The organism is Tenacibaculum discolor, assembly GCF_003664185.1.
Classification (GTDB): Bacteria; Bacteroidota; Bacteroidia; order Flavobacteriales; family Flavobacteriaceae; genus Polaribacter; species Polaribacter discolor.
Genome location: NZ_RCCS01000009.1, coordinates 57,672 through 288,357, shown reverse-complemented (window position 1 = coordinate 288,357; position 230,686 = coordinate 57,672). Strand labels below are relative to the sequence as shown.

The following is a 230,686-nucleotide window of genomic DNA, read 5'->3' as shown; positions in this document are numbered from 1 at the left end:
TGAAGCGGACTTAAAGTCAATTCTACGGATATTTTCATTGTTGTTCCTAATTAGAAAGATGCAAAGTTACTAAAGTTAAGTCGTTGTTGCATGGTAAAGGTTTTGGGAGTTTTTTCAAAGTTTCAAAGATGCAGAGTTTTGGAGTAGGAGGGTATGGTGCCTTTTTTAACAAGCACATACGCAGGTGAATCCTTCCATTTCTAAGAAGTGGATGTCGTACTCAGAGGTTTGTCCTTCGTATAAAATTTTTCCAGTAGTTACATTTGTTTCAAAAGAGAAATCTTCAATATAAATGTTTTCTAAGAAGCGGAGTTTTTTCTTTCCGTAGATTTTATACAAACTTTCTTTGGCTCCCCAAACAATGGTTAATTTGCTTACCAAAGCATCGTGGTTGGCAATAGATTTGTATTCTTCTATAGGAGTAAACTTGTGTGCAATTTTCAGAATTTTGTCGCGTTGCATTTCAATATCTATCCCCACAGGTTGTGTATCGGAAATAATTATTGCCGAAAAGGTAAATGAATGGGTTATTGAAATGAATTTGCCGTCTTTTAAGTGTGGTTTTCCGTAGCCATCGTACAGTAAATCGTCATCGGTATAGCCAACTTCTTTTAGTAAGTGACGTACGCTCATAAAGCCTCTTTGGTGTAAATCGGACTTCATGCCGTTTACTCTTTGTTGATTTCCTTTTGTTAAAGAAACGCCGTTAGAAAGTTGTTCAAAAGATTCTTCAATCTTCCAAATCAATGCTTTAGCATGGTTGTTTACCGTTAATGTTTTGTAAAGAGGCATATTTTAGAAAGTTATTTCGTAATTTTGCGACTCAAATTTAAGATACATAAATATACAAAAATATGAGCACAAAAACCGCGACATATGTTCCTTACAAAGTTAAAGATATTTCTTTAGCTGATTGGGGAAGAAAAGAGATTGAATTGGCAGAAGCTGAAATGCCAGGGTTAATGAGTTTACGAGAAGAGTATAAAGATGAGCAACCTTTAAAGGGTGCAAGAATTGCAGGATGTTTACACATGACGATTCAAACTGCGGTTTTAATTGAAACATTACAAGCTTTAGGTGCTGAGGTTACTTGGAGTTCTTGTAATATTTTTTCTACTCAAGATCAAGCTGCTGCTGCTATTGCTGCTGCTGGAACTCCAGTATATGCTTGGAAGGGTATGAACGAGGAAGAGTTTGATTGGTGTATTGAACAAACATTATTCTTTGGTGAAGATAAGAAGCCATTAAACATGATTTTAGATGATGGTGGAGATTTAACGAATATGGTATTAGATAAATATCCTGAGTTAGCTTCTGGAATTAAAGGTTTATCTGAAGAAACAACTACAGGGGTACACCGTTTATACGAGCGTATGAAAAACGGAACGTTACCAATGCCTGCGATTAACGTAAATGACTCGGTTACTAAATCGAAGTTTGACAATAAGTACGGATGTAAAGAATCTGCAGTTGATGCGATTCGTCGTGCTACTGATGTAATGTTAGCTGGTAAAAGAGTAGTGGTTTGTGGTTATGGTGATGTTGGTAAAGGTACTGCGGCATCTTTCCGTGGAGCTGGTTCTATCGTTACTGTTACTGAAATTGATCCTATTTGTGCGTTACAAGCGGCAATGGACGGTTTTGAAGTAAAGAAATTAGAAACTGTTGTAGGAAATGCTGATATCGTAATTACTACTACTGGTAACAAAGATATTGTTCGTTCTGAGCACTTCGAAGCGATGAAAGATAAGACTATCGTTTGTAATATTGGTCACTTTGATAATGAAATCCAAATGGCTTGGTTAAACGATACTTACGGAGATACTAAGGTTGAAATTAAGCCTCAAGTTGATAAGTATACTGTTAAAGGAAACGATATTATTGTATTAGCTGAAGGACGTTTAGTAAACTTAGGTTGTGCTACAGGTCACCCAAGTTTTGTAATGTCTAACTCTTTTACAAACCAAACCTTAGCGCAAATCGAGTTATGGAAAAATTCTGATGCGTATAAAAACGAGGTGTATATGTTACCGAAACACTTAGATGAAAAAGTAGCAAAATTACACTTAGCTAAGATTGGTGTTGAGTTAACTGAGTTACGTGAAGATCAAGCGAAATATATTGGTGTAACTGTTGAAGGTCCATACAAGCCAGAACACTATAGATACTAGATTCTTAGAGTCAAGATTTTTAGAATCAAGAGTCAAGACACAAAAAATCCCGCAACTAAGTTGCGGGATTTTTTTATACTGTTTATAAAAGTTTTATTCGGTAGGAATACGCTCATCAATCATTTTTAATGGCATACCTTCCATTAAATCGATTAAGTCTAAAATATCTCTTACTTTCTCTTCTTCTTCGGCTTGTTCCGTTACAAACCATTGTAAAAAGATTTCAGAAGTAAAATCACTTACTTTTCTTGCGGTTTTAAATGCGTTATGAATAGATTTAGTTACTTCTATTTCGGCATCTAAAGAAGCTTCAAAAATAGCTCGTAAGCTTTCAAATTCGTGAGCAACTTCTGTAGCTATAGGTGACATTGCACTACCGCCATTATCGTTAATGAATTTGAAAATCTTCATCATGTGCTCTCTTTCTTCTTCAGCTTGCTTATAAAAGTATGCTGCGCTATTTCTAAGCTCTCTTTGGTCGCACCATGATGCCATGGCTAAATATTTAGAAGAAGCTTGTTGCTCCATCGTTATTTGGTGGTTTAGCAAATCAACTACTTCCACATCTAAAATCATGTCTCTTCTTATTGCTGTTTCCATAATATTTTGTTTAGTTTTAATACTATAAAGATACAGATTATAAGACTCTAAAAAGAATAGAGACACTAATTTAAAGCTAGTCTTAGTAAAGACTTTTCTGCTTAAATACTGATAAAAGAAGCTCTTTTAACTCTATAAGTTGAGGTACATCTAAGAATAATAGGTGCTTGTTGTCTGCTGCAAAAAGGAGTACGAAGTTATCGCCGTCGATAATCGTTTCTAACGCTTCGTAAGAAGCGTGTTGTAGTACTTTTTTTCTGAAGGATAATAGTTGGCAAAAAGTAAAGTCAATTACTTTATAACCTAAATCTAGTTGGTAACAGTTTCTGCCACCACAAGATATTTTAAATGATAATTCTTCTACAAAAAAATTCATTCGGCAAATATAGTTATTTTTAATGAATCTAAAGAAGAATAACTTAAGCAATAAAAAAGCCCACTAATTAGTGGGCTTTTATTATAAACGTCTTTTAAGACTAAATATTCAATGATTCGAATAATTCAACTAATTTAGGATTAGAAGGTCTTGGAGCATTAGAGTCTACAATCTTTCCTTCTGGATCTAATAAAATAAATCTTGGAATTCCTGATACTTTATACGCATCCATAAAAGCTTTATCTTCTTTAGCATATAATTGAATTCCTGATAATTCTTTATCAACAATCATTTTTTTCCAAGTCTCATAGTCTTTTTGTCTGTCAACAGAAATACTTACAAACTCAATATTTTTATTGTGGTATTTTTCTTCAACTTTCTTTAAGAAAGGAATTTCGTTTTTACATGGTTGACACCAAGTAGCCCATAAGTCGATATAAACATACTTACCTTTTAAATCATCTAAAGAAGTAGTACCACCAGCATTGTTCTCATAATCAACAAATTTAGGAGATTCAGCTCCTTTAGCTAAGTTTTTAGCAATGTATTGCTTGTCATTATACATTTTAGTTAAGTACTTTTCTAAACCAGCAATACTTTGTTTTTGGTTTGCTACGAAAGTAGAATCTAATGAAGCTCCTTCAAATCTTTTGTTAAAATCATCAACAAAATTAGAAACTTTAGATCTAAAGTCTAACTCTGGTAAATCCATTAACTCTTTATCTCCAAATAATTTTTCTTGATTTAAAGAAGATTGAGCTAAGAAAGCACTTTCTTCAAAACCAGCACCCGTATAAGTTATAGTTTCATCAAATTCTTTAGCATCAACTGTTACATTAATATCAGCTCCGTTTTTTAAGTATAAAGTAGCATATTCTTTACCATCAAAAAGTCTGTAGAAACCATCTTTTACATTCATGGTATCTTTAAAAGTTCCATCCTCACCAACTTTAATTACTTTGTTGAATTTAAATTGAGGGTTAGAAATAGTAACAGTTTCAGAGTTTTTGTTAGTAATTTTTCCAGAAAAAGTCACATAATCTTTTTGTTCCTCTTTACATGAAATTAAGGCAATTGAAAATGCCAATAAGTAAACTAGTTTTTTCATTAGGGTGTGTTTAATTTTGCTGTCCAGCGTTATAATAAGCGTCTAAATTAGTGATTTTAAATGAAAGCGCAATTTTTTAACATTTCCCTAACTGTTTTAAAGTTGTATACTTGCTTGAATTCTAGCTTTATAATTATCCTAACCAACCTTCACGATCCAAGCTTCTATATTGAATAGCTTCGGTAATATGTTCGGATTGTATGTTTTCGGAAGAAGCTAAATCAGCAATGGTGCGAGATACCTTTAAAATTCTATCATAAGCTCTAGCTGATAGGTTTAACTTTTCCATGGCTATTTTTAATAAGTTTTTACTTTCTTCTGATAGCTTACAAAATTCACGAATTTGCTTTACATTCATTTGGGCATTATAATGAATGTTTTCGAAGTCTTTAAATCTAGTTGTTTGTATTTCACGAGCAAGAGTAACTCGTTTTCTAATGTCTACGCTACTTTCTCCTTTTCGTTCATCTGATAGCTTATCAAACGGCACTGGAGTTACTTCAATGTGAATATCAATTCTATCTAATAAAGGACCAGAAATTTTACTTAAATAACGTTGCATTTCGGCAGGAGAGGAGGTAACTGGTGAGTCGGGATTATTGAAATATCCAGAAGGACTTGGGTTCATACTTGCTACTAACATAAAACTACTGGGGTAGTTTACTGTAAAACGAGCACGAGATATGGTAACTTCTCTGTCTTCTAGTGGTTGGCGCATCACTTCTAAAACTGTACGTTTAAATTCGGGAAGTTCATCTAAAAAAAGGACTCCGTTATGCGCTAAAGAGATTTCTCCAGGTTGAGGATATTGTCCGCCTCTGTCAATTCCAAAAGTAGATGATAAAATAAACTTCACAGAATTAAAAATTTCCACAACAACATAATAATACAAGGAAAAATATACATGTTTTTTCTTGAAAAAAACAAAAGGAGATGAGAATAAGTTTTAAAAAGCACAGAAAAATAGATGTTTCAAATATTAGTTTAACAGGAGCAATAACCAGTGTGAAAAATAATACTATAATTGAATTTGAGTCTTCACTTGAAAGAGATTTTATATTCCTTTTAGAATATAATACTAAAGTGAAGAAATACTTTGAGCAACCAATTATTATTAATTTTTACTTTGAAGATAAGTTAAAATCTTATGTCCCTGATTTTTTTGTAGAGTTTGAAAACGGTGAAAAACAATTAATAGAGATTAAATACAAAAAAGATTTAAACGATGCTTTGAACTTAAAAAAGTTTGAGGAAGCCAAAGCTTTTTGTAAACAGAATAATATAGACTTTAAAGTTTTAACAGAAGAAGACATAAGAACAGATTTACTTTTTAATGCCAAATTTCTTTTGTACTACAGTAACCCTCAGTTAAAGATTAATAGAGTTGATATAGAGATTTTATTCAAAAGGTTGAAAGTAAATGAGAGACTTATTATTTCTGACCTAATTAACGACTGTGCAAGAAGCTATGAAAGGCAAGCTGAGTTAATACATGTTTTATGGTACATGCTTGCTCGGAACTTTATTTATTATGATAAAAATCGTAAATTGACTATGAATTCTTTAGTTTGGATTAAGAAAGAGTAATGGTATGGATAGATTATTTATTATCAAAGGAGAAAAGGTTATGTATAATAATCTTCCTTGTGTTATTGTCAGAATTATAAATGTCTCTACAGTTTCAGTAGAAGAAATAAAAACTAACATTATACATACTATAAATGTTAGCGAGTTAGCGCCTTATGATTCTTCTAGAGAACCAAAATATTCTAATCAAGTTCATAGTTTAACTGAAAAAGAATGGGAAAAGGCTAAATATAGGTACAATGTAATACTTAAAGCTCTAGAAAGTAGAGGTAACCTAGATGTTATAAAAGAAGCATCACTTAAACATAAAGTAAGTATTCCCACTATTTATAGATGGATAAAGCTTTATGATGAAACAGGTTTAATTTCATCTTTAGCAGGAAGGAGGAAAACAGGAGGAGTTGGTAAAAGTAGATTAACTAAAGTTGTAGATGAGATTATTGATGATAAGATTTATTCAGTTTACTTAACTAACTCTAGGAAATCAATAACAAAAACAATTAGAGAGATAAAAATAGCTTGTGATGATTTAAAAATTAAACCTCCTCATTCTAATACGGTTAGAAATAGAATTAAAAATATTTCAGAAGAAGAAAGAATAAGAAAAAGGTTGGGTACCCAAGAAGCTAAATATAGGTTTGAGCCTATAAAAGGAAGTTTCCCAGGGGCGGATTATCCTTTATCTGTTGTACAGATAGATCATACACCAGTTGATATAATTTTAGTTGACGAGCATTATAGGAAAGCTTATAAAAGACCTTGGTTAACGTTAGCGATGGATGTTAATAGTAGAATGGTTTTAGGTTTCTATCTTTCTTTTGAATCCCCAGGAGCGTTAGGAACAGGAGTATGTATAGCGAACTCTATTTTACCTAAAGAAATGTGGTTAGAAAGTATGTCTGTTGATGCTGACTGGCCTTGTTGGGGAATAATGGACACGATTCACGTTGATAATGCTAAAGAGTTTAGAGGGAAGATGTTAAAAAAAACATGTCAAAATTATGGTATAAATATTCAATTTAGACCTGTAGGAGCACCTCATTGGGGAGGGCATATTGAACGTCTTTTAGGAACTTTTTCCAAAGAGATTCATGATTTACCAGGTACAACTTTTTCGTCTAAGGCTGAAAGGAAGAAATATCAGTCAGAGAAAAATTCATCATTTACTCTTAGAGAGTTTGAAAAATGGTTGACTATTTACATTACCAAAATATATCACCAAAGAATTCATTCTTCAATAGGAAAATCTCCTTTAGAAAAATTTAAAGAAGGAGTATTGGGGAATAATAAATTACCTGGAAGAGGAATTCCACCCAGAATTAATAATGAGAAAAAGACTAGAATAGATTTTTTACCAATAGTAGAAAGAACAATACAAGAGTATGGAGTCGTTATAGATCATATATTTTACTATGATGATGTGCTAAGGTCATATATACACAGTGAAACTAGTAAAAAGGAGAAAATAAAATATGTTTTCAAAAGAGACCCAAGAGATATAAGTGTAATATACTTTTATGACCCTAAATTGAATGATTATTATGAAATTCCTTACCGTAATACATCTTTACCACCTATTTCTGTTTGGGAGTATAGAGATGTTATAAAAGTCTTGAAAAGAAATAATAGTCATATTAATGAAGAGGTGATTTTTTCGACTTATAGGGAATTAAGTGAGTTGGAAAATAAAGCAGTAAGACAAACAAAAAAAGTAAGAAGGTTTAAAAAGGCGAACTTAAATTATAAACCAACTGAAGTAGTTGAAACTAATGAGCAATTAGAAAAAGAAGAAAACATTATTTTACCATTTGAAGATCTAGACGATGAAACATTTAAGTGAAAAAACAAAAGTTTTTGTAGAGCAATCAAACATTGAAGAAAGGCTTAAGTCTGCAAGGGCATTCAAGTGGGTTGGCTATACTCACGCACAGAAAATGCTCAATATAATGGAAAGTTTTTTAGACTATCCAAAATCACATAGAATGCCAAATCTTTTGTTAGTTGGTGATTCTAATAATGGAAAAACGGCTATATTAAACCGTTTCAATCAAAGACACGTTGCAACATTAGACGAAAGCACTGACGAATTGATTAACCCTGTTCTATTAATTCAAGCTCCTCCAGAACCAGATGAAAGACGTTTTTATAACGCAATTTTGGAAAAACTCTATGCTCCATATAGAACATCTGAAAAAATTGATAGTAGATATATTAGAGTCAAGAACATATTAAAAGATTTGAAAACAAAAGTCTTGATTATTGATGAAATACACCATGTTTTAGCAGGTTCTCCTTCGAGACAAAGGAAATTTTTAAACGTAATAAAACATTTATCTAATGACTTGCAGATTCCACTAGTTTGCTCTGGAACAAAACTAGCTTTTAATGCTATTCAGTCTGATCATCAGTTGGCAAATAGATTTGAGCCACGAATCTTACCAAGATGGAGTAATAACACAGAACTAAAAAGGTTACTGTTGAGTTTTGAAAGAATGTTACCTCTTAAAAAAGAATCCAATTTAATAGAAAACTCTTTAACCTCTAAGGTTTTAAGTATGAGTGATGGTCTAATTGGAGAGATATCTAAAATTCTAGAATTAGCTACTGTTTTAGCAATTGAACATGAAACAGAAAGAATTACTAAGACAATATTAAATGAGATAGATTATGTTTCTCCGCAAGAGAGGAAAAAAGCTTTCTTTTTATAATGGTATATATAAAGGCTATTGAAAAGGAAGTGTTTCCATATTTTTTGAGACCCAAAAAGAATGAATTATTTACATCATGGTTGTGTAGGTTATCTATAAATCATAATATAAAACCTCAGTCTTTTGTGTTAAATTATTTCGGTAGAAATTATCCTATATGGAATAGAGACATTGATATGACTCCTCAGTCATCATTAATTCATAAAATAGTAAATCATACACCATTAAAAGTAACAGAAATCAAGAACCTATTTTTGTTTAGTTATGAATCTTATGCGTATGAAATAGTAGCCAGAAATGGAGCGAATACTGAAAATATTTTACCGTTAGGAATTAACCACAGAAAGAGAAAAAGGTTTGGATTACAGTTTTGTTATAAATGCTTAAATAATGATGCTTATTATAAGAAAGAGTGGAGGTTGATTACTTCAATAGTCTGTGTTAAATGTAAAGTGTTTTTACAAGATAGGTGTCAAAAGTGTAAAAAGCCTATTTCTTTCCATAGGATTAACATTGGTAACAATCTTTCAATCATGGAGTTTAAGCCTTTAAAATTATGTTCATATTGTGATAGTGATTTATCTATGCAAGAAGCTAAGGAGGTACCAGGTTCTTTAGAGGTAGAGTACCAAAAGTATATTGATAGTACGATTAAAAATGGTTATAATGAATTAACCCATTATTCATTCACTTACATTAGCACTCTTTCACTTTTAGCAAAAAAATTAAGATATAAATCTCCAAAAAATAGATTCAGAAAGGCAATACAAAAAGAGTTCAATGAAAACTTTCCTGCTACAAAAGTAGAGTTTAAATTTTGGAGCACTAAAGAAAGAATTTCATGTCTACCATTTTCTTATTCATTATTGAGGGACATGGGACAATTAAAGCATTTGATTAATAAGCAAAGAGTTAGTAGGAGCTATCTCGATCAAGAGAATACATTACCCTTTTGGTTTTTAGACAAAATATATTATTAAAAATCATTTTCAATTCTTTTTTTTATTCTATTTAACAAACTGTCCGTGGCTTCATCTATAGAGTATTCATGCTTTGGATGTTTAAGAGGTTGTAGTAGGTGAATATGATAATCTTTTAAAGTATCATTTTTGTATGCTTTATCCCAATTATAGCTTTGATTTAAAACCATTTCTGTGATGACATCGTTAATGGTAGGGTCGTCCGTGTCTAAAAAGCTTAAACAAGGATTAGTAAATCTAAATAAAGCAATGTACATTTGATACCCAGAGTCTATTAAGCAATATTTTTTATCATTATAACTTATAGAAACAATAATTATGCTACCTAAAATTTCTAATCCAATAGGAGGATAAGAGAAGTTGCCATTATGATATTTCAAAACAATGTATTTTGCACTATAGTTACGTGCAGCGTTTAATTTTGAAACAACGTTATTTAAAATTTCGTGAAATGGACTTGTTATAATAGGAGAAACATTACCTCTTACACTCGTTGATGAGCTAGAATGATTTCTTATATTATCACTATAATCATTAACTTTTTTAATTATTGAGTTTTCAATTTCATATTTTATTTTTTGTTGAGTTTTTTCAATTAAATTGTTTTCAGGAGAGTCTAAAAATAGTCCGTGAGTTTTAATGAGTGGTAAATCTTTTACTCCAGCATTATGATTGGTGACAGAATCACTAACAGAATGATTACCGTTATTTTCATAAAGATACTTTATTGAGTTATATTTTTCTATTGATTCAGGGTTTTCAACAGGAATTGACCTATGATTTGAAATGTCATAGAGTAAATAGTTTTTTGTAGAAAACAACTTTTCGCCTTTAAATAGGCTTACATTGGTTATACCATGAGCAATAAACTTTCTAGGGCTTGGACCTTCTTTGTCGGTTATATATTGACCTATAAAATTAAATTTTGTATAACTATTGAATGGAATTTCACTTTTTAAATAGAATCTAGCTTGATGATTGAATTTATCACCATTATAAAGGTTTTTTAATAAGTTTTTCGGAATATCTCTTAAATAATTTATCTTTTTATGACCATTAATAAACATGTATTTGGCTAAAATTTTAGCCTCTTCATGCCTAATTATACTACTCGAAAAAGGAACTATGGTTTTACCTTCTTTATTAATTTCTTTAAGTATTCCATGTTTAATAGTATCATATATGATATGGTAAATACATAGAGTTGATAGATAATAGAAGTAAGAAGTAATTACATGTATTGGGATTATGACTTCAGTCTTCTTGTCAAATGACAGAGCTTTATAATAGGGGGCATTATCATAAATTCCATTTATGCTGTCAATGAGAGGGTAAGAAGAGTCTTTTAGAATTTCATATAAACCATCTGTATGGTAATTGTATTTTGGGTGCACACTTATTCCTGATTTAGAATAAATTTTAAAGTTTTTATCAGGGTCAGGTAAAGAAATGAATTTACCGCTTGTATCTATTAGAGAGCCTAACTGAAATAAAAAAGTTTTTTCTTCAGGAATTTCGGATTTAATAATTTTAGAGTAGTTCCAATTTTTTATTACATAAGAATCATCAGGAGCATTAATTAAAATCACTTCTTTATAATATCGTTGTTCTTTTATATTCCAAAAAGTTCTTCCGTAAGAAACTATAATCCAAAATGAATTTTCATCAATACCTTCTTGGTTTCTAATATTAGGCATCACTCTTTTAAAGTGTGTAACTGGAGGAAGGGGGACAGAAATCATAATTATTTTTTCTGTTAAAATAAGGATTAAAAAAACATTATCAAATACTTTTGTAAAATAGTATAAAAGACTCTTTACCTGACACTATTAGTAATAGTGTCAGGTAATCTAGCGCTTTTAGCTTAGACACTGATAAAAAAAACAGATTTGCTTTTTTTGAACCTGACAAAATTCATTAATTTTGTCAGATATGAGTGAAATGAGGCTTTTTGATACAGAAGGAAATCGACTGTACCTTACTTCTTCCGAGGTAGATAAATTTTTAAAGACAGCTAAAGAACAAGATCCTAAATTAAGAACTCTTGCAGAGACAATGGCTTATACTGGATGTAGAATTTCTGAGGCTTTACAGCTGTCTGTAAAAAACATTGAGAGAGAGTCAAATAAGATTGTATTTAAAAGTTTGAAAAAAAGGAGAGGAGATGTCTATAGGTCCGTTCCTGTTCCACATAATTTAATAGACCTTTTGACTATTGGTCATGATTTAATAAGGAAACAGAAAAGTGAAAAAGAGGCTAAAACACTTTTATGGCAATGGTCAAGACAACATGCTTATGAACTGATAAAAAAAGTTATGTTAGAAGCAGAAATTTCTGAGGGAAAACATAGGTCTCCAAAAGGACTAAGACATGCATATGGAGTAAATGCAATTTTAAAAGGAGTACCGATTAATATGTTACAGAAGTGGATGGGACATGCAGACATAAAAACTACTTCTATTTATGCAAATGCAATAGGAAAAGAAGAAGCATATATTGCCAGTAAAATGTGGGAAAATTAACTATTTAAATATGATTCTAGACGTTACAAACGTAGATAAAAAGTTGTTGATAAGATCAATATATGATATGGCTTCTCCTAAAGGGGTGGGGGTTGTAGAATATGAGGTAAAAAAAAGAAGGGGAGAGCTTGTTCATGATATATCAGAGTATGATTGTGAAATTATGTTAGAAGCTTTTCAGAAGATTACTAAAGAACAGCATACAGAAGAAGTGAGTTGGTTGGAGGAAGATGAAAATCCAGAAGAGTGTGGAATATTTGTAACTAACATCGATTATGTGAATGGTATTCCTTTGAAATTAAATCTTTACATACCTTATATAGATTTTTCAAAAGTATATGTTTATAGTGATTCATATGATATAAGAAACGGACTTTATTTATTTCTGGAGACATTAATAAAATACTTTCCTTTAGAAGACTTTAATGTAGTAAACAAAGATTATCCAGATTATTGGGATATAGATGAAATTAATTATAAAGAGAATTTTGATGAAGGAAGATATCAAGCACTTAATACAGTAGCTAGTAATTTGTTGCCCGACGGACAGGTTGATAGCAACATCCTAAAATCACTAGATTATTTTAACAATTTATTAATTGATGTTTAAATCTTCATTTATCCTAAAGTTTAATAAGTCTATTTTACTAATAACTCTTGCACAGACTCCATGGGAATTGGCTTCAATCCATTTTTTTCCTTTTTCATTAGTTAGAGAATCAATCAATATTTTTTGATATTTTTTTTCTACACGGATAACATATAAACAATCACTTATTAAAACAGCTCCACTCTCAATTACCATTACTCTACCTAGACATCTTTTTCCTACTCTAGGGATTATAATGTCACCTTTTTTAGCACAATTGAATTTTTTTAACAAGCGTTTATTAGGTTTGAAAGATTGGTAAGAAATTGACTTACTTAAATTAGAAGTATGTATAAAGTCATGCTTACTTAATGTTAATTCTTTTTTTGAGAATTTTCCTCTAAAAATTTTTGCTTTAATGTCTAATAATGTAGCTCCATGATTTTCATTTGAAACTAGCCATTTATTATAACTGTAATCCATTCGATGAATTAGTCTAGTTTTATTAACCTCTACTTTGTCAATTATTTTACCATCTTTATCTGAAAGATATATAGGTGTTTTTTTTGTATCTACTTTATTTTTTCTGATTACTAAAATATGAGTTTTTGCTTCAGTTTTTTTAAACACCTTGTCAGGTAATTCAATTATACCAGTAATTTCATAATTATTAATAAGTTGTTTTCTGAAATGTTTAAAATGATGAGATGTAATTAAGCCATCAGGTAATATTATCCCTAGTTCACCACCATTTCTTATAAGAAGTAAATTTTGAGCTAAAAAAACCAAATCAGATGTTATTATAGGATAACTATCTAATTTCCCTAAATTACAGTTTTCAATTATAGATTTTACAGCACCGTTTTTTTTAATTTTTAAATACGGTGGATTACAAATTCCGACATCTATGGTACCAAGTTCTATTTTTAAATTTTGACTCAATTTAGAGGAAAGACCATTAATTAAAAAAAGATTTAAGTTTGGGAATTCAGTTTTAAGGCTTTTGACATTTTCAGGGTCTATGTCTCCGCCTATTATTTTAGAGTCCTTCCATTTGTCTTGAGCTACTCTAATCAGAGAACCGTCCCCAATTCCAAGTTCAATTATTTTTTTTGGATTCTTGACTAAGATTTTAGAAATTAATAATCTTGATATATTCTCTTGTGTATAATATTGTCCTAAACTATTATTCATTTATATACTCGGTTAAGTTATACAAAAGACTTTTCCCAATTCCTTCTGTTCTTATTTTTTTTCCATGAGAGGGGAAATCATAGTAAAGTTGGACATCTTCGTTATCAGCAGCAAACATACTAACGCCTAATGAGTGTGGTTTAGTTCCCAAAGGGGCAATGGTTATTTCATTATTTTCATTATTTCGCTTGATTTCTCTTAAAATATTGTAAACTCCAAATGGTTCATTAGCAGTAGTTCTTTCAATTAATTCACGTGCCTGGGATTGCGCTAGTGTTGATTCATTTTTTGAGTATACATAGTATTGCCAATTAGGGTGAAATGAAGGAAAACCAACAACAGTATATGTTTTTCTTTTTGCAGGGCTAACTTCTTCAAAAGCTTTACTAAATCTGGACCCTTCAAAACCAAGTATAGCTACTAAAAGCTTTTCTTTATCGTGTTGTTGCAGGCGTAAAAAGCCAGGGAGTGTATTAGCTTGATGAAATTTTTCTGTTAGGTCAAACTTAACATCAAATTCGTTTTCATATTTTTTTTCATAACCTTCTGGTTCAGTGTAGCAAAAGAATAGCCGTTTTGGTTGAAAAGATTTCTTAAGAATATATATTAAATAAAAAACGATTGGATGCTTTAGAGAGGTGATATCTACTAATATAGTTTTGTTATCTATACCTATTGCTTTTAAATCAGTTAAAAAATTTGAAACTAGGTCTTTGCCTATTTTTTGTAACTCTTCTTCCCTAGTAGGTGATGTAATATTTACTTCTTCAATTGTGTATTTTTCAAACTCTACATCATAGTTTAAAGAAAAAGCTTGTCCATTAAACTTATCTTTTAATAAGGAAGGTATGCGTTGAGCTCTTAATTCTTTACTATTACCAAATAACACAATATCTATAGACTCAACAAAATCTTCTTGAATTATTAAGTTTTGTAGATTATAATACCTTTTATGCTTTTCTCGCATTATAAATCTATTTTTAATTGGTTTGTTTCATCTTTAGTTATGTCTTTTACAAAGCTATTAGCAATTTTTTCTGCCTGCCCAGTTTCTCCGTTTATCAAAATATTTAAATTGGATGCTTTAATTTTTAAGCTTCGTATTTTTCTAGCAGAAATATTAAAATAGGGAGCATAAATGTGATTCAAATGGTATTCAAACTTGTTAGAATCGATAGAGTCATTTTTGTCCTTGGTTTCTTCTTTACGTTGGAGTACAGAATATAAAATAGAGCTTTTCAAAAACTCTTTTGTAACTACAGATAATTTATCATATTCGGTAGTAAAGTGATTTCTTTCAGGTTCACTGAGTTTTAAATCCCAGTGTAATTTCTGAAAAATTTGACCTAGAAGCAATGTAAATCTTCTTAATTTGACACTATAAGGAGTATATGTCTCTATATCATTTACTTTATATTTCGAAATATAAATAGCTGCTTTTGTTTGTTCTTCATATGAGAATGGTCTAGGGTCTTCAAAAGAAAAACCATTTCGATAAGCATTTTGAAAGGCAGCTTCACATAATTCAATGAAGTATCTACTAATACCAGAAGAAAGGGATTTATAGGTGTTAAATCCAGAATATGCTTTTTGCTTTCTACTTTCTTTGCATAAAAGAAATATGACTCCCATTTTATTATTATGAATCCAATCTTCATATTTAGAGTGTTCATTAGAAGTATACTTTTCTAATTCTAAAGCTAAATCATTAGCTTTATTGCCTCTATCAAGTAATACTAGATTTAATCTTAGAATTAAAGTGTTGTCTATTTCATGAAGTATTTTTAAACTAGGATCAGACCCGATCCTATTTTTTATTTTTATTTTTAATTTGTCTATATTTTGTTTTTTAAAGACTTTAGCTATCTCTTCTTTATAATCATATTTACCAAGATAATAACTAATATCTAATAATTTACTGTCTAAATTTTCGTTACTTAATAATTTAACCCTAGAAAGTCTCTTTCTACAAATCTTTAATATCAACTCTTCATATTCTTCATCTGATAATTCTTCCATATCAAAAGGTTTAAAATCATGTGGTGCACTTATAATTTCAGAGTCAGCAAGAGTTTGATAAGTTTTGAGTCCTTCCTTTCTCATTCCGATGTCAAAAACAACGGGATCAGGGTGTTTTATAAGTGTATTTATAATTCTTTGTTGATATAAGAGCATATTTTCATATTCATCAATGAAAATATGTATTGTTTTATTTTTAAGAATAGGTTGATTAAGTATACTTTTAGCTACAGTATTCAATAGAAAACCATTAATAATGCTCCTAGGTTTTTCAGTTTCTACTGTATGATTTATATAGGAAATAAGTTTTATTTCATGAATTTTAATTTTCTTAAGAAAAGATTCAAAATCAGTAATATTTTTTTCATTAAGTAATAACTCTACTTCATCAGCAATTTCAAAAGTAATTTTTTCAGTAGGTGAAAATTTATTAATATCAATTATAACCTCTAGAAGTCTTTTGGTAAGATTAATATTTAAATAATGAGAAAATAAAGCTATCCAATCTTTATCATCTAAACCTTTATGTTGAAAAGCAGGTACAAAATTTGAGTCAGCACGAAAGTGAATACCCAGAATATTCTGGTTTTTTAAAAAATTATTAAAAGCAATTTTATTACTTTCAGATTCCCTTTTCTTATTAAAATAGGAATTATAAAGGTAAAACATTGTTTTTCCTGAACCACGACCACCTTGAAGTATAAGAGATTTTTTTCTTAAAAGACCCTCAAAAGTGATATTAGAAGCATAAAACTCAAACAGCTTGTCTCCTAAATGTTCTGCTCTGTCGGTTGTAAAAGGATTTTCAAATTTAGACATTAGATTCAGTTTTTTTATTCCTAAATAGGTAATTCCAATTATCGTTTTTTCGGTAAAATAAAGGTAAAGAACAGTCAGGGATTCCGTGATGAAAAGCCACAGCATAATCCAAACTTTCATAACCAAGAAATGGAATACCATTCTCATCACATAATTTCTGCAATAAGTTTTTACAATATTCTATTTCGCTCTTATCAAAATAGATAGATTCTTTACCAAATACTTTAAACTTATTGGATAGAATTTCTCCATAAGTAATTCGTAAATTATTTTTGACTCCCATATCGAAGTCATATTTAAAATTATCATATCCTTCTTCTGTGCAAACTAGGCAAAAATATTCAATTGACAAGTTTGAGAATCTTTCTTCTAATTTGTTTAATAGAATTTCTTCATCATCTAATTGAACTTTTCCGTAGTTCCAGAAATTTCTTATTTGGGTACCGCTACCAATAAAATCATCAATTATAACTAGATGGTTACATTTACTCAATGTCTCTGCTTTAAGGTTTTTGATATCAAGAATATTAGATTCAGGAAAACCAATATCTATTTTTAAGTACCTTAACATAGCTTCTGAGCTTTGCGAAGGGTTACCAGTATCTAATTTAATAAAATAAATGTTTTTTAAAAAAAGATCTTTTGCTCTAGCTATCTTCTCATCAGAAACTATGAAATTATACTTTTGTTCCAATTGTAGTAAATGTCGCTTAACTATTTTTTCATAGATACCATATTTAATCAAATGTATTATGTCTTCTTCAGAGTAGTATACAAACCTGTCAAGTAGTTTAAGCGCACAGTATCTTTCTCTGTGGTTTTTAAAATTTCCAACCCAATTTTGTAATTCTTTCATTTTAAGTTTAGACCAGAAACCTGATTCGATGTAGAAATATACTTTATCTAAAGCAAAGGAGGTGAAGTTTTCCATGGTTTCTTTTTTATCCATATGCCTTTTGCAATTTTTTTAATAATAGAAGACTAATATAAAAAAAAACACAAAACTAGTAGTAAAAAGAGTTGTCTAAATAACAATTCTTTTTGTAATATTATTAATTACTTATGTAATTTCTCATTTACTTTTGGAATTGACAGCTGTAAACTTCCATCAAGAGAAAGTTCTCCCATAATAATATATTCGTTAATATGTTCTGATTTTATTTGATTTGAGGCAGCTAAAATTCCTACAGCTAAAGTTAAATCATATGCAGCACCTTCCTTGCGAATGTCAGCAGGTGCCATGTTAATAATGATTTTTTTTCCAGGGAGTTTGTAACTGTTATTGGCTAAGGCGGCAGAAATTCGATATGAACTTTCACTTACAGCTTTATCGGGTAATCCAACTAAATGATACCCTATACCTTTATCAATATTAACTTCAACGGTAATTGTGGTTGCTTCAATACCAAAAACGGCACTTCCATAGACTTTTACTAGCATATTTTTTCTCTTTTCGTTAAAGATAGAGAAAAAAATAAAATTTATTGTAATCGCATCTGTTTTGGACTCCAAAGAGTTGGGTCATTCTTTTTAAGAAAACCTTTTAAAAGGTTGTTGTGTTGATAGTCTGTATAATCATCATAGATTAACGATGTTGGCTTTTTACTTAGTTTATTGAATGGAATAGAAAAAGAATTGTTATCAATGTCTTGTTGACTCACAATAAAGAATGATAATCCTGTTAAATCTAGATTTTTATTTATTGTTGATGAATCATAAAAAGTAGTAGATATATTAGAAAAGGTATAAATACTTTTAGGTGCTTTTTCTTTTTTATCAACTTCTTGAGCTGTACTAGAAAAAATGACAGCTATTAAAAAAAGGGTAGTAATGCTATTTTTCATAAAGTTAGATTTATAAAAAGTAGCAACAAGAATTATACCTTTTTTGATTTAGGAAAAATGTACTTATACATTTTACGTATACCAATAAATATTAAAATAACTAAAATAATAGCTACTATAGGTAAAAAAATAGAAAATGCAGACATAACTACTGAGGTACCTGTTTCTACTGTTGAAATAACTGGATTGGCAACTCCACCAGTTGTTGCTGTAGAAGTAAGTCGAGTAGAAGCGGCAGTACCTTTTATAGCTGATGCTGTTCCTCCACCAGCTATAATTGCTAAAGCCCAAGTAATAACAGGCGATAAATCTGCTACGGTTGAAACCATAACTGCAGTACCTGCAATTGCAGCAAGTGGAACTGCTATGGTATCAAGTAAATTATCAAACCAAGGAATGTAATATGCAAATACCTCTAATATAGTAGCTACTCCTAGGGTTATAATAGCCGGAGTACTTGCCACCCAAATCCAGTTTTCGTTTAGTGGAATGATATTGTAATGTCCAGCTAAACTCAATGCAAAAAGAGGTAAAAAGACTCTAAACCCAACTGAAGCAGCTAAGCCAATTCCTAAAAATATGCTGATAATAGTTTCTGGTGTCATATATTTTTTACTGAAAGATATAAAAAAAGCCTCTTTTTTAAAAAAGAGGCTTTTAAATATTATAATGCTAAAACTAAAATTAGTTAGAATTGAATCTGTCTAAACCAGTTTTTAACCAATTGTAGTAAGTTGCATGATCTGTATATTGTTGAGGTGAGTTTAATACCTCTAATTCAGGACTCATTAATACATAGAATGGTTGAGAAGCTGTTTTAAAGTTAGCAGCTTGTAAAGTAGCCCATTTATCACCATAAGTTCTAATTCTTTTTACTTTTCCGTTAGATTTGATAAAGTCGAATTGCTCTTCTTCTGGTAACGTTCTTTGGTGGTCATCTACATATAATGAAATTAATACATAATCATCATTAATTAAAGAGTAGATGTTTGGTTGACTCCAAATATTCTCTTCCATTTTACGACAGTTTACACATGCCCATCCTGTAAAGTCTAATAATACAGGTTTGTTAACCGATTTTGCGTAAGCTATACCTTCATCAAAATCTTTAAAACAGTTTAGGTTAAGAGGACAGTGGTTATCTTTTTGATAGATACTATGGAATTTAGGTGGAGCAAATCCACTTAATAATTCATTTTGACTCCATGCTGGTTTCTCCATAACTCCAGGAGCTAAGTATACAGCTAAGCCTAAAGAACCTAATCCTAATAACACTCTAAAAAGAGTTATTTTACCGTATCTTTTACCAATAAATCCAAATAAGTAAAGTGCTAATAAAAATGCAATTAATGCCCATATTCCAATAAAGATTTCTCTTTTTAATAATCCCCAGTGACCTACTAAGTCAGCGTTTGATAAGAATTTGAAAGCAAAAGCTAATTCAATAAAACCTAAAACAACTTTAACAGTGTTTAACCATCCACCAGACTTTGGTAATGTGTTTAACCAGTTAGGGAACATTGCAAATAAAGCAAATGGTAATGCTAAAGCTAATCCAAACCCTACCATACCTACTGATAATTGCATAGCACCACCGCTTAACGATCCTGCTAATAATGATCCTAAAATAGGTCCTGTACAAGAGAATGATACGATAGCTAAAGTTAAAGCCATGAAGAAAATTCCGATAACTCCTCCAATGTTAGATGCGCTATCTGCTTTATTACTCCAAGAGCTAGGTAATGTTAATTCGTAAAAACCGAAGAATGAACCTGCAAAGAATATTAGAATAACAAAGAAGAATAAGTTTAACCAAATGTTGGTTGAAATACTATTTAATATTTCAGGATCTAATGTGTCTAGAAAGTGGAAAGGTAAACTTATTAATCCATAGATTAATACGATAAAGAAACCGTATAAAACAGCACTACCAACACCCTTTCCTTTTTTCTCTGTACGTTTTGTGAAAAAAGATACAGTTAAAGGTACCATTGGGAATACACATGGAGTTAAAAAAGCTAATAATCCACCAACAAAACCTAATAAGAAAATGTTTAATAAGCTATTGTCTTCTTCTTCTCCTGTATTTGCATCAGTTGAGCTTTTTAATAAAACAGTGTTTTTTAAGTCTAAGTTTAAAGTTTGAGATAACTCTTTACTTTTATCGTCAACTTCTGCAACAGTTTGTGCTACTTCTTCACCTGTTAATGAGAATGTAAAATCTTCATCAAAAGGTAAACAGTATTCTTTACATACTTGTGCGTCAAGGTTTAATGTAACTTTTGTTAATGTAGAGTCAGAAACAGTAATTCGTTGTACTATTTTACCTTCTTCAACAAAAAAGATTTCGTCTTTTCCCCAGATTTCACTAAACTGAGTTTCTGTTTCGCTTTCTTTGGCTTTACCATTTAAGGTATATCCAGATTGTCCTTCTGCAGGAGCAATTGTCATAGGTAGTGACGCATCCTCTGGATTATACTGAGAGTATAAATGCCAGTCTTCAGCAATTAACACGTCAAAAATTAAGTCGTACTCAGTATCAGAGATCTTCTCTACTTTAGGAGTAACAACTACGGGATTATCATCAGATTGAGAATAAACCGCTAAACCTATGAATAATAAAAATAGAGTAAAGAATTTTTTCATTCTATTGTAGTTTGATGGGGTTAATTAAATACTAATTTTCAATAGTTTGGTTGTTTTTTCTGTTGGTAAAAAGCGTCTATCTTGTCGTTTTCCTACTATCCAAATAATCTCATTTTTACTGGAACAGAGTAACCAAACTTTATTTTTGTTTACAATTGATATCTTTTCGTCTTTAAAATACTTACTTACTTTTTTACGACCTAACATTCCTTTAGGATAAAAAAAGTCACCGGATTTCCACCGTCTAAGTTTTAGAGGGAAACTAAGTAGTTCGTCATCAACGTAAATACTGTTATTATCAGTATTAGTTTTTTCTTGAACCCTTTTTAGTAGCAGCTTGATAGGTGCTGTAATTTCTTTGTTTTCCTCCCTTATAATGAAATATTCCTCTTCAAAAGAAGGCTTTTCATTAGTGCGTAAAAGTAATAAAAAATCTCTGTCTTTCAACAAAGTATAAAATTTTGTTAAAATACGTTTACCTGATTGAGCATAAATTAAGTTGTAAACATCGTCCCATTCCGTGAATTTATAAGGCTTTAGCAGTTGGTATAGGTATGCTTTCGGGTTAGATAACTTTAACAGTTTTCCAATACTTATTTTTAATAAATCTCCCTCTTTTGAGACGATTTCATGGGTGATTTCTTCTATTTTGTCATTAACAATTTGTTGAGATTCTTTTAAATGATCAATTGTTTTATTGAAATTATTTAAAAGATTGGGATTCAGTTCTTTTAGTGTTGGTGTTATTTGATGACGAATTTTATTTCTCAAATATTTTGTTTCAGCATTACTTTTATCTTCACGCCACTCAATATTATTGTTTTTGGCAAATGTTACAATTTCTTCACGGGGAAAAACAAGTAAAGGTCGGACGATATTTTCATTAATTGGAGGAATTCCAGTTAAGCCTTCTAACCCTGTGCCACGAGATAGGTTGATTATAAAAGTTTCCAAATTATCGTCAGCATGATGTGCTGTTAGTATATAATCAAAAATATTTTCTTGGCTAAGGCTGTTAAACCAATTATAACGTAACTCTCTTGCTGCTAGCTGTGTTGATAATTTATTCTTAACAGCATATTTATTCGTGTTAAAGTGTGTTGTAAATGTTTGGATATTTAAGCTTTCTCCTAACTCTTTAACAAATACTTCGTCTAAATCACTTTCTGTACCTCTTAAATTAAAATTACAGTGAGCTAATGAAATATTAAAATGCAGTTGATGTAAAAGATGTGTTAGAACAACACTATCAACTCCTCCAGAAATAGCTACGAGTAATTTTTTCTCTTTTAAAAAGGGAAATTGTTCGTCGATATGTTTTGCTAATTTTTGGAGCATTTAGATGGATAATTATTGTAATTGAGTGTTTAACCAGTTTACAACATCTTGTAACATTTCTTCTTTACATAAGTCATTTTGTAACTCATGATATCCGCCTTCATATAATTTTATACTGGCTTTAGGTGCATTGTTAGCAAAAGCTTCCGTGCCTTTATAATCAATAATTTTATCTCCTGTACCGTGTAATAGTAACATTGGTGTTTTTAGAGTGGAAGCATTTTTTATAGCCCATTCACCAGCATCAATAAAGGATAAAGAGAAATTAGGGCTAACTTTATCATGAACTAAAGGGTCATTGCTATATTTTTCAACTTCAACAGGATCACGAGATATATCATTTGCATCTAATTCATTACCTAAAGTAATTGAAGGAGCTATTTTTTGCATTATTTTCCCTAAAGAAAGTTTCCACGCAGGTGGTTGAAATGCTAAACGTAAAAAAGGACTTGTAGCTATAATTCCTTTTAGATGATGTTCTTTTCTAAGAGTATAATTAATTACAGTATTACCTCCCATAGAATGTCCATATAAAAAGGTAGGTTTGTCGCCAAAAACCTCTTTGGCTTTATCAATTAATTTAGTTACACTTTCTAATACATAGTTGTAACCAGGATTATGTCCTCTTTTTCCTGTTGTTTTACCATGTCCGAAGTGATCAAAAGCAATTACTCCAAAATTATTATCTGTTAGCTTTTTCGCTACATGTTCATATCTACCAGAGTGCTCTCCCATTCCGTGGATAATCACTACCACAGCTTTTACGTTTTCAGGTTTCCAGTATTGACCAAAAAACTCAGTTTTTTGAAAATTGAATGTAAATGTATGATGTGTCATTTAGTCTCTAGTAATGTTTCCGTCTTCTAAAATATTAAAAATAATAGTAGATGGAGAATCAGAAATATACTCTACTAATTCAATGCTATTTTTATTAAGAGTAGAAGTGGTTTTTAACATTCCTTCCGCTATTTCATCATAAGCCAATACTTGACTGTTAATTATATTGAATTGCTTATCGTAAGTTACTAACATAGAGATTAACTCAGTATTATTTGGATAGAAATAATATACTACAGATTGAAAGTTTTCTGATATTTTAGGAAGGTAAGAAACACCAATTTTAGCATTTTTCTCATTTAATTGTTCTTCAAAAATTGAAGGAAGTTTTAAAAGTTCTTGTTGCGATTTGGTTAATAGTTTACCTTCTACATGATTGCTAAAGTTTGTGCTGTCAACCAAAGGAACATTTTTAGTAGGATAATCGTTTAAAAATGAATACTTGTTAGCTTTACAAGATGTCATTGATGCAATAACAGCAACGAAAAATATAATTTTAAATGTGTTTTTCATCTCTTTATTTTTTGTAATAGTTTTTTGATTAGAAATATTTATTCTGAGTATTTGTTATAAATATAGTTAACTTTTGTTAGTATGCGTTAAAACATATTTCATAGCCTTGGCTTTGAGTAAGCATTCTTCATACTCTTTTTCTGGAGTAGATTTAGCTGTAATAGCACCACCAACTGAGTATGAAACGTATTTATTTTCTGCATTGTATAAAATACTTCGGATAACTACGTTAAAATCGAAATCACCATTTGGAGTAAAATAGCCAACGGTTCCAGAGTATAAACCGCGTTTGGTTTCTTCTAATTCTTCAATGATTTTCATGGCTGAAATTTTGGGAGCTCCGGTCATGCTGCCCATGGGGAAGGTGTCTTTGATTACATCAACTGGATGTGTAGTATTTTCAATTTCTGAAACTACAGTAGAAATCATTTGGTGAACTTGTTTAAAAGAGTATACTTTACATAGTTCTTCTACTTGGACACTTCCTTTTTTAGCTGTTCTTGATAAGTCGTTACGAACTAAATCTACAATCATAATATTTTCTGATCGTTCTTTCTCATCACGAGCTAAATCAAAAGCAATTTTCTCGTCTTCAATAGTATTGATAAGTCGTTTTGCAGTTCCTTTTATAGGTTGAGAAATAATTTTAGAAGCTTCTTTTCTGATATATCGTTCTGGAGTAGCAGAAAGCAAGTAATGATTGTCATTTCTAAAAAAAGTAGCAAATGGAGGCTCTGATATTTTGTTTAACTGTGTATATACTTTATACGGATTTATGATTGTGTCTTCTGCATAGAACTCTTGACAGAAGTTAGCTTCATAAATATCTCCTCTATGGATATGCTCCAATACTTTTTCTACCTTTTGATGGTATTCATCTTTATGTATTCGGAGTTTTATTTTTACTTCATCTGTTTCTTCTTGTTCATGATTTTGAATAATAGAATTGGTTTCAATAATGTCTTCAAAATCTTCTTCTAGCTCATCATCAATCATTTGTAAATAGTGAAATTCAACTGTATTTCCTTTGATGAAAATTAATTTTTGAGGTTGAAAAAAATACAAGTCAGGAAAATGAAGCCCGTCAAAATTATTAGAGATTAGTCTTTCAGTATCATTTTTAACATCATAACTAATGTAGCCAAAGATGTAGTCTTTGGTGAAAGATTGATATTCTTTTAGCTTATCAAAAGCGTTATAGTAATCTGTTTTAATAGAAGTAAACTCTTCTACAGCTAAAGCACAATCAAAAGAGCTGTATTGTTGTTCATAGTTATTAGAATCTAACCAAATAGCTGTTTCAAACTGTTTAGCCCAAACAAACAGCTTTTGTTTGAAGAGCTCAGGGGTGTCTATAGAAAAAATACGGACGGTTCTTGACATCGCCACAAAAATAAGAAACCCGATAGAAATACTGCTATCGGGTTTGAGTTTTATACGAATTTGAGGATTATTCTTTTTTTGAATTTTCGTATTCTTTAATTTTCTTTTCAACTTCTTCTAAAGTACCTTCAAAAGTTTTTTCTTCAGTTACTTCTTCACCTTTTTTAATAGTAGTGGTTGTAATGGTTGCTTTAGCAGTACCATCGTCATTCTTTTCAATATTTACTTTAACGATGTTTTCTAATTTGTTTTCTGTAGTAAATTCAGCATCAGTAGAAAGTTTTATTTCATGTTTTTCACCATTCTTGTCAATCCAAACTTTAATGTTTTCTGTCTCTTCATTTGTTTCAGAAGAAGTATGCCCGCCTAATATTGGAGCAATAACTAAACCAACTAAACATGTAAGTTTAATTAAAATATTCATTGAGGGTCCAGAGGTGTCTTTAAAAGGGTCTCCAACAGTATCACCAGTAACTGCTGCTTTATGAGCATCAGAACCTTTGTAGGTCATTTCTCCGTTGATTTCAACACCTGCTTCAAAAGATTTCTTAGCGTTGTCCCATGCACCACCAGCATTATTTTGGAAAATAGCCCACATAACACCTGATACACAAACACCAGCCATATAACCACCTAAAGGTTCAGGGCCAAATAATAATCCGATAATAATTGGGGTGATGATAGTTATTAGCCCTGGTAAAATCATTTCTTTTAAGGCAGCTTTGGTTGAGATATCTACACATTTTGCGTATTCAGGGGTACCTGTTCCTTCCATAATTCCTGGAATTTCTTTAAACTGACGACGTACTTCGTGTACCATTTCCATAGCTGCTTTTCCCACTGATTGCATTGCCAATGCTGAAAATATTACAGGAATCATTCCTCCAACAAATAGCATAGCTAATACATCTGCTTTAAAAATATTTATCCCGTCAATTCCTGTAAAAGTTACATAAGCTGCAAATAAAGCTAAAGCAGTTAAGGCAGCAGAAGCAATGGCAAAACCTTTACCAACCGCAGCAGTTGTGTTTCCAACAGAGTCTAATATATCAGTACGCTCACGAACATGATCTTCTAATTCGCTCATTTCAGCAACTCCACCAGCATTGTCAGCAATAGGTCCGAAAGCATCAATAGCCAATTGCATAGCAGTAGTTGCCATCATTGCTGAAGCTGCTAAAGCAACTCCGTAAAACCCTGCAAAATAATATGAACCGTAAATTGCAGCTGCAAATAATAAAACAGACAAGAAAGTAGACTTCATACCTACAGCTAAACCAGCAATAATATTAGTACCAGCTCCTGTAGCACTATTTTGTACAATAGTTAATACAGGTTTTTTTCCTAGGCTTGTGTAGTAAGAAGTAACCATAGAAATTAAAGCACCTACGGCTAAACCAATACAGGCTGACCAAAATACATTTATAGAAGGCACTTCTTTAAAACCTGCCCCAAAGAATTTCATTTGCATTGTTTCAGGAAGCATCCATTTAATTAAGAAGAAACTTGCTGCTAAGGTTAAAATAATAGCAACCCAGTTTCCTGTATCTAATGCTTTTTGTACTTCTGCTTCTTTTGCTGTATTGTCTTTAATTCCTACCAAGAAAGTTCCAATAATGGAAGCTACAATACCAACTCCAGCAATTACTAACGGAAGTAATATTGGTCCCATTCCGTTAAATGCATCGGAAAAAGTAGAGTCTATTGACATATCTCTAATAACATAGTTTCCAAGAACCATGGCTGCTAATACTGTTGCTACGTATGAACCAAATAAATCAGCACCCATACCAGCAACATCACCAACGTTATCACCAACGTTATCTGCAATGGTAGCAGGATTACGAGGGTCGTCTTCTGGGATTCCTGCTTCTACTTTACCTACTAAATCGGCACCTACATCGGCAGCCTTGGTATAAATACCTCCACCAACACGAGCAAATAAAGCAATAGATTCAGCTCCTAGAGAAAAACCAGCTAAAGCTTCTAGTACGACAGTCATTTCATTATAGAAATTTCCATCATCTGTAATAAATTGACCGACGAATATTAGAAAAAATAAACTTAGACCTAAAACAGCTAAACCAGCGACACCAAGTCCCATTACGGTTCCACCACCAAAAGATACTTTTAAAGCTTGTGGCAGACTAGTTTTTGCAGCTTCAGCTGTTCTTGCGTTAGCATCGGTTGCAATACGCATTCCTATGTTTCCTGCTAGTGCAGAAAAAATTGCTCCTATTATAAATGCAGGAACAATCATAATGCTGGTTGTTTCTACTAATTGAGAGATTCCGAATAAAGCTAATGAAGCGATAATAACAAAGATTAGTAATAATCGATATTCGGCAGCTAAAAAAGCAAGAGCTCCTTCTTTAATACTTTTTGAAATGGATTGCATTTTTTCATTTCCTGCATCTTGTTTTTTAACCCAGATCATTTTTATATACATAAAAATGAGTCCTAAAAGTGCCAAAAGTATTGGCACATATATCATGTTTTGTTTCATGTTATTGTTATTTGATTAGTTATAAGTGTTCGTAAATATAACAAAATCAATAACTAAACAAAAAACCTCTCAGTTGTAACTGAGAGGTTTTTTGTTTTATATAGGATAATTTTTACAGATTAAATCTTGAAATTTCCATTAGCTTTATGTTCGCTATTCTCATAACGCTCTAAACATTTATCTAAAATTTCGTAAGCTTCATCTGCATTACCCCAGTCTCCGATATCAACTTTTTTCTTTTCTAAGTCTTTATATACTTGGAAGAAGTGTGTAATTTCTTTTTGACGGTGAGGGTTTAAATCTGTGATATCATTATACCTGTTCCAAATAGGATCAGATACTGGTACACAAACAATCTTTTCATCTGGACCTTTTTCGTCTGCCATATGGAAAACACCAATTGGTTTTACCTCCATAACACACATCGGGAAAGTTGGTTCAGCACCTAAAACTAAAACATCTAATGGATCATCATCTAATGCTAAAGTTTGAGGAATAAACCCATAGTCTCCAGGGTACATCATTGAAGAGAATAACATTCTGTCAAAACGAATTTTTCCTAAATCAAAATCGTATTCGTACTTGTTTCTACTACCTTTTGGTATTTCAATTAAAACATCAACTGTTTTTCTTTCTTTTGCGGTCATATATTCTAAACTTTTCTTCGTTTTCTAAAATCGGTTTGCAAAAGTAGTGATTTATTAGTTTTTTTAAAGAAAAAATAAAGGTAATTTATGGTTAAATGTATGATTATAAGCCAGGTTTAATACCTATACGGATTGCAAACTTTGGTGTTGGAGTAACAACTGATCCTGTTGGAGGTGTATAATTACTTCTCCAAATAGCATCAATTCTCAGAAAACGTAAGTTACCATAACCAATATTTTCTAGCCCAACACTATATTCATAATATAGTTTATTTGGAGCGTTGTAGTTAATGTTATAAGCTCCACTGCTATTAGATAAGCCATCGTTTATAGCTCTATTCTCTTGAGATATATTTCCATAAGCAGCTCTAAAAGAAACTAAACTTCTTAATTTTAATTTTTTCAATAGCGGAATTCTATTCAGAATATAACCATTAAAATGGTGTTCAAAATGTCCTGCTAAATATTCGTCAGCAACAAAATCGTAGTAATTAAGTAAGGCAAAAGTATCTTTTACTAATGAAAACGTTTGGTTGGCAGGTATTGGGCTTAATAAAGCAACAGGAACAGTGCCAAATGTTTTTCCTGCTTCAATGCTAGCGTCTAAAGTTCCAAACTTACTAAGTAGAATAGGTTGGCTGTATTTGAATTGGATTTTATCGTAACTGTGAGTTCCATTAAAAGGTCCTTTATAACCTTTTCGGTAGTTTAATACGAAAGTAGGAAATACGTTTCGTCCAAAACGTCTTTCTACACCTAACCCATATACAAATCTTCCAGGAGTGAAAGAAACATAAATGTCGGAAGCTACATCAGTAACTCTTGATTGAATATTTCCGTTTTCATCAATGTAATTCATGGAGAAATCTTTCTCAGAAGCTGAAGCTATTTTTGAGTGAGAAAAATTAAACCCTACATGTAAGTTCTGTTGAACTTGGTAATCAAAATTTGTAGCTATTTTTTCAATATTAGATAAAAAGAAATTATCTCCTCTAGAAAATAATGCAGCCGTACCAAAACTTCTCCCTAAAAGTTGTGTTGTGTTTAATAGGGTACTACCCAATTGTTCAATATCTTTTTGATATGCAACACCAACAGCAATTCTTGGTTTATAAGATAGAAGATAGCGAGCTTCTGCACCATACTTTGCTTTTTTGTCTTTAAAACCGTAAGCAACATGACCTCCTAGGCGAAAACGATCATCTTTAGTAATAAAGGTTCTGAATCCCATTTTGGTTCTGAATCCTTCTACCTGATTGTTAGCAAAAGCAGTCCATAAAGGCCCAATTTGTACACCAAATTTGGTGTTTATATATCCACTAGCTACAGTGTTTATTAATCCAGTTAGGTTTTTTATTTGTTTTTTTTCTTTGACACTTTCAATTAATTTGTAGGTGTTTTTACTTTCATTGGATTGAACATCTGCCCAATAAGACTCTTCTTTTTTGTATTGATCAGGCCTTATTTTTTCAATAGTTTGTTCATAGAAGTTTTTAGGAAGTGCCTTGTTTAAAACATAATTCTTAAAAGTAATATTCTTTTTAATAGTTAATCCTTTGTTGCTTTCATTTTTGTCAATAAAAGTAAAGTCACCTTCATAGGCATTTTTAGTGGGGATGTATATACTATCGTTTCGTACTTCAAATTCTTTTTCAAAAGTAAGCCCTCTTACAAAGTTTAAGTTAATGCTTTTGTGGACTTTCATTTTTAGTTTTTTGATAGAGAAGTTTTTGTCAGCTACCCAAAAGTTCCCTTGAAAAGCTAAATCACCATCCCTTCTTGGGAAGAAGTAAATGTTGTAGAGTTTTTTATTATTGTTTACAATACTATCATATAAAACATAATCGTAAGTAGAAAAGCCATCAGTAGATAAAGGACTAACAAAGGGCTTTTGAAGTAAATTGATATTGTTTTTAAAAACATCAACATTTTGAAAAGTATTAGCCATTCTATCAAAAATAAAACCTTGGGCACTTAAACCTTCAGATTTTTCAGCCTCAATATCTTCTCTAATATTGTTGTTTTTATTGTCTCCATAAACATTAGCAACTTGTTCATTTAAGAAAATAGGAATGTAGTAGTTTATTCCATCGCTATCATAATTTATTTCTTGAAGAGCTTGTTTATACTCTTTTTTAAATATCTTTTTCAAGAACAGTGTATCTAAGTTGTTTAGCCCTATTTCTATGGATGTGTTTTTTTTGTATTGATAATGATCAACTAAGTCAAGACCATTTTTTCGTTTACGTTTCCAAATTTCTTTTAAAATTCTATAGGCAGGGTTTTCCTTTTTCTTTAAACGTTTTTTAGGTTTGGTAACAATAACAACTTCTTCTAACTCATTACTTTCCTCTTTTAAAACAATACTTAAAAACTTTGTCTTTTGACTAACTTTTATTGTTTGCGTTTGGAATCCTACAAAAGATATTTCGAGTACACCTCTGTATTTATTTGTTTTTAGATAAAATCTACCGTTATCGTCAGTAGTGGTTCCGTGCGTAGTGTTTTTTAGGATGACATTAACGAAAGGCATTGGAGTGTCAAACTCGTCAACTACTTTACCTTGTATGGTTAATTGTGCACATAAAACATTGGTAGCTAGTAGTAATAGTAAGGTAAGAAGATGTTTCATCATTTTTTTTTACTACAAAATCCTTTTGACCAGAGTCAAAAGGATTTTAATTTATTTTTCAATTTCTTTTTTCTTCAATTATTTGCGGTACATTACCTCTTTTACGGCTGATACAACATCATTTGCATTTGGTAACCATTCCTCCAATAACACAGGAGAATAAGGAGCAGGAGCATCAGCAGTTGTAATCCTTTTAATAGGAGCATCTAAATAATCAAATGCTTCATCTTGTACCCTAAAAGTAATTTCTGATGAAACACTTCCAAATGGCCATGCTTCTTCTAAAATTACCAATCTGTTAGTTTTCTTAACAGATTCTAAAATAGTTTTATGATCCATTGGACGAACGGTGCGTAAATCGATAATTTCAACTGAAATTCCTTCTTTAGCTAATTCGTCAGCAGCTTTGTAAGCTTCTTTTATAATTTTACCAAAAGATACTACAGTTACATCTGAACCTTCTCTTTTAATATCAGCAACTCCAATAGGAATAATGTATTCTCCTTCAGGAATTTCCATTTTATCACCATACATTTGCTCAGATTCCATAAAAATTACTGGATCATCATCACGAATAGCAGCTTTTAATAAACCTTTTGCGTCGTATGGATTAGAAGGAACAATTACTTTTAATCCAGGGCAGTTAGCATACCAGCTTTCAAAAGCTTGTGAGTGTGTTGCTGCTAATTGACCAGCAGAAGCTGTAGGTCCACGAAAAACAATAGGGCAGTTAAACTGTCCACCACTCATTTGACGGATTTTCGCAGCATTGTTAATAATTTGGTCAATTCCCACTAACGAGAAATTGAAAGTCATATACTCAACAATAGGGCGGTTACCGTTCATTGCTGATCCTACAGCAATACCACCAAAGCCTAATTCGGCAATAGGAGCATCAATAACGCGTTTAGCACCAAACTCGTCTAACATTCCTTTGCTGGCTTTATATGCACCATTATACTCAGCAACTTCTTCTCCAATCAAGTAAATGCTTTCGTCTCTACGCATTTCCTCGCTCATTGCTTCGCAAACGGCTTCTCTAAATTGTACTGTTTTCATACGTTTTATAAGTAGTTGTTTATCAAGAGTGCAAAAATAATAAAAATAGGGGTAATATTGTAGCTTTAAAATCAACAAATGATTATGTAATAATAATACCTTAATTTTGAGGTTGATTAATGTTGAGGAAAAAATTTATTATGCACGCATAGTAAATTAAAAAAAATCCTTAACTTCGTCGCACAAAATTAAGTTTCTTTAAAACAACGATATATATGAAAATATTAGTTTGTATCAGTCATGTACCTGATACTACTTCAAAAATCAACTTTACTGATAACGATACAAAGTTTGATACTAACGGGGTTCAATATGTTATAAATCCATACGATGAGTTTAGTTTAACTCGTGCAATGTGGTTTAAAGAAAAGCAAGGAGCAAGTGTAACTGTAGTGAATGTTGGAGGAGCTTCTACTGAGCCTACTTTACGTAAAGCTTTAGCGATTGGTGCAGATGATGCAATTCGTGTAAACGCTGAACCAACTGACGGATTTATGGTTGCTAAAGAGTTAGCTGAAGTTGTTAAAAATGGAGGGTATGATTTAGTATTAGCAGGAAAAGAATCTGCTGATTATAATGGACAAATGGTTCCAGGGATGTTAGCTTCTTTATTAGATTTTAACTTTGTTAATGGTTGTGTTGGTGTAGAGGTAGATGGAACAAATGCTACTTTAGATAGAGAGATTGACGGAGGAGAAGAAAAAGTATCTTCAACATTACCAATGGTAATTGCAGGTCAAAAAGGAATTGTAGAAGAAAAAGATTTACGTATTCCTAATATGAGAGGTATTATGATGGCGCGTAAAAAGCCATTAAGTGTAGTTGAACCAACTGGTGCAGCAGCAGCGACAGCAACTCAAAACTTTGAAAAACCAGCACCAAAAGGAGCGGTTAAGTTAGTTGATAATGTTGATGATTTAATTGATTTATTACATAACGAAGCGAAAGTAATTTAATTAGTTAACCTGTTTTAATAGAGTTCAAAAGAAAAAATAAAAAATATTTGTTAGTGTTTAATGATAAAAAACTAACCACTAACGACTAAAAAAATAAAAAAATATGTCTGTATTAGTTTTTGCCGATTCATCGGAAGGAAAATTCAAAAAAACAGCTTTTGAGGTTGTTTCATACGGAAAAAAAGTAGCAGAACAATTAGGAAGCGACTTAGTAGTGTTAACTATTAATGGAGGAGATGCTTCTGAATTATATACTTACGGAGCAGAGAATGTAGTAGAAGTAAAAAATGACTTATCTTCATTCAATGCTAAAGCATATGCTTCAATTATTAAACAAGTAGCAGAAGCAAAAGGAGCTAACACAGTAATTATCGACTCTAGTGTTGATGGATTAACTGTAGCACCATTAGTAGCTGTAGCTTTAGAGGCAGGATATGCTTCAAATGCTGTAGCTTTACCAAGTAGCACAAGTCCTTTTGTTGTTAAAAGAAAAGCTTTCTCAAACAAAGGGTTTAATAACACTGAAATTTCAACTGAGAAAAAAGTAATAGGTGTTGCTAAAAATTCTTACGGAGCACATGAAAATGCAGTAAGTGGTTCTGCTGAAGGTTTTGATGCTACATTACCTGAATTAGGAGTGAAATCTGAAAATATTAATAGAGCAACAGGAAAAGTTACGATTGCTGATGCTGATATTGTTGTTTCTGCAGGAAGAGGTTTGAAAGGGCCTGAAAACTGGGGAATGGTTGAGGAGTTGGCTGATGTTTTAGGTGCAGCAACTGCATGTTCTAAGCCTGTATCTGATTTAGGATGGCGTCCACACAGTGAACACGTAGGGCAAACAGGTAAGCCAGTAGCTTCGAACTTATATATTGCTATTGGTATTTCTGGAGCAATTCAACATTTAGCAGGAATTAATGCTTCTAAAGTAAAAGTAGTTATCAATACAGATCCTGAAGCACCTTTCTTTAAGGCTGCTGATTATGGTATTGTAGGTGATGCTTTTGAAGTTGTACCTCAGTTAGTAGACAAATTAAAAGCTTTTAAACAAGCATAAAATAGTGGTAATTTTTTCTTTTTCTATAAATTAGAGTTCAACTCATAATTTTTAGTAAATTGTGCCCACTTTAGAAGGCTGTCTAAAATTTTAAGCAAAAGGCCTAAATTTAGACAGTTTTTTTGTATTTTATGATGATTGATTGTACATGAGTTTAATTAAACTAACTATAAAAGGGATTTCATATAGCCAAACACAAAGTGGGGCATATGCTTTAGTGCTGAGTGAAATGGAAGGAACCAGAACACTTCCTATAATCATAGGAGCATTTGAGGCACAATCAATAGCAATAGCATTGGAAAAAGAAATCCGTCCTCCAAGACCACTTACTCACGATTTATTTAAAACATTTTCTGATAGATTTTCTATCACAGTAAAGCAGGTAATTATACACAAATTAGTTGATGGTGTGTTTTATTCAAGCTTAATCTGCGAAAGAGAAGGAGTAGAAGAGGTTATTGATACAAGGACTTCAGATGCAATAGCTTTGGCAGTTCGATTTGAAGCACCAATTTTTACCTACGAAAATATCTTAGATAAAGCAGGTATTTATCTAAAAATGGATGAAGAATTAACAATTGAAGAAGATTTGGAGTCTGATGAAGACGAAATAGAATTTTCAATTGAAGAGGAAGAAGAAGGAGAAGGCAGCTACTCACACTTATCACTTAAAGAATTACACGAACAACTTAACGATGCTGTAGCCAATGAAAACTATGAGTTGGCAGCTAAAATTCGTGATGAAATCAGCAAACGTTCTTAATTTTAAAATATTAAAAATGAAGAAACTATTTACTTTCATAATGCTTTGCGTTACGATGATAACTTTTAGCCAAAGCATTGAAAAAAAGTGGAATTTCTCATCAATTACAACGACAGAAGGAGATTCAATTGTTTCTATAGATCCTACAGATGTTTTTACTTTATCAGAAGGGAACTTTACATACTCTTTAGTGGCAAAAGATAGTTTACAAGCTTCAGGAAACTATATTCATCAAAACAACTTATTAATTTTTAACTACAAACAACCTAACGATACAGTTCGTTATTACAATGTAGTTGAGTTAACAGATGAAGTATTAACACTTTCAGAAAAAAACATACTTTATAATTTTACAACAGAATCAAAAGTAGTTTTAGAAAAAGACTCTGAAGAGGTAGTAGACAATACAAGTAAAATAATTCCAAGCCAAGGTTTCTCAATGCAAAGTTTATGGAGAGGAGCTTTAGGAATGGTAACATTATTAATTATAGCTTTTTTATTTAGTGCAAACCGAAGAGGTATAGATTGGAAAACAGTAGGGTTAGGACTAGCTTTTCAATTATTAATAGCAATTGGAGTTTTAAAAGTCCCTTTTGTACAAAAGACGTTTGAGTTAGTAGGAGGTTTGTTTGTTAGTGTATTAGATTTTACAAGAGCAGGAAGTGAGTTTTTATTCAGCGGTTTAGTTGCTGATATGGATTCTTTTGGATTTATTTTTGCTTTTCAAGTATTGCCTACAATTATATTTTTCTCGGCACTAACGTCAGTATTATTCTATTTAGGACTGATTCAAAAAATAGTAAAAGGATTAGCTTGGTTGTTATCTAAATTTTTAAAGATTTCTGGGGCAGAAAGTTTATCGGTAGCAGGAAATATTTTCTTAGGACAAACAGAAGCACCTTTGTTAATTAAAGCATATTTAGAGAAAATGAACCGTTCTGAAATCTTATTAGTAATGATAGGAGGAATGGCAACAGTAGCAGGAGCTGTTTTAGCTGCTTATATTGGGTTTTTAGGAGGAGATGATGAAGCATTACGTTTATTATATGCAAAACATTTATTAGCAGCATCTGTAATGGCAGCACCAGGAGCAATTATTATTTCTAAAATATTATATCCACAAACTGAAGAAGTAAATACAGATGTACAAGTTTCATCAGAAAAAATTGGTTCAAATATTTTAGATGCTATTGCTAATGGAACAACAGAAGGTTTACAACTAGCAATGAATGTTGCAGCAATGTTATTAGTATTTATTGCATTTATAGCCATGATAAATGGTATTTTAGGTGGAATTGGAGGTTTTGATGGAATTGAATATTTCAGCTGGAAATTTACTTCTTTGAATGAGCTGATTGAAGGAGCTACACCTTATGAAGCATTATCGTTAGAATTTATTTTAGGATATGCCTTTGCACCTTTAATGTGGTTAATTGGAGTAGCTAAAGAAGATATGGCGTTAATGGGACAATTATTGGGTATTAAATTAGCTGCAAGTGAGTTTGTGGGATATATCCAATTAGCAGACTTAAAAAATGCTGCAAGTGCAACACATTTAACGTATAGCAAGTCAGTAATTATGGCAACTTACATGTTATGTGGTTTTGCAAACTTTGCTTCTATTGGAATTCAAATTGGAGGAATTGGTTCATTAGCACCAGGTCAACGTAAAAACTTATCTGAATTTGGGATGAAAGCTTTAATTGGAGGTACAATTGCTTCGTTAATGTCAGCAACCATAGCAGGTATGATTATTGGTTAAAAGATTTTTTAAAATTACAATTTAATTGTAAAGTGTTGTTTTTTAGGTTGATAGTTTTGTTTGTTCACTTTTTTTGATATATTTATACCAATATTAACCCCCAAAATTAAATCTATCATGAAAAAACTGAAAAGTTTAAAAGGAATTAAAACGTTATCAAGAAGTGAACAAAACCAAATTAACGGAGGAGGCTATACCTATTGTAAAGGACCTCGTTTATGTTGTACTAGGTTTGCAAATGGTCAAGAGTTTTGTGACTATGGTTACTGCCAAAGTAATGGAACCTGTGTTTGGGCATAGTTATAGTTGATAACTTATTAATATAATTTTAAAAGCATTTACATTTTTTGTAGATGCTTTTTTATTTTTACGTTGTTAAACAGATCAACAATTTTAACGATTAAACGCAGAAGGATGAAGCAGTATCACGATTTAGTAAAACACGTTTTAGAAAACGGAAACGAAAAGGGAGATAGAACAGGAACAGGAACCAAAAGTGTTTTTGGATATCAAATGCGATTTGATTTGAGTGAAGGGTTTCCAATGGTAACAACTAAGAAGCTACACCTAAAATCGATTATTTATGAATTATTATGGTTTATAAAGGGTGATACCAATATTAAGTATTTACAAGAAAATGGTGTACGTATTTGGAATGAATGGGCTGATGAAAATGGTGATTTAGGTCCAGTGTACGGACATCAATGGCGTAACTGGAATAGTGATGAAATAGATCAATTAAAAGAAGTAATTGAAACCTTAAAAACTAATCCTAATAGCCGTAGAATGTTAGTGTCTGCATGGAACCCTTCTGTTTTACCAGATACTTCAAAGTCGTTTGCAGAAAATGTAGCGAATGGTAAAGCGGCATTACCTCCATGTCATGCATTTTTTCAATTTTATGTAGCAGACGGGAAACTTTCATGTCAATTGTATCAACGTAGTGCAGATATATTTTTAGGAGTTCCTTTTAATATTGCGTCTTATGCTTTATTTACAATGATGGTTGCACAAGTTTGTGGTTATGAAGCTGGAGAGTTTATTCATACATTTGGTGATGCTCATATATATAATAATCATATGGAGCAATTAGAGTTGCAATTATCACGTGAACCAAGATCTCTTCCTAAAATGAAAATTAATTCAGCAATAAAAAATATTGAAGATTTTACTTTTGAAGATTTCGAATTGGTAGGTTATGATCCTCATCCACACATAAAAGGAGTTGTAGCAGTATAATTTAACTTTATTTTATATATATTGTTTAGTAGCTTTGTAAGAAACCACCTAAAAGTTATAAAATGAATACAGATGTTGATGTTTTAAAAGAAGATCTCTATGATAAAATAGCTGAAATTAACGATGAAAATGTGCTAAAGGCAATTCATACGTTGGTTGATAATATGAAAAATGAAACTTTTGAAGAAGCTACAACAGAAAAAAGAGATCTTACAGGATATATTAAAGAATGGGTGAAAAATATGTAAGCCACACAAACTAAATTTATGATTACACTCATAGCTGCAATTGCAAAAAACAATGCTTTAGGAAAAGATAATGACTTAATTTGGCATTTGCCTGCCGATTTAAAACGTTTTAAAAAAGTTACTACAGGCCATCCTATTTTAATGGGGCGTAATACTTTTGAGAGTATTGGTAAACCTTTACCTAACCGTACATCAATAATTATTACCCGAAATAATAACTACTTTATAGATGGATGCTTAATAGCAAATAGTATTGAGCAAGCTATAGAGTTAGTAGAAGGAAATGATGCGTTTATAATAGGTGGGGCGCAAATTTATAAGGAAGCTTTAGAGCAAAATTTAGTTGATAGATTAGATATAACTGTATTGCATCATGAGTTTGAAGCAGATGCTTTTTTCCCTAAAATAGATATGAATATATGGAAAGAAGTAGCACGGGAAGATTTTAAAGCTGACGAAAAAAATAAATATGACTACAGCTTCGTTTCTTATGAAAAGAGAAAAGGTTAAGGGTATAAGGTCAAAGTAAAAAATAAGTCTTGAATCTTTTATCTAAAAATCTATCAATCTAAAAACATGTCAATAGAACTTACCTCAATAGTAAAAACATACGGAACACAAAAGGCTGTTAATAATATTTCCTTTTCAGCAAAGAAAGGAGAAATAGTTGGTTTTTTAGGTCCAAATGGAGCTGGGAAATCTACAACAATGAAAATCTTAACGGGGTTTATTAAACCTTCAAAAGGAACTGTGTTGGTAAGTGGAATTGATGTAATTTCAAATCCTATTGAAGCACAAAAAAAAATAGGTTATTTACCAGAGCATAATCCATTGTACTTGGATATGTATGTGAAAGAATATTTACAGTTTCAAGCATCTTTACATAATATAGAAAAGTCTAGAATTAATGAGATTATTGATAGAGTAGGCTTAAAGATAGAAGCACATAAGAAGATTAATCAATTATCTAAAGGATATCGCCAGCGTGTAGGATTAGCGGCCGCTATTTTACACAATCCAGAAGTATTAATTTTAGATGAACCTACTACAGGGTTAGATCCAAACCAATTAGTTGAAATACGTCAATTAATAAAAGAGTTAGGAAAAGATAAAACAGTATTATTATCTACACACATTATGCAAGAAGTAGAAGCAATGTGTGACCGAGTTATAATTATAAATAAAGGAGAAATAGTAATTAATAAACCTATTTCAGAACTTAAAACAGATAATGAACAAGTAATTAAAGTAACGTTTGACTATAAATTAGAGGAACAATTTATTAAACGATTACCAAATATTACAGGATATAAAAATACGCTAGAAAATAATTGGGTGTTAACATTTAATACTTCTGAAGATATGCGCCCAGTAATTTTTGACTTTGCACAAGAAAATGGATTAAAAATTCTAGGATTAAATACCGAAAACAAAAACTTAGAAAGTTTATTTAGGGAGTTGACCAAATAAAAAATAACAAACAAGAATATATATAAACTCTTTATGCATACTGTGTATAAAGAGTTTTTTATTGGATTCACGTAAAACTTAAAATTTCTTGATTAAAAAAGTAAGGGTGATTTTCCCCTTTTTACTACCTGTAATTCTATTAGAAAATATTTAGGAGAAACTACTTTTTTAAAAGAGTTTTTCATTGCGGTTATTCTTCGTAAGAGAGGTTAATTTTACAATGTCTGATTGCTAACCCTTCAATCTACAAGCAAAACTAACTAAACTTACTATTAAAATGATTTTTGAAATATTACAAATCATTACCGAAGAATTAAATGACTATTTCGATGAAAAGGCTGTAGACTTATCAAATATAGCTATGGCTGAAGGAGATGGAAATTCTCCAGCAAATAACCCAGATATTTCATTAACATTAATTAATACACAAGAAGAATTTACATTAAAAAATACTTCTAACAATCGTGTAGAAGGAACTACAGTTAGTTACAGAAATCCAAAAGTATACTTAAACCTCTACGTTTTGTTCAGTGTAGATAAATCCAGTTACGCTGAATCTTTAAAGAGTTTAACAAAAATATTAGCTTTTTTTCAAGGGAAAAAAGTATTCACGCATCAAAACACCAACTTTGAAGGTATAGATGGATTGGGAGACCTAAAGACTTTTAAATTTATTACTCAACTATATACGCCTTCTTTTGAGGAGTTAAATTATATATGGGGAACCTTAGGAGGTAAACAGTACCCATCTGTACTTTATAAAATAACATTACTAGAAATAGAAAGGGATATTGTAACCAAAGAAGGAACAGTAGTCTCGGGTATTGAACAACAATCAATAATTAAAAATTAAAAGATTATGTACAAAACACTGTTCAATATCAATATATACCACTCTTATTTCCTAGATGAAGGAGAACGAACTTTTTTCGAATTAAATGGAGGAAATAATGGAGTAACACCTCTTACAGATGAAGAAAAAAAACGTTTAGAAGAACAATATGATATTAGCAAGTTTCTATCAATTCAACCTACTCAAGAAACCAAAAAGAGTTTAAAAAATCATAGACTATTACTTAGAAGTCATAAAAAAGGAGTCCGAGTACTATCAGAAACTATAAAAGTAACTACCAAAGAAGGAAATCAAGAAGTAAGTAGATATAGTCCAATAATTACATTACCCGATTCACTAACGCTAACTTTTTATTTAAAAGTACACCATGCTTATTTTGAAAATTTTTCTAACATAATTGAAAAGAAAGAGGAGCAACTATATTACTTATCAAACAAAAGTTCCTCAGTAATCAATTTATTTGAAACAATTTCTGAGGTAAAAAAATGGAGCTCATTTTTGATTTCAGATAGTGAAACAAGAAAACTATTACACCAACTGGAAACTGAAAAAGAGTTTGATACAACTACACCGAATTTAGTAACTGTTGCAAATACCAATGCTTCTGAATTAAATGTTATAGAATCTAAAATAATGAATGCTATCCCTTTAAATGAAGAAGAGCAAAAGGTGATAGATACTATTAATTTTTTTGTAAGAAGAATTAAAAATAGTGGGGTAATAGGAGTTGTTCAAATCCAGATATCAGGAGACAATAACAACAATTTAACAGAAGAAGTATTAACTAAGAATGAAGAAACAGAAGTTTTTGATGTCTCAAAACAATGTTTGTTAGAGGAGTCCCCAGAGTTTGCTGTTTGTATTGAAAATAGAAACACATTTTGGCGTTACACGAAAAGAAGTGAAAACCTTGTAATGACTACGTCAGAAGAAAAACCATTGACACTTAATGGGCGTGTAGAGATAGATAAACAAGACGTTATACCAGAACCACAAGAAGATTATTATTTCCCAAATCCTACTCCAGAAAGTATTAAGAAAGAATCGCAAGATTATTATTCGGAAGTATTTATATAAACAAAAATTAAAATTTAAAACAAGTAATTATGTCAGCGTACAAAACACCAGGAGTCTACGTAGAGGAAATTGTAAAGTTTCCCCCATCGGTAGCTCAAGTAGAAACAGCAATTCCAGCTTTTATTGGTTATACCGAGAGAGCTAAAAAGAAAGAGAATAATGACCTACTGTTAGAACCAACAAGAATAACGTCAATGTTAGATTACGAAACGTATTTTGGCTATGCAAGACAGGAAACAAGTATTGGAGTTAATGTAACAAATGCAAATCAAGCGAATGAGGAAGTAATTGTAACTGCACCAAGTACCCCGTCTCCTTTTAAGATGTATTATCACATGCAAATGTATTTTGCCAATGGAGGAGGTCCTTGTTACATCGTATCTGTGAACACCTATGAAGATGAGAGTAACAATGAAAATAGTATTTCTTTCGATGAATTGAAAGAAGGGTTAGATAAAGTAGCCTATGTAGATGAAGTAACCTTACTTACATTCCCAGACGGAACATCGTTGGCGTCAGATACTGATTTTTATAGTTTATATGCATCAGCACTTACTCAATGTAATAAATTACAAGATCGCTTTACCATTATTGATACTTATTCAGATAATGAATATGATGATGGAGGAGGGGATGTAGATCCAGTAGAAGCACTAAGAGATAAAATTTCTTTAGGAAAAGACTACTTGAAATATGGGGCAGCATATTACCCTTTTTTAAATACGATTCTTGACTACTCTTATGATGAAGATAGTATTGAAATAGAAGGATTGGATGAAAGTTTATCTGTGCAAGCGGAAGAAGTAATAGATGGAATTGATCTAACTGAGCTTGAAAGCCTGTTAACAGTATTGGTTGATACAAAAAATAATATAGATGGGGCAGGTAATGCGGTAGCATTGTCTTTTAAAAATGATGCCATTTCCAATATTAAAAATATTATTGGCTATTTAGAGAATATAACTTCATCAATCAACGATTTGATTTCTGCGGCTGAAGATTCAGAAGAAGCTTCTTTAGCAACACCAAGTGCGGATATGACAACTTGGATGGATGCTAATTTAGAAGCCACTTTGGCTGATTTACATGCTAAGCTATTTAAGCTACAACAAGATGACACAGAAGGAAAGTTAATGGGTAGTTTAACTTCTAATGCTACAAACGTATATGATCTATTAGGTATTATCGATGAAGCTGATATGACTAATAATGGAATCTATACCACTTTGGAAGATCAAAAAAACACCGATGAATTATTTGCCTTAAAAGGAGCTATTGATGCATTAGGAGGTGTAACAACACTCCCTTCGTTAGCAGATTTAAAAGTAGATAATAATGCTCTATACAATAAAATAAAGTTAGAAATAGGGTTGTTACCAGTAAAATTGGCACCTAGTGCAACCATGGCAGGAATTTATGCTAAAGTTGATGCCGATAGAGGAGTATGGAAAGCACCAGCAAATGTAGGGTTAAATTATGTATATGGCCCATCTGTTAATATATCACATGATGAGCAAAAAGATTTAAATGTAGACACCAAAGCAGGAAAATCTGTTAATGCTATCAGATCATTTGTAGGAAAAGGAAATCTTGTATGGGGAGCAAGAACTCTTGCAGGAAACGATAATGAATGGAGATATGTATCTGTAAGACGTTTCTTCAACATGGCAGAAGAGTCAATTAAAAAAGCATCAGAACAATTTGTTTTCGAACCTAATGATAAAAATACGTGGGTGCGTGTAAAAGCAATGATTGATAACTTCTTAACACAACAATGGAGAGCAGGAGCACTAGCAGGCCCTACACCAGAAAAAGCATTTTATGTAAGTGTTGGTTTAGGAGAAACCATGACTGCTCAAGATGTTTTAGAAGGAAATATGATCATAGAAATAGGTATGGCAGTAGTACGTCCAGCTGAATTTATCATACTTAAATTCTCTCACAAAATGCAAGAAGCATAAGTAAACTAACTAACCAAAAAAATATAAATAAAAAATAAAGAATCATGGCAGAATCATATCCAATGCCAAAGTTTTCCTTCGAGGTAACCTTTGGTGATACGAAATTTAATTGTACAGAAGTATCAGGGTTAAGTTTTGATAATAAAGTAATAGAATATCGTGGAGGAGCAGATAAAGAATACCACAAATCAAAACAACCAGGATTATTCGAATATAGTAACATTACTATGAAGAGAGGAACCTTCGTAGATGAAAGTAAACAGTTTTACAAGCAATGGGCTAAAACAGTTTATTTCCAAGAAGGAGGAGAGCAATTTAGAGGAGATTTAACCATCAAATTATTAGATGAGACTGGACAACCAGCTGTAGTATGGGAAGCTCAGAATGCTTATATCACTAAAGTACAGCCTACAGACTTAAAAGCTGATGGTAATGAAATAGCCATTGAAACTGCTGAGTGGGCAATTGAGAAGCTTAAAATGTCATCGTAATGAGCTATCATCCACCAGTAGGATTTAGTTTTAAAGTAGAGTTTGAAGATATTCCAACTTCAAGCGGCGACAATTCATTTCAATCAGTTTCAGGTCTTTCGGTAGACCTTGAAACTGAAGAAATAGCCGAAGGAGGAGAAAATAGATTCAAGCATAAAATACCGGTACGTTCCAAATATCCAAATTTAGTGTTGAAAAGAGGGATGCTTGTTGATTCGGAAGTAATTAAGTGGTGTAAAAAAGCCTTAGTCAATTTCGAGATACAACCTATAAATATCAATGTAATGTTATTGGGTGAAGACGAGCAAGCCATACAAACTTGGAATGTAAAACATGCATACCCTGTAAAATGGAATGTAGGAGACTTTAATGCTGAAGAAAGTAAACTGGTTATTGAGACACTTGAATTAACCTATAATTATTTTAAAATAGTATAAGATGCCTATTACTATCAAAGAATTACATATCAAGATTAACGTGGATGAAAAATCAGAATCACAAGGAAAAACAAGTGGATCAAAAAACGGAAATACAGCAGCTATAGTTTCGGCATGTGTGGAGGAAGTAATGGATATTCTTGAAAGACAAAAACAACGATAATGAGTCAAGGAGAGTTAAAAAAATTAGTAATAAAGGCGTATTCTGACGATAAGTTTAAGAATGAAGTAGCCAATGGGGAGTTTACAACACTTATAAACCCAGAAAAGTATATGGTTGCTTATAAACCAGAATATACTGAAGAACAAGGGCAAGGTACAAGTGGCTCTCAACCTAAGTTTACAAGAATACCTCCTCAAGAATTAGATTTAGACCTATTGTTTGATAGCAGTGGAGCCATTGACGGAAAAAGTGATCTAAAAGATGGAATCATAGATAAAATAGAAGCGTTTAAAAAAATTGTATTCGAATACAAAGGAGAAGAGCACAAACCTAACTATTTAATGATTAAATGGGGTGCTCTCCTTTTTAAGGGCTCTTTAGTAGATCTTTCTATTGAATATAAATTGTTTGCACCAGATGGAACACCATTACGTGCCAGTGCAAAGCTTAAGGTAAAAGGTACTATTGATGATGATTTACGAGTGGCAAGAGAAAACAATCAGTCGCCAGATTTAACTCACTATCGTAAAGTGAGATCAGGAGACACTTTACCACTTATATGTAATCGTATTTATGGAGACTCAAAGTATTATTTAGAAGTAGCTCGTGTTAATAAAATAATGCAGTTCAGAAAACTAAAACCAGGACAAGAAATCTTTTTTCCACCCATACAAAAATTTGCTTAGATGAATAATACAGGAACTATACAAACTTCAAAAAGTGCCGATTTAGTCACTTTTAAAATCTTGATTGAAGGAGAAGAACTCTCAAAACAATATGAGGTAAAAAATATTACTGTTTCCAAAGAAGTAAACAAAATACCAACCGCTCAAATTGTTTTAATTGATGGAGATGCTTCAGAGAGAGATTTTAAATTAAGTAACGAAGAGTTATTAATTCCTGGTAAAGAAATTGAAATTACCGCAGGATATCATTCTGATGAAGAAACTATTTTTAAGGGAATCGTTATCAAACATAATCTAAGAATTAGAGCTAGTTCAGCACAATTAATAGTTGAGTGTAAAGATGAAGCGGTAAAAATGACCGTAGGCAGAAAAAGTAAATATTTCTATGAAAGTACCGATAGCGACATTTTTGAAGAAATTATAGGGAAGTATAGTTTGTCAAAAGATGTAGAAACTACAAATTACAACCACGCTGAATTGGTGCAATATAATGCATCAGATTGGGACTTTGTCGTTTCAAGAGCGCAAGCCAATGGGAAATTATGTTTTGTAGATGATGGAACAATAACCATAGCTAAACCTAATGTAAGTCAGTCAGAAATTGAAACTGTAACTTTTGGAGGATCCTTATTAGACTTTGATGCAGAAATAGATGCACGTCACCAAGTAAAAAAGGTAGCAGCCTATAGCTGGAATCATGCTGATCAAGAAGTAATAGAAATTGAAGGAAAAGATCCAAATGTAAGTTTAAACGGAAACTTATCGGTTTCAGACTTAAACAAAACTATAGGCTTAGAAAGTATGGAATTACGACACGGAGGTGTTGTTACGGATACTGAATTACAAGACTGGGCAGATGCCAAATGGTTATTTCAACAATTGGCAAAAGTAAGAGGGCGTGTAAAATTTCAAGGAATCCCGTCAGTGAAACCAAACACCATTTTAAAACTAGAAGGTGTTGGAGACCGATTTAACGGAAATGTATATGTAACAGGAGTTCAGCATGTAATTTCAGAAGGAAATTGGGTAGCCAATGCACAGTTTGGTTTATCAACAGAATGGTTTTCTGAAACTTTTGAAATCTCAGCAAAACCAGCTTCAGGATTATTGCCTGCCATTCAAGGGTTACAAGTGGGAATTGTTACTCAATTAGAAGAAGACCCTGATGGAGAAGACAGAATTCTAGTACAAATTCCAATCGTAAATAACGAAGAAGAAGGTATTTGGTGTAGAGTAGCTTCACCCGATGCAGGAGAAAACAGAGGTATTTTCTTCCGTCCAGAAATAGGAGATGAGGTGATTGTAGGATTTATCAATGAAGATCCTAATGATGCCATTGTTTTAGGAATGTTGCACAGTAGTGCAAAACCTTCTCCAATTACAGCTACTGATGATAATCACGAAAAAGGAATTGTTACCAGAAGTGAAATGAAAGTGTTGTTTGATGATGATAAAAAAATAATCACTATTGAAACACCCGCAGGAAAAATTATTTCGCTGGATGAAGATGAAGGAGCCATAACGATTGAAGATGATAATTCTAATGTAATTACGATAAACAGCGATGGAATATCAATGGAAAGTGCCGGAGATATTTCATTGAAAGCATCAGGAGATGTCAATATTGAAGGAACAAATGTGAGCATAGCAGCCAATGCAGAATTTAAAGCAGAAGGTAGTGCTGGGGCAGAAGTTTCAACAAGTGCTATAGCTGTTTTAAAAGGTTCATTAGTTCAAATAAATTAAAAAAATGGGAAACCCAGCAGCAAGAATAACAGACATGCATGTGTGTCCAATGGTCACAGGAACAGTACCTCATGTAGGAGGGCCAATTTTACCAGCGGGAGAACCTACCGTATTAATTGGAGGATTACCTGCGGCGAGAGTAGGTGATATGGCAACTTGTACTGGGCCACCAGATAGCATAGTCGCTGGATCAGGAACCGTATTAATTGGAGGGATGCCAGCAGCAAGAATGGGAGATGGTACTTCACATGGAGGAACTATTGTACTAGGAGAAGCAACAGTTTTAATAGGATAACAATGGAAAATAAAAAAGCATTTTTAGGAATAGGTTGGGATTTTCCACCAGAGTTTTCAAAAGATCTAAGCGAAGTTATCATGATTTCAGAAGAAGAAGATATTAAAAGTAGCTTGGAAATATTGTTAACTACCAGATTAGGAGAACGTGTAATGCTACCTAATTACGGTTGCAACTTACAAGAGCTTCTTTTTGAAAAGTTAGATAGAACGCTAATAACCTATGCTAAAGATTTAATTGAAACAGCAATTTTATATCACGAACCAAGAATTGATGTGATTCATATTGATGTTTCAGAAACAGATCCTTTAGAAGGAATGTTAATAATAAAAATTGAATACATAGTTAGAGCTACCAATAGTAGAACGAATGTTGTTTTCCCTTTCTATAAAGGAGAAGGAACCGATATAAATTAAGACACACCATGAGTAAAATCATTTCTAGCATATTACAACGAAACGGAACAGGACAAGAGCTGCGTTATATTGACGCATTAGATCCTGATAATTTCGAACTTCACGATTTTACTATAGAAGATTGGATTTTGTTTGCTTATAATTTTGCTGAAAAATTAAATTACTTTTCTACAGGAAATCATAAAGTAGCATCTGGAGATTGGCAAGATTTTTTTAAAAAATTAACTACAGCAGATATTCCTTTTAGGGGAACTAGAGAATATCAAAAATTAAAAGAAAACATTAGCTCAACTCTTAATGGATATACGGAGGAAGGAAAGTTGAGTCCGCATTTAACCTTGTTTGTTTGCTTCTTAGAGTTATTAGAATTTTCAAAGGAACGATTTAATAATTTAACCAAACGTCATTTAGATTTTTATTACAAAGAAATATTACAAGTTCAAAAGCGAGAACCTGTTTCAGATCAAGCGCATATAATTTTTGAATTAGCAAAAAAGATTACTGACGAACGAATTGAAGAAAGAACCTTACTTGATGCGAAAAAAGACAGCCTAGGAAATCCGTTGGTTTACGAAACAACAGAAGAATTAATAGTAAACAAAGCCTCAGTAGGAGCCATAAAAACCATTTACAATAACAATTCAGAAAGTTTAAAAAAGATAAAAGCAAGTGCAGTAGCTAACACAAAAGATGGTTTTGAAGAACCACTTCCTGAAGATGCTCCGTATTGGTATCCCTTTGGATATCCTGCAAGTGGAAAAAATGCTACTGAATTGCCAGATGCAGTAGTAGGATTTTCAATCGCCTCACCAATGTTATTGTTGCAAGAAGGAGATAGAACAGTAACGATAACCATTAATTTTAAAAATAACTTTGAAGAAAACTCTTTTGATGTAAGCGAGTTACTTCAAACCGTTCAAATTTTTGGAAGCGGAAAAGAAAAGTGGATTGAACCAACACTGGTTGCTATTAACAATGTAAATGATGGAGCGTTAGTTGCTACGAATCAAATAAGTTTCACATTTACATTAGGACTTGATTCAGGTGCATTATTAGGATATAACGAAGAGTTTTTACTAACAAAATATAAAACTTCACATCCGTTAGTGCGTTTTGAATTTGATGTTTCAACAGCCATAGGATATGATTTTTATAGGTTTTTAGTAGGAAACACAGTTGAAAAAGTAGTGATAAAAACAGATGTCAAAGGAGTAAAGTCGGCAACTGTAGAAAATGATAATGGAACGGTAAGAACTAAAAAACCATTTCACCCTTTTACTACACGTCCTATTGAAGGATCTAATTTTAGTGTAAATTATAATGAAGCGTTCTCGAAAAAATGGAAAAATTTCACGGTAAACCTTCGTTGGAAAAATACGCCAGATGATTTTAAAGAGTGGTATGAAGCATATGTAACATCACCAAACTATTCATCAATCAATAAATATATTGAGGTACTTAAAAAAGATATAGATAAAAGAGCCTTATTGGTGAATAATGAAACGCATTTTAAAATAGAAAAACGATTATTACACGCCGCAGGAGAAGCCAATGAAACTGTAGGGGAAATAAAAAATCTCTTTATAAAAGAGATAGATGAAGAGACTGATGAGGTAAGTTATATGTCAGAGTTTGAAGTAGAAAATACTGCAAATGCTTATGAAATAGGAAAAGCAGAAGCCTTACAACTTAGTTTAGAGCAATCTTTTTTACACGAATTATATCCTAAATTGTATGCATTAGCAGTAAGTGCAGATGATAAAGATATTATTTTTCCTAATGAGCCTTACACTCCATTAGTAGAATCAATTTCTGTAGATTATACAGCAGAAGAAACCATGCTTCTGGAAGAAATGGATTTGGAAGGAAATCGCATTCAGTTTTTTCATGAACATCCTTTTGGTCAGCATGAAGAAAATTACGCAGAGAAGAAATACTTACAAGAAGAAAAAGGAATTGTAGATGTTTTTGATAAAGATATTATTCAAATCACACTAGTACCAAAATACTGTATAGGAGGTCATTTATTTTTAGGAATAAAAAACTTAGAACCTCAACAAAACCTTTCACTGTTAATCCAAGTATTAGAAGGAAGTGAAAATCCACTAGTAGAAAGCTTCGGAAAAAATGAAAAGATAAACTGGTCGATATTATGTAATAATAAGTGGAAAACGTTAGAAAACAATATCATTTCTAATAACACAGATAACTTCTTAAAATCAGGAATAGTTAAATTTTCAATACCTAAAGAAGCAACTTCAAATAATACATTATTACCATCAGGATATACTTGGATAAAAGCACAAATGAGTAAATCATTTGAAGCAGTATGTAAGGCCATTGGTATTCACGCCCAAGCAGTAGAAACTACGTTTGTAAACAACAATAATGAGGTAAGTCATTTAAAAAACGGACTACCTAGCGGAACCATTAAAAAAATGGTTACACGGATACCACAAATTAAATCAGTATCACAACCTTACAGTTCTTTTGGAGGAAGCCCAGAAGAATCAGACGATAATTTTTACAGAAGAATAAGCGAGCGTTTGCGTCACAAAAACAGAGCAATAACCTTGTGGGATTACGAGCATTTAATTCTTCAAGAATTCCCAGAAATTTATAAAGTAAAATGCTTAAACCATACTTCACAAACAAGTTTCACAGCAGCAGGTCATGTTACTTTAGTAGTCGTGCCAGATACTGTAAATAAAAATGTATTTGACATTTATCAACCACGAGTAAGTAAAGCCACTTTAAATAGTGTAACACAGTATATCAATGCATTAAATACATTACATGTAAATGCAGAAGTCATCAATCCTAATTACGAAGAAGTAAGCATAGGTTTAGAAGTAAGTTTTTATGATGGATACGATGAAAACTTCTATACCGAACAACTAAAAACAGACATTACAAAGTTTCTATCTCCTTGGGCGTTTGATGAGACCAAAGAAGTAACCTTCGGAATTATGCTACATAAAAGTGTCTTAATTGATTACCTAGAAAAACTACCCTATGTAGATTATTTGCAAAATGTAACGATGAATGAGGATGCTAATGTGTATAAAATAGAACCAAGTGATCCAAAATCAATATTAGTATCAGCAAAGAAGCATAACGTAAGCACAGTGCTAACCACTTGTAAAGGAACTAAAAAAATCATAGAACAAACATGTCAGCTATAAACGAACATATCAATATTCCGAAGAATATATCTACCAAAGACGATTTAGATTTTTCTTTTTTAAGAAAAGAAGGAATCTCTTATTTAGAAACATTTGGAGGTAAGTTATGGACTGACTTCAACTCGCACGATCCTGGAGTAACTATTTTAGAAATGTTGTGTTATGCTATTACCGATTTAGGAATGCGTATCAATACACCACTAGAAGATTTATTAGCATCTAAAGATCCGAACTTATCACTACAAGCACAGTTTTATAAAGCATCAGAAATTTTTCCAACAAAACCAGTCAATGAATTAGATTATAGAAAATTGTTTATTGATTTAGAAGGGGTAAAAAACTGTTGGTTGCGAATTTATGATAAACAAGTATTTGTTGATTGTAAGAATAACAAATTAAGCTACAAAAAGTTTGAAGGTATTTTACCAGAGTTTCAAAAAGACTTTAAGTTAAAGGGACTGTATTCATTATTGGTTGATTTAGAAGAAGGTTATACAAAAGAGCAGGTTTTTCCAAATATCAAAACAGCATATCATAAGAATAGAAATTTATGTGAAGATTTAATAACCATAAATGAAGTAGCTACACAACCTATTGCCATTTGTGCCAATGTTGATGTTGTTCCAGAAGCCGATGAAGAATGGGTGTATGCTAATATTTTATTTCAGATAGAGAATTACTTATCACCGTCATTACAGTTTTATTCAGTGCAACAAATGCTTGATAAAGGATATACTACCGATGAGGTGTTTGATGGTCCGGTATTAACAAACGGGTTTATAGATACGGAAGAACTTAAAAAAGCAGAATTAAGAAAAGAAGTACGTCTTTCTGATGTGATGAAAATCATTATGAATATTGACGGAGTAAAGTTAATTAAAGATATTTCTGTAGGATTTTGTGATGAAAACATTGTTCAAGAAAATAAATGGATAGTTTGTATCGATCCAGATAAAAAACCAGTACTGTGTGAAAAAAGTACGTTTAATTTTAGTAAAGGATTCCTTCCTTTAAACTTAAACTACAATAGAGTTAATGAATACCTTAAACAATTAAAAGAAGATGAAATTGCTTCACAACAAATAACAGCTGATGAAAAGATTTTATCATTACCAAAAGGGAGTTCAATAGGAGCTGGTGAGTATACTACTATTCAAAATGATTTTCCTGATACCTATGGAATTGGTCAAGAAGGCTTAGCAATACACGTAACCAATGAAAGAAAAGCAAAAGCCAAACAACTAAAGGCGTATTTAACATTTTTCGATCAAATCTTAGCAACCTATTTCAAACACTTATCAGAAGTAAAAACATTATTGTCTGTTAGCGGACAAGAAACTCGAACATTTTTTACACAAGCAGTAAAAGATATTAAAGATTTTGATGAGCTCGTAAGTGAATATCCACAGTCAGATGATGATGAATTAACAAAGCTATTATTCAATCAGTTTGATAATAATGTAGAACGCAGAAATTCTATTTTAGATCATTTGTTAGCACGTTTTGCAGAACGATTTGGAGAGTACACATTTATTATGAAAGCGTTGTATGGAACAGCTACTGATGAAATTGTGCTATCAAATAAAGAAGCTTTTTTAAAAGATTATAAAGTAATAAGTAGCGAAAGAGGTGTAGCTTTTAACTATTACAAACAACTTCAAGAAAATTTATGGGACACAAATAATGTATCCGGATTTCAAAAACGTATAGCACGTTTAATGGGGATTGCTAATGAGAAAAGAAGACACTTAACGGAAACCAATGTAGATATTTATGAAGTAACAGAAGGTAGCAATACATATAGATGGAGGTTAAAAGATAATAATGGAAACATACTATTGTCAGCAACTGAAAACTACGCTAAAAAAGTTTTTGCTATTGAAGAATTATACTTTACAGTATTACAAATTGTACAAACCAAAGAAAAAGATATAGAGGAAGCTTTTGAAGAGGGTATTACAAATAATATGCAAATTGGATTTATAAGAATACATGAATCTACACCATCAAAACCTTCTATTCCAGTAAAGTATTCTTTTGATGTTATTAATCCAGAAAAACCAAAGAGTAGTTCTGATTATATTATAGCAAAACAATACAAATACTATACAGATAGTAGTGATTTAAAAGAAGCATTGTTAGAGATAATTTCTTTTTTGAAAAAAGATTTCACAGAAGAAGGAATGTTTTTAGTAGAGCACATGTTATTGCGTCCAGATGTTACCAATAACAATTCAAAAAACTTCTTACCTATTTGCGCAAAAGATTGTGAAGACTGTGGAACGATTGATCCTTATTCTTATAGAGTAAGTATCGTTTTACCAGGATATACTTATCGTTTTTCAAACCCAGATTTTAGACGCTATATGGAAAATGTTATTCGACAAGAACTTCCAGCACATGTTTTACCAAGAATTTGTTGGGTAGGAGAACGAAAAGGAATTGTACCTGATAATGAAAATGATTTATTACAGTTCGAGAACGCATACAAAACATACTTGTTTGCAAAAACAAACTTAGAACAAGAACAACCTACAGAGAATAATGAGTTGCCAAACTTAATACATGCTATGCAGCAATTAAATACGATTTATCCTGTAGGAAGATTAACCGATTGTAATGCAGAAGACGAAGCATTAGATGGAAGAATTATACTAAACCAATCTAGTATAGGAAACATACAATCAGAAAAAGAAAATAATAACGAAGAAAACTCATAAAAATAGTACGTGTTTATTTATTAACACAGCCAAAACATAATACGTATGGAAACGACTAACCTGAAATTAAGAGAAATTACAACTGAGTATAGTAAGTTTAATGCTAATCAAGTGTTAACAGAAACACAACTTAATACATTTATCGACTATTTTGATGATCAAAACCGTTTGTCAAGGCTAGGTTTAAGTGGTGTTGGAATAGCCTGTGGGTTTGAGCTGACTCCAAAATTTACTATAGATAAAACAGCGGTGTCGGGTATTGAAATTACTCAAGGAACAGCAGTAACTACCGATGGAGATTTAGTTCAGTTTTTTGATTTAATAGAAGAAAACTTACAGTCAAAAACATTTTCATTCTATAAAAAATTTGAAGATACTGATGGTAATTACGAACGTTTTAAAAATGCTCAGGATAATCAGTATAATTTATGGGAACTGCACAGTGAAGAAGATGAGTCGTATGCCCCTTTGATTGAGTTTCCAGAGATACAAAAAATGGCTGTTTTGTTGTACCTCGAACAATATCCAAATGAAGATGTATTGTGTAATAAACTAACATGCGATAATCAAGGTATTGAGCAAATCAATAATTTACGCGTGTTACTTGTAAGTGTTGAAGATTTAGAAGCTATTGCAGCTAAAGATACTATCTTTTTAAAACACAATTGGTATAAACTTAACAACGAACTACCTGTCGTAGAAGCAAAAAGGGTGGTGTTAAACGAAAAAAATACCAAAACATTTTCAGAGTTAAAAGCACAGTTTGATAGTGTTGTTAAAGATACAAGTATTAGTGTAGATTTAATTGAAGGCTTTGATACAATATTCTCAAAATTTCAAAAACCATCAATAGCCACTAAAATAAAATCATTATTTAGTTTCAGTTCTTTGGCTGTTCCACTAGATTTTCAATATAGGTACGATGTTATCAAAGATTTGGTAGATACGTATAATGAAATTAAAGAACTACTATTACACATCAATGTAAACTGTTGTCCAAATATTGGAGCCTTTCCAAAGCATATAATGTTAGGAAAGTTGAAAAAAGAAACAGAATACCCAGAATTACGCCACCGATTTTATAAATCAACTATTGTAGGTCATGAAAATGAAAACCTTCAAAAAATACAGTTGTTAATTGATAGAGCAATTGCCATTTCGAGTAATTATATAGGAAAAACAAAATCAAAAGATGTGGTAATAACCCCATCGCAAGCACATACCACATTAAGTGAAAAAGCTGTTCCTTTTTATTATAATGTTTCTTCACAGTTTTTAAAGAGATGGGACTTTAACAAAACAAAAAACTATAGAGCAAATCAAAACTTAAGCTATCATAAAGAAAACCTTAAAAATTCAGCAGCAATTCAAAAACCACTATCATATAATATTGATAAAAATGATTTTTACAGAATTGAAGGACATCAAGGTAAAATGTACAGAGATGCCTTAGCAAAAATCTTAAAACTTAAAAAAGATAACGGATTGAGTTTTGATGTGAAAACACTTTCCATTAACGCTACAGAACAAACTATTAATATAAATAATTACGAGTGTGAGTTTGAAGATTTAAAAATGTTGTTGAATGCATGGAGAGCAGAACAGAATTGCATTTTATCAGAAGTAAGTAAAACATTTTCAGCCTTTAAATTAACCGATCCAAAAACTAACACAGTAGTAGATAACGTGGTCAACTATAAAGACAAAATAAGTGTTTTAGAAAAAGAACCCATAAAAGAAGAAATTCCATTAGTAAAAGAGTATATCAGTAGAATGGATTTACTTTCTAAAGAGGCAAGTGTTAAGGAAGATTTTGCGTATAAGTATGATATCGGAACCAAAGAATATAATAAGTTTTTAGAGGAAGAAAACATTGTAAAAGATAGTTTAACAAAAGAGGAAGACTCAATAGGGTTTTTGATAGACCGAGTAATTGATGAAAACAAATACGGATCAGCCAGCGACATTATCGTTGAATTAAATAAAGAAACTGAAGCTTTAAAAGAAAAAGAAGTTTGGAAAGAAGAACCAACGCTTAGCGATTTTATTTTAACAGATCTTACAGAAACCTTAGTTCATACCTATATTTTAGATACAAAAATCCCATTAAATATAAGAGATATAGATAGTCTTGTGCTAACAAGTTATAAACTAACGATAGCAGAGTTGTGTAAAAGAGTAAAAAAACTACAAGCAAAGTATAATAGTACTTCATTAGAACTATCAACCAAACAAATTTTAGGTCTATTAATTAACCAGTTGTCAATTGTTTGTTGTTCAGGAAAAAAGTTAGAAACACTACTTGAAGAAATAGATAAAAGAAAGAAAAAGATTTTAGAAAGAATACAACTTTCAGAATTTGTAAAACAACATCCAGGACTTGAACACAAAGCAGGAGTTATTCCAGGAGGAACCTTTGTAATGGTATATGTAAATGAAAATGCAGCAGATAAAAATACATTTGATGATGTAGTATTAGATATCATATTTAAAAATCAACCTATTATATCAAATACAGACTTTGTAAAAGACGATTTTTTACTATCGAATGATACTTTCCTTGAAAAAGAAATACTCTATAAAAATGGAGGTGTAATTAACTTATGGGATAAAAGCTCTAGTATTGAGTTTTCATTTGTAGATGGAAGCTATTTCACCCTAAAAAACAGACTGTTTTTTAATCAAGACGTTGTTTTAGTAGGAAAAACATTAGCCGAAACAGTAAGCAATTTTACAGCGTTCTTAAACAGAACTTGGTTCAGAGCAGGTGTATCTAAAATTCTTAGTGCAGAAGAAACTACAATGTATAAAGATGGTTCCGTAGGAATGCGTATTACTATCAAAGATCATTTAGTACCTAAAGACGAGTATTTTTTACAGATATATAATCCTGTTGTTTTAGAAACCAAGAAACGATTGTATTTTGACGAAAATGAAGTGATTCGTGAAAATGAAACATTGAAAAACACGGTAGTAGCAGACTTTTCGTTGCCATATATGTGTTGTTCAGACTGTGCTCCAGTGAACTTTATTATACCAAAAGAACCACCATTTTTAAGTTTACCAGTAAGTACTATATGTTTGAAAAAAGAGACTGTAATTGAACCTTTAATTTTTACAGTAAGACCTATAGACGGAGAGGTAAAAGCAATTGCTCCAGAAGGAGTAATATCAGGAGTGTTTAAAGATCCAGAAGATGAAAAATGGAAAATTGATGTTACTAAAACTGATAAAAGTTTATTAGGTAAACCAATGAAGTTTACAGTAAACGATGAACCTACCGATTGTGAACTTATCGTATATCCAGCATTAAAGTTGTTGGTTGAAGTAGAACAACCTATTGAATACAATGAAGATAAATCTAAAGCTAGGGTAACTTATGTATTACATTGGAAAGATGCTGATTTTATCGGAGCTGATTTCTTTAATAACATCAAGTATTCTTGGGACTTTATGGGAGATGGTAATAGAGTAGAACATACACCAATAAACAACAAAGTTTTCCATAACTATACATTACCAATTGATGATATAAATAATGAAATAAACCCAGCATTAGAAATTTCATTAGGACCATGCTCGAAAGAAATTTCTATAAGTCCAATAAAGTTTGACACCTTAACGCCATCAGAGTTGGCTATCGAATCGTCATACTGTATCGATTTTACTAAAGAAAAAACAGCAAGAATACCATTTACAAATGTTAATGGAACAATAACTATTGAAGGTGGAGCTATAAAAGGTGTTACAATTGAGAATAATGAATTAGTTATTGATGTAGCCACTTTTGAAAATTATGATCAAATTATTGAGTTTTTAGAAGATGGACAAACAACAAATGCAAGAATAACAATTCATGAAGTTAAACAAATAAGTATTTCAGAACGAAGCGAATCAAGATTTATATGGAAAGACGGACAGTTATTTTACGAAGCAGCTTTTGAAGCAATACTTCCAGAAGGTGTAAAGCCGGAAGGATTAAAGTTTAATTGGAGTGTAAATAGCATTGAGTCGGAGACAGAGTTATTTAATCCTCAGTTATTAGTAAAAGAAGGTGTAGGAAACTCTTACACAATAAAATTAATGATTACTGATGGTAACGGATGTTTTTCTAAAGCAGATTTTACAAAGAATATAGCCTTCCCAGAGTTTACAATAAGCTTACCAAACACCACTTTTTGTTTAAGTGATAAAGAGTCTTACCCTGTTGTAGTAAGACCACAATTTGAAGGTGTACAACTTACAGGAGGAAATGTAAAGTTTAATGAAGAAACAAAATTATGGGAGTTTGTGCCAGCCAATTCAGGATTAACAGATTCAGGTACTGTAAGTATAAGTCTTGTAGGAACTTTTGTTACACAGGCTATTAATTTAACAGCGACACCACAAGCAAGCTTTACTTATAGTTTTGATCCAGAAATTAGAATATTATCATTAACAAATACTTCAGAAAAAGGAGACAAGTATGTTTGGGTGATTAATGGAGTTGAAAGAGAACCTCAAGTAAATAGAACAACAATAACAGAAGACCTGAGCAATTTTGATGGAGACTTAGTAAAAGTCTCTTTAACGGTAGTAAGTAAGTGTGGAGAGAATACATCAACAGAAGTTATAGAAATAGGAAAAATACAAGATAAAACCTGTGAGGAAATAACAAAAACAGAAGTTGGAAACTATTATAAGTTAAATAAGTTTAGTATAAATGATGGAGGTAGTGGAACTAATGTTAACATGGTTGTAGTAGTTCCTACAAATGACGCTTATAAAGCAATTATAACTGATGAAAATAACTCTTATTTAACAGGAGAAAACAACAATCAATTAAGAGGAATGTTTTCTAAGTTACTTATTAATACATCAAAATTACTTATTGAAGATGTTGAAAATAGAACATTACTTACAAGGTATTTTAGAGCAGAAGTAAGGTTGCTTTTAAATATTCTTCATTGTCAAGAAAAAACGGTTTTAGAGTTAGATGAAAATCGAGGAATTATCTTAGAACTATTAGAGGTAATAGATAGTGTTTTTATCTCTTTCAAAGAAAATCAAATAAAAGTAGCTAATGAAGCTTTTCTGCAGTTTTTAGAGAAATTTACAACAGAGATTCAAGCTGAATATATTTCTAAGTTTATTAATGAAAACTTAAAGCAAAACGTGTAATGGTTGCTAAAGAACATACCATTCAAAAAGTATTTGTTGAGGTAAATACGAAAAGTAAAAAAGTAGCAGAAGAGTGTAAAAATACTATTGAAGACTTTTTACAGGAAGAAGTATTTCCAGAAATAGAAAAATATTTTAACTCTCAAGAAATCGAGTATGAAGCATACATTCAGCAAATAGAAAACTTAAATATTGAAGTAGATATATCAACTAACAATAAGTCGATAAAAGATAACAGTACAAAGAGAGCAATAAAAGAACAACTTATAACAAAGTTAAAAGCAATTTTCAAAGCTCCAGAACTACATAAGGTAGCTATAAAAAAGGTTACTACATCAGAATCTAAATTAGATGCTTTTTTTTACTTTTTGCAACATGGTACAACAGCTTGGTGGAATCAAAAAGAAGAGAAAAGTTTTACAAAAAAGATGTTGTTTGAAATAACAGAAAGTCAATTTTTTGAAGAACGTTTTTTAAAATCATTAAGAGATCCAGCTCAACAAAATCGATTGATTCAGCAGTTTAAGACTGAAGAGTTGCAAATATTATTCCTAGGAGTTTTCAATAAACCAGTGGGGTATGAGGCTTTTCTATCAACGATCAAAAAAATTGATTTTAAGAGCTACATCATAAGGAATAAAGTGTGGAAGTTTTTCATCAAAGCAACAATTAATAATAATTTTTCAAGAATAGTAAATGAAGTTCAAGAAGAAATAGAGATATGTAAAAGAACAAAGGCTTTTAATTCTTCAAAAAATCTAACTCAATTTTTACAAGAGCTAACTTCTCAAGAAAGAATATTTAGAAGTCAGTTTAATAGTAAAGAACAGAAGGAGTTTAAAAAGAAGAAAGAAGGGAGTAGCATTGAGGTTGTCAATACAGAGTTTATAAGTGAAAAAGAAGAAAAAAAATCAGATGTAAGTATTGATAAACTAGATAAAGTAGGAGTCAAAAAAAATCAAAATAAAGCAGAAGAATTAACTCTTCCAAAGAATGAATCAAGTAAATCTAATTCACAAAAAACTCCAGAAAAAGTAGATATTCAAAACAAAAAAGAAGTCTTAAAGAAGAAGAAAACATCATCAAAAGAAAAAAGTAAAGAAGTAAAAGAAGAATTAAGAATAAAAATGCAAGCGAAAAGTAAGAATCTTTATGAAGATAAGGGAGTAAACTTGAAAACGGAGAAAATTACTGACGACCAAAAGAGAGCTGAATATAAAAGGAGACATCAAGAAGCGTTAAAAAATACTTTTTCAAGTAAAAATGAAGTTGTAAGTGAGCCTAAATCACATCTTATAAGAAACGCTGGATTAATTTTATTACACCCCTTTTTAAAACAGTTTTTCAATTCATGTGGTTTTTTAGATAAAGAGAATAAAATTATCAAACCTAATGAAGCAATTCACTTACTGCACTATGTAGCAACTAAAAAAGAACAACAGTTTGAAAACAATTTAATTTTTGAAAAGTTTTTGTGCAATCTACCAATACAAAGTTCTATTGAAAGAAATATAGTATTGAGTGATGAGCTTAAAGAAAAGTCAGAAGAATTGTTAAGAGCAGTACTTCAAAATTGGTCAATTTTAAAAAACTCTTCAAATGACCTATTACGTAATGAGTATTTACAAAGAGAAGGAAAACTAGATTTAACTAAAGACAACCCTACCCTAACAGTTGAAAGAAAAACACAAGATATCTTATTAGACACCAAATTACCATGGAATTTAAGTTTATGCAAAGTTCCTTGGATGAAGGAATTAATCTTTACGAATTGGTAAAATATAACTAAAACTATAGAAAGTCATGTTTAAAAGAGATAAAAAACCAGAAGCTAATAACGTTCAAGCAAAGGATAAAAAAAAGGATTTATTTATTCAACCAAAGCTAGCGTTTGGAAAAAAAGGAGATCAATATGAAGTTGAAGCAGATAAAATGGCTGATAAAGTTGTAGGAAATAATAAGAAAGTTAATTCAATACAAAAAAAAGAAAGTGAAGAAAAAATACAGCAAAAACCGCTGGCTTCTGAAGTAACACCTTTAGTACAAAAAATGGAAACTACTGAAGATGAGCAATCCGTTCAAAAGATGGAGGAAGAAGAAGCGGTGCAAAGTAAAGAAGAGGAAGAAACAGTACAATCGAAGTGCGATGATTGTGAAAAAGAAGAGAGAGTACAAAGGCAAGAAGAAGAGGAAGCTGTGCAGTCAAAAACAGAAAAATCTGCTTCAAAAAAAAATAAACCTTCTTTTGAAAGTAAGTTAAAAAGAGGAAATGGAGGTCAAAAAATGGATGCACAAACACAAAGTGAAATGGAGTCAGGTTTCGGAGCAGAATTTAGTCATGTAAACATTCACAACGATTCAGAAGCAGCACAATTGAGTCGAGAAATAGGAGCACAAGCATTTACGCATGGAAACGATATCTATTTTAATAAAGGTAAATACAATCCAAACTCCAAAGATGGAAAGCACTTGTTAGCGCATGAGTTAACACATACGATTCAACAAAAAGGAATGGTGCAAAAAAAGATTCAAAAACTTTCTGATTCTGAATGTTCACCAACCTATTCATTACCCCATAGAGGAAATTGTAGAAGAGGTTTTGTTCATACATGTTATTCAGAAACGTTTAAGCCGTCTAGTAGCTCAGCTCTTAATGGGGAGGTTTCAGTTAGCTATAATAGGTCAGGAAGTATAGGACCAGAAGATTTTAGTGTGCAAGTATATAAATGTGGTATAATAAGAGATACTCGTATAGGAAGTAAAAGATTAGGACCTAACATACCTGGGACTTTAAATTTTTCTATAGCTAGTGTTACACCTGGAGATAGTTATTACATAAAAATCTATTCAAGATCTCACTTAAAGCTTGATGCAAACTACCGTATTTGGCAGTAAAGACAATAAGTAATGTTTAGAGCAAAACAAAATATAGCAAAACCTTCTAATCCTTCTTTAAAAAGTAAGGAAGCAACACCTTTTATCAAGCCAGAAATGAAGGTGGTTAAACCTGAAAAAAAACAAGAGGAAATTGCGTTAAAAGAAAATAAAAAAATAAAAAATGAAGATAGTCTTTCAATCAAAAAAGAACAGTCAGTAATTCCAAAAACACCAGTTTTAGAAGCTTCTGAAAAAGAAAAAGGTGAAAAAAATGAAGGAGGAGATAAAGTTGGGGTTCTTAAAAAAGTAGCAGAAAAGCAATCTTTTTATGGTTTGAAAAATAGTGCAAAAGAAGCAAGTGTTTCTGTGACAGAGCCGAAAAGTAATAACACTATTCAAGTAAAAACAGAAGTTAAAGAAGGAAAAAAAGAAAAGGAAGAAACCTCAGAAAAAGAAAAAAAAGAAGAAGGAGCAGTTAAAGAGAAAAAAATACCTAAAGCACCGACAAAGCCAGAAGATGATCCCGCTTTTCAACAACAAATAAAAAAAACGGAAAAGGTAAAAGAAGAAAAATCACAACATCCAAATCCAGAAGCTAAGGTAAACGAACAGCAACAAGCAGGCCACCCATCAGCAGCTGTACAATCAACTAAAAATGATCAGCAAGCCCATGCAGAGTCATTATCAGCTACTTCTGAAGAAGAAAAAAACAGAGAACCATTTACTCCAGAATCGTTTAAAAAACTTCTAGAAAAGAATTTAGATGATTTAGAAAAACAACTTCCTAAAAATTCTGAAGAAGCACAAGAATTTAGAGATGATAAACCTATACAGGGAATAAAAGAAAATATATCAGGTCAAGTTACTGCTGAAAGTGATAAGCTAGCGGGGCCAATGAAATCTGAGGCAGATAAACCAGCTCCTGCTTCAGGAAAACCAACAGTAGAAGCGGTTCCTTTACCTCCCACAAATTCAGGTAATTCTCCTAAACCGTTAAATGCCAAAGCAGCAATCCCTAAACCTAAGACATCTCAGGAGATTTCGATGGAAAAAGAAAGTCAGTCATTAGATGATTATATGGCTGAAAATAAGGTAACGGATGAGCAATTAGCAAAATCAAACGAACCTAAATTTACAGGAGCATTAGAAGAAAAAAACAATGCTCAAACTGAAGCAAAGTTAGCACCAGTAAAGTATAGAAAGAAAGAACAAGTTCAATTAGGGGTAGCTCAAAAAACAGCAGCAGTAAACAGTAAAGAGGGGTTAGATCAAATGCAAGCAGCTAAAGTATTATCAGAGAATAATGTTTTAGCTAATCAAACGGAGAATAAAACGAGTGATAAAACTGAACAAGAAAGAATTTATGCTGAGTTTGAAGCAATTTATGAAGAAACAAAAAAGACGGTTACTGAAAGTTTAGAAAAGCTTTCAGAAGATGTTGATAAAAAGTTCAGTGAAGAAGCAGAAAGTGCACAAAAAACTTTTGAAGAAAATGTTGAAGACGGTTTAGGTGAAATTTATGGATGGACAGTTATAGACGATTGGATTTTTGGAGAGGATACAGAGGCGATAGATAAGTTGTTTAGAGTTGAAAAAGGAAAGTTTATTAGTAAAATGAACTCGGTTTTAGATGATATTTCAATAATTATAGCCGATGGATTGAACGGAGCTTTAGATGCTATTGAAGAAGGAAAACGAAAATCAAAGGAAAAATTCGACAGTTTAGACGAGTCACAAAAGAAATTAGCGGAAGATGCTTATAGTGACTTTAATGATCAATATGCAGATTTAGAAGATACGGTTTATGAAAAACAGGAAGAATTAGCGGCTGATTTAGCACAATCATACAAAGAGAATGTTGATAGTTTACAAGAAAAGTTTAATGAAATAAAAGAAAGCGTAAGTGCTGGTTGGATTGGTGCTGCGTTAAATGCATTAGCTGGTGTTATAAAAACTATTTTAAAAATAAAAGATATGCTGCTTAATCTACTAGCAGCAGCTGTAAGTGCAATAGGAGCTATAATTTCTGACCCGATAGGGTTTTTAAGTAACTTAATACAAGGGGTTAAACAAGGTTTTGTTGATTTTGGGAACAATATCAAAAAACACATGATTAAGGGAGTAATAGAATGGCTTACAGGTTCTTTAGGTAACGTAGGTATTACTTTACCAGATAATTTATTTAGTCTTTCAGGAATATTCAGCTTAGTAACTCAAATGTTAGGATTAACATGGGATTATTTTAGGAGTAAAGCGGTTAAACTACTTGGAGAGCCCGTAGTTGCAGGTATGGAAAAAGCTGTTGAAATTTTTCAGATAGTTAGAAAAGACGGTGTAATGGGGCTTTGGGAATATATAAAAGAACAGTTTGGTAATCTCAAAGAAATGGTTATGGATGCCATTCGAGATATGATTATAACCAAAGTTATAGAAGCTGGAATAAAGTGGGTTATGGGCTTGTTAAGTCCAGCAGGAGCTTTTGTAAAAGCAGCAATGATGATTATAGATATTGTAAAGTTCTTTGTTGAAAGAGCAGCACAGATATTTGAATTAGTTACGGCGTTTATAAATAGTATTAAAGCTCTAGCAGAAGGAAATGTCAAAGCAGTAGCAAAAGGTATTGAAACTGCTTTAGCCAAAGCAATTCCAGTATTAATAGGCTTTTTAGCTGCTTTAGTTGGAGTAACTGGACTCACTGGGAAAATCCAAAAAATAATTAAAAAAGTTAGAAAGAAAATAGACAAAGCCATTAATAAAGTTATTAAAAAAGCTAAAAAAATATTTAATAAGATTTTAGGAAAAAAGAAGCCTAAAAAAGGACAAGCAAAAAAAATAAAAGATGACAATAAAAAGCAAAAACCAGCAAAATTAACAGCAAAAGATAAAGCGAAACATAAAAAGATTGTAGGTAAGATAGAAAAGAAATTAGGAGAAAAAGCAAAAAAAGGAGAACCGTTTGATAAGTTTTATGCAAGAAAAAAGAAAGAAGCTAAAACCCTAGAAAATAAATACCAACCACAATTAAAAAAAGGAATAAATTTAGATATAAAGTTTAATGCATTAGCAAAAGATAAAGAAGATAACGATGTAGATATTAAAATTAAAATAGCACCTAATGATACTACTGGTAAGGTACAGGCAAAAGGAGATGGAAAGGATAATTTACCGTTGCTAGATCAATACTTAAATAAAAAGGTGGTAGATAAAGAAGGTATTCCATTAGAGTCTTTTACAAAAGCATTAAAAACAGATATTAATAAAATAGACAAGAAACAAGTTTATATTCTTGATAAGAGAAATTCTAGCTATAAGTTTAGAACAGGAAAAGGATTTGGTTCATATCCTAATATATACATTGAAAGTGATGGAGCTGAAGAAGGAGTCTTAAAAAAAGGAAAATCCAAGTCTTACAAACCAGCACATGGAAACTTTATTCCAGATGAAATGGAATTAACAGAAAAGAATGGAGTATATACAGCAAAATATAAGACAAAAAGAGCTGGAGACGCAAAGGAAGCAAAAGCAGGAGAAGATAGTCCAACATTTGAGATAAATATCACTTTTGATGAGGCTATAAAAGGTATTTCAGACAAAGTGCAAACTAGAAAAGTAAAAGGATTTAATTTGTCAAGTAAGCCAGATGGAATTGGAAGAGGAAAATGGGATGGAGGATCAGCAGGAAAAGATGGTACTCCAGGATTTGATAATGCTCATATTATTGGAGATCAATTTGGAGGTTCAGGAGTTAATTCGGCAATGAATATTTATCCATCATCACCAATGTATAATCAAAAAGAAATGGCACATGTTGAGAATAAATTGGCCTCTTTCTTCAAGTCTAGAGGAACAAACTTTAATATGGAAGTTACAGCAAAAATAAAGGATGATGCAAATGTTAACAATCAACTAAAAGGAGTTTTAGATACGGAATTTGGTAAAGACAATAAAGGGAAGAAAAAGGTAGACGAGAAAATTAAAACAAAAGCGAAAAGTACTTTGACAAAGGCTTTACAACAAGCTATGACTATGGATATTGATAACTTACCAGGCCAGTTTTTAAATACTACATACAAATCAAAGGGAATTGCTTCTAAAGACGATACAGAGGTAGAAGGAGATAATTTACAAACAACTGGTGTAGAAATGAAAAAAGACAAACGATACGATAAAGATAAATACAAAAAACTAGGAAATGATTTCTCTAAAAATGCAGCAGGTACAGAGCTATCTATTGGGACCGATCAGGGTTATGATGTATCTATAGAAAATTATAAAGCAAAATTTGCTAATGACGGAACGAAAAAAAAGAAATTATAAAATAAGGTAATTATGTACATAGAGGTAGATCAAATAAATAAAATAGGAGTATTTAAAGTACTGCAAGATTTTATTACCAATAGAATTGATAGCGAATTTAATGGGTATAAGCAACCAAATTTTGAATTAAACTACAATGGAGTGCCTTCTCCTGTGATTGCTTTTATGAATGATAAAAATTTAGTAACTGAAGATGTTATTTTATTACTACTGGCTTTTGTACCTCATATGTTTCCAAATTTTTTAAACAATATCATTAGCGAGTTTTTGCCACAAGGAGGTGAATTTCCAGAGTTTGGAGGAGTAAAAGGGAAAAATCATAGAGGAATTATACCTACAGGTGAAACAGCCCTTTATATTTTAGGAGGTAATGATTTTGCTTCAAGAGAAAGAGGTTTACAATTTATTTTAAGTGAAAGTAAATTGTTTAGAGATAAGGTATTGAGAATTGAAAAGCAACTTGAAGATGAGCCTTTAATGAGTGGTAAGCTAATTTTGGCAGAGGAATATGTACACTTGTTTTTAACAGGGAAAGAATTAAAACCACAAATGAGTCAAGATTTTCCTGCAAGTTTAATTACTACAGATTTAGAATGGGAAGATTTAGTATTGCAAGAAAAAACATTGAACGATGTTAAAGAAATAGAAAACTGGTTAGCATATAAAGAGATACTGTTAAATGATTGGGGAATGGGAACAAAAATCAAGCCCGGATATCGAGTTTTATTCTGTGGAATTCCAGGAACAGGAAAAACGTTGACAGCTAGTTTACTTGGAAAATATACAGGTAAAGATGTGTATCGAGTAGATTTGTCAATGGTTGTTTCAAAGTTTATTGGAGAAACAGAAAAAAACTTGTCCAAATTATTCGATAAATCCATTAACCAAGATTGGATTTTGTTTTTTGATGAAGCTGATTCTATTTTTGGAAAGAGAACAAGTGTAAGGGATGCTCATGATAAATACGCAAACCAAGAAGTTTCTTATTTACTTCAGCGAATAGAGTCACATCCTGGATTAATCATTTTGGCTTCAAACTTTAAAAATAATATTGATGCAGCTTTTACAAGACGTTTTAATAATATTATTGAGTTTGAAGCACCCGGTTATACAGAAAGACTAACTCTATGGGAAAATAACTTACCTGAGAATGTTGAATTAGAAGCTACTATAAGTGTAGAAGAGTTAGCTAAAAAGTTTAGTTTAACAGGTTCTAATATAGTGAACATTATTCAATACGCATGTTTACAAACCATAGCTAATAAGAAAGAAACAATACAAAAGCAATACTTGTTAGAAGGGGTAAAAAGAGAATACACAAAAGAAGGAAAAACAATTAGCATTAAACTTTAAAAAGAGCAGTAATGAAAACAATCAATCAAATAAATGGTATCCCCTTACATTATGCTAGATTAACAAATCATCCATACGGAACTAGGGGAGAACAGCGCAATTTTTCAGTTGATGAAGGATTCTTAAGTATTTTAGAAAATGCACTTCAAGAAGTTTTTGAACATTGTCCTTTAGGAGTTCCTGAAGTAATTACAACAGCAGGAATTTTTGTAGACAAACCAGGACAGCATGGTCATGGAAAAGCATTTGATTTGGATGCTGTTTTTTGGAGTGATGAAACTCTAGTTACAACCAATTTTATTCATCAAAAAGAGTTGTATTTAGGTATGGAATCTTTTTTAAGAAAACACTTTGGTATTGTATTAAATTATTATTATCCAAACCATAAAGATCATTGGCATGTTGATACAAGTGTTCCTGTTGATTATAATGAAACATCTAAATCGGAAACATTGTATTTGCAATTAGTGTTAAAACATATTTATAAAGAAGAAATTTTGGTTGATGGTATATGGGGAAGGCAAACTTCAGGAGTAGTAAAAGAAGTTTTTGAAAGATTAGGAATAAATACACCCATAACTACGAAAGCAAATTATATAAAGTTTTTAGATATAACAGGTAAAATAGCATTTAAACTATATGAAGAAAATACTTCTCCAAAACATTTATTAAGTAATTTAACAGAAGTAATTGAAGCTTTACCACAACAAAATAGAACCGCTGTGCGAGAGGCATTAAATAGCTTTTTAGATCATGAAGAAACAGTAAATTGGTTGGGAGACTTTGAAGAGAACCATAACTTAAATACTATTATTGAAGAAGTAATAGCTTAAAGTTTTTTATTAGGAAAACTGATTTTTAAACCATACCTTTTTCCAGATTCTTTTTAGAATTAAGAACGTAATATTTTCGATATACCTATCAATATCTTTAGATTCAGTAATTTGTGAATCCTTTTCAGAAATATCAATACGATATAAAAGGTTGGTGTACGAACTAAAATTATGTAATACAAGTTCTTTAATTGATTTCTGGAGTTCTTCTTTTAATTCTAAAGGAGTATTATTTTCAGAAAAAATCAAATCAATTCCAGTTAGGTTAAAATCTTTGTTAAGTTGAACTACGAGCTGTTTATATAACTTTTGATTGGCTACATTTGTTAATAAATCGATACTGTTTTGATAGCTAGGTAGCATTTTAATTTAACTTGTAATTAATAAACTGTTCGTCTAAAGCCTTTAAAAATTCACTAGATACTTTAATCTTAGTGGTTCTACTCGGTAAGCTTAATTCTATTTTTTCTTCAGCGTCCCAAATGGTAAAATATAAACTTTGTGAGCCTTTGTTAGTGGCAAATAAGTGTTGTAACTCCTTTATGGTATTGTCTTTTACTTCTTTTAACGGAATTTTTATAGTAAGTTTTTTACACATTTTATCCATAATATCGTGCAATAGTAAAAATTCATTAAAACCAACCCTAGGATCACCTTTTACACCTTCTTTATTTGTCCAACCAGGTTTGATAGTAGTTTTGATAAATAAGAATGAATTTGGAACTAAAAAGTGTTTAAACCTTAAGTAATCTTCACCAAAAATTCGAAACTCAAAACTGTCATTATAGTCTTCCATTATAAAAGAAGCCCATCCTTTACCTGCTTTTGATACTCTATGTTGTACATCAGTAACAATTCCTGCAAAAGAAAGTCCTAAACCTTCATATTGAGCTATATTTTTAAAATGTGCAAGTGAAGCGTTGCAGAACTTTAGTTCGTTTTTAAAATCATCAAGTGGATGTGCAGAAATATACATTCCTACGACTTCCTTTTCACGAGCTAACAATTCCATAGTTCCCCAAGTTTCACATTCAGGAATCAAAGGTTCTGGTAAATCAACTTCCGAAGCTTCTCCAAATAAAGAAACCTGAGATGAATTCTGATTTTCTTGAAACTTATTACCAAATCGGATAGCTTTTTCTAAAAAAGTTTGCCCTTTCTCATCCTTTACATAATACTGAGCTCTGTGAGTATCGCTAAAGGAATCAAATCCACCAGCTAATACTAAACCTTCAAAAGCTTTTTTGTTAGCAACACGTAAATCAACACGTTTTGCTACGTCAAAAATAGAAGAGTAATGTCCATTTTCTTTACGCTCATCAATAATTGCTTTTACAGCAGAACCACCTACGCCTTTAATTGCTGCCATACCAAAACGAACAGCGCCGTCTTTGTTTACTGAGAACTTAGCATACGATTCGTTTACATCTGGACCCAAAACTTCTAATCCCATACGTTTACATTCCTCCATAAAAAACGAGACTGTTTTAATATCGTTCATGTTGTTAGAAAGTACTGCTGCCATGTATTCGGCAGGGTAGTGGGCTTTTAAATAAGCAGTTTGATAGGCAATCCAAGCATAACAGGTAGAATGCGATTTGTTAAATGCATAGGATGCGAAAGCTTCCCAGTCTTTCCAAATTTTTTCTAATGCTTTTTCATCATGTCCATTAGCTTTTGCCTGATTTACAAACTTAGGTTTCATTTTTGCAAGTACTGCCGCTTGCTTTTTACCCATTGCTTTACGAAGTACATCGGCCTCACCTTTGGTAAAATCAGCTAACTTTTGCGAAAGTAACATTACTTGCTCCTGATATACTGTAATTCCATAGGTTTCAGCTAAGTATTCCTCCATGGCAGGAAGGTCATATTGAATTTCTTCATCACCATGTTTTCTTCTAATAAAAGAAGGAATATATTCTAAAGGACCTGGACGATATAAGGCGTTCATTGCAATTAAATCAGCAAAAACCGTAGGTTTTAACTCACGCATGTATTTTTGCATTCCGGGAGATTCGTATTGGAATATCCCTACGGTTTCACCACGTTGGAACAGTGCATAAGTTTCTTCATCATCAATGGGGAAATTTTCAGGATCGAGCTCTACACCATGACGTGCTTTAACAATTTTTACCGTATCCTTGATTAGGGTTAATGTTTTTAACCCAAGGAAATCCATTTTTAATAATCCAGCACTTTCTACTACCGAGTTGTCAAACTGGGTGACGTACATGTCAGAATCTTTCGCAACTGATACGGGTACAAATTTGGTAATATCATCAGGAGTAATAATTACTCCACAGGCATGAATCCCAGTGTTACGAACAGAACCTTCTAAAATTCGAGCTTTGTTAATGGTTTCAGCTTCTAACCCATTACCATCAGCAATAGCTTTTAGTTCATTAACCATTTCAATTTCTTCAGAACGAAGTTTTTCTTTTAATCCTTTCTCATCTAAAGAAAAGATTTTTTTCAATTTCATTCCTGGAATTAACTTAGCAATTCTATCAGCTTCAAATAGAGGTAAGTCAAGTACACGAGCGGTATCACGGACAGATGATTTAGCTGCCATAGTACCATAGGTAATAATTTGTGCTACTTGATTAGCGCCATATTTTTCAATTACGTAATCCATTACACGACTTCGACCTTCATCATCAAAATCAATATCAATATCGGGCATCGATACACGTTCAGGGTTTAAGAAACGCTCAAAAAGTAAATCATACTGAATAGGATCAATATTGGTAATCCATAAACAATAAGCAACTACCGAACCAGCTGCAGAACCACGCCCTGGACCTACGGATACATCCATATTACGGGCTTCTCGAATAAAGTCTTCTACAATTAAGAAGTATCCAGGGTATCCTGTTTTAGCAATTACATCGAGCTCAAAATCTAAACGTTCTCGGATTTTGTCGGTAATTTCTCCATAACGTTTTTTTGCACCTTCATAAGTTAAGTGACGTAAGAAGTTGTTTTCACCTCTTTTTCCACCATCTTCTAAATCTTTTTCATCTCTAAACTCTTCTGGAATATCAAAGGCAGGTAATAATACATCACGAGCTAACCCAAAAGGTTCTATTTTATCTACAATTTCTTGAATGTTAATAATGGCTTCTGGTAAATCTGCAAAGAGTTTTTTCATCTCTTCGGTAGATTTAAAATAATATTCGTCGTTAGGTAATCCATAACGATAGCCCCTACCTCTTCCCTTAGGAGTTGCTTGTTTTTCACCATCTTTTACACATAATAAAATATCATGTGCATTGGCATCTTCTTTATTTAAATAAAAAGTATTGTTAGTAGCTACAATTTTAACGTCATGCTTTTTTGAGAATGAAAGAAGGGTTTCATTTACAACTCTTTCATCTTCTTGTCCGTGACGCATTAATTCGATATATAAATCTTCTCCAAATTGCTCTTTCCACCAAAGTAGTGCTTCTTCAGCTTGAGTTTCACCAACATTTAATATTTTACTAGGAACTTCACCATATAAATTTCCTGTTAATACAATTACATCTTCTTTGTATTGCTCGATAATTTTTTTATCAATTCTTGGAACGTAATAAAAACCATCAACAAACGCAATAGAAGACATTTTTGCTAAGTTGTGATATCCTTTTTTGTTTTTAGCAAGTAACACAACTTGATACCCATTGTCTTTTTGACTTTTATTGGTGTGGTCTTCACAAATATTGAATTCACAACCTACGATAGGTTTTAAAATACTTTGTGTAGGTTCTTCTCCTTTTTCTAAAGCTTCTTTATTTGCGGCTTCTACTGCTTTGTTATGTCCTATAACTGCTTGTACGAAATGGAAAGCAGCCATCATGTTACCCGTATCAGTCATTGCAACTGCAGACATATTGTCTTTGGCAGCAGCATTTACAATGTTACCAATTTGAATGGTAGATTGTAAAACGGAATATTGAGTATGGTTGTGTAGGTGAGCAAACTTAACGCCTTCAAGTTCTGCTAATCCTTCTGCGGTAGAAATTGTATTCGCTTCATCGGTTTCAGAAGATTTTCTCTTGCGAATTTTTTCACTTTCCTTTTTTAGGTTTAAGTGTTTAAGTCCAATTACTTGTATCGGATTTGGGTTAGCTTCTGTATAACGTTGAAAATAATCAGAAGAAACATCTAACTGTTCTTCGGTGTATTGGCGTAAACGAATTAATTCTAAGAAACATCGAGTGGTAGCTTCAACATCGGCGGTAGCATTATGTGCTTCTCCAAAACCAGTTCCAAATAAATGGTTATGTAGTTCGGTAAGAGTTGGAAGTTTGAATTTACCTCCACGACCACCAGGAATTTGACATAGTTGTGCTGTATGTTCGGTACAAGTATCTAAAACAGGTAATTCTGTTAAATTATTTTCAACACCTAAACGATGAAATTCACATCCCATAATGTTGACATCAAAACCAACATTTTGACCGACAATAAACTTCGTTTTTTGTAAAGCTTTATTGAAAAGCTCTAAACCTTCACTTAACTGAATACCTTGTTCGATAGCCAAATCAGTAGAAATTCCGTGAATACGTTCTGCATCATACGGAATGTTAAACCCGTCAGGTTGAATTAAGAAGTCATTGTGTTCAATTAAATTCCCCAATTCATCATGTAATTGCCATGCAATTTGTATGGCTCTAGGCCAGTTATCGGTATCGGTTATAGGAGCGTTCCAGCTTTTAGGTAATCCAGTAGTTTCGGTATCGAAAATTAAATACATGGGCAAAAATTACTTATTGAAGTGTCTTGGGTAAAACAAAGTGTAAAAATACGAAGAATTTGTATTGCTATTAATAGAAGTTATTAACGAGTGTTTTTGGTTAAGGTAAAGGCTTGAATAGCTGATTGTAATAAAAAAAGGGTGTTAAGTATAGGTTAATTTTAAAAGAAATATGAAAAAAAGTAGTTGATAATCAATTAATAAGATTACATTTGCACTTTAATATAATATTTTTTACAATGAAAGAAGGAACAGTAAAGTTCTTCAATGAATCTAAAGGTTTTGGATTTATTACAGAGTCAGGATCAAACACAGAACATTTTGTACACGTATCAGGTTTAATCGATGAGATTAGAGAAGGTGATACTGTTGAGTTTGAACTTAAAGAAGGAAAAAAAGGATTAAACGCAGTTAGCGTTAGAGTATTATAATATATCTCACAATTTATTTTTCTTAAGAGCCTGTTAAACAGGCTCTTTTTTATTTTAATAAAGTTACTTTTTTGCTTTTAAATAAAAAAGATTTTATAAATTTGCGCCCACTTATCACGAGATGGTAAGATTTATTAATAACCAAGGTCGCGTACCTTAAAAATTAAAATTATGCCTGTAAAAATTAGATTACAAAGACACGGTAAAAAAGGAAAACCATTTTATTGGGTAGTAGCTGCTGATTCAAGAGCTAAAAGAGACGGTCGTTTCTTAGAGAAAATCGGTACTTACAACCCTAACACTAACCCTGCAACTATCGAGTTAGATGTTGACGGAGCTGTAAAGTGGTTACAAAACGGTGCTCAACCAACTGATACTGCTAAAGCTATCTTATCTTATAAAGGAGCTTTATTAAAGAATCACTTAGCTGGAGGAGTAAAGAAAGGTGCTTTAACTGAAGAGCAAGCTGAAGCTAAATTCAATGCTTGGTTAGAGGAAAAATCAGCTAAAGTTGCTGGTAAAACAGAAGGTTTAGCAAAAGCTGAAGCAGAAGCTAAAGCAAAAGCTTTAGAAGCTGAGAAAGCTGTAAACGAAGCGCGTATAGCTGCTGCAACTCCTGCTGTAGAAGATAGCGAGGATGCTGCTGCTGAATCAGGTGCTGATAGCGAAGAATAAAAACTGTACTACGATGATGCAAAAAGAAGATTGCTTTTATCTTGGCAAAATCGTTAAAAAACATAGTTTTAAGGGTGAGGTAGTTATTAAGTTAGATACTGATGAACCCGATCTTTACGAAAATTTGGAATCAGTTTTTGTCGATTTAGGCAATAATCTGGTTCCTTTTTTTATTGAAAAATCTACCCTAAGTAAAGGAACTATGTTTAGAGTAAAATTTGAGGATGTAGATACAGAAGCAGATGCTGAAGCTATTTTACGTTCTGAAGTTTACTTACCATTAGACTTACTTCCTAAATTATCAGGAGATAAATTCTATTATCATGAAGTGATAGGGTTTAAGGTTGTTGATGCTTCTTTTGGAGAAGTAGGGAACATAGTAAGTATTAATGATTCTTCTGCACAACCTTTATTTGAAATTGATAGAGAGGGAAATGAAGTTTTTATTCCTATGATTGATGACTTTATTAAAAAAGTAGATAGAGATAATAAAACTATAGAAGTTGAAACACCTGAAGGGTTAATTGATTTGTATTTGAGTTAAAATACATACTCAAATACACAATCTTCTCCATTTTCAAAAACTTGTTGCATTCCAATAAACTCAAAACCTAGATTTTTTAATAGTTTTTGAGATTTTTCATTTTTAGGCATAGTCAAAGCCAATACTTTTTTTTGTTTGAATTTAGTACGGACGTATTCAATAATTAGTTTTGTGGCTTCTGTCGCATATCCTTTACCTCTTCCTTCAGGTAAAAAAGCGTAACCAATATCAATAAAATCTAATTTATCTCTTTGTAGTGCAGTTGATGCTCCAATAGATTTATTGGTTTCTTTTAAAATTACAGTAAAAAATCCCAAACCACCTAACTTTGAGTTTTTGAATAAAATATCTTTTAAGTAAACGCGAGTTTCTTCAATAGATTTTAAGTTTTTATCACCTATAAATTGAATCCAGTCTGGATCATTAAATAATTGAAAGTAAAAAGGAGCATCGCTCACTAGAGCTTCCTTAATAATTAATCGTTCGCTTTCTAATAACATGGCTTAAATATAAATTAAAAATGTACTTTTGCGAAGCAAAAAAAGAATAAAATGAGTTTATTACAAGAATTACAAGATAGAAGCGGAAATCAATGTGAATTATGTGCATCAAAAAGCGATTTGTCAATTTATGAAGTACCACCAATTTCAACAGGAGGAGTTGATGGTAGTTTACTGGCTTGTGCTACTTGTATTGAGCAGATTGAAGATGCTGATAAAACAGATGCTAATCACTGGCGTTGTTTAAATGATAGTATGTGGAGTGAGTTTAGAGCAGTGAAAGTTGTGGCTTGGAGAATGTTACACCGTGTTAAAAAAGATGGATGGTCACAAGATTTGTTAGATATGATGTATTTAGAAGATGAAGAATTACGTTTTGCTGAGGCTACAGGTGAGCATTTAGATGAAAGTGAAAAAATAATTCATAGAGATGTAAACGGAGCTATTTTACAGGCAGGTGATAATGTAGTGTTGATTAAAGATTTAAAGGTAAAGGGTTCTAGTATGGTAGCTAAACAAGGAACTGCTGTGCGTAGAATTTCGTTAGATCCTGAAAATGCTAAATATATTGAAGGTAAAGTGGGAGCACAAACTATTGTGATTATTACAGATTATGTAAAGAAAATGGCTGAAAAAGAATAGTTATGAAGTATAAGCTTATATTAATTTTATTATTGTGTGGAATGGGTTCATTCTCTCAGAATAAAAAAATTAGCTTAGAAGTAAGTTATCCTTTAACAATAGATAATAATTTTATTGGGGGTAGGTCTGAAGGAGTTGTTGATTTTGGAGTTAAATATAGGATAAAGGATTTTAAAATAGTTAATTTTGGGATAGGTATAAACGGAGGGTTTCTAGTTGATGATAGAGATAAGGACAATTATCCACAAGATTTTGAGAGAACAATATATACTATACAGCCTAAAATTTTCTCAGAATTAAACTTGAGTCAATTAACAAAATTGCATCTTTTTGTAAATATAGGATACTCGTTTATGAAAATGAAACTAACTAATACTAATAATTCAGGCCCGGTAGATTTTTCTAAACTTTCTGATACCTTGAGAGGAATAAATGCTGGTTTAGGTGTTAGTTATGATGTTTTGCCAAGATTTTTTTTACAAGTTCAGTATGATTTTTCCAAATTAAATTCTGGAAATTCACCAGATATAAATTACAATACAAATGTAAATCTCCTAAAAATGGGAGTAGGAATAAGATTTTAATAAAAAAGCTGAGTTTAACTCAGCTTTTTTATTTCTCTGTATTATAATACACCTTGTAAAACTTCATTTTCTTATTTTCATCATACCCTTGTTCTAGGTATTCAGCAGAAGCATCAGGAGCATCAACATCAATTTTAATTTGAATATTTGTATCTAATTTAATTTCTGTTTTAAACTTACTTTTTTCCTTCTTTAAAACAACATCAGATACTTCAAAATTGTTACGAATTAATACATCGTTCAACTTCTCAAAGTGTTGTTTGTAGTCTTCAAAAAGATCTTTATGCTTATCTTCTTCAAAAACTTCATCTTTGAAACCATGATAGTCTACGCTTTCATGTTCTTTAAAATAATCAACAGTATTAGCTAAGAAGTTACTTTGCTCTTGTTTTCCTAATTCAGGTTTTAAAACCTCTTCAGAAAACTCTTTACACATTTCTAGGTAGTTTTGAGTGTGTAAATTACGATCATCAGCATACTTTACACTTAAAAAGTTTTTTATCCAGTATTGTGCATCATATTGGTTATTGTCTACTGATAAAACCACAGTTCCTTCAGCATCGGTGGAGTTTAAAATTAAACAACCCTTATCCAATCTTTTTGTTGAAATTCCTTTTTGAACTACTACATCAAAACTATCATCATCTAAATAGGTCTGAAAGAAATCTACTTTACTTTCAATTTTAAAAACCCCAACAGCTTCAGTTAAAACATCTTTATACTCGATACCTTCAAAATAAGCAACAATTACATCACCAGTTTTAATGTTGGCAGAGTTTGATTGTTCGTAAAGGTGATTAACAATGTTTTTAGAATGTTCAATAAAAACCTCATTACTATCATCTTCAAAAATATCAGAACAATATTTGTTGATTTCGTTTAGGCGGACATCCGCATGATGACTAAAACGGTAACTTTGCGTAACAGACCCGAAAGGTTTTAATAAAAAAGGAAGCAATAATTCGTAGCTTTCTTCGTCAAAACGAACTAAACTTTCTGAAAAAGCATTTTGTCCGCTATTGTATTTGTTAGCTACTTTGTGAATAATACACTTATTAATTTCGGTACGAGTTCTTTTAATCATCTTCTAAAAAATTGGAAGACAAAAATAGAAAAATTAAAGTTTCAATTTTAATTGTTCAGGTAACAATTTAAATGATTTTCGGTGGTAAGGAGTTGCGCCAAATTGACGAATAGCTTCGCGGTGTTCTTTAGTAGGATATCCTTTGTTTTTTTGCCAGTTATATTGAGGGAATTCTTGATGAATTTTTTCCATATACTCATCACGATAGGTCTTGGCAAGTACAGAAGCAGCTGCTATACTCATAAATTTAGCATCGCCTTTTACAATGGTTTGGTGAGGTATTTTTTCAAAAGGTCTGAATTTGTTTCCATCAACAATAATAAATTCAGGTTGAATAGACAATTGTTCTATTGAACGATGCATTCCAGTAATAGAGGCTTGTAAAACATTAAGTTCATCAACTTCTTCTTGATGGATGAAAGAGACTCCAAATGCAAGTGCATGCTCTTCAATATAAGGTCTAAGCTTTTGTCTTTTTTTTTCTGAAATTTGTTTAGAGTCGTTTAGTAGTTCATGTTGAAAATTGTCGGGTAAAATAACGGCAGCAGCTACAACAGGTCCTGATAAACAGCCTCTACCAGCTTCATCTGTTCCTGCTTCAAACTTATGTCCACTATAATTTAATTGCAACATGCTACAAATTAACAGATTTCAAAGAAATTAATCGTGATTTTTGTCGTTAAATTATTTTACTTTTGTTGCTATGAAGAAAAATTTCTTAGTATTTTTTTGTTTGATAAGTGTTCAGGTAATTTTTGCCCAAATAAGAACAATTGATGGAGGCTTTGGAAGAGGTAGAGGAGGACTTAATCAAAATATGGATTCATTACCTGATAATGAAATTAACGTAAAACTTAGTGGAAAAACTAAGTATACCGATTATAAAATTATATCACACAAGAATGATACTACTATAGTAGATACCACATTAACAATTCAAAAAGAATATAAGTTTAACTTCTTAAGAAAGGATAATTTTGAATTGCTAGCTTTTCATAATCAAGGACAAACGTTTAATAACTTAGGATACGATTTTACTAATATTTCCCGATTTCCAGATATAGGTTTTAGAGCAAAAATGTTCAATTATTTTGATATTGAAGATGTGAATTATTATCATGTACCCACACCTACAACAGAAATTATGTACCGAACTGGTTTGGAGCAGGGACAGGTACTAGATGCGCTTTTTACAACAAATTTTTCCAAACGTTTTAACCTAGCAATAGCATATAAAGGGCTCCGTTCATTAGGGACTTATAGACGCTCCTTGTCAAGTACGGGTAATTTTAGGGTAAGTTTTAGTTATGAAACTCCTAAAGGGCAATATGCAATTAGAGGACATGCTGTAAATCAAGACTTTTTTAATCAAGAAAATGGAGGGTTGACAGAAACTTCCTTAGAAGCATTTTTAGCAGATGATCCTAATTTCAGTGGAAATAGAGGTAGGATGGATGTGAATTTGAATAGTGCCGAAAGTACTTTAGATGCTAAAAGATTGTATTTTGAACATACTTTTAAACTATTATCTTCAAAAGATAGTGTAAGTCAAAAAGATTTTTCTAATTTAAAATTGGGGCATTCATTTACTAGAGATTCTAAGTTTTATCGATTTAATCAAGGTACAGCTTCAGATATGTTTGGTAATGCAAATATTTCAAGTAAGATAAATAATAAGACTATTTATTTGTTATACAACAATCAGTTCTTTTTAGATTTTAACTCAAAATATGTATTAGGTAAGTTTCGTGTAAAAACAGAATTATCAAATTATACATATGGGTATGAAAACTTACAGAATAATACGGTTGGAATTACAAAGAATAAGCTGAAGGGAGATGCAATTTCTTTTGGAGCTGATTGGAATGGAAGAATTGGAAACTTCCATGTAAATGCTTCTGGAAATCTTACACCTGGAAGCGGACGTTTATCTGGAAATAGCCTTTCTGGAGAAGCTTTTTATAAGAAAGATAGTGTACTTACTGTAAAAGGTAGGGTAGGAATAAGTAACAAATCGCCCAACTTTAATTTTTTATTGCATCAAAGTAGTTATGATGATTATAATTGGGAGAATAATTTTTCTCAGATAGGAACACGTTCTTTAGGAGGAGTTATAGATTCTAAATGGGGAAATGCATCTGTAGATATCACCAATATTAGTAATTATACATATTTTGATGAAGATGGACAGCCACAACAATTTTCAGGAGATGTTAATTATTTAAAAGCAAAAGCCTCTAAAGAGTTTACTTTCGGAAAGTTTGCTTTAGATAACACTATAATGTATCAAAAAGTAGCAAGTGGAAATAGTGTGTTTAGAGTTCCCGAATTTGTTACTCGTAACACACTTTATTATACAGATGAATGGTTTAAAGGAAAACCTTTGTTAGTGCAAATAGGAGCTACATTTAAGTATTTTTCAGAATATAAAGCGAATGCGTATAACCCTTTGTTGGCTGAGTTTACTTTACAGAATGATACAGAAATAGGATACCCAACAGTTGATTTGTTTTTTAATGCAAGGGTTCGTAGAACTCGAATTTACTTTAAAGCAGATAACATTAGTTCTTTTGTACTTAAAAAGAATTATTTTTCAGCACCGAACTATCCGTATAGAGATTTTGTAATTCGTTTTGGGGTAGTGTGGAACTGGTTTATATAATATGAAAGAGAAATTACGACAAAACTGGAAGTTGTTTTTAATAGCAAGTTTAACCTTAGGTTTAGCACCTTTTAGGCCACCACATATTGTAGGTAAACTAAAATGGATAGCAGGAGGAAATGCTTTTTCAGGAGAACACGCTATGCAATTTATGGATTGGTTTGATGTGTTTTTGCACGGAACTCCTTGGATACTTTTAATAGTATCAATTTTGTTACATGTTTTCAGGAAAATATAGCTCCATTTCAGGTAAAAAACGTCCTTTTATACTACTTTCTCGTTTGCCAATTATTTCAAAACCATGTTTTAAATAAAAAGCTTCTGAATTTGGATCTGATAAAACATTTAAAACAGCGCAAGAACCACTTACACAAGATTTTTTTGCATGTTCGAGTAGTTTAGAACCTATACCTTGGTTTATAAACTTAGGAGTAACAAATAAAAAATCTAAAAAACTTGTTCTAATATTAGCTCGATATAAAACATAAAAACCAGCTGTAATATCGTTAACTTGAAATTTATAAATATTACAATCGGCAAAAGTTTTAGGGGTGACTGTTAGGTCATCTTTCCAAAGTTCCATTTGTTCTTTGGAGTACCCCCAGTATGCTTTCGAGCTTATAGCGATTTCTGTTAGTAATTTAGCGTCTTTTATTTGAGCTTTTATAATCATAAAAAATAAGTCTCACTTTATTTAAAGACTTGAATATTATTTTTTAGCTAATTGTCTAATTTTAATTCTAAATGCTGCAAAAAGTAAAGTCATAATTGGACTTAAGTAATTAAAAACAGCATAGATAAAATATTCTCCAACACCAACACCTAAAACTCCTGATTGGTAAGCTCCACAAGTATTCCAAGGAATTAAAACCGAAGTAACAGTACCAGAATCTTCTAAGGTTCTACTTAAGTTTTCAGGGGCTAACCCTTTGTCTTCATATGCTTTTTTAAACATTTTACCTGGAATAACAATTGCTAAATATTGATCAGAAGCAATCGTATTTAAACCTAAACAACTAATAACAGTGCTAGCGAATAACCCAAAAACTGAAGTTGCTACCGATAATAAGGCTTTGGTAAGCTTAGCTAAGGCACCTATAGCATCCATAGTACCACCAAAAACCATAGCACAGATAATTAAAAAGATAGTCCATAACATACCATTCATTCCGCCAGAACTGAATAGTTCTGTTAACTTTTCATTGTCAGTTTGTATTTGAGTGTCAGTTAAAATTGCATTTATAATTGATTGAAACTTCGATTCAGCTAAACCTACTAGTACATCAGCTTGAAAGATAAAAGCAAAAACACCTGCTAATATTACACCAGTACCTAAAGCCACCAAAGGCTTAGTTTTTAATAAAATCATAACAATTACTACGGCAGGAACTATAAATAACCAAGGTGAAATATGAAAAGTGTTTTTAATTGAAGCTAATAAATTGCTAACATCTGCATTACCAGTCGTATCAATAGTACTACTTAAAATGGTAAATACTAAAAGAGTAATTATAAAGGTAGGAACAGTGGTATATCCCATATATTTAATATGAGTAAATAAGTCTGTGCCAGCCATTGCAGGAGCTAAATTAGTAGTATCTGATAGTGGTGACATTTTATCACCGAAATAAGCACCAGAGATAACGGCTCCTGCAATCATACCCGATGGAATACCTAACGCACTTCCAATTCCAACCAGCGCAATACCTACTGTCGCAGAAGTTGTCCAAGAACTACCGGTAGCAATTGATATAATTGCAGCAATAATTACTGAGGCAGGTAAAAATATTTCAGGACTTAGTACTTGTAAGCCATAATAAACCATTGCAGGGATAATTCCGCTTACTAACCAGGTTCCAGCTAAGGCTCCAACCAAAAATAAAATCATAATAGGGACAAAAACACTTTTCCAGTTTTCCCATATTTCTGCAGCCATTCTTTGTAAAGAAACTTTATTTAAAAAGCCTACTACTGCTGCAATTACTCCTCCCATCAATAAAATATATTGATTTGAATAATCGCCTAACCATGCGCCATCTGCATAAAAAATATTATAAGCTAATAACCCCATTAAAATAATTACAGGAATTAAAGCTTCCCAAATATTCAACTCTTTGTTATCAATTATTTTTTGTTCTTCTATTTGAATTTCAGATAAATTTTTTTCGTCTCGCATCTATGGTTTTTTTTCGGCTTGTAATGTTACGATTTTGTATAGAATTACACAAATAGAATAAGTTGATGGGTTTCTTTAAGAAAAATTGAAAAGAAATGATAAATAAACAAAAATGTCACTTTAAACAATGTAAAAGAAATCAATAGTTTTTACACTGTTTAAAATGACAAGTTTAGAAATATAAATTAAAGGTGTTTACAACACGCCAATTTCCTTCATACACTCTTTCATCATCCGATAGGTGCGTTCAATGTCATTGTCCAAACCAATTGAAAAACGAATTAACCCATCGGTTAATCCCATTTCTGTTTGTTCATCTAAAGGAATTTCTGAAGATGTTGAAGTGCCAGGAGCAGAGAATAAGGTTTTGTAAAAACCTAAACTTACAGCTAAATACCCTAAGTTTCTTTCTTGCATTAGTTCCATTAAAGCGTTAGCTTTCTCTAAAGAACCAGTATCTATAGTTAACATTCCTCCAAAACCGTATTCTTCATTCATCATCGATTTGAAAACTTCGTGAGAAGGATGTGATTTTAACCCGGGGTACACAGTTTTTAACCCGTCAGCTTCAAATTTTTCAGCTAAATAACTAGCATTTTTACTGTGTTGTTTTATACGAATATGTAAAGTTCTAAGGTTTTTTAAGATAGAAGCAGCTCGCATTGAATCCATAGAAGCTCCTAATAACATACTTGCGCCATCAATTACACTTTTTTGAGAATTGATAAAATCTGTAGTCCCACAAATAACCCCTCCCATAGTATCTGAAGAACCATTGATGAATTTTGTTAGGCTGTGAATAACAATATCAGCTCCCAACTGAGCAGGTGAAATTGATAGTGGAGAAAATGTGTTATCAACAACTAATTGTAAATTGTGTTTTTTAGCTAAGGTTGATAGCGCTTTAATATCAGCAACTTCTAATAATGGGTTACTTACTGTTTCACAGTATATCATTTTGGTTTTTGGTGTAATAGCAGCTTCTACCACACTTATTTTTGTAATATCAACAAAAGAAGTCTCTATGCCCATTCGAGGAGTGAAGTTCTTTAAAAAAGCATAAGTTCCTCCGTAAATAGTTCTGCTTGAAACAATATGGTCTCCAGTTTCGCATATTTGTAAGATGGTAGGAGTAATGGCTCCCATACCTGTTGCAGAAACATTGGCTGTCTCAGTTCCTTCCATAGCTGCTAAAGCTTCGGATAGGTATAGGTTTGAAGGAGATGAGTGACGAGAGTATAAATAACAACCATCTGTATTTCCTTCAAAAGTATCAAACATAGTTTTTGCTGATAAAAAAGTATAGGTTGAAGAGTCTGATATAGATGGGTTAACACCACCAAATTCTCCAAAATATTGTAGGTCTTGTATGTTGTTTGCAGGTTTAAATTTCATAATTGATTAAGGTTAATTATTAGTAGACTACTAAATTCAGTTTTAATTGTTTAAAAATCAATAATAAATGTGTTTTATAGATTATTATGCTAATTTTGTGTCTATAATTGGTTTTTTATTTGGTAATAGTAGGGAAAGGTGTAATAAATGTAGATTTTTTTTCAGATGAAATTAGATAATATAGATAAGAAGTTATTAGGATTACTTCAAACAGATAGTAAACAAACTACAAAACAACTGTCTTTACAGTTAGGGTTGTCTGTAACTGCTGTTTATGAGCGCATAAAGAAGTTAGAAAAAGAAAAGGTTATTAAGCAATATGTTGCTTTGGTTAATAAGAACAAAATTGAAAAGTCGTTTTTAGTCTTTTGTCATGTTCAGCTAGAGAAACATAATAAAGATCATATAACAGTTTTTGAAAAGGAAGTTAATAGATTAGAAGAGGTAACAGAATGCTTCCACGTAAGTGGAGATTATGATTATATTTTAAAAGTTTATGTGAAGGATATGGATGCTTATCGAGATTTTATAGTAAATAAGCTTACTGCGTTAAAACATGTTGGTAACACTCGAAGTGTTTTTACAATTGGTGAAGTTAAAAATTCTATAGCGATAGCTTTATAGTATATCCTGTTGATTTTTATAAAAAGAATCTGCTTGTAGCTTCATAAGGTTACGAGCCATTTTTTGTTTGTAGTTGTATAATTCTTCTTCTGTTTTTAAATCGGAGTATACTTTGTTGTTAAAGTCTTTATCTGTTTGTAAAATAGCTTCTCTTTGATGTACTTGTTGTTGAATCCAGGTTTTTACTAAAGACTCTTGGTTTTCTAATTTGAAATCGTACTCGCTTTTTGAACTGATAAGTTTGGCAAAAATTGGAGCAGTTTCAATAGCTAAAAATAATAGAAAGATAAAGAAAGAAGGTAGCCAAGGCAATTTGTTTAAAGCATTAACACGAGCCATTAATCCATCAAAGTTAGAGATTATAGGCTGTGTTTCACTTTCAGTTTCTTTTTGTAGCTGAGTTAAATTACTAATAGCCTCTTCTTTGGCTTTTATCTTTTCAGAATTATTAGCTTTTAATTGAGTTAATTCCTGTAAAGCTTTATCATGCTTGTCTCTCTTTTCTTTATAAACAGGGCCTTTTCCGATGAGTTTAGTCCCTTTTCTTCCTTCCGCTTCGGCAATGTAGGTCTCGTATAAAGTATTTACTTCATTCTCTTTAGTGGTAATTTCGTTTTTTAAAGCGGTAATTTCTGAATTGATTTTTTCTATTTCAGGAGTATATTGTTGTGCAATTTGTGTTTTATTGTCAAGTGTCATCTGATTTTTCTCAGTTAATAATACTTGGTTGATTTCCTTTTCAAAAATTTTTAATTCTAAAGGTTTAGAAATTACTACAGCAATAATTAATGCTAATAACAAACGTGGAATTACTTGTACAATTTCTTGTCGTTTAGAGTCTCTTTTTTTTATGGTTGAGACAATAAATCGATCTAAATTAAAAATGAGAAGTCCCCAAATGATTCCGAAGAAAATGGATGTATATATATTGTCAAAAACAGTATACAAAGCATAAGCAGAGGCAATAGTTGCCATAAGTGCAGTGAAGAAAACTGTAGCACCAATACCCGCATATTTGTTTTGCTCTCCATTAGCACATTTATCAAGCAAATCTAAATCAGCTCCAGAACAAAGAAGGAAAAATCGTTTTAACATAAAATAAGCTTATAGTTTAATAACGAGTTATTTAGGGTTTTGTTACAAAAAAAGCCTCATTTAAGAGGCTTTTAACAGAATTAGTTTTTTATAGTTATTGGTTTGTTTGAAAGCTTAAAAACAGCTTTATCATTTTTATACCAACTATGTAAATTTATAGAGCTGTCAGATTCTAAAAGTTTTATAGCTTTTTTGTAACTTATTTTCTTACCGTTATAGTAATATTCAGAGTTGTAGTCTTTGTGTTTTTTGATATATTCCAAAGGAGACATTGACTCTGGAGGTGTTCTCATTCCTTTTTTCACTCTAATATGAGGAGGTGGAAGAGGAATACGTGAAATATCACCTTTTTTTACTCTAGTAGGAGGAGATGGTATGTTTGATTCTTCTCTCATCCTAACTCTAGGAGAATTTGGAGTTGGTGGAGTTCTCCTATAAACTCTTTTCTTAGGTGGAGGAGGTGGGGGAAGTTGTTGCTTTTCTTCTAAGGTAAGATCATCGTATTTTTTTTGTATTGTACTTCCATCTTCATAAGTGTAAACCACTAATGTTTCTTCAGAAGACTCTCCTTTTAAATTTTTAGCACCATTTTTTACTTGTATAGATACAGGTGCTTTGTTAATATCTTTTTTTTGCGCTTCAACTCTTTCAGCAAAGAGAAAAGTGAATCCTGCTATTACTGGTATTACTGCCAGCTTTTTAAGCAAGATTTTGGTACGAGAACTTTGTTTTGTCATCATTAATAATCTTTTTTTAGTTAATAAATAATTCAAATTACTGGCCAAGTAATATTCGTTGTTCTAAGTAGTTCTATTTAATAGTAAATATTGATACTCAGTAGTGTTTTTATGTGTAGTAATCACTTTGTTGTCTGCTAAAAACTCATGATTTAACTTTATTGCTTTTTTAAGAAATATAAATGTTGGATTGATCCAAAAAATAATTTGTAAAAGTTCAATCAATAAGATATCAAACGTGTGCTTTTGCAAAGCATGTGTTAATTCGTGGGTATAGAGTTCAGTTTCTATTTTGTTTGAATTATATTCTTCTTTATTAATAAAAATATAATTCCAAAAAGTGTGTGGGCTAATAGCATCATCTACTAAAACAAGCGTAGCTTTTTCTGTTTTTATTTTTTGATGTTGTTTGATTTTTAAAAAGATGTCAAACAAATTTTTTGTAAAACGGATTAATAAAATGATTGCTACGATTGCATACCCAACAAATAAATATTGTGCGTAGTTAATTTCCTCAACTGTATTTACATTCATAGTTGAATCTGTAATTAAGGAAGTTGTTGTTCCTAAAGTATTCGGAACAGTTTCTATATATATATTATACAATGGAGCTAAAAAGGAAAACAACACACTACCTAACAGATAAAATCGGTTGAATTGGTGCATTTTTTCTCGCTCTAATATCAAGTGATAAAAGGCAAGTAATAACGCAAAAAAATAACCTTGAAACTCTTTCAAGGCTATTTTATTAATGTTATTGAGATTGAATTATTTTGATAACTCAGTAAAATATTGATAGAAATACGGAATGGTTTCTATTCCTTTTAAGTAATTCCATACACCAAAATGTTCATTTGGAGAGTGAATTGCATCAGAATTTAATCCGAATCCCATTAAAATAGTTTTACTTTTTAATTCTTGTTCAAATAAAGCAACGATAGGAATACTTCCACCACTTCGTTGTGGAATTGGAGTAACTCCAAACGTTTCTTGGTAGGCTTTACTTGCTGCTTGATATCCAATATTATCAATCGGAGTTACATATCCTTGCCCTCCATGATGTGGTTTTACTTCTACCTTAACTGATTTTGGAGCAATGCTTTCAAAATGTTTTTTGAACAATTCAGTAATTTCTTCCCATTCTTGCCCAGGTACTAAACGCATTGAAATTTTTGCGTATGCTTTAGAAGCAATTACAGTTTTAGCGCCTTCACCAGTGTATCCACCCCAAATTCCGTTAACATCTAAAGTAGGGCGGATAGAGTTACGTTCGTTAGTAGTATAACCAGCTTCTCCGTGAACATCGTTAATATCTAAAGCAGCTTTATAGTCTTCTAATGAGAAAGGTGCTTTTGCCATTTCATCACGCTCTTCACGAGATAACTCTTCTACTTTATCATAAAATCCAGGAATGGTAATATGATTGTTTTCATCATGTAAAGAAGCAATCATTTGTGTTAAAATATTGATAGGATTAGCTACTGCACCTCCATATAAACCAGAGTGTAAATCTCTGTTCGGTCCCGTTACTTCAACTTCTACATAACTTAATCCACGTAAACCAGTAGTGATAGAAGGTATGTCGTTAGCAATCATTCCCGTATCGGAAATTAAAATTACATCGTTGGCAAGTTTTTCTTTGTTTCTAGGAACAAACCACGCTAAGCTTTCAGAACCAACTTCTTCTTCACCTTCAATCATAAACTTCACATTACAAGGTAAGTTTCCTGTATGTGTCATGTACTCTAATGCTTTTACATGCATATACATTTGACCTTTGTCATCACAAGAACCACGAGCAAAAATAGCTCCTTCAGGGTGTATATCTGTTTTTTTAATAATTGGTTCGAAAGGAGGAGATGTCCACAAATCGATAGGGTCTGCAGGTTGTACATCATAATGACCATAAACTAATACGGTAGGTAAGTTTGGGTCTATTATTTTTTCTCCATATACGATAGGGTATCCAGGAGTTTCGCAAATTTCTACTTTATCACACCCAGCTTTTTCTAAACTTTCTTTAACAGTATCAGCAGTATTTAATACATCTTGATTGTATGCTGGATCAGCACTTACTGACGGAATTTTTAATAAATCGATAAGCTCATTAATAAAACGATCTTTATGTTGAGCTATGTAATCTTTTACGTTTTGCATGTGTTGTATATTAATTAGCATCAAAAATAAGAAAAATAGTATACTTCTTCTTTGTAGTTTACAAGTATTGTTTATATTTGCATCCACAATTTCAAAAGTACGCGGGCGTGGTGGAATTGGTAGACACGCTAGACTTAGGATCTAGTGCCGTGAGGTGTGAGAGTTCGAGTCTCTCCGCCCGTACTAATTTAAAGACAAAACCTTAATTCATTACGAATTAAGGTTTTTTATTTTTAATACTGTAAAAAACTAACTATTTCGGTTTTATTGATAATCTTTGGTTGTGTAGTTGTATTAGTTGAGTTTTTTTATGGTTGAGTATTTGGATGTTAAAATTTTAAATATCTTTAGCATAAAAAAGATTCTTTTATTTTGATAACTACACTACTTATAATCTTATATGTAGCTATTATTGCTACAGTTGCTGTTATTATTATCAATACTTCAACACCGCCTAAGGCTATAGCTTATTTGTTTTTACTTATTCTGTTTCCTGTAGGAGGTATCATTATCTATTTAACAGTAGGAATAAATCATAGAACTTATAAACTTTACAATAAAAAGCTTGAAGTAGATAAGAGTATTTTCTTTGAGCTTAAAGAAAAACTCAAAAACTATACTGAAACAACGTTATCAACTTCCAAAAGTCATTTAGGGCATTTTTATAACTTAACTAAGTTTATACACAAAGAAAATGTTTTAACAAATAATAATAAAGTTAGTTTACTTTTAAATGGAGAACGTAAATTTCCAGAAGTTATTGAGGCTTTAAAAGCTGCAAAAAACCATATTCATATTGAGTATTATATTTATCAAAATGATACTATAGGAAATGAAATAGGAGAGGTTTTAAAAGAGAAGGCTAAACAAGGAGTTAAAGTGCGTTTTATTTACGACGATTTTGGAAGTAAGGATATTCGAAAATCGTTTGTGAAATCTTTAATTGATAGTGGGGTAGAGGCATATCCTTTTTACAAAATTAAATGGTTATTGTTAGCTAATAGAATTAATTACCGAAATCATAGAAAAATTATTGTTATAGATGGCAAGGTTGGTTTTGTAGGTGGTGTTAATGTTTCTGAAAGATATATTAATCCTAATAAATTTAATTGTTACTGGAGAGATACACATATTAAACTTGAAGGGCTCGCTGTTTTAAACTTACAACGTGTTTTTTTAGCAGATTGGAATTTTTGTGCTGATCAAAATGTTGTTGTTGAAGAAGAGCTTTTCCCTGTAAGTAACGAAGAAAAGGTAAGTGAGTATAAGCAATTAGTACAGGTAATTTCAAGCGGACCTGATTCTGATCATCCAGATATTATGTATGCACTTATTCAAGCAATACTGTTATCAAAAAAAGAAATATTAATTACTACTCCATACTTTGTGCCTAGAGCTTCTTTTTTAGATGCTCTTAAAATAGCTAGTTTGAGTGGGGTTTCTATAAAGTTATTGGTGCCAAGTGTTTCAGATTCGAAATTAGTAAACGGAGTATCGAATTCTTTTTATAAAGAAGTTTTAGAGATAGGAGTAGAGGTGTATAGATATAAAAAAGGATTTGTACACGCAAAAACTATGGTATTTGATGAGTTAGTTTGTTCCGTAGGAACAGCAAATTTAGATGAACGTAGTTTTGATTTAAATTTTGAAATTAATGCGTTGGTTTATGACAAAGATTTTGCAAGTCAGTTAAAAAAAGCTTTCTTAGAAGATTTAAAGGATAGCGAAAAAATAGAGTTAAACCAATGGAATAGCAGACCTGTTTTGATACGTTTTACAGAAAGAGTAGCTCGATTGTTAGCTCCTATTTTATAGCAGAACTGAATAAGAGTAGCAGTAAAACTTCTCAAGGATAAGAAGTTTTACTGCCGTATATTTAACAAAAAGAGCTTTTTTAAATTGGTTTATTCTTTAATTATAAACATGGATCTACGATTGAGCTGATGTTCGTCTTCACTACAGGTAGTTTGGTTATTACATTTGTTAATAAGTTCCGATTCTCCATATCCTTTTGCAGTTAACCTTGTTATATCGATTCCTTTTTTAAGAAACCAGTCTAATGTGGCCTGTGCTCTATTTTCAGATAATTTTGAATTGTATAAATCATTACCTCTAGAGTCAGTATGCGATTCAATATGAATTTTTAAAGTAGGATATTCTTTTAATGCGGCCAGAATTTTAGCTAGTTCAATTTCAGCATCAGGACGAATATTAGATTTGTCATAATCAAAATAGATAGGTTGTAACGTTAATCTACATCCTAAATCATTTGGAGGACAAGGGTCAGAGAGCTCTAAAGCTAAAGGCATGTTTAGCTTAATTGGCATTTTTATAGTTTTAGGATTGTTAGGAGTTTCTATAACTTTTTCTTTTGGGTGATACTTCTCTTTCTTTGCTCTCAAAGTATACTGTTCTTGACAGTCTAATAGAAAAGTAAAAGTAGCATCATTGCCCACAGTAACTGTTTTGACTTCTTTATTGTTGCTATCTATTAAAGTAACTTCTGCATTTGGAATTAATTCGCCAGTATTTTTATCCATTACTGGCCCTTGAATTGTAATTTCACAACGTTCCCAAATTTGATAAATATCGTCGCTTTTGCTTCCTTCTTTACCATCACGATTAGATGTAAAGTATCCTATTCTATCTTCTTTTATAATGAAGCCGAAATCGTCTTTTGGACTGTTTATAGGTTTTCCAAAAGTAGAAACTTCTCCATGAGAATTTTCTTCAAGTTTTGTTACAAAAATGTCTAAACCTCCCATACCTGAATGCCCATCACTTGAGAAGTATAGATTGTTTTCATCACTTACAAAAGGGAATGTTTCTCTTTCAGTCGTGTTAATTTTGTTACCAAGATTTACAGGACTTGTATAAATATCTTCACCTAAGATTTTTACATACCAAATATCAGACATCCCTAAACTACCGGGCATGTCAGAAGAAAAGTAGAGTCTATCTTCGTCAGGACTAAGAGTTGGGTGTCCAACGGAGTAGTTATCACTATTAAAAGGAAGTTCTTGTATGTTTTCCCAAGAATTTCCATTTCTGGTAGCTTTGAATATTTTGAGTCTAACTACATGATCTCTATCTCTTTTCTTTTTACCATTTAAGTAGTTGTTTCTAGTAAAATACATTGTGTTTCCATCTTTTGTGAAAACAGCAGTAGACTCATGATAAGGAGAGTTAACATTTTTGTTAAAAGCTTTTACTTTTCCAAAATTCATGTCTTTATCTAATGATACCTGATATAAGTTTAAGAAAGGTTGTTCATCCCATCCTGCAAGCTCATCGGTCTGTTCTTTTGATAAAGATGGATTTTTTCTACTTGAAGCAAAGACAATATTGTCACCATAAAAAGCTGGTCCAAAATCTGAATACTCTGTATTAACAGGAATTTTTTCTATTTCAAAAAGTTTGTCATGTACACCTTTTTTAAATAAAGTATCAGCGACATTTTTATAAGAATCTAAAGAAGTAATTTTTCCTCCCTTAAATCTATATATTTCCATGAGTTTTTCAGCTTCTTCAGGTTGGTTGATACTTTTTAAACATTGTGCTGCTCTAAAATAATCAACTGTAAGGGCTTCGTTTGGAAATCGATCAATTAAATTATAATACCATTTCGCAGCTTTTGAATAATTACTGTTAAAATAGTATGTGTTTCCCAGCTTTCTATAAATTTCAGCTGATCCATAGTTCTTTTCAACGACTTTTAAATAAATTTTTCGGGCATCTATAAAGTCGTAGGTATTATACTTTGTGTTTGCCTTTTCAACCAATGCAATTTGAGCAAAAGCAGAGGTACTTAACAAAGCAAATAAAAAGTAGAAAATTAAATAATGCTTTTTCATGATATTAAAGTTTAGAAGAATCTTGGTGTTAGTATGCGTTCAGGATTATTGAAGATGTCAAACCTTAAAAAGAATTCGTAAGAACCATTACTGTGGTCTTCGATATCAGTAGTTTGAAAATCATATCCCATTCCTAAGAATAACTGATTAGTTATTTGAAATCCTGCCATGGCGCTAATTGCAGCGTCCCATCGATAAGAGGCTCCAAGGGTAAATTTATTGTTGAATAAAAAATTTGCAGATAAATCAGCTTGTAAAGGAGACCCATTAACCCATTTAAACATTGTTGCAGGTTTAAATTTTAGGTTTTCACTAATATCGAAAACATAACCTGCTATTAAGAAATAATGCAAACGCTCTATAGCTATAGCATCTTCATTACTGTTATTGGTACTGTCTGAATTATAATGTTTAGAATTGAAAAAATTAGGTACTGATAACCCAAGGTAGAGTCTGTCATTATTATAGTAAATACCTGCACCTATTTGGGGTTGTGCTTTTTTATCAATGTTTTCTGCAAATTGCCAATCGCTATCATCGTATATATTCAGTTTAGAATAATCTACATCTAGTATACTCAGTCCTCCTTTAATACCAAAGGATATTCTTGAACGTCCTGATAAAATTAAGGAGTATGCATAATCTATTGTAATACCTGTTTCGTTAGAAGGACCTATTTCATCATTAATAATAGAAAGTCCTATTGCGTTTCGTTTTAAGGTACCCAAAGGCATATTAAAAGTAAAAGTTCCAGTATTTGGAGCTCCTTCAAATCCTGCCCATTGTGTTCTGTATAGTAAACCTAAACCAAGAGCATTTTTTGAACCGATATAACCTGGGTTTACAACTTGAGTATTATACATGTATTGAGTGTATTGTGGATCTTGTTGAGAAAAACACACATTTACACTAATAATTATTAATAGTAATATAGAATAATGTTTCATTAGGTTTAGCGCTTTTTAGTTTCTTTTTAGATATAAATATCCTTTGTTAGTCATAGCTTCTTGGTTGGAGTTCCATCGTGTGAGTATATAGAAATACGTACCAGTGGGTAGTTTTTGATCTTTGCTAACTGTTGCACGTCCTTCAGATATTCCTCTAAATAAATTTCCATTAATTCCATAAGCATCAGTTTGATAAACTAAAACACCCCATCTGTTGAAAACCTTTAAATTATTATTAGGGTAATTTTCAATACCGTTAATACGGAAGAAGTCATTTGCTCCATCTTGGTCAGGAGAAACAGCATTAAAAATTTCAAAAGCAATTTCTTCAACAGGTAAATCTGTTATTGTAGGGTCATCTGGATCACCATCATTATCAATATCAATATCATCTAGATTTTCTGGGTCGTCTGAAGTATCAGTAATTGAATCTCCAGAAGAATCCTCTGCAGTAACTAAGGCTTGATTAGTGACGGATTCATTTGCTAAGTCTTGCTCAGTTATAACATAAATAGCAGTAAAGGTTGTGCTATCTACTTCACCAGGCAATAGTTGGGGAATGGTGTTACCGTTGATGGTAATACCAGGCAAATTATCTTGTAAAGTAATGTTATATAATGTTGTAGCACCAATGTTGTATACAATAAAACTATATGTTATTGTTTCTCCAGCATTTGCATATCCATCTCCATTAGCATCATTAAAGGTGCTTACTTTTTCAAGAGAAATACTATTGGGTTGACACAATGTAGTTTGAGTTTGGTCGTCTTCAAGAATATTGTCATTGTCTGATAAATCGCTTACATCATTTCCATTAGTACTCGTACCTGTAACGGTTGCCTGATTACTTATAGAGCCATTATTAATATCAGCTTGTGTAATAGCGTAATTGGAAGTGTAGTTCCAGGTTTCATTAGAATCAAGTTGATTATCGCTATCGGTATCACCTGAAGCAAGAGTAATTGTGCCACCAAGCATAGGGTCGGTTAGAACAACATTTGTAATGCTTGTATTTCCTGTGTTGGTTAGTGTAAAGTTATAGGTTATTGTTTCACCAATATCACTACAACTATCAGTATCCTCATCATTGAAAGTAGCTGTTTTAATAAGCGCGATACCATCGGATTGACATAATGTAGTTTGTGTTTGGTCATCTTCAAGAATACTATCATTATCAGATAAGTCACTTACATTATTACCGCTAATACTTGTACCTGTAACAGTCGCTTGGTTGTTTACAAAACCATTATCAATATTAGTTTGGGTAATAGTGTAACTAGCAGAATAACTCCAAGTTTCATTAATATCAAGTTGATTGTCACTGTCAGTGTCACCAGACGCAAGAGTAATTGTACCACCAAGCATAGGGTCGGTTAGAACAACATTTGTAATGCTTGTATTTCCTGTGTTGGTTAGTGTAAAGTTATAAGTTATTGTTTCACCAATATCACTACAACCATCAGTATCCTCATCATTGAAAGTAGCTGTTTTAATAAGCGCAATACCATCGGATTGACACAATGTAGTTTGTGTTTGATCGTCTTCAAGAATACTATCATTATCAGATAAATCACTTACATTATTACCGCTAATACTTGTACCTGTGACAGTTGCTTGGTTGTTTACTGAACCATTATCAATGTTAGCTTGAGTAATGGTGTAATTAGCAGAATAATTCCAAGTTTCATTAATATCAAGTTGATTGTCACTGTCAGTGTCACCAGACGCAAGAGTAATTGTACCACCAAGCATTGGATCAGTAAGAATTACATTTGTAATAGTAGTATTTCCTGTGTTTGTAAGCGTAAAGTTGTAAGTTGTTGTTTCTCCTACGTCGCTACAACCATCAGTATTTTCGTCATTGAAAGTGGCTGTCTTAATAAGTGCAACACCATCGGATTGACACAATGTAGTTTGTGTTTGATCATCTTCAAGTACACTATCATTATCAGATAAATCACTTACATTATTACCGCTAATACTTGTGCCTGTAACAGTTGCCTGGTTGTTTACTGAACCATTATCAATGTTAGCTTGAGTAATAGTATAATTAGCAGAATAACTCCAAGTTTCATTAATATCAAGTTGATTGTCAGTGTCAGTGTCACCAGATGCAAGAGTAATTGTACCACCAAGCATTGGATCAGTAAGTACTACATTTGTAATAGTAGTATTTCCTGTGTTTGTAAGCGTAAAGTTGTAAGTTATTGTTTCTCCTACATCACTACAGCCATCTGTATTTCCGTCATTAAAAGTAGCTGTTTTAATAAGTGCAATACTATCGGATTGGCATAGTGTAGTTTGTGTTTGGTCGTCTTCAAGTACACTATTGTCATCAGATAAATCTGTAACAATTACGCCTAGTGATGATTCTCCACTAGCTGTAGCTTGATTAGTAATTGATCCAGTATCAATATTTATTTGTGTTAAGGCGTAATCAGCAGTGTAAATCCAAATTTCACCTACATCAAGTGTATTGTTGGTGTTTAAATCTCCTGAATCTAGAGTAACAACTCCACCTAGTAGAGGATCATTTACAGTTACATTTACTAAACCAGTATTTCCTTGGTTGGTAACTGTCATTGTATACATTATAGTTTCACCAACATTACTACACCCATCTGAATTTTCATCGTTAAAAGTAGCTGTTTTAACAATGGCGATATCTGGTGCTTGACATAAATCAATAGATGTTATGTCATCCTCTAAAATACTGTTGTCGTCTGATGCATCAGTTACTGTACCTCCGGAAACGGTACTTGCTTGTACAGTTGCTTGATTTTCTACAGATGTATTTGCGATATCAGGCGGAGTAATAATATAAGATCCTGTGTATATCCACACTTCATCAACATCTAATTCATTATCTGAGTCAGTGTCTCCTGAACTGTAAGAGACTGATATTAAGGGGTCGATTACGACTACCGAATTTAGTGTTGTGTTTCCTGTGTTTATTACAGAAAGGAAAAAAGTTATAGTTTCTCCATCATCGCTACAACCATCACCGTTTTCATCATTAATTGTACCTTGTTTAATCAGTGCTATATCTTCAGTTTGGCATAAACTAACTATAGTTGGATCGTCTTCTAATATGCTGTTATCGTCAGATAGATCACTTACGTTAGTTCCTCCTGCGCTCACTCCAGTTACAGTAGCTTGACCAGTAACAGAACCATTGTCAATATCATCTTGAGTAATAATATAGTCTAGTGAGTATATCCATGTTTCGTCAACATCTAATTCGTTATCACCATCAGTATCACCAGAGTCTAATGTTAAAGGAGAAGGAGAAATAGGGTCTGTTAATTCAACGTTTGTAATGCTAACATTGCCTGTATTGGTTACGGTATAAGTATATGTAATTGTTTCACCTAGATTTGCGCATCCGTCATTATCTAGGTCATTAAAAATACCTTCTTTTAATAAAGCAATACCAGCTTGTTGACAAAAAGATGTACTAGTAGCATCAATATATCCACCGTAAACTTCAATTGAGTTTACTGCTGCAACTAATGAGTTTACAGTTAATTGAACTTCATCAAAACTAGTGCTAGTGTCAAAAGCTACAACATAAAAACTATCTGTGCTAGTTGGAGTAATATTTACTAAACCTAGAGCTTCAATAGCGAGTAGGTTGTTTGCTGTTTGTTGCTCTTGTTGAACGCCATCAAGATAAGTTGTGATGGTGAGTGTATTTAACAAGTCTGCTTGAAGTAAATCATTTGTATCTCTAATCACAAATCCAGCTTGTGTACCAGCAGGGTAATCAACAAGTACATCTTGAACTGAAATTGAAGCACTTCCTGCTACACCAGCTACAATGTTTATAAGAGCATAATCAGAATTGTCTTCAGATATAACATTTACGGCATTGTCAACTTCACAAGCAATACAAGCAACACCGTCGGTTCCTGTATTTTCGTTGTTAATAATAACCGAATTACTGGGGTTTGATATTACGTAAGGTTCATCACAATTAATTGTTCCTGGGCAGAAAGATTGAAGTACCATTCCATAAATTCGGGTACTACCTAAATCTAAAGAAAGAGTTTGTGTTATAGAAAGTTGTACTTCGTCAAAGGGTGCTGTGGTTATGAATCCTAATCGTACAGATTCACTTCCTGTTAATAATAATCCAGAATATATAGGAAGTAACTCAGTTGCACCTGTTTTTGATTCAACAAGTACTCCATCTAAATATGTGGTAATGGTAATGGCATCAAATAATTGAGTGTTTAAAAGAGTAGTGTTTTCAATATCAAAACCAGCAAAAGTATTAGCGGTATAATCGGTAATTTCATTTTTGTAGGCTATAGATGCTGTGCCTGCTACACCTGCTAATAAGTTTATAGAAGCATAATTTGAAGTGTCAGAATCGATAGCATTATTAATGTTATTTACACTGCCTAGTGTTAAAAGCCCTCCATTTCCTGTATGCTCCTCTACAGCTCTTACAGGAAAGTTTGGTTTGGTAAGTTGAGTAGCCGTGTTACAAGTTAATTCAGGTCCTTCGCAAAATCTATTTGTTACAGCTGCATAAATGTTTGTTGTTGATGCTACTCCAGCTAAACTTGAAATAGAGATTTCAACAGCATCATAATTCATAGAAGTATAAAAGCCAACATAAAACTGATCATCTCCTAAAATAGGGCTGTCTAAAGCTAGTAATGAAGTGCTTGTATTGGTTTCTTGTTGTACTCCATCAAGGTAAGTTGTTATGGTAATTGCACCTAAAAGGTCAGCTTGAATTACAGAAGTATTTTCTATTAAAAAACCTGCGTAACCACCTGATTCGATAAACTCACTAGCTGTATTATCTGTTACTGTTAAAGTATGTGTTACTCCAAGACCAACAAGCGTTGATACAGAAGCAAAGCTAGAAGGGTCGGTATCTATAATATTATTAGCGTCTGAAATTCCACAGCCTACTACACAGAGTCCAGAAGTATTTTCACCTACTGTTAAATCTGTAAAATTATCATTTGTTATAGCTACAGGATTTTCTGTATTACAAGGAATAGGATATTGTACACCATCAGTAAAAATAATATATTCTGCTGTAGATTGACATCCATTAGAGTCTGTTACAGTCGCAGTGTAGTTCCCTTGAGTTAACCCTGAAATAGAAGAAGATGTTTGACCTCCAGGACTCCATAGATAGGTGTAAGGAGGTGTTCCTCCAGATACAGATAGAGAAATACTTCCATCTGAAGCTCCTATAGATGTTTCTTTTATTGTATTTCCAGATATTTTTATTGAATTGTCTACGTAGCTTCCATAAACCTCAATACTATTAATAGTAGCAGCGAGTGAGCTGACAGTAAGCTGAATTTCATCGTATTCAAGTGAAGTAGAAAAACCTACTAAATAAAAACCATTAGTTGTAGATGGAGTTATATTTATTAGACCTAAAGCTTCAAGAGCTAGTAAATTATTTCCAGATTGTGTTTCTTGTACTGAACCATCTAAATACGTTGTTATAGTTAGAGAGTTTAATAAATCTAATTGTAAAAGGTTATTTGTATCCCTAATAACAAAACCAGCAGAGCTTCCAGAAGGAAAATTACTTAGTACATTTTCAACTGAAATAGAAGCTGTGCTTGCAACACCAGCAGTTATATTTATCATAGCAAAGTCAGATTCACTTTCGCTAATAATATTTGTTGCGTTATCTACTTCACAAGCTACACAAGCTACTCCGTTTACACCAGTGTTTGTGTTATTAATTATTACAGGTTGAGAAGGATTGTTTAATAACGTAGCTGTATCACAGTTTAAATCACCCTCACTAAAAGCTTCTAATATGAGATCATAAACTCTAGTGCTTCCTAAATCTAAAGAAAGAGTCTGTTGAATGGATAATTGAACTTCATCAAAAGGTAATGAAGTAACAAAACCTACTTGAGAACGTTCAGTTCCAGTAAATAACAAGCCGCTGTCTACAGATAGTAGTTCAGAGCTTCCTGTTTTAACTTCTTGTAGAACTCCATCTAAATAAGTTGTTATGGTAATCCCATCAAGTAGTTCTAGATTTAAAACAGATGCATTTTCAATATCAAAACCTACATAAGTTTTTGCAAGATAATTTGTTAATTCATCTTTTATTGAAATACTACCAGTAGCTATAACTCCTAGGGTAAAATCAATACTAGCGTATGTGTTACTGTTTGAATCAATTGCTGAATTGGTGTTTGTAACAGTACCAACATTTAGAAGACCTCCCATTCCAGTACGTTCATCAACAATACGAGCAGGAAAATCAGGTTTGTTTAGTACAGTAGGGGTATTGGACTCTAAAGTAGGACCAACGCAAAAACTGTTAGTAACAGGATAATAAATATTAGTGCTTGATGCAATACCAGCTAAACTAGTAGCGGAAATTTCAATACTATCATAATCTAAAGTTGTATAAAAGCCTACATAGAATTGATCATTATTAAGTAGAGAGCTATCTAATGTTACCAATGAATTTCCAGAACTTGTTTCTTGTTCAGCACCGTTTAGATAAGTTCTTATGGTGATTGAACCGAGTAAATCTATTTGAGCTACAGAAACGTTTTCTATTAAAAAACCAGCATAACTTCCAGCTTCAAAATATTCATCGGTTGTTTCATCGGTTGCTGTAATTGTATGGGTTACTCCTAATCCTAGCAATGTAGATACAGTGGTGTAGTTTGTAAGATCGGAATCTGTTAAATTGTTAAGATTAGAAATTCCGCATCCTAACAAACAGAGACCATCAGTGTTTTCGTTTACTGTTAAATCAGTAAAACTAGATGCAATAATAGCAACAGGAGAATCAGTGTTACAAGGAACTACTATTGGCGGAGAGAGATTAATATTGTCACTTAAACTTCTTTTTTCAGAAAAGGATGTAAGAATTAAAAACAAGAAAAATAAAGAAGTGAATTTGAATTGTATGCAAGTTTTTTGCAACGTTAAGTACGTTTGGGTAATTCTTTTCATAATAGTTGATTGGTTAGACATTGTAAAGAACCCGTCAAGTCCTAGATAGTGGTTTGTGGACACAGACAGTCATTACATTAGTTTAATAATGTTGTAAAAAAGCTTCTAAATATTAAGATGTGATAGCTAATTTTTTAACAAAGCAATAAATCAGAGTTCATTTTACGGGGGTATAATTAGTTACTGAGTATTAGATATAGTTATAAGGCTTCCATTAATGGTAGTCTAAAAAGCAACAGCATGGTTGATGAAGTAGCAGTAGGTCGTGTTAAAAATTTTGGTGAGAAATAATAGTATTAATTATAGCTAACCTTTTTGATGAGGTAAGAGATAAGTAATCATGGTGCGAGAGCTTAAATTAAAAAAACTTAAATGTGTTCCAGTAAAACCAAAAAGGAGTTACTTAGTTTCCAACAGCCAATTATTGACAGTAAATAGTATTTTAACTTTAAGGGTACTTTTTTAATAAAAAGACATTGATTCTTTGCGATAAAATCAATACTTAAATTATTAATTCTTTGTGAATATAATGAAAAAAACATTAAAATAAAATATAATAATCAGTAAAATTTATTTTGCGGTGTTTTTTTTATTGTGTTGAATTTGTGTTTTTTAGGACTGTTTTAGAGTATGAAGTGTTACATATCCTTGTTAAGAGACTAAAACGATTGCTGTTTGTTAAGAATCTATTAACATTTTTTTAACTTCGTTTGGTTCGGATTGTTCCGAACTAAAACTTATTTTTGCAGAGTAAATTTTTAATGATGATGAATCAAGCAGAAAAGAGAAAATGTGAATTAGTTGAGAAGCTCGGGATTTTTTTAGAAAAAAAAGAGCAGTTGGCTCCAGTAGCAGCAAGGATATTCTCGTACATTATTTTAACCGGAAAACAAGGAACAACCTTTGAAGATTTAGTTTCTAGTTTATGTGCTAGTAAAAGTACAATTTCAACACATCTTAATCATTTACAAGGATTAAAGAAGGTAAGTTACTTTACAAAAACAGGAGACAGAAAAAAATACTTTATTCTTAATAATGATACCATGTTACAAGGAATAAGCAGTATGGTAGAAGAATGGGAAGCTGAAAAGGAGTTACATCTAGAGGTGAAAGAATATAAAGAAGATATTAATAAAACACTGGAAGAAGACGATAAGTTTGATCTTGATTTTCATGATAGTTTTATTGAGTTTTTAGATGGAGCTATAGAATCTATTACAAAACTGAAAGAAAAATTATAAACCACAAACACTAATTATTATATACATAAAATGAAATATCAATATATATACGGTATTGCTATTCTTAGCATTGTTGCATTATTTTTTACAAGCTGTGGAAAACAACAACAACAACAAAACCAACAAAAACCAACAGCGTTACCTTTTCCGGTAGTTAAAGTAGCGAAGAAAACAATAACAAATTACCAAAGCTATCCTGTAACTATAGAAGGGGAAGTAAATAGTGAAATAAGACCAAAAGTTTCAGGATACGTAAAAAACGTTTTGGTAAAAGAAGGGCAAAAAGTTAAACAAGGACAACTATTGTTTAAGTTAGAAACCCAATCATTAAGTCAAGATGCAGAAGCAGCAAAAGCAGCTGTTAATACAGCACAGGTAGAAGTTAATAAACTAAAACCATTAGTAGAAAAGAATATTATTAGTCCAGTTCAATTAGAAACAGCAAAAGCAAGCTTAGCACAAGCAAAGAGTGCTTACAATAGTATTGTAGCTAATATTAACTATGCTAATATAAAAAGTCCTGTAAACGGATTTGTAGGTTCAATTAATTATAGAAAAGGAGCTTTAGTAAGCGCACAAAGTGCAATGCCACTAACAAAAGTAGCTTCTATAAAAAATGTATATGCATACTTTTCTATGAATGAAAAAGAGTTTTTAAATTTTATTGCTTCAGCAGAAGGGGAGACAATGGATGAAAAAATTAAAAAATTGCCACCAGTAAAGTTACTATTGGCTAACGGAAAAGAATATGAGCAAACAGGAGTTATTGAAACTATTGCAGGAGATATTAACCAGCAAACAGGAACTATTAGCTTTAGAGCAAAGTTTGATAATAAAGCAGGTTTGTTACGTAACGGAAGTAGTGGCACAATCTTAATACCTAAAGTGCATAACGATGCATTAATTATACCTTCAGAATCTACATTTGAACGTCAAGGTAAAGTATATGTTTATATAGTAAATAATGATTCTTTGGCTGAAAAAACTATTGAAGTTGAAGCACAAGTAGGAAAAGTTTATGTAGTAAAATCAGGATTGTCAATAGAACAAACCATTTTGGCTAAAGGTTTAAATAAAGTACGTTCTGGAGCAAAAATTAAACCTGTTCCAACACCTTTAGACAGTATAGTTAACTCATTCGATACAGTATTTAAATAATTAAGAAAATCATGTTACAAAAATTTATAGAGCGTCCGGTACTCTCTACAGTAATCTCTATTATCATAGTAATATTAGGAGTACTGTCATTAACACAATTACCGGTAACGCAATATCCTGATATAGCACCACCAACGGTGCAGGTTACAGCTTCATATCCAGGAGCTAGTGCCGAAACAATTTTAGAAAGTGTTATTGTTCCTATAGAAGAACAAATAAACGGGGTAGAAGGAATGACTTACATGACTTCTACAGCAAGTAATACAGGTACAGCAAGTATTCAAGTTTTCTTTGAACAAGGTTACGACCCTGATATTGCTGCGGTAAACGTACAGAACAGAGTTGCTAGAGCTAATGCTTTATTACCTTCAGAAGTTACAAGGGCTGGAGTTATTACAGCAAAGCAACAAAACTCAGCACTTTTGTATGCCGCTATATTTTCAACTAATCCTGAATATGATGATGTTTTTATTCAGAATTACCTGAATATAAATGTAAAACCAGAATTACAACGTGTTTCTGGAGTAGGGGCTGTAAATGTATTTGGAGCAAAAGATTATTCGATGCGTGTATGGTTAGACCCAGCAAAAATGGCATCATATAAGTTAGAACCTAGAGAAGTAATAGCAGCTATTAATGAACAAAGTTTAGAAGCAGCAGCTGGATCTTTAGGGCAAAACACAGGAGAATCTTTTGAATATGTAATCAAATATAAAGGACGATATAAAACAGCAAAAGAATACAAAAATGTTGTTGTAAAAGCTTTAGGGAATGGACAGTTTTTACGTGTAAAAGACGTAGCAAAAGTAGAGTTAGATGCATTTTCTTACTCGTCATTATCACGTACAAACGGAAATCCAGCACTTAACTTTGGAGTTTTTCAAACACCAGGATCTAATGCACAGGAAATTATTGAGAATATTTATGTAAAACTAGAAGATTTAAAGAAAGATTTCCCAGAAGGATTAGATTATATCATTAATTATGACACAAACAAGTTCTTAACAGCATCTGTAGACAAAGTAAAAAGTACCTTGATTGAAGCCTTTTTATTAGTGTTTATTGTAGTGTTCATTTTCTTACAAGATTTTAAATCTACCTTAATACCAGCCATAGCAGTTCCAGTATCAATTATTGGTACGTTCTTTTTCTTAAACCTGTTTGGATATTCTATCAACCTGCTAACATTATTCGCTTTAATCTTAGCAATTGGAATTGTGGTAGATGATGCCATTGTGGTAGTAGAAGCAGTACATGCTAAACTGGAAGAAGGAGCAGAGAGTGCGAAAAAAGCATCAATTTCTGCCATGAGTGAAATTAGTGGAGCTATTGTATCTATTACTTTAGTAATGATGGCAGTATTTGTGCCAATTACTTTTATACAAGGACCATCAGGAGTATTTTATGAGCAATTTGGAGTGACATTAATGGTTGCCATCTTAATTTCAGCAGTAAATGCATTAACATTAACACCAGCATTAAGTGCGCTATTGTTAAAGCCACATAATGATAATCATAAGAAAAAAGGATTATTACAACGTTTTTACGATGCTTTTAATGCCGGGTTTAACGCCGTAACTAATAAATATACCCAATCGTTAGGCTTTTTAGTAAAACATAAATGGGTAACTGCGGGTATTTTAGGATTAAGTGTTTTAGCAATTGTATGGGCAAGTAATACTATACCTACAGGTTTTGTACCATCAGAAGATAGAGGTGTAATATTTATGAATGCTGAATTACCAGCAGGTTCTTCATTAGATAGATCATATAAAGTAACAGAAAAATTATATGAAAGTATCAAAGGTATTGAAGGAATAAAAGGAGCATCATTTATTAGTGGAAGAAACTTTTTCTCTGGTTCAGGTAGTTCATATGCAATGGGCTTTATTATTTTGGAAGATTGGAATAAGAGAGAAAGTGACGCAGGATCTGTAAAGAGTATTGTAGGTCAATTATTCGGAAAAGCAGCAATGATACCAGATGCGAATATTATTTTCTTTACCCCACCTAGTGTGCCAGGTTTTGGTAGTGCAGATGGTTTTGAAATGAGATTATTAGATCGTGCTGCAAAACCATTAACAGAAATGGATGCAGCAGCAAAAGAGTTTGTAGGTCTTTTAAATCAACAACCAGAAATAGCATATGCTTCTAACTCTTTTGATACTGGTTTTCCTCAGTTAGAATTAGATATTAATGTAGAAAGAGCTAAAGAAGCGGGAGTGTCAACAAGTTCTATACTTTCTGCTCTACAAGGATATGTTGGGGGTAATTATGCAGCAGACTTTAGTAGGTTTGGAAAACAATTTAGAGTTTTTGTACAATCATTACCTGAAGATAGAGTAAATGAAGAAAGCCTAAATAGTATGTTTATAAAAACTCCAAGTGGAGAAATGACACCAATATCTCAATTTGTAAGCTTAAAACGTGTATATGGTCCTCAAACGGTAAATCGTTTCAACCTGTTTAACTCTGTAACAGTAAACGGAGGAGTAACACCAGGGTTTAGTACAGGAGATGCAATTACTAAAATAAACACCTTAGCAGAAAACAATTTACCAGAAGGTTATAGTGTTGCTTACTCAGGAATTACTAGAGAAGAGATAGCATCATCAGGGCAGTCTAACATTATTTTTATGATTAGTATTTTGTTTGTGTATTTCTTATTAGCAGCACAATACGAGAGTTACCTATTACCACTATCAGTAATTTTCTCATTACCAATTGGGGTGGCTGGAGCTTATTACACAACATATTTAGCAGGATTAGAAAACAACATCTATTTCCAAATTGCTCTAATTATGCTATTAGGTCTGTTAGCTAAAAATGCAATTCTTATTGTAGAATTCGCAATACAACGCCGTAAACAAGGAAAAAGCTTATACGAAGCAGCTATTGAGGGAGCAAAAGTGCGTTTAAGACCTATTTTAATGACCTCATTTGCATTTATCCTTGGATTAATGCCGTTAGTATTAGCAAAAGGCGTAGGAGCTGCAGGAAATAACTCTATCGGAACTGGTGCAGCAGGAGGATTATTAATAGGTACTTTAATAGGAGTATTTGTTATCCCTGTACTATTTGTAGTATTCCAATGGTTACAAGAAAAAGTATCAAGCAAGCCAGTTGTTATTGAAACTAAAGAAGATTAATTATGAAACGTATACTAAATAAAACCTTGGTTGTAGTCGTAATGGCTACAACCTTACAAAGTTGTTTTGTTGCTAAGGATTATGCACGTCCAGAGTTAAAAGAAACAGAACACTTGTATAGAACAGATAATTTACCAAAAGATAGTATCTCAATGGCAGATGTGTCATGGAAAGATATGTTTACTGATGCTCACTTGAAACAATATATTGATGAAGGGCTTCAAAATAACTTAGACATCCGTGTAGCAATACAGCAAATGGCAGCTGCAGAGGCTTATATGAAACAAGGAAAAGCAGGATATTTCCCTACTTTAAGTGTAGGAGCAAAAGCTACTCACCAAGAATTAGCAAAAAATAGCCAGTTTGGATCTTTTTTTAACGGAAGTATAGACCAGTATGATGTAACTGGAAATCTTTCATGGGAAGCCGATATTTGGGGTAAAATACGCAGTAATAAACGAGCAGGAAAAGCAGGTTATTTACAAAGTGTAGCAGCGCATCAAGCAGTGAAAACTCAATTAGTTTCAGCAATAGCAACTACCTATTATCAATTAGTAGCTTTAGACGCTCAATTAGAAATTACTGAACAAACTATTGAAACGAGAGAGAGTAGTGTAAACACGATCAAAGCTCTTAAAGATGCGGGACAAGTAAATCAGGTAGCAGTAGATCAGAATATTGCACAGTATAACAATGCAAAAGCATTAAAAGTAGATTTAGAAGCCTCTATTTTTAAAATAGAAAATACATTAAACCTATTACTAGGAAGAACATCTGTAGTTATTGAAAGAAGTAAACTTTCAGAACAACAATTAGATGCAGCTATTAAAGTAGGTGTTCCGGCAACTTTACTAAGAAACAGACCAGATGTTATGGCTGCTGAATATGGTTTAATCAATGCTTTTGAAATGACAAATGTTGCAAAAAGTAATTTTTATCCATCGTTAACAGTAACAGCAAGTGGAGGATTTCAGAGTTTAGAGTTAGATAAATTATTAAGCACCAATTCTTTGTTTGCAAATATTATAGGAGGTTTAACACAGCCTATTTTCAATCAAAGAAAAATAAAAACACAACACGAGGTAGCTAAAGCACAACAAGAACAAGCATTATTAACTTTTAAAAAGACTTTGTTAACTGCCGGAAATGAAGTTTCAAATGCACTTTTCGATTATAATGCGGAAACAGAAAAATTTGAATACAGACAAAATGAGGTTGAGGCTTTACGAAGAGCAGAGGTAAATTCAGAAGAACTGTTAAAAAACGGATATGCAAATTATTTAGATTTATTAACAGCAAGAGAAAGAGCTTTAAATGCTGAGTTAAATGTTATCAATAACAAGTTAAATCAGTTATTAAGTGTTGTAAATTTATATGAAGCATTAGGAGGCGGTTGGAAATAAATAAATTACAATGAGTAATAGGTCTAAACTTATTAAGGTAGCCAAAGAAAAGTTTATAGCATTTGGCAGTAAGCATACCACAATGGATGAAATAGCTGAGTTACTCGGAATTTCAAAAAAAACTATTTATGCTTGCTTCTCATCAAAAGAGGAATTGATAATTGAAAGTATCAAAGAATTAATAAATGAATTCAAAATTGATACAGCACCTATTTTAAAGTCTGATAAATCAGCATTAAATAAAGTAATAGAAGTATACGGAGTGGTTTTTAAGTATGTAGTAAAATTTAAACCATCATTTATTTTTGGATTAAAAAAATACTACCCAAATGCTTACGAAGCTTATAAAGAAATTACTGCAGATGTTGTTTCTACAGATGTAATGAATCTTTTAGAAGAAGCTAAAAAGCAAGGAGAAATAAGACCTGATGTAGACCTTGAGTTATTTAGTAAGTTATATTTAAGCGGGCTGGAGAGTCGTTTGTTTGATGCAGATAATTTGTTTAACGATTACTCAAAAGAAGTACTATTAGAGTACATGATTATTAATAATTTAAACTCTCTAAAGCCCGTTAAATAAATACACAAATTTTTGTGGTTTTTGATAAGAAGTGTCATGTAGTATGTTATCACATCTGCAAGACACTTTTTTATGTTTGAAAATCAAATGGTTATTAAAAAGGAATAGAGAAAAGTTTTTGATGTATTTTTGTAGGAAACAAATAAAACTTGCTAAAAAAAATAATCACATATCTATTACTTAGTCTTGTAACCCAGTTGTATAGTCAGAATAAAGTAGATTCACAGTTTGCTGAAGTTCAGAAAAAAGCAGAGAGTTATTTAGAAAAACTACAAGAAAACTATAAGGAAGGAAACTACAAACTTCATAAGGTTTATAGTGATTCTCTTTATAATATTTCTAAAGAGAATAACCTAAAAGATCTACAAGTAAAAGCAATGGTTAATCAAGCAATAAGCTTGAACATGCAAACAAAGTATGTAGAAGGTATAGCATTGTATAAAGAAGCATTAGTTGTAGCAAAAACAATACAAGAAAGTAAACAAGCTGAAACTGTAGTGCTGGTTAATTTAGGAAACACATATAATAATGTTGAGCTTTATGAAAAAAGTATAGAAACCATGAAGAAGGTTTTAAAGCAAACTACCTATATGAAGAAACCTAACTTAATAAAAATGGCTGCGTTGAATGGTTTATCAACAAGCTACTCAGCTTTAAATAATGAGGGAAAATCACTGTTTTATGCGCAGCAAGTAAAAAAAATAGGAGAAGAAACAGGAAATGAAAGTATTGTTTTAACATCATTAAACCATATCAGTAGTTCGTATTATAAATTAGGAGAATATGAAAAATCAATTGAAATAGCTAATAGAGCTAGAAAATATAAGACTTTTGAAAAAAATACTAGAGTAAAAGCATGGATTTTTGTCAATTTAGGAGTCGCAAATTTAAAGTTAGAACATTACAATAAAGCGGAAGAATATTTAAAACAAGCATTAAGTATAGCTTCTGAAAAGAATATAGAAGAAATAGAAATGATATGTTATAAAAATCTAACTATAATATATCAAAAGCTAAACAAAACAACAGCTTATTTAAATGCAGAAAAGAAATATAACAAAAACCGAATAAGTTTTCTAAAGAATCAAAAGAAAGCTATTACAGAAGAGTTAAAAGCAGAAATTGGAGCAAGAGAAGAAACAGTTTTAGCACAAGAAAACACAAAAGCGCTACTTTCAGAACAACAAAAAAGTTTGTTGTGGTTTAGTGTGTTTTGTGTAATTGGTTTAGGAGGGGTGTTTTGGATTTACATAAAAAAGAATGAAGATAAAAGTGTTATAAAAGAAACAAATGAAATAACAGGAAAGATAAAAGAAGCTTCTGAAAAATATAAAAATTCCTCATTGTCAAAAGAAGATAGAGTTTCTTACCAGCAAAAAATATTAAAAGCAATAGAAGAAGAAAAGATATACTTAAATCACGATTTAACTCAAGCAAATTTTGCAAAAAAACTATCGTTAAGTAGCCACCATTTATCCGAAGTGTTTTCGTTTGAATTTGATAAAAATTTTTATCAACTTATCAATTCGTATCGAATAAAAGAAGCTAAAAAAATATTAGAAATACCTGCCAATAAAGATTATAAAATAATTGCTGTAGCCTACGATTCTGGTTTTAAAAGTAAAACAACATTTAACCGTGTGTTTAAAGAACAAACAGGTTATACTCCTACTGAGTACCGAAAAAAACTAATAAATAGGTTCCACTCTATAGAATGATACTTCTATAACAACAAACGGTTATATCTTGCGCCCTGTTATTTAATGGTATAGTCAAACAAAAAACACCTGTAATTTTTCAGGTGATTTTACTTCACTTGTTATGTTGTAAAATTAAAATAATTAATTAAGAAGAAGTTTAAAAATTAGATTAAAAAGAATGAGGAAATTTATCAGTAAGTTATTAAAGAGTAGTTTTACAGTACTTTTTTTAATTATAAGCAGTCAGTCGTTTTCGCAGTCGTTTACTTCTTTATGGAACACTGCAAATGTTAGCACTGATTCTTCTGCAGATAATGAAATAACCATACCAACAAATTCAGCTTATACATATTCTTATACTGTTGATTGGGGAGATGGAAATGTAGATTCAAATGTAACAGGAGATATTACTCACACCTACGCTACACAAGGGAATTATACTATTAAGATAGATGGTACGTTTCCTGCAATCTATTTTAACAATACTGGAGACGTTGACAAAATTATTGAAATATTGTCTTGGGGTACCATTCAATGGCAAAGTATGGAAAATGCATTCTATGGATGTTCAAACCTAAATTTTGATGCCATTACTCCACCAGATTTAAGCCAAGCTACTAGCTTACAAAATGCTTTTAGAGATTGTTCATTATTTAATGGTATTATGAATAATTGGAATATGAGCACCATAACTAATATTTCAGGGTTATTTATGAATTGCGAAATTTTTAATAGACCTTTAGATCAGTGGGACACATCTAGTATAATAGATATGTCTTACACTTTTTATAATGCAAGAGAATTCAACGAACCATTAGATAACTGGAATACATCAGCAGTAACTACTTTAGAAAACTTTTTATATAGAGCCCGTAAATTCAATCAAAATATTAACAACTGGAATGTAGCTAATGTTGTTAATATGGAAGGAGCCTTTTACGATACGAGTATTTATAATCAACCAATGAATAATTGGAATGTTAGTAATGTTATCAATATGGATAACACATTTAAAGGTTCTAGCTTTAATAGTCCAATAGATAACTGGGATGTAAGTAGCGTTACAACAATGGCGGGAATGTTTAGTCAATCTAAATTCAATCAATCCTTAAATAGTTGGAATGTTAGTAATGTTATTAATATGTCCAAGCTATTTTTTAGAAACAGAACTTTTAATCAACCTTTAAATAATTGGGATGTAAGTAATGTTACAAACATGTCGGGTATGTTTGATGGATGGGCTTGGGGAGCAGTTTTTAATCAACCTATAGGTAACTGGGATGTAAGTAATGTTACTGATATGAGTTATATGTTTCGAGATAACTCAGGTTTTAATCAACCTTTAAATAACTGGGATGTAAGTAATGTTGTTACTATGAGAGGAATGTTTGAAGGTGCTATTGATTTTAATAAGGATATTAGTTCGTGGAACATTAGTAAGGTTACCAATATAGAAAGTATGTTTGAAAGAACAGAAGCTTTCAATCAACCCTTGAATATTTGGGATGTGAGCAATATTACTAATATGCGTAATATATTCCAACGAGCAGAAGCTTTTAACCAACCTTTAAATACTTGGGATGTAAGTAATGTCACTGATTTTCAGTATATGTTTGATAGGGCTACATCCTTTAATCAAGATATAAGTGGTTGGGAAACGGGAAATGTTAGAAACATGTCTTATATGTTTAATCAAGCTACCTCATTTAATCAAAACCTAGGAAGTTGGGATATATCTAAGGTAACAAGTATGACAAATATGTTATCGAATAGTGGTGTCTCTCAAGAGAATTATGATAATATTCTTATAGCTTGGGATGCTCAAGCAGTTCAAAACAACGTTGATTTAGGAGCGACGAATCTTAATTATTGTGATGCATTAAACCAGAGACAGAGTTTAATTGATAATAACGGTTGGACTATATCTGGAGATATTGTAAACTGTTCTTATGTATTATGTACGCAAATAACAATGCCACAAAACGGAGATGCCAATGTCCCTGCTAATAGTGATATTCGTTGGAACCCAGCACCTAATGCAAAAGGATATAGAATTAGTGTAAGAAGAGAAAACGGAGCGACTTCACAGGTTATATATAATAATGAAGATGTAGGAAATGTTGTAGGAGTCGATTTTACCAATGAATTTATAGCAGGAGATACTGTATATGTAACAGTTGTTCCTTATAACGATGAAGGACCAGCTACAGGTTGTCAAGAAATTAGTTTTACTGTAATCGAAAGTTGGGCAAATAGTCCAGATGCATTTAAACTTACCTATGATACAAGTATACAATCTTCATTCACTACACCAACAAATCAGTTAAGAATAGAAACAAATTCAGGTTATCCAAAATATCTTACGTACAATTATTCTATAGATTGGGGAGATGGACAATATAACCATAATGTTGCAGGTGATATTACACACACATATCTTACACCAGGGATTTATACAGTAAGTATTATTGGTGTTTTTCCTTCTCCGAAGCATGAAACTATTGGAGACTCTGACAAGTTATTGTCTATAGATCAATGGGGAACACAAGTTTGGGAAAGCATGCACGAAGCTTTTGAAAGTTGTGCAAATATGGAGTACAATGCCACAGATATTCCTAATCTAAGCAATGTAACGGATATGGAAAGAATGTTTAGTTCATGCAGAAAATTTAATGGAAACATAAATAATTGGAATGTTAGCAATGTAACCAACATGCGTGGTATGTTTAGCGGAACCTCAATTTATAACCAACCACTTAATAACTGGGATGTGAGTAATGTTACTAATATGAATTATATGTTTGGTAGTGCTGTAGAGTTTAATCAAGATATAGGGAATTGGAATACCGGAAATGTTATAAATATGGGAGGTATGTTTCAGAATGCAGAAGTATTTGATCAGAATCTTAATAATTGGAATGTAAGTAATGTTACAGATATGAGTAGTATGTTTGAAAGAGCAGAAGCATTTAACCAGCCACTTGATAACTGGGATGTAAGCAATGTTACCAATATGTCTGAAATGTTTAATGGTTTTATTTCAAATATGGCTTTTAACCAAAATATAGATAATTGGGATGTAAGTAATGTTACAGATATGTCTGAAATGTTTCAGAGATGTGTTGATTTTAATCAGCCTTTAAATTCTTGGAATGTAGGTTCTGTTACAAATATGACTTCGATGTTTGAAAGCGCATCTGTATTCGATCAACCACTAGATAGTTGGAATGTATCTAAGGTTACTAGCATGGAGAGTATGTTTCAAAGCGCTGGCAATTTTAATCAAAATATAAATAGTTGGAATGTAACCAATGTAACGAACATGAGTTTAATGTTTTACAATGCTCAAATGTTTGACCAACCGTTAAATTCTTGGGATGTAGACTCAGTAGTTAATATGTCAGGGATGTTCCGAAGAGCAGAGGTGTTTAATCAACCATTAAATAATTGGGATGTAAGTGCTGTTGCTAATATGAGCCAAATGTTTCAACAAGCCACAGTTTTTAATCAACCATTAAATTCTTGGAATGTAAGCTCAGTAACGTTAATGCCTTCAATGTTTGAAGAAGCTATTGCTTTTGATAACCCGTTGGAAAACTGGAATGTTTCAGTAGTTACAAACTTTGAAGCAATGTTTAAAGATGCAGAAATATTTAACCAACCTTTAGGAAATTGGAATACAGGCGAAGCACAAACGATGGCTGAAATGTTTTATGGAGCGTCTAAATTTAATCAAGATATTAATAACTGGAATGTATCTTTTGTAACCACCATGCAAGAAATGTTTCGGGGAGCAACATCTTTTAATAGATCTTTAGATTCATGGAATGTAGCATCTGTAACTAACATGCAAGGAATGTTTTACGGAGCAAAAGCTTTTGATGATGCTATTGGAAGTTGGAATATCAGGAGAGTAACCACCATGCAAGATATGTTTAATGGTGCAATAAACTTTAATCAACCTATTAATAATTGGAGACCAACAGCAGTGACAAACATGGATAGAATGTTTCAAGGTGCAAGTTTGTTTAATCAATCTTTAAACCAATGGTTATTAAATACGGTATCTATGAACGCTATGTTTAATAACGCTACAGCTTTTAATCAAGATTTAGGTGATTGGAATATTAGTGGTGTAACCACCATGCAAAATATGTTAGATAATACAGCTCTTACCAGAGTAAATTATGACAATACGCTTATTGCATGGTCTGAACAAACACTAACACCTGGAATAAATCTAGGAGCTAACACTCTTCCATATTGTGATGCTGTAGAAGAAAGACAATCAATGATTGATGATTTTGGATGGTCTTTTACAGGTGATGTCTTAGATTGTCCTATTCCAGAATGTACACAGTTAATAGCTCCTTTAAATGGAGCAACAGATGTTCCTGTAAATACCAATTTAACTTGGGAATCTGTTTTGTATGCACGTGAATATGCTTTAACAATTAGAATTGAACCATCTGGAACCATAATAAATGAAACTGTTGTAAATGCTACCACTTATGAATTTGCTACAGATTTTTCAGGAGGAGAAACAGTTCATGTTACTATTGTACCTTCAAACGAAAATGGAGATGCGGTAGGATCTTGTTCAGAAGAAAGTTTTACCCTGTCTACAACTCCATCAACAGTACCAAATTGTACCAATTTAACCTTACCACTTGCTGGCGGTACAGATATACCTGTAAGTACAAATTTAGAATGGAATGTTATAAGCAATGCAGATGGGTATAGGCTTACAGTAGGAACCACTTCTGGAGGATCAGATATTCTTAATAGTATTGATGTAGGTAATAGTACAACATACGATTTACCTGTAGATTTACCAGAAGATACCGATATTTTTGTAACTATAACTCCTTATAATGATAAAGGAGATGCAATAAGTTGTGGAGAAGAATCTTTTAAAACAGAGTTTATTCCAGTAGTACCTAGTTGTACAAGTTTAATAAATCCTATAAATGGTTCAACGAATGTTCCGTTGAATACTGATATTTCTTGGAATGAAATTGCAGAAGCAACAGGATATTTAGTAAGTGTAGGAATTACTCAAGGAGGAATAGAAGTTGTGAATAGTATTGATGTAGGAAACACTACTTCGTATAGTTTTATCCAAGATCTACAAGAAAATAGAATACATTATGTTCGTATAATTCCATACAATGATGTAGGTGACGCTGCAGGTTGTGTAGAAGAAAGTTTTACTACAGGAGATGCAGTTGTAAATGTGCCAAATTGTACCACAATTAGAGTTCCAAGTAACGGAGCAACGAATGTTAGTGTTAACACTGGAATCAGTTGGGATGCAGTAGCTGATGCAGATGGATATTATCTGTCAATTGGAACAACTTCAGGTGGAACTGATATTGTAAATACTGAATCAGTAACAGGGACGAGTTACACACTAGCTAGTGATTTACCAGAAACAACAACAATTTATGTTTCGGTAATTCCGTACAATTCGGTAGGAAGTGCCACAGGATGCTCAGAGATTAGTTTTACAACCGAAGAATTACCAACAGCACCGAATTGTACAACAATCACAGTTCCAAGTAACGGAGCAACGAATGTTAGTGTTAGTACAGGAATTAGTTGGGACGCGGTAGCTGATGCAGATGGATATTACCTGTCAATCGGAACAACTTCAGGTGGAACTGATATTGTAAATAATGAATCAGTAACAGGAACGAGTTACACACTAGCTAGTGATTTACCAGAAACAACAACAATTTACGTGTCGGTAATTCCATATAATTCGGTAGGAAGTGCCACAGGATGTTCAGAGATTAGTTTTACAACCGAAGCATTACCAACTGTACCAAACTGTACAACAATCACAGTTCCAGGTAACGGAGCAACGGATGTTAGTGTTAGTACAGGAATTAGTTGGGACGCAGTAGCTGATGCTGACGGATATTACCTGTCAATTGGAACAACTTCAGGAGGAACAGATATTATAAATAATGAAGTAGTAACAGGAACGAGTTACACACTAGCTAGTGATTTACCAGAAACGACCACAATTTATGTCTCGGTAATTCCATATAATTCTGTAGGAAGTGCTACAGGATGTTCAGAGATTAGTTTCACTACAGAAACATTACCAACAGCACCGAATTGTACAACAATCACATTTCCAAGTAACGGAGGAATGAATGTTAGTGTTAGTACCGGAATTAGTTGGGACGCAGTAGCTGATGCTGACGGATATTACCTGTCAATTGGAACAACTTCAGGAGGAACAGATATTATAAATAATGAAGTAGTAACAGGAACGAGTTACACACTAGCTAGTGATTTACCAGAAACGACCACAATTTATGTCTCGGTAATTCCATATAATTCTGTAGGAAGTGCTACAGGATGTTCAGAGATTAGTTTCACTACAGAAACATTACCAACAGCACCGAATTGTACAACAATCACATTTCCAAGTAACGGAGGAATGAATGTTAGTGTTAGTACCGGAATTAGTTGGGACGCAGTAGCTGATGCAGATGGATATTACCTGTCAATTGGAACAACTTCAGGCGGAACTGATATTGTAAATAATGAATCAGTAACAGGAACGAGTTACACACTAGCAAGTGATTTACCAGAAACGGCCACAATTTATGTCTCGGTGACTCCTTATAATTCTGTAGGAAGTGCTACAGGTTGTTCAGAAATTAGTTTTAGAACAGAAGAAGGTTTAGTAGGAGAAACTAAATATGGTTTTTCTCCGAATGGTGATGGAGTAAATGACTTTTGGGAAATAAAAGGAATTGAAGAATATCCTAACAATTCAGTAACTGTTTTTAATAGGTGGGGAGATATGGTGTTCCAGATAAAAGGATATGATAACCAGTTTAATGTTTTTAGAGGTGTTGCCAATAAGCTAACAAGTATGGGAGGTGATAAGTTACCAACAGGAACATACTTTTTCAATATAAAAATTTCAACAGAAGGGAAATCAAAAGAAACAAAAGGGTTTTTAGTTTTAAAAAGATAAGATGAAAGAGATAAGGAACTATATTTTACTATTTATTTTTATGATGGTATTTCAGAATAATTGGGGACAACAGACGGCTTTGTATCCAGAGTATAATTATAATCCGTTTATTATAAATTCGGCTTATACAGGAATGTCAGATGGAGCAGAAATTACACTTAGCAATTACGGTTATATAAATAGTATTGAAGGAAGTCCCAGAACATTATCATTAAGTTTTCATTCTCCTATAGCTAGGAAGAAAATGGGAATAGGTGGGGCTATTGTAAGAGACAAAATAGGTGTGAGCACTTATACAAATGCATATGCTGCATATTCGTATAAAATATTTTTTGATACTGAGATTGATAGACCTTATTGGCAGCATTATAATGAACATGTAATATCGTTTGGACTAACAGCAGGAGTACAGCAGTTTCATGAAAATCTATTAGAGCTAGGAATTACTGATGATATAGAGTTTTCAGAAAATATGAATGTAACTGTGCCAACTGTTGGGGTTGGGTTTTTGTACAATCATGCAGATTTTTATGCAGGAATTTCACTACCAAACCTTTTAGGAGATAAACTAGCATCAAGAGATGATTTAGATATATCAAATCCTGTTTATGGTTATTTTGGGTATCGTTTTTTTACCAATAGATTTGAGGAAGTAATGATTAAGCCTAGTGTTTTCTTAAAGTATGAAGGTGGAGCGCCTATGCAGATTGATGCAAATGTTGCAGTTAACTATAAAAACAAAATCGAAATAGGTACTGGTTATCGAAGTAGCTCTTCAATTAATTTTATGGCAGGTATTTATGCTCTAAAAAACTTAAAGTTTGTGTATTTCTACAATGCTGCGTTTAGCGATTCAGTGTTAGGAAATAGTCATGGAGTTGTTCTATCGTATGTTTTTGAGAAAAAACGTAGGTACTAAAAGGAGTATTATAGAATTGTTACCTAAAACTCCAATTTTTATAATTAGCAGAAGCCTCTAGTTGATTTTCAATATTATCAGGTAATTCAGGGAAGAAATCAATACCTGTTTTTTGTTCTAATTCATCAATAGAAACCACAAAATCAGATAGAGGTTTGTTGCTTTCCTTATGTGGAAGTAAAAAAGCGATGGCTTTAATTTCAGGCTGAGTATAATCTAGTAAAACCTTATAAAAATAATTAGGAACACTTACTTTTTCCTTTCCTATAGTTTTCAAATTAGGTTCTAAAATACCACCAGTAACAACATACAAGTGATTATACTTTTTTGCCCAATAACGAGTTTTTTGTTCTAGTTTATTCCAAATACCAGCGTTAAATTCATGGTTTTGCGGAGAAATGTTAGAGGTGTAAAAAGTTTCATCATGAGCACTTTTAGAGGCACGTCTATCACCAGCAGGACATAAGTGTCCTTTGTCATAACCAGACCTTTTATAATTTCTCCAATCCGCAGATTTTGTTTTAACCTTAGGATCTATAATAAAAAACGGACGTTTACGATTGGTATAAACAATATCACTTTTATCTAAAGGGTAAGCAACCCATTCGGCTTGTTCGTGTTTTTCGCTATATGATAACTGGTAGCCATTATGTTTTATAATGACTCCAGTTGTTGAGGTAGGAAAGTAATTGAAGTTATTAGTTTTATTGCTAGTTGTTTCTGTTGTAGATTGAGAAGAACTATTAGCTTCTTCTTTCTGTTGTAACCAATAACCAACAAGCAAAGCAACAATGGTAATAACAACTTTTATTTTCCTTGAAGTACTCATTTAATTACTTAATACAATTTCTTTAAAATCTTCAGTTTTTTCAACTTCATTAAAAATTTCTTGAAACTTAATAGGAGGTACTGTTAATTTACGCTTAACTAAATCTAACCAAGCACCATAAACAGTTATAATTGCAGAGAGTTTACCTGCTTGATTAAAAACTTCATGTTGAATTTTCCAACGTTCACCTTTTCCAGATAAACCAGTAACCTTTAAGTTAACAGTTATGTCTTCTCCCATGTGTATTTCACGTAAAAACTTAGTATTCTCTTCAAATAAAATAGGACCAACGTTTTCTTTTGTGAAATCTTGAACAGTTACATTATGCTCTTTAAAAAAACGCAAACGTAATTCAGCAGCATAGTCATTATATGCGGTATGGCGCATGTGTATATTGGCATCAAAATCTGCCCATCGTGTTTTAAACTCAACACTAAAACTCATATCAAAAAAATTTAAGAAAGCGAATTTACAAATTTTATGCTTTCACATCCAAAGCATCACGAAGTGTATTTCCAATTAACATAAAAGCCATTACTAAACTCATAATTGCTAATCCAGGAATCAATGCTAAAAATGGTTTGCCTAAAATGATATAATTATAATGATTTTTAATCATAGCACCCCAAGAAGGAGTAGGAGGTTGGGCTCCAATACCTAAAAAACTCAGTCCACTTTCAATTAAAATAGCAGCTGCAAAATTTGCGGCGGAAATTACAATGATAGGAGCTAAAATATTAGGTAAAATATGTTTGAAAATAATTCTAAAATCAGAAAAACCTAAAGCTTTGGCAGCTTCTACATATTGCTGCTGCTTAGTAGTAATTACTTGACCACGCACTACACGGGCAACTTCTACCCACATAGTTAGACCTACAGCAATAAAAACCTGCCAAAAACCTTTTCCTAAAGCCAATGTAATAGCTATTACTAGTAAAAGTGTTGGAATAGACCAAGTGATATTGATAATCCACATAATAAAATCATCAATTTTTCCACCAAAATAGCCTGCAATAGCGCCAATAGGAATTCCTATTAAAAGTGAAATAAATACAGCTATAAACCCAATAAAAAATGAAATTCTAGCCCCAATTAATAACCTGCTTAATAAGTCACGACCATATTTATCAGTTCCTAAATAAAACGTTTTTTGCTGAATGTACTTTTCGTAGGAAGAGGGAAACTCTTTTGGTAAACCATCGGAGTATTTAATAACTTCTAACTGATTATTTTTAACAGAAAATGATTTTATAGGTATTTCTGTTGATGAATTTTGTTTTCCCTTCATAAAAACAGAAAACCAAGATTGTTGATTTTTTACTTCTGAAGGAATACTTAATAGTTGAACAGAAAATCCAGGAGGTTTCGAGTGAATTTCTAAATGCATTTGATTGGCAGAGTTACTGTTATCAGGAGCTAAAACATAGCAAAAAACAGCAATAAATCCGCATAAAACAATATACCAAAAACTAAATATACCTGTTTTACTACGTTTAAATTTTTGGATGGCTATTTGCCATAAAGATGTACCTGTATTATTATTCACTCTTTTGTATTTCTTTCAAGTTATTGACATCAATACTTGATGGATTTTGAAAAACTTCCAAATCAAAATATTTTACAGAAGCCAAAATATGATCAAAAATGTTCGCCATAACACGTTCATAATCTACCCAATTTTTTTCTCTACTAAACGCATAAATCTCTAGCGGAATTCCATTAGGAGTTGGCTCTAACTGACGAGACATTAATAACATGTCTTGATTAATTTTGGGGTGATTCTCAATGTATTTATCTAAATAAATTCTGAAAGATCCAAAATTGGTAAGGTTTCTACCATTTAGAATAACCGATTTATCTACGTTATTTTCTTCATTATATTTTTTAACCTCTTTACTACTTTCTTCTATGTAATCAGAAATTAATTCAATCTTTTTAAAACGTTCAATATCTTCATCGGTAAGAAAGTGGATGCTATTTATTTTAATTAAAATTGATCGCTTTATACGTCTACCACCTGAGGTGTTCATTGTTCTCCAGTTCTTAAAAGAATCAGAGGTTAAATAGTAAGTAGGAATACTGGATATTGTATTGTCAAAATTTCTAATAATTACTGAAGTAAGATTAATTTCAACTACATCACCATCGGCACCATATTTTTCCATGGTAATCCAATCTCCAATTCTAACAGTATCATTTACCGCCACCTGAATACTTGATACAAAACCAAGAATGGTGTCCTTAAAAATTAATAATAATACAGCTGAAAAAGCTCCTAAAGCAGTTAAAAATCTAATTAAAGGTTTGCCCGTTAGTACAGAAAAAGATAAAATAGCAGCAATTAACCACAACATTACCATAAAGATTTGCACATAGCTTTCTAAGGGTTTGTCTTTGAAAGCATTTGTGGTGCGAAGAAAATCTTTAATGCTCAGTAAAATACTACGTATAAACCAAACAATAGCAAAAATAATGGCAATAGTAACAATACGTTCAGCGTAATTAAACAAGTGAGGAAAATCAACTAAAAGGTCTTTTAAAAAATTAAAAACAATTGTAAGAATAACAATTCTAGAAAGGTTTAAAAATGTTTTGTTTTTAATAAGCATATCATCAAAACTAGTTGATGTTTTTGCAGCCATTTTATTCATCGTTCTTTTACCAAAATACCTAAAAATTTTGAATAGGATGTAGCCTAAAATTCCAAACACAATTAAGTTTGCGAATAAATTCAGATAACTAGAAAGTGTCTCTGAAAGTGAAAAATGTTCTTTAAAAATTCTATAAAAAAACTTGTTTAACATAAGTAGTGTCAGGTTAAAATTCTGTGATTTCTTCTCCCATTTTTAAGCCGAACTTTTTTCTAAACCAATATACAACAGCATACAAAATAGGAGTGTCCAGAGCTGCTATTATGACTTTGAATAAAAAACCGCTAAGTAAAAGGCTACCAAAAATACTCCAAGGAAGTATTTTAAAAGAACTCAATAAAAATAATACGGTAAAAGTATCTATAAATTGTGACAAAAAGGTAGAAAAGTTATTTCGAAGCCATAAATGCTTTCCTTTAGTTAGCCTTTTCCAAAAATGAAAAATACGAATATCTATAAACTGAGCAGCTAAGTAAGCTAACATAGAAGCTAATACTGCTAAAGGAGAAAGCCCAAAAACCTTTGTAAAAGTTTCATTTCCTATAGGGGAGTTATCAATTGCAGGAGCGTAATCAGCTACTAAAATAATTAACATTGAAAAAAAGGAAGCAAAAATACCTGCTACAACAACTTGATTGGCTTTTTTTTTACCATAAATTTCAGAAAGAATATCAGTAATTAAAAAAGTAATAGGATAAGGAAGTATTCCAACAGATACTTCAAAACGAAATAAATTAAGAGGTTCCCAATAAAAAAACTTCTGAAAAATTAGGTTTGAAGTTACAAGAGAGGCTATAAATAACGAAGCTAAAACTAGGTAAATAAGTTGTGCTTTAGATTTTTGTTGTACAGTCATAAAACGAAGATAGTAATTTTAAAAGTTGTATGTTTGCAAGGTTAAATAAACAACAAAACAAACAAATGAAAGCGTATATTTTTCCAGGTCAAGGAGCACAATTTACAGGAATGGGGTTAGATTTATATGAAAACTCTCCATTAGCTCAAGAACTTTTTGAAAAAGCAAATAATATATTAGGTTTTAGTATTACCGACGTAATGTTTGAAGGTACTGCTGAAGAATTAAAACAAACTAAAGTAACGCAACCTGCTATCTTTTTACATTCAGTAATTTTAGCAAAAGTTTTAGGAGATGATTTTAAACCAGAAATGGTTGCAGGTCACTCTTTAGGAGAATTATCAGCATTAGTAGCTAATGGTGTATTGTCTTTTGAAGACGGATTAAAATTAGTTTCTAAACGTGCTTTAGCAATGCAAAAAGCATGTGAAATTCAACCATCTACTATGGCAGCTGTGTTAGGATTAGAAGATGCTGTAGTTGAAGAAGTTTGTGCTTCGATTGATGGAGTAGTGGTAGCAGCAAATTATAACTGCCCAGGGCAATTAGTAATTTCTGGTGAAGTTGAAGCAGTTGAAAAAGCTTGTGAAGTATTAAAAGAAAAAGGTGCGAAGAGAGCGTTACTTTTACCAGTAGGAGGAGCATTTCATTCACCAATGATGGAGCCAGCTCGTGAAGAATTAGCAGCAGCTATTGAAGAAACTACTTTTAACGAACCTATTTGCCCAGTATACCAAAATGTGGTAGCAAAAGCAGTAACAAATCCTGCTGAAATTAAAGAAAATTTGATAGCACAATTAACAGCTCCAGTAAGATGGACGCAATGTGTGCAAGCAATGATTGCTGATGGTGGTGCTGAGTTTGTTGAAGTTGGTCCTGGTAAAGTATTACAAGGATTAATGCGTAAAATTGATAGAAGTGTAGCTGCTAGTGGTGCTTCTTTAGCATAAATAGTAAAAACAAAATATAGTATAGAAAAATCCCGTTCCTTTGGAACGGGATTTTTGTTTTTGTGAAAAAGAAAGTTATTATTTAGCTAAAACACAGTCTTCACAATCTTTAACTTCACCATAATAGGTTTCTCTGTATTTGTGTACCGTTTCAAGCGGTATAATATTTAAAAACATTTTTTTAATGTAGGTAACATTAGTATGAAGTTTACCCATTTTTCTTGAAAATCGTTTTTCTAAACGTGTTTCTCTTTTAATTTTAATCAATTTCATTATTCTAGTATCATTTAATTAGGGTACAAAACTAAAAAGCTTAAAGCGTGATGTCAATTAATAAACGTTAAAACATTAAAAATCAGCTAATAAATATGTGTTCTTAAATTTGAAGTGTACTATTTTAAGAATATGATAATAGGAAGTGTAAACAATTCACAAATTAGAAATGTAAAAAAGCTGATTTTAACAGAAATGAATAAAAAATCACTCAAAATTGATTAAAAATAATCAAAAATGAGTGATTTTAATGTTTTTTTTTGTAAGAAACGACTAGTTTCTAATATCTAGTATTTTGAATATTTGTGCTTTTTTTGGAGCTAAGAGAATTAAATAAATTAATAAGATTACTCCTAGCAGCAAAAAGTCTGGTTTTAAAATTAAAATCAAAAAACAAGCACCTTCAATAATAGCCCATCTTACTATAGAAGCAGTTTGGTAAATAGCAAATTTCTCCTCATTACTAGCATCTTTTTGGATTTTGCTTAACATGTTTTTAAACATAAAGTTACTAGCAACATAAGCTATTGCAGGAATAAAAGCATAGAATAAAGAAGAATTATCAATCACCATGTCGAACATAATCTTAAAATTACCTAAAATGGTAAAAGCAAGAGTAATACCGGCAACTAAGGCAAGGTGGATAATTTTTAAAGTTTTAATTTTTTGATCCATAAGGTTTCAGTCCAAATTATTGAATAAAATCATTTATAGTTTTAGTAATAAATGCTAATTGTTCTTCATCTAATTCGGTATGCATTGGTAATGAAATGACTTCATCAATCAATTGGTTAGTTACTGTAAAGTCATCTTCATTATATCTATCATCTTTATATGCTTTTTGAGCATGTAACGGAACTGGGTAATAAATAGCATTAGGAATTCCGTTATCTAATAAATGTTGATGTAGTTCATTACGTTTTCCGTTAGTAATTCTTAATGTATATTGATGGAAAACATGCGTAGTAAAATCACTAATAGTTGGTGTGATAATATTTGGGTTGTTAGCAAATGCGTTTGAATAATATTCAGCAGCTTTTCTACGAGCATCACAATAACTGTCTAATAAAGGTAACTTAGCTTTTAATACAGCTGCTTGAATAGAATCTAAACGAGAATTTACTCCAACTACATCATGGTAGTAGCGTTTGTACATTCCGTGATTAACCATTCCGCGAAGCGTATGTGCTAATTCATCATTATTGGTAAAGATAGCACCACCATCACCATAGCAACCTAAGTTTTTAGAAGGGAAGAAAGAGGTAGTACCAACATCACCCATAGTTCCTGCTTTCTTCTTTGTTCCGTTAGAAAAAGTATAATCTGCTCCAATGGCTTGGGCATTATCTTCTATTACAAATAAGTTGTGTTCTTTAGCAATTTCTAAAACAGCTTCCATATTTGCACACTGGCCAAATAAATGCACAGGAACAATAGCTTTTGTTTTAGGAGTAATTGCCTTTTTTAAAGCTTCAATGTCAATATTAAAAGTATCTGGTTCAACATCAACTAAAACAGGTGTTAATTTTAATAAACCAATTACTTCAACTGTTGCAGCAAATGTAAAGTCAGCAGTAATTACTTCATCACCTTGCTCTAAACCTAAGCCCATCATGGCTATCTGTAAAGCATCAGTACCATTAGCACATGGAATTACATGCTTAATGCCTAGATAATTTTCTAAATCAGCTTGAAATTCATGAACGTACGGTCCGTTAATATATGCTGAAGAATTTAGAATTTCTTGAATTGAGGTATCAACTGTATCTTTTATTTTTTGATATTGACTTTGTAAGTCAACCATTTGAATTTTTCTCATTTTGACATGATTTTATAGACATCAAAAATACAAACTATCTTTCATTGTTAAAGGGTCTTTATAGAAAATAATAAGAGTAATAAGCCTATGTTTTGTATTAGTATTATACAGTGTGTTTAATATATGAATTATAAAGCAACAAAGACTAAGTATTGTCGTTTTGTACAAAAGAGAAATTAAGGTTACGTGTTACTTAATGAAGACATCTAAACATAAAATAGCATTTAAGGTTTTAATAGGTTACGCCACTTTGGCGGTTTTAGCAGTTGTTTCAGGAATTTTGTTGTTCTCTGAAATTAAAACATATATAGAAATACAAAAACAAGGTGTTTCCGATAGAAATAATATTATACAAACAGGAGGTTTAATTGCTGATATATATGAAAATGAAAACCTAGGAAGAGCTGCTATTCAGTTGAATTCTTATAAACGATATAATGAGTATGTAACGGAAAATAAATTGTTACTAAAAAAGATTGATTCAATTAACTTCTTAGCGAAAGATGTATCAAAAAAAACAATTTTAGATAGTGTTAAGTTAGTTTTAAATAAAAAACGAAAAAACATAACAAGTCTAAGGAGATTAAACCAAAGAAATGCTTCCGAAAAATCTATCAATGAAGCCATAGACAAACTAGGTTCTATAGACTCACTACTTGGAAAAGGTTCGGTAAAAGATCTTGTTGATAACCCTGAAGTTTTTAGTAAAAAAACAGGGTTAAGTTTAGAAAGGTACTTAAAATTATTTGATAGAGAAGATGAAGAAAAACCCGTTAATGCTGAAGAGCAAAAACAAATAGATTCTTTAGTTTCAGCTTCTAAAGAAATACTTCAAAAAGCTCAAAGAGAAACAACTATTAAGCGGAGGTTTTTGCGAATAAAAGAAAGGGAGTTAATAGAAAACGATATCACAATATCAAGAAAATTACGGGAGGTTTTAAGTGTGCTTGAAAGAGACGTTATTTTCAATGCAAATCAAGCTCATAAAAAACATGAAGAAACGCTTGGGCGTAGCAAGAATATAATTCTTTTAGCTACGGGAGTTGGTTTTGTTATCATCGTACTTTTCTCAATAATAATTTTAAATGATTTCTGGAGAAGTCAGCATTATAGGCAAGAATTAGAAAGTGCGAATGAAATTACCTCGTCGCTTTTAAAAAGTAGAGAGCAGTTAATATCTATGGTTAGTCACGATTTGAGGACTCCGCTAAGTACAATTACTGGCTTTAGTGAGTTGTTGCAAAAATCTATAGCTAATACTAAGGAGAAAAACTATGTAGTGCACATACAAAATGCATCGGTTTACATGGGACAGCTTGTAGGTGACCTTTTAGAGTTTTCCAAATTAGAAAACGGTAAAATAACTATTGAGGCTATTCCTTTTGATTTAAAGAGAAATATAGAAGAAGTGGTAAATAGTGCTAAAAATCTTGTTCAAAACAAGCCCGTTTTAGTAAATGTGAAACATGATGAAAAAATAAACTCATTAATTGTTAGTGATCCTTTTAGAATAAAACAAATACTATATAATTTAGTAACCAATGCCTGTAAGTTTACAAAAGAAGGTTCAATAACAATGCAAAGTAAATTAAGAACAGTAAAAGAAAAGAGTTATGTAGAAATTGCTGTAATTGATACTGGAGTAGGAATAGGTAAAGACAAACAAGAAAAAGTGTTTAAAGAATTTACACAAGTGCACGAAAAAGAGAATGGTCAAAATGGATTTGGTTTAGGTTTAACTATTTCTAGAAGATTAGCTGAGCTTTTGGGAGGATCCTTGACTTTGCAAAGTAGCATAGGGAAAGGAAGTAGATTTTCATTGTTTGTACCTGTTACTTTTGCTGAAGAAAAACCAAAAGAATATGAAGCAAATTATCAAAAAGAGATGCTCAACATTCATGCAGTAGTGGTTGAAGATGATACTTCTTTGAGATCATTGTTAAAGAATGTTTTAAAAGGATTTGGAGTTACAGTATCTTCTTTTAGTAATGCGCAAGAAGCACTGAATGAAATAGATAATGTTGCTTATGATTTGGTTTTGACTGATATTCAGCTTCCTAAAATGAATGGTATCCATTTTATGGAGACTTTAAAGAAGCATAATTCCTATAAAGGTCAGCCCATCGTAGCAATGACTGGAAGGGCGAATTTATCAGAAAGTGAATATATTAAAAACGGCTTTTCAGATGCGTTAATTAAACCTTTTCATTCTAAAAGATTAAAAGAAATTTTACAACAATTTTTTGATTTTAAAATCCAAGATAATGATGTAATCAATAGTTACATTGATAACAAGAAAACAAATAGTTTTGATATTACTACCTTGAAAACATTTTTTAATAATGATGAGGTAGAGATAAATAAAACTTTAGAATCCTTTTTAAAAGATACAGAAGAGAATTTATTGTTATTAAAGAAATATGTTAAAGAGAATGATTTGCAGGGATTCAATAATGTTAGTCACAAAATGTTGGGAATGTCAAAGCAACTAAAAGCGACTAAATTAATCGCTTTTTTAGAAGAATTTGAGGTTAGTGATGGGATAAACAAAACTTCATGGAGGGATTTTGAAAAAGAGTTAAAAATCTTTTTAAAAGAAGTAAAAAATTATCTTAACTAATATTGTACTCTTTCAATTTATTATACAGGGTTTTTCTGGTAATGTTTAAAAGTTTTGCAGCTTTAGTTTTGTTATTTCCAGCCTCATGTAAAGCCCTAATAATAAGTTTTTTTTCATTTTCTTTAGTAGAAAAATCATTAGGTAAACTGTATTGATCTTCAGTGTTTTTTAACTCTTCAGGTAAAACTTCTTTTTCTATAATTTCAGTTTGAGATAAAAGTGTAGCTCTTTTTATAACATTAGATAATTCTCGTAAGTTTCCAGGCCAATTATATTGTTGAAATAAAGCTAGGACTTCCTGAGAAAATCCAGCAATTGATTTGTTGAGTTGTTTGTTAGCCTTTTCTAAGAAGAAATCAGCGTATAAAATTAAATCATCTTTTCTATCTTTTAAACTAGGAACCTTTATAGAAAATTCATTTAAGCGATGGTATAAATCTTCTCTAAAATTACCTTTTTCAACAGCTAATAATAAATCTTCATTGGTCGCTGTAATCAAACGAATATCTACCATAATTTCTTTACTACTTCCAACAGGCTTAATCTTCCTTTCTTGCAAAGCACGTAATAATTGTACCTGACTTTCATAGTTCAAATTTCCAACTTCGTCTAAAAAAAGAGTTCCTCCGTTTGCTGCTTCAAAATGGCCTATTTTATCATTTATAGCTCCTGTAAAAGATCCTTTTTGATGTCCAAAGAACTCACTTGAAGCAATTTCTTTAGGTATAGCTCCACAATCTACAGCAATAAATGGTTTGTCTTTACGTAAACTTTGGGTGTGAATTGTGCTAGCAACAACTTCCTTACCTGTACCACTTTCACCTGTAATGAGAACAGACATGTCAGTTGGAGCAACTAAATGAATGTGTTCATATAGGCTTTTAGAAGCTGCACTTATACCAGAAACAATATTAGAATTTGAATTCGAAACTTTTTTGTCTTCTTTTTTGGTCTCAGTAATTTTTTCAGCTTTAACTTCAAGAGCATTACTAATTACTTCTAAAACTTCATCAGGGTTAAAAGGCTTAGAAATATAATCAAAAGCACCTTGTTTCATAGCCTGTACTGCTGTTGAAACTTCTGCATAACTCGTCATTAAAACAACAGGAATCTTACTATCGGTATTTTTACTTTGTTTCAATAAATCAATACCATTTCCATCAGGAAGACGTAAATCAGTAAAAATTAAATTATAGGAATGTTTTTTTAAGAGAGTGAAAGCATTTTTAATAGTATAACTAACCTCTACAGTGTATTGATGTCGCTCTAAGAAATGTTTTAACATATTAGAAAAAGTAACATCATCCTCTATTAGTAAAATCTTTTTCATAAAAAATGTTTATTCTAAATTGTTTGTATAGTATAAGCTCTTTGTAAAAAACAAAAAGAGCGTTTTACATGAAAACGCTCTTTCGTCAATAAAATTGAGGAGGGAAATAAAAAAATTACTTTTTTGAATTGTTAACTTCTTTTTCGTCTAATAAGTTACCTTCTTTGTCAGTATAAATAGTTTTGGTTGTGTTATTTACACTAATCTCTAATTTGTACTGCTCTTTTTCGTTAACAAAAGCTTTACTTAAGTTAGCTTTAGGGAAGCTTTCCTTAATAGAGTTTACTAATGTTGCTGGTAACTTGTCTAAAGAGATTTCTTGGAATCCATCTACAACTGTATGAACTGGAGTAATAGGGGAAATAGTATTGTTTACTGTTGCATAAGTTGAAACACCTGCTAAGATTGCTACTGCTAAGATTAATTTTTTCATGACATTAAGTTTTAAGTTATAATTATTTAATATTGTAATACAACAAGGGGAATATGTGTGTTATTTTACGTCTTTAGCGTCTAATAAGTTACCTTCTTTGTCAGCAAAAAGAGTTTTGTTTTCGTTTTCTAAGCTAATCTCTAATTTATATTGCTCGTTTTCGTTAACAAAAGCTTTGCTTAATTTACCTTTAGGAAAACTTTCTTTTACAGATTTTACTACTGCTGCTGGTAATTTATCTAAAGAAACTTCTTTAAAACCTTTTTCTACAACTGTGTGAACAGGAGTAATAGGAGAAGTAGTAGTGTTTGTTGTTGCGTAAGTTGAAGCTCCTGCTAAAATAGCTGCTGCTAAGATTAAATTTTTCATGATATTAAGTTTTTAAGTTATTTACTGTTTGCTTGTTATATTGAAATAAATATGCCATCAACTTTAATAAAACAACAAAAGGTAGTAACGTATTGTTTTTTAGATATTTATTGTTTTTTTAAGTTTTAAGAGGGGTGTTTTTTATGTGTAAAAAGTGTGTAAACAAATAATTAAAGTGTGTAAAAACTATACGATTTACTCAGAAGATAAACAATAAATAATTCTGTTATCTTTGAAGAAAATCATCCCTAATGAAGTTATTTAAAAAGTCTTTAAAAATTGTTCTATTACTTTTAGTGTTACTAAGTGTTGGAGTTTGGTTATTTACAAAAACCTTACATCCTACGTATAAAGGAGAGTTAGCATTAGCTAATATTTCAGATAAAGTTACGGTGTATTATGATGAGGTTGGAGTGCCTCATATCAATGCGCAAAATCAACTAGATGCTTATACTGCTTTAGGGTATGTGCATGCTCAAGACCGATTGTGGCAAATGGAACTAATCAGAAGAATTGCAGCAGGAAGATTAGCAGAAGTTTTTGGAAAAGATTTGGTAAGAGTAGATAAATTTTTCTCTGGATTAGGAATTGAAGAAGCTGCCGAAAAAACGATTCAAGAATTAGATAAAAATTCAGAAACTTATAAATTAACGGAAGCTTATTTAAACGGAATTAATCAGTTTATTAAAGAAGGAGCAACACCATTAGAATTTTATTTAGTAGGATTGGATAAAGAAAACTATACAGTTAAAGATGTATATAATGTTTTTGGTTACATGGCATTTAGTTTTGCAATTGCACATAAAACCGATCCGCTGTTAACTGAAGTAAAAGAAAAGTTAGGTGAGCCCTATGTAAATGAATTGTTGAACTCTTTCAATAAGAATTTAACATTAAACAAAACAACGAATAAAAAAGCGATTAAAGCAGAAATGTCTATAGCGGTAAGCAAGATTATAGATCAGTTGCCAATAGCACCTTTTATAGGAAGTAATTCTTGGGTAATTGCACCCCCTAAAACCAAAAACGGTAAGGTGATTTTTGCTAATGATCCGCATATTAATTTTTCGCAGCCTTCAGTTTGGTATCAAAACCATATAAAAACTCCTGATTTTGAAATTTACGGATTTAATTTAGCGTTGATGCCATTTCCGTTATTAGGACATAATAAAGAGTATGCTTACGGATTAACAATGTTGGCAAATGATGATTTGAATTTTTATATGGAAGAAAACAATCCTGAAAATCCGTTGGAATATAAAACTCCAGAAGGATTTAAAAAGTATAAGTTGTTAAACAAACACATAAAAGTTAAAGGAGGAAAAGACACCACGTATCAAGTAAAAGAAAGTAAGCACGGACCAATTATGAATGGACTGATAGAGCATATTACTAATGATAGACCCGTGGCAATGAACTGGATTTATACGCAGTTGCCAAATAAATTATTGGAAGCTTCATATAAAATGTCGCATGCAAATTCGTTAGAAGATTTTAAAACAGGAACTGCTCAAATACACGCACCAGGACTAAATGTAATGTATGGTGATGCCAAAGGAAATGTAGGTTGGTTTTCCTCAGCAAAACTATATGAGTTAAGAGATAGTTTATCTTCTAAAATGTATTTAAACGGAGCTTCTGGTAAAGATGAAATTGTAGAGTATTTGGAATTTAAAGAAAATCCGCAAGCAGAAAATCCGAGTTGGAATTATGTGTATTCAGCAAATAATCAACCTGATTCAGTAAGAGGAAAATTGTATCCTGGATACTATCAGCCTGAAGATAGAGCGAAGAGAATTGTTCAGTTATTAGAACCTAAAAACGATTTTACTAAACAAGATGTTGCTGAAATGATTTACGATGTAACCTCGCCTGTAGTTCCAGAAATTGGAAGAGAATTGTTAAAAAGTGTGGATAAATCATCACTTTCACCTTCAGCCAAAAAAGCATATTCGGTGTTAGAAAACTGGAATGGAGAATATTTAAAAACCAATGTAGCTCCGACTATTTATAATCGATTTTTATATGAATTTTTAACTGCTACTTACAAAGATGAATTGGGTAAAAGTTTTCAGTTATTTATCGATACCCAGTTACAAGATCAGGTGCTAGCGCAACAAGCTAAAAGAAAACAATCAGTTTGGTGGGACGATATTTCAACGACAGATAAAGTTGAAACTAGAAATGAAATAATAACAACAGCTTTTCAAAAAGCAATCACATTTTTACAAAATCAATTAGGAGAGAATGTAGAAAATTGGACGTGGAATCGCGTAATTTCAGTGGAATACGAACACGCTATTGGTAAAGCAGGTGGTTTGTTGCGTAAGTTTTTCAATGTAGGTCCATTTGAAACCATTGGAGGAAATGAGGTGATTAACAACCAGATTTTTAAGTTAGATAGTACAGGAGTATATAAAATTCACGGAGGGCCTTCAACACGTAGAGTCATTGACTTTTCTGATGTAGAAAATAGCATTGCTATTTTACCAACTGGGCAATCAGGAAATGTATTCAGTCCGTATTACAAAGACCAAGCACAAAAATATGTAGATGGTGAGTTTGTAAAAATGATTCTCAATGAAGCAGCTATAAAGAAGAGCACAAATAAATTGATGTTTTTACCGAAGTAGTACAATTGTTTATGCGCTAGCGCGAGCACATTGCTCGTGACGGTATGAGTAAGTAAAGAGTGTAAATAAAAATAAGATATTATGATAGCGATTAGAATTATAGAATTTTAGAAAGCACAAGCGAGATGCTTGCGCTAGCAGGGGGCAAGGTGCTATAAAAGGAATGGAATATATTTTTACTACAGCAGGTATGAGTGGGACTAAATTATTTGGAGATGGATTTAATAAATAAATTAAAAAAAGAAGAAATAGAAGGAAAGTTAATAGCTATTATAATTTTAATTATAGCTGTTGGATATATGCTGTTTCAATCTTACAAAGATAATGAGATTGAAAGATATAAAGAAAAGACTACAGGTAAAGTTGTGGATTTTATATATGAGGCAAGATTAGATTATGGTCTGATATATGAGTATTATGTAAATAATAAACGTTATACAAATCAGATAGGAGTAACTTTTTTTAAATGTGATGATGGAAGAAAAGGATGTATCGGAAGTGAATTTACTGTTTTTTATTCTTCAAGAAACCCTAAGTTTAGTAAAATTGATTTAGGAAAGTATAATGAATATCAAAAGGATTAAATAGTGATTTTCCCTCGCTAGCGCGAGCATCCTGCTCGTGACGGTATGAGTAAGAATAGATAGGGAAAGAGAAAGATGAATATAAACTATAAATTTCATAACGAATCATTGGTGGTATACTTTACAAGTTTTGGACTATCTACAAAATTTGATGTAATTTTTTAATGTTGTCTAGACTTTTCTTAATCAATCTAAAATAGTTGGTTTTACACTTCCCTATAAACCTCCTCAAAAGGAATTCTAAAACGTTCTCCATACACTCCTTCGGGTTTACGGATTCCGCAAGAAACAATCATATTAACTTCTGCGCCAAAAGGTAACCCCAGCAAACGTTTTACACGCCAAGTGTCAGAACCTTCCATAGGGCAGGTGTCGTAACCTTCAGCAGCCATTGAGAGCATGAATGTTTGTGCTGCTAATCCACAAGTTTTGTGAGCTACAATGCGCATATCACTATTGCGAACTTCTCTATAAATAGGTCGAAATACCCCAACAATAGAAAATAGTATATATTTCAACCAGCCAAAAATTCCTAAGAAATCAAAATACGTGAAAGGAATTAGTTTTCCGTAGTAGTTGCGCGCTACTTTTTCTCTACTTCGTTGTTCTGATTTTGGATTGTTTTTACCAAAAACTGTATCCATAAAAGCTAAATTAGCTTTGGCTCTTTTACGCCACAAATCTTTACGAGTAACAAAAACCACTAGCTGCTGAGCAGTTTTAGCTGCATTTTGATTAAAGCATAATGGAGCTATTTTTTTTATAATTTCCTTATCAGTGATATGATAAAACTCCCATAGTTGCATATTGCTACTTGTAGGAGCTAAACTCGCCTGTTCTAAACATTTTTTTACAATGGAAGTGTCTATCGGTTTTTCAGGGTCGTACACTCTTACCGAACGACGATAGTTAACAGCTTCTGATACGGTTTTTTCACTCATTTATTTGGGGTGTCTTGATTCTTATGTCTACTAATCTTTTGTCTAATAAAACTATCCTAATTTCATTAAGGTTTTTAATTGTTGTAGTTTCCCTTTGTAGGGTGCATATCTAGTAGGTACATCTAGCCAAGTTCCGCGAGAAACCACTCCTTTATGATGAGAAAAAGTATCAAAAGTTTTTTTTCCGTGATAACTACCTATGCCACTTTCTCCCACGCCACCAAAAGGCAACCTATGATTAGCAAAATGTACTGTAGTATCGTTTATGGTACCTCCACCAAACGAAAAACGCTCAATCATTTTCTTAGCAAATGAATTTCTATTGGTGAAAACATATAAAGCCAGAGGCTTATCATATTTTGCTGTTATTTTTTCAATATCAGCTTCATTTTCATAGGAAATTAGAGGTAAGATAGGCCCAAAAATTTCGCCTTTCATTACTTCACTATCCAGACTAGGTTCATCAATTAAGGTAGGGGCAATGTAGCAATCATCTCTATCAGTTTGTCCACCAATTACACACTTTTCATTTTCTAGCATAATGGCTAAACGATCAAAGTTTTTAGTGTTTACGATACGTGGAAAATCAAAGGAATTTTGAGGGTTTTCGCCGTAAGCTCTAAAAATTTCCTCCTTAAACTCTTGTATAAAATGTTCTTTTACCGATTTATAAATCAATAGATAATCAGGAGCAATACAAGTTTGTCCACCATTAATAAATTTACCCCAAACCAAACGCTTTGCAGCTAGTTTGATGTTTGCAGTTTCATCAACAATAGATGGGCTTTTTCCTCCTAGTTCTAAAGTAACTGGAGTTAGGTGATTTGCCGCAGCCTTAGCAACAATTTTTCCTACAGGAACACTTCCAGTAAAGAAAATATAATCCCAACGCTGTGCTAATAATTCTGTAGAAATAGCTACACCTCCTTCTACCACAGCAACATGATTTTTGTCAAAAACAGCTTCGATAATTTCCTTGGTAATTTTGCTTGTACTCGGTGTCAATTCCGATGGTTTTAAAACGACCGTGTTTCCTGCTGCGATAGCACCTAATAATGGAGCAAACGCTAATTGGTAAGGATAGTTCCAAGGAGCAATAATAAGCACAGTTCCGTAGGGTTCTTTGTAGATTTTTGCTGATGATGGAAAGTTTAATAAAGAAGGTAATACACGTTTGGGTTTACTCCAAGAATAAATGTTTTTTATGGCCATTTTTAACTCAGCCAATACAATAGAAGTCTCAGTCATTACCGCTTCATATTCCGATTTTTTAAAATCATCATGTAAAGCTTTAATAATATCTTGTTCCCTTGCAATAAGTTCTTTTTGTAGTCTTTTTAAAGCATTTTTTCTAAAGGAAATATCTTTGGTTTGTTGAGTGGCAAAATAGTTTTTTTGTGATTGAACTAAAGTAGGGATATTCATAGGTTATATATCTTGTAATTTTTTATTCATGATTGAAAACCATAATGGAGGTACCAAAGCTACGAGCATCATACCTGGATAACCTGTTGGCATTTGAGGGCTCTCTGGTAATGATTTTAAGAGTTGATAATGTTTACTTCCGTTATAGTGATGATCGGAATGGCGAGATAAATTAAACAGCATTAACATACCAATTCTGTGATCAGAATTCCATGAATGAGTTCTTTTTACACGTTCATAACGACCTTTTTCGTTTTGTTTACGTAGTAGTCCGTAATGTTCTATATAGTTTACAGTTTCTAATAATAAAATTCCAAAAACAGCTGCTGCAGTAAAAGCAAGTAGCGCATTTAATCCAAAGAGAAATAAAATACCTACTAATAACAGTATGTTGCAAATCGTATAGATAAGCATTCTGTTTTGCAGATGAAACCAATTTCTGCCAGAATTTTTTAGACGTCTGTTTTCTGTTTCCCAAGCTTGATAGTAGCTTTGAAAATGAGAACGGATCCAGAATAGATATACTATTTCATTTTTTCTTGCGGTTGCAGCATCTTTAGGTGTAGCTACATTAAAATGATGTCCGGAATTATGATAGGGTAAAAAGTGAGTATCTAAAGATGTTAATAATAAAATCTCACCTAAAAACTCATCAAAACGGTTGTTCCGATGACCTAATTCATGTCCTACATTAATACCAATTACACCACACATTAATCCCATAGCAGAGATTCTTCCTATATATTCTATGGTGGTTAATTGTGCATCTTTCATCATCCATAAAAACCATCCTAAAAAAAGTAATTGAACAGGTACTGTTGTGTATAAGATATAAGTATACAGCTTGTTTTCTTTTTCTTGCTCTTCTTGTTCTTTGTTAAGGTTTTGTTTGTCTGGGTTAAAAAGCAGTTCAAGTAGAGGAACAAACCCAAAAAATACGACTAAAGGTAATAATGTTAACCAACCCATACTCGTAAACGAAATGTATACAGTTATAGGGAGTATTAAGATAGTTAAAAATTTAAGAGCTTTCATCTTACGTGAAATTTGTCTAAATATACAAATTACAGGCAAGCATCCCAAACTGGGTCAGAAGGAGTTGGAGCAGTGATTTTAATAAGTTCTTTACTAACTGGATGCGTAAATTCTATTTTTCGAGCATGTAAATGAATACTTCCATCTTTATTACTCCTTTTAGCGCCATATTTTAAATCACCTTTAATAATAGCACCAATATTAGAAAGTTGTACACGAATTTGATGATGACGACCTGTTTCTAAGTCAACTTCAAGTAACGAATAGTTATCTAATTTTTTAAGTGTTGTGTAATGTAAAATAGCTTTTTTACTTCCGTAAACTTCTTTGTTGTAGGCTGTAGACTTATTGTTCTTTGGATTCTTTTTTAAATAATTTGTTAAAGTGTCAGTAGCTTTTTTAGGTTGTTGTTGAACAATTGCCCAGTAAGTTTTTTTGATGGTTTTGTCACGTAACATTTTATTCAAACGTTCTAAAGCTTTAGATGTACGTGCATAAATAACAATGCCGGAAGTAGGTCTGTCTAAACGATGAACAGTTCCTAAATAAACATTACCAGGTTTGTTATATTTTTCCTTAATATATTCTTTAACTACATCAGAAAGAGGTTTATCGCCTGTTTTATCGCCTTGTACGATATCGCCAGCACGTTTATTAACCACAATAATATGGTTGTCTTCATGTAAAACCTGTAAGTTTTCTTTAGTAGAGTGCATATTAGGAGTTACCTTAAGGTTACTAGAAGAACTATTTGAAGTTCTCAGCTACGTCCTCATTTACCTGATCAATAAAACTTAAAAACTCATCGCGTCCCATTCCAGTAGAAGAAGAAGTTACAAAAGACATTGGTAATTCTTCCCAATACTTCAATAATTTCTTTTTATAAGCAGTAATTTGTTTATTAAGTTTAGAGCTACCTAATTTGTCTGCTTTGGTAAAAACGATACAGAAAGGAATACGGTTTTCACCTAAAAACTGCATAAACTCTAAATCTATTTTCTGCGGATCATGGCGAGAATCAATTAAAACAAAGGTACAAACCAGCTGTTCACGCTCTTTAAAATAATTTTCAATAAAGAATTGAAAAATTTGTCGCTTCTTTTTAGATACTTGAGCATAACCATACCCTGGAAGATCCACTAAAAACCATTCATCATTAATTTTGAAATGGTTAATAAGTTGAGTTTTTCCTGGTTTACCAGAGGTTTTTGCTAAATCTTTTCGCTCCATCAACATGTTGATTAACGAAGACTTACCAACGTTTGAGCGGCCAATAAAAGCATACTCAGGTATTCTGTCTTTAGGAGCTTTGGTAACATTACTGTTACTCATTACAAATTCAGCAGATTTTATTTTCATACTATAATTAAGCTAGTTTAGCTGTTGTTATATTTCGCGTTTAGAAAGCCAGCTTTCTAAAATTTCATTAAACTCTTCTGGAGTTTCCATCATAGCTGCATGCCCACATTTATCTATCCAAAATAAATCAGCATCAGGTAAGAGTTTTTTGAAGTCTTCAGCAACTTCTGGTGGAGTAACGCTGTCTTGTTTTCCCCAAATTAAACAAGTAGGTTGTTTCATGTTGGGTAAATCTTTAGCCATATTATGACGAATTGCACTTTTTGCAATAGCTAATGTTCTAATCAATGTATTTCTATCGTTAATAACATCATACACTTGATCTACAAGTTCGTCTGTGGCAATTGCTTTATCATAAAAAACATCTTGTGCTTTTTTTCTAACAAACTCTTTGTCACCTCTTTTAGGGTAGCTATCTCCCATAGAGTTTTCGTATAATCCTGAACTACCTGTTAAAACCAATGCTTTGACATCTTCAGGATAGTGTTTTGTATAATATAAAGCGATATGTCCGCCTAAAGAATTTCCTAATAGAGTAACATTTTTAAGTCCTTTGTGCTCTATGAAATCATGTAAAAATTTAGCTAAATTCTTTACGTTGGTTTTAAGGAGAGGTAAAGTGTATAAGGGTAATTCTGGAATAAAAACTTGATATCCTTTTTTTGAAAGATGATTAAAAGTGGAGTTAAAATTACTTAAAGCACCCATTAGTCCATGAAGAATGATAATTGGGCTTCCTTCTCCTGCTTCAGCGTATATAAATTTGTCTTCTTTCTTTAAAAATTCAGTCATTATGTTTCTGATTTGACTTAACCACAAATGTAGTTCTTTTTTATCACTTTTTCATTTTTATTATTTCGTGTACAACGGCGATATAGAAGTCTTTTAGTATCAGTTTTTTAGCTCAAAAACCAAAACTTATCAACAATGTGGTAAAAAGTGGTAAAAAGTGGTAAATATTTTTTATTTTTGATGCAAACTATAGTTTCTTTACGTGATAAATTTAATTGGAACATATGAGTGCAAGGTAGATGCTAAAGGAAGGTTGATGATGTCATCAGCGTTCAAGAAGCAGCTGTCTTCTGTGTTACAAGAAGGTTTTGTGATTAAACGCTCTGTGTTTCAGTCTTGTTTGGAGTTGTATTCGATGCAAGAGTGGAATTTAATGATGGCAAAAATCAATAAACTAAATCGATTTGTAAAGAAAAATAATGATTTTATCAGAAGGTTTACTGCTGGTGTAAAAATGGTAGATGTAGATGCTTCTGGAAGGATATTGATTCCGAAAGATTTATGTCAATTTGCAGGGATAGAAAAGCAAGTAGTGCTTTCTTCTGCAGTGAATATTATTGAGATTTGGGATAAGGATAAGTACGAAAAAGTAATTGATGATGCTGTTGTTGATTTTGCTGAATTAGCAGAGGAAGTAATGGGTAATACGGAAGCAGATGAGTTATCATAGTCCAGTTTTGTTGAAAGAAAGTGTAGATGCACTTAATATAAAGGAAGACGGAGTGTATGTGGATGTCACCTTTGGAGGAGGAGGGCATTCTAGAGAAATATTGAGTCGATTAGGAGAAAAAGGAAAATTGTTTGCTTTTGATCAAGACCCAGATGCGCAGCAAAATAAAATTGACGATCCGCGTTTTGTGTTGATTGGTGAGAATTTTCGATTCATATCTAGGTTTTTACGCTTTTACGGTGTTAGGAAAGTAGACGGGGTATTGGCTGATTTAGGTGTGTCGTCGCATCAATTTGATGAAGCTGAAAGAGGGTTTTCTACTCGTTTTGATGCAGATTTAGATATGCGAATGGATCAAAAGTCTGAATTGTCAGGAAAAAAAATCATCAATACATATACTGAAGAAGATTTAGCAGATGTGTTGTTTTTGTATGGAGAGTTGCGAAATGCAAGAACTTTAGCTAAAACAATTGTTGAAGCAAGAGAGGATAGAGAGATTAATACAAGTTTTGAGTTAAAAGAGGTGCTGCAAAGATTTTTACCAAAAGCCAAAGAGCATAAAATTCTAGCACAAATTTTTCAAGCAATACGAATAGAAGTAAATCAAGAGTTGGAAGTGTTGAAGGAATTTTTACAGCAGGTTCCAGGTTTGTTGAATGAGGATGGGCGATTGAGTGTGATTTCATATCACTCGTTAGAAGATAGGTTGGTGAAGCGATTTATAAGAACAGGTTTGTTTAGTGGTGAGCCAGAAAAAGATTTTTATGGTAACACCAATGTGCCACTTAAAAAGGTTGGTAAAATGATTATACCAACAAAAGAAGAAATTAAAGAAAATAACAGAGCACGAAGTGCGAAACTAAGAATAGCAACATTAAAGTAATGTCTAAGGTAAGGAAGAGTATATACGATCTTTTAAGAGGGAGTTTTCTTACGGACGAAAGCTCATTTAAAAACTGGCGGATCTTAATTTTTGTTGTAGTGCTGTTGTTAATAATGATTTATAGTTCGCACAGTGCAGATGCAAAAGTAGTGCAAATAGCAGAGCTTAATAAGAAGAAAAGAGAGTTGCGGGCTGAAGATGTGGATACGAGTACTGAGCTAATGAGGATGAAGTTAGAAAGTAGTATTCGAGATAAAGTAAAAAGTAAAGGGTTGTTCCCTGCAAAAAAACCGCCCCAAAAAATAAAAGTAACATATAATAAAGAGTAATAATAAAATGGTAGTAAAAAAAGGCATATTAAACAAACTCTATGTGATTGTTGTTTTAATGACGCTTTTCTTTGTAGTTATCATTTTTAGACTTTTTAAACTTCAATATGTAGAAGGGGATAAGTATAGAAAGCTTTCTGAGGAAAAAACAGTTAAAAACGACACTATTTTTGCGAATAGAGGTAATGTGTATGCAGCAGATGGAAATTTGCTAGCAACATCAATGTCAAAATTTACCATTCGTATGGATGTGGTAGCGGTGGATTCAGAAGTTTTTGAGAAAAATATTCGTGCACTTTCAGAATCACTTTCAGGTTTACTAGGTAAGCCAGCTAGTTACTACCAAAAGAAGTTGCGTAATGCAAAAAAACGTAGAAATCGTTATTTGTTAATAGCTCGTAATGTAGGGTATAATGACTATGTGAAAATGAAAAGCTTCCCTATTTTTAATAGAGGGGTGTATCGAGGAGGTTTTATAGCGGAGCAAAAAACAGTTCGTGTGCACCCTATAGGCAAAATAGCTGAGCGTACTATTGGGTATGATGATTACAGAGGAGGAGCAGGAATTGAAGGAGCTTTTGCAGATTATATGCAAGGAGAAAATGGTTGGCGTTTAAAGCAAAAAATTGCGAAGGGACAATGGAAGCCAATTAATGATGTAAATGAGAAAGAACCAATAGATGGTAGTGATGTAATAACAACAATAGATGTGAATATTCAAGATATTACACATCATGCTTTGTTAAGAGAGATGGAGTATTTTGAAGCAGATCATGGGTGTGCTGTGGTGATGGAAGTAGAAACAGGAGAGATTAAGGCAATATCTAATTTGGGAAGAACTTCTAAAGGAAAATATTACGAAAAAAGAAATTACGCTGTTTGGGAGAGTCACGAACCAGGGTCAACTTTTAAGTTGGCTAGTTTAATGGTTGCGCTGGAAGATAAAGTTGCTGATACATCAACTGTGGTAGATTGTGAAAAAGGAAGGATCTATATTAATAATCGTAAAGTAGAAGATAGTAAGAGAGGAGGGTACGGAAAAATATCCTTAGGAAGAGTGTTTGAGGTTTCTTCAAACGTAGGAATTGTAAAAACGATACAGAAGCATTACGATAAGAATCCGAAAAAGTTTACCGATAAAATTAAGTCGTTTGGTTTAGATCAATTAACAGGTGTAAAAATAAAAGGAGAAGGAAAGCCTTATATACCAGAACCAACAGAAAAAAGTTGGAGTCCAATTTCATTAGAGTGGATGGCTTGGGGGTATGGAGTTTCTCTTACACCATTGCAAACATTAGCGTTTTATAATGCAGTGGCAAATAATGGAAAGTTAGTGAAACCATATTTTGTTAAAGAGTTAAGAGTAGGAGGTAAAGTAGAAGAAAGCTTTGGAACAGAAGTAGTAAAAGAAAAAATAGCATCACAAGAAACCTTAGATAAAGTCCGAAAAGTGATGGAAAATACTATAAAATATGGAACAGGTAAAGGAATCTATTCACCAAACTTTTCTATGGCAGGAAAAACAGGGACTGCAAAAAAATATATTCCAAGAACTAAAAATGCCAAGGGAGAGTACGAAGGAGGTTATTATTCAAATCAAAAATATGTAGCTTCTTTTGCAGGGTTTTTCCCAGCTGATGAACCAAAATACTCTTGTATAGTGGTAGTTCACAGTCCTAAAAAAGAAAAAGGATATTATGGGGCTACGGTTGCTGCTCCTATATTTAAAGAAATAGCTCAAAAAATTTATACTTCAACAGCAATCAATAATCAGTTTGTTTCTGATGATATTTCAGAAGAAGTTCTCGATAAAGAATATCAAGAATACTATCAAAAACTAAGGAAGTATAAAACTATTATGCCTAAAGTGATAGGTATGAGCGGAATGGATGCGGTTGCATTATTAGAGAACATGGGATTGAAAGTTAAGTTTTCAGGAGTAGGAAAAGTAACAGAGCAATCTGTAGAAAGAGGAGTTAAAGTCTCAAAAGGTGCAACGATATATTTAAAATTATCATAGTTGAAGAAATTAAAAGACATATTATATAAGGTAGCTGTAAAAGAAGTTTACGGGAATACAGATATTGATATAAACAATATTCAGTTTGATAGTAGGCAAGTGCAGGAAGATGATGTCTTTGTTGCTCAAAAAGGAGTGACAGTGGATGGGCATCAGTTTATAGCAAAAGCAGTATCGCTGGGAGCTAAGACTGTTATCTGTGAGTCTTTACCAGAAGATAAAAATGAAGAGGTTACCTATATTAAAGTAGAAGATTCTAATGCTGCATTAGCAATAATAGCAGCAAATTATTATAACAACCCGTCAAAAAGCTTGCAATTAGTAGGAGTAACAGGAACAAATGGTAAAACTACAATTGCAAGCTTATTGTATCAATTGTTTAAAAAAGCAGGATATAAAGTAGGGTTGCTGTCAACTGTGCGAGTGATGGTTGATGATGAAGAGTATAATGCAACACACACAACACCAAACTCAGTAGCGATAAATAAATATTTATCAAAAATGGTTGAGGCAGGGGTTGATTATTGTTTTATGGAAGTAAGCTCTCATGGAATTCATCAAAAACGTACGGAAGGATTAGAGTTTACTGGAGGTGTGTTTACGAACCTATCTCACGATCATTTAGATTATCACGAAACATTTGCGGAATATCGTGATGTAAAAAAATCGTTTTTTGATTCGTTATCAAAATCAGCATTTGCTTTGGTGAATATAGATGATAAAAATGGGCAAATAATGCTGCAAAACACGAAGGCGAATAAACAAACTTATGCACTTAAAACAATTGGAGATTTTAAAGCAAAAGTATTAGAGAAACGTCTTTCAGGAACTTTGTTAACAATTAACGGAGTAGAACTTTGGACAAAGTTAATAGGAGAATTCAATGCATATAACTTGTTAGCTATATATGGAGTAGCAGAGTTGTTAGGGCTTGAAAAGATAGAGATTTTACGAATCGTAAGTGAACTAGAAAGTGTAAGTGGAAGATTTCAGTACACAGTTTCAGATGAGGGAGTTACGGCAATAATAGACTATGCGCATACACCTGATGCATTAAAAAATGTATTACAAACTATTAATGACATTCGAACAGGTAATGAAACCGTAATTACAGTTGTAGGTTGTGGCGGAGATAGAGATACAACGAAGCGCCCAAAAATGGCATTAATAGCATCTCAGTTAAGTGATCAAGTTGTTTTTACCTCCGATAATCCTAGAACAGAAGATCCTCAATCAATAATTGATGAGATGGAAATAGGAGTTGCGGTAGAAAATTATAAAAAAACACTATCAATAGTAGATAGAAGACAAGCTATTAAAACAGCTTGTAAACTAGCAACTTCAGGAGATATTGTACTTATTGCAGGAAAAGGTCATGAAACCTACCAAGAAATTAATGGTGTTAGGCATCATTTTGATGATTTAGAAGAAGTAACCAACTATTTTAATCAACTAAAAAAACACTAACGAATGCTGTATTATTTATTTCAATATTTAGAAAGTGAATTTAGCTTAACAGGGGCAAGTGTGTTTCAGTTTATCACATTTCGATCTGCAATGGCGTTCATATTATCTCTGTTGATATCAACTATTTTTGGTAAAAAAATCATCAATTACTTAAGAAGGCAACAAGTAGGTGAAACAGTAAGGGATTTAGGTTTAGATGGACAAGTACAAAAAGCAGGAACACCAACTATGGGGGGTGTAATTATAATCCTTGCAACATTAATTCCTGTATTGTTCTTAGCAAAACTAGAAAATATATACATCATTATTCTATTAATAACCACTGTTTGGATGGGGCTTATTGGTTTTGCTGATGATTATATCAAAGTATTTAAAAAAGATAAGGCTGGATTAAAAGGAAAGTTTAAGGTTTTAGGACAAATAGGGTTAGGTGTAATCGTTGGATCTATGCTGTATTTTCACCAAGATGTAACCATAAAAGAACAATTACCTACTTCAGAACAAGTTGTGCAAATAGATGGTAAAAAGAAAGTGTTTGGTGAGGCGCACAAGTCAACAAAAACAACAGTTCCTTTTTTGAAAAACAATGAATTAGACTATGCTAAAGCATTGAGTTTCTTAGGAGATGGATATGAAAAATATGGATGGATAATTTTCATTTTTGTTACCGTTTTTATTGTCACGGGAGTTTCAAACGGCGCAAACTTAACTGATGGTATTGATGGTTTAGCAGCAGGATCATCAGCAATTATGGTGATAACACTGGCAATTTTTGCTTGGGTATCAGGGAATATCATTTTTGCAGATTATCTGGATGTAATGTATATCCCAAAATCTGGAGAAATGACCGTTTTTATTTTAGCTTTCGCAGGAGCATTAATCGGGTTTTTATGGTATAATACCTATCCAGCACAAGTGTTTATGGGTGATACTGGAAGTTTAACTATTGGAGGTATCATAGCGGTTATAGCAATTGCCATAAGAAAAGAATTATTACTGCCAGTTTTAGCTGGAATATTTGTGGTTGAGAATTTGTCGGTAATACTACAAGTTTCGTGGTTTAAGTACACAAAGAAGAAGTTTGGAGAAGGAAGACGAATATTTAAAATGTCTCCTCTACATCATCACTATCAAAAACTAAATTATCACGAAAGTAAAATTGTAGTACGCTTTTGGATTGTAGGAATTTTGTTAGCGGTATTTGCCATAGTAACATTGAAGTTAAGATAAATGAAAAGATTAGTTGTGCTTGGAGGAGGAGAAAGTGGTGTAGGAACAGCGCTTTTAGGAAAACAAAAAGGGTATGAAGTTTTTGTTTCAGATAAAGGAAGTATAGCAGAACGGTATAAAAAAGTTCTTTTACATAATTCAATCGATTTTGAAGAAAATCAGCATACAGAAGATAAAATTCTAAATGCTGACGTGGTGATGAAAAGTCCTGGAATTCCAGAAAAAGTTGCACTTGTGCAAAAGTTAGTTTCAAAAGGAATTAAAGTGATTTCAGAAATAGAATTCGCTTCGGAATTTACCAATGCAACCATTGTGGGAGTTACAGGCTCAAATGGTAAAACAACCACAACGATGCTAATACATCATGCGTTAAAAAAAGCAGGCTTAAATGTAGGAGTTGGAGGAAATATAGGAGATAGCTTCGCTGAACAAGTGGTTGATGATAAGTATGACGGATATGTGTTGGAATTAAGCAGTTTTCAGTTAGATGGAATTGAAAAGTTTAAGCCACATATTGCAATAATTACAAATATAACACCAGATCATTTAGATCGATATGAATATGAATTTGAAAACTATATAAACTCAAAATTCAGAATTACAAAAAATCAAACAAAAGATGATTTTTTAATATACGACGCTGATGATGAAGCAATTCAAACTTGGTTAAAAAATAATAAAACAGAAGCAACGCTAGTGCCATTTTCAATGGAAAAAGAATTAGAGTACGGGGCTTTTTTAAGACAAGACACAATAATAATGAAATTTAATACAGAAGAAAAATTAATGAAGGTTTCTGAACTAACATTACAAGGAAAGCACAACACTAAAAATGCAATGGCTACATCTATGGCTGCAAGGTTGTTAAAAGTAAGAAAAGAAACAATCGCAGAAAGCCTGTCTGATTTTGAAGGTGTAGAACATCGTTTAGAAAAAGTGCAAAAAGTAAATGGAATTGAATTCATTAACGATAGTAAAGCTACCAATGTAAATGCAGCTTTTTACGCATTAGAATGTATGGATAATCCAACAGTTTGGATTGTAGGAGGAGTTGATAAAGGAAATGATTATACAGATTTATTACCTCTAGTTAGAGAAAAAGTAAAAGCGATAGTTTGTTTAGGGTTAGATAATCAAAAAATCATAGATACTTTTGCTAATGTAGTAGATGTAATGGTGGAAACAGCCGGAGCAGAAGAAGCAGTAAAAGTAGCTTATAAAGTAGCGCAAAAAGGAGATACAGTATTGTTGTCACCAGCATGTGCTAGTTTCGATTTATTTGAAAGCTATGAAGATAGAGGAAGAAAGTTTAAAGAAGCTGTAAGAAACATATAATGCACATTAAAGATTGATGAAAAACATCTTTCGACATATAAAAGGAGACCGAGCCATTTGGGCTATAGTTGCAGTGTTGGCAATATTTTCATTTATGCCAATATATAGTGCAAGTACCAATTTGGTGTATGTAGTTGGTAACGGTTCTACCTTAGGACATTTGGTAAAGCATATTGTATTGTTGATTACCGGGTTTGCGGTAATTTATGGAGTGCATAAAATTCCATACAGATATTTTAGTGGAGGCTCTGTTTTAATGCTACCTGTTGTTGTTTTATTGTTGGTTTTTACCTTGGCACAAGGAACTACTATTGGAGGAGCCAATGCAAGTAGATGGATTCGTATTCCGTTTGTAGGTATTGGATTTCAGACCTCTACATTGGCGGGCTTAGTGTTAATGGTATATGTTGCACGTTACTTGGCAAAAAATAAAGAAAAAGTAATTTCTTTTAAAGAAAGTCTATTACAGTTGTGGCTACCTGTAGGTTTAGTGCTAGTGTTAATATTACCAGCAAACTTCTCAACCACAGCTATGGTGTTCTTTATGATTTTAATGGTATCGTTCATTGGGGGATATCCATTAAAATATATAGGATATATATTAGGAATAGGTCTTTTTGCTTTTCTATTTTTCATCTTAGTAGCTAAGGCATTTCCCGAAGCAATGCCTAACCGTGTGAATACATGGAAAAGCAGGATTGAAAGCTTCTCTCAACCAGATGGTGAAGAAGATTATCAAGTAGAAAAAGCTAAAATAGCAATTGCAACAGGAGGAGTGATAGGGAAAGGGCCAGGAAAAAGTGTGCAAAAAAACTTTTTACCCCAATCTTCTTCTGATTTTATTTATGCAATTATTGTTGAAGAATATGGTTTTGCAGGAGCAATAGTGGTAATATTTATTTATTTTTTATTGCTTTTCAGAATTTTAATAACCGCCAAAAAGGCTACTACCATATTTGCAACCTTGTTGGTTGTTGGTGTGGGAATTCCTATTGTTTTTCAAGCAATGATTAACATGGCAGTAGCAGTGAATATTTTACCAGTAACAGGACAAACACTCCCGCTAATTAGTAGTGGAGGTACCTCTATTTGGATGACATGTTTCGCATTAGGAATGATTTTAAGTGTAAGCGCTTCTAAAAACGAAACTGAAGAAACAATTTTAGATGATAACCCTTTAGATATTTTACATGAAACAATCGATTAATATCATAATAAGCGGTGGAGGTACAGGAGGTCATATTTATCCTGCAATAGCAATTGCTAACGAAATAAAAGTTCGTTACCCAGAAGCTAATATTTTGTTCGTAGGAGCAAAAGATAAAATGGAAATGGAAAAAGTTCCGCAAGCAGGATATGAAATCAAAGGATTGTGGATTTCAGGAATCCAAAGAAAACTAACTTTAAAGAATTTAATGTTTCCTTTTAAACTATTAAGTAGTTTATGGAAAGCATATAGAATTATACGAAAATTTAAACCAGATGTAGCTGTAGGTACAGGAGGTTTTGCAAGTGGACCAACGTTGATGGTTGCTAATAGAAAAGGAATTCCAACCTTAATTCAAGAACAAAATTCGTATCCAGGAATAACAAATAGATTGTTAGGTAAAAAAGCGCAAAAAATATGTGTTGCATACGATAATTTAGAGCGTTTTTTTTCTGAAGAAAAAATTATAAAAACTGGAAATCCAGTTCGTCAAGATTTACTATTTATTCATACTAAAATAGAAGAAGGGAAAGAGTTTTTTGAATTAGACACTTCAAAAAAAACCATTTTAATATTAGGCGGAAGTCTTGGTGCTCGTAAGATAAATCAGTTAGTTGAAGCAAATTTAGACTTCTTTAAAAAACAAGGAGTCCAATTAATATGGCAATGTGGTAAGTTATATTTTGAAGAGTATAAGAAATATGATGAACTAGAAAATGTTCAAGTACATCAGTTTTTGAATAGGATGGATTTAGCCTATGCTGCTGCCGATTTTATTGTGTCAAGAGCAGGAGCAAGTTCAGTATCAGAATTATGTATAGTGGGTAAGCCAACTATTTTTATACCGTCACCAAATGTGGCAGAAGATCATCAAACAAAAAACGCTAAGTCTATTGCAGATAAACATGGAGCCTTAGTAGTAAAAGAAAACGAGCTTGATACCTTCCCAGTGGTATTAGAAACCTTGTTAAAAGATAAAGGGAAACAAGAAAGTTTAAGTGAAAACATTAATGAGTTAGCGTTACCAAATGCAACAAGTAATATCGTTAACGAAATAGAAAAATTAATCAGTTAGTGAATTTAAAAACGATACATAACGTTTATTTTATTGGTATTGGTGGAATAGGAATGAGTGCCATAGCTCGTTATTTTTCTGTCAATGGAAAAGTAGTAGTAGGCTACGATAAAACACCAACACCTATCACTAAAAGTTTAGAAGAAATAGGAATAGAAGTTCATTTTGAAGATGCTGTAAAAAATATTCCAATTTCATTTTTAAATAAAGAAAAAACATTGGTGGTGTATACACCAGCAGTTCCTAAAAATCATTTACAATTAAATTATTTTAAAGATAACGGATACACAGTTTTGAAAAGAGCAGAAGTATTAGGAGAAATTACTAAGAATACTTTTTGTTTGGCTGTAGCGGGAACACATGGAAAAACAACAACCTCTTCAATTTTAGGGCACATTATGCAACCTGAAAAAGCTACTTCGTTTTTAGGAGGAATTGCAGAAAATTACAACTCTAACTTAATTTTAGGAGGTGATGAAGTTTCAGTTGTTGAGGCTGATGAGTTTGATCGTTCGTTTTTAAAATTATCACCAAATATAGCTTGTGTAACCTCTATGGATGCAGATCATTTAGATATCTATGGAGAAAATGAATTGTTACAGCAATCATTTAGAGATTTTGCAGGTAAAGTTTCTGATACTTTGATTGTAGCAAAAGGATTACCATTAGAAGGGTTAACTTATGCTGTAGAAGCAGCAGCGGATTATAAAGCCTATAATGTAAAAATAGAAGCAGGTAAATATGTTTTTGATGTAAAAACACCAACATCAGAAATTAAAAATATAGCATTTCATTTACCAGGAAATCATAACATGATGAATGCTTTAGCAGCACTATCTATTGCAGATGTATATGGAGTGTCATTAGAAAAAATTAAAAAACAGTTAGGAACTTTTAAAGGGGTACAGCGTAGATTTTCTTATAAAATAAAAACTGAAGATGTTGTGTTGATTGATGATTATGCACATCATCCTACTGAAATAAAAGCAGTAGCGCAATCTGTTAGAGAAATGTATCCAAAAGAAAAAGTTTTGGCTGTATTTCAACCACATTTGTTTAGCAGGACTAGAGATTTTGTAGATGATTTTGCAGAAGCATTATCATTGTTCGACGAAGTGTTATTATTAGATATTTATCCAGCTAGAGAATTGCCAATAAAAGGAGTTACTTCTAATTGGTTATTGGAAAAAATAACCATTGATACTAAAAAGTTAGTGTCGAAGGAAAAATTAAGCAACGAAATCATAAAGTCAGAGTCAAAAATAGTGGCAATGTTAGGTGCAGGAGATATTGGTTTATTAGTTGATGAAGTAAAAAATAAATTAGAGGAAAAACACAAAAAATAGAATGAAAAAATTAGCAACATATCTGTCTTTTTTCTTGCTGTTGATGTTTTTGGTGTTTTTATATGGTTTTACAACCAATAGAAATGGAGCAAAAAAGGTAAAAAACACGGTGGTAGAGTTTGCTGCTGGAGACAATAACTTTTTGACACACAGTATGGTTGATAAATTGTTAATACAAAATAATGAATTTGTTAAAAACCAACCAAAAAGATTGGTAGATTTACACTTTCTAGAGGCTAATGTTTCGGCGAACCCGTATGTTGAAAAAACAGCTGTGTTTTTAACCGTAGATGGGGTGTTAAAAACTACTATAAAACAACGAACACCGATAGCTCGAATTGTTGATAAAGATAAATCTTTTTATGTTGATAAGTATGGTGTAGAAATTCCGTTATCAACAAATTTTTCAGCAAGAGTACCATTAGTTTTAGGAGTAAGGGAGCCAGAAGAAATCAAAGAATTAACAACGTTAATAAAGACCATAAATAGTAATAGTTTTTTCGCTAAAGAAATTATTGCTATTCAAAGAGACGCCCAAAACGAATACATATTTACAGTTCGTAGTGGTGGTTATAAGATAATTTTTGGAGAGTTAACAGATGCTTCAATGAAGTTTAAAAAGCTAACAACATTTTATAACAAAGCATTTAAAGACAAAACCATTAATAACTATAAAGCGATAAATGTAAAATACCACAACCAAGTTGTGTGCACAAAACAAAATCAAGATGGAAAACAATAAAATTGCAGTTGGTTTAGATATTGGTACAACCAAGATTGTTGCCATGATTGGTCGTAAAAACGAATACGGTAAGCTTGAAGTTTTAGGTATTGGTAAAGCGAAAAGTTTAGGTGTAAAGCGTGGGGTAGTTAATAACATTACGCAAACTATTCAGTCTATTCAGCAAGCAGCTGAAGAGGCAGAAAGTATTTCAGGATATAAGATAGAGAATGTTGTAGTAGGTATTGCTGGTCAACACATACGCAGCCTTCACCATAGTGACTATATAACAAGAGAAAAGTCAGAGGAGGTAATAGATGCAACAGATATAGAAAATTTAGTAAGTCAGGTGCATAAATTGGTTATGCTACCTGGTGAAGAAATTATTCATGTATTACCACAAGAATTTAAAGTAGATAGCCAGCCAGATATAAAAGAACCTATTGGGATGTATGGTGGAAGATTAGAAGCTAACTTTCACGTAGTAGTTGGTCAAGTATCTTCTATCCGAAATGTAGGCAGATGTATCAAAAGTGCAGGGTTAAACCTTTCTGATATTACCCTAGAACCTTTAGCTTCTGCATCAGCAGTGTTAAGTCAAGAGGAAAAAGAAGCGGGTGTAGCATTGATTGATATAGGTGGTGGAACAACAGATTTAGCAATATTTAAAGATGGAATTATTCGTCATACAGCAGTTATTCCTTTTGGAGGTAATGTAATTACTGAAGATATTAAAGAAGGCTGTTCAATAATAGAAAAACAAGCAGAGTTATTAAAAATTAAGTTCGGTTCAGCATGGCCTGGAGAAAATAAAGAAACGGAAATAGTTTCAATTCCAGGGTTAAGAGGAAGAGAGCCTAAAGAAATTACACTTAAAAATTTATCAAAAATAATTCATGCGAGAGTTCAAGAAATTATTGAACATGTGTACCTTGAAATTAAGAACTATGGGCATGAAACTCAAAAAGGAAAATTAATTGCAGGTATTGTACTAACAGGGGGTGGAGCTCAATTAAAACATTTACGCCAGTTAGTAGAATATATTACTGGAATGGACGTTCGTATTGGGTATCCAAATGAACACCTAGCAGGAGACTCTGATGAAGCATTGTCAAGTCCTGCATTTGCAACTGCTGTAGGGTTGTTAATGGAAGGTTTACAAAAAGAAGTAGAAGAAAAAGTAGTTGTTGAAGAAGCGCCAGAGGCGTTAGTAGAAGAAGCTATTGAAGAGGAAAAAGAAATAGCAGAAGAAATCCAAGAAGAGAAGGAACACAAAGCGAAAAAATCTAAATCGTTTTTTGATAAGTTTACTGAACGATTCAAAGAATTTTTAGATAACGCAGAGTAATTAGTATATATAAGAATACTCCTGATTAATCCCCTAAAAAGGAGTGTAAAATTGAATAAGAATTAATAAAAAAGAAAAGTTATTATGAGCGCAGAATTTGATAACATTTCATTCGACATGCCAAAAACACAATCGAATGCCATTAAAGTAATTGGTGTTGGTGGGGGAGGAAGCAACGCAGTAAACCACATGTATAGTAAACAAATTCACGGAGTAGATTTCGTAATTTGTAATACAGACGCACAAGCATTAGAAAACAGTCCTATACCTAATAAAGTTCAATTAGGAGCACACTTAACTTCTGGGTTAGGTGCAGGTGCTAATCCAGAAATTGGAGCACAAGCAGCGGCTGAAAGTATGCAGGAAATTCAACAAATGTTGAGTACACATACCAAAATGGTGTTTATTACCGCAGGTATGGGAGGAGGAACCGGTACAGGAGCAGCTCCAATCATTGCTAAAATTGCTAAAGATATGGATATTTTAACGGTAGGTATCGTTACTATGCCATTTCAATTTGAAGGAAGAATGCGCTCAAAACAAGCTCAAAAAGGAATTGATGAGCTACGTAATAATGTAGACTCATTAATTGTTATCAATAATAATAAACTGCGCGAAGTTTATGGTAACTTAGGGTTTAAAGCAGGATTCTCTAAAGCTGATGAAGTATTAGCAACAGCGGCAAAAGGTATAGCAGAGGTAATTACACATCACTACAAACAAAATATCGATTTACATGATGCAAAAACGGTATTATCAAATAGTGGTACAGCAATTATGGGTTCTGCAAAAGAAACAGGAGCAAACAGAGCTAAAAATGCTATTGTAAAGGCATTAGATTCACCATTATTGAACGATAATAAAATTACAGGAGCTAAAAATGTATTGTTATTAATCGTTTCTGGAGGTAATGAAGTTACTCTAGATGAAATAGGTGAAATTAATGACTACATCCAAGATGAAGCAGGTTATGATGCCAATATTATTATGGGTATCGGTGAGGATGAAACATTAGAAGATGGAATAGCAGTAACAGTTGTAGCTACGGGTTTCGCTGCCGATCAGCAAGGTAATATTACCAATACAGAGGTGAAAAAAATAGTTCATACTTTAGAAGATGAGCAAAAGGCAACTTATAATTTTGGAGACCAGAATATACAAACATCTCCAGCAATTGATGAGCCTATAAAAAGTACACCATCAAATAAAGTTGTTCATGTTTTAGAGGAAGAAAAGCCTGAACCTAAATCAGAGATTATTCCTACAACGGAAGCAATAAAAAATATTGATGTAGTATATGATGAGATTGAAATAGAAACAGTTTCTGAAGACGATTTTATTATTACAAATATAGCTGAACCAAAAGTAGAAGAAAGAGAAGTAAAAGAGCAACCAACTCAGCAAGATTTGTTGTTTGATTTACCATTAAACTCTTACGAAGAAATAAAACCAGCTTCTCATTTAGTTGAAACAACTAGCGAGATTAAAAATATTGAAGTAAAAGCTGAAGAAGTAAAGTATCATAAAGTTGAAAAACGTTATGTACTAGATGATTTTAGTGCACAACCAACAATTGGTAAAAGTTCTACTCCAACAATTAAGGAAGAGATAGAAGAAGAGTTACAATTTGAGGTAAAATCTAAAACGCAAGAAGAAATTAATAACATAGACACTTCAAGCGAAGAAGTTTCTCCGTTGGACTTAACAATTTCTGAATTGCAAAAAAGAGCACAGGAAAGACGTGAAAAAATGAAAGGTTTTAACTACAAGTTTAACGACCAGGTTAGTAAAAACATAGACGAAATTGAGCGTCAACCAGCATATAAAAGATTAGGAGTTGATATTGATGCAGGTTCTGATTTTAGTAAGTCAGATACAGTATTAAATACAGATAATAACGATTTATTACGCTCTAATAATTCGTTTTTACACGATAATGTAGATTAATAAAAGAATAACACTTATTTTTAAAATCCCGATTTATCGGGATTTTTTAATACTTTAAAAACATAAAATTATGAGTTTGCAAAAACAGGTAATGGATAAAATGAAAGAAGCTATGAAGTCTAAAGACACGGTAGCTTTAACAGCTTTAAGAGCATTGAAATCAGCATTTATGTTGGCAAATACTGAAGCAGGAGCAGGAGAATTATCCGAAGCAGAAGAATTAAAGATTATTCAAAAACAAGTAAAGCAACGTAAAGATAGTGCTGCTGTTTTTGCAGAGCAAGGTCGTAATGATTTAGCAGAACCAGAATTGGCAGAAGCAGCTATTTTAGAACAATTTTTACCTGAAGCTTTAAGTGAGGAAGAAATTGGGAATATTGTAGAGAAAACTATTGCAGATGTTGGAGCAGATGGTATGAAGGATATGGGTAAAGTAATGGGAATTGTATCTAAACAATTAGCTGGACAAGCAGACGGAAAAACTATTTCAGCAATTGTAAAAGCTAAACTAGCTTAATAAGGTTTATAGACTCAGTAGTTCAACTGGATAGAACATCAGATTTCGGCTCTGAGGGTTGGGGGTTCGAGTCCTCTCTGAGTCGCTACAAGTTAAAGATAATCTAGAGTGTTTTTTAGAGAATACTCTAGATTGCCAAACTTAATTAACTTAAGAAAATTTCTCGGTTTATTTTTGCCCAATCTTTAACGGATGTCATTTTTACAGGTAGTTTTTCCAAAACCTCTTTTATGTTTAGGTTAAAGATATTGCCTATTGCTCAACCGTCAGGTGACTCTGGTTTAGAGAACTTATATAAAAATACATAACAGCTCATATTTGACCGTTACTAGTAAGCAAATATGAAAAAATACAAACCATCATAAAAAACAAACTATTCTCCTCTTAGCCATTTTTTAAATTCTGAAGATTTATTTTTACTTATAATTATATCTAAAGGAGATCGAGGTTTTGTTTCTATTTTAAGTTGATTACTTCCGTATTTATATATTTTGTCTATTGCTTTTACAGATATAATAAATTGTCTATTAGCTCTAAAAAACTCAGTATTATCTAAATCAGAGAAAATATCTTCTAGACTATTATTGCTGTGAAATATTGAACCATCTAGACAACAGATATAGGTAATAGTATTTTGAGTATAAATAAACCCTATGTTATCGGGTTCAATCGATACTATTTCGTCTTTTACATAAGTCAGAATTCTTTTTTTAACAGCTGAGTTTGTGATTGTTTTTTCAGCAGGTGTATCTACAGTGTTTATTTTTTCTCTATACAACATTAAATCGCTGTTTAACTGAGATAATGTAAGAACTTTTTTAGATAAGCCTTCGTTTTGTTCTTCAAGGTTTTTCTCATATTTCCCACTAATAAATCGAACCATAAATAAAGACATAATAATTATTAAAGTACCCGAAGCCCCATAAACAAGGATAAAATTAGTTTTAAGTTTTAGCATCCTGTTTTTAATATGTTTTATGTTGGCGTGTGCAGCAACAATCCAATCAGTATTTTTTACAGGGTATAAATAGATAATTTCAGAGCTTCTTTTCTTATCTGAAAACTCTCTAACCCCTCCCATTTCAGTTTTACTGTTTAATAGGTTGTAAAAATCGTGAGAATCTAATTCTTTATTAATAACAGGTTGAACAAATGATTCATCAGGTAAAATTAACTGTCCAATTTTTTCTGGGTCAGGATGGCAAATTTCAACCCCAGACCAGTCAAACATGCAAATAAAGCCAGACTCAATACTAGTGTTTTCTATACTTCTTTGTAAATTATTGATTACGACATTTTCAGGAAGCCCATTTTCTATTTGTCTTTGTACAAGAGAAGATATTTCATTTGCTTCTCGCTTGCTAGCTTCAATTTGAGTTTGTAAAAAATGATTAGTAGAAACTTCTAATAAATAGTTCATACTAAAATAGCTTACAACAAATGTAACAATAGCCAATCCTAAGAAAGTTAAGAAATATACGCGGTCTTTTTTCATAAATAGTAATTGGTTTTAATCCTTCTATAGAATTGACTTATAAAATTCACAGAATTGAAATTAATAGGTGTAATCTTAAAGAGAAAGATTAAGAAATGAACAAATTTTCAAGTGCTTTTTTTCCTTTTTAGTAGCTTTTTTTTCCTTTTCACCTACTTTTCACTACTACCTAAAGCATAAGATATATTTATTTGCGGGGAACAAATCTAATACAAATTTTTAATTATGAAAAAAACATTTTTATTGCTGGCAGTTACAATAAGCCTAATTTATAGTTGTAGTAGTGACGACTCTAACCCAGAAGTTGATATTCCAGATGATAACCCTACAACAGAAAAGAATGTATTATTATCTGAAGATACTACCCATGGAAAATATTTGACCGATGCTAGTGGAATGACATTGTATTTTTTCTCTAACGATTCTAAAATGACTTCTGAATGTATTGAGGGTTGTTTAGATGCTTGGCCTGTTTTTTATGAGGCAAACTTAGAATTAGACAATGGTCTAGAATCAAAAGATTTTGGAACTATAACACGTAATGATGGAGCTAAACAAACTACATATAAAGGGTGGCCATTATATTATTATGTTGGTGATAATAGTAAGGGAGATATTAATGGTGATGGAGTAAACCAGGTATGGTATGTCGCTAAACCAGACTATTCAGTTATGTATGTAAATGCTCAATTAGTAGGTAATAATGGAGTTAATTATATTATCGATAGCCAAGGGGATGTTGTAGAAGGTGAAGGAATGACTTTATATCTTACCGATTCTGAAGGAAATACACTGTATGCGTATGCACCAGATAAAAATGATACAAATACGTACACTTCTGAAGATTTTTCTAATGATGGAGCATGGCCAATATTTTATAATGATTTAAAAGCAGTACCAAGTGTTTTAAAAAGTAGTGATTTTAACGTGATAACGGTACATGGTAAGAAAGATCAAATAACTTTTAAAGGATGGCCTTTATATTATTTTGGTTCTGATAACTCTAAGGGAGATAATAAAGGAGTTAGTGTTCCTAACCCAGGTGTTTGGCCAGTTTTAAACAATGCTACTGAAGTGGCACCAGAATAATCAAGTAAATTTCTTAAGCATAATTCTAAAATAGAAGAAGAAACTATTCTTCTTCTATTTTAATCACTTCAAAAAACAATGAAAGTTAAAAACAACAATATTATTAATTGGATAATTGCATGCTTATTATTTAGTTTTATTTCTTGCGAATACAATGTAGAGGAAGAAGTTACTAGTTTTATATGTAGCCCAGACCTTTCTTTTTCAGCAACTATTAAACCTATTATAGATAATAATTGTATTCAATGTCATGATGGCTCTTACCATCCATATGATTTTAGAGTGTTTTCAGTAGTAGAAAACAATGCATCTATGATAAAACAGCTTACTCAGAGCCGTGTAATGCCTAAAGAAGGATCGTTAACACAAGAAGAAATTGAACAAATTGCCTGCTGGGTAGATAATGGAGCACCTAATAACTAAAAAACAAGAATACAAATGAATAGAACTATAAAAATAGCGGGTATTATTATACTTATAGGTTTTTTCATAGGATTATTCTTATTAATAAAACTTTACAATAAACCACACTCCGATGTGAATACAATAAAACCTACTTACAAGCTAACGTCGGAGTATATTATAAATGAGTTTAAAAATAATGAGGAAAAGGCCAATTCTATATATCTCGATAAAATAATACAAATTGAAGGAACCATAAAAGATATTAAGACAGCAAACGGTAACAGTGTAATTATCTTAGGACAAGGTAACGCTATAGAGACTGTTAGTTGTAATATGGACCCTGCCGAAAATAGAATGGTTTTAGGGTTAAAAAAAGGGCAAGAAATTACTATTAAAGGAATCTGTACGGGGTTTTTGATGGATGTGATTCTCGTTAGATCTGTTATTATTAAAAAATAAAAATGAAAACACGTTTAATATTTACTTTAACATTAGTATTTACACTATATAACTCGCTTTTAGCACAAGAAAGATATTTGACCAAACAAGGAAGTATATCATTTTTCTCACATACACAAGTGGAGGATATAAAGGCAGAAAATAATCAAGTTTTGAGTATTGTTGATATTTCAAGTGGAGATATAGCGATTACAATACTAATGAAATCTTTTGCTTTTAAAAAAGCTCTTATGCAAGAACACTTTAATGAAAACTATGTAGAGTCAGATCAATTTCCAAAAGCCTATTTTACAGGTAAAGTAAAGAATTTAGAAGAAATTTTAAGAGGAGACAACTCTATTGCTCAAATAGAAGGAAAATTAACTATTCATGGTGTTACAAAAGAAGTAACAATACGAAGTAAACTGTACATAAATAAAACTAAAATAGAGTTACAAGGAAAATTTATAATTCTTGTTGCTGATTATAATATTAAGATTCCTGCCATTGTACGTAATAATATAGCACGTGAGGTAGAAGTAAGTTTTCGCCTTGAACACTCACCATATAATTAAAAAGACTATTAAGCTAATCTAATTAGTCTTGATATAATAAAATTTAATTCAAATGAAAAATATAATAAAGTTATTGTTTTTTTTGATTTTCTGTGAGCAAGTTTGCGCTCAGGAATTAATGGATATTTTAAATAAAGAAACTCCACAAACAAAAGAATTTGTATCAGCTACATTTAAAGGAACTCGAATTATAAATGGTCAATCGATAGAAAATAGGAAAAAAGGAGTTTTAGAGTTTTTAATTTCCCACAGATTTGGTAGAATTAATGAAGGAATTGATAATTTTTTTGGTTTAGATGATTCAAATATTCGATTTGGTTTAGAGTATGCTTTTACTGATAACTTAACATTAGGGCTAGGGCGTAGTTCTTATGAAAAAACATACGATGGTTTTGTTAAATATAAGTTCTTAAAACAATCAACAGGAGTACAGAAGTTTCCTTTTAGTATGTCGTTATTTGGTAGTATTGCTAAAAAAACTATAAAGAATTACGAACCAGAAAATGAACCAGATTTTAATGATCGTTTGTTTTATACTACTCAGGTACTTATTGCTAGAAAGTTCAATAAAGAATTTTCTTTACAACTTAGTCCTACATATATACATAGAAATACTGTTGCAATAAATTCTGACCCTCATGATATTTTTGTTATAGGAGCTGGTGGTCGCTACAAAGTAAGTAAAAGAGTATCTATAAATACGGAGTATTTTTATACTATCAACCCCCTAAAATCAATAGACACCCATAATTCATTAGCCTTTAGTGTTGATATAGAAACTGGAGGACACGTATTTCAATTAATATTATCCAATGCTATAACTATGATTGAAAATAGCTTTATTACCGAAACTACTGGAAACTTTTTTAAAGGAGATATTCATTTTGGATTTAATATTTCTAGAGATTTTCAGATAGGTAAAAGACATAAAAAACCTAAGGAAGAAAAAAAATAAAAAATAAAACAGCAGGAGATAAACTCTTTGCTGTTTTTTATGTTTAAGGAAAATATTGGGGAAAAGGTTGCTTAACTGATGCAAAATAATAAAAAGGAAATCTTAATAATGTAACTTAAGTTACATAGACTTATATTAGAGCTTTTTTAAAATTAGTATGAAACCTGTTTTTCTTATAAAATATACCGCTTTTTTTCTAGGCTTTATAGGGGTTGGAGTTAATGTTATAGAGTCTATTTATGTGTACATATTTAACAAACCTCTTTTTGTGCATTTTTACCCAATAAAGAAGAAGCTACCTAAAAAGAAGAAAGAGTTTTTAGTTGAAAATATAAGGTTCTATAAGAAACTAGATGAAAAACAAAAAGTATATTTTGAACATCGACTGACCAAGTTTATCAGAACCTATAATTTTGTTGAAAGAGACGACTTTGAGTTAACTCCAGAAGCAAAAGTTTTAATAGCAGCATCGTATGTTAAATTAACTTTCGGAATGCGTAAATACCTTACAACAACTTTCGATAAAATTATAATATATCCTACTAGTTTTTATTCAACAATAACTAAACAATATCATAAAGGAGAGTTTAACCCAAGACTAAAATCTATTGTGTTTTCTTGGGAAGATTTTTTGTTAGGAGATATTGTATTGAATGATAATTTAAACTTAGGAATTCATGAGTTTTCACATGCGTTAACCTTTCATGGAAGAAAATCGAAAGATGTAAGTGCCCGAATTTATTACCGTTTATTTGAAGAAATAACCAGTTTTATGGATGATAAAGCGAATGCTGAAAGAATTAAATCATCAGGTTATTTTAGAGCATATGCATTAACAAATAAATTGGAATTTGTTGCTGTAATTATGGAGCACTTTTTTGAAACTCCAAAAGATTTACAGCAACAATTTCCACAATTGTATAAAAAGATTCAACTCATGTTAAACTATTCTGTAGTATAAATAGTTACTCTTTTACTTTAAAAACCTTGGTTAAAATATCATCCATTAAACACCATTTGGTTAATGATGATTGTAATAAATTGGCACCTACAAAAGCAGTAAACCATAACCAATTAATATTTACTTTAATAGCTAAGATTAAACTAATAAGTATAAAACTACCAGCAATACCACGTACAATTCTATTCTTCATAATTAAATATATTTATCAATAGGAACCACAACAGCTCGTATTGGATTATTTGTTTCTAAATTTTTATTAAAAGTTTCAATTAAGTTAAACAGTGTATCTATTTTATCAGTTTCAGTAAATGAGAAATACATATATGAACCAGTTGCTTTTTCATTTCCAGAAAACCAATCATTTACAGAAATTACAGGAAAAGAATTTCGAAAACCTTCAATATCAGAAGCACTAAAATTATCTATAGCTGCTTCTTTTAATAGTTTCATTACTTCATTTTGAAGCCCATCAACTACGGTTATTATTAATAACTTCATCTTATTTATAGTTTTTACGTTCAATTAAATAGTATACTAATGGTACTACCAATAAGGTTAGTACAGTTGCAGTAATAGTTCCTCCCATTAAAGAAATGGCTAATCCTTGGAAAATAGGGTCAAATAAGATTACAAATGCCCCAATAACTACAGTACCTGCAGTTAGTAGAATAGGAGTGGTACGTACTGCACCAGCTTCTATAACAGCTTGTTTTAACGGAATTCCTTCTGCTAAACGTAAATTAACGAAGTCAATAAGTAAGACGGAGTTTCGTACCATAATTCCTGCTAGTGCAATCATTCCAATAAATGAAGTAGCTGTAAAATAAGCCCCCATCATCCAGTGTCCTAAAATAATTCCTACCATAGATAATGGAATTGCAACCATCATTACAATTGGAGCTTTAAAGTTTTGAAACCACCCTACAATCAACATATAAATAATAATGATTACTCCTAAAAAGGCGATACCTAAATCTCTAAACACTTCTAAGGTAATTTGCCATTCACCATCCCATTTTACGGTGTAATTATCTTCAAAATCGGGTTGTTTAATGTATAGCTCATTTAATTCATATCCCTTTGGAAGTGGAATCTCTTTTAATTTTTCTTCCATTCCTAAAATAGCATAAGCAGGACTTTCTAACTCCCCAGCCATATCAGCCATCACATATACCACACGTTTTTGATTCTTTCTGTAAATACTTTTTGCACTGTTCTTTTCTTCAATAGAAACCAAATCACTTATAGAAACCATAGTACCGTGTTGCGATTTAATCTGTAACTGAGCAATATCTTGAACAGAAGACTTCTCTTTCTCATCCAAAGCAAACACAATTCCTACTTGATTAGAAGCGTCTTCATCATATAAGGTTGAAACCGCTCTGTTAGACAATGCCATATTCAATGTGTAAGCAATTTGCTGAGGTGCCACACCATACAACATTGCTTTTTCCTTGTCGATTACAAACTCATATTCAGTTTGATTGTCTTCTACCATCCAATCGATATCTACAACGTCATTTGTATTATGTAAGATGTTTTGAACTTCATTAGCAATTTCAATTTGCTTTTCATAATCTGGCCCGTACACTTCAGCAACAATGGTTGATAATACAGGTGGTCCTGGTGGAACTTCTACTAATTTTACATTTGCTTTGAACTTTTTAGCAATGTTTTGAATGTCAGAACGCATCAATTTAGCTATATCGTGACTTTGTATACTTCTATCTTTTTTGTCAACCAAGTTTACCTGAATATCCGCCATATTACTACCACCACGTAAATCGTAGTGACGTACCAATCCGTTAAAGGTAATTGGGGCAGAAGTACCTACATAACTTTGGTAGTTTACTACTTCTGGTCGTGTAGCTAAATACTGTGCAATTTCTTTGGTTACCGCATCGGTACGCTCTAATGTGGTACCTTCAGGCATATCAATTACTACCTGGAATTCGTTTTTATTATCAAAAGGTAACATCTTTACAGCTACCGATTTGGTAAAAAACAACGACATAGAACCTAGTAATAAAACAATAGTGATTCCTAAGAAAGCCCAACGCTTGGTTTTATTTTCAATAAGCGGACGCTCGAATCGTTCATACAATTTATAGATTAGCGTGCTTTGCATTGCTTTGGTTTCATCTTCTTCAACCTTTTCCTCGGCACCATGCTTGTCTTTTTCGCGTAAGAAAATATATCCTAAATACGGAGTAATTGTTAACGCAACAAATAATGACAAAATCATGGCGATAGAAGCTCCAATAGGCATTGGACTCATATAAGGTCCCATTAATCCAGAAACGAATGCCATTGGTAATACCGAAGCAATTACGGTAAAAGTGGCTAATATAGTTGGGTTACCTACTTCGTTAATAGCATATAAGGCAGCTTGCTTAAACGGTAATCGTTTCATTTTAAAATGCCTATGCATATTTTCGGCAATAATAATGGAATCATCTACCACAATACCTGTTACAAATACCAAAGCAAATAAGGTAATTCTGTTTAAGGTATAATCTAACATGTAGTAACTTAACAAGGTAAGCGCAAAAGTGATGGGAACTGATAAGAATACCACTAAACCACCTCGCCATCCCATGGCTAACATTACGACTAAAGTTACGGCAATAATTGCACCGATTAAGTGTAATAATAATTCTGACACTTTTTGAGATGCTGTTTCACCATAGTTACGTGTAACTTCAACATGTACATCATCAGGAATTAAGTTGGTGCGTAAATGATCAACCTTAGCTAAAATAACATCGGCAATTTGCATTGCATCTGCACCTTTTCGTTTAGCTACCGATATGGTTACCGCTGGATATTCTGATTGATATGTCGAAGCATTACTACTCGCTTGTCCGTACCCAAAACTTACATAGTTTTTAGGAATTTCTGGACCGTCTAGTACGTTCGCAACTTGTTTTAAATAAATTGGTTGATTTTGTTGTACACCAACGACTAAGTTTTTAACATCTTCAGCAGATTGTAAAAACTTTCCTGTAGTTACTAAAAACTCGGTATCATTTTTATCATAACTTCCAGCACTCAGTTGCTGATTGCTGGCTTTTAGCATTTTAGTAACCGATAAAAAGTCTAGTCCACTTGCAGCTAATTTATCTTTATCTATTACAACACGTACTTCACGATTTCTACCTCCAATTTTTTGAGTAATCGCTACATCGTTTACCTTTTCGATTTCGTTGGTAAGTTCTTGTGCCATTTGTTTTAATTGATAGTCATCATAGTTTTCACTCCATAATGTCAACCCTAACATAGGTACATCATCAATTGCACGTGTTTTTACCAAAGGCATCGTAACACCTTTCGGCATTTGATCCATATGTTTGTTAATCTCATTATATAGTTTTACGAACGAGCGCTCGATGTCTTCTCCAACATAAAACTGAACAATGACCATTCCTTGTTCTTTCATCGAAGTAGAGTATACGTACTCTATTCCTTTGATGTTCGAAATTATTTTTTCTAAGGGTTTGATAACTCTCGATTCTACCTCTGTAGGGCTCGCTCCTGGATACCCTACAAAAATGTCAGCCATAGGCACATCAATCTGTGGTTCTTCTTCTCTCGGAATTAAAAAAGAACTGTACACACCAATTACCATAAACACTACCATTAATAATATGGTAAGTTTAGAGCCTATAAACCCTTTGGCTATTTTTCCTGCTAAACCTTCTTTCATGTTTTATTATTTTGGGCGTTACCACTAGGTGGTCGGGCTATTCGCGCTACATGGTAGCTTGCTTCTATCCCTAACGCAATTTTTTACTTATTTAATTGTAATGTTCGCTCCGTTGTATAGCTTACCTTCAGAAGAAACGATATAACTTTCATTGGCAGATAAACCTGATAAAACTTCTACTTGATCTCCAAAAGTTCTTCCTAAGCGTAACCAACGCAATACAGCAGTATTACTTTGACTTACCGTATAAATTCCTGATAGTTGTCCTTTGTGTACTAAAGCTTCTGACGGAATTAAAACCATGTCAGTACTTTTTTGTGTTTTTTCAACAGGAAACTGAACAGTAGCAAACATTCCTGATAACAATTTCACATCGGTTTTATCTAGGTTAATTTTAACTAAGTATTGTCCTCCTGTGTTTTTTGCTGAGGTACTTACTTCTGATACGTTACCTGTAACTGTTTTGTTGATTGATTTGATAGTTACATCAACCTTAGTATCTTTTTTAATTTGAGAAATATCACTTTCTGGTACTAACGCAGTAACTTCAAACCCGCCTTTTCCTTCTACAGAAATTAAAGGCATTCCAGGATTCGCCATTGCACCTTTATCGATAAATTTGTTAGTTACCACTCCTGAAAATGGGGCTCTGATATTCGTGTAAGCAAACTGAGAATTGATTTCATTTCTCATCTGTTTTGCAGCTTCTAAATTAGCTTTGGCAACATTGTAATGAACAGTGATATCGTCAAACTCCTTTTGAGAAGCGCTATTTTGTTCAAATAAGTTTTTAAAGCGATTGTAATCTTTTTCAGCACTTGAAAATCCTGCTTTCGCTTTAATAATGTTAGCCTCTACTTGAGCTTTCTTAGCTTGTAAATCGCTGTTATTGATAGATAATAATAATTGACCTTTGTTTACTTTATCACCAACTTTTACGTGTATGTTAGTTACATAACCCATCATACGAGTACTTAATTCAGCACTGTTGGTAGCTTCCACTTTTCCGCTTGCTGTTATAAACGGATTGTTATCATTAGCGGTTACTTTAGTAACTTTTACAGCTACTGTTGGTTTGTTGTTATTGTTTGTTGTTTCTTTTTTACCACAGCTTAATGCTAAAAGTGATGCGGCAAGGGCGATTGTATATATAGTTTTCATTTGTTCGTTTTTACTGTTGATTATTCTTTAGTTAAAAAATCTAAATAAGCTTTGGTATAGTTGTATTGATATATGGTTTGGTAATATTCTAATTGTTTTTGAGCGTATTGTGTTTCAGTAGTCAATAAATCGGCCGTTTTCTCTAGTCCTTCTTTAAATCTGTTTTTTCTGATTCGTAAGGCTTCTTCTGATTGTTGTAAGGCCAATTCGGTTAACTTTAATTGTTCCTCAGCATCGTTTAACAATCGTTTGGTATTATTTAACTCTAATTGACTTTTAGATTTGTACTGTTCGTATTCTAATCTAGACTTTTCATACTGTGCTTTACTTTTTTGTGCTTTTCCGTAGCGTTTAGAGCCTTTGAAAATATCCCAAGTTAATTGCGCTCCTATTACGTAACCACTTGCATCTGCATTGAAAATTTTATCATCGTACAACTCGTAACTACCAAAAGCATTTAAACGTGGAAGAAAATCCATCTTATCGGCTTTGTGCATTTTTTGATAAGCCTCAGAAGCTAATTCCATTGCTTTAATATCTGAACGGTTTTCAGAAATAGTAACGTCAGCTAGTTGATTCGTTAAGTGTACTTGCAAACTATCTGAAGGTTCATAAATGTTGTTTTGTGTTTCATTCATTAAAAAAGACAGATAGTTAGAAGCATTTAGCACATTGCTTTTTGCTGTTTGTAACTGATTTTTTACTTCAGTAACTCTAACTTCAACTGCTAGTACATCTGCACGTTGTAAATATCCCTGCTTAAAACTGTTTTCTGCCATTTGTTGGTTTGCTTCTGCAGCTTTTAATGCTTTTTCTAATACTGAAACTCCCTTGTGAGCTAATTGCAATTGCATGTATGCTTTTTCTACTTCAAGTAATAAATATTCTTGAGTACGTTGTGTTTGCAAGTTGGTTGCTTCCATTTTAGTTTTAGCAGCTTTACGTTGGTAAATACCGTCTAAATTGACTAAAGGTTGTTGTACTTCAATTTTAGTAGCGAAGTTTTGTGTTCGTTTTGGGTTATTCAATAAATCAGGATTGAAATCTGCCTGTGTTAAAATTTCCTGATTCAATTTACTACCAAATGCCATTAATGGGTTGGTTGTTACAATTCCTGTATGAGAGGCAGTAATATTTGGTAAGAATACAGCATTGGTTTGCTTATAATCGGCACGTGCTTGCTGATAGTTTTGTTCAGATATTTTTAAAGAGGTGTTATTTTCCTGAACTCTTTTTAAAACTTCACCTTTTGAAATGGAAATTTTAGTTTGAGATAGGGTAGTAGCAGATATAAAAAGTGCTACCGTAAATAAACTTATATATGATGTTTTCATTTTTTCTGTTTTGTTACAGCAAATTTAGTGGCATAAAACACAGTAGTCAGTAACTAATGTTACAATGAAAAAACGCCTAAACAAAAGTCTAGACGTTATTTACTAACAATTAAAAATCAACTAATACTTGGAAATGTTTCTGTTAAATGCGTTTAAGTGATTGTATGAAGCGTTTAATAAATTAGTATATACATTTATACTGTATTTATCATTGGTGTTCTTAATAGCTAACTGTAGATCTTCAATATCTTTTTCTTCAATTAACTTACCTACTTCAAGTGCATTTAGTTTAGATTTTTGTCCTTTACTTATTAACTCATCATATAACTTTTGAAGTTCAGAATTTTTAAAAACACCTCTTTCTTTATTTAAGGTAAAGGCAATATTATTGTATTGTAATAAACCTTTCATGGCGTTCATATGTCGTTCTTCACTTTGACTGATGTTTCCAAAAACACGTAGGTTCCATTTTTCATTAAGGAAGTTATAAACATCAAAAGCTAATTTTTCTTCCTCTAACATAAAAAGCATTTCGTTTTTTTCTTGTTGAGAAAGAGTAAGGTCGGTATTGTTTGTATTCTGGCAAGAGCTACTAATACTTGAAAAAAGTAATAAGAATAGCAAGCCTATTGTGTTTAAAGTTTTCATAATAACAGCTTTTAAATTATATACTAATTTAAATATTGTATAGGCTGTAGTCTGCAACTTTAGTTACATAATAGTAAATTTAGAGACATAAAACAGAGCAATCAATAACTAATATTATAATAAAAGTGTATTCACATGACCCATTGTAACAATACTTTAGCTATTTGTTAGATGGTTTTATAATGAAGGATACTTTTTTGAACGAAATCTTAAGATCTCGTTCCGCCGTGTCCTCCAGCAACAACAATCATTATTTTTAAGCTCAAGTAAATAAATATAAAAAACTGAATTATAGGATTTTGCATTCTTCTTTTCGCTTTTTGGGGTATTCTCTCCATTGGTAATATGTTTTAAATAAGTTTTTAAGGTTGTTTATTCTGGAATTAACCACCAAAAAGGTTTCATTTTTGCTTTATAAATAAAGGCATAGTGTAAGGCTAATTTTAACCAATGTCCTGCTAAACCAATTTCACCAAAGGTGTTGTTCATTTTTCTTCCGTGAGTGTTTGGATATTTCTTAAAATCAGGAACAATAGGAAATGTTGTTATACTTACTCCACTACCACTAAAAGCTCCATACTCAGCAGAAGCAATGCAAGCAGCTCCCATATTTCCCATAGAACCTTTATCTTTAGTTAATGGTGTTCCTTTTAGAAGATGATTAATTATATTATTGGCTACTAACTTCGCCGTTATCCCAGAAGGCATTCCTGTACGAGGGGGTGCTGGAAATATATGGGTACCGTTTTTACTTGTTCTGGGTTTGGAAATTGTATGTGGTGGAGCAAACGCAATTCCAGGAGCAAAAATATTGGTATAATTGGGGTTTTGATAAGTTTCTGGCCAATCTTGAACGCTCCATTCTTCATAAGGTTTACTCGTATAATTGGCATCAACAATCATAAAACCTTTGAATAGTTTATGTGTTATATTCTCGTTTTTTTTGTCGAAAGCGTTAAATCCGTGACCAGAAAAGGCTGGGATAAGCATGGCAAAATCAAATGTTTCTTTCTTATGATCTCCTTCTAATGTTTCGTAATGGGCTATACCATCTTCTATTTTATAAACTCCGGCTTTAGTTATATGTTTTATACTGCGGTCTTCAAAAATCATTTCGACCATTTCACTAGATTTCATATTAATATTTTTATACCTCAATAATATTCCATCCATTCCAAAATCTCCTAGCTCATATTCATTTGAAATCCACGTAATTTCAGCGTTGTCTCGTACGCCATGGTCTCTTAGTTCTTTTTCTACATTTAAAATATATTCAAATGCAGCTCCTTGGCAAGTTGATTTGGCATGACCTGTACCTATAAGAATTTTTGTTTTTGTACCCTGTTTCATTTTTTTAATAAGTGCTTCCAGACCTTTCCATGCATGTTCTGCATGACCATAAGTGCATACTGAATATGTTTTGTTTTTCCCTGGAATTAACCCTTCTGTTGCTTCAAAATTAAGCTTCGGACCTGTCGCATTGATTAAAAAATCATAGGTTATTTTCTCTTTTGTTCCTTTCTTTTCACCTGAAACATATTCAATTAACACATAAGGTTTTTTTTCTACTGAATCTCCTTCTGGATGAAAAGAAACAGCTTTAGCTTGTTTAAAGCCGATGTTTTTTTTCTTATATAATGGAGCCAACGGAAAAAGAATATCTTTAGGTTTCATTTTGCCAATTCCTACCCAAATATTTGATGGAATCCATTGGTAATTACTGTTAGGTGATACTACTAAAACTTCGTGTTTTTTGGGAAGCTTTCTACGTAAGTGAGCGGCAGCAACATGACCTGAGATACCTGCTCCGAGAATAACTATTTTTGACATTTTCAGTTATTGTTAATATAATGATAATGAGAACAAGTTATTCATTATAATGTTTACGTACAGTTACTTTTGTTACATAACTAAAAATTGATTGTATGCATTGTTAATGCTCGCCATAGTCTACATCATCCATTTTTCCTTTAAAAACTTTATACTGAATAACAAAATAAGCAACTACTAGTATGGCAGCTATAAAAAACCAATTTACACCAACAGATAAACCGTATTCGTCAGCAGCTACATTGTAAATTGTTAAATCTGGATTTATGTTATTGGTAGATGGTAAAACTTTTGGGAAGATTGATGCAATTGTAGTTGCCAAACCTCCTAATAAAAACAACGAAGAATATACAAACCCTGTGATGTGTTTTGTGTGTTTTTTTATGTTGAATAAACCAAATAACCCTACAAAAGTTAGTACAGGGAAAATCCAAAGGAAAGGATGTTCTATAAAATTATGAAATGGTTTAGGTTCTATAACATGCCAAGCGAATAGAGAAATAATTACTAAGCCCAATAAAACAAAAGAAAGAGTAAAAACAACTTTTTTTAATTGGTTATTAATACTAGCATTGGTTTTGAAAATAACCCAATTGGCACCATGAATTGTTAGTGATACTACCGCAATAATTCCTAGAAGTAAAGTAAACCAGTCAATAACACCAAGTGTTTCAGAATGAGGAGAAAATTCTGAATTCCATAAAGGGAGGAAAAAATAATGTGCCTCATGAGTAGAAACACCATCTACTACATTTCCTAGATTAACACCACGCACAACATTTCCTAATGCAACTCCAAAAAATAAAGCAAGAAGTAAGCTGGCAATTCCAAAAGCTTTATCCCAAATACTTTCCCATATTCTATTGTGTATTTGTCCTCTAAGTTCTAAACCAATGGCTCTAAAAATTAGTAACCATAAAACCATCATTAAAGGGAGGTAAAAGCCACTAAATGATGAAGCGTATAAAGTAGGGAAAGCAAAAAATAAAACACCACCAGCAGCAATCAACCATACTTCGTTTGCATCCCAAAATGGGCCTATTGCTTTTACAACCTTTTTTTTGTCCTCTTCTTTTTTAGCAAAGAATAAATGAATAATTCCTGCGCCAAAATCATAACCATCTAAAATAACATAAATGGCTAACATTGTAACTAATACTACATACCAAAATAGTTCCATAACTTAACGTGTTGTTTGAGGTCCTTTGTTAATGATTTTTCCAACTAAAATTAAAAATAACATTCCTAATAGTAGATATAATCCGATAAATCCTAAAAGAGTAAATAAAGTGTTTCCTGATGATACTGTAGGAGATGCTCCAGCAGATGTTCGTAGTAAATTATAAACTAACCAAGGTTGACGACCTAGTTCAGCAGTATACCAACCTGTGGTATTAGCAATATAAGGAAATGGAATAATGAAGAGTAATGACCATAAAATCCACTTTGTATCATATAACTTTTTTCTAAATAATTGAACAATGCTAGCTAACATCAAAGCAATAAAAATAGTTCCTAACCCAACCATTATATGATAAGCATAATATAAACCAGGTATGTTTGTTGGGTAGTTTTTTTCATCAAATTCATTTAGTCCTTTAATTTCTGCATTCCATTCTTGATAGGTTAAAAAGCTTAAGATGTTAGGAACAGCAATTTTATTGTCTAATTTTTTCTCCAGCATATTTGGTTGTCCAATTAGAACTATTTCAGAACCTCCTTTTTCTGTTTCAAATATTCCTTCCATAGCGGCAAAGGTTATAGGTTGATATTTTACTACATTTTTAGCGGCTAAATCGCCTGTAGGAAAAGCAACTAAAATAGATGCTACAACTCCGAAAACAACTCCAGTTTTTAAAAATAATTTACCAAATTCTAAATGCTTCTTGTTTAAAAGGTAAAGAGCTCCAATACCAGCAACTACAAAAGAACTGGTAACCAAGGAGGCTGCTTGATTGTGCAAATAAGAAGGCCATAACCATGGGTTTGAGAATAGAGCTGAAAAGTTATTTAGTACAAACTTACCGTTGGCTAGTATTTCATAGCCTACAGGATTTTGCATCCAAGAATGTGTAGCAATGATTAAAAAGCCACTTGCCCAAGAACCTAAAAAGACAAGGAACCCAGTTAAAAAATGAAGTTTATGTCCTAGCTTTTTTTCACCAAATAAAAATAATCCTAAAAAGGAAGATTCTAGGAAGAAAGAAAACATTCCTTCCATAGCTAATGTTTGACCTATAATACCCCCAGTAAGCTCGGAGAACTTAGCCCAGTTAGTTCCGAATTGAAATTCCATAGGAATCCCGGTAACTACTCCCATGGCAAAGTTTAAAGCAAAGATTTTCATCCAAAACTTAGCAGCGTCGTTGTATTTTTCAAGTTTAGTTCTTAAAAATTTCCACTTAAAGAAAACTATCATTAGCGATAGTCCCATTGTTAATTGTGGAAATAAGTAGTGAAAAGTAATAGTGAAAGCAAACTGCATTCTATCATAAAAGAGCATGTCTTCCATACCGAAGATTGTTTACGAGGTTATTAAATAAGAACGTTTTTTAGTAGCAATAAGGAGGAATAAAAATAATGATATTATTTCACATGGTTATTAATAATACTAATCAAATCGTTTTTATATAACATTCCTGATTGTCTCCATAATAGTTTGCCTTCTTTAAAAAGCATAAAGGTAGGAACACCCCTAATTTGGTAGGTATTGGCTATTTGTTGATTTTTATCAATGTCTATTTTTAAAATAATAACATTTTCTCCTAAATCCTCTTTTACTTCTTTTAATATAGGAGCCATCATTTTACATGGACCACACCATTCAGCAAAGAAATCAACCAAAACAGGTTTGTCTCCTTTAATTATTTCAGAAAATTTTCCCATAATTTTAATTTTTAAATGTTATGCTCCAAATTCCTCGTACCTGATTTACATCATAACCTTGAGCTTTATCGGTAGGGTATAGGAGAGTTAATTCTTTTAAAGTTTCAGGTTTTATTTGTGTGTTAGGAGTTCCATGACATTGTAGGCACATACTATTTGTTATAATTGGATAATAGAATTTAGTTTTGTTACCTACTTGTTTTGTAACAGGTTTAATTTCTTCTTTATTGCTTACAACTCTTTTATATCCTTCAATAATGTTTAATTCTTCAGTGTTTGCAGTATTATTGAGGTTTCTTGGTTTGTCTGAAACTCTTTTAATGGAAGCATTAAATTTTGTAGCCATACTATCGGTTAGCTTGTAGGCTTTTTCGTTACAAAACTTTAAAGCATGTAAAGTTCCTTTCTTTTGAATAGCTCCCATTAAGTTTTTACCTAATGTTTTTTTTGTTTCCATAGCATATGTTAATCCAATTTCTTCAGGAGTTTTTTTAGTGTTTTTTTGACTTATCTTTTTTCCTGAATTGATATAACTTTTTCCTTGTTTAGATTCCCAATGCTCTTTAAACCAACTAGGTTCTTCAATTTTATAGTTATATAGATAATTTGCTATCTTCTTGAGATCTTCTTCTTCAAATTTTTGATAAGGCATCACTCCAAATCGTTTTACAGCTCCTCTCATCACTGCTTTTTCTTTCGTAGGGTTTAATACAAAATTGAGAAAGTTATTAGTGAACTCTTCTTCTGAAGTATTTTCACCAATATAATGAGCTTTAATAGCAATCATTGGAGGTGCAACTCTCTCGTCGTTTGGAGTAGAGGAGTTATGGCATACAAAACATTTTGTTTCTAATAATTTTTTGCCAGAAGGGGTTGTAGCTTTTTCAACTGTAACTTCTTTAGTGTTCTTTTTTGAATAATCACTTTTTTTAGATTGATTACAACTAAAAAAGAATAATACAGTAATTAAGATAATAAACTTGTACATCGTTCTAATTTTTACCATAAAGGTAGAACGATTCTCTTGTAAAAAATGTAACTTAAGTTACAAGGTTAAAGTTCTAACACTTTAATCTGATTTCTATTCAGTTCTATTTTATCTTTTTTTTCTAAAGCTTTTAAAAGTCTTGAAATAACTACTCTAGAAGTATGTAAGTCATTAGCTATTTGTTGGTGTGTTACGCTAATTGTTTCGTTTTGGTTTACTAAAGCTTTGTCTTTTAGATATTTTAATAAACGTTGATCCATGTTTAAAAAAGCAATAGTGTCAATAGCATCAATGAACTCTTGTAATCTACTATGGTAGCTATGCAAAATAAATTCTTGCCAGCTTTTATACTTGCTAAGCCATTCACTCATTTTTTGTTTAGGAATCATCAATAGCTTTACATCGGTTTCAGCCACAGCTTTGATTTTACTTTTAGTTTGTCCCATACAGCACGAAAGGGTCATGGCGCAAGTATCTCCCTTTTCTATATAGTATAAAACTAAGTCGTCTCCTTCTTTATCCTCACGTAAAATTTTTATGGCACCACTTAATAACAGAGGGATAGAAGTAATGTAACTGCCAATATCAATAATAACTTCATTAGCTTTTACTTCTTTAGCTATAGCAACATCAGCTATTTCTTTTAATAATGCTTCCTCAAATAAATAACCGTAGTATTTCTGTAAATCCTCTATCAAGATAAAATGTTTTTGTAAAAATAGTTAAATAATTACATTTTAGATAGAAATAAAATAGATGATAATCTATGATTTTAATCAGGTTTATACTTGTTTTTATTACTGAAATTTGAAGTAAATAATAACACAAAACCTTACAAAGATGAAAAAAAGAACACCAGTTTCAGTTATAATGACTAAAGATGTAATTACATTAAGTAGTACTGATGATTTAATGACGGCAGAGAAAATATTTAAAAAAGAACATATACGACACATTCCAGTAGTTAGTGGAAATGAAATAAAAGGAATGTTAAGTTATACAGATTTATTACGAATAAGTTTTGCTGATGCAGTTGATGAAAATGAAACCGACGTAGATACAATAGTGTATAATATGTTTACAATAGACCAAGTAATGGCGAAAAATCTGGTAACTGTAAACTCAGATACAACGATTAAAGAGGTAGCTGAGATTTTAGCAAAAAAAGAGTTTCATGCTTTGCCAGTTGTTGATAATAATGAATTAGTAGGGATTGTAACTACCACTGATTTAATTTATTACCTATTAGAGCAGTTTTAGTCCTTTCTTTAATATAAGTGGATATGAAAAGTTAAAATTTATGGTAAAACCATACTTTTATTATGGTTTTTTTTGAGTTAAATTGTTTTGTAGAATTTATTTTTGAGAAACTCAAAATACTTTATCATGTTAAAAAACATTTCAAATTTAGGTTCAGTTTTAAATAAATCGGAACAAAAAACTATTCAGGGAGGATGGACATATGTAATGTGTACTAAGTGTGAACCTCTTCCTCCAGGTTATATTTGTATGAATGAAGTATATTGTGGAGGAGTATAAATCCATTCTAAACAAGATTACATTAATATTTACTATTCATATTTAGTAACCCTTTTAAGGGATTATAGGGCTGTTAAACTAGAAGCGTATTTAGAAATATTTCTAAATACGCTTCGATTTTTAATTTATAATAGTTTTTAAATTTTCAATTGTTTCGGTAGGGTTGTCACTTTTGAAAACAAAACTACCAGCAACCAGCACATTAGCGCCAACTTCTACAAGTCTATTAGCGTTTTGGTCAGTTACACCACCGTCAATTTCAATTAGGGTAGAAGCTTCACTAAATTCAATCAAATTTTTTAACTGTTGAATTTTTTTGTATGTATTTTCAATGAAAGATTGCCCTCCAAACCCAGGGTTTACACTCATAATACAAACTAAATCTAAATCTTTAATAATATCTTCTAAAACGGCTATAGGTGTATGCGGATTTAAAGCAACACCAGCTTTCATACCAGCAGCTTTTATTGCCTGCACAGTTCTATGTAAATGTGTACAAGCTTCATAATGTACGGTTAAAATATCGGCGCCTAAATCAGCAAAAGTTTGAATATAACGATCAGGGTCAACAATCATTAAGTGTACATCAATAGTTTTATTAGCGTGTTTTGCAATTGATTTTAAAACAGGCATTCCAAAAGAAATATTTGGAACAAAAACACCGTCCATAATGTCAATATGAAACCAATCTGCTTTACTATCATTAACCATTTCAACATCACGTTGCAGGTTACCAAAATCAGCCGCTAAAATTGATGGGGCTACAAGTTTTTCCATTAATATATAAGTTGTTGTGTTGTTATTAATTGCAAATATAGTTAAAACTAAGAGCATTAAAACCAAAAAGAAAGCTCTCAAATTTGAGAGCTTTCATTCATTAATCAAAAAACGAATAGTTACGATAACTATTTGTTGTTGTTTATATTATTAACCTAAGTAAGTCATTAAAATCTTACTACGAGATGTATGTTTTAATCTTCTGATGGCTTTTTCTTTAATTTGACGTACACGTTCACGAGTTAAATCAAATGTTTCACCAATTTCTTCTAATGTCATTGGTTGGTGTTCTCCTAAACCAAAGTATAGTTTTACAACATCAGCCTCACGTGGAGTTAATGTTTCTAGCGCACGATTAATTTCGATACGTAATGATTCGTGTAATAAAGTTTTATCAGGGTTTGGTGATTCACCTGAGTTTAATACATCATATAAATTAGAATCTTCACCCTCAATTAGAGGAGCATCCATTGATACGTGACGTCCAGAGTTTTTCATTGACTCTTTAACATCATTAACAGTCATATCTAATTTCTTGGCAATTTCTTCAGCACTTGGAGGGCGCTCATTTTCTTGCTCTAAGAAAGCATACATCTTATTAATTTTATTAATAGAACCAATTTTGTTTAAAGGTAAGCGTACAATACGAGATTGTTCAGCCAATGCTTGTAAAATAGACTGACGAATCCACCATACAGCATATGAAATGAATTTAAAACCACGCGTTTCATCAAAACGTTTAGCAGCTTTAATTAATCCTAAATTACCTTCGTTAATTAAATCAGGTAATGTTAATCCTTGGTTTTGGTATTGCTTAGCAACCGATACCACAAAACGTAAGTTAGCCTTAGTTAGTTTTTCAAGGGCTCTTTGGTCACCAGCTTTAATTCTTTGTGCTAATTCAACTTCTTCATCAGCAGTAATTAAATCTACCTTTCCTATTTCTTGCAAATATTTATCTAAAGACGCGGTTTCTCTGTTGGTAACCTGTTTTGTAATTTTTAGTTGTCTCATCTACTTCAAGTATATTTTAATTTATCAATCAGTCTACATTACCTTATACGTACGCTATTAGAATAATGTTACAAAGTTTTTGTGTTTTTTGAAAATTTTCGTCTATTTGTTAAATAAATGTTAAAATTTGTTATTAAATCCTTAATTAGGTGACCACGTAATGGACTAGGTGTCTAATTAATGTATAACTAAGAAGGAAACTAACTATACTGCCCATTGGAGAGTATTGATGTAAAGAAAATAAGCGACGAAGATTTAGTTCGTAAAATAGTAGAAAAAAATGATACTCATTTATTTGCTGTTTTATACGACCGTTACGCTGGCGTGGTGTATAATAAGTGCTATGGATTTTCCAAAAGTAAAGAAGAGGCTCAAGATTTAACACATGATGTATTTATTCGTTTATTTGTTAAATTGAGAACTTTTAAAGGAAAATCTAAGTTTTCTACTTGGTTATATTCTTTTACTTATAATTTTTGTGTTAATTATGTACAAAGAAATAAGGAAAAGAAAAAAGAAAAAGTAACAGTAGTAACTGATGAAATAAGAGAGGAAAGTAGTATTGATGATATTGATGACGCTACACTATTTGAGCTAAAGTCAGATAAATTGGCTAAAGCACTCGAAATGATTTCTCCTTCAGAGAAAATGATTCTATTAATGAAGTATCAAGATGAGATGAGTATTAAAGATATTTCAATAGGATTAGATTTAGGGGAAAGCGCAGTAAAGATGCGATTAAAAAGGGCTAAAGAGAAAGTAGTGAAAGCGTATAACGAATTGTAATAAATTATGGATAATCCATTTAAGAAAATATTACATAACGAAGAGTTGCCAGAAGTACTAAAAGACAAAGTGCTTAATGATGTGGCAATGATAAAGCTATCAATAGACATGGCTGATTTATTCGTGGTTAAGTATCCTAATGCTATTATTGATTTAATAGGAGGAGGTACTGAACCAAATGGAAAAAAAAAGTGATACTAGTTAAGACTAACCAAATACACTATACATAAAAGTTATGAGTTTTTTAAATATAGATTTTTTAACCCCTTTTAAAGATATCTTTCAAGATATAGTAGATTCTTTACCAACAGTAGCAGGATTTTTAGCTTTTGTAATTATTTCATGGCTTGTTATAAAAATATTTTTATATCTCGTCAGAAAGGCATTAGCAAAAACTAAGATAGATGAATGGTCTAAAAAACTAAGACAAACAGAAATTTTTGGAAGTAGTACCATAAATATTGTACTTACCAATGTTATTTTGGCAGTATTAAAATGGTTTTTAATTTTTGTTTTTGTTATGGTTGGAGCTGAAATGTTTGGTTTAACTGTAGTTTCTGAAGGAATTAGAAGCTTTTTTGCATATTTACCTAAGCTATTAACAGCTGTAGGTATTTTTGTAGGAGGTGCTTATTTAGGAACCATGGTGAAAAAGGCAATTCAATCTATGTTCAAATCTCTTGAAGTTACAGGAGGTAATTTAGTCGGTAATATTGCTTTTTACTTAATAGTTGTGTTTTTGTCTATAACTGCATTAGATCAGGCAGGAGTTGATACTTCGGTGATTAAGAGTAATTTAACTCTTTTGATTGGTTCTGTATTATTAGCTTTTACTTTAGCTTTTGGTTTTGGAGCCAGAGATGCAGTTTCAAGGTTACTTTTTGGTTATTATTCGAGAAAGAATATTTCTATAGGAGAAAGCGTTATTATAAATGATGTAGAAGGAGTTGTAGTAGCAATAGATAATATATGCGTAACAATTAATACAGTTGAAGGTAAAGTTATTCTTCCAATTAAAGATGTGGTTGACAATAAAATAGTTATAAAAAAATAATAAGAATTAACATTTTTTTATATCTTTGAAAACGCTAAAAACAATGTTTTTAACAGTACGATAGATTTCGGGGGACTTCTATCCAACCTAATAAAGAGAAATCTTTATGAAATAAGACCGCTTTTGCGGTCTTTTTTTGTTAAATTAATGTGACCTAAAAAAATAAAGTGTGTCTAACAAGTATAGAGTAATAAGAAATCGGGGGACTTCATATTATTTTTAGAATTAAAAAGGCTTTCTACATAGAAAGCCTTTTTTTATTGTAAGTATGTATAAATAAAAAGTTTTATTCAAAAGCTAGGTGTAAAAACACTCCTCTAGTACCTAAGAAATTAATAGGGTCAGTCCATTGAGAAGACTTATTATCGTATTTAACTTCGTTATTAATAGCAAAAACACCCCTTATTGAAGGAGAAAATTTAAAATAACTTAGATAAAAATCTACACCTATACCAACCTCGTACATAAAGTTATTGGTTGTTGTTCTAAACTCTCCCGCAAAGTTATCATCATTGTTTTTTTCGTTACTCGAAAAATTATGGTCGTATGAAAGCCCACCAATAACATAAGGTCTCATATTATTTAGCCTATTTGTGCTAAATTTTAATAATAAAGGTAGGTGTAAGTATGTAGCACCAACCTCACGTGTATTAACGTTTTCTGGACCAGAGATATGATTGAAACGTAATGTTTTGGTGTTAGACATTAAACCCGGTTCAAAACGTAGGTTAATATTATTATGTAATCTTAAGTCAGCTATTAACCCTACATTAAAACCAATAGATGATTCTACTTCAATTTCGGGATCGCTAATATTACTTGGTTTATAAGAAATTTTATAACCATTATTATTAGCACCAAGGTAAAACCCATAGTGAAAAAGAGGTTTGTCAAAACTAGGAAGTTTTAATATTTTTTCTCTTTGTGCTTGCGTTGATAAGGACGCTACTAAAATTACGAAAAGTAAAAGCTTTTTTAACATACTATTTTAAAGCGGTATAAATTGATGCAACACCAAATGTTACAGGTATATTCTTTGCATTCTTAAACCCATTTTTTTGTAAAATATTGTTGAAAGCCTTTCCAAAAGGAAAAGTATTTGCAGTTTCTGATAAATATGAGTAAGCAACTTTGTCTTTTGAAAAGAGTTTACCAATAATAGGTAAAATATAATTAGTATACAATTTATACCCTTGTTTAAAAGGAAACTTGGTTGGGTTAGAGGTTTCTAATACAACAAACTTACCACCAGGTTTTAATACGCGTAATATTTCAGTTAAACCTTTGTCTAAGTTTTCAAAGTTTCTAACTCCAAAAGAAACAGTAATTGCATCGAAAGTATTATCAGGAAATGGAATGTTTTCACTATCACCAACAATCATCTTAATCTTATTGGACAAATTTGCTTTAGCTATTTTTTGTCTTCCCACCTGTAGCATTCCTTCAGAAATATCTAAACCTACAATTTTTTCAGGATTTAATTCAGACATCATTAAAGCTAAATCACCTGTACCAGTAGCAATATCTAAAATTTGTTGTGGATTATTTTCTCCTACTAGTTTTACTACTTTTTTACGCCAGCTAACATCTATTCCTAAAGAAATAACACGGTTTAACCCGTCGTAATCTTCAGAAATATTGTCAAACATTTGAGCAACTTGTTCTTTCTTTCCTAATTCAGAATCTTTATATGGTTTAATCTTTTCAGACATATGTTTTTGTTAGGTTTACGGTGAATTAGCCGTTAATGGCAACTACTTCATTAATTTGGTTAGGTAACATTTCTTTAAGCATTGTTTCAATACCGTTTTTTAATGTTACAGTTGATGATGGGCAGCCACTACAAGCTCCTTGTAAAATAACACTCACTCTTTTGCTATCAGCATCGTACGATTGAAAAGCGATATTACCACCATCAGAAGCTACAGCAGGTTTTATATATTCATCTAAAATATCAACAATTTTAGCTTCAGTATCAGTTAAATTCTCTTTAGGAACTTCAACGTTTTGTTTGGTTTGCTGTTTAGGTAATTCAGAAATAATTTTTTTGCCTTCCTGAATATAACTACGAATAAAAGTACGCACTTCTTGATATACTTCATTCCAATCAATCATATCGTATTTAGTGATTGATATATAGTTTTCAGAAATAAAAATTTCTTTGACGAAAGGAAAGCTAAATAAAGCTTGTGCTAAAGGAGAAGATTTGCTTGCTTCTTCAATATTTGTATACTCAACATCAGTTTGTGTTAAAGCTTTGTTGGTTCCAAATTTCATTACTGCAGGGTTTGGAGTAACTTCAGCATATACTTCAACAGCATCTTTTTTGGTAGTTTCTTCTTTTACTACAGAATTACCATCTCGGATGTAAGCTTCTATTTGCTCGCGAACTTCTTCTTCAACATCGCTCCACTCAACAATATCATATCGTTGAATAGCAATAAAGTTAGCCGTAACTAATACTTTTTTTACGAAAGGAAGGTAAAAAAGTTGTTGAGCTAATGGAGAGTTTTTAGCCTCGTCTATGTTATTATATTCATAACTACCACCATTAACTAAAATTTTGTTACTAACAAACTTTAGAATGGTTTCGTTATTAGTTTCTTGTATGTTTATTTTTATTGAACTCATAAGTTGTAAATAAGAAGCAAAATTACGGTAAAAAACTGAGATATGTATATATAAAAAGCCCTGCATATAGCAGGACTTTTTATATATGTTTTTTATAAATTATAAACTGAAAGTAATTGTTCCAGAGATTCTAGAAGTATCAGTTGTTAATTCGATAGGATCCACATCTACAGCAGGTGAATTATAAATATGGTACGGACTGTTGTTTTCTGAATTAGTATATGATAAATCAAATTTAACGTTTCCGAAATTATAACCAAGTCCTAATGAAAATCCAGAAATATTATCATCGTCTAAAGCATTTTTATAAGGACTTTGCTCATAATGATAACCACCACGAACACTCATTTTATCAAAACGCCACTCAGTACCAATATTTAATGAATGAGTACCTTTAAAATCATTATCAAAGTTTTGATTGGTTTCTATAAAATAAGGGTCGTTTTCTCTATATTTTGTACCACTGTAGTCTTTGTAAGTATAATCTGCACTTATTAAACCTTGTTTACCAAAAACAAATGCCGCACTAGCTGTAAGTTTACTTGGTGTTCGTAGTCTGAAAACATTTGAATAAAATTCTTCCCCGCTATTAACATCTGTATCTTGGTTTGTAGCAGATATTTCAGTGTAACCAACCCAATCATCATATCTAGAGTCATTTGGATCGAAAACATCTAAGTTGCTATCTTCAAAAACTTCATTGTACCATGTTGGAGTTTCATAGGCTAATCCGAAACGGAAGCTTTGATTTACTTTGTATATAAAGCCAGCACTAAAAGAAACCCCGCTACCTTCAAAGTAACTATCTTGAACGTTAAGAGCTGTTAAGGTGTTTCCATTATCATCTTCATTAACTTCTCTTAGTTCGGTAACTTGGCCAAAGCTAAAGTTATGAAACTTTATACTAGCTCCTGCATATAGCTTGTTTAGATGTACAGCAGAAAACCCCATTTCAAAAATACTACTCTCTCCGTAGGTAGAGTTAAAAAAACGTTGTTCTTGTCCATTGTCGTACTGATTGGTGATATCATCAGGGTGTTCATTGAATAATGCTTGACCGCTATTACCTTGTGAAGAAAATAAACCTTCAAAATCACTTTTTAACCTATAGTTAAAGGTTAACGCAAAACGATTCCAGTCAGAGTTATGGGCAGAGTCAAAAGATAAAATACCACCAGCTTGGGTAATATTAAAAAAATCATCTTCCGTTTCTATTGTATTTCCGTAATAATTAGCTATATAAGTAGTGTTTCTATTGCCTAAAGTTACTCCGAAAGTACTTTTAATAGCAACGGCACTACCAGCTGGGTTAATTCCAAAAGAAGATATGTCTCCACCTAATGCTCCAAAGGCTCCACTCATTGCTTCAAAACGAGCAGTTCCATAATTATCGTCTTTTGAAAATAAAATTCCTAAATCATTGTAGCCTAAAGATTGCGAGTAGGCAGTATACGTACTAGCGATAATTATCGCGAAGGTTAAAATTCTTTTCATTTTTTCATTAATTCGTTAAAAACTTATCTTGAAATCTGGTTGTAAGATTATCTTCTAGAACTTCTTGATGAACTCCTGCTACTCCCTCTTGAGCTACTTCCGGCTGAAGAGTTGCTTCTAGAGCTTCTTGACGGTGCTGAGTAACTTCTAGATTTTCTTGAATTACTACTATTACGTGAAGCATAGTTCTTTCTGTTATTTCTAGTTGATTTTGAATAGCTTTTAGAGTTTCTTGGAGAATATGATTTTCTAACAGATTTATTAGAGTTTTGGTCTCTCTTAGTATAACTTCTAGTGTTTCTAACTGATGAAGATTTACGAACACCATTATTATTAGAAGCTCTGTAGTTTCTTGTAGTACGAGGTGTACCTCTATAGCTACGAGTAGACCTGCTGCCATTTGAGTTATAATTTCTTGTTCTAGTTGATCGTTTTATACTTCTGTTATTAGAATTGCTACCTCTTCTTGTGTTGTATCCTCTTGTATTTCTTGTTGAACGAGTATTTTTGTTGCTTCGATAGGTTCTACTATTGCTTCTTCTGTAAACATCAGAAGAACGTCTTGAAGTTGTAGTCCCTCTACGACCAGTAGTATAACCTCTTCTAGAAGTTGTTGCAGTTCTGTGACCTCTATAATAGTTGGCACCTCTGTATGGACTTCTGTAATAGTGGTTGTTATAGTATCTATATGGTCTGTAATAGTTGTATCCGTAATATGGAGAATTCCAGTAAGAGTTGTAATAAAGTCCTCCTAAACCAACATAAAATCCAGAATTCCAGTGGTAAGGGTGCCAATTGTTGTACCCCCAGTAGTTATAATAACGAGATCTCCACCAAGGTCTATAATAATTATACCCATAGCCATAATCCCAATACCAGTCATTATAGTAGCCCCATCTTGGGTAGGTGTTAATATTAATAACTACATCACTATTGTCAGCATACCCCCATGGTTCATTACCATTATATGTAATTCTTGTTTCAGGCTCCTCTTCATATATAATGTCTTCATCATCATATGAGTCATCATTTTCAGACTTATAATTTTCTATATCGGTAAAAATATCAGTACCATTTATAGCGTCTAGGCGTTCTACTTCTTTAGTGAAATAATTCTCTTGATATTCATCATATGTGCGATCATCATTAACAATGACTCTACGTTGAGGTTGTTCTACTTCATCAGCATAAATACCATCATCACTACCAGTAACCGTTTGTGCAGAACCACAAGATATAAATGTAGCTGCCATCAAAAATGATAGGATATAAAAAGGGAGTTTGGTTTTGGTGTAATGTAGCTTCATGACTTTTTATTTTAGGTTAAAGCAAATTGTTTTTATACTAGCTGCAAAAAATTAGTTCTTTGTTGGGCTTGTTACCTTTTTAATGTAGTTTTGCAGACACAATTTACGCATAAAAAATAACAATATTTATGCCAAACTTTTGATTATGAGCAAACATTTAACAAAAAGAGCCGAAGATTACTCGAAATGGTATAACGAATTGATTGTAAAAGCCGATTTAGCTGAAAATTCAGCAGTAAGAGGCTGTATGGTAATCAAACCATACGGATTTGCAATTTGGGAGAACATGCAAAAAGAATTAGATAGAATGTTTAAAGAAACAGGACATCAAAATGCTTACTTCCCCCTTTTTGTGCCTAAAAGTTTGTTTGAAGCGGAAGAAAAAAATGCCGAAGGTTTTGCAAAAGAATGTGCTGTAGTTACACATTACCGATTACAAAATGACCCGGATAATGAAGGTAAGTTACGTGTAGACCCAGAAGCTAAGTTAGAGGAAGAGTTAGTTGTTCGTCCTACTTCTGAAGCAATTATTTGGAATACTTATAAAGGATGGATTCAATCACACAGAGATTTACCATTGTTAGTAAACCAATGGGCAAATGTTGTAAGATGGGAAATGCGTACACGTTTGTTTTTACGTACTGCAGAGTTTTTATGGCAAGAAGGTCACACTGCACATGCAACAAAGGCAGAAGCAATAGCTGAAGCAAAGCAAATGCAAGAAGTATATGCAACTTTTGCTGAAGAGTTTATGGCAATGCCTGTTGTTAAAGGAGCTAAAAGTGAAAGTGAACGTTTTGCTGGAGCAGATGATACTTTAACAATAGAAGCATTAATGCAAGATGGTAAAGCTTTACAGGCTGGAACTTCACACTTCTTAGGACAGAATTTTGCGAAAGCTTTTGATGTTAAGTATACCTCTAAAGAAGGAAAGCAAGAATATGTATGGGCAACTTCTTGGGGAGTATCAACACGTTTAATAGGAGGGTTGATAATGACACACTCAGATGATGCTGGTTTAGTATTACCTCCAAAATTGGCGCCAATTCAAGTTGTAATTGTACCTATATATAAAGGAGAAGAACAATTAAATGCTATTTCTGAAAAAGTAGATGTAATTGTAAAAGAATTACGAGCTAAAGGAATTTCTGTAAAGTTTGATGATAGAGATACTTTTAGGCCAGGAGCTAAGTTTGCTGAGTATGAGTTAAAAGGTGTGCCAGTAAGAATTGCAATGGGAAAACGTGATTTGGAAAATGGTACAGTAGAAGTTGCGCGTCGTGATACTTTTGAAAAACAAACCGTATCTAGAGATGAGGTAGTAGGTATTGTGGCTGACTTGTTAGAAGAAATTCAAGAGAATTTATATAATAGAGCATTAACTTACAGAAACGATCATATTACAGAAGTAAATTCTTTTGAAGAGTTTAAAGAAGTAATAGAAAATAAAGGAGGATTTGTGTCAGCACATTGGGATGGTACAATTGAAACCGAAGATAAGATAAAAGAGCTAACAAAAGCTACAATAAGATGTATTCCTAATGATGCAAAAGAAGAGGATGGAGTATGTGTTTTAACAGGAAAACCATCAACAAAAAGAGTACTTTTTGCAAAAGCTTATTAAAAAAATAAAAAAAAGCTTTGTGCAATAAAAAACAGTTTTTATATTTGCACCCGCAATCGCAAAAAAGATTGTTTTGGTCCGTTCGTCTAGGGGTTAGGACGCCAGGTTTTCATCCTGGTAACACGGGTTCGATTCCCGTACGGACTACAAGTTCTTTTTCATTGTTTTGAAGAAAAAAATAAACAAAGAAAAAAATAAATTTAATTGCAAATAACAAAAAGAATTGTATATTTGCACCCGCAATCAGAACGATTGTTTTGGTCCGTTCGTCTAGGGGTTAGGACGCCAGGTTTTCATCCTGGTAACACGGGTTCGATTCCCGTACGGACTACAAGTTTTTTATAAACAATTAACGCATAAGTACAATGGCAAATCATAAGTCAGCATTAAAGAGAATTAGAAGTAACGAAGCAAAGCGCTTAAGAAATAAATATCAGCATAAAACAACACGTAATGCTGTAAGAAAATTAAGAGCTACAGAAGATAAGAAGGAAGCAGAAGGAATGTTTTCGACTGTTGTATCTATGTTAGATAAATTAGCAAAGAACAACATTATTCATAAGAATAAAGCAGCAAATTTAAAGTCTAAATTGGCTAAACATGTTGCAGCTTTATAAGAGTTTTAAGGTTAGTTAATAGTTAAACGCTTCGGTATTTTATCGAAGCGTTTTTTTTGGTTTTAAAAATACTTCGTTTAAAAATTAGAGCTTATTTAATATCTCCTTATTTACAGGTCTCTCTAATAAGTGTGGTTATTTTAACTTTTAACTTGTGTATATATAAGTAAGTGTTACTACAGTTAGTTGTGTTCTTTTTCTGGAAATTATAAAGTATAGTAGTTGCTTTACCAATCGTACTTTTTATGGGCATCTAAACGAATGAAAATGAATAGAAGCAAGGTGAACCCCCATAAAGAAGAACCTCCATAACTGAAAAAGGGTAGTGGTATTCCTACTGTAGGTAGTAGGCCTATTACCATACCAATATTAACAATAATGTGAAAAAAGAAAATAGAGGCTACGCTGTAACCATATATTCTTGCAAATTTATTTGTTTGTGTTTCTGATAAATAAATAATTCTATAGAGCAAGATCATAAATAAAATTATAACAAAAGAACTACCTAAAAATCCCCATTCTTCACCTACAGTACTATATATATAATCTGTGTGTTGCTCAGGAACAAAGTTTCCTTGTGTTCTATCTCCTTGTAAAAAACCTTTTCCAGAAAAACCACCTGAACTAATGGTCTTTTCAGATTGATAAGAATTGTAGCCAATACCTTTATTGTCTTGTATCTTTCCTAATAAAATATCAAACCTGTCTTTTTGATGTTGACCTAATATATTATTATAGGTGTAACTAATTCCTAAAATAAAGAAAATAGAAAAAAGATAGGAGCCAATTATTTTTATAACGTTAAAGCGAAAAAATCGTTTGTCTCTGTATACACCATAAAAAACAATAAGGGTTATTATAAGTAAACATGAAATAAGAACCCATTTAGCTCCAAAATAAACGGTTAATAAGAATAGAATGATAGAGATTGTTCCGAATAAAATATATGCTAACGTAAGTCCTTCTCTGTTTAAAACAAAAAAGAAAGCGAAATATATTAGTACAGATCCCATATCTGGCTGTAAGGCAATAAAAAATGCAGGTAAAAAGATGACTATAAAAGCTTTTGCTTGGTTTTTTATTAGTTTAAGGTTGTATTGCCGGTCACTCATTAATTTTGCTAAAGCTAGAGCAGTAAAAGCTTTTGCAAATTCAGAAGGTTGTAGTCCTATTCCGCCAAAGTTATACCATGAGGTTGCTCCATTAATTTTTTTACCAAATACTAGTACTCCAGCTAATAAAACCAGAGAAAAAATGTACATAACACTGGAAAATTGTTCGTAAAACTTCGAATTAAAGAAAAGGATGAAAATGATAACCGGTATACTAAGTCCTATAAAAATTAATTGTTTGCCATATTTTGTTGAGAAGTCAAAAATTTCTCTTGACTCTTCCGTAGAAGAAGCTGCATAGATATTTATCCATCCAAAACCAACTAATATTACGTAGAGTAAAACAAGTAGCCAATCAATTCCTGCAAAAATATTATTTCGTTCCTGTCGCAATAGTATCGCCTTTTTGAATTAATAATTGATTATCATATCTTTCTTGAAGGCTTAGGTTAATCATGCGATCTTCAAGATATTTTCTAGAGATTGACTTGTTTAAATACTTTTCAATCAATAAACTAGTAATAGGGGCAGCAATGGTTGAACCAAAACCTCCGTTTTCTACAAAAATAGCTATGGCTATTTTAGGGTCATCTTTCGGAGCAAAAGCTATAAAAATAGAGTGGTCTGTTAACTGGACTTTCTTCTTATTTACTCTAATAAAGTTTTCAACTGTTCCTGTTTTTCCACAAATGTCTATTCCTTTAACTTGACTATACCTAGCTGTACCTCTAGTGAATGTTTCATACATCGCCTCAATTGCAATAGGAAAATGTTCAGGAGAAACTGTTGTATTTCTTCGGGTTACATATATTGAGTCAAGCTTAGGTTTGTCTTCAATTTTCTTAACAATATGAGGAGTGTAAAAATAACCTTTATTAGCAATAGCAACTGTCATATTTGCCAACTGAATAGGTGTTGTCTCTACTTCACCTTGACCAATAGCGTTTGAAATAGTTGTAGTAGCACCCCATCTAAAGTTATAACTTCTGTCATAAAAACTTCCATTTGGAATTCTTCCCTTTTGACCAGAAGGAAGATCATACCCTAAATAATTACCTAAACCAAAGCTTTTTGCATGTTCACTCCAAGCATCAGTTCCTATAGTTGGGTTTTCGTAATTGTCTATAATTCTTCTATAAGTGTTAGCGAAATATGTATTACAAGATTTAGCAATGGCTGTTTTTAAACGGACAGGTCGTCCAACAATTCCACAGTGACATCCCATGAAAGCGTTGGGGCGTTTACCATAACGATATCCGTGTTGACAGTAAAAACCAGTGTTTTGATCAATAACTCCTTCTTGTAAACCAATTAAACCAGTGAGGATTTTGAAAGGTGAACCAGGAGCATACATTGCTTGTAAGCCTCTGTCAAAAGTTGGCATATTAATACTGTCATTAAAAAGTCTTACAGAGTTAGGAGAGCGTTTTCTTCCAACCAATAAATTTGGATCGTATGAAGGAGCGGTAACCAATGCTAAAATCTCACCTGTTTGAGGTTCTATGGCAACAATTCCTCCTCTTTTACCAGACATTAATAATTCTCCATATTGTTGCAATTCACTATCAATAGTTAATGTTAGATCTTTACCTGATACAGCAAGGGTGTCATACTTTCCATTTTTATAGGGACCAGTAACCTTATTTAAGTTATTTCTTTTAAAGTATTTCTTTCCTTTAACTCCTCTTAGTTCTCTTTCATACTGTTTTTCTACACCAAGTTTACCTATTAATTCACCTTGTTCGTAGTAATCACTATTTTTAGCTACATATTCGTTAACCTCGCTAATAAAGCCTAATACGTTAGCTGCAGATTTTACAGGGTAGTTTCTAATAATACGTTTTTGTATATAAAAACCTTTGTACTTAGGTAACTTCTCTTGTAAAAAGGCATAGTCTTCCTTAGCTAATTGCTTTAAAAATACAGAAGGAAGCCAACGTGCATAATTTTCTGCTTTTTTAAAACGTTTTTTAAAATCTTCCTTATCAATTTTTAAAAGAGAGCAAAATTCTAAAGTATCTAGAGGTTCTACTTCTTTTGGAATAATCATTACATCGTAGGATAATTGGTTTGCAACCAATAATTTTCCATTACGGTCATATATATAACCACGCTCAGGGTAGTCGTATTCAATTTTTATTGTAGCACTATGTCTAAGACTTTGTTCACCACCATGTATTATTTGTAATTGAAATAATCGTGAGATGTAAACAATTCCAATAAGAGTAATTAAAAATATAAGTAAGAAACTTCGTTTCATGTTAGTTTTTTCCTAAATATAAAACTTCCTAAAAAATATAACAGTAACGTAAAAACACTAGAAAATAGTGTATTGATAAGCACATTTGAAATATTATAAAAACTAAAGTTAGTTAAACTAAATAAAATGAAGTGATGAGTTAATGTTAAAATTGCTGTATAATTAAATACTTTATCAAAAGATTCATGTCTTAGGTTAAAAAGTAGGTAATCTGAAGATGTTTTTTTAAAAACAGCTTTAAAAACGAATAAACGTATGTAAGCCATAAAAACAGTAGAAAAAGCATGAATTCCACCAGAGTTGGAAAAAGCATCTACACATAGACCCAATAAAAAAGCAACTAGCAAAAGAGAAAATCTATTCTCTTTAATAGGGTATAAGAAAATAAAAACGATGTAAACATAAGGATTTACATAACCTAAAAATAAAATATTATTTAGAACCAATACTTGTAGCAACAAGAGGAAAACGAATAAAAATATTAAGTATAGTGTTTTATTCATTATTATTTTCTACAGTTTTTATTTCTTCTTTATTAAGATTTGTTATGATATAAACGTGACCTAAGTTAGACATATCGTTAAAGAGTTTAATATTTATGCTATTAACTGCAGATAGCTCTTCAGGTACTTTTACGACAGTTCCAATAGGTATTCCGCTAGGAAAAATAGTCGACCTACCTCCAGTAACTACAGTATCACCTACTTTAAAAGTAGCTTGACGTGGAATATCGGTTAATTGTACAATATTATAGTCCTTTCCATCCCAAGTTAACGTACCATAATGATTGTTATTTTTAAATTTAGCGTTGATATTGCTTTTTGAATTTAAAATAGATTGTACTCTAGCGTATTTATTTGATACATTATCAGTAATACCAATAAGTCCCTTACTGTTAATTATTCCCATCTCTTTAGAAACATTATAACTTTTACCTCTGTTGATTGTTAAAAAGTTATCAGCTTTATGAAAAGAGTTTTTAATTATTTTTCCAGAAATGTAATTAAAATTTTGACTGAGTTGTGTAGTGTCTTTTATCTGATTTGCTGAAATACTATCAAGATAAGTAGTGATTTTTTCTAGTTTATTTTTTAAGGCTAAGTTTTCTTCAATAAGTATAGAGTTTCTTTCTTTTAAGCCAAGATACTCCGTTATGTTTGATGATTTTTGATATAGTCCGCCTGTAATAAAATTGGTAGAACTAATAAACTTACTTTTATGAAAAGAATGGTTGTTAATGATTAATGCAACAGCTATAACTTCTAAGAATAGAAAAAATAAGAAATACTTATACTTCTGTAAGAAATAAATAAGCTGTTGCATAAATAATCATTCAAATTTATTTGATTAATACAGTTTTGTATTTTTCTAAATTTTTAAGCGCAATACCTGTTCCACGAACTACAGCACGTAACGGATCTTCAGCAACATATACTGGTAAATCTGTTTTTCTAGATAAACGTTTATCTAAACCTCTTAGCATTGAGCCACCCCCAGCTAAATAAATACCTGTGTTGTAAATATCGGCAGCTAATTCAGGAGGCGTTTTAGATAGAGTCTCCATTACGGCATCTTCAATACGTAAAATTGATTTATCTAGTGCTTTTGCAATTTCACGATAAGAAACTTGTATTTGTTTAGGTTTCCCACTTAGTAAATCACGTCCTTGCACCATCATATCTTCAGGTGGATTGTCTAAATCTTCTGTAGCAGAACCTATTTGCAACTTTATTCTTTCAGCGGTGGTTTCTCCAACATGTAAATTGTGTTGAGTACGCATGTAATACATAATGTCGCTGGTAAATAAATCTCCTGCAACTTTTACCGATTGATCACAAACAATGCCTGCTAGTGCTATAACAGCAATTTCGGTAGTACCACCACCTATATCAATAATCATATTTCCTTTAGGCTCCATAATATCAACACCCACACCAATAGCTGCAGCCATTGGTTCATAAATCAAGTAGATTTCTTTAGCATTCATATGACGGCCAGAGTCGATAACCGCTCGTTTTTCAACCTCAGTAATTCCTGAAGGAATACAAATCACCATTCGTAATGATGGTGGAAATAATCTTTTCTTTATTGCAGGAATTTGTTTTACAAATTCCTTAATCATTTCTTCAGAAGCTTGAAAATCAGCAATTACACCGTCTTTTAAAGGACGTATGGTCTTGATGTTTTCATGGGTTTTTCCTTGCATCCTACTAGCTTCATGCCCTGTGGCAATAATTTTACCAGTAAGCCTGTTTCTAGCAACAATAGAGGGGTTATCAATAACCACCTTACCATTGTGGATAATAAGTGTATTTGCAGTACCTAAATCAACTGCAATATCTTCTGTCATGAAATCGAAAAAACCCATAAAGATTTCGTTATTTATATTTAATTTTAATGTATTCTCACAAATCTAATAAAAATCTGTGGGTATTTTACACTCAATATAATTAATGTTTAAAATGTCTAGTTCCAGTAAAAACCATAGCTACATTATTATCGTTACAATAATCAATACTTAACTGGTCTTTAATAGACCCCCCTGGTTGAATTACACTTTTTATACCTGCTTTATCTGCTATTTCTACACAGTCAGGAAAAGGGAAAAAAGCATCACTAGCCATAACAGCTCCATTTAAGTCAAAGTTAAAGCTATTAGCCTTTTCAATGGCTTGTCTTAAAGCATCAACTCTACTTGTTTGACCTGTTCCCCCAGCCAATAATTGTTTGTCTTTTACTAAAATAATAGTGTTAGACTTAGTGTTTTTACACAATTTAGATGCAAATAACAAGTCCTCTAACTCACTTTCTGAAGGTTTATTGTTAGTAGGGTATGATAAATCATCTAATTTGTCTGTAATATAATCTTTATCTTGAACTAATACTCCGTTTAAGGCTGTTCTTACTGTTTGTTTAGGTAATTCAACTTCTTTTTGAATTAAAATTACTCTATTTTTCTTACCTTTTAAAACTTCTAATGCGTCTGCATCATAAGCAGGAGCAATAACCACTTCACAGAATAATTTATGAATTTCTTCAGCAGTAGCTTTATCAATAGTAGTGTTAGAAATTAATATACCACCAAAAGCAGAAACAGGGTCGCCAGCTAATGCATCTACATAGGCTTGGTGAATAGTTTTTCTTTGAGCAAAACCACAAGCGTTGTTATGCTTTAAAATAGCAAAAGTTGGATCTTCACCTTTAAATTCTTCTATTAAATTAACAGCAGCATCAACATCTAATAAGTTATTGTAGCTTAATTCTTTTCCATGTAGTTTATCAAACATAGCATCTAAATCGCCAAAGAAAAAACCTTTTTGATGAGGATTCTCTCCATAACGTAATACTTTAGAGGTAGTTTCGCTAGCTTTATATACAACTTCATCTTCATTGAAATAATTGAAAATAGCAGTGTCGTAATGTGAAGAGATGTTAAAAGCTTTAGCAGCAAACTTTTTTCTATCGTTCAACGAAGTTTCTCCGTTGTTATCTGAAATAATAGTTAAGAAATCTTCGTATTGTTCCATTGAAGAGACAATTACAGTGTCTTTAAAGTTTTTGGCTGCGGCACGAATTAGTGAAATACCACCAATATCAATTTTTTCAATAATATCTTGTTCAGAAGCTCCTGAAGCTACTGTTTTTTCAAAAGGATATAAATCTACAATTACTAAATCTAATTGAGGTATATTGTATTCTTCCATCTCGGCAATATCACCTTCGTGATCTTGTCTGTTTAAAATTCCTCCAAAAACTTTAGGGTGTAAAGTTTTTACTCTTCCTCCTAAAATAGAAGGATACGAAGTAACATCTTCTACTGGTACTACATCAATCCCTAAGTCTTTGATAAACTTTTCTGTACCTCCTGTAGAGTAAATAGTAACGCCTAGTTCGTTAAGTTTTTTAACAATAGGCTCTAATCCGTCCTTATGGAAAACGGAAATTAATGCTGATTTAATAGTTTTTGTATTGTTCATTATTGTTGTGTTGTTAAGCTTGCAAAGCTAGTAAAACAGTAGGCGTTACACAATAATTTTTTAAGTTTTTAAGATTGAAAACACCACCAAAAATAAAATGATTTTGGTGGTGTTTTTTCAACAACAAAATTGTAAAAGAAAAACTACTCTGCAGTTTCTAAAAAATTGCGAAACCAGATAGTGAATTTTTCTACTAAAGATTGTTGAGATTCTGAACGAGCATTAGCACTGCCTAATGCTGCATAAGAAGGATGTTCTCTACTGCTCATATTTAAGGGGATTAATGGGGTTGTTAAAAAAATCAGAGATCAAATAAAATAAAAAAAAACTTAATAATCAAGTGATTATGTAAAAATTATATAAAATCAGCTACTTTTTTACAAATGTACTCTAATAAAACCTCATCATTTTGGGTAAATGGGTTAACTGTATGAGAATCAATATCAATTTGCCCTACGTTTTCATCGTTGACAAAAATAGGAATAACAATCTCAGATTTCACCTTCCATCCACAAGAGATATAATTGTCTTGTTCGCTAACGTCTTGTACTACAAAGTTTTCATTGCTAATAGCTACTTGACCACAAATACCCTTTCCAAAAGGAATAATTGTATGATCTGTAGGTTCACCATTGAATTGTGCTAATTTTAATTCTTCCTTGTCTCCATTTTTAAAATAGAAACCAACCCAATCGTAATAAGAGATTTCTGAAGCTAAATAATCACAAATTTGTTGTAACTTTTCTTCTTTTGAATCTTTGTTGCTAATTATGGTATCTATATTATTTTTTAGTTCTTGTAAATTCATAAAAATGTTTTTTTATCTTATTCGTAAAGAGTGTTTAAAGCTTACAAAAATAGTTGTATGTATTGTGATAAAAAACTGAATTTTACTTTTTGTAGCTTATTATAGAGTGTTTTAAGAAATTTTTATGAAAAAGACAGCTTTTGTTGAGCAGTGTTTTGTTAAAGAGAGTAGAGAGGGTAGCAATATTGTTTTATGCTCTTTAAATAAAAAAAGCAAAAGTTTTAAACTTTTGCTTTTTCTGTTCTTTTCTATAAAAGAAAATGAATGTATTTTAAAGTTGAATTATTGTTGAACGTATTCACTGTGCCATACAGCATCTTCAGGTCCATCTCCTTTGTGTCCGTCTAATTGGATAACAAAACTTTTAGCAGGGAAATAAGGAGTGATATGAATGTCTAATAAAACACGGTCTTTTTGGTTTTGATCCTGTTCTATTTTTATAACCTTAAAACGTTCGATTAATTTAGTTGGTCCTTGGATATCATCTAAAAACTTAACTATTTGACGACGTAAATCAGCTTCAGTTCTTGAACTCCAATTCTCAAATGCACGTCTGTTTAAGAAATCAAATAATACTTTTGTTATATGGTCAAATACTCTTACAACAGAGTAGGTTTGTAGCCCTAAGTTGTCTCCGTTAAATAAAGTTTTAGCTGAGAAAGCCATTACTTTACTATATTCGTTTACCATAGGAACTAATCCCATTTTTTCAATTTCAGAAATTTCACTTTTCTTAAGGTCGAATCTTACACTTTCTACTTCGTTAATACCACCAAACTTTTTACCTGCTACTACTTGTGACATTAAAGTGTGGTATATTTTACCAGCTAAAGCAGAAGATGGTGGAACGTATAAATTGTCCTCTTCACCAACAGCGTCTTCTTTTTTTCTTCCTAAAAGCCAGTTACAGGTCATTAAAGTGTTTGACTTATGAACTTCTCCTCCTGAGTGATTAGCGTTAGAGAACATGTCGATAATGTCATCTGGGGTTTCTAAGTCTTGGAAATCGGTTAATAAAACAGCTTTGTTTTCGTATGCTATTTTAGACCATTTATCTAACACTACGTTAGAACCAAGATAACCAGGTACTACTAATATAGAGTAGTTGTCTTTTAAATCTAATCTATCAAAATTTTGTTTAAGTTCATTTGATACATAGTCTATAAAAAGAGGGTTTTCTAAATCTTTTAATTGACTTAAATCGGCATTTAAGATTGTAATGTTTTTAACCTTATCTTTCTCTGTGTTTTTGTAGAATAAAGCTACAGATCTGTATGAGGTTTCTAATTCCTTAGTCTTTTCTAAGGTTTTCTTTAAGTTGTAGTTTAAAACTCCTTCGATGTTAGTAGCTTTTTCTTTTGCAGAATCACACATCGATTCTATGTTTTCGCTACTTTTTAGAATTTCTAACCAAACAGAAAGTCTGTTTTTTAAGTTTTTTCTTTCTCCTTTCCATTGCTCGTCGTTTAAAAATAGACTTTTTCTAGCTTTTCTTTTTGGGTTTAAGTTTGAGTATCCATCAACAATATTCTCAATAAAAGAGAAACCTCCATATTCTTTAATACCGTCAATAGCGTTAGCTACTTCTTGACTAGGGGACTGTTGTTTTACTTCTTCCGACTGTTGCGTTTTTACTTTTGTAGACATAGCTAATTATGTTTTTTGTTTTTATTGTTCAGCTTGATCGATTTCTTTAATAGATTCTTCTAAAATCTTGATAAATGTATCTTTAGTTTCGGGGTTGCTAAGAGCTTTCATTAGTGCTCTGTTAGAAGATAATTGTCTTGAAATTCTTAAGTACTGATCCTTTTCTATATCAAGTTTATTTAGAAAAGAACTGTTAGCTTTAATGTTCTCAACGTTAAAATCACTTAAATTATTGAAGTTTAAAGATTCTTTAACGTCAGCACCATTTTCATCAGTGTGTTCAAGTTTTACTGAAGGTGAAAACTTTTCAAATACAGCTTCGATAGTGTCTAAACCATAAGTAGCTTCGGGGGTTGCTGGAGCTTCGTCGGTAAGTTTTTGGATTAATAGGGTTTTGTTGGAAGAAATGTTTGCGATTGATTCATTAGCATCAACTTTAACTTCATTACCTCCAATTCCGTAATTGTACATTGCCATAATAATTTTTTTTATTCTGCTACGAATCTATTAAATAATTGATAAAAAAAATTATTTTTACAGAAAAAAATTAAGGAAAAATGAATTATTTGAAGATCCCCCTAGACTTTTCCAGTATAACAAAAAGAAATAAAGAAAATAATAGATTGGGGTGTACACTTGAAGAATCCATAGCCCAGCACCTCATGATAATTGCTACTTCAAAACAGGGCGAAGTTTTTGGAAGACCCAATTATGGTTCCGATATTTGGGACTTAGAGTTTAATCAGTTGGTTAAAATCAATAAATGGGAAGAAAAAGTTAAAGATTCTTTATATTACGCCTTTATTGAATATGAACCTAGGCTTAAGGATATTAGAGTTAGTGTAAGGTTATCTGAAATAGATGATGATGCTGAGACTACTGATGTTCATGTAAGAAGAAAAGCAGAGATAAAAGTTTTTGGGACAATTATTGAAACCGAAGCTCCATTTAATTTCGCTACACTTTTTTACATCAGCCCTTTATCTCAATAAAAAGAAAAAAACGCAATGAGAGACGAATACTTTATGAAAATTAAAAATCGAATGCTTTTGCGTTCGATGGAGTTATGGGGAATTAAAGACAAAAGAAGTGTCGACCCTATTTTAGATTTATTACTACATACTTTTGCTTATGAAATATCAAAATTACATCAACAGGTAGATGTTTCAGATAAAGAACTGCTAGATAGATTATCTAGGATATTAGTAAGTAATAAATGGTCTTTACCCTCACCTTCGCATGCTTTGCTAAAAGCACAACCAGAAGATGATACTACGCAGCTTTATGTTTCAGATCATTTTTATTGCTCAAAAAGAAGATTTGGAGAAGAAAAATTAGATGTCTTCTTTACACCCATTATCGCAAAACAACTCATAAATGCCTCTGTTAAATATTTAGGATATGATGATAAATTGCAAATAAGTGAAAATCAATTTGGAAATATAGAAGATGCTCTTTATTTATCTCAGGAGAATAAAATTAAAGATTATGAACTTTGGTTTGGAGTAGAGATTTCAAATGAATTGTTAGAGGAAACAAACAACTTATCCCTTTGTTTTATTTTAAAAGATAGTTTACTCTTACCTTTTTTAAAAACGATGAAGGTTTATGATGTGGATGGTAATGAAATGTTTCTAGATAAGGAAGAGTTAATAAACAAGAATAGTGAAGTTCATTATTTTGATGATGTTGTTTCGTTTTATGAAGATTGTTTTTATACGTTAAGTTTAAATGAATCTTGTAAGTCAAAAAAAACAATTACAGAGTTGTTTGGTGAACAGGACGATTTTTTCGTTGAACCAGAAGATTTAAATGAGAAATTGTTGTGGTTTAAAGTAAAGCTTCCAGAGGTTTTTTCTAAAGATAAACTGCAAGGAATAGATGTGAGTTTAAATACTTTTCCGGTAGTTAATAGAAAACTAGAGTACAAACAGCATAATTTTAGAAAAAACGGTAGGATTTTATCTGTGCTTAGTGAAGGTGTGGACTATTTTTTAAATATTGAAAGTTTAAATGATGATAAAGGAAATAGTTATGCTAATGTTATAGGAAACTCTACAGAAAGCCTTGAAGGTGGTTACTCGTTATATTTTGGTGATATAGGAAGGTTTGATACTAGAAGTGCTAAAATGATGTTGAGTAAAACCTCACAAACAGTAAGAGAAGAAGGGAGTGCTTTTTCTTCAATAGGTTATGATATTATACAAGCCTATTTAGATGACTTGCATGAAAAACTAGATGAAATTGATAAGAAAATTCATTTAGAATTTGGAGAGGTTAATGCAACTAATGATAAAACTTTTTTATTGACCTATCCGCATAAAGAAGCTTTTAATTACGAGTTTCAATATTGGTTAACAAATGCTAGTCAGGCTAATGGAATTAACACAAGTTACACCTTTAATCAATATAGAACAGGTAAGTTTATCGACAGTAAGATAAAGTTAAAAACAGATACAATAGGAGGTTATATTAGAAAGGAAGAACATGACAAAATAAACGGTTTACGTTATGGGCTGCTTACAAGAGAAAGAATTGTAACAAGAGAAGATGTAAAAAGCTTTGTAAATAGTAAAATAGGGCGTTTTGTTGAAGAAATTTCGATAAAAGACGGTGTAGCGATTTCAAAAGAAAAGAAAAAAGGTTTGATAAGAACCACTGATATATATATTAAAACAAAAAAAGAGTTAATCTCTAAAGAAAAACAAACCCTTTTCAGTTATTATCTTGAGAAGGAACTGGAAAAGAGATCTATATCAAATATAACTTATAAAGTATTTTTTATTTAAAAATGATAGAAAAAGATTACAGTTCAAGTGCTTTATCAAGCATAAAAAGAGCTAAAAGTATTGCTTACAGAGAAAATCAAAGTACCTATGGCGTTAGCCATTTAATAATATCATTAATTAACGAGCCTACTGGTTTAGAGGAGATTATTGATGGTATGGGTAAAGATGCTAGCTATGTCCTTGAGTGGTTTGAGGTAATGAAAGAAATGTATAAGTCTACGCCTCTACAAGCTTCAGGTGATGTAAATCCAGATAGCGAAGTAGCTAAAGTTTTTGAAGAGTCTGAACGTTCAAAAATAAAATTAGGAACAGAAAATATTGATGCTTTATGCATTTTTACAGCAGTAGTAAGAGAAGGTGTTGTATATTCTGGCCAACAAATAGAAACTTTAGGAATAACCGAACAAGATATTTTAAAACACTACAATGCAAATACTCCTACTTTTTTAGAATCAAATGCAAAAGAAAATATTTCGGCAATAAGTTCATATATTGAAGATCTTCAAACACAAGAGGTAATTCAAAAAGGAAACTTAATCTTAGGTAGAGAAAAAGAAGTACGATTAATCTTAGAAAATTTTGAAAGGTCAGAAAGTAAAGGTGTTATTCTAGTTGGAGATTCTGGAATAGGAAAAACAGCAACTATAAATTACTTTGTAAGAGAGTTGAGTAATAGTACAGATGAGTATTTAAAAAGTCATTTGGTATTTAAACTCAATGTTCCAAAACTATTAGCAGGAGCAAGTTCTGAAAATGATGTAAACAAGAAAATATCAGAATTATTTGAGAAGTTAGAGTCTATTGATGCTCCTTCCATATTAGTGGTGGATGATCTTCATGTATTACTTGAAAACTCTTCAGGAAAAACTAATGCCATTGTAAATATTTTAAACGCTCAATTAAGTGAAGGACGAATTAATATGATTTTTACTATTAATTCAGATTCATACAGAAAAAATCTTGAAAGACACCCTATTGATGGCAAATTAGAAATATTGAAGCTAGAAGAGTTGGGTGGTTTAGAGATGTTAAAATGTTTACATAGACACAAAAAAAGGCTAGAACTACATTTTGATATTAAAATTTCAGATAGAGCAATTGAGGAATCAATACATCTTTCAAAAAGATATTTTAAAGAAAAAAAATTACCCTATGGAGCAATAGATTTGATAGATAAAACCGTAGCAGCAGTAAAAATGAGTAATGCGACGGTATTAGGAGAAGTTAGAAAAATAGAAAAAGAATTTCAAGAGGTTAAAGAATCAGAGAAGTTTGATTTTTCTGATTTACAATTGATTTACAATACCATTTACAGAAAAGTTAGTGTTATTCAAACTTCAAAAGTAACCAAGTCATTTAATTTAGTATCAGATAATCTAGATTTACAGGAAGAAATATCTAAGGTTGATGAATTCTTGTCTATGTTAAAAGAACTAGCTAAGACATCTATAGATGTTGTAAGTGAAATAGATATTGAAGCTGTTGTGTCAGAAATAACAGGTATACCTTTAGGTAAAATTCAGACAGAAGAAAAAGAACGTCTTCTCAATATTGATAAAAGACTAAAAGAGAGAGTTAAAGGTCAGTCGAATGCTATTCAAACATTATCAGATGCTATTATAGAGTCGAGAAGTGGACTTAGTAACCCTAAGCAACCAATTGGTTCTTTCTTCTTTTTAGGGCCTACAGGAACAGGGAAAACTGAATTGACCAAATCATTAGCTGAGTTATTATTTGACGATGAAACGGCGATGATTCGTTTTGATATGTCTGAATTTAAAGAAGAACATTCTGCAGCATTGCTTTATGGAGCGCCTCCAGGATATGTTGGTTATGAAGAAGGAGGGATGTTAGTAACTAAAATAAGACAGCGTCCATATTCAGTAGTTTTATTTGATGAAATTGAAAAGGCTCACAGTTCTGTATATGATGTTTTTCTTCAATTAATGGATGAGGGTGTGATTCATGATAAACTAGGTAGAGAAGGAGACTTCTCTAATGCTATTGTCATTTTTACATCTAACATCGGTAGTCAATGGATTGCTGAACAAATAACAGAAGGGAAAATTCCTACTTCAAATGAGTTAATAGAGGTAATGGCACAACACTTTAGACCCGAATTTTTAGGAAGGTTAACAGAGGTAGTTCCATTCGCTCCAATTAATCAAAAAGTAGCACAAGATATTTTAGGAATACATTTTAATAAGCTTAGAAAGCAGCTAGAACAACAAAAACAAATAGTATTAGACATCTCTGATGAAGCTTTAGAATTTTTATCAAAAAAAGGTTTTTCTCAAAAGTATGGTGCTAGACCTATTGCTGGAGTTGTAAGAACGTATGTTAAAAAGGTAATATCTAAAATGATAGTTTCTGAACAGGTAAATAAAGGAGACCATGTATTGTTAGATTATAAAAACAATAATCTTGTATGGGAGCTAGTGTAAAAGAAAATGATGTTGTTGTTGACGATCTTGTTCGTAATATGGCATCTAACTTTATTGGAGAAGTTTTTGTAGAAGAATTAGAGTTTTTACTAGATAAAGATGTTTCTGAGACACTAATTGTGAGAAATCATGGTATGAATAGTAGAGCTCAGTCTAAAGATGTTTTATCTGTCGATTCAAACTTTATAGCTAAAGATACTGGTTTTGAAGAAAACTTAGTTGTCAACTTAAGTAGAAACAGTATATATCATCAACTGCCAGAAATTTTGTTCTATCCTCTCTCTTTAGGGGTTAATTCGGATAACAAAAAAGAAGTGGTTGATACCATTCGTAGAAATAGAGAAAAAGAAAAAGGAGACATTAACTTCTTTACTCTTTTTGATACTGAAATTTTTAAAGAAAGAGTTAGGATTAATAATAGAAGCTTGAACTTTTTCTCAGATAAAAAATCAAAACAAAACCTATTAAATATTTTCAAGGAAATTATAGGTTCTGATTTACAGATTTCTGATCAATCTTTGTATAAACTATTTCTTAATTTATGTAAGTCAGAGTTTTTTAAGGAAAACTTAGTAGAGTTAGAAAAATTAATACAAGTAGTTTTAGGCTTAAAAGTAAAACTTAGCTATGTACCTTGCGTTATCAATGAATCTCCTTTTTTAAGTTTAGGAGATGCTATTTTAGGAGTTGATTTAGGTTTAAGTGGAAAGCTTTACAGTGAGATAGATGATGTAAAGGTAGTAGTAGTGTTAGAAAAAGAAGTTGAAAACTTTAAGGTTTTAGAAAAAAGTGTATTACAAATAAAAGAAGTTCTGAGCTTCTTTCTAATTTCCTCAAGAAAAATTCATATCACTTATCAAACGAATTCTGATCAATCTTTTGTTTTGTCAGAAAGGTTTTTGGGGTATGACTCATATTTAACTAAATAAGAAAAGAAAAAGTTATGAACATAATAATAGTATATTTTTTAAAATTTCTTTTAGCACCTTTAATAGCCATTATATCTTTAATGGTGTTAAATAATATAGTAAAAGCTAAAAAATCCTTTAACATAAAAAAGGCAATTGTTTTAGTTTTGTTACTTACTCTTATTTTAATAGCACCAGTTTTTATAAGCCTGTTAAAATATGAGTTTGTATGGTTGGGACTAATTCTTACGGTTTTATGTTATCTTTTTGTGGGTGTGTTTTTTATGCTTTTTCAAAACACGAAGTTTTATAAGTCTATAGGTTTAGATAATAAATTTCATACACTATTTTTTGCTTTTATAGTAATGGTACTTTCTGCGTGGTTGTATTATTTAATCTTCGAAAAAATAAGTAACCTCCCTTATGCACTTTGGGCTATGTTGTCAATAATTTGGTTTGTATTACCCTTGTTATACACGATGTCTTTAGGCTACTTCTTAAACATATCAAAGCCATTTTATAAAGCTTGGAATGTTTCAGACAATGGAGCTACAGACATGTATTGGGATAATGTAGATGTTTTTAAACTAATACAAGTTACAGTAAAAATTAAAAGAAATCCTGATGATAAAAACTATAGTTCTTTTTCGGTAAAGTTACCAATGGAAGTATCAGTAGGTATGTGGTTTAACCGTTTTATTGAAGATCAAAATTTTAGATTCCCTGATAGAATGATTGATACCTATTTAGACGGAGAACCTATTGGTTGGATATTTTATACCAATAAGTGGTTCAACTTCCCTTTGTTTACAAAAGTTTTAGATGCTGAAAAAGATGGAAAATTTAATAGAATTAGAAATAAACAAACTATATACATAAGAAGAACTGCATTAAATACTATTGATGATGAATAAGAAAAATAATAAAATGAATTATTTACCAATAAATTGGACTGACGGAGTAAAAATATCTGCTGAGCATTTTTTTAAAAATTATAACAATACAATTGAAACTATAAAAGATTATAACTCTGTTTCTCTTAAAAATTATGAGTATGGTTTAATAGAAGGTGGAGCTGATTTTGATAACCTACAATTAGATGTTTTAAGTGATGGAGATAATTCTTTAGTAATAAAACTTAAGTCATGTAATGCAATTACAGAAAAAGGATATAGAATCATGTATCATCGTGATTTGTATGGAGGAAACTCACCTTATGTAACTTTAAAAACATCTGATTTTGATAAAACAGAAAGCGAAGAGTTTTATATAATTCTATCTTTATCACCTTTCGAGTATTTGCCAGTAGGTGTTCCAGATCCTGAGGTTGTACCACTACACCACCCTAATGTTTTACCAAAATTAGAGCTACATACACTTCCTGTTTCAAAAATTAATACAAGTTTTTTAAAAGAACACTTTTTAGTTGTAGGAAAAGTTCTGTGGATTAATGGATTGTTTTCAATAGACGAAGGATATGTACCCCCAGTAGTTAATTTATCTTCAAATGAAAGATTAGAAGGTTTTAGTAAAGGGTTGTTACAGGTTCTTATTAAGTCTAAAAACTATTCTATCAAAATATTTAAAAAGAATAATGGGCAAAAAAACAGTAACAAATTAGTAGCTAATACTTTTTCTATCTGTGCAAAACTACAAGAGTATTATAGTGACAACATCTTTAACTTAGAGAACATTTCGGTAAGTAGATCTCCTATGTATTTAGTAGATAGGTTAGTTGTATTAGCAAACAAACTTTCTATTTGTCTAAGTATAATGGATGATAAAGAAAAAGAGCAATTATTACAATATTACTATCAATGGACAGATATTAAACCTTCAGACTTTCTAGATGCTATAGTAGATGCTGTAAATGTTAAGTATAATCATATAGAAATAGCAGAAACCTTTGATGTGTTAAATAGGTTTGTGGCTATGTTAGAGCGTGTGTTTAAAAAGATGAGTGAACTAGAGTATATAGGACAAAGAAAAGATAATATCGTAATTAACGAAGAGTCAGGTTCACAGTTCAATAGAAATAGAGGTAAAAATAGTACTTGGAGTATAATTGATTAATACAAATTCCTTATGAAGGCTTTAAATCACAAAGAAAGAAAAAAACAAATTCTTAAATTTTTTGCGTCATTCTCTTTAACAGCAGTAGTTGTATTTTTCTGTTTATATGTCACTTTAATTATTGCAGAAAAAGGAGTTGTTTTAATTGAAAGTAAACAATCTCACTATAATGAAGTTTTTAAAAAGCAAGCAATGTTAAATTTTAAAATGGAAGAACTTTTTAAAAATTTATACAGCTTAAAAAATAAACGAAGAAATATAGGGGAGTATAGGCAAATGCAAAAGATTATTACCAATACTAGGGTTGAGATAAGACAAAGTATTGATAGTACAAAAAAAGAAAATAACTACTATAAAATTTACGGTGAGTTTTTATCGGAGATAAGAAATATTCAATCACTTCTTGAAAGCTATAATAAGGAGGTTAATACGAGGGAAGCTAACAAGGAACAGTTAGAAAAATGTAGAGAAAAGTATAAAGACTTAAATAAAGATTTAAACAAAGATTAAGCTATGGATAAACACGAAATTTTTTGGGAAAAAATAAGATTTTCTCTTCTGTTTATAATAATCTCTACAGTGGTATTTATAATACTAACTAAATTTATTTTTAAAGTACCTGTAGTAGAAAGTAAAGAGTTATTAAATAGTATTGATGCTTCAGAAGAAATTTTTGATGTTCAAGAGGACTATACGAAAAGAATAAAGAAAACACATAAAAAAATTCAGGAAATACCTTTTGATGTTATTCAAATCCAGGTACTAGATGAATTAGATAAAGAAATCCAACTATACAAAAAAATCTATAGAGATAACGATATGAATAACCGATACATTTTTGGAGTTCAATCATCAAAAACGCTTAAAATGTTTTTCGATTTGAGTGAAGAATACAATGCTTTAAAAAGAAATAATAAAGTTTTGAAAGAGAATTTAGAAGAATGTAAAGCTAACATTTAAATATAAGAGTATGTCTAATAAATTTAAATTATCAGCTTTAATTTTTATAGCTCTATTAGTACTTATACTAGCAATATTTGCACCCTACAAATCAAGACTTAGTAACTTAGATTTTTATGTATCTGAGTCTAATAGTAATTATCAATTTGAAGTTGGAGAAAAATTGTTTTTCCTTCTAAACGATACCAGTTTAGTTGAGGGGAGAAAAGTAGTATGGCACATGGGGAATGGAGATTCTATCATGAAACGAGGTAATATTGACTATAAATATCGTAAGGAAGGAAAATACCTTGTTTCGATTAAAATAAACGATAAGTTCACAGTATCAAAACAAATAGGAGTAGTTTCCTTGCCGAAATTGTCGCCAAGAGATTCTTTGGTAACCTTACATGGTGTAGATGAGGGGTATGTAGGTGAAGAATTAGTGTTTTTTACCGAAGGAAAGGGAATAAATACTTGGTATTGGGAGTTTGGAGAAACAGGAACTGTTGATGCTTATGAAGAACAAGTTATTTATAGGTACAGCAAACCAGGAGATTACAGAGTAAAACTTCAAACAAACACATTAAAATACCCCATATATCATAACATAAGAATTTTACCAAGATTTGAAAAAGTTGAAGAATTAGAAAAAGTAGATTCTTTAGGGGTTGTCCAAAATGACATTAGAAAAAGACTTCAAGCAATAGCCGATAGTAAAGTTACCGATCGGGGAACTTTTTATAAGAACTTAAATTATATAAAGAATAATTACACATGTAATCAAGCTGAAGACATACTTGTAATTGTTAATGGAGGAAGGTATAATGACTTCTTTAGTTATTGTCAAGGTTTACACTATCTAGAAAATAAAAAAAGAAGCAAAATAATAATTAATAAAGTTGAAATAGATACAATTAAATGTTTCAAAAGATTAAATGTAACACAAAGTTTACTAAGATAATAATGCAAAAAAAAATAACACTTTTTATTTTTTTTCTGTCGCTATATTCCTTTCCTATCATATCACAAACCATAGGAAAATATGAAAAAGTAAAAGAAGTAAAAGCAAATAGGTTTAACTATCTTAAAAAAGTAAAAACAAAGCACGATGCCTCGTTAAAAATGGTTTTTTCAGATAGAGAAAACAATTCTTTTTATAAAGGCCCATACATTCAAGAAAAGTTTAAGAAAAAAGGATTGCTAACTCCGTTGTATGTGATTGATGAAAAAGAAAATTCGTATGAAGTTGTAGTAGCTAATCCAGATCAAATAGGTAAACCTAAAGGTTTATTCTCGATGTTTTATGGAGATAAGTTTAACTTTAAAGATGCAGAGCAAGTAGAATATTTAGGCTGGATACCTGCAAATAATGTTATAGAGTACAATCACTCTTTTATAGAAACCTGTAACAATAAGCCAATAAAATACAAAGTAGGTACTGATAAAACGTTAAGGCTTTTTGACTTAAAACCTTATATGGAAGTAGATTCTGTAAACGTGTTTAAAGATCCTTTTTTTAGAACAAAGTCTAATAAGAAGTTAGTATCCAATCAAATAGTATATCCTTATAAGTATGATGAAAAAGGAAAAGCAGTATTTGTTTCTGATAAGCCTACTTTAAAAGATTCCGTTTCTCAAACAGTAGGTTGGATACCATCAAATTTAATTACTCGTATAGGGCAAAATCAAGTGTACGTTGTAAACAACACTGATAGTTTATTAGCTGTTAGTAATAAAGATACAATTCAACTTACAGGTGAAGATGTATTGTCAAAATATGTATATACAGGATATAAAAATTTGAAAATAGATGTTACTAAAGATTTAATAGCTCCAGTACATGTTTGGAACCATGATAAAAATAAACTTATCAATGTAAAAGGAAACAGTTTTTATACAAAAGAAATAAAGTTTATGAAAGAGGAATCTAAAGTAGTAAACTTCCACTTTATTTCTAAAAACGAAGAAAGCGAGCATCTAAAAAAAATACTAAACTCTTTACAAAGTTTATACATAACCTTATTTCAAGAACCTACTGAAACTAAATACAGTTTTTCAGCAATATTAGTGGACAAAAAGGGAACAGCGATATTAGAAAAAACAAGTTCCTTTTCAGAATGGATTAGTTTTGTAGAGTCTTTTATAGAAAGCAATCAAAATAATTTAGCTGTAGAATACACAGAAAAAACAATGTCTATTCCAAAGGCAGTTAATTATGCAATAGATAATTTTTCAGGTGAAAAAAAGCGTTTCGAAAACAACTTCTTTATCATAGCTTCAAGTAAAGAGAGTACAAATGATATTAAAAGGCAAAAAGATGCTTTTTTTGAAAAAATAGCTAAAAAATCACCTAAAATTATTTTTGCTCAATTAGACAATAACAAAAGTGTAAGGTCTCAAAATTATATATTAGGAAGTAAAGAGTTTTTGTATAAAACAGGGAAATTTTATAATGAATTTATCAAGAATTTTATTGTAGATAATGAAATCATTGTAGAAAATAATATACTTAAAAAAGTACCTGCAGACGAAGATAATATCTATGTGTATGATGCACCAGATAATAGTTTGTTTAACGGAGGGGTTGTTTTTCCAAGGATAGAAAGTTCCTTAACTCCTTTATCTTTAGAAAAAGCGATAGATACTGTTTTAAAAAGGTCTGTTTTAACCAATGATAAACTTATATCCTCGTTAAATTACTTCAACAAAAAACTAGGAGTTTTAAGAAGTGAACCAAGTGCTACGATAAAAACAAGGTATAAAGAGTTAAATACGGATAGTTTACGACTCTTTCAGTTAAGTAGAAACAACTTACACGAAGTGTTATACCAAAAAGTATCATTACTTAACGATAGTATTATTAAAAAAGGATATGTTTTTGATAAGGATGAAATTATAGAGTTGATAGAAAATTACCGTAGTACATTTCCTCAAATGGCGAAACCAATTACGAGAAAAAAACGAAGAGTAATAAAACGCCTTTACCAAAAACAAATAAAAATATTAAACAAAGCAGCGTATAGATATGTTTTAAGTAGAAAAGCAACAATTGCCGACCTATTTTACTTTAAATCAGGAATCCCTCTAAATCACGAAGGTTATTATTGTTTACGAATACATAAACTGCCAAGAAAAAGAGTAGGAAAAAACGGTTTTGAGAAATTTTATTTTCAACAATATGAAAAAATAGATAAATTAGAGGAATTATTTTTAAAAAATAAGTTGCAAAAAGTAGAAGAAGGTTATAAGAGTGAAGTGTACTTTATACCTTTAGAACTATTGCCCTAGTTAATAGTTAGGAAGAACCCCGAAAATTGCCTAAAAATGAATGTTAAAGCAAAGCTATTTGTATGTGGAGAAGAGCGAGAACTTTTCAATACAAATTTAAATTACGATCGACTTATTGATTGGAACGGAAAACCTACCTCTGCCTTAATGGGAGGAACCATCTCGGTTACATTTGAATCACAAATGTATGACGATAGTTTTTTAGAGTGGATTATTGCCGATAGAACCGAAAACAAAAAAGTATCATATCCCTTTAACTTATATCAGTTAAGAGAAGGAAAAGTTGTTTTTTATCAAGATGATTTTGACGGATTAGAAATCTTTGAATACAGTTTTAAAGATGCTACTCTAATAAATTATCACGAAAAATTTTGTAATCAATCAGGTATGCAGGTTACTTTAACCATATCACCTGCTATGCAAGACTACCGATTTTTTAACAACTCTAGCTGGAGTAAAAAAAGTACCACACGCTATATAAAACACTGGCAAGAAAGTTTTATACCAATAAAAGAAACTGCACCATACAAAGCTAAAGAAGATACAACACCACGTTTTACCTGTTATTATACCGACCTTGAAGGTAACAAACAAGCAGAAGTAAATACCGGAGAAGAAGTGTACTTAGTATTAAAAACAGAAAATGCTATAGGACAAACAATAGATATCGATTTAAGTAACCACACCAAAGATTTTGTATACAAAGACAAGGTTATAGAAAACGATATTATAAAAGATTTTAAGGTAACTAGTAGCGAACATAAACTCAAGTTACGTGTAGTAGTTCAACAAGAAGGAGAAAGAGAAACAATACAAAATTAATTAGCTATGGCAACACTAACCGTAAAACCAAGCAATACTTTAGGTATTAAAATACAACGAGTAAAAAAAGCTTATTTAGCAAAAAAAGAAATTAAAGGTACAGAGAAAACAGGAGAAACTGAAAGTTATACTTTTAAAGGGAGCAATAATACAAGCACCAAAACTCGTAAGGAAAAAATAGCAACAATTATTTATAAAAACATTAAGGGAGGTTTACAAAAAAAGCAACAGCAGACAACAGTTGCTCACATAGTAGAGGTACTTAAAAAAGACTCATATACTAAAGGAGATTGTATTGATATTCCTTTAACTCTGCCAAAAATAGAGTTTACAAAACTAGCTAATGCTAATTTAGGAGATGAGGTGTATATGGTGGTTGAAACTGAAAATATGGCTAATAAACGTATAAAGTTAAGTTTAAAACAAGCCGAAAAAGATTGTTTGGTAGCAAAAGATAGTTCTATAGTTTTACAACAGGATGGTAAAAAAACTAGTGTTGTAGAAACGTATGTAAGCAGATTTACAGAGCAAAATAAAAAGAACATATCAAATGCTGAAGATTTTAGAAACTTTGCAATAGATGCAGTTACACTATCACCTAAAGAAGAGAAAGATCAGAAAAAATACAGAGAAGCTTTAAATAAAACAACTGACAAAAAAACAAAGTTGTTTATGGTCGTTGATGCAGAGCCTGAAAATCAAAATTGGCTTGAAGTAAAATATGAGGAAATTTTTGATAACCGTCCAAACTTTTGGTATTATGGAGATGATAATTGGTTTGAGCTAAAGGATAATTCTACGCTTGAATATAATATTTACAGTGATGGTAAAATTGAAAAGACAAAAATTTCAAAACCACAAAAAGTAATTTATTATTATTATGACTCAAATAACAAGAAGCATACTTTAGGTGAAGCAGCAATTCATAAAACAAAAAGGCATGTAAAAAAAGATGTGATATCAACTAAAGAAGACTATATTTTATTAGCATATTCAAAGGATATAAAAGAGTATAGTTCAGGCGCTGTTAAGTTTGCTTTTTCTAGTTGGAATAGTGCTTCACAAAGATGGTATATTAACCCAGATTGTTTTGCAGGATTAATAGGAGCTATGATAGAGGAAAGTATTGAAGATTTAGGGTTTAATGGATTTAGTATAAAAAATGGTAATACAGCTGGAGGAAGTTCTTCGCATATTAATGGAGAAAAAGGAGATTTAAGGTATTTAAGTACTAATAAAAATGGTGAACGAACAGTATTACAAGACAGTCATTTTGATTATGAAAGGCAGGTAAAGTTTAACAATGCTCTATATAAGTTTGGTTGGGGGCGAAAATCAAAAATGTATTCAGAAAATTTTGATAGAGAAGTAGAAAAAGAAGTTTTGGATGAAAAAACCAAAAAGAAGGTTTTGAAAAAAGTAAAAGAAGAAACACTTCTTCCTCATACAAAGCATATGAAGAAGACTACAGGGAACGTTAAATATAGACATCATCACCATTTACATTTAACAGGATTTGATTTTTCAAAAATTAAAGAGATATGAGATATTTATTGATATTATTTTTAGCCACGTTGTCTTTAGGTTGTAAGAAAAGTATAAAAAGTGAAAATAATAAAGACAAAGAAGAGATAATAGTTCTAAATAAAAAGAAGAATGATTTTCAAAAATGTATTGAGAGTATACCTAACTATAGTAAAATTAAACTAGAAAAAAGTATAAGAAATTATACAAAAGAGGATGATTCAGGGTACTTTATAAAAAAAGATAGCTTAAATATTTATGATAAATGTGTTCATTCTTTTTTTAATAGTAATAAAACAGAGCATGATAACGGTAACTTTTTTTATAATATAACAGGGAAAAAGTACTATCCTTTCTTTAAACAAGTAAAAGATGATTACATTACTATAGGAAGTTTTGTTCAATATTATGGAGAGAATGATATTCCAGGAGTTAGTTTTCAGTTAAACATATTTAACCATGATGGAGAACAAATAGATTATTTAATTGTTTATAATCGTTTTAGTTTTGAATTGGTTTTAAAGTATGATTTTATATTTAATGATAAATTATCTGAGATAATAATAAATAAAATAGAAGAAAATTGGCTGTTATTAGATGAAGAAGGAGAAATAATAGGTGAAAGAGATACTCCAAAAGTAAAAAAAGAAAAAGAGACTTATAAAATTAGTAGTTCAGGATTCATTAAGTAAAATAGCAAAAGTAAAAGAATACAATGGCTTAACAAGCGATACCATTTATGTAGGAAAAACTCTAAACATTGGTTCACAACCTAAAAAAGAAAAAATAGGAGATAAAGTGACTTTTAAGAGTTTAAAGTCAGCAAATTTAGGCGATGAAGTTTATATAGTTGTAAAAACATCAAACTTGTCAAATAAAAAAATATGGTTGAATGTTAAACAAGGAAAGGATGAGGAAATGAAGTTAGAAACTGAAGAAAAAGGTTTAATGTTACGGCATGAGAAAGGTACAAATACAATAGCTGAAGCACTTGTAGGAGCATATGCAAAAGATAGTAAAATTACAAATAAAGATGATTTTAAAGATTGGGCAATATTTAAAGTTACGTTAGGAGGTAAAGATACCAAAAGAGAAAAAGAAGAGTTAGATAAGCTTAAGGATAAAAAGGCGTTTATGTGTCTATTAATTGATGCCCATACTCCTAATGGTATAAAAGTAGTATATAATGGAACGAATCCAGATAAAGATGGAGAACCAGACCAACGCACAACACCTAACCGTTGGTTAGATATAGACGGCAAGTGGTTTGAGTTAAAGGGAAATGATTGTTGTAAGTCGGATTTAACTAAGGAGCAAATAAAAAATATAGCGACTAGTGCTACAGATGCAAATATAGAAGAGCATATAAAAGGAATTAATGAGTCTTTTAAAGATAATGGAATCAATACGTGTCTTCGTAAAATTCATTATTTAGCACAGTTGATTCATGAATCAGGCAGCTTTAGGTATACTGAAGAAATAGGAGCAAGTGAAACAGATTATGGAGGATTTAAAGGTAGAGGTTTGATTCAGTTGATTTTCAAGTCAAACTATGAAGCTTATGGAGAATTTGTTGATGAAGACTTTACGTCATCCCAAAAAAATAAGGAAAAGTTAGAAGAAGACCCTCATGCAGCTAAATCAGCAGGTTGGTTTTGGGGACAAAAAGCAAAGTTAAATGATGAAGCTGATAATAATGATTTTATATTTATTACAAGGCTTATTAATGGGGGTTTAATGGATATAATGATAGGTTAAAATATGTAAAAAAAGGTTTTAAGGAGTTATATAATTCTTGTTCAAATAAAAAAAGCGATACTACAGATTATAAATTTAATGAGAGTGAAGCTTATAATGATAAAAGAGCTTCATTTGCTTGGGGGTTATGGCATGACCCAGATTTATCTAAATCAGGATGTACTAAAGATAAAACGAAATCATTAGAGGGGTATGAAAGGTTTATTGAGTTGACTGACTCCAGTTATTCTAAAAAAAATTGGTATGGGATAAAATCAATCTCTAATTTTTCTTCAATTAAAAAAAGTACTGGAGGAGGGGAGAATAAAAAATATTATGTAAAAGTAAGAGAAGCAGCAGAGTTACGTATAAAAGCTTTAAAAAATGAAAAATAAACAAATATTAATTGTATTATTCGTTTTTTCGATCATTTTAATTCAATGTAAAAAAGAAAGGAATAAAGAAAGTAAAACATTGAAAAATGAGTTTGCTTCTAAAAATAAAAAAGAGGTAATCAAGGACTACTTGTTAGAGGGGATATACTTCCCAGATGAGTTTAGTGGAGATTGTGACTTTTGGTTAAAGATAGATAAAGAGGAAGAAAAATATTTATATACCTTTTTTAAAGGTTCGAAAGTAGAAAAAAAAGGAGAATTATTTTTAAAAGCTAAAGAGAAGGAAGTGAGTTTTTCAAATGAATTTAATGGCTCTTGTCATAGAGACACTATTTTAATTCAAAACTATGGAAACAGTATGAACTACTATGAGCGAATCCCTTACTGTAGTTTTAAATACATTAACCTTATAAAACAACTCAAAGTAAATGAAGATAATTTAGTTTTTTTTAATGACAAAGCTTATTTTCTTGAGCAATCGGGTTTATATGAAGAAGCCGTTTATATTCTTGAAGTAATCATAAAAGAGTTTCCAAACAGGACAGTTGCATATCTTAATTTAGGAGATGCATATTGGGGCTTAGGTAAAAAAGAGGAAGCTAAACAAGCATATAAAATTTATATTGAACAAATGAAAGCTAAAAACAAAGAAAGTAAAATACCAAGTCAAGTTTTAGAAAGAATAAGTTAGTTATATCTTTCCAGAATATAAAAAAGTTAAATTCTCTTAGCTAAGTTTAAGGCTTTCAAATTAAATGAAACATATCTATTAATGTAATTATTTGGGCAGCGGAAATTTTGATTATAAGAATTATTAGGTTTAATAGTGCTAATTGAGATGAAGATATATGGTAATAGAGGCCAAAAAAATGACAAAAAACGAAGCCTACAATTTAATAATATTTTTTACATCTATTTTGTTTTTAATAAGTTGTAAAATGTCTAAGGATAACGAAAAAAAGCTTGTTGAAGTTCCTGTAGTAGAAAGTATACAAGCATTTAGCTGGGATACTGTTTCTATTAAAAAGTTACCTTATACGTATTCGTATGACTATAATAATGATTTTTTATTTGCTCTTACTGATAGCTTAAAGCAGAAAAATGAAATAAGTGAGAAATCGGAGTTGAATTTTTTGTTTTCTGATAAAACTGAGTTTAAATTAAAAGAGGATTTATACGCTAAAGAGGAAGATAGTTATCCTTATAAAGGAAAAGGATATTTTTATAAGAGGTTTCCAGATAAAAATAAGTATAAAGTGCTTTTATTTATTTATTCAAATAAAGAACAAGATTATTATCTGCCGTATTTTGAGTTACAAACTATAAACAGTAATAACAAAACTGTTGATAAACTGATTGTTGTAGGAGGAAAGAATTATGAATGTGGATGGGATAGGAGCTTTGAAATTGATAAAGATTATACAATTACAACCATTGATGAACAATCTTGTTACGATATAGAAGAAAAAAAAGAAATTGAAAGAGTAATATATACAAATAAGTATAAAATAGATACCCAAGGTTATTTTAAGAAAATAAAAAAATAAGATTATTTATAACTAAAACATAAGAAGTTCCGATTTATAATTTTGAGTTAGATATAAATTTTCAACCTCTAGGTATTAAAAAAATCTGAGGTAACAATACTGCAAGATTAGTTTTTGCTGAGATGAACCATTGTAATTAGCAACTAAACTTTAACGTCTTTAATTTTATATATATTATTAGTAATTACTGTCAGTCAATATAAAAAACTTACTACTTTTGCTTAACTGCTAAAAAGAAGAATAAATCTAACATTCTTAATGTTTTGAAGAAGAAAAAGGACTACTATAAAATTATAGTAGTAGCCAATTTAAAAAAATAATACAATTCTTTCTTCTTACAACTATAAACGAGTTAGTAGTAGTTTTTCAATTAAATTTATATATATGATTTTTAAACTGATATTTAGAAAAAAATTAAAAGAGTTAAGAAAGAGAGAACAAGGGATAGAGCTAGAAAGAACCCGTTTAAAAAAAGTTAAGTATTTATTAGATGAGCGTGTAGGAGATGGAGCAAAATGTGTAATAGAAACAACTAATAAAGGGGTTGCAGTATTAGTAGCAATAAATTCCAAAGAAAATGAAATAGAAGTTTTTGATATTGACACTATGAACATGCCTTCAGTTAAAGAATCTGGGTTATGGGTGAAGATGTGGGATAAAATTAGAAGTAAAGAGGTTTTTTTGCAAGATAGGAATGGAAAAGAAAAAGGACTTGAAGAAGTTGCAATGATGCATTTATTTAACCTTGTTGATGAAGCCACAAAAGAAAAAGTTAGTTGGAAAGTAAAAGACATTAAAGATTATAATGATAAAGACGAGCTTATTACTTTGTATGAAAATATGGGATTTAAAATAAAACACTTTTCAAAGACACAATAAATTTTTTAAGATCATAAAAGTTAACTTGACTAGTAGTAGTCTTTGTTCAGCTAAGATTATTAAGTTTTCTTGAAAAAATAATTTTAAAAAAGTAACAATTTTTTTACATAAAAATTTGGAAGTAAAAAAACTATAATATACATTTACATCACATAAGGCAATATTTGTTATCTTCTTTCTTCTTATAGAATGGCGCCAAAAAATAAAAAAAGAGAAGGTTTTATATTGTTTAAAGCTTTCTCTTTTTTTTATGGAGAAAGCTCTAAAAAGTATTTTAATTTAATTATTTAACCCAAAAAAAAGAAACTATGGGATCATTTAGAGCAAGTTTCGAATTCGCAGGAAAAGAATTCGACGTATTACAAGCTGAGTACAGCTTAAACAGAAACACAGATACAAAAGGTAAACCATCTTCAAGTGTAAATGGAGGAAGAGTTACTTTAACTATCGAGTCTACATCAGATACATCAGTAATTGAGGCAATGGTAAATAGCCAATTTAAGTCTGTTGATGGAAAAATTGTTTTCAAGAAAACTGATGAAGATTCAAAAATGAAAGAAGTGGAATTCAAAAACGCTTACATCGTTTATTTTAAAGAAGATTTAGATGTAAACAACGAAATTCCAATGAAATTAACAGTTACTTTCTCTGCTGAAGAATTACTTATTGGTAATGCTAACTTAGATAACCGTTGGCCAGTAGCTTAATGAGAAGGACTAAATAACTTTTAGTTTTATATAATTTATTTATTAAAGACCTTCTCTTTTTATAAAGGAAGGTCTTTTTTTTTGTCAAAAAAAGCGTTGATAGTTAACTATAACAAAGAAAAAATACCCCCATGCATAAGATAAAAGAAGAAGCATTAGATAAGCAAATTACCATTGATGGTAACTTTGTAAAGAGCTATAAAACAATTACAATTAACCAATTTTTATATAAGCATCATACTTTTGAAGTTGTAGTAGATATAGAAACGGTAGAAGAAGCAGGAAGCTACACACTAGATAAATCAAAAGAATGGTTAGGTAAACAACTTACCACCAATGTTTCTGGAAAAGCTTTTGTAGGAGTTGTGTTAGATGTATCAATGCGTCATAATGAGATAGGATTACACGGCGAATTAATACTTAAAGGATTGTCTCAAACAGTTTTGTTAGAAAATGGAAAACAACAAAAGTCTTGGTTAGAAAAAGACTTAGGAAGTATCGTCACAGAAATAGTAGATGCTACTGCTATCAAAAATAAGATTAGTCCATCATACACTGCAGTAATCCCTTACCAATGTCAATACGCAGAGAGCGACTATAAATACCTTCAACGATTAGCATATCAATATAATGAATGGTTTTACTTTGATGGGGTAGACGTTATTTTTGGAAAGCCTGAATCTGAAGGTCAAAAACCAATAGAGCTAGAATACAGTAAAGATTTAAAAGAACTACAAATAAAAACCAAAACGTATAATCCTACTTTAGCGACTTATAGTTACGATTCGTTAAATGATCAGTTTTTTGAAGGTGACTTAAAAGCTAATAATGAAGGGTTAAACGACTTAGCAAATACTGCACTTAAAGCATCAGAGCAAGTTTATAAAGAAGTAAAAGACTTTGGAGTAAGTGATGTGTTTTTACAAGATAAATCATCATTAGATGAGTACTTACAAAAGCGTTTACAAGGGTTAAGTGCAGGAGGTAATGTGCTTAAGGCTAGTGGGGTAACAAAAGGACTTTGTTTAGGAACTATAATAAAAGTTAGTGCAGCAAAGTATGATGAAGGTGAGTATACTGTAAAACAGTATGGAGAATATATTATAACTCAAATAAGTCATTATGCTGATGTTGGAGGAGCATATCATAATACCTTTGAAGCTGTCCCTGCAAACACAAAAAGTTTACCATTAAACGAAAGTATAGCGCCAGCTGTAGCTAATAATCAAGTAGCTAAGGTAGTAAGTAATAAAGATCCGGAAAGTAAAGGACGTGTACAAGTTCAGTTTTACTGGCAAGAAGCTATTGGAGCAAAAACAGATTTTATTCGTGTAATGACTCCAGATGCAGGAAGCAGTGATCTTACTAAAACCAATAGAGGATTTGTATTTATTCCAGAAATAGGCGATCAAGTAATGGTAGGTTTTGAACATAACGACCCTAATCGTCCTTTTGTAATGGGAAGCATGTTTACAGGTAAAAATGGAGCAGGAGGAGATGAAGAAAATGTAAGAAAGAGCATTATTACGCGTGGTGGACATACGATTGAGTTAGACGATACAAAAGATAAGGAGAAAATAACCATAAAAGACAAAGACGGAAGTATTATAACTTTTGATACTAAAGAAAAATCATTGTTTGTTCAGTCTGCTGAAACTATGGAGTTTTCTGCTAAGAATGTGAAAATAATTGCAGAAGAAAATATTGAACTACAAGCAAAAGGAGAAATAAAAACAGCGTCAGAAAAAGACACTTCAATTTTATCTCAAGGAGCAATTAAAGCTCAGGCAGATAAAGATGCTAGCATTACAAGTAGTGCAAATGTGGCTATTGAGGCAAGTAGTAAAGCTACTATTAAAGGGCAAAATACAACTATTGAAGGTCAAGCGGCAGCCGAATTAAAAGGACAGCAAACAAAAGTACAAGGGCAAATGACTGTAGTACAAGGAGCAAGCGGTAAGTTTGATATAATGTAATCTTTTTAAAAAACTAAAACATATGCCAGGACCAGTAGCAACAGTAGGTAGTATGCATGTATGTCCTATGTGTAGTGGAACTACTCCCCATGTTGGAGGACCAATAGCACAAGGAGAAGCAAATGTATTAGCTAATGGGAAACCCGTAGCCACCATAGGTAGTATGTGTACCTGTGTAGGACCACCGGATACCATAGCACAAGGATTTCCTAATATTTTAATTAACGGAAAACCCGTAGCATGTTTGGGAGACCTAACAGCTCACGGAGGAACAATAACAGCAGGAGAAGCTAATATTATAGTAGGTAGTGCTGCGCCAGTTCCTTCAGTTAATATGCCTGTAAACAAGATACCATTTCCAAAAATTAGTATTGTAGATAGATTAGCTCACAATAGCAAAATAAAAGAAGCTGAAGAAAACCAAGAAAAGCTAAAAGAAGAAGAGCAAGGAGAACCGCGAATTTATAATTTACAATGGCTAAAAGAAAAAAATATAATTAGGAAGTCAAAAGTGTTAAAAGAAGTGACACTACGAGCCTATGTGTATAATATACCTGATGGTGAAAGTATTACATTTAAGGTGAAAAAACCTGTTGAAACTACCGATGAAAATGGAAGTACAGCCACAAATGAAGAAGAAGTGGTAGAATTAACAGGAACAGTACAAGATAAAAAGGTTGAAGTTACTTGGGAGGTTGAAGATGTTTCAGAAGAAGGAGAGAGTACAAGTAATACACAAAAAAAAAACAATACAATAGTAAGTACGCAAGCAGAAAGTAATACAACACCATCCAATAATGTAGTAGCTACTCCTGCTTCAGGAGAAGAGAAGGAAGATCGTTTTGTCGAGGTAGAAACAGGAGAAGTAAAAAAAGGAAATTGGATTACAGAAGAAGGAAATACGGTTATTGTTAATAGAAATGGGCAAAGAGCTTATGATTGGGAATATGCAGACAATCCTGATGAAGCTAAAATGAAGCAAAATGGAATGTCAGATTATGATATTTTCAATGTAAAGCTAACAAAATCTTATCCTGAAGCGTATCTAAAAGCAGAAATGAAAGTCACACTTTGGTTGTTTTCTGATATAGAAGATGGCTTTGGAGAAAATGGAATACGATTAGCAAACCACTTTTTTTCAGGAGGAGGAAAAGACTTTGAATTTAACCAAAGTTCAAACCCTTCTATAGAAATGCGTGACTCAGAAAGGTTTAAGTCGTTCGTGTCTTCTTTAAAAGAAGAACTCAAAAAAAAGTATGAAAAAGACGGAACAATAAATGGATCAACTGGAGTTAACTTATATAGTATAAGAACCTCACTTCCTTATTATGGTGTATCATCTTCATTAAACCCCAATGTAAATGAGTCAGCAACATTTATAGGAGGTATTCAAGGTTGTGTAGCAAAGTTCAAAGTCTTAAAAAATGAAAAAACACAAGAAGTCAAAGTTGAAATTGAACGAGTACTATTCTTAGATACTTTTGGAGCAGGATGGGAAGATGGTGGAGCTAATGGAAAGGCAAAACAATGGGTGCCAGGTTTGGTAGCAATGTTTTGTTTACAACATTTTAAGAATTTAAAAAGCCCTAATAAATTTAGGCCTTTTACAGTGTTTGTAGATATTAAACCTTCATAATTATGAATCTAATTTTTATTCTTTTGGTTGTAATAACTATTATGTTCATTCTTTTTTTTAAAACAAAAAAGAAATTCATAAAAATTATTACAATTATTGTAGCACTTCTAGCTGTTTTTTGGGCATTTCTTTTAGCAGAAAAAGAAGTAGAAAATAAAAACGAAGCTTTTGAAATAAAACAGCTTACCATAAACGATTATGAAGCAGACTATGTGTTTAACTTTAAAGGTAACGCTCAACAAATAAAAAGTATATTTCAGTATGTTTATAACGATCTAAAAGAGAGAAAAACAAAACAACAGAAGAAATCTCAAACGGACAGCATACAGGGTGAAGTAGCAACAAATAAATCGGCAAAAGAGCTAATTGAAAAAACGTCATTAACAGAAGAAGAAATAAAGGCAAGCTTTTTTGATTATGAGTTTTTAAGACCTGTTGAAAATGCAAACCCCAATGATAGAGAGAACTTAATATTTAAATTTATAATAGACGAAGAAAAAGGAGATATAGAAAGTATTATATCAAGATTTACGAATACGGAGATAAAAAAAGATGAGTATAAAATTGAATCAGTAAATGATACTTTATCTAACATATATTTAAAAGATACATTATTAAATTATAATTCATTTTCTAAGAGCTTAGAGCTGGCAAAAAAGAATAAACCTCACTTTACTTCGAATATTTACAATTACGATGTTTTATACAAAAACAAATTTATTTTCAGAATAAAATATTTTGAAAGAGGAAAGTATCTTAAAGTATTTTTTAAAAACTAAAAACTAAAAACTAAAAACTAAAAATGGCTAATGATATTTTAGAAAAAAACCAACTAACAGAATATAATGAAGTAGTTGCTAGGTATTTTTTTGAGTGTACTGGAGGCGGTGTTACGGAACCTGTAAAGAGTCCAGAAAAAGAAGCTTTAAAACCGGGTATTCGTTTACATTTTTTACGTTATGGTTTATTTGATAGGAATTCGGAAAGCCAAACAGAAGAAGATGTAAATGCACCTAAATATAATGATCCGAGAATAACCAAAGGTGTTTTAGTACAAGAAGGTAAAGCAGTATGTAAAAATGTAGCTACTTGTAATTCTAATACCCAGAATACAAATGGAGCAGAAAACAGTACGCTTGAGTTAGAAGAAGTAGAGGTGTTATCACTAAAAGAGTTACCTCAAATCAATAACTTTTATGTAGCCCGAACTGCTTTAAATAAAGGATATATTTATCTAATTAATGATGAAGATCAAGACGATTACCACGAACTGTATGTTGATGAAAGTGGACAGCTACAACATATTATATGGGCATACAATAAAGATGAAAAAGGAAACTACAAAGATATTCGAAAACCATCTGGAGATAAGAGTGAATATAAATTAATAATAGAAACAGAAAAAAAATATTGGGTAGCATACTCTCCTGTACAATGGAGTAGAGATTATCATAATGAACTGAATACGGATGCTAATAAGCGTAAAGAACGTATGAAGTTGATAGATTGTAGTGGTATAAAAAAAGGAGAAGAAGAAAAACATGAAAATGTTATACCATTTACAAACGTAAGAGCAACGTTTCCTAGTAACCATCCAAGGGCAGGTGCACTTGAAAAGATGCTAGACTCAATATTATCAGATGAAAAGAAGCAAGATGAAAAAGGAGATAATGAGGTTTTTGAAGATATGTTTATCACATTACATGACCCAGCAGGTTGCGCAGCAGATATAAGTGAGGTTGTAAGTGATAAAACATTAAAGCTTCAAGCATTAACTCAAGCAATACAATCAGGTGAATCGGTAAAAGAGGCGTTAGGTAGATTAGAAAGAAAAGAAATACAAGCACCTGAGCCTAAAGATAAAGAGTATGGGCATTTATTTACATTGGCACTCACTTGTTATCAGATGGTGTATAACGATGATAAAGCGATCTTAAAATTTGATGGAGGTTCACCTGGGTGGTTTAATTTTGACGATAGGCATTCGTTAGATCCAAGATCCATGTATTCTGAGTATTACAGTATGGCTGAAAAAGGAACAGTCTATAGAAAAAATAGTGGACATATAGGTTATGGTTTAGACCATGAAAAACTAAAAGGTATTTTAGGAGTTGAGGAACGTAAGCAAGCAAGAAAAATCTTATTAAATTATAGAGAAGATTTAGGTGTTTTATTAAGTTCTACATATGTAAGAACCTATTTAGACGATTTTTTAGGAAATCACCCAGAACGTATTGTAGAAGGGAGAGATTTTATGTTAAATATTATTGATCCTTTAAGTTATCACCCTTATAAGTTTGATAGACATTTATTACTAAAAAAAGATTATGTAGAAAATGATAAATGGGTAAATTGGTTGTATGATGTTATAGACGATAAATATCCTGAGCGAGTAAAAAATAAAGAAACTAAAAGTAAAGCAAAAGGATTTGAAGGTTTAGACCCTCTATTGGCATTATTAGCGGCACCTTTAAATATTAAAGAAGTACTTAGTAAAGGAGAGAGCTTTAGCCAAAAAATAGTTGGGATATATACAAAGAATTTAAAATATCGTGCTGGTCAAGCATCAAGTTTTAAGGAAGTAGATGGAATATTACTCAAGTCTATAGAAGAACGTCAAAAATTTATTGTTGAAAAGCTTAACAAAAATCTAAAAGTTTTTGGTGAAGAAATGTTTGAAATAATTGATGGTGACATTCGCTTACGATTACAAGAGTTAGGAGTAGAGTTAGATCCAGAATATGTCAAAAAAGGAAAATACACAGGTAAACGTACGGATGTATTACGTATTTTAAAAGAAAGCCATGGTAAAGATGGTTTTACCTATCGCACTCGTAAAAAAGGAAGAAGTACAACCTACGAAATAAAAGTAAAAGTAGTAGAAAATGTAAGTGACGATGCCCAAGCTGTTAAAAATTATAAACTTAGTAAAATAGTTAATGGTAAGGTTTTTAACGGAGTGTTTGCCTTGTTGGAATTGTATAATTTTAGCATAGCAGTAGTCAAAGTAACCAGTGAAGGAAGTACTAAAAAAGATAAAGTGAATGCCTTTGGTTCTGTTGTGAAATTAAGTGAAGCAAGTATGAGTCTAGCTAAAGTAACTATAATAAGTGAAAAACTAGCAAAAGGTTCTTTGGTTCGCTCAATTTCAAACTCTCTTACTGCATTAGGAGGAGTGATAACTGTGGGGGTGTGTTTTTATGATAGTTATAAAGCAATGGATAAAGGGGATATGGATGCTGGTCTTGCTATGATTGGTGCAGGGGTTGCTTTTGGGGTATCTTCTATGGCGTCTTTAGGAATTGTTTTTGCTTCTACAGGTCCTGTAGGGTGGATAGCAGCGGCTATAGGGGTAGGGCTATTACTTATAGCATCATTACTTACCGATAGTGAGTTGGAAACCTTTTTTAAAAACTTCTTATTAAGTGATTCATATGGGGAAGGCTTTCCTAAGCGCTCAAAAGAATTACCTATGGACTACGCCCGTAGAATTTTAGAAAATAGAAAATTATTAACAGATGATGATTATCATGATTCACTTATGAATCCTATAGATGCCCAAGCTAAGTTGTTTGATTGTATCGTGTGTAAACAAATAGGGTTTAAACCTGTAAATTCTAAAACAGAAATTTATACTAGTTATAGCCCATATGGAGGGGGGGCATCTTCCATAGAAACAGCTTCGTATTTTAGTGCTAAAATGGTGTTTAGTCGTTTTTTTAATCATCCTGATCAAGTTGAATCTCATGTCTTTTTTTACCCAAAAGGAGTAAAAAATGGAAGCCACATAACTATGAATGTTGGTACTGTGGATAAAATTTACGATGGAGAGAACAGGGAGGCTTTAGAGGTGAAGTTTTGGGTACCGAAATCACATGAGGATAAAATAACTTCACAGTCTGAAGCAGTATTTGCTCTACGTTTAAAGGTAGATGAGAGTCAGCAGTTATATTTTCCATATTCATTACAAAAAAAAGAACGTTATTTAGGAGCTAAAATAAGATTAAGAGCCTTAAGTGCAGGATTGTACATTACCGACTTGGATCAAAACAAAGATGTTACTATTGCTTCTTTACAAGAATTAAAAACAGACAAACCATGGTAAAAGATTTTACCCGAAAAATAACCCATGAAGATTATAAAAACCCAGAAAAACTCAAAAAATATTACCATCGAGTTGTAAAAAAAATTCATGTTAAACCAAGTAAGCTTGACAAAGGCTATATTGAAAGGAAACGATCTGATTATATTATTTATAACGATAAATTTTTAGTAACTAAAACTGCTTATTTTATAGTACCAGTAATTTTTGGAGGAGCGTCATTAATTTTATCTTTATTACTTATTTTTCCTTTAAATGAACCAAGAGATACTGCCGACTGGTCTCTTTTAATTATTTCGGTTTGTTCTACTATGTTTTTTATCATTTTTGGATTGACGATGCCTAAAAAAGAAAATATTTTAAATCGTAGAGACGGATTAGTTACTTTTACTGGTTTTTTATGGCAACCTAATATAACGATGGAGTTTAAAAAAACAGAATTTGCTTATAGTACAGGAGGAGAGGATTTAGTTGGAGGTTTTCAATTACAAATCATACGTCCTAATAAATGGCAAACATTTGCTATTACTGGTTATGTAGGAAGCGAGTGTTATGAAGATATGTCTTTTATAACATGGTATATGGATAAAAACCGTCCGCTACCTCCTGGAGAAGCTTTTGATCCATATCGTCAGCAAGACTTTGAAAGAAGAAAAGCTGAGGGGTTTCCTAAGCCTTTGTACCCAAGTAAAATATCAACGCCAGAGGCTACTAAAGAGCAACAAGCAGAACGTAAACGTATTGGTGGATGGTAGACTTTACCCGAAAAATAACCCATGAAGATTATAAAAACTCAGAGAAACTCAAAAAGTATTACCATCGAGTAGTTAAAAAAATTCACACAAAACCAAGAAAATTTAAAAAAAGAGATTACAAAAAATCACAATATAGATTAGTAGATGATAATTTTGTAGCTAGTAAATCTGGAAGCATAGCTACCTTTCAAATAGGTGGAGGGGTGTCTTTATTATTATTATTATTATTAGGAACATTAAGGTATCTTATCAGAGATGGATTGAATAATGAAATTTTGTTTTTAATGATATTATCAGCTTTTTTAACTATCTTTTTTGTAATCTATGGTTTTACAATGCCTAAAAAGGAACATATTTTAAATCGTAAAGATGGTTTAATTACTATGACAGGCTTTTTTTGGCAAAAAAATATCACAATGTTATTTAAAAAAGCAGAGTTTGCCTATAGTACTGGTGGAGAAGATGGTGTAGGTGGGTTTATGTTACAAACTATTCGTCCAAATAAGTGGAAAACATTTGATATTTATACAATATTTGGAGGAGATTGTTATGAGGATATGTCTTTTATCACATGGTATATGGATAAAAACCGTCCGCTACCTCCTGGAGAAGCTTTTGATCCCTATCGTCAACAAGATTTTGAGCGTAGAAAAGCTGAGGGATTTCCTAAGCCTTTGTACTCAAGTAAAATATCAACGCCAGAGGCTACTAAAGAACAACAAGCAGAACGTAAACGTATTGGTGGATGGTAAAATATGTTGATGGAAGTAGAGTGTCATAATTATGCAAGAAGAATTTATATACCAACGAAAAATTACTCATACTCAATATAAACATGGTGATAGAAAAGTAAAAAAAGGAGGTTTAAAAGGAAGGTTGCATACTGTAATTACAGATAATGCAATAAAATTAACGAATAAAAGGTTGGAAAGCAAAAAGACTTTTTTATATGCTTCTGATAAGTTTGTAGAGGTTGTTGAGCCTCAAAAGGTTACTCCTATTGTAATGGGAGGTTTTTTTTTATTGATTATTATTATCATTATTATTGGAGGTTTTAAGTTTCCAAATGAAATAACTACAGTTTCTTTTATAATTCCATCTATAATTGCCCTTTTTGGGTTTTTATTTTATGTAGCCTATTATTTCACCATGCCTTTAAAAGAGAATATATTTAATAGAGAAGATGGTATAATAACTTTTTCTGGTTTTATGTGGTATGAAAATATTACGATGCCCATAGAGAAAATTATTTTTACAATGTCAGGTCCAGGTAGCTTACAAGGAGGAGGAGCATTTCGATTATTAATTGAAAGGCCTGATAAATTATATACTAAGTATGATTGTTCTATAGGAGGAGAAAATTGTTATCAAGATTTGTCTTTTATATTGTGGTATATGGATAAGAACCGTCCACTACCACCAGGTGAAGCCTTTGATCCATATCGTCAACAAGATTTTGAACGTAGAAAAGCAGAAGGTTTCCCAAAACCTTTATATCCAAGTAAAATTTCTACACCCGAAGCTACAAAAGAACAACAAGCAGAACGTAAACGTATAGGTGGTTGGTAATACTATACTTAGATTAATAACAGTTTTAATGCAATATTTATCAAAGATAATTAAAGAGAATCCGCAAGATATTACGCAAAAAATTGTAGAAAGTAATAAGTATTTTATCGAAGAAGCCAACGATTCGTTCTACAAAGAAAAAAGAACGGCAAGAGGTTGGATGTCTTGGGGTATTGGTATAGTGTTAATAATTGTACCAACAATAATTTCTTTCTTTTTTAAGAGTGATGATTTTTGGCCAAAAATTATACTACTGACGATTTTTGGAATTCCAGGAGTCATAACGATTATCTATGGTTTTGTAGCACCTATTAAATACTTAGTTTTTGATAGGATGAATGGAGTTATAGTTATGCCTAGAAACTTTAGAAGTACAGTAACTATTCCTTTTAATACTGGATTTGCAAGGGTTAAACATATAAATTCTAGTCCAGGAGTAATTAGTGGGATGTTAGCTTTTGTGTCAAGTAAGGGAAAAGATAGAGTTGGAGGTTTATTAACAAAATACAATATAAATAACTATTGGGCATTTACTGTTTGGTATATGGATAAAAACCGTCCATTACCTCCAGGAGATGCCTTTGATCCATATCGACAACAGGATTTTAAACGTAGAAAAGCAGCTGGTTTTCCTAAGCCTTTGTATCCAAGTAAAATTTCCACACCCGAAGCTACTAAAGAACAACAAGCAGAACGTAAACGTATTGGTGGATGGTAAAAAAATCAAATTAAGTAAAGATGTTGTTTTACAAAAGAACTTTAAAAGAGTAAAAGCTTAAGGTTGTTGAAATACAGAGTTTTAAAATTTTGTACATTTGCAAAATATGAAGAAATTCGTTTCTAAAATAACAGCTACACTCTTAGCACTAGTTGTGTTACTATCTACATTTTCTTTTAATGTAGAAAAACACTTTTGTGGAGATTCCTTAGTGGCTGTTTCTTATGTAGGAAGCGTAGATAGCTGTAATGATGTAGAGAAAGATAGTTGTGAGAGCAACACAATAGAGCCTTCATGTTGTAAAGACGATGTGGAGTTTTTAAAAGGACAAACTCAAATTCAAAAATCACCTGTTGAAAAAGTAATCTTTGCAAAGATTGCCACAGCAGTAACTTCATATATTCATAACAAACAATTATTTCTAAATTTAGAAAAACAGTTTGTTCCACACAGGTTGTATATACCACCCAAACTGTTTTCCGACATACAGGTACTTCACGAAGTTTTTATCATATGATTTTATAACTCTATTTACAAGTAAATAAGAATTATAAAATACAGTGTGATAGATAAAAAATGAAAAATAAATTTTTAATCAGTATATGTTTACTGATACCATCCATGTTATTTGCTCAAGAAGTGTTAACAGGAACTATTAAAGATAAAAATTATCCAAAAAAGGATTTAGGAATTTTCGGGGCCAATGTATATTGGTTACATACGAGTGTTGGAGCTACAACAGACCAAAAAGGAGAGTTTAAAATTCCGTATAAGAAGGAGTATAAAAAATTAATAATAAGTTTTGTCGGTTATAAGACAGATACAATAAATGTTAACAGTACAAAACCAATCAATCATTATTTAACAGATAGTAATACGTTAAATGAGGTGGCTGTTTCAGCCAAAAAAGGCTCAACACAAAGGTCGTATTTACAAACACAGAACTTGGTGACTATTAATAGTGATGAATTGTTAAAAGCAGCTTGCTGTAACCTGTCCGAAAGCTTTGAAACCAACCCATCTATTGATGTTAATTTTTCTGATGCATTAACGGGTACAAAACAAATTCAAATGTTAGGCTTAACAAGTCCGTATTTGTTGATTACTCAAGAAAACATCCCGTCGATTAGAGGAGCAGCACAAGCATTCGGATTAACATTCACACCTGGAACTTGGGTAGAAAGTATTCAAATAACAAAAGGAGCAGGTAGTGTTGTTAACGGTTTTGAAAGTATTTCAGGTCAAATAAATACAGAGTTAGTAAAACCATCAACTAATCATAAGTTTTACCTTAATGCTTATGGAGCAGTAGGAGGTAGGTTAGAATTAAATACTCATTTTAATCAGAAAGTGAGTGAAAAATGGCAAACAGGTTTTTATGTTCATGGAAATTATAGAGGAGAAAAGTTTGATAAAAACAACGACAATTTTTTAGATAATCCTTTAGCAGAACAAATTAACGTGATGAATCGTTGGCAATATACAGATGCTGAAAAAGGTTGGGTAAGTTTTATCAATTTTAGGTATTTAGACGATTCAAAACAAGTAGGAGAGATTAACTTCAACCCAGAAGAGGATAAAGGGTCTAATACTGTCTGGGGAAGTGAAATTAAAACCAAGCGTTTTGATACATCGTTAAAAATAGGATATGTTTTTCCAGATATGCCTTTTCAAAATATGGGGGTTCAAGCAGCTTACAGCAGTCATAAACAAGATTCATATTTTGGATTGAGAGACTATAATATTCAGCATGAAAGCTTTTATAGCAACTTCATGTTTAGTTCTATTATTGGAGATACTCGTAATAAATTTAAAACAGGGGCTAGCTTTACCTATGATAAATACGATGAATTTGTTAGTGCAGCAATGAATCCGAATTTTGATAGAAAAGAAAACTCTGTAGGTGCATTTTTTGAATACGCTTATGATAATGCCGATAATTTAAGTGTTACTGCAGGACTTCGATTAGATCATCATAACTTATTAGGAACCTTTGTAACACCTAGGTTGCACATGCGTTATGTTCCTTGGGGAAGAGGGGTGTTAAGAGCTTCTGTTGGAAGAGGAAAACGAAGTGCTAATATTTTTGCAGAGAATCAACAACTTTTCGCTTCATCAAGAGCAATTACTATTGAAAATGCTGGCGGAAATATTTATGGTTTAGATCCAGAAGTTGCTTGGAATTACGGAGTGTCTTTTTTACAGGGATATAAATTCTTTGGAAGAAAAGGAGATGTAACATTTGATTTTTATCAAACAAACTTCTCAAATCAGGTGGTAGTCGATTGGGAAAACCCACAAGAAATTTTTTTCTATAACTTAGAAGGGAAAAGTATAGCGAATAGCTTTCAGGTAGAGATGAATCAAAACATTATTCCATACTTTAATACTCGATTTTCGTATAAGTTTTATGATGTTTCTACAGATTATAAGTCAGGAAATTTAGCAAAGGCTTTACAAGCAAAACATCGCTTTTTTGCTAATGTATCTTACGAAACTAAAACCGAAGAAAGTGATGCTAGTTGGAAGTTTGATGTAACTTATAATTGGATTGGAGAACAACGTTTACCTAATACAAATAACCAGTTACCGACGCATTCGGATAGCTATAACTTGTTAAATACTCAAATAACAAAAGTGTTTTCAAAAAAGTTTGAAGTGTATGCAGGGGCTGAAAACATTACAAATTATAAACAAAAAAATCCTATATTGGGAAGTGACAATCCATTTGGAGCAAATTTTGATACTACAATTATATACGCACCAGTTTTTGGGAGTAACTTCTATGCAGGATTACGATTTAAAATAGATTAATAAATAAAAAATAAAGAATAGATGAAAAATATATTTTTATTAGCAGTAGTTTTACTATTAAGTACATCAGCATTTGCTCAGAAAAAAAATGCTAAAGTCTCTTTTGAAGTAGATGGTGTTTGTATGATGTGTAAACAGCGTATTGAAAAAGCAGCATTAAAAACTAAAGGTGTAAAGTATGCAAAATGGGATGTTAATACACATGAATTAAGTTTAATTATTGATGAACGTAAGACAACTACAGAAACAGTTAAAAAAACTATTGCAGGTGTAGGACACGACACGAAAGATTTTAAAGCACCTAAAGAAGCGTATGATAATTTACATGAATGTTGTAAATATCGTGATGAAAAAGTGCAAGAAGATCACAAAAAAACAAAGAAATAATAAAAAATCCCGAGCCTTAGCTCGGGATTTTTATTTTATAACATTTGTAATGTGTTAATTTCTTGTTGTGTCAATTCACGCCATCTACCACGAGGTAAATTCTTTTTAGTTAAACCAGCAAAAATCACTCTGTCAAGCTTAATAACTGTGTATCCGAAATGTTCAAAAATCTTACGAACAATACGGTTCCTTCCTGAGTGAATTTCAATACCTACTTCTGTTTTGCGTTCTCCTTCTACATAAGAAACAGCATCAATAAATACCTTTCTTCCTTCAATAATTACATCACCACGTAATTTCTCTAAATCAGCAATGCTTAATTTCTTATCTAAAGACGCATGGTATAATTTACGAACGTTATGCTTAGGGTGAGTTAATTTTTTTGCCAATTCACCATCATTGGTAAAAAGTAATAAGCCGGTAGTATTTCTATCCAACCTTCCAACAGGATAAATACGTTCTTTAGTGGCGTTTCCTACTAATTCCATCACAGTTTTACGACCGCGATCGTCTTCCATGGTAGTAATGTAGTTTTTAGGTTTGTTTAATAAAACATAACGCTTCTGCTCCATAGAAATTAAAGTTCCATCAAAACGAACTTCATCAGTCGGTTGAACTTTATAACCCATTTCTGTAACTAATTTTCCGTTAACAGAAACACTTCCATGTTCAATGTAAGTGTCAGCCTCTCTACGAGAACAAATACCTGAATTAGAGATGAACTTGTTTAAACGAATTCCTGTGTTTTCAGTTTTTTTCTCAGCAGGTTTGTTGCTTTTAGGTTTTCTGAAATCTTTTTTGAATTGATTTTTTCCTTGAGGATTGCTGTTGCGTCCAGCTTGTCGTCCTCTCGACGAGTTTTTTGAATTCATAATTAAATTTTAAAAGTCTGCAAATTTACGGTAATTATTTGGTTTTTAATCTAAAACCTCTACTACTTTATCTACAATTAAAGATTTATCAATAAATAATAAACTAAAGACACCTATTAATAATAAAACCTTTAAGATGTTGTGAGCCAAACGATATTGATTGTTTTTTGTCGATTTCCAAGTGTATAAGCCGACAAAAATTAAGGTAATAGCTGCTAAATAAAAATAGTACTTCATGTACTCAATAGCAGGATAGTTAAATAATACTCCAATAGGTACTAAGGTTAATACCATTAATAAAATGATTAACTTTTTAGCGTTACGCTCCCCATATTTTACAGGAAAAGTATTATAATTATTAGCAATAGCCCCTTTAATATTTTCCAAATCTTTCATGAGTTCACGAATCATGATAACTAAAAAAAGAAAGATTGCATGTATAAAAATTACCTTTGAAAAGTTTTTATAGTGCACAAATATTACAAAAAAGGGAAGTATGGTTAATACAGTAGCTGTAATTAATCCTATTAACGGATACTTTTTTAATTTATGTGAATAGAACCAAATTCCAAATATATATAC

The 230,686-nt window shown here is 31.7% G+C and carries 197 protein-coding genes, 4 tRNA genes and 1 pseudogene (2 of these 202 only partly in view); 115 read left to right on the top strand and 87 right to left on the bottom strand.

The window, feature by feature from the left end; translation table 11 throughout:
* Window positions 1–38, bottom strand: partial view of a YkoF family thiamine-binding protein gene (locus tag C8N27_RS13345; protein WP_121147975.1) — the start only. 223 nt of this gene lie to the left of the window's left edge; the window shows 38 of its 261 coding nt (coding positions 1–38); its start codon is at window positions 36–38; its stop codon lies off the left edge, out of view.
* A gap of 127 nt (window positions 39–165) precedes the next feature.
* Entirely contained in the window at window positions 166–792 is a 627-nt protein-coding gene (locus tag C8N27_RS13340; protein WP_028891326.1) for a 4'-phosphopantetheinyl transferase family protein, read from the bottom strand.
* A gap of 62 nt (window positions 793–854) precedes the next feature.
* Between C8N27_RS13340 and ahcY the strand changes: the two genes are divergently transcribed.
* Complete coding sequence (gene ahcY / locus C8N27_RS13335) at window positions 855–2,171, top strand: adenosylhomocysteinase (RefSeq protein ID WP_099215661.1); 1,317 nt, start codon at window positions 855–857, stop codon at window positions 2,169–2,171.
* Window positions 2,172–2,264: 93 nt separating this feature from the next.
* Here the strand turns inward: ahcY and C8N27_RS13330 are convergent, their stop codons facing one another.
* From C8N27_RS13330 to C8N27_RS13315, 4 genes are all read right to left on the bottom strand, one after another.
* Window positions 2,265–2,771 (bottom strand): ferritin, encoded by a 507-nt coding sequence (locus C8N27_RS13330; RefSeq protein ID WP_121147972.1) that lies wholly within the window; start codon window positions 2,769–2,771, stop codon window positions 2,265–2,267.
* An 82-nt stretch (window positions 2,772–2,853) separates the two neighbouring features.
* Window positions 2,854–3,147, bottom strand: a complete 294-nt coding sequence (locus C8N27_RS13325; RefSeq protein WP_244174757.1) for a hypothetical protein — start codon at window positions 3,145–3,147, stop codon at window positions 2,854–2,856.
* A gap of 100 nt (window positions 3,148–3,247) precedes the next feature.
* Entirely contained in the window at window positions 3,248–4,255 is a 1,008-nt protein-coding gene (locus tag C8N27_RS13320) for a TlpA family protein disulfide reductase (RefSeq protein ID WP_121147970.1), read from the bottom strand.
* Between the two features lie 133 nt (window positions 4,256–4,388).
* On the bottom strand, window positions 4,389–5,147 hold the full coding sequence (locus C8N27_RS13315; RefSeq protein WP_262607257.1) for a YifB family Mg chelatase-like AAA ATPase: 759 nt from the start codon (window positions 5,145–5,147) through the stop codon (window positions 4,389–4,391).
* Between the two features lie 41 nt (window positions 5,148–5,188).
* Here C8N27_RS13315 and C8N27_RS13310 point away from each other — a divergent pair, with 41 nt between their 5' ends.
* Genes C8N27_RS13310 through C8N27_RS13295 form a run of 4 tightly spaced genes read left to right on the top strand, consistent with a single transcriptional unit; the run spans window position 5,189 to window position 9,530 of the window.
* On the top strand, window positions 5,189–5,842 hold the full coding sequence (locus C8N27_RS13310; protein WP_121147967.1) for a TnsA endonuclease N-terminal domain-containing protein: 654 nt from the start codon (window positions 5,189–5,191) through the stop codon (window positions 5,840–5,842).
* 4 nt (window positions 5,843–5,846) lie between these two features.
* Window positions 5,847–7,682, top strand: a complete 1,836-nt coding sequence (locus C8N27_RS13305) for a TnsB C-terminal domain-containing protein (RefSeq protein ID WP_121147965.1) — start codon at window positions 5,847–5,849, stop codon at window positions 7,680–7,682.
* The gene (locus tag C8N27_RS13300; RefSeq protein ID WP_121147963.1) at window positions 7,666–8,550 is read left to right on the top strand and encodes a TniB family NTP-binding protein; all 885 of its coding nucleotides are present in this window, start codon (window positions 7,666–7,668) and stop codon (window positions 8,548–8,550) included. The genes C8N27_RS13305 and C8N27_RS13300 overlap by 17 nt, the downstream gene beginning before the upstream one ends.
* The gene (locus C8N27_RS13295; protein WP_121147960.1) at window positions 8,550–9,530 is read left to right on the top strand and encodes a TniQ family protein; all 981 of its coding nucleotides are present in this window, start codon (window positions 8,550–8,552) and stop codon (window positions 9,528–9,530) included. The genes C8N27_RS13300 and C8N27_RS13295 overlap by 1 nt, the downstream gene beginning before the upstream one ends.
* Here the strand turns inward: C8N27_RS13295 and C8N27_RS13290 are convergent.
* Complete coding sequence (locus C8N27_RS13290) at window positions 9,527–11,272, bottom strand: hypothetical protein (RefSeq protein ID WP_121147958.1); 1,746 nt, start codon at window positions 11,270–11,272, stop codon at window positions 9,527–9,529. The two genes, C8N27_RS13295 and C8N27_RS13290, sit on opposite strands and share 4 nt — an antisense overlap.
* Before the next feature lie 190 nt (window positions 11,273–11,462).
* Here C8N27_RS13290 and C8N27_RS13285 point away from each other — a divergent pair, with 190 nt between their 5' ends.
* Together C8N27_RS13285 and C8N27_RS13280 are read left to right on the top strand one after the other, a co-directional pair.
* Window positions 11,463–12,053: a tyrosine-type recombinase/integrase gene (locus C8N27_RS13285; RefSeq protein ID WP_208639322.1), complete on the top strand. Its 591-nt coding sequence runs from the start codon at window positions 11,463–11,465 to the stop codon at window positions 12,051–12,053.
* 10 nt (window positions 12,054–12,063) lie between these two features.
* Entirely contained in the window at window positions 12,064–12,663 is a 600-nt protein-coding gene (locus tag C8N27_RS13280) for a hypothetical protein (protein WP_147431744.1), read from the top strand.
* Here C8N27_RS13280 and C8N27_RS13275 read toward each other — a convergent pair.
* From C8N27_RS13275 to C8N27_RS13200, 16 genes and pseudogenes are all read right to left on the bottom strand, one after another.
* Window positions 12,649–13,836, bottom strand: coding sequence for an N-6 DNA methylase (locus C8N27_RS13275; RefSeq protein WP_121147953.1), 1,188 nt, complete (start codon window positions 13,834–13,836; stop codon window positions 12,649–12,651). The two genes, C8N27_RS13280 and C8N27_RS13275, sit on opposite strands and share 15 nt — an antisense overlap.
* The gene (locus tag C8N27_RS13270; protein ID WP_121147951.1) at window positions 13,829–14,803 is read right to left on the bottom strand and encodes a hypothetical protein; all 975 of its coding nucleotides are present in this window, start codon (window positions 14,801–14,803) and stop codon (window positions 13,829–13,831) included. The genes C8N27_RS13275 and C8N27_RS13270 overlap by 8 nt, the downstream gene beginning before the upstream one ends.
* Window positions 14,803–16,674, bottom strand: coding sequence for an ORC-CDC6 family AAA ATPase (locus C8N27_RS13265; RefSeq protein ID WP_121147948.1), 1,872 nt, complete (start codon window positions 16,672–16,674; stop codon window positions 14,803–14,805). Before C8N27_RS13265 ends, C8N27_RS13270 begins: the two co-directional genes overlap by 1 nt.
* Window positions 16,667–17,623: a phosphoribosyltransferase-like protein gene (locus C8N27_RS13260; protein ID WP_121147946.1), complete on the bottom strand. Its 957-nt coding sequence runs from the start codon at window positions 17,621–17,623 to the stop codon at window positions 16,667–16,669. The genes C8N27_RS13265 and C8N27_RS13260 overlap by 8 nt, the downstream gene beginning before the upstream one ends.
* Before the next feature lie 146 nt (window positions 17,624–17,769).
* Window positions 17,770–18,114 (bottom strand): annotated as a pseudogene (locus C8N27_RS13255) (magnesium chelatase domain-containing protein); the annotation flags it as partial.
* Between the two features lie 41 nt (window positions 18,115–18,155).
* Window positions 18,156–18,518: a hypothetical protein gene (locus tag C8N27_RS13250; RefSeq protein ID WP_121147943.1), complete on the bottom strand. Its 363-nt coding sequence runs from the start codon at window positions 18,516–18,518 to the stop codon at window positions 18,156–18,158.
* Window positions 18,519–18,550: 32 nt separating this feature from the next.
* The gene (locus C8N27_RS13245) at window positions 18,551–19,123 is read right to left on the bottom strand and encodes a DUF4126 domain-containing protein (protein ID WP_121147941.1); all 573 of its coding nucleotides are present in this window, start codon (window positions 19,121–19,123) and stop codon (window positions 18,551–18,553) included.
* A gap of 79 nt (window positions 19,124–19,202) precedes the next feature.
* Window positions 19,203–21,164 carry a protein-disulfide reductase DsbD family protein gene (locus C8N27_RS13240; protein ID WP_121147939.1) on the bottom strand — a complete coding sequence of 654 codons (1,962 nt, stop codon included), beginning with the start codon at window positions 21,162–21,164 and terminating at the stop codon, window positions 19,203–19,205.
* Between the two features lie 24 nt (window positions 21,165–21,188).
* Window positions 21,189–22,502 carry a tRNA lysidine(34) synthetase TilS gene (tilS, locus tag C8N27_RS13235; protein ID WP_121147937.1) on the bottom strand — a complete coding sequence of 438 codons (1,314 nt, stop codon included), beginning with the start codon at window positions 22,500–22,502 and terminating at the stop codon, window positions 21,189–21,191.
* A 12-nt stretch (window positions 22,503–22,514) separates the two neighbouring features.
* Complete coding sequence (locus tag C8N27_RS13230) at window positions 22,515–23,339, bottom strand: alpha/beta hydrolase (RefSeq protein WP_121147935.1); 825 nt, start codon at window positions 23,337–23,339, stop codon at window positions 22,515–22,517.
* Window positions 23,340–23,852, bottom strand: coding sequence for a hypothetical protein (locus C8N27_RS13225; RefSeq protein WP_147431743.1), 513 nt, complete (start codon window positions 23,850–23,852; stop codon window positions 23,340–23,342). It lies immediately after the preceding gene.
* A 66-nt stretch (window positions 23,853–23,918) separates the two neighbouring features.
* Window positions 23,919–25,235 carry an aminodeoxychorismate synthase component I gene (gene pabB / locus C8N27_RS13220; RefSeq protein ID WP_121148031.1) on the bottom strand — a complete coding sequence of 439 codons (1,317 nt, stop codon included), beginning with the start codon at window positions 25,233–25,235 and terminating at the stop codon, window positions 23,919–23,921.
* A 67-nt stretch (window positions 25,236–25,302) separates the two neighbouring features.
* A complete protein-coding gene (locus C8N27_RS13215) occupies window positions 25,303–27,741 on the bottom strand; it encodes a sodium-translocating pyrophosphatase (RefSeq protein ID WP_121147933.1) in 2,439 nt (812 codons plus the stop codon).
* 119 nt (window positions 27,742–27,860) lie between these two features.
* Window positions 27,861–28,388: an inorganic diphosphatase gene (locus C8N27_RS13210; protein WP_121147931.1), complete on the bottom strand. Its 528-nt coding sequence runs from the start codon at window positions 28,386–28,388 to the stop codon at window positions 27,861–27,863.
* A 103-nt stretch (window positions 28,389–28,491) separates the two neighbouring features.
* The gene (locus C8N27_RS13205) at window positions 28,492–31,023 is read right to left on the bottom strand and encodes a DUF5686 and carboxypeptidase-like regulatory domain-containing protein (RefSeq protein ID WP_121147929.1); all 2,532 of its coding nucleotides are present in this window, start codon (window positions 31,021–31,023) and stop codon (window positions 28,492–28,494) included.
* A gap of 75 nt (window positions 31,024–31,098) precedes the next feature.
* Window positions 31,099–32,079 carry a pyruvate dehydrogenase complex E1 component subunit beta gene (locus C8N27_RS13200; protein ID WP_099215632.1) on the bottom strand — a complete coding sequence of 327 codons (981 nt, stop codon included), beginning with the start codon at window positions 32,077–32,079 and terminating at the stop codon, window positions 31,099–31,101.
* Between the two features lie 215 nt (window positions 32,080–32,294).
* Here C8N27_RS13200 and C8N27_RS13195 point away from each other — a divergent pair, with 215 nt between their 5' ends.
* From C8N27_RS13195 to C8N27_RS13070, 27 genes are all read left to right on the top strand, one after another.
* Window positions 32,295–33,035, top strand: coding sequence for an electron transfer flavoprotein subunit beta/FixA family protein (locus tag C8N27_RS13195; protein WP_099215631.1), 741 nt, complete (start codon window positions 32,295–32,297; stop codon window positions 33,033–33,035).
* 103 nt (window positions 33,036–33,138) lie between these two features.
* Window positions 33,139–34,092, top strand: coding sequence for an electron transfer flavoprotein subunit alpha/FixB family protein (locus C8N27_RS13190; RefSeq protein WP_099215630.1), 954 nt, complete (start codon window positions 33,139–33,141; stop codon window positions 34,090–34,092).
* Window positions 34,093–34,240: 148 nt separating this feature from the next.
* Window positions 34,241–34,855 (top strand): bifunctional nuclease family protein, encoded by a 615-nt coding sequence (locus C8N27_RS13185; protein WP_099215629.1) that lies wholly within the window; start codon window positions 34,241–34,243, stop codon window positions 34,853–34,855.
* Between the two features lie 16 nt (window positions 34,856–34,871).
* Window positions 34,872–36,617 carry a NupC/NupG family nucleoside CNT transporter gene (locus C8N27_RS13180; protein ID WP_099215692.1) on the top strand — a complete coding sequence of 582 codons (1,746 nt, stop codon included), beginning with the start codon at window positions 34,872–34,874 and terminating at the stop codon, window positions 36,615–36,617.
* A gap of 117 nt (window positions 36,618–36,734) precedes the next feature.
* Entirely contained in the window at window positions 36,735–36,917 is a 183-nt protein-coding gene (locus C8N27_RS13175; RefSeq protein WP_099215628.1) for a hypothetical protein, read from the top strand.
* A 114-nt stretch (window positions 36,918–37,031) separates the two neighbouring features.
* On the top strand, window positions 37,032–37,856 hold the full coding sequence (locus C8N27_RS13170; RefSeq protein WP_121147926.1) for a thymidylate synthase: 825 nt from the start codon (window positions 37,032–37,034) through the stop codon (window positions 37,854–37,856).
* Window positions 37,857–37,918: 62 nt separating this feature from the next.
* Complete coding sequence (locus C8N27_RS13165) at window positions 37,919–38,104, top strand: hypothetical protein (protein WP_099215626.1); 186 nt, start codon at window positions 37,919–37,921, stop codon at window positions 38,102–38,104.
* A gap of 18 nt (window positions 38,105–38,122) precedes the next feature.
* Window positions 38,123–38,614, top strand: coding sequence for a dihydrofolate reductase (locus C8N27_RS13160; RefSeq protein ID WP_121147923.1), 492 nt, complete (start codon window positions 38,123–38,125; stop codon window positions 38,612–38,614).
* A 66-nt stretch (window positions 38,615–38,680) separates the two neighbouring features.
* The gene (gldA, locus tag C8N27_RS13155; RefSeq protein ID WP_121147920.1) at window positions 38,681–39,574 is read left to right on the top strand and encodes a gliding motility-associated ABC transporter ATP-binding subunit GldA; all 894 of its coding nucleotides are present in this window, start codon (window positions 38,681–38,683) and stop codon (window positions 39,572–39,574) included.
* A 277-nt stretch (window positions 39,575–39,851) separates the two neighbouring features.
* The gene (locus tag C8N27_RS13150; RefSeq protein WP_121147917.1) at window positions 39,852–40,427 is read left to right on the top strand and encodes a Pvc16 family protein; all 576 of its coding nucleotides are present in this window, start codon (window positions 39,852–39,854) and stop codon (window positions 40,425–40,427) included.
* A 6-nt stretch (window positions 40,428–40,433) separates the two neighbouring features.
* Window positions 40,434–41,504 (top strand): hypothetical protein, encoded by a 1,071-nt coding sequence (locus C8N27_RS13145; RefSeq protein ID WP_121147915.1) that lies wholly within the window; start codon window positions 40,434–40,436, stop codon window positions 41,502–41,504.
* Window positions 41,505–41,533: 29 nt separating this feature from the next.
* The gene (locus C8N27_RS13140; protein WP_244174756.1) at window positions 41,534–43,465 is read left to right on the top strand and encodes a phage tail sheath family protein; all 1,932 of its coding nucleotides are present in this window, start codon (window positions 41,534–41,536) and stop codon (window positions 43,463–43,465) included.
* A 44-nt stretch (window positions 43,466–43,509) separates the two neighbouring features.
* Window positions 43,510–43,956, top strand: coding sequence for a phage tail protein (locus C8N27_RS13135; RefSeq protein WP_047790305.1), 447 nt, complete (start codon window positions 43,510–43,512; stop codon window positions 43,954–43,956).
* Window positions 43,956–44,393, top strand: a complete 438-nt coding sequence (locus C8N27_RS13130; RefSeq protein ID WP_099215620.1) for a phage tail protein — start codon at window positions 43,956–43,958, stop codon at window positions 44,391–44,393. The genes C8N27_RS13135 and C8N27_RS13130 overlap by 1 nt, the downstream gene beginning before the upstream one ends.
* 1 nt (window position 44,394) lies before the next feature.
* Window positions 44,395–44,556 (top strand): DUF5908 family protein, encoded by a 162-nt coding sequence (locus C8N27_RS15960; RefSeq protein ID WP_164505160.1) that lies wholly within the window; start codon window positions 44,395–44,397, stop codon window positions 44,554–44,556.
* On the top strand, window positions 44,556–45,242 hold the full coding sequence (locus C8N27_RS13125) for a CIS tube protein (RefSeq protein ID WP_121147910.1): 687 nt from the start codon (window positions 44,556–44,558) through the stop codon (window positions 45,240–45,242). The genes C8N27_RS15960 and C8N27_RS13125 overlap by 1 nt, the downstream gene beginning before the upstream one ends.
* Entirely contained in the window at window positions 45,243–46,988 is a 1,746-nt protein-coding gene (vgrG, locus tag C8N27_RS13120; RefSeq protein ID WP_121147907.1) for a type VI secretion system tip protein VgrG, read from the top strand. It abuts the gene before it with no gap.
* Between the two features lie 4 nt (window positions 46,989–46,992).
* On the top strand, window positions 46,993–47,283 hold the full coding sequence (locus C8N27_RS13115) for a PAAR domain-containing protein (protein WP_121147904.1): 291 nt from the start codon (window positions 46,993–46,995) through the stop codon (window positions 47,281–47,283).
* Window positions 47,284–47,285: 2 nt separating this feature from the next.
* The gene (locus C8N27_RS13110; protein ID WP_099215616.1) at window positions 47,286–47,699 is read left to right on the top strand and encodes a GPW/gp25 family protein; all 414 of its coding nucleotides are present in this window, start codon (window positions 47,286–47,288) and stop codon (window positions 47,697–47,699) included.
* A gap of 8 nt (window positions 47,700–47,707) precedes the next feature.
* The gene (locus C8N27_RS13105) at window positions 47,708–50,884 is read left to right on the top strand and encodes a baseplate J/gp47 family protein (protein ID WP_121147902.1); all 3,177 of its coding nucleotides are present in this window, start codon (window positions 47,708–47,710) and stop codon (window positions 50,882–50,884) included.
* On the top strand, window positions 50,872–53,604 hold the full coding sequence (locus C8N27_RS13100; protein ID WP_121147899.1) for a baseplate wedge protein: 2,733 nt from the start codon (window positions 50,872–50,874) through the stop codon (window positions 53,602–53,604). Before C8N27_RS13105 ends, C8N27_RS13100 begins: the two co-directional genes overlap by 13 nt.
* A gap of 45 nt (window positions 53,605–53,649) precedes the next feature.
* Complete coding sequence (locus C8N27_RS13095; protein ID WP_121147897.1) at window positions 53,650–58,764, top strand: hypothetical protein; 5,115 nt, start codon at window positions 53,650–53,652, stop codon at window positions 58,762–58,764.
* Window positions 58,764–60,542 (top strand): contractile injection system tape measure protein, encoded by a 1,779-nt coding sequence (locus C8N27_RS13090; protein WP_121147894.1) that lies wholly within the window; start codon window positions 58,764–58,766, stop codon window positions 60,540–60,542. The genes C8N27_RS13095 and C8N27_RS13090 overlap by 1 nt, the downstream gene beginning before the upstream one ends.
* A gap of 25 nt (window positions 60,543–60,567) precedes the next feature.
* Entirely contained in the window at window positions 60,568–61,659 is a 1,092-nt protein-coding gene (locus C8N27_RS13085; protein ID WP_121147892.1) for an eCIS core domain-containing protein, read from the top strand.
* A 12-nt stretch (window positions 61,660–61,671) separates the two neighbouring features.
* The gene (locus C8N27_RS13080; protein WP_121147889.1) at window positions 61,672–65,958 is read left to right on the top strand and encodes a DNA/RNA non-specific endonuclease; all 4,287 of its coding nucleotides are present in this window, start codon (window positions 61,672–61,674) and stop codon (window positions 65,956–65,958) included.
* A gap of 12 nt (window positions 65,959–65,970) precedes the next feature.
* Window positions 65,971–67,311 carry an ATP-binding protein gene (locus C8N27_RS13075; protein ID WP_121147887.1) on the top strand — a complete coding sequence of 447 codons (1,341 nt, stop codon included), beginning with the start codon at window positions 65,971–65,973 and terminating at the stop codon, window positions 67,309–67,311.
* Between the two features lie 11 nt (window positions 67,312–67,322).
* On the top strand, window positions 67,323–68,144 hold the full coding sequence (locus C8N27_RS13070; RefSeq protein ID WP_121147884.1) for a hypothetical protein: 822 nt from the start codon (window positions 67,323–67,325) through the stop codon (window positions 68,142–68,144).
* A gap of 9 nt (window positions 68,145–68,153) precedes the next feature.
* Here the strand turns inward: C8N27_RS13070 and C8N27_RS13065 are convergent, their stop codons facing one another.
* Window positions 68,154–68,507, bottom strand: coding sequence for a hypothetical protein (locus C8N27_RS13065; RefSeq protein WP_121147881.1), 354 nt, complete (start codon window positions 68,505–68,507; stop codon window positions 68,154–68,156).
* A gap of 1 nt (window position 68,508) precedes the next feature.
* Complete coding sequence (dnaE, locus tag C8N27_RS13060; RefSeq protein WP_121147879.1) at window positions 68,509–72,882, bottom strand: DNA polymerase III subunit alpha; 4,374 nt, start codon at window positions 72,880–72,882, stop codon at window positions 68,509–68,511.
* 239 nt (window positions 72,883–73,121) lie between these two features.
* Here dnaE and C8N27_RS13055 point away from each other — a divergent pair, with 239 nt between their 5' ends.
* The 3 genes from C8N27_RS13055 to rimM all read left to right on the top strand — a co-directional run bounded on the left by C8N27_RS13055 (window position 73,122) and on the right by rimM (window position 74,532).
* Window positions 73,122–73,313: a cold-shock protein gene (locus C8N27_RS13055; RefSeq protein ID WP_028891302.1), complete on the top strand. Its 192-nt coding sequence runs from the start codon at window positions 73,122–73,124 to the stop codon at window positions 73,311–73,313.
* A gap of 171 nt (window positions 73,314–73,484) precedes the next feature.
* Window positions 73,485–73,988, top strand: coding sequence for a 30S ribosomal protein S16 (locus C8N27_RS13050; RefSeq protein ID WP_121147876.1), 504 nt, complete (start codon window positions 73,485–73,487; stop codon window positions 73,986–73,988).
* Between the two features lie 16 nt (window positions 73,989–74,004).
* Window positions 74,005–74,532 carry a ribosome maturation factor RimM gene (gene rimM / locus C8N27_RS13045; protein ID WP_099215691.1) on the top strand — a complete coding sequence of 176 codons (528 nt, stop codon included), beginning with the start codon at window positions 74,005–74,007 and terminating at the stop codon, window positions 74,530–74,532.
* On the opposite strand, the gene C8N27_RS13040 is transcribed toward rimM, so the two are convergent.
* Window positions 74,529–75,032, bottom strand: a complete 504-nt coding sequence (locus tag C8N27_RS13040) for a GNAT family N-acetyltransferase (RefSeq protein ID WP_121147874.1) — start codon at window positions 75,030–75,032, stop codon at window positions 74,529–74,531. The two genes, rimM and C8N27_RS13040, sit on opposite strands and share 4 nt — an antisense overlap.
* A gap of 51 nt (window positions 75,033–75,083) precedes the next feature.
* On the opposite strand from C8N27_RS13040, the gene C8N27_RS13035 reads away from it, so the two are divergent.
* Window positions 75,084–75,674, top strand: a complete 591-nt coding sequence (locus C8N27_RS13035) for a PhnA domain-containing protein (protein WP_099215603.1) — start codon at window positions 75,084–75,086, stop codon at window positions 75,672–75,674.
* Window positions 75,675–75,676: 2 nt separating this feature from the next.
* A complete protein-coding gene (locus C8N27_RS13030; protein ID WP_099215602.1) occupies window positions 75,677–76,258 on the top strand; it encodes an outer membrane protein in 582 nt (193 codons plus the stop codon).
* 28 nt (window positions 76,259–76,286) lie between these two features.
* Here the strand turns inward: C8N27_RS13030 and C8N27_RS13025 are convergent, their stop codons facing one another.
* Together C8N27_RS13025 and C8N27_RS13020 are read right to left on the bottom strand one after the other, a co-directional pair.
* The gene (locus C8N27_RS13025; protein ID WP_099215601.1) at window positions 76,287–77,342 is read right to left on the bottom strand and encodes a nucleoid-associated protein; all 1,056 of its coding nucleotides are present in this window, start codon (window positions 77,340–77,342) and stop codon (window positions 76,287–76,289) included.
* A gap of 33 nt (window positions 77,343–77,375) precedes the next feature.
* Window positions 77,376–77,975, bottom strand: coding sequence for a ribonuclease HII (locus C8N27_RS13020; RefSeq protein ID WP_121147871.1), 600 nt, complete (start codon window positions 77,973–77,975; stop codon window positions 77,376–77,378).
* 70 nt (window positions 77,976–78,045) lie between these two features.
* Here C8N27_RS13020 and C8N27_RS13015 point away from each other — a divergent pair, with 70 nt between their 5' ends.
* Window positions 78,046–80,004 carry a putative porin gene (locus tag C8N27_RS13015; protein WP_121147868.1) on the top strand — a complete coding sequence of 653 codons (1,959 nt, stop codon included), beginning with the start codon at window positions 78,046–78,048 and terminating at the stop codon, window positions 80,002–80,004.
* Between the two features lies 1 nt (window position 80,005).
* Window positions 80,006–80,242 (top strand): hypothetical protein, encoded by a 237-nt coding sequence (locus C8N27_RS13010; RefSeq protein ID WP_121147866.1) that lies wholly within the window; start codon window positions 80,006–80,008, stop codon window positions 80,240–80,242.
* Here the strand turns inward: C8N27_RS13010 and C8N27_RS13005 are convergent.
* From C8N27_RS13005 to C8N27_RS12995, 3 genes are all read right to left on the bottom strand, one after another.
* Window positions 80,219–80,677, bottom strand: coding sequence for a GNAT family N-acetyltransferase (locus C8N27_RS13005; RefSeq protein ID WP_121147863.1), 459 nt, complete (start codon window positions 80,675–80,677; stop codon window positions 80,219–80,221). The genes C8N27_RS13010 and C8N27_RS13005 overlap by 24 nt on opposite strands.
* A gap of 36 nt (window positions 80,678–80,713) precedes the next feature.
* On the bottom strand, window positions 80,714–82,180 hold the full coding sequence (gene nhaC, locus C8N27_RS13000; protein ID WP_121147861.1) for a Na+/H+ antiporter NhaC: 1,467 nt from the start codon (window positions 82,178–82,180) through the stop codon (window positions 80,714–80,716).
* A 195-nt stretch (window positions 82,181–82,375) separates the two neighbouring features.
* Window positions 82,376–83,575: an aminotransferase class I/II-fold pyridoxal phosphate-dependent enzyme gene (locus C8N27_RS12995; protein ID WP_121147858.1), complete on the bottom strand. Its 1,200-nt coding sequence runs from the start codon at window positions 83,573–83,575 to the stop codon at window positions 82,376–82,378.
* Window positions 83,576–83,740: 165 nt separating this feature from the next.
* Between C8N27_RS12995 and C8N27_RS12990 the strand changes: the two genes are divergently transcribed.
* Window positions 83,741–84,199: an Lrp/AsnC family transcriptional regulator gene (locus tag C8N27_RS12990; RefSeq protein WP_121147857.1), complete on the top strand. Its 459-nt coding sequence runs from the start codon at window positions 83,741–83,743 to the stop codon at window positions 84,197–84,199.
* On the opposite strand, the gene C8N27_RS12985 is transcribed toward C8N27_RS12990, so the two are convergent.
* From C8N27_RS12985 to C8N27_RS12970, 4 genes are all read right to left on the bottom strand, one after another.
* Window positions 84,194–85,294 carry a DUF4407 domain-containing protein gene (locus C8N27_RS12985; protein ID WP_121147854.1) on the bottom strand — a complete coding sequence of 367 codons (1,101 nt, stop codon included), beginning with the start codon at window positions 85,292–85,294 and terminating at the stop codon, window positions 84,194–84,196. The two genes, C8N27_RS12990 and C8N27_RS12985, sit on opposite strands and share 6 nt — an antisense overlap.
* Before the next feature lie 80 nt (window positions 85,295–85,374).
* Window positions 85,375–86,034, bottom strand: a complete 660-nt coding sequence (locus C8N27_RS12980; protein WP_147431742.1) for a hypothetical protein — start codon at window positions 86,032–86,034, stop codon at window positions 85,375–85,377.
* Window positions 86,035–86,094: 60 nt separating this feature from the next.
* A complete protein-coding gene (locus C8N27_RS12975; protein WP_147431741.1) occupies window positions 86,095–86,697 on the bottom strand; it encodes a M56 family metallopeptidase in 603 nt (200 codons plus the stop codon).
* A 102-nt stretch (window positions 86,698–86,799) separates the two neighbouring features.
* A complete protein-coding gene (locus C8N27_RS12970) occupies window positions 86,800–88,188 on the bottom strand; it encodes a dipeptidase (RefSeq protein ID WP_121147846.1) in 1,389 nt (462 codons plus the stop codon).
* A gap of 101 nt (window positions 88,189–88,289) precedes the next feature.
* Between C8N27_RS12970 and C8N27_RS12965 the strand changes: the two genes are divergently transcribed.
* Window positions 88,290–88,371, top strand: a tRNA-Leu gene (locus C8N27_RS12965).
* Window positions 88,372–88,560: 189 nt separating this feature from the next.
* Window positions 88,561–90,003, top strand: a complete 1,443-nt coding sequence (gene cls / locus C8N27_RS12960; protein WP_244174755.1) for a cardiolipin synthase — start codon at window positions 88,561–88,563, stop codon at window positions 90,001–90,003.
* An 89-nt stretch (window positions 90,004–90,092) separates the two neighbouring features.
* Here the strand turns inward: cls and C8N27_RS12955 are convergent, their stop codons facing one another.
* Genes C8N27_RS12955 through C8N27_RS12945 form a run of 3 tightly spaced genes read right to left on the bottom strand, consistent with a single transcriptional unit; the run spans window position 90,093 to window position 99,955 of the window.
* Window positions 90,093–92,042 (bottom strand): OmpA family protein, encoded by a 1,950-nt coding sequence (locus C8N27_RS12955; RefSeq protein ID WP_121147844.1) that lies wholly within the window; start codon window positions 92,040–92,042, stop codon window positions 90,093–90,095.
* A gap of 11 nt (window positions 92,043–92,053) precedes the next feature.
* Window positions 92,054–92,989, bottom strand: a complete 936-nt coding sequence (locus tag C8N27_RS12950; RefSeq protein ID WP_121147841.1) for a PorP/SprF family type IX secretion system membrane protein — start codon at window positions 92,987–92,989, stop codon at window positions 92,054–92,056.
* A 15-nt stretch (window positions 92,990–93,004) separates the two neighbouring features.
* Window positions 93,005–99,955: a CLIPPER-2 domain-containing protein gene (locus C8N27_RS12945; RefSeq protein ID WP_167444755.1), complete on the bottom strand. Its 6,951-nt coding sequence runs from the start codon at window positions 99,953–99,955 to the stop codon at window positions 93,005–93,007.
* A gap of 764 nt (window positions 99,956–100,719) precedes the next feature.
* On the opposite strand from C8N27_RS12945, the gene C8N27_RS12940 reads away from it, so the two are divergent.
* From C8N27_RS12940 to C8N27_RS12905, 8 genes are all read left to right on the top strand, one after another.
* A complete protein-coding gene (locus C8N27_RS12940; protein ID WP_121147836.1) occupies window positions 100,720–101,196 on the top strand; it encodes a GbsR/MarR family transcriptional regulator in 477 nt (158 codons plus the stop codon).
* A gap of 30 nt (window positions 101,197–101,226) precedes the next feature.
* Entirely contained in the window at window positions 101,227–102,354 is a 1,128-nt protein-coding gene (locus tag C8N27_RS12935) for an efflux RND transporter periplasmic adaptor subunit (RefSeq protein WP_121147834.1), read from the top strand.
* Window positions 102,355–102,365: 11 nt separating this feature from the next.
* Window positions 102,366–105,503 (top strand): efflux RND transporter permease subunit, encoded by a 3,138-nt coding sequence (locus C8N27_RS12930; RefSeq protein ID WP_121147832.1) that lies wholly within the window; start codon window positions 102,366–102,368, stop codon window positions 105,501–105,503.
* 2 nt (window positions 105,504–105,505) lie between these two features.
* Complete coding sequence (locus tag C8N27_RS12925; protein ID WP_121147830.1) at window positions 105,506–106,906, top strand: efflux transporter outer membrane subunit; 1,401 nt, start codon at window positions 105,506–105,508, stop codon at window positions 106,904–106,906.
* A gap of 10 nt (window positions 106,907–106,916) precedes the next feature.
* On the top strand, window positions 106,917–107,486 hold the full coding sequence (locus C8N27_RS12920; RefSeq protein ID WP_099215578.1) for a TetR/AcrR family transcriptional regulator: 570 nt from the start codon (window positions 106,917–106,919) through the stop codon (window positions 107,484–107,486).
* A gap of 149 nt (window positions 107,487–107,635) precedes the next feature.
* Entirely contained in the window at window positions 107,636–109,204 is a 1,569-nt protein-coding gene (locus C8N27_RS12915) for an AraC family transcriptional regulator (RefSeq protein ID WP_147431740.1), read from the top strand.
* A gap of 160 nt (window positions 109,205–109,364) precedes the next feature.
* The gene (locus tag C8N27_RS12910; RefSeq protein WP_121147825.1) at window positions 109,365–116,186 is read left to right on the top strand and encodes a BspA family leucine-rich repeat surface protein; all 6,822 of its coding nucleotides are present in this window, start codon (window positions 109,365–109,367) and stop codon (window positions 116,184–116,186) included.
* Window position 116,187: 1 nt separating this feature from the next.
* Complete coding sequence (locus C8N27_RS12905; protein WP_121147823.1) at window positions 116,188–117,105, top strand: PorP/SprF family type IX secretion system membrane protein; 918 nt, start codon at window positions 116,188–116,190, stop codon at window positions 117,103–117,105.
* 19 nt (window positions 117,106–117,124) lie between these two features.
* On the opposite strand, the gene C8N27_RS12900 is transcribed toward C8N27_RS12905, so the two are convergent.
* The 5 genes from C8N27_RS12900 to C8N27_RS12880 are packed head-to-tail and all read right to left on the bottom strand — an operon-like array spanning window position 117,125 to window position 121,441.
* The gene (locus C8N27_RS12900; RefSeq protein WP_099215577.1) at window positions 117,125–117,934 is read right to left on the bottom strand and encodes a DNA/RNA non-specific endonuclease; all 810 of its coding nucleotides are present in this window, start codon (window positions 117,932–117,934) and stop codon (window positions 117,125–117,127) included.
* A complete protein-coding gene (locus tag C8N27_RS12895) occupies window positions 117,935–118,378 on the bottom strand; it encodes an acyl-CoA thioesterase (RefSeq protein WP_099215576.1) in 444 nt (147 codons plus the stop codon).
* Between the two features lie 34 nt (window positions 118,379–118,412).
* On the bottom strand, window positions 118,413–119,480 hold the full coding sequence (locus C8N27_RS12890; RefSeq protein WP_121147820.1) for an ABC transporter permease: 1,068 nt from the start codon (window positions 119,478–119,480) through the stop codon (window positions 118,413–118,415).
* On the bottom strand, window positions 119,473–120,738 hold the full coding sequence (locus tag C8N27_RS12885; protein ID WP_099215574.1) for a mechanosensitive ion channel family protein: 1,266 nt from the start codon (window positions 120,736–120,738) through the stop codon (window positions 119,473–119,475). Before C8N27_RS12885 ends, C8N27_RS12890 begins: the two co-directional genes overlap by 8 nt.
* A gap of 13 nt (window positions 120,739–120,751) precedes the next feature.
* A complete protein-coding gene (locus C8N27_RS12880; protein WP_121147818.1) occupies window positions 120,752–121,441 on the bottom strand; it encodes a queuosine precursor transporter in 690 nt (229 codons plus the stop codon).
* Between the two features lie 65 nt (window positions 121,442–121,506).
* Between C8N27_RS12880 and fabD the strand changes: the two genes are divergently transcribed.
* A complete protein-coding gene (fabD, locus tag C8N27_RS12875; protein WP_047790801.1) occupies window positions 121,507–122,391 on the top strand; it encodes an ACP S-malonyltransferase in 885 nt (294 codons plus the stop codon).
* 78 nt (window positions 122,392–122,469) lie between these two features.
* On the opposite strand, the gene C8N27_RS12870 is transcribed toward fabD, so the two are convergent.
* The 3 genes from C8N27_RS12870 to C8N27_RS12860 form a co-directional block, all read right to left on the bottom strand.
* The gene (locus C8N27_RS12870) at window positions 122,470–122,664 is read right to left on the bottom strand and encodes a hypothetical protein (protein ID WP_028891267.1); all 195 of its coding nucleotides are present in this window, start codon (window positions 122,662–122,664) and stop codon (window positions 122,470–122,472) included.
* A gap of 273 nt (window positions 122,665–122,937) precedes the next feature.
* The gene (locus C8N27_RS12865; protein ID WP_028891266.1) at window positions 122,938–123,339 is read right to left on the bottom strand and encodes a hypothetical protein; all 402 of its coding nucleotides are present in this window, start codon (window positions 123,337–123,339) and stop codon (window positions 122,938–122,940) included.
* A gap of 16 nt (window positions 123,340–123,355) precedes the next feature.
* Window positions 123,356–124,483: a DegT/DnrJ/EryC1/StrS family aminotransferase gene (locus C8N27_RS12860; RefSeq protein ID WP_121147816.1), complete on the bottom strand. Its 1,128-nt coding sequence runs from the start codon at window positions 124,481–124,483 to the stop codon at window positions 123,356–123,358.
* A gap of 196 nt (window positions 124,484–124,679) precedes the next feature.
* On the opposite strand from C8N27_RS12860, the gene C8N27_RS12855 reads away from it, so the two are divergent.
* The gene (locus C8N27_RS12855; protein ID WP_121147814.1) at window positions 124,680–127,103 is read left to right on the top strand and encodes an ATP-binding response regulator; all 2,424 of its coding nucleotides are present in this window, start codon (window positions 124,680–124,682) and stop codon (window positions 127,101–127,103) included.
* On the opposite strand, the gene C8N27_RS12850 is transcribed toward C8N27_RS12855, so the two are convergent.
* From C8N27_RS12850 to C8N27_RS12840, 3 genes are all read right to left on the bottom strand, one after another.
* Entirely contained in the window at window positions 127,096–128,433 is a 1,338-nt protein-coding gene (locus tag C8N27_RS12850) for a sigma-54-dependent transcriptional regulator (protein WP_121147810.1), read from the bottom strand. The genes C8N27_RS12855 and C8N27_RS12850 overlap by 8 nt on opposite strands.
* A gap of 115 nt (window positions 128,434–128,548) precedes the next feature.
* On the bottom strand, window positions 128,549–128,866 hold the full coding sequence (locus C8N27_RS12845; protein ID WP_099215567.1) for a hypothetical protein: 318 nt from the start codon (window positions 128,864–128,866) through the stop codon (window positions 128,549–128,551).
* A 60-nt stretch (window positions 128,867–128,926) separates the two neighbouring features.
* Window positions 128,927–129,235 carry a PepSY-like domain-containing protein gene (locus C8N27_RS12840; protein WP_121147808.1) on the bottom strand — a complete coding sequence of 103 codons (309 nt, stop codon included), beginning with the start codon at window positions 129,233–129,235 and terminating at the stop codon, window positions 128,927–128,929.
* Between the two features lie 251 nt (window positions 129,236–129,486).
* Between C8N27_RS12840 and C8N27_RS12835 the strand changes: the two genes are divergently transcribed.
* Both C8N27_RS12835 and C8N27_RS12830 read left to right on the top strand, forming a co-directional pair.
* On the top strand, window positions 129,487–131,868 hold the full coding sequence (locus C8N27_RS12835) for a penicillin acylase family protein (RefSeq protein ID WP_121147805.1): 2,382 nt from the start codon (window positions 129,487–129,489) through the stop codon (window positions 131,866–131,868).
* 215 nt (window positions 131,869–132,083) lie between these two features.
* The gene (locus tag C8N27_RS12830) at window positions 132,084–132,452 is read left to right on the top strand and encodes a hypothetical protein (RefSeq protein WP_121147802.1); all 369 of its coding nucleotides are present in this window, start codon (window positions 132,084–132,086) and stop codon (window positions 132,450–132,452) included.
* Between the two features lie 206 nt (window positions 132,453–132,658).
* Here the strand turns inward: C8N27_RS12830 and C8N27_RS12825 are convergent, their stop codons facing one another.
* The 6 genes from C8N27_RS12825 to C8N27_RS12800 are packed head-to-tail and all read right to left on the bottom strand — an operon-like array spanning window position 132,659 to window position 138,004.
* Window positions 132,659–133,393, bottom strand: coding sequence for a nitroreductase family protein (locus C8N27_RS12825; protein WP_121147800.1), 735 nt, complete (start codon window positions 133,391–133,393; stop codon window positions 132,659–132,661).
* 51 nt (window positions 133,394–133,444) lie between these two features.
* On the bottom strand, window positions 133,445–134,818 hold the full coding sequence (locus C8N27_RS12820; protein WP_121147797.1) for an aldehyde dehydrogenase: 1,374 nt from the start codon (window positions 134,816–134,818) through the stop codon (window positions 133,445–133,447).
* Between the two features lie 3 nt (window positions 134,819–134,821).
* Window positions 134,822–135,853, bottom strand: coding sequence for an alkane 1-monooxygenase (locus tag C8N27_RS12815; RefSeq protein ID WP_121147795.1), 1,032 nt, complete (start codon window positions 135,851–135,853; stop codon window positions 134,822–134,824).
* A 29-nt stretch (window positions 135,854–135,882) separates the two neighbouring features.
* Window positions 135,883–136,569: an RluA family pseudouridine synthase gene (locus tag C8N27_RS12810; protein ID WP_121147793.1), complete on the bottom strand. Its 687-nt coding sequence runs from the start codon at window positions 136,567–136,569 to the stop codon at window positions 135,883–135,885.
* Window positions 136,570–136,600: 31 nt separating this feature from the next.
* A complete protein-coding gene (gene yihA / locus C8N27_RS12805) occupies window positions 136,601–137,212 on the bottom strand; it encodes a ribosome biogenesis GTP-binding protein YihA/YsxC (protein WP_099215559.1) in 612 nt (203 codons plus the stop codon).
* Window positions 137,213–137,239: 27 nt separating this feature from the next.
* A complete protein-coding gene (locus tag C8N27_RS12800) occupies window positions 137,240–138,004 on the bottom strand; it encodes an alpha/beta fold hydrolase (RefSeq protein ID WP_099215558.1) in 765 nt (254 codons plus the stop codon).
* 202 nt (window positions 138,005–138,206) lie between these two features.
* On the opposite strand from C8N27_RS12800, the gene mraZ reads away from it, so the two are divergent.
* The 15 genes from mraZ (at window position 138,207) to C8N27_RS12725 (ending at window position 154,184) form a co-directional block, all read left to right on the top strand.
* Window positions 138,207–138,674: a division/cell wall cluster transcriptional repressor MraZ gene (gene mraZ, locus C8N27_RS12795; protein WP_121147791.1), complete on the top strand. Its 468-nt coding sequence runs from the start codon at window positions 138,207–138,209 to the stop codon at window positions 138,672–138,674.
* Window positions 138,661–139,557, top strand: a complete 897-nt coding sequence (rsmH, locus tag C8N27_RS12790) for a 16S rRNA (cytosine(1402)-N(4))-methyltransferase RsmH (RefSeq protein ID WP_121147789.1) — start codon at window positions 138,661–138,663, stop codon at window positions 139,555–139,557. The genes mraZ and rsmH overlap by 14 nt, the downstream gene beginning before the upstream one ends.
* Window positions 139,557–139,886, top strand: coding sequence for an FtsL-like putative cell division protein (locus C8N27_RS12785; RefSeq protein WP_099215555.1), 330 nt, complete (start codon window positions 139,557–139,559; stop codon window positions 139,884–139,886). Before rsmH ends, C8N27_RS12785 begins: the two co-directional genes overlap by 1 nt.
* Window positions 139,887–139,893: 7 nt before the next feature.
* Window positions 139,894–141,906, top strand: a complete 2,013-nt coding sequence (locus C8N27_RS12780; RefSeq protein ID WP_237270848.1) for a PASTA domain-containing penicillin-binding protein — start codon at window positions 139,894–139,896, stop codon at window positions 141,904–141,906.
* Window positions 141,907–143,373: a UDP-N-acetylmuramoyl-L-alanyl-D-glutamate--2,6-diaminopimelate ligase gene (locus C8N27_RS12775; protein ID WP_121147786.1), complete on the top strand. Its 1,467-nt coding sequence runs from the start codon at window positions 141,907–141,909 to the stop codon at window positions 143,371–143,373.
* 3 nt (window positions 143,374–143,376) lie between these two features.
* Entirely contained in the window at window positions 143,377–144,603 is a 1,227-nt protein-coding gene (mraY, locus tag C8N27_RS12770) for a phospho-N-acetylmuramoyl-pentapeptide-transferase (protein ID WP_121147784.1), read from the top strand.
* Window positions 144,604–145,938, top strand: coding sequence for a UDP-N-acetylmuramoyl-L-alanine--D-glutamate ligase (murD, locus tag C8N27_RS12765; RefSeq protein ID WP_099215551.1), 1,335 nt, complete (start codon window positions 144,604–144,606; stop codon window positions 145,936–145,938). It begins immediately after the preceding gene.
* A gap of 16 nt (window positions 145,939–145,954) precedes the next feature.
* A complete protein-coding gene (locus C8N27_RS12760) occupies window positions 145,955–147,145 on the top strand; it encodes an FtsW/RodA/SpoVE family cell cycle protein (RefSeq protein ID WP_121147781.1) in 1,191 nt (396 codons plus the stop codon).
* Window positions 147,129–148,220: an undecaprenyldiphospho-muramoylpentapeptide beta-N-acetylglucosaminyltransferase gene (gene murG, locus C8N27_RS12755; protein ID WP_121147779.1), complete on the top strand. Its 1,092-nt coding sequence runs from the start codon at window positions 147,129–147,131 to the stop codon at window positions 148,218–148,220. The genes C8N27_RS12760 and murG overlap by 17 nt, the downstream gene beginning before the upstream one ends.
* Window positions 148,220–149,566, top strand: coding sequence for a UDP-N-acetylmuramate--L-alanine ligase (gene murC, locus C8N27_RS12750; RefSeq protein WP_121147776.1), 1,347 nt, complete (start codon window positions 148,220–148,222; stop codon window positions 149,564–149,566). The genes murG and murC overlap by 1 nt, the downstream gene beginning before the upstream one ends.
* Window position 149,567: 1 nt before the next feature.
* Entirely contained in the window at window positions 149,568–150,308 is a 741-nt protein-coding gene (locus C8N27_RS12745; protein WP_121147774.1) for a cell division protein FtsQ/DivIB, read from the top strand.
* Window positions 150,295–151,635 (top strand): cell division protein FtsA, encoded by a 1,341-nt coding sequence (ftsA, locus tag C8N27_RS12740; RefSeq protein ID WP_121147772.1) that lies wholly within the window; start codon window positions 150,295–150,297, stop codon window positions 151,633–151,635. The genes C8N27_RS12745 and ftsA overlap by 14 nt, the downstream gene beginning before the upstream one ends.
* 84 nt (window positions 151,636–151,719) lie before the next feature.
* Window positions 151,720–153,582: a cell division protein FtsZ gene (gene ftsZ / locus C8N27_RS12735; protein WP_121147770.1), complete on the top strand. Its 1,863-nt coding sequence runs from the start codon at window positions 151,720–151,722 to the stop codon at window positions 153,580–153,582.
* Between the two features lie 70 nt (window positions 153,583–153,652).
* Entirely contained in the window at window positions 153,653–154,099 is a 447-nt protein-coding gene (locus C8N27_RS12730; RefSeq protein WP_121147767.1) for a GatB/YqeY domain-containing protein, read from the top strand.
* Window positions 154,100–154,110: 11 nt separating this feature from the next.
* Window positions 154,111–154,184 (top strand) — tRNA-Arg (locus C8N27_RS12725).
* 288 nt (window positions 154,185–154,472) lie between these two features.
* On the opposite strand, the gene C8N27_RS12720 is transcribed toward C8N27_RS12725, so the two are convergent.
* Window positions 154,473–155,594 (bottom strand): LytTR family transcriptional regulator, encoded by a 1,122-nt coding sequence (locus C8N27_RS12720; RefSeq protein WP_121147764.1) that lies wholly within the window; start codon window positions 155,592–155,594, stop codon window positions 154,473–154,475.
* Window positions 155,595–155,819: 225 nt separating this feature from the next.
* Here C8N27_RS12720 and C8N27_RS12715 point away from each other — a divergent pair, with 225 nt between their 5' ends.
* The 6 genes from C8N27_RS12715 to C8N27_RS12690 all read left to right on the top strand — a co-directional run bounded on the left by C8N27_RS12715 (window position 155,820) and on the right by C8N27_RS12690 (window position 160,017).
* Window positions 155,820–156,683 (top strand): hypothetical protein, encoded by an 864-nt coding sequence (locus tag C8N27_RS12715; RefSeq protein WP_121147762.1) that lies wholly within the window; start codon window positions 155,820–155,822, stop codon window positions 156,681–156,683.
* 78 nt (window positions 156,684–156,761) lie between these two features.
* Complete coding sequence (locus C8N27_RS12710; protein WP_099215541.1) at window positions 156,762–157,106, top strand: hypothetical protein; 345 nt, start codon at window positions 156,762–156,764, stop codon at window positions 157,104–157,106.
* A gap of 15 nt (window positions 157,107–157,121) precedes the next feature.
* Window positions 157,122–157,547, top strand: a complete 426-nt coding sequence (locus C8N27_RS12705; protein ID WP_099215540.1) for an OB-fold protein — start codon at window positions 157,122–157,124, stop codon at window positions 157,545–157,547.
* A 2-nt stretch (window positions 157,548–157,549) separates the two neighbouring features.
* Window positions 157,550–158,101 (top strand): YceI family protein, encoded by a 552-nt coding sequence (locus C8N27_RS12700; RefSeq protein ID WP_121147760.1) that lies wholly within the window; start codon window positions 157,550–157,552, stop codon window positions 158,099–158,101.
* Between the two features lie 52 nt (window positions 158,102–158,153).
* Window positions 158,154–159,056 (top strand): DUF5777 family beta-barrel protein, encoded by a 903-nt coding sequence (locus C8N27_RS12695; protein ID WP_121147758.1) that lies wholly within the window; start codon window positions 158,154–158,156, stop codon window positions 159,054–159,056.
* Between the two features lie 157 nt (window positions 159,057–159,213).
* Window positions 159,214–160,017, top strand: a complete 804-nt coding sequence (locus tag C8N27_RS12690) for a zinc-dependent peptidase (RefSeq protein ID WP_121147755.1) — start codon at window positions 159,214–159,216, stop codon at window positions 160,015–160,017.
* 4 nt (window positions 160,018–160,021) lie between these two features.
* On the opposite strand, the gene C8N27_RS12685 is transcribed toward C8N27_RS12690, so the two are convergent.
* The 12 genes from C8N27_RS12685 to C8N27_RS12630 all read right to left on the bottom strand — a co-directional run bounded on the left by C8N27_RS12685 (window position 160,022) and on the right by C8N27_RS12630 (window position 173,271).
* Window positions 160,022–160,210: a YgaP family membrane protein gene (locus tag C8N27_RS12685; RefSeq protein WP_028891241.1), complete on the bottom strand. Its 189-nt coding sequence runs from the start codon at window positions 160,208–160,210 to the stop codon at window positions 160,022–160,024.
* A gap of 2 nt (window positions 160,211–160,212) precedes the next feature.
* On the bottom strand, window positions 160,213–160,518 hold the full coding sequence (locus C8N27_RS12680) for a hypothetical protein (protein ID WP_099215687.1): 306 nt from the start codon (window positions 160,516–160,518) through the stop codon (window positions 160,213–160,215).
* Between the two features lies 1 nt (window position 160,519).
* A complete protein-coding gene (locus tag C8N27_RS12675; protein WP_121147752.1) occupies window positions 160,520–163,726 on the bottom strand; it encodes an efflux RND transporter permease subunit in 3,207 nt (1,068 codons plus the stop codon).
* 87 nt (window positions 163,727–163,813) lie between these two features.
* On the bottom strand, window positions 163,814–164,887 hold the full coding sequence (locus tag C8N27_RS12670; RefSeq protein ID WP_121147750.1) for an efflux RND transporter periplasmic adaptor subunit: 1,074 nt from the start codon (window positions 164,885–164,887) through the stop codon (window positions 163,814–163,816).
* Between the two features lie 20 nt (window positions 164,888–164,907).
* Window positions 164,908–166,221 carry a TolC family protein gene (locus C8N27_RS12665; protein WP_121147748.1) on the bottom strand — a complete coding sequence of 438 codons (1,314 nt, stop codon included), beginning with the start codon at window positions 166,219–166,221 and terminating at the stop codon, window positions 164,908–164,910.
* Between the two features lie 120 nt (window positions 166,222–166,341).
* Entirely contained in the window at window positions 166,342–166,869 is a 528-nt protein-coding gene (locus tag C8N27_RS12660) for a ferritin-like domain-containing protein (RefSeq protein WP_147431739.1), read from the bottom strand.
* 372 nt (window positions 166,870–167,241) lie between these two features.
* Window positions 167,242–168,699: an NAD(P)/FAD-dependent oxidoreductase gene (locus C8N27_RS12655; protein ID WP_121147743.1), complete on the bottom strand. Its 1,458-nt coding sequence runs from the start codon at window positions 168,697–168,699 to the stop codon at window positions 167,242–167,244.
* A gap of 103 nt (window positions 168,700–168,802) precedes the next feature.
* Complete coding sequence (gene cydB / locus C8N27_RS12650) at window positions 168,803–169,879, bottom strand: cytochrome d ubiquinol oxidase subunit II (RefSeq protein WP_121147740.1); 1,077 nt, start codon at window positions 169,877–169,879, stop codon at window positions 168,803–168,805.
* A 3-nt stretch (window positions 169,880–169,882) separates the two neighbouring features.
* Window positions 169,883–171,211 carry a cytochrome ubiquinol oxidase subunit I gene (locus C8N27_RS12645; protein WP_028891233.1) on the bottom strand — a complete coding sequence of 443 codons (1,329 nt, stop codon included), beginning with the start codon at window positions 171,209–171,211 and terminating at the stop codon, window positions 169,883–169,885.
* Between the two features lie 74 nt (window positions 171,212–171,285).
* Window positions 171,286–171,585 (bottom strand): thioredoxin, encoded by a 300-nt coding sequence (gene trxA / locus C8N27_RS12640; RefSeq protein ID WP_028891232.1) that lies wholly within the window; start codon window positions 171,583–171,585, stop codon window positions 171,286–171,288.
* A 4-nt stretch (window positions 171,586–171,589) separates the two neighbouring features.
* The gene (locus C8N27_RS12635; protein ID WP_244174754.1) at window positions 171,590–172,573 is read right to left on the bottom strand and encodes a c-type heme family protein; all 984 of its coding nucleotides are present in this window, start codon (window positions 172,571–172,573) and stop codon (window positions 171,590–171,592) included.
* Window positions 172,574–172,638: 65 nt separating this feature from the next.
* Window positions 172,639–173,271: a Crp/Fnr family transcriptional regulator gene (locus tag C8N27_RS12630; RefSeq protein WP_099215524.1), complete on the bottom strand. Its 633-nt coding sequence runs from the start codon at window positions 173,269–173,271 to the stop codon at window positions 172,639–172,641.
* A gap of 142 nt (window positions 173,272–173,413) precedes the next feature.
* Here C8N27_RS12630 and C8N27_RS12625 point away from each other — a divergent pair, with 142 nt between their 5' ends.
* Entirely contained in the window at window positions 173,414–173,833 is a 420-nt protein-coding gene (locus C8N27_RS12625) for a CBS domain-containing protein (protein ID WP_121147733.1), read from the top strand.
* Window positions 173,834–174,232: 399 nt separating this feature from the next.
* On the opposite strand, the gene rpe is transcribed toward C8N27_RS12625, so the two are convergent.
* Window positions 174,233–174,889 (bottom strand): ribulose-phosphate 3-epimerase, encoded by a 657-nt coding sequence (gene rpe, locus C8N27_RS12620; RefSeq protein ID WP_099215522.1) that lies wholly within the window; start codon window positions 174,887–174,889, stop codon window positions 174,233–174,235.
* A 150-nt stretch (window positions 174,890–175,039) separates the two neighbouring features.
* Entirely contained in the window at window positions 175,040–175,903 is an 864-nt protein-coding gene (locus C8N27_RS12615) for a sigma-70 family RNA polymerase sigma factor (protein ID WP_028891227.1), read from the bottom strand.
* A 216-nt stretch (window positions 175,904–176,119) separates the two neighbouring features.
* Here C8N27_RS12615 and C8N27_RS12610 point away from each other — a divergent pair, with 216 nt between their 5' ends.
* From C8N27_RS12610 to C8N27_RS12600, 3 genes are read left to right on the top strand one after another with little or no spacing between them, the layout of a single operon-like run.
* On the top strand, window positions 176,120–176,689 hold the full coding sequence (locus tag C8N27_RS12610; RefSeq protein ID WP_099215521.1) for an RNA polymerase sigma factor: 570 nt from the start codon (window positions 176,120–176,122) through the stop codon (window positions 176,687–176,689).
* A 6-nt stretch (window positions 176,690–176,695) separates the two neighbouring features.
* On the top strand, window positions 176,696–176,884 hold the full coding sequence (locus C8N27_RS12605; RefSeq protein WP_099215520.1) for a hypothetical protein: 189 nt from the start codon (window positions 176,696–176,698) through the stop codon (window positions 176,882–176,884).
* Between the two features lie 40 nt (window positions 176,885–176,924).
* Window positions 176,925–177,743 (top strand): mechanosensitive ion channel family protein, encoded by an 819-nt coding sequence (locus C8N27_RS12600; RefSeq protein WP_121147730.1) that lies wholly within the window; start codon window positions 176,925–176,927, stop codon window positions 177,741–177,743.
* Window positions 177,744–178,029: 286 nt separating this feature from the next.
* Here the strand turns inward: C8N27_RS12600 and porT are convergent, their stop codons facing one another.
* The 5 genes from porT to C8N27_RS12575 form a co-directional block, all read right to left on the bottom strand.
* Entirely contained in the window at window positions 178,030–178,725 is a 696-nt protein-coding gene (gene porT, locus C8N27_RS12595) for a type IX secretion/gliding motility protein PorT/SprT (RefSeq protein WP_099215518.1), read from the bottom strand.
* Window position 178,726: 1 nt separating this feature from the next.
* The gene (gene ubiE, locus C8N27_RS12590; protein ID WP_099215517.1) at window positions 178,727–179,455 is read right to left on the bottom strand and encodes a bifunctional demethylmenaquinone methyltransferase/2-methoxy-6-polyprenyl-1,4-benzoquinol methylase UbiE; all 729 of its coding nucleotides are present in this window, start codon (window positions 179,453–179,455) and stop codon (window positions 178,727–178,729) included.
* Window positions 179,456–179,480: 25 nt separating this feature from the next.
* Window positions 179,481–180,374, bottom strand: coding sequence for a NifU family protein (locus tag C8N27_RS12585; RefSeq protein ID WP_121148026.1), 894 nt, complete (start codon window positions 180,372–180,374; stop codon window positions 179,481–179,483).
* 99 nt (window positions 180,375–180,473) lie between these two features.
* Entirely contained in the window at window positions 180,474–181,868 is a 1,395-nt protein-coding gene (locus C8N27_RS12580) for an OmpP1/FadL family transporter (protein ID WP_121147727.1), read from the bottom strand.
* A gap of 47 nt (window positions 181,869–181,915) precedes the next feature.
* Window positions 181,916–183,175, bottom strand: coding sequence for a hypothetical protein (locus C8N27_RS12575; RefSeq protein WP_147431738.1), 1,260 nt, complete (start codon window positions 183,173–183,175; stop codon window positions 181,916–181,918).
* Window positions 183,176–183,320: 145 nt separating this feature from the next.
* On the opposite strand from C8N27_RS12575, the gene proS reads away from it, so the two are divergent.
* The 4 genes from proS (at window position 183,321) to rpsT (ending at window position 185,416) form a co-directional block, all read left to right on the top strand.
* Complete coding sequence (gene proS, locus C8N27_RS12570; protein WP_099215513.1) at window positions 183,321–184,799, top strand: proline--tRNA ligase; 1,479 nt, start codon at window positions 183,321–183,323, stop codon at window positions 184,797–184,799.
* Window positions 184,800–184,874: 75 nt separating this feature from the next.
* Window positions 184,875–184,946 (top strand) — tRNA-Glu (locus C8N27_RS12565).
* 112 nt (window positions 184,947–185,058) lie between these two features.
* A tRNA-Glu gene (locus C8N27_RS12560) sits at window positions 185,059–185,130 on the top strand.
* Window positions 185,131–185,164: 34 nt separating this feature from the next.
* Window positions 185,165–185,416 (top strand): 30S ribosomal protein S20, encoded by a 252-nt coding sequence (rpsT, locus tag C8N27_RS12555; protein WP_028891217.1) that lies wholly within the window; start codon window positions 185,165–185,167, stop codon window positions 185,414–185,416.
* 227 nt (window positions 185,417–185,643) lie between these two features.
* Here the strand turns inward: rpsT and rodA are convergent, their stop codons facing one another.
* The 10 genes from rodA to C8N27_RS12510 all read right to left on the bottom strand — a co-directional run bounded on the left by rodA (window position 185,644) and on the right by C8N27_RS12510 (window position 195,697).
* Entirely contained in the window at window positions 185,644–186,921 is a 1,278-nt protein-coding gene (gene rodA, locus C8N27_RS12550) for a rod shape-determining protein RodA (protein ID WP_121147722.1), read from the bottom strand.
* The gene (mrdA, locus tag C8N27_RS12545) at window positions 186,902–188,788 is read right to left on the bottom strand and encodes a penicillin-binding protein 2 (protein ID WP_121147720.1); all 1,887 of its coding nucleotides are present in this window, start codon (window positions 188,786–188,788) and stop codon (window positions 186,902–186,904) included. The genes rodA and mrdA overlap by 20 nt, the downstream gene beginning before the upstream one ends.
* On the bottom strand, window positions 188,785–189,291 hold the full coding sequence (gene mreD, locus C8N27_RS12540; protein ID WP_121147717.1) for a rod shape-determining protein MreD: 507 nt from the start codon (window positions 189,289–189,291) through the stop codon (window positions 188,785–188,787). Before mreD ends, mrdA begins: the two co-directional genes overlap by 4 nt.
* Window positions 189,284–190,111, bottom strand: coding sequence for a rod shape-determining protein MreC (gene mreC / locus C8N27_RS12535; RefSeq protein ID WP_121147715.1), 828 nt, complete (start codon window positions 190,109–190,111; stop codon window positions 189,284–189,286). The genes mreD and mreC overlap by 8 nt, the downstream gene beginning before the upstream one ends.
* A 16-nt stretch (window positions 190,112–190,127) precedes the next feature.
* Entirely contained in the window at window positions 190,128–191,156 is a 1,029-nt protein-coding gene (locus C8N27_RS12530) for a rod shape-determining protein (RefSeq protein ID WP_099215508.1), read from the bottom strand.
* Window positions 191,157–191,238: 82 nt separating this feature from the next.
* Window positions 191,239–192,765, bottom strand: coding sequence for a bifunctional phosphoribosylaminoimidazolecarboxamide formyltransferase/IMP cyclohydrolase (purH, locus tag C8N27_RS12525; protein ID WP_099215507.1), 1,527 nt, complete (start codon window positions 192,763–192,765; stop codon window positions 191,239–191,241).
* A gap of 143 nt (window positions 192,766–192,908) precedes the next feature.
* Window positions 192,909–193,034 (bottom strand): hypothetical protein, encoded by a 126-nt coding sequence (locus tag C8N27_RS16165; protein WP_255406694.1) that lies wholly within the window; start codon window positions 193,032–193,034, stop codon window positions 192,909–192,911.
* An 86-nt stretch (window positions 193,035–193,120) separates the two neighbouring features.
* Window positions 193,121–193,573, bottom strand: coding sequence for an XrtF-associated fRMsr-like GAF protein (locus C8N27_RS12520; protein ID WP_121147712.1), 453 nt, complete (start codon window positions 193,571–193,573; stop codon window positions 193,121–193,123).
* Between the two features lie 282 nt (window positions 193,574–193,855).
* On the bottom strand, window positions 193,856–195,220 hold the full coding sequence (locus tag C8N27_RS12515) for a DUF5458 family protein (protein WP_099215505.1): 1,365 nt from the start codon (window positions 195,218–195,220) through the stop codon (window positions 193,856–193,858).
* Between the two features lie 21 nt (window positions 195,221–195,241).
* Window positions 195,242–195,697 (bottom strand): hypothetical protein, encoded by a 456-nt coding sequence (locus tag C8N27_RS12510; protein ID WP_099215504.1) that lies wholly within the window; start codon window positions 195,695–195,697, stop codon window positions 195,242–195,244.
* A gap of 80 nt (window positions 195,698–195,777) precedes the next feature.
* Between C8N27_RS12510 and C8N27_RS12505 the strand changes: the two genes are divergently transcribed.
* From C8N27_RS12505 to C8N27_RS12365, 30 genes are all read left to right on the top strand, one after another.
* Window positions 195,778–196,212, top strand: a complete 435-nt coding sequence (locus tag C8N27_RS12505; RefSeq protein ID WP_099215503.1) for a GPW/gp25 family protein — start codon at window positions 195,778–195,780, stop codon at window positions 196,210–196,212.
* A 15-nt stretch (window positions 196,213–196,227) separates the two neighbouring features.
* A complete protein-coding gene (locus C8N27_RS12500; RefSeq protein WP_147431737.1) occupies window positions 196,228–198,009 on the top strand; it encodes a type VI secretion system baseplate subunit TssF in 1,782 nt (593 codons plus the stop codon).
* Window positions 198,010–198,011: 2 nt separating this feature from the next.
* The gene (locus C8N27_RS12495; RefSeq protein ID WP_121147707.1) at window positions 198,012–200,453 is read left to right on the top strand and encodes an AAA family ATPase; all 2,442 of its coding nucleotides are present in this window, start codon (window positions 198,012–198,014) and stop codon (window positions 200,451–200,453) included.
* Window positions 200,438–201,382, top strand: coding sequence for a hypothetical protein (locus tag C8N27_RS12490; protein WP_121147704.1), 945 nt, complete (start codon window positions 200,438–200,440; stop codon window positions 201,380–201,382). Before C8N27_RS12495 ends, C8N27_RS12490 begins: the two co-directional genes overlap by 16 nt.
* A 14-nt stretch (window positions 201,383–201,396) precedes the next feature.
* Entirely contained in the window at window positions 201,397–202,275 is an 879-nt protein-coding gene (locus C8N27_RS12485) for a TssN family type VI secretion system protein (RefSeq protein WP_099276749.1), read from the top strand.
* Window positions 202,265–203,434 (top strand): hypothetical protein, encoded by a 1,170-nt coding sequence (locus C8N27_RS12480; protein ID WP_147431736.1) that lies wholly within the window; start codon window positions 202,265–202,267, stop codon window positions 203,432–203,434. The genes C8N27_RS12485 and C8N27_RS12480 overlap by 11 nt, the downstream gene beginning before the upstream one ends.
* 12 nt (window positions 203,435–203,446) lie before the next feature.
* A complete protein-coding gene (tssO, locus tag C8N27_RS12475; RefSeq protein ID WP_099215497.1) occupies window positions 203,447–203,944 on the top strand; it encodes a type VI secretion system TssO in 498 nt (165 codons plus the stop codon).
* Window positions 203,945–203,947: 3 nt separating this feature from the next.
* Entirely contained in the window at window positions 203,948–204,394 is a 447-nt protein-coding gene (gene tssO / locus C8N27_RS12470; protein WP_099215496.1) for a type VI secretion system TssO, read from the top strand.
* A gap of 10 nt (window positions 204,395–204,404) precedes the next feature.
* A complete protein-coding gene (locus C8N27_RS12465) occupies window positions 204,405–205,337 on the top strand; it encodes a PKD domain-containing protein (protein WP_099215495.1) in 933 nt (310 codons plus the stop codon).
* 2 nt (window positions 205,338–205,339) lie between these two features.
* The gene (gene tssR, locus C8N27_RS12460; RefSeq protein WP_147431735.1) at window positions 205,340–207,664 is read left to right on the top strand and encodes a type VI secretion system protein TssR domain-containing protein; all 2,325 of its coding nucleotides are present in this window, start codon (window positions 205,340–205,342) and stop codon (window positions 207,662–207,664) included.
* Between the two features lie 36 nt (window positions 207,665–207,700).
* Window positions 207,701–208,486, top strand: a complete 786-nt coding sequence (tssD, locus tag C8N27_RS12455; protein ID WP_099215493.1) for a type VI secretion system tube protein TssD — start codon at window positions 207,701–207,703, stop codon at window positions 208,484–208,486.
* A 6-nt stretch (window positions 208,487–208,492) separates the two neighbouring features.
* Window positions 208,493–210,031 (top strand): hypothetical protein, encoded by a 1,539-nt coding sequence (locus tag C8N27_RS12450; RefSeq protein ID WP_121147697.1) that lies wholly within the window; start codon window positions 208,493–208,495, stop codon window positions 210,029–210,031.
* The gene (locus C8N27_RS12445) at window positions 210,028–210,702 is read left to right on the top strand and encodes a hypothetical protein (RefSeq protein WP_121147694.1); all 675 of its coding nucleotides are present in this window, start codon (window positions 210,028–210,030) and stop codon (window positions 210,700–210,702) included. The genes C8N27_RS12450 and C8N27_RS12445 overlap by 4 nt, the downstream gene beginning before the upstream one ends.
* 106 nt (window positions 210,703–210,808) lie before the next feature.
* On the top strand, window positions 210,809–211,768 hold the full coding sequence (locus C8N27_RS12440) for a glycoside hydrolase family 19 protein (protein WP_121147684.1): 960 nt from the start codon (window positions 210,809–210,811) through the stop codon (window positions 211,766–211,768).
* Window positions 211,769–211,977: 209 nt separating this feature from the next.
* Window positions 211,978–212,142 carry a hypothetical protein gene (locus C8N27_RS15955; protein ID WP_167444754.1) on the top strand — a complete coding sequence of 55 codons (165 nt, stop codon included), beginning with the start codon at window positions 211,978–211,980 and terminating at the stop codon, window positions 212,140–212,142.
* Window positions 212,132–212,833, top strand: coding sequence for a tetratricopeptide repeat protein (locus tag C8N27_RS12435; protein WP_121147681.1), 702 nt, complete (start codon window positions 212,132–212,134; stop codon window positions 212,831–212,833). Before C8N27_RS15955 ends, C8N27_RS12435 begins: the two co-directional genes overlap by 11 nt.
* Window positions 212,834–213,080: 247 nt before the next feature.
* A complete protein-coding gene (locus C8N27_RS12430; protein WP_147431734.1) occupies window positions 213,081–213,689 on the top strand; it encodes a hypothetical protein in 609 nt (202 codons plus the stop codon).
* A gap of 384 nt (window positions 213,690–214,073) precedes the next feature.
* Window positions 214,074–214,568, top strand: a complete 495-nt coding sequence (locus tag C8N27_RS12425; protein ID WP_121147676.1) for a hypothetical protein — start codon at window positions 214,074–214,076, stop codon at window positions 214,566–214,568.
* A 308-nt stretch (window positions 214,569–214,876) separates the two neighbouring features.
* Complete coding sequence (gene tssD, locus C8N27_RS12420; RefSeq protein WP_099215485.1) at window positions 214,877–215,275, top strand: type VI secretion system tube protein TssD; 399 nt, start codon at window positions 214,877–214,879, stop codon at window positions 215,273–215,275.
* Between the two features lie 131 nt (window positions 215,276–215,406).
* Complete coding sequence (locus tag C8N27_RS12415; protein WP_121147673.1) at window positions 215,407–217,251, top strand: type VI secretion system Vgr family protein; 1,845 nt, start codon at window positions 215,407–215,409, stop codon at window positions 217,249–217,251.
* Window positions 217,252–217,273: 22 nt separating this feature from the next.
* Complete coding sequence (locus C8N27_RS16180) at window positions 217,274–218,887, top strand: PAAR domain-containing protein (protein ID WP_121147671.1); 1,614 nt, start codon at window positions 217,274–217,276, stop codon at window positions 218,885–218,887.
* A gap of 2 nt (window positions 218,888–218,889) precedes the next feature.
* A complete protein-coding gene (locus C8N27_RS12405; RefSeq protein ID WP_121147668.1) occupies window positions 218,890–219,666 on the top strand; it encodes a hypothetical protein in 777 nt (258 codons plus the stop codon).
* Between the two features lie 23 nt (window positions 219,667–219,689).
* Window positions 219,690–222,992, top strand: coding sequence for a toxin VasX (locus C8N27_RS12400; protein ID WP_121147666.1), 3,303 nt, complete (start codon window positions 219,690–219,692; stop codon window positions 222,990–222,992).
* Window positions 222,986–223,744, top strand: coding sequence for a hypothetical protein (locus C8N27_RS12395; RefSeq protein ID WP_099215480.1), 759 nt, complete (start codon window positions 222,986–222,988; stop codon window positions 223,742–223,744). Before C8N27_RS12400 ends, C8N27_RS12395 begins: the two co-directional genes overlap by 7 nt.
* Window positions 223,738–224,496 carry a hypothetical protein gene (locus tag C8N27_RS12390; RefSeq protein WP_121147663.1) on the top strand — a complete coding sequence of 253 codons (759 nt, stop codon included), beginning with the start codon at window positions 223,738–223,740 and terminating at the stop codon, window positions 224,494–224,496. The genes C8N27_RS12395 and C8N27_RS12390 overlap by 7 nt, the downstream gene beginning before the upstream one ends.
* Window positions 224,497–224,527: 31 nt before the next feature.
* The gene (locus C8N27_RS12385; protein WP_121147661.1) at window positions 224,528–225,313 is read left to right on the top strand and encodes a hypothetical protein; all 786 of its coding nucleotides are present in this window, start codon (window positions 224,528–224,530) and stop codon (window positions 225,311–225,313) included.
* 28 nt (window positions 225,314–225,341) lie between these two features.
* The gene (locus C8N27_RS12380) at window positions 225,342–226,031 is read left to right on the top strand and encodes a hypothetical protein (RefSeq protein ID WP_121147658.1); all 690 of its coding nucleotides are present in this window, start codon (window positions 225,342–225,344) and stop codon (window positions 226,029–226,031) included.
* 106 nt (window positions 226,032–226,137) lie between these two features.
* Entirely contained in the window at window positions 226,138–226,548 is a 411-nt protein-coding gene (locus C8N27_RS12375) for an HYC_CC_PP family protein (protein ID WP_121147656.1), read from the top strand.
* 59 nt (window positions 226,549–226,607) lie between these two features.
* Window positions 226,608–228,845, top strand: coding sequence for a TonB-dependent receptor (locus C8N27_RS12370; RefSeq protein ID WP_121147653.1), 2,238 nt, complete (start codon window positions 226,608–226,610; stop codon window positions 228,843–228,845).
* 21 nt (window positions 228,846–228,866) lie between these two features.
* Window positions 228,867–229,232: a heavy-metal-associated domain-containing protein gene (locus C8N27_RS12365; protein WP_121147651.1), complete on the top strand. Its 366-nt coding sequence runs from the start codon at window positions 228,867–228,869 to the stop codon at window positions 229,230–229,232.
* Between the two features lie 35 nt (window positions 229,233–229,267).
* Here the strand turns inward: C8N27_RS12365 and C8N27_RS12360 are convergent, their stop codons facing one another.
* Window positions 229,268–230,104: a pseudouridine synthase gene (locus C8N27_RS12360; RefSeq protein ID WP_176550574.1), complete on the bottom strand. Its 837-nt coding sequence runs from the start codon at window positions 230,102–230,104 to the stop codon at window positions 229,268–229,270.
* 45 nt (window positions 230,105–230,149) lie between these two features.
* Window positions 230,150–230,686, bottom strand: the 3' portion of a protein-coding gene (locus C8N27_RS12355; RefSeq protein ID WP_099215474.1) for a geranylgeranylglycerol-phosphate geranylgeranyltransferase. It continues 381 nt past the right edge of the window; 537 of the gene's 918 nt are visible here — the last part of the coding sequence; its start codon lies beyond the right edge, outside the window; its stop codon occupies window positions 230,150–230,152.

Excerpts from the sequence above, each read along its gene's own strand:
- C8N27_RS13340 (WP_028891326.1), bottom strand. The coding sequence starts at position 792 with ATGCCTCTTTACAAAACATTAACGGTAAACAACCATGCTAAAGCATTG.
- ahcY (WP_099215661.1), top strand. The coding sequence starts at position 855 with ATGAGCACAAAAACCGCGACATATGTTCCTTACAAAGTTAAAGATATT.
- C8N27_RS13330 (WP_121147972.1), bottom strand. The coding sequence starts at position 2,771 with ATGGAAACAGCAATAAGAAGAGACATGATTTTAGATGTGGAAGTAGTT.
- C8N27_RS13325 (WP_244174757.1), bottom strand. The coding sequence starts at position 3,147 with ATGAATTTTTTTGTAGAAGAATTATCATTTAAAATATCTTGTGGTGGC.
- C8N27_RS13320 (WP_121147970.1), bottom strand. The coding sequence starts at position 4,255 with ATGAAAAAACTAGTTTACTTATTGGCATTTTCAATTGCCTTAATTTCA.
- C8N27_RS13310 (WP_121147967.1), top strand. The coding sequence starts at position 5,189 with ATGAGAATAAGTTTTAAAAAGCACAGAAAAATAGATGTTTCAAATATT.
- C8N27_RS13305 (WP_121147965.1), top strand. The coding sequence starts at position 5,847 with ATGGATAGATTATTTATTATCAAAGGAGAAAAGGTTATGTATAATAAT.
- C8N27_RS13300 (WP_121147963.1), top strand. The coding sequence starts at position 7,666 with ATGAAACATTTAAGTGAAAAAACAAAAGTTTTTGTAGAGCAATCAAAC.
- C8N27_RS13295 (WP_121147960.1), top strand. The coding sequence starts at position 8,550 with ATGGTATATATAAAGGCTATTGAAAAGGAAGTGTTTCCATATTTTTTG.
- C8N27_RS13290 (WP_121147958.1), bottom strand. The coding sequence starts at position 11,272 with ATGATTTCTGTCCCCCTTCCTCCAGTTACACACTTTAAAAGAGTGATG.
- C8N27_RS13285 (WP_208639322.1), top strand. The coding sequence starts at position 11,463 with ATGAGTGAAATGAGGCTTTTTGATACAGAAGGAAATCGACTGTACCTT.
- C8N27_RS13280 (WP_147431744.1), top strand. The coding sequence starts at position 12,064 with ATGATTCTAGACGTTACAAACGTAGATAAAAAGTTGTTGATAAGATCA.
- C8N27_RS13275 (WP_121147953.1), bottom strand. The coding sequence starts at position 13,836 with ATGAATAATAGTTTAGGACAATATTATACACAAGAGAATATATCAAGA.
- C8N27_RS13270 (WP_121147951.1), bottom strand. The coding sequence starts at position 14,803 with ATGCGAGAAAAGCATAAAAGGTATTATAATCTACAAAACTTAATAATT.
- C8N27_RS13265 (WP_121147948.1), bottom strand. The coding sequence starts at position 16,674 with ATGTCTAAATTTGAAAATCCTTTTACAACCGACAGAGCAGAACATTTA.
- C8N27_RS13260 (WP_121147946.1), bottom strand. The coding sequence starts at position 17,623 with ATGGATAAAAAAGAAACCATGGAAAACTTCACCTCCTTTGCTTTAGAT.
- C8N27_RS13250 (WP_121147943.1), bottom strand. The coding sequence starts at position 18,518 with ATGAAAAATAGCATTACTACCCTTTTTTTAATAGCTGTCATTTTTTCT.
- C8N27_RS13245 (WP_121147941.1), bottom strand. The coding sequence starts at position 19,123 with ATGACACCAGAAACTATTATCAGCATATTTTTAGGAATTGGCTTAGCT.
- C8N27_RS13240 (WP_121147939.1), bottom strand. The coding sequence starts at position 21,164 with ATGAAAAAATTCTTTACTCTATTTTTATTATTCATAGGTTTAGCGGTT.
- tilS (WP_121147937.1), bottom strand. The coding sequence starts at position 22,502 with ATGCTCCAAAAATTAGCAAAACATATCGACGAACAATTTCCCTTTTTA.
- C8N27_RS13230 (WP_121147935.1), bottom strand. The coding sequence starts at position 23,339 with ATGACACATCATACATTTACATTCAATTTTCAAAAAACTGAGTTTTTT.
- C8N27_RS13225 (WP_147431743.1), bottom strand. The coding sequence starts at position 23,852 with ATGAAAAACACATTTAAAATTATATTTTTCGTTGCTGTTATTGCATCA.
- pabB (WP_121148031.1), bottom strand. The coding sequence starts at position 25,235 with ATGTCAAGAACCGTCCGTATTTTTTCTATAGACACCCCTGAGCTCTTC.
- C8N27_RS13215 (WP_121147933.1), bottom strand. The coding sequence starts at position 27,741 with ATGAAACAAAACATGATATATGTGCCAATACTTTTGGCACTTTTAGGA.
- C8N27_RS13210 (WP_121147931.1), bottom strand. The coding sequence starts at position 28,388 with ATGACCGCAAAAGAAAGAAAAACAGTTGATGTTTTAATTGAAATACCA.
- C8N27_RS13205 (WP_121147929.1), bottom strand. The coding sequence starts at position 31,023 with ATGATGAAACATCTTCTTACCTTACTATTACTACTAGCTACCAATGTT.
- C8N27_RS13200 (WP_099215632.1), bottom strand. The coding sequence starts at position 32,079 with ATGAAAACAGTACAATTTAGAGAAGCCGTTTGCGAAGCAATGAGCGAG.
- C8N27_RS13195 (WP_099215631.1), top strand. The coding sequence starts at position 32,295 with ATGAAAATATTAGTTTGTATCAGTCATGTACCTGATACTACTTCAAAA.
- C8N27_RS13190 (WP_099215630.1), top strand. The coding sequence starts at position 33,139 with ATGTCTGTATTAGTTTTTGCCGATTCATCGGAAGGAAAATTCAAAAAA.
- C8N27_RS13185 (WP_099215629.1), top strand. The coding sequence starts at position 34,241 with ATGAGTTTAATTAAACTAACTATAAAAGGGATTTCATATAGCCAAACA.
- C8N27_RS13180 (WP_099215692.1), top strand. The coding sequence starts at position 34,872 with ATGAAGAAACTATTTACTTTCATAATGCTTTGCGTTACGATGATAACT.
- C8N27_RS13175 (WP_099215628.1), top strand. The coding sequence starts at position 36,735 with ATGAAAAAACTGAAAAGTTTAAAAGGAATTAAAACGTTATCAAGAAGT.
- C8N27_RS13170 (WP_121147926.1), top strand. The coding sequence starts at position 37,032 with ATGAAGCAGTATCACGATTTAGTAAAACACGTTTTAGAAAACGGAAAC.
- C8N27_RS13165 (WP_099215626.1), top strand. The coding sequence starts at position 37,919 with ATGAATACAGATGTTGATGTTTTAAAAGAAGATCTCTATGATAAAATA.
- C8N27_RS13160 (WP_121147923.1), top strand. The coding sequence starts at position 38,123 with ATGATTACACTCATAGCTGCAATTGCAAAAAACAATGCTTTAGGAAAA.
- gldA (WP_121147920.1), top strand. The coding sequence starts at position 38,681 with ATGTCAATAGAACTTACCTCAATAGTAAAAACATACGGAACACAAAAG.
- C8N27_RS13150 (WP_121147917.1), top strand. The coding sequence starts at position 39,852 with ATGATTTTTGAAATATTACAAATCATTACCGAAGAATTAAATGACTAT.
- C8N27_RS13145 (WP_121147915.1), top strand. The coding sequence starts at position 40,434 with ATGTACAAAACACTGTTCAATATCAATATATACCACTCTTATTTCCTA.
- C8N27_RS13140 (WP_244174756.1), top strand. The coding sequence starts at position 41,534 with ATGTCAGCGTACAAAACACCAGGAGTCTACGTAGAGGAAATTGTAAAG.
- C8N27_RS13135 (WP_047790305.1), top strand. The coding sequence starts at position 43,510 with ATGGCAGAATCATATCCAATGCCAAAGTTTTCCTTCGAGGTAACCTTT.
- C8N27_RS13130 (WP_099215620.1), top strand. The coding sequence starts at position 43,956 with ATGAGCTATCATCCACCAGTAGGATTTAGTTTTAAAGTAGAGTTTGAA.
- C8N27_RS15960 (WP_164505160.1), top strand. The coding sequence starts at position 44,395 with ATGCCTATTACTATCAAAGAATTACATATCAAGATTAACGTGGATGAA.
- C8N27_RS13125 (WP_121147910.1), top strand. The coding sequence starts at position 44,556 with ATGAGTCAAGGAGAGTTAAAAAAATTAGTAATAAAGGCGTATTCTGAC.
- vgrG (WP_121147907.1), top strand. The coding sequence starts at position 45,243 with ATGAATAATACAGGAACTATACAAACTTCAAAAAGTGCCGATTTAGTC.
- C8N27_RS13115 (WP_121147904.1), top strand. The coding sequence starts at position 46,993 with ATGGGAAACCCAGCAGCAAGAATAACAGACATGCATGTGTGTCCAATG.
- C8N27_RS13110 (WP_099215616.1), top strand. The coding sequence starts at position 47,286 with ATGGAAAATAAAAAAGCATTTTTAGGAATAGGTTGGGATTTTCCACCA.
- C8N27_RS13105 (WP_121147902.1), top strand. The coding sequence starts at position 47,708 with ATGAGTAAAATCATTTCTAGCATATTACAACGAAACGGAACAGGACAA.
- C8N27_RS13100 (WP_121147899.1), top strand. The coding sequence starts at position 50,872 with ATGTCAGCTATAAACGAACATATCAATATTCCGAAGAATATATCTACC.
- C8N27_RS13095 (WP_121147897.1), top strand. The coding sequence starts at position 53,650 with ATGGAAACGACTAACCTGAAATTAAGAGAAATTACAACTGAGTATAGT.
- C8N27_RS13090 (WP_121147894.1), top strand. The coding sequence starts at position 58,764 with ATGGTTGCTAAAGAACATACCATTCAAAAAGTATTTGTTGAGGTAAAT.
- C8N27_RS13085 (WP_121147892.1), top strand. The coding sequence starts at position 60,568 with ATGTTTAAAAGAGATAAAAAACCAGAAGCTAATAACGTTCAAGCAAAG.
- C8N27_RS13080 (WP_121147889.1), top strand. The coding sequence starts at position 61,672 with ATGTTTAGAGCAAAACAAAATATAGCAAAACCTTCTAATCCTTCTTTA.
- C8N27_RS13075 (WP_121147887.1), top strand. The coding sequence starts at position 65,971 with ATGTACATAGAGGTAGATCAAATAAATAAAATAGGAGTATTTAAAGTA.
- C8N27_RS13070 (WP_121147884.1), top strand. The coding sequence starts at position 67,323 with ATGAAAACAATCAATCAAATAAATGGTATCCCCTTACATTATGCTAGA.
- C8N27_RS13065 (WP_121147881.1), bottom strand. The coding sequence starts at position 68,507 with ATGCTACCTAGCTATCAAAACAGTATCGATTTATTAACAAATGTAGCC.
- dnaE (WP_121147879.1), bottom strand. The coding sequence starts at position 72,882 with ATGTATTTAATTTTCGATACCGAAACTACTGGATTACCTAAAAGCTGG.
- C8N27_RS13055 (WP_028891302.1), top strand. The coding sequence starts at position 73,122 with ATGAAAGAAGGAACAGTAAAGTTCTTCAATGAATCTAAAGGTTTTGGA.
- C8N27_RS13050 (WP_121147876.1), top strand. The coding sequence starts at position 73,485 with ATGCCTGTAAAAATTAGATTACAAAGACACGGTAAAAAAGGAAAACCA.
- rimM (WP_099215691.1), top strand. The coding sequence starts at position 74,005 with ATGCAAAAAGAAGATTGCTTTTATCTTGGCAAAATCGTTAAAAAACAT.
- C8N27_RS13040 (WP_121147874.1), bottom strand. The coding sequence starts at position 75,032 with ATGTTATTAGAAAGCGAACGATTAATTATTAAGGAAGCTCTAGTGAGC.
- C8N27_RS13035 (WP_099215603.1), top strand. The coding sequence starts at position 75,084 with ATGAGTTTATTACAAGAATTACAAGATAGAAGCGGAAATCAATGTGAA.
- C8N27_RS13030 (WP_099215602.1), top strand. The coding sequence starts at position 75,677 with ATGAAGTATAAGCTTATATTAATTTTATTATTGTGTGGAATGGGTTCA.
- C8N27_RS13025 (WP_099215601.1), bottom strand. The coding sequence starts at position 77,342 with ATGATTAAAAGAACTCGTACCGAAATTAATAAGTGTATTATTCACAAA.
- C8N27_RS13020 (WP_121147871.1), bottom strand. The coding sequence starts at position 77,975 with ATGTTGCAATTAAATTATAGTGGACATAAGTTTGAAGCAGGAACAGAT.
- C8N27_RS13015 (WP_121147868.1), top strand. The coding sequence starts at position 78,046 with ATGAAGAAAAATTTCTTAGTATTTTTTTGTTTGATAAGTGTTCAGGTA.
- C8N27_RS13010 (WP_121147866.1), top strand. The coding sequence starts at position 80,006 with ATGAAAGAGAAATTACGACAAAACTGGAAGTTGTTTTTAATAGCAAGT.
- C8N27_RS13005 (WP_121147863.1), bottom strand. The coding sequence starts at position 80,677 with ATGATTATAAAAGCTCAAATAAAAGACGCTAAATTACTAACAGAAATC.
- nhaC (WP_121147861.1), bottom strand. The coding sequence starts at position 82,180 with ATGCGAGACGAAAAAAATTTATCTGAAATTCAAATAGAAGAACAAAAA.
- C8N27_RS12995 (WP_121147858.1), bottom strand. The coding sequence starts at position 83,575 with ATGAAATTTAAACCTGCAAACAACATACAAGACCTACAATATTTTGGA.
- C8N27_RS12990 (WP_121147857.1), top strand. The coding sequence starts at position 83,741 with ATGAAATTAGATAATATAGATAAGAAGTTATTAGGATTACTTCAAACA.
- C8N27_RS12985 (WP_121147854.1), bottom strand. The coding sequence starts at position 85,294 with ATGTTAAAACGATTTTTCCTTCTTTGTTCTGGAGCTGATTTAGATTTG.
- C8N27_RS12980 (WP_147431742.1), bottom strand. The coding sequence starts at position 86,034 with ATGATGACAAAACAAAGTTCTCGTACCAAAATCTTGCTTAAAAAGCTG.
- C8N27_RS12975 (WP_147431741.1), bottom strand. The coding sequence starts at position 86,697 with ATGCACCAATTCAACCGATTTTATCTGTTAGGTAGTGTGTTGTTTTCC.
- C8N27_RS12970 (WP_121147846.1), bottom strand. The coding sequence starts at position 88,188 with ATGCAAAACGTAAAAGATTACATAGCTCAACATAAAGATCGTTTTATT.
- C8N27_RS12955 (WP_121147844.1), bottom strand. The coding sequence starts at position 92,042 with ATGAAAAAGCATTATTTAATTTTCTACTTTTTATTTGCTTTGTTAAGT.
- C8N27_RS12950 (WP_121147841.1), bottom strand. The coding sequence starts at position 92,989 with ATGAAACATTATTCTATATTACTATTAATAATTATTAGTGTAAATGTG.
- C8N27_RS12945 (WP_167444755.1), bottom strand. The coding sequence starts at position 99,955 with ATGAAAAGAATTACCCAAACGTACTTAACGTTGCAAAAAACTTGCATA.
- C8N27_RS12940 (WP_121147836.1), top strand. The coding sequence starts at position 100,720 with ATGATGAATCAAGCAGAAAAGAGAAAATGTGAATTAGTTGAGAAGCTC.
- C8N27_RS12935 (WP_121147834.1), top strand. The coding sequence starts at position 101,227 with ATGAAATATCAATATATATACGGTATTGCTATTCTTAGCATTGTTGCA.
- C8N27_RS12930 (WP_121147832.1), top strand. The coding sequence starts at position 102,366 with ATGTTACAAAAATTTATAGAGCGTCCGGTACTCTCTACAGTAATCTCT.
- C8N27_RS12925 (WP_121147830.1), top strand. The coding sequence starts at position 105,506 with ATGAAACGTATACTAAATAAAACCTTGGTTGTAGTCGTAATGGCTACA.
- C8N27_RS12920 (WP_099215578.1), top strand. The coding sequence starts at position 106,917 with ATGAGTAATAGGTCTAAACTTATTAAGGTAGCCAAAGAAAAGTTTATA.
- C8N27_RS12910 (WP_121147825.1), top strand. The coding sequence starts at position 109,365 with ATGAGGAAATTTATCAGTAAGTTATTAAAGAGTAGTTTTACAGTACTT.
- C8N27_RS12905 (WP_121147823.1), top strand. The coding sequence starts at position 116,188 with ATGAAAGAGATAAGGAACTATATTTTACTATTTATTTTTATGATGGTA.
- C8N27_RS12900 (WP_099215577.1), bottom strand. The coding sequence starts at position 117,934 with ATGAGTACTTCAAGGAAAATAAAAGTTGTTATTACCATTGTTGCTTTG.
- C8N27_RS12895 (WP_099215576.1), bottom strand. The coding sequence starts at position 118,378 with ATGAGTTTTAGTGTTGAGTTTAAAACACGATGGGCAGATTTTGATGCC.
- C8N27_RS12885 (WP_099215574.1), bottom strand. The coding sequence starts at position 120,738 with ATGTTAAACAAGTTTTTTTATAGAATTTTTAAAGAACATTTTTCACTT.
- C8N27_RS12880 (WP_121147818.1), bottom strand. The coding sequence starts at position 121,441 with ATGACTGTACAACAAAAATCTAAAGCACAACTTATTTACCTAGTTTTA.
- fabD (WP_047790801.1), top strand. The coding sequence starts at position 121,507 with ATGAAAGCGTATATTTTTCCAGGTCAAGGAGCACAATTTACAGGAATG.
- C8N27_RS12870 (WP_028891267.1), bottom strand. The coding sequence starts at position 122,664 with ATGAAATTGATTAAAATTAAAAGAGAAACACGTTTAGAAAAACGATTT.
- C8N27_RS12865 (WP_028891266.1), bottom strand. The coding sequence starts at position 123,339 with ATGGATCAAAAAATTAAAACTTTAAAAATTATCCACCTTGCCTTAGTT.
- C8N27_RS12860 (WP_121147816.1), bottom strand. The coding sequence starts at position 124,483 with ATGAGAAAAATTCAAATGGTTGACTTACAAAGTCAATATCAAAAAATA.
- C8N27_RS12855 (WP_121147814.1), top strand. The coding sequence starts at position 124,680 with ATGAAGACATCTAAACATAAAATAGCATTTAAGGTTTTAATAGGTTAC.
- C8N27_RS12850 (WP_121147810.1), bottom strand. The coding sequence starts at position 128,433 with ATGAAAAAGATTTTACTAATAGAGGATGATGTTACTTTTTCTAATATG.
- C8N27_RS12845 (WP_099215567.1), bottom strand. The coding sequence starts at position 128,866 with ATGAAAAAATTAATCTTAGCAGTAGCAATCTTAGCAGGTGTTTCAACT.
- C8N27_RS12840 (WP_121147808.1), bottom strand. The coding sequence starts at position 129,235 with ATGAAAAATTTAATCTTAGCAGCAGCTATTTTAGCAGGAGCTTCAACT.
- C8N27_RS12835 (WP_121147805.1), top strand. The coding sequence starts at position 129,487 with ATGAAGTTATTTAAAAAGTCTTTAAAAATTGTTCTATTACTTTTAGTG.
- C8N27_RS12830 (WP_121147802.1), top strand. The coding sequence starts at position 132,084 with ATGGATTTAATAAATAAATTAAAAAAAGAAGAAATAGAAGGAAAGTTA.
- C8N27_RS12825 (WP_121147800.1), bottom strand. The coding sequence starts at position 133,393 with ATGAGTGAAAAAACCGTATCAGAAGCTGTTAACTATCGTCGTTCGGTA.
- C8N27_RS12820 (WP_121147797.1), bottom strand. The coding sequence starts at position 134,818 with ATGAATATCCCTACTTTAGTTCAATCACAAAAAAACTATTTTGCCACT.
- C8N27_RS12815 (WP_121147795.1), bottom strand. The coding sequence starts at position 135,853 with ATGAAAGCTCTTAAATTTTTAACTATCTTAATACTCCCTATAACTGTA.
- C8N27_RS12810 (WP_121147793.1), bottom strand. The coding sequence starts at position 136,569 with ATGCACTCTACTAAAGAAAACTTACAGGTTTTACATGAAGACAACCAT.
- yihA (WP_099215559.1), bottom strand. The coding sequence starts at position 137,212 with ATGAAAATAAAATCTGCTGAATTTGTAATGAGTAACAGTAATGTTACC.
- C8N27_RS12800 (WP_099215558.1), bottom strand. The coding sequence starts at position 138,004 with ATGACTGAATTTTTAAAGAAAGAAGACAAATTTATATACGCTGAAGCA.
- rsmH (WP_121147789.1), top strand. The coding sequence starts at position 138,661 with ATGAGTTATCATAGTCCAGTTTTGTTGAAAGAAAGTGTAGATGCACTT.
- C8N27_RS12785 (WP_099215555.1), top strand. The coding sequence starts at position 139,557 with ATGTCTAAGGTAAGGAAGAGTATATACGATCTTTTAAGAGGGAGTTTT.
- C8N27_RS12780 (WP_237270848.1), top strand. The coding sequence starts at position 139,894 with ATGGTAGTAAAAAAAGGCATATTAAACAAACTCTATGTGATTGTTGTT.
- mraY (WP_121147784.1), top strand. The coding sequence starts at position 143,377 with ATGCTGTATTATTTATTTCAATATTTAGAAAGTGAATTTAGCTTAACA.
- murD (WP_099215551.1), top strand. The coding sequence starts at position 144,604 with ATGAAAAGATTAGTTGTGCTTGGAGGAGGAGAAAGTGGTGTAGGAACA.
- C8N27_RS12760 (WP_121147781.1), top strand. The coding sequence starts at position 145,955 with ATGAAAAACATCTTTCGACATATAAAAGGAGACCGAGCCATTTGGGCT.
- murG (WP_121147779.1), top strand. The coding sequence starts at position 147,129 with ATGAAACAATCGATTAATATCATAATAAGCGGTGGAGGTACAGGAGGT.
- C8N27_RS12745 (WP_121147774.1), top strand. The coding sequence starts at position 149,568 with ATGAAAAAATTAGCAACATATCTGTCTTTTTTCTTGCTGTTGATGTTT.
- ftsA (WP_121147772.1), top strand. The coding sequence starts at position 150,295 with ATGGAAAACAATAAAATTGCAGTTGGTTTAGATATTGGTACAACCAAG.
- ftsZ (WP_121147770.1), top strand. The coding sequence starts at position 151,720 with ATGAGCGCAGAATTTGATAACATTTCATTCGACATGCCAAAAACACAA.
- C8N27_RS12730 (WP_121147767.1), top strand. The coding sequence starts at position 153,653 with ATGAGTTTGCAAAAACAGGTAATGGATAAAATGAAAGAAGCTATGAAG.
- C8N27_RS12720 (WP_121147764.1), bottom strand. The coding sequence starts at position 155,594 with ATGAAAAAAGACCGCGTATATTTCTTAACTTTCTTAGGATTGGCTATT.
- C8N27_RS12715 (WP_121147762.1), top strand. The coding sequence starts at position 155,820 with ATGAAAAAAACATTTTTATTGCTGGCAGTTACAATAAGCCTAATTTAT.
- C8N27_RS12710 (WP_099215541.1), top strand. The coding sequence starts at position 156,762 with ATGAAAGTTAAAAACAACAATATTATTAATTGGATAATTGCATGCTTA.
- C8N27_RS12705 (WP_099215540.1), top strand. The coding sequence starts at position 157,122 with ATGAATAGAACTATAAAAATAGCGGGTATTATTATACTTATAGGTTTT.
- C8N27_RS12700 (WP_121147760.1), top strand. The coding sequence starts at position 157,550 with ATGAAAACACGTTTAATATTTACTTTAACATTAGTATTTACACTATAT.
- C8N27_RS12695 (WP_121147758.1), top strand. The coding sequence starts at position 158,154 with ATGAAAAATATAATAAAGTTATTGTTTTTTTTGATTTTCTGTGAGCAA.
- C8N27_RS12690 (WP_121147755.1), top strand. The coding sequence starts at position 159,214 with ATGAAACCTGTTTTTCTTATAAAATATACCGCTTTTTTTCTAGGCTTT.
- C8N27_RS12685 (WP_028891241.1), bottom strand. The coding sequence starts at position 160,210 with ATGAAGAATAGAATTGTACGTGGTATTGCTGGTAGTTTTATACTTATT.
- C8N27_RS12680 (WP_099215687.1), bottom strand. The coding sequence starts at position 160,518 with ATGAAGTTATTAATAATAACCGTAGTTGATGGGCTTCAAAATGAAGTA.
- C8N27_RS12675 (WP_121147752.1), bottom strand. The coding sequence starts at position 163,726 with ATGAAAGAAGGTTTAGCAGGAAAAATAGCCAAAGGGTTTATAGGCTCT.
- C8N27_RS12670 (WP_121147750.1), bottom strand. The coding sequence starts at position 164,887 with ATGAAAACTATATATACAATCGCCCTTGCCGCATCACTTTTAGCATTA.
- C8N27_RS12665 (WP_121147748.1), bottom strand. The coding sequence starts at position 166,221 with ATGAAAACATCATATATAAGTTTATTTACGGTAGCACTTTTTATATCT.
- C8N27_RS12660 (WP_147431739.1), bottom strand. The coding sequence starts at position 166,869 with ATGAAAACTTTAAACACAATAGGCTTGCTATTCTTATTACTTTTTTCA.
- C8N27_RS12655 (WP_121147743.1), bottom strand. The coding sequence starts at position 168,699 with ATGTCAAAAATAGTTATTCTCGGAGCAGGTATCTCAGGTCATGTTGCT.
- cydB (WP_121147740.1), bottom strand. The coding sequence starts at position 169,879 with ATGGAACTATTTTGGTATGTAGTATTAGTTACAATGTTAGCCATTTAT.
- C8N27_RS12645 (WP_028891233.1), bottom strand. The coding sequence starts at position 171,211 with ATGGAAGACATGCTCTTTTATGATAGAATGCAGTTTGCTTTCACTATT.
- trxA (WP_028891232.1), bottom strand. The coding sequence starts at position 171,585 with ATGGGAAAATTTTCTGAAATAATTAAAGGAGACAAACCTGTTTTGGTT.
- C8N27_RS12635 (WP_244174754.1), bottom strand. The coding sequence starts at position 172,573 with ATGTACAAGTTTATTATCTTAATTACTGTATTATTCTTTTTTAGTTGT.
- C8N27_RS12625 (WP_121147733.1), top strand. The coding sequence starts at position 173,414 with ATGAAAAAAAGAACACCAGTTTCAGTTATAATGACTAAAGATGTAATT.
- rpe (WP_099215522.1), bottom strand. The coding sequence starts at position 174,889 with ATGGAAAAACTTGTAGCCCCATCAATTTTAGCGGCTGATTTTGGTAAC.
- C8N27_RS12615 (WP_028891227.1), bottom strand. The coding sequence starts at position 175,903 with ATGAGACAACTAAAAATTACAAAACAGGTTACCAACAGAGAAACCGCG.
- C8N27_RS12605 (WP_099215520.1), top strand. The coding sequence starts at position 176,696 with ATGGATAATCCATTTAAGAAAATATTACATAACGAAGAGTTGCCAGAA.
- C8N27_RS12600 (WP_121147730.1), top strand. The coding sequence starts at position 176,925 with ATGAGTTTTTTAAATATAGATTTTTTAACCCCTTTTAAAGATATCTTT.
- porT (WP_099215518.1), bottom strand. The coding sequence starts at position 178,725 with ATGTTAAAAAAGCTTTTACTTTTCGTAATTTTAGTAGCGTCCTTATCA.
- ubiE (WP_099215517.1), bottom strand. The coding sequence starts at position 179,455 with ATGTCTGAAAAGATTAAACCATATAAAGATTCTGAATTAGGAAAGAAA.
- C8N27_RS12585 (WP_121148026.1), bottom strand. The coding sequence starts at position 180,374 with ATGAGTTCAATAAAAATAAACATACAAGAAACTAATAACGAAACCATT.
- C8N27_RS12580 (WP_121147727.1), bottom strand. The coding sequence starts at position 181,868 with ATGAAAAGAATTTTAACCTTCGCGATAATTATCGCTAGTACGTATACT.
- C8N27_RS12575 (WP_147431738.1), bottom strand. The coding sequence starts at position 183,175 with ATGAAGCTACATTACACCAAAACCAAACTCCCTTTTTATATCCTATCA.
- proS (WP_099215513.1), top strand. The coding sequence starts at position 183,321 with ATGAGCAAACATTTAACAAAAAGAGCCGAAGATTACTCGAAATGGTAT.
- rpsT (WP_028891217.1), top strand. The coding sequence starts at position 185,165 with ATGGCAAATCATAAGTCAGCATTAAAGAGAATTAGAAGTAACGAAGCA.
- mrdA (WP_121147720.1), bottom strand. The coding sequence starts at position 188,788 with ATGAAACGAAGTTTCTTACTTATATTTTTAATTACTCTTATTGGAATT.
- mreD (WP_121147717.1), bottom strand. The coding sequence starts at position 189,291 with ATGAATAAAACACTATACTTAATATTTTTATTCGTTTTCCTCTTGTTG.
- mreC (WP_121147715.1), bottom strand. The coding sequence starts at position 190,111 with ATGCAACAGCTTATTTATTTCTTACAGAAGTATAAGTATTTCTTATTT.
- C8N27_RS12530 (WP_099215508.1), bottom strand. The coding sequence starts at position 191,156 with ATGGGTTTTTTCGATTTCATGACAGAAGATATTGCAGTTGATTTAGGT.
- purH (WP_099215507.1), bottom strand. The coding sequence starts at position 192,765 with ATGAACAATACAAAAACTATTAAATCAGCATTAATTTCCGTTTTCCAT.
- C8N27_RS16165 (WP_255406694.1), bottom strand. The coding sequence starts at position 193,034 with ATGAGCAGTAGAGAACATCCTTCTTATGCAGCATTAGGCAGTGCTAAT.
- C8N27_RS12520 (WP_121147712.1), bottom strand. The coding sequence starts at position 193,573 with ATGAATTTACAAGAACTAAAAAATAATATAGATACCATAATTAGCAAC.
- C8N27_RS12515 (WP_099215505.1), bottom strand. The coding sequence starts at position 195,220 with ATGTCTACAAAAGTAAAAACGCAACAGTCGGAAGAAGTAAAACAACAG.
- C8N27_RS12510 (WP_099215504.1), bottom strand. The coding sequence starts at position 195,697 with ATGGCAATGTACAATTACGGAATTGGAGGTAATGAAGTTAAAGTTGAT.
- C8N27_RS12505 (WP_099215503.1), top strand. The coding sequence starts at position 195,778 with ATGAATTATTTGAAGATCCCCCTAGACTTTTCCAGTATAACAAAAAGA.
- C8N27_RS12500 (WP_147431737.1), top strand. The coding sequence starts at position 196,228 with ATGAGAGACGAATACTTTATGAAAATTAAAAATCGAATGCTTTTGCGT.
- C8N27_RS12495 (WP_121147707.1), top strand. The coding sequence starts at position 198,012 with ATGATAGAAAAAGATTACAGTTCAAGTGCTTTATCAAGCATAAAAAGA.
- C8N27_RS12490 (WP_121147704.1), top strand. The coding sequence starts at position 200,438 with ATGGGAGCTAGTGTAAAAGAAAATGATGTTGTTGTTGACGATCTTGTT.
- C8N27_RS12485 (WP_099276749.1), top strand. The coding sequence starts at position 201,397 with ATGAACATAATAATAGTATATTTTTTAAAATTTCTTTTAGCACCTTTA.
- C8N27_RS12480 (WP_147431736.1), top strand. The coding sequence starts at position 202,265 with ATGATGAATAAGAAAAATAATAAAATGAATTATTTACCAATAAATTGG.
- tssO (WP_099215497.1), top strand. The coding sequence starts at position 203,447 with ATGAAGGCTTTAAATCACAAAGAAAGAAAAAAACAAATTCTTAAATTT.
- tssO (WP_099215496.1), top strand. The coding sequence starts at position 203,948 with ATGGATAAACACGAAATTTTTTGGGAAAAAATAAGATTTTCTCTTCTG.
- C8N27_RS12465 (WP_099215495.1), top strand. The coding sequence starts at position 204,405 with ATGTCTAATAAATTTAAATTATCAGCTTTAATTTTTATAGCTCTATTA.
- tssR (WP_147431735.1), top strand. The coding sequence starts at position 205,340 with ATGCAAAAAAAAATAACACTTTTTATTTTTTTTCTGTCGCTATATTCC.
- tssD (WP_099215493.1), top strand. The coding sequence starts at position 207,701 with ATGAATGTTAAAGCAAAGCTATTTGTATGTGGAGAAGAGCGAGAACTT.
- C8N27_RS12450 (WP_121147697.1), top strand. The coding sequence starts at position 208,493 with ATGGCAACACTAACCGTAAAACCAAGCAATACTTTAGGTATTAAAATA.
- C8N27_RS12445 (WP_121147694.1), top strand. The coding sequence starts at position 210,028 with ATGAGATATTTATTGATATTATTTTTAGCCACGTTGTCTTTAGGTTGT.
- C8N27_RS12435 (WP_121147681.1), top strand. The coding sequence starts at position 212,132 with ATGAAAAATAAACAAATATTAATTGTATTATTCGTTTTTTCGATCATT.
- C8N27_RS12430 (WP_147431734.1), top strand. The coding sequence starts at position 213,081 with ATGTCTAAGGATAACGAAAAAAAGCTTGTTGAAGTTCCTGTAGTAGAA.
- C8N27_RS12425 (WP_121147676.1), top strand. The coding sequence starts at position 214,074 with ATGATTTTTAAACTGATATTTAGAAAAAAATTAAAAGAGTTAAGAAAG.
- tssD (WP_099215485.1), top strand. The coding sequence starts at position 214,877 with ATGGGATCATTTAGAGCAAGTTTCGAATTCGCAGGAAAAGAATTCGAC.
- C8N27_RS12415 (WP_121147673.1), top strand. The coding sequence starts at position 215,407 with ATGCATAAGATAAAAGAAGAAGCATTAGATAAGCAAATTACCATTGAT.
- C8N27_RS16180 (WP_121147671.1), top strand. The coding sequence starts at position 217,274 with ATGCCAGGACCAGTAGCAACAGTAGGTAGTATGCATGTATGTCCTATG.
- C8N27_RS12405 (WP_121147668.1), top strand. The coding sequence starts at position 218,890 with ATGAATCTAATTTTTATTCTTTTGGTTGTAATAACTATTATGTTCATT.
- C8N27_RS12400 (WP_121147666.1), top strand. The coding sequence starts at position 219,690 with ATGGCTAATGATATTTTAGAAAAAAACCAACTAACAGAATATAATGAA.
- C8N27_RS12395 (WP_099215480.1), top strand. The coding sequence starts at position 222,986 with ATGGTAAAAGATTTTACCCGAAAAATAACCCATGAAGATTATAAAAAC.
- C8N27_RS12390 (WP_121147663.1), top strand. The coding sequence starts at position 223,738 with ATGGTAGACTTTACCCGAAAAATAACCCATGAAGATTATAAAAACTCA.
- C8N27_RS12385 (WP_121147661.1), top strand. The coding sequence starts at position 224,528 with ATGCAAGAAGAATTTATATACCAACGAAAAATTACTCATACTCAATAT.
- C8N27_RS12380 (WP_121147658.1), top strand. The coding sequence starts at position 225,342 with ATGCAATATTTATCAAAGATAATTAAAGAGAATCCGCAAGATATTACG.
- C8N27_RS12375 (WP_121147656.1), top strand. The coding sequence starts at position 226,138 with ATGAAGAAATTCGTTTCTAAAATAACAGCTACACTCTTAGCACTAGTT.
- C8N27_RS12370 (WP_121147653.1), top strand. The coding sequence starts at position 226,608 with ATGAAAAATAAATTTTTAATCAGTATATGTTTACTGATACCATCCATG.
- C8N27_RS12365 (WP_121147651.1), top strand. The coding sequence starts at position 228,867 with ATGAAAAATATATTTTTATTAGCAGTAGTTTTACTATTAAGTACATCA.
- C8N27_RS12360 (WP_176550574.1), bottom strand. The coding sequence starts at position 230,104 with ATGAATTCAAAAAACTCGTCGAGAGGACGACAAGCTGGACGCAACAGC.